Origin of the sequence: Ancylobacter sp. IITR112 (assembly GCF_041415945.1) — a bacterium.
In the GTDB taxonomy this organism is placed as follows: Bacteria; Pseudomonadota; Alphaproteobacteria; order Rhizobiales; family Xanthobacteraceae; genus Ancylobacter.
This window is the reverse complement of sequence record NZ_JBGCUS010000001.1, coordinates 1,795,915-2,017,345: the sequence shown is the minus strand read 5'-3', so window position 1 is coordinate 2,017,345 and position 221,431 is coordinate 1,795,915. Positions and strand designations below refer to the sequence as shown.

At 66.8% G+C, this 221,431-nt stretch carries 238 protein-coding genes, 5 tRNA genes, 2 pseudogenes and 1 riboswitch (2 of these 246 running past the window's edge); of the genes and pseudogenes, 170 read left to right on the top strand and 75 right to left on the bottom strand.

Going from position 1 to position 221,431, the window contains the following annotated elements:
* Window positions 1-623 carry the 3' portion of a formate--tetrahydrofolate ligase gene (locus AAC979_RS09800; RefSeq protein ID WP_371346647.1) on the top strand. The gene continues 1,072 nt to the left of window position 1, outside the view, so 623 of the gene's 1,695 nt are visible here — the last part of the coding sequence; its start codon lies off the left edge, out of view; the stop codon is at window positions 621-623.
* Window positions 624-665: 42 nt separating this feature from the next.
* Window positions 666-751, top strand: a tRNA-Leu gene (locus AAC979_RS09795).
* 63 nt (window positions 752-814) lie between these two features.
* Here AAC979_RS09795 and AAC979_RS09790 read toward each other — a convergent pair.
* The 3 genes from AAC979_RS09790 to AAC979_RS09780 all read right to left on the bottom strand — a co-directional run bounded on the left by AAC979_RS09790 (window position 815) and on the right by AAC979_RS09780 (window position 8,477).
* Window positions 815-3,268: a hypothetical protein gene (locus AAC979_RS09790; protein ID WP_371346646.1), complete on the bottom strand. Its 2,454-nt coding sequence runs from the start codon at window positions 3,266-3,268 to the stop codon at window positions 815-817.
* Window positions 3,265-5,616: a hypothetical protein gene (locus AAC979_RS09785; RefSeq protein ID WP_371346645.1), complete on the bottom strand. Its 2,352-nt coding sequence runs from the start codon at window positions 5,614-5,616 to the stop codon at window positions 3,265-3,267. The genes AAC979_RS09790 and AAC979_RS09785 overlap by 4 nt, the downstream gene beginning before the upstream one ends.
* A 98-nt stretch (window positions 5,617-5,714) precedes the next feature.
* Window positions 5,715-8,477 carry a hypothetical protein gene (locus tag AAC979_RS09780; protein WP_371346644.1) on the bottom strand — a complete coding sequence of 921 codons (2,763 nt, stop codon included), beginning with the start codon at window positions 8,475-8,477 and terminating at the stop codon, window positions 5,715-5,717.
* A 315-nt stretch (window positions 8,478-8,792) separates the two neighbouring features.
* On the opposite strand from AAC979_RS09780, the gene AAC979_RS09775 reads away from it, so the two are divergent.
* Window positions 8,793-8,948 (top strand): hypothetical protein, encoded by a 156-nt coding sequence (locus AAC979_RS09775; RefSeq protein WP_371346643.1) that lies wholly within the window; start codon window positions 8,793-8,795, stop codon window positions 8,946-8,948.
* 11 nt (window positions 8,949-8,959) lie between these two features.
* On the top strand, window positions 8,960-10,864 hold the full coding sequence (locus AAC979_RS09770) for an asparagine synthase-related protein (RefSeq protein ID WP_371346642.1): 1,905 nt from the start codon (window positions 8,960-8,962) through the stop codon (window positions 10,862-10,864).
* A 15-nt stretch (window positions 10,865-10,879) separates the two neighbouring features.
* Here AAC979_RS09770 and AAC979_RS09765 read toward each other — a convergent pair whose 3' ends face one another.
* Entirely contained in the window at window positions 10,880-11,164 is a 285-nt protein-coding gene (locus AAC979_RS09765) for a PqqD family protein (RefSeq protein ID WP_371346641.1), read from the bottom strand.
* Between the two features lie 138 nt (window positions 11,165-11,302).
* On the opposite strand from AAC979_RS09765, the gene AAC979_RS09760 reads away from it, so the two are divergent.
* The 4 genes from AAC979_RS09760 to AAC979_RS09745 are packed head-to-tail and all read left to right on the top strand — an operon-like array spanning window position 11,303 to window position 13,684.
* Window positions 11,303-11,929 carry a phage tail protein gene (locus AAC979_RS09760; protein ID WP_371346640.1) on the top strand — a complete coding sequence of 209 codons (627 nt, stop codon included), beginning with the start codon at window positions 11,303-11,305 and terminating at the stop codon, window positions 11,927-11,929.
* A 41-nt stretch (window positions 11,930-11,970) separates the two neighbouring features.
* Window positions 11,971-12,540 (top strand): phage tail protein, encoded by a 570-nt coding sequence (locus tag AAC979_RS09755; RefSeq protein WP_371346639.1) that lies wholly within the window; start codon window positions 11,971-11,973, stop codon window positions 12,538-12,540.
* Window positions 12,537-13,112, top strand: a complete 576-nt coding sequence (locus AAC979_RS09750) for a phage tail protein (RefSeq protein ID WP_371346638.1) — start codon at window positions 12,537-12,539, stop codon at window positions 13,110-13,112. The genes AAC979_RS09755 and AAC979_RS09750 overlap by 4 nt, the downstream gene beginning before the upstream one ends.
* A complete protein-coding gene (locus AAC979_RS09745) occupies window positions 13,109-13,684 on the top strand; it encodes a GNAT family N-acetyltransferase (protein WP_371346637.1) in 576 nt (191 codons plus the stop codon). The genes AAC979_RS09750 and AAC979_RS09745 overlap by 4 nt, the downstream gene beginning before the upstream one ends.
* A 99-nt stretch (window positions 13,685-13,783) precedes the next feature.
* Here AAC979_RS09745 and AAC979_RS09740 read toward each other — a convergent pair whose 3' ends face one another.
* The 9 genes from AAC979_RS09740 to AAC979_RS09700 all read right to left on the bottom strand — a co-directional run bounded on the left by AAC979_RS09740 (window position 13,784) and on the right by AAC979_RS09700 (window position 21,710).
* Complete coding sequence (locus tag AAC979_RS09740; protein ID WP_371346636.1) at window positions 13,784-14,077, bottom strand: hypothetical protein; 294 nt, start codon at window positions 14,075-14,077, stop codon at window positions 13,784-13,786.
* A 22-nt stretch (window positions 14,078-14,099) separates the two neighbouring features.
* Entirely contained in the window at window positions 14,100-14,930 is an 831-nt protein-coding gene (locus tag AAC979_RS09735; RefSeq protein WP_371346635.1) for a sulfotransferase domain-containing protein, read from the bottom strand.
* 15 nt (window positions 14,931-14,945) lie between these two features.
* Entirely contained in the window at window positions 14,946-15,839 is an 894-nt protein-coding gene (locus AAC979_RS09730; protein ID WP_371346634.1) for a hypothetical protein, read from the bottom strand.
* A gap of 294 nt (window positions 15,840-16,133) precedes the next feature.
* Entirely contained in the window at window positions 16,134-16,610 is a 477-nt protein-coding gene (locus AAC979_RS09725; protein ID WP_371346633.1) for a hypothetical protein, read from the bottom strand.
* Between the two features lie 181 nt (window positions 16,611-16,791).
* Window positions 16,792-17,553, bottom strand: a complete 762-nt coding sequence (locus AAC979_RS09720) for an SDR family NAD(P)-dependent oxidoreductase (protein WP_371346632.1) — start codon at window positions 17,551-17,553, stop codon at window positions 16,792-16,794.
* A 109-nt stretch (window positions 17,554-17,662) separates the two neighbouring features.
* The gene (locus tag AAC979_RS09715; RefSeq protein WP_371349033.1) at window positions 17,663-18,478 is read right to left on the bottom strand and encodes an ABC transporter permease; all 816 of its coding nucleotides are present in this window, start codon (window positions 18,476-18,478) and stop codon (window positions 17,663-17,665) included.
* A complete protein-coding gene (locus AAC979_RS09710; protein WP_371346631.1) occupies window positions 18,478-19,338 on the bottom strand; it encodes an ABC transporter permease in 861 nt (286 codons plus the stop codon). The genes AAC979_RS09715 and AAC979_RS09710 overlap by 1 nt, the downstream gene beginning before the upstream one ends.
* An 88-nt stretch (window positions 19,339-19,426) precedes the next feature.
* Window positions 19,427-20,590, bottom strand: a complete 1,164-nt coding sequence (locus AAC979_RS09705) for a PotD/PotF family extracellular solute-binding protein (protein WP_371346630.1) — start codon at window positions 20,588-20,590, stop codon at window positions 19,427-19,429.
* Entirely contained in the window at window positions 20,571-21,710 is a 1,140-nt protein-coding gene (locus AAC979_RS09700; RefSeq protein ID WP_371346629.1) for an ABC transporter ATP-binding protein, read from the bottom strand. Before AAC979_RS09700 ends, AAC979_RS09705 begins: the two co-directional genes overlap by 20 nt.
* Before the next feature lie 141 nt (window positions 21,711-21,851).
* On the opposite strand from AAC979_RS09700, the gene AAC979_RS09695 reads away from it, so the two are divergent.
* Complete coding sequence (locus tag AAC979_RS09695; protein WP_371346628.1) at window positions 21,852-22,724, top strand: LuxR C-terminal-related transcriptional regulator; 873 nt, start codon at window positions 21,852-21,854, stop codon at window positions 22,722-22,724.
* 3 nt (window positions 22,725-22,727) lie between these two features.
* Here AAC979_RS09695 and AAC979_RS09690 read toward each other — a convergent pair whose 3' ends face one another.
* Together AAC979_RS09690 and AAC979_RS09685 are read right to left on the bottom strand one after the other, a co-directional pair.
* Window positions 22,728-23,585: a hypothetical protein gene (locus AAC979_RS09690; RefSeq protein ID WP_371346627.1), complete on the bottom strand. Its 858-nt coding sequence runs from the start codon at window positions 23,583-23,585 to the stop codon at window positions 22,728-22,730.
* Between the two features lie 40 nt (window positions 23,586-23,625).
* Window positions 23,626-24,738, bottom strand: coding sequence for a linear amide C-N hydrolase (locus AAC979_RS09685; protein WP_371346626.1), 1,113 nt, complete (start codon window positions 24,736-24,738; stop codon window positions 23,626-23,628).
* 264 nt (window positions 24,739-25,002) lie between these two features.
* On the opposite strand from AAC979_RS09685, the gene AAC979_RS09680 reads away from it, so the two are divergent.
* The 5 genes from AAC979_RS09680 (at window position 25,003) to AAC979_RS09660 (ending at window position 31,263) form a co-directional block, all read left to right on the top strand.
* Entirely contained in the window at window positions 25,003-25,329 is a 327-nt protein-coding gene (locus tag AAC979_RS09680; RefSeq protein ID WP_371346625.1) for a YtcA family lipoprotein, read from the top strand.
* 3 nt (window positions 25,330-25,332) lie between these two features.
* The gene (gene mdtN, locus AAC979_RS09675; RefSeq protein ID WP_371346624.1) at window positions 25,333-26,382 is read left to right on the top strand and encodes a multidrug transporter subunit MdtN; all 1,050 of its coding nucleotides are present in this window, start codon (window positions 25,333-25,335) and stop codon (window positions 26,380-26,382) included.
* The gene (locus AAC979_RS09670) at window positions 26,366-28,237 is read left to right on the top strand and encodes an FUSC family protein (RefSeq protein WP_371346623.1); all 1,872 of its coding nucleotides are present in this window, start codon (window positions 26,366-26,368) and stop codon (window positions 28,235-28,237) included. Before mdtN ends, AAC979_RS09670 begins: the two co-directional genes overlap by 17 nt.
* A 3-nt stretch (window positions 28,238-28,240) precedes the next feature.
* Window positions 28,241-29,767 carry a TolC family protein gene (locus tag AAC979_RS09665; RefSeq protein ID WP_371346622.1) on the top strand — a complete coding sequence of 509 codons (1,527 nt, stop codon included), beginning with the start codon at window positions 28,241-28,243 and terminating at the stop codon, window positions 29,765-29,767.
* Between the two features lie 167 nt (window positions 29,768-29,934).
* A complete protein-coding gene (locus AAC979_RS09660) occupies window positions 29,935-31,263 on the top strand; it encodes a glutamate decarboxylase (protein ID WP_371349032.1) in 1,329 nt (442 codons plus the stop codon).
* Between the two features lie 54 nt (window positions 31,264-31,317).
* Here AAC979_RS09660 and putA read toward each other — a convergent pair whose 3' ends face one another.
* Window positions 31,318-35,157 (bottom strand): trifunctional transcriptional regulator/proline dehydrogenase/L-glutamate gamma-semialdehyde dehydrogenase, encoded by a 3,840-nt coding sequence (gene putA, locus AAC979_RS09655; RefSeq protein WP_371346621.1) that lies wholly within the window; start codon window positions 35,155-35,157, stop codon window positions 31,318-31,320.
* A gap of 209 nt (window positions 35,158-35,366) precedes the next feature.
* On the opposite strand from putA, the gene AAC979_RS09650 reads away from it, so the two are divergent.
* The gene (locus tag AAC979_RS09650; RefSeq protein WP_371346620.1) at window positions 35,367-36,395 is read left to right on the top strand and encodes an LLM class flavin-dependent oxidoreductase; all 1,029 of its coding nucleotides are present in this window, start codon (window positions 35,367-35,369) and stop codon (window positions 36,393-36,395) included.
* Between the two features lie 123 nt (window positions 36,396-36,518).
* On the opposite strand, the gene AAC979_RS09645 is transcribed toward AAC979_RS09650, so the two are convergent.
* The 3 genes from AAC979_RS09645 to AAC979_RS09635 form a co-directional block, all read right to left on the bottom strand.
* A complete protein-coding gene (locus AAC979_RS09645) occupies window positions 36,519-37,463 on the bottom strand; it encodes a DMT family transporter (RefSeq protein WP_371346619.1) in 945 nt (314 codons plus the stop codon).
* A 106-nt stretch (window positions 37,464-37,569) separates the two neighbouring features.
* A complete protein-coding gene (locus AAC979_RS09640) occupies window positions 37,570-38,748 on the bottom strand; it encodes an FAD-dependent monooxygenase (RefSeq protein ID WP_371346618.1) in 1,179 nt (392 codons plus the stop codon).
* Between the two features lie 9 nt (window positions 38,749-38,757).
* Window positions 38,758-39,006 (bottom strand): zinc-finger domain-containing protein, encoded by a 249-nt coding sequence (locus AAC979_RS09635; protein ID WP_371346617.1) that lies wholly within the window; start codon window positions 39,004-39,006, stop codon window positions 38,758-38,760.
* 115 nt (window positions 39,007-39,121) lie between these two features.
* On the opposite strand from AAC979_RS09635, the gene AAC979_RS09630 reads away from it, so the two are divergent.
* The 8 genes from AAC979_RS09630 (at window position 39,122) to AAC979_RS09595 (ending at window position 44,070) form a co-directional block, all read left to right on the top strand.
* A complete protein-coding gene (locus tag AAC979_RS09630; protein WP_371346616.1) occupies window positions 39,122-40,159 on the top strand; it encodes a hypothetical protein in 1,038 nt (345 codons plus the stop codon).
* A 20-nt stretch (window positions 40,160-40,179) separates the two neighbouring features.
* Entirely contained in the window at window positions 40,180-40,548 is a 369-nt protein-coding gene (locus AAC979_RS09625; RefSeq protein WP_371346615.1) for a DUF4087 domain-containing protein, read from the top strand.
* Window positions 40,549-40,616: 68 nt separating this feature from the next.
* Entirely contained in the window at window positions 40,617-41,369 is a 753-nt protein-coding gene (locus AAC979_RS09620) for an alpha/beta fold hydrolase (protein ID WP_371346614.1), read from the top strand.
* Window positions 41,370-41,413: 44 nt separating this feature from the next.
* Complete coding sequence (locus AAC979_RS09615; RefSeq protein WP_371346613.1) at window positions 41,414-41,707, top strand: type II toxin-antitoxin system RelE/ParE family toxin; 294 nt, start codon at window positions 41,414-41,416, stop codon at window positions 41,705-41,707.
* Window positions 41,708-41,709: 2 nt separating this feature from the next.
* The gene (locus AAC979_RS09610; RefSeq protein ID WP_371346612.1) at window positions 41,710-42,003 is read left to right on the top strand and encodes an addiction module antidote protein; all 294 of its coding nucleotides are present in this window, start codon (window positions 41,710-41,712) and stop codon (window positions 42,001-42,003) included.
* Window positions 42,004-42,347: 344 nt separating this feature from the next.
* The gene (gene cysE / locus AAC979_RS09605; RefSeq protein WP_371346611.1) at window positions 42,348-43,208 is read left to right on the top strand and encodes a serine O-acetyltransferase; all 861 of its coding nucleotides are present in this window, start codon (window positions 42,348-42,350) and stop codon (window positions 43,206-43,208) included.
* Window positions 43,209-43,321: 113 nt separating this feature from the next.
* A complete protein-coding gene (locus tag AAC979_RS09600; RefSeq protein ID WP_213372222.1) occupies window positions 43,322-43,534 on the top strand; it encodes a DUF3126 family protein in 213 nt (70 codons plus the stop codon).
* Between the two features lie 5 nt (window positions 43,535-43,539).
* Window positions 43,540-44,070, top strand: a complete 531-nt coding sequence (locus AAC979_RS09595) for a gamma carbonic anhydrase family protein (protein ID WP_371346610.1) — start codon at window positions 43,540-43,542, stop codon at window positions 44,068-44,070.
* 27 nt (window positions 44,071-44,097) lie between these two features.
* Here the strand turns inward: AAC979_RS09595 and AAC979_RS09590 are convergent, their stop codons facing one another.
* Window positions 44,098-44,754 (bottom strand): transglutaminase-like cysteine peptidase, encoded by a 657-nt coding sequence (locus tag AAC979_RS09590; protein ID WP_371346609.1) that lies wholly within the window; start codon window positions 44,752-44,754, stop codon window positions 44,098-44,100.
* 213 nt (window positions 44,755-44,967) lie between these two features.
* Between AAC979_RS09590 and AAC979_RS09585 the strand changes: the two genes are divergently transcribed.
* Window positions 44,968-45,768: a rhomboid family intramembrane serine protease gene (locus AAC979_RS09585; RefSeq protein WP_371346608.1), complete on the top strand. Its 801-nt coding sequence runs from the start codon at window positions 44,968-44,970 to the stop codon at window positions 45,766-45,768.
* A 156-nt stretch (window positions 45,769-45,924) separates the two neighbouring features.
* Window positions 45,925-46,356: a CBS domain-containing protein gene (locus tag AAC979_RS09580; protein WP_371346607.1), complete on the top strand. Its 432-nt coding sequence runs from the start codon at window positions 45,925-45,927 to the stop codon at window positions 46,354-46,356.
* Window positions 46,357-46,520: 164 nt separating this feature from the next.
* On the opposite strand, the gene hisI is transcribed toward AAC979_RS09580, so the two are convergent.
* Both hisI and folE read right to left on the bottom strand, forming a co-directional pair.
* On the bottom strand, window positions 46,521-47,021 hold the full coding sequence (hisI, locus tag AAC979_RS09575; RefSeq protein ID WP_371346606.1) for a phosphoribosyl-AMP cyclohydrolase: 501 nt from the start codon (window positions 47,019-47,021) through the stop codon (window positions 46,521-46,523).
* A gap of 22 nt (window positions 47,022-47,043) precedes the next feature.
* Entirely contained in the window at window positions 47,044-47,682 is a 639-nt protein-coding gene (gene folE, locus AAC979_RS09570) for a GTP cyclohydrolase I FolE (RefSeq protein WP_371346605.1), read from the bottom strand.
* Window positions 47,683-47,940: 258 nt separating this feature from the next.
* Between folE and AAC979_RS09565 the strand changes: the two genes are divergently transcribed.
* Window positions 47,941-48,393, top strand: coding sequence for an iron-sulfur cluster assembly scaffold protein (locus AAC979_RS09565; protein WP_371346604.1), 453 nt, complete (start codon window positions 47,941-47,943; stop codon window positions 48,391-48,393).
* A gap of 53 nt (window positions 48,394-48,446) precedes the next feature.
* On the opposite strand, the gene AAC979_RS09560 is transcribed toward AAC979_RS09565, so the two are convergent.
* Window positions 48,447-48,908: a hypothetical protein gene (locus tag AAC979_RS09560; RefSeq protein ID WP_371346603.1), complete on the bottom strand. Its 462-nt coding sequence runs from the start codon at window positions 48,906-48,908 to the stop codon at window positions 48,447-48,449.
* A 92-nt stretch (window positions 48,909-49,000) separates the two neighbouring features.
* On the opposite strand from AAC979_RS09560, the gene yidD reads away from it, so the two are divergent.
* Together yidD and thrS are read left to right on the top strand one after the other, a co-directional pair.
* A complete protein-coding gene (gene yidD, locus AAC979_RS09555; RefSeq protein WP_371346602.1) occupies window positions 49,001-49,342 on the top strand; it encodes a membrane protein insertion efficiency factor YidD in 342 nt (113 codons plus the stop codon).
* Window positions 49,343-49,393: 51 nt separating this feature from the next.
* Window positions 49,394-51,355: a threonine--tRNA ligase gene (thrS, locus tag AAC979_RS09550; RefSeq protein WP_371346601.1), complete on the top strand. Its 1,962-nt coding sequence runs from the start codon at window positions 49,394-49,396 to the stop codon at window positions 51,353-51,355.
* Window positions 51,356-51,501: 146 nt separating this feature from the next.
* Here thrS and AAC979_RS09545 read toward each other — a convergent pair whose 3' ends face one another.
* On the bottom strand, window positions 51,502-51,696 hold the full coding sequence (locus tag AAC979_RS09545; protein WP_371346600.1) for a hypothetical protein: 195 nt from the start codon (window positions 51,694-51,696) through the stop codon (window positions 51,502-51,504).
* 350 nt (window positions 51,697-52,046) lie between these two features.
* On the opposite strand from AAC979_RS09545, the gene AAC979_RS09540 reads away from it, so the two are divergent.
* The 4 genes from AAC979_RS09540 (at window position 52,047) to AAC979_RS09525 (ending at window position 57,644) form a co-directional block, all read left to right on the top strand.
* Window positions 52,047-53,225: a PP2C family protein-serine/threonine phosphatase gene (locus AAC979_RS09540; RefSeq protein WP_371346599.1), complete on the top strand. Its 1,179-nt coding sequence runs from the start codon at window positions 52,047-52,049 to the stop codon at window positions 53,223-53,225.
* A gap of 17 nt (window positions 53,226-53,242) precedes the next feature.
* Window positions 53,243-55,534, top strand: coding sequence for a response regulator (locus AAC979_RS09535; protein WP_371346598.1), 2,292 nt, complete (start codon window positions 53,243-53,245; stop codon window positions 55,532-55,534).
* A gap of 9 nt (window positions 55,535-55,543) precedes the next feature.
* A complete protein-coding gene (locus AAC979_RS09530) occupies window positions 55,544-55,915 on the top strand; it encodes a response regulator (RefSeq protein ID WP_371346597.1) in 372 nt (123 codons plus the stop codon).
* Between the two features lie 136 nt (window positions 55,916-56,051).
* Window positions 56,052-57,644, top strand: a complete 1,593-nt coding sequence (locus tag AAC979_RS09525; protein WP_371346596.1) for a Na+/Picotransporter — start codon at window positions 56,052-56,054, stop codon at window positions 57,642-57,644.
* A 12-nt stretch (window positions 57,645-57,656) separates the two neighbouring features.
* Here AAC979_RS09525 and AAC979_RS09520 read toward each other — a convergent pair whose 3' ends face one another.
* The 3 genes from AAC979_RS09520 to AAC979_RS09510 form a co-directional block, all read right to left on the bottom strand.
* Window positions 57,657-58,076: an ATP-binding protein gene (locus AAC979_RS09520; RefSeq protein ID WP_371346595.1), complete on the bottom strand. Its 420-nt coding sequence runs from the start codon at window positions 58,074-58,076 to the stop codon at window positions 57,657-57,659.
* Between the two features lie 29 nt (window positions 58,077-58,105).
* A complete protein-coding gene (locus AAC979_RS09515) occupies window positions 58,106-58,438 on the bottom strand; it encodes an STAS domain-containing protein (RefSeq protein ID WP_371346594.1) in 333 nt (110 codons plus the stop codon).
* 166 nt (window positions 58,439-58,604) lie between these two features.
* Window positions 58,605-60,311 (bottom strand): uracil-xanthine permease family protein, encoded by a 1,707-nt coding sequence (locus AAC979_RS09510; protein WP_371346593.1) that lies wholly within the window; start codon window positions 60,309-60,311, stop codon window positions 58,605-58,607.
* A 312-nt stretch (window positions 60,312-60,623) separates the two neighbouring features.
* Window positions 60,624-60,847: riboswitch (cobalamin riboswitch) on the top strand.
* Between the two features lie 106 nt (window positions 60,848-60,953).
* Between AAC979_RS09510 and AAC979_RS09505 the strand changes: the two genes are divergently transcribed.
* The 22 genes from AAC979_RS09505 to hypE all read left to right on the top strand — a co-directional run bounded on the left by AAC979_RS09505 (window position 60,954) and on the right by hypE (window position 83,555).
* On the top strand, window positions 60,954-62,000 hold the full coding sequence (locus AAC979_RS09505) for an ABC transporter substrate-binding protein (protein ID WP_371346592.1): 1,047 nt from the start codon (window positions 60,954-60,956) through the stop codon (window positions 61,998-62,000).
* Window positions 61,997-63,034, top strand: a complete 1,038-nt coding sequence (locus AAC979_RS09500) for a FecCD family ABC transporter permease (RefSeq protein ID WP_371346591.1) — start codon at window positions 61,997-61,999, stop codon at window positions 63,032-63,034. Before AAC979_RS09505 ends, AAC979_RS09500 begins: the two co-directional genes overlap by 4 nt.
* On the top strand, window positions 63,031-63,813 hold the full coding sequence (locus AAC979_RS09495) for an ABC transporter ATP-binding protein (protein ID WP_371346590.1): 783 nt from the start codon (window positions 63,031-63,033) through the stop codon (window positions 63,811-63,813). Before AAC979_RS09500 ends, AAC979_RS09495 begins: the two co-directional genes overlap by 4 nt.
* Window positions 63,814-63,897: 84 nt before the next feature.
* Window positions 63,898-65,271 (top strand): sensor histidine kinase, encoded by a 1,374-nt coding sequence (locus AAC979_RS09490; RefSeq protein ID WP_371346589.1) that lies wholly within the window; start codon window positions 63,898-63,900, stop codon window positions 65,269-65,271.
* A gap of 4 nt (window positions 65,272-65,275) precedes the next feature.
* Window positions 65,276-66,298 (top strand): HupU protein, encoded by a 1,023-nt coding sequence (locus AAC979_RS09485; RefSeq protein ID WP_371346588.1) that lies wholly within the window; start codon window positions 65,276-65,278, stop codon window positions 66,296-66,298.
* Window positions 66,295-67,767 (top strand): nickel-dependent hydrogenase large subunit, encoded by a 1,473-nt coding sequence (locus AAC979_RS09480; RefSeq protein WP_371346587.1) that lies wholly within the window; start codon window positions 66,295-66,297, stop codon window positions 67,765-67,767. Before AAC979_RS09485 ends, AAC979_RS09480 begins: the two co-directional genes overlap by 4 nt.
* 8 nt (window positions 67,768-67,775) lie before the next feature.
* Window positions 67,776-70,073, top strand: a complete 2,298-nt coding sequence (gene hypF, locus AAC979_RS09475; RefSeq protein ID WP_371346586.1) for a carbamoyltransferase HypF — start codon at window positions 67,776-67,778, stop codon at window positions 70,071-70,073.
* 172 nt (window positions 70,074-70,245) lie between these two features.
* Complete coding sequence (locus AAC979_RS09470; protein ID WP_371346585.1) at window positions 70,246-71,361, top strand: hydrogenase small subunit; 1,116 nt, start codon at window positions 70,246-70,248, stop codon at window positions 71,359-71,361.
* On the top strand, window positions 71,358-73,175 hold the full coding sequence (locus AAC979_RS09465; protein ID WP_371346584.1) for a nickel-dependent hydrogenase large subunit: 1,818 nt from the start codon (window positions 71,358-71,360) through the stop codon (window positions 73,173-73,175). Before AAC979_RS09470 ends, AAC979_RS09465 begins: the two co-directional genes overlap by 4 nt.
* 12 nt (window positions 73,176-73,187) lie before the next feature.
* Window positions 73,188-73,934, top strand: coding sequence for a Ni/Fe-hydrogenase, b-type cytochrome subunit (gene cybH / locus AAC979_RS09460; protein WP_371346583.1), 747 nt, complete (start codon window positions 73,188-73,190; stop codon window positions 73,932-73,934).
* A 299-nt stretch (window positions 73,935-74,233) separates the two neighbouring features.
* A complete protein-coding gene (locus AAC979_RS09455) occupies window positions 74,234-74,845 on the top strand; it encodes a HyaD/HybD family hydrogenase maturation endopeptidase (RefSeq protein ID WP_371346582.1) in 612 nt (203 codons plus the stop codon).
* Window positions 74,846-74,855: 10 nt separating this feature from the next.
* Window positions 74,856-75,182: a HypC/HybG/HupF family hydrogenase formation chaperone gene (locus tag AAC979_RS09450; RefSeq protein ID WP_371346581.1), complete on the top strand. Its 327-nt coding sequence runs from the start codon at window positions 74,856-74,858 to the stop codon at window positions 75,180-75,182.
* On the top strand, window positions 75,179-75,577 hold the full coding sequence (locus tag AAC979_RS09445; protein WP_371346580.1) for a hydrogenase: 399 nt from the start codon (window positions 75,179-75,181) through the stop codon (window positions 75,575-75,577). The genes AAC979_RS09450 and AAC979_RS09445 overlap by 4 nt, the downstream gene beginning before the upstream one ends.
* 8 nt (window positions 75,578-75,585) lie before the next feature.
* Entirely contained in the window at window positions 75,586-76,458 is an 873-nt protein-coding gene (locus AAC979_RS09440) for a hydrogenase expression/formation protein (protein WP_371346579.1), read from the top strand.
* 9 nt (window positions 76,459-76,467) lie between these two features.
* Complete coding sequence (hybE, locus tag AAC979_RS09435; RefSeq protein ID WP_371346578.1) at window positions 76,468-77,349, top strand: [NiFe]-hydrogenase assembly chaperone HybE; 882 nt, start codon at window positions 76,468-76,470, stop codon at window positions 77,347-77,349.
* On the top strand, window positions 77,346-78,329 hold the full coding sequence (locus tag AAC979_RS09430; protein ID WP_371346577.1) for a nickel-dependent hydrogenase large subunit: 984 nt from the start codon (window positions 77,346-77,348) through the stop codon (window positions 78,327-78,329). The genes hybE and AAC979_RS09430 overlap by 4 nt, the downstream gene beginning before the upstream one ends.
* Window positions 78,322-78,663, top strand: coding sequence for a hydrogenase maturation nickel metallochaperone HypA (hypA, locus tag AAC979_RS09425; protein WP_371346576.1), 342 nt, complete (start codon window positions 78,322-78,324; stop codon window positions 78,661-78,663). Before AAC979_RS09430 ends, hypA begins: the two co-directional genes overlap by 8 nt.
* Window positions 78,663-79,550 carry a hydrogenase nickel incorporation protein HypB gene (gene hypB, locus AAC979_RS09420; RefSeq protein WP_371346575.1) on the top strand — a complete coding sequence of 296 codons (888 nt, stop codon included), beginning with the start codon at window positions 78,663-78,665 and terminating at the stop codon, window positions 79,548-79,550. Before hypA ends, hypB begins: the two co-directional genes overlap by 1 nt.
* A complete protein-coding gene (locus AAC979_RS09415) occupies window positions 79,547-81,019 on the top strand; it encodes a sigma-54-dependent transcriptional regulator (protein ID WP_371346574.1) in 1,473 nt (490 codons plus the stop codon). The genes hypB and AAC979_RS09415 overlap by 4 nt, the downstream gene beginning before the upstream one ends.
* Before the next feature lie 12 nt (window positions 81,020-81,031).
* The gene (gene hypC / locus AAC979_RS09410; RefSeq protein ID WP_371346573.1) at window positions 81,032-81,346 is read left to right on the top strand and encodes a HypC/HybG/HupF family hydrogenase formation chaperone; all 315 of its coding nucleotides are present in this window, start codon (window positions 81,032-81,034) and stop codon (window positions 81,344-81,346) included.
* Window positions 81,347-81,360: 14 nt separating this feature from the next.
* Window positions 81,361-82,497, top strand: a complete 1,137-nt coding sequence (hypD, locus tag AAC979_RS09405; RefSeq protein WP_371346572.1) for a hydrogenase formation protein HypD — start codon at window positions 81,361-81,363, stop codon at window positions 82,495-82,497.
* Window positions 82,494-83,555, top strand: coding sequence for a hydrogenase expression/formation protein HypE (gene hypE, locus AAC979_RS09400; RefSeq protein ID WP_371346571.1), 1,062 nt, complete (start codon window positions 82,494-82,496; stop codon window positions 83,553-83,555). Before hypD ends, hypE begins: the two co-directional genes overlap by 4 nt.
* A 39-nt stretch (window positions 83,556-83,594) precedes the next feature.
* On the opposite strand, the gene AAC979_RS09395 is transcribed toward hypE, so the two are convergent.
* Together AAC979_RS09395 and AAC979_RS09390 are read right to left on the bottom strand one after the other, a co-directional pair.
* Window positions 83,595-83,939, bottom strand: coding sequence for a hypothetical protein (locus AAC979_RS09395; protein WP_371346570.1), 345 nt, complete (start codon window positions 83,937-83,939; stop codon window positions 83,595-83,597).
* Between the two features lie 472 nt (window positions 83,940-84,411).
* On the bottom strand, window positions 84,412-84,648 hold the full coding sequence (locus tag AAC979_RS09390; protein WP_371346569.1) for a multiprotein-bridging factor 1 family protein: 237 nt from the start codon (window positions 84,646-84,648) through the stop codon (window positions 84,412-84,414).
* A 147-nt stretch (window positions 84,649-84,795) separates the two neighbouring features.
* Here AAC979_RS09390 and AAC979_RS09385 point away from each other — a divergent pair, with 147 nt between their 5' ends.
* Together AAC979_RS09385 and AAC979_RS09380 are read left to right on the top strand one after the other, a co-directional pair.
* Entirely contained in the window at window positions 84,796-85,227 is a 432-nt protein-coding gene (locus tag AAC979_RS09385; protein WP_371346568.1) for a hypothetical protein, read from the top strand.
* A 16-nt stretch (window positions 85,228-85,243) separates the two neighbouring features.
* A protein-coding gene (locus tag AAC979_RS09380) for an IS3 family transposase (protein WP_371345425.1) occupies window positions 85,244-86,379 on the top strand; the annotation gives its coding sequence in 2 pieces (ribosomal slippage) (window positions 85,244-85,499 and window positions 85,499-86,379; 1,137 coding nt in all).
* Here the strand turns inward: AAC979_RS09380 and AAC979_RS09375 are convergent.
* Both AAC979_RS09375 and AAC979_RS09370 read right to left on the bottom strand, forming a co-directional pair.
* Entirely contained in the window at window positions 86,289-86,582 is a 294-nt protein-coding gene (locus tag AAC979_RS09375; protein WP_371346567.1) for a conjugal transfer protein TraD, read from the bottom strand. The genes AAC979_RS09380 and AAC979_RS09375 overlap by 91 nt on opposite strands.
* Before the next feature lies 1 nt (window position 86,583).
* Window positions 86,584-86,910 carry a conjugal transfer protein TraD gene (locus AAC979_RS09370; protein ID WP_371346566.1) on the bottom strand — a complete coding sequence of 109 codons (327 nt, stop codon included), beginning with the start codon at window positions 86,908-86,910 and terminating at the stop codon, window positions 86,584-86,586.
* Window positions 86,911-87,081: 171 nt separating this feature from the next.
* Here AAC979_RS09370 and traA point away from each other — a divergent pair.
* Both traA and AAC979_RS09360 read left to right on the top strand, forming a co-directional pair.
* Window positions 87,082-90,038 (top strand): annotated as a pseudogene (gene traA / locus AAC979_RS09365) (Ti-type conjugative transfer relaxase TraA).
* Between the two features lie 128 nt (window positions 90,039-90,166).
* The gene (locus tag AAC979_RS09360; protein WP_371346565.1) at window positions 90,167-90,385 is read left to right on the top strand and encodes a helix-turn-helix transcriptional regulator; all 219 of its coding nucleotides are present in this window, start codon (window positions 90,167-90,169) and stop codon (window positions 90,383-90,385) included.
* A gap of 109 nt (window positions 90,386-90,494) precedes the next feature.
* Here the strand turns inward: AAC979_RS09360 and AAC979_RS09355 are convergent, their stop codons facing one another.
* The 5 genes from AAC979_RS09355 to AAC979_RS09335 form a co-directional block, all read right to left on the bottom strand.
* Window positions 90,495-92,054, bottom strand: coding sequence for a Fic family protein (locus AAC979_RS09355; RefSeq protein ID WP_371346564.1), 1,560 nt, complete (start codon window positions 92,052-92,054; stop codon window positions 90,495-90,497).
* A 279-nt stretch (window positions 92,055-92,333) separates the two neighbouring features.
* Complete coding sequence (locus AAC979_RS09350; RefSeq protein ID WP_371346563.1) at window positions 92,334-93,608, bottom strand: tyrosine-type recombinase/integrase; 1,275 nt, start codon at window positions 93,606-93,608, stop codon at window positions 92,334-92,336.
* Window positions 93,609-93,809: 201 nt separating this feature from the next.
* Window positions 93,810-93,885, bottom strand: a tRNA-Asn gene (locus tag AAC979_RS09345).
* A 90-nt stretch (window positions 93,886-93,975) separates the two neighbouring features.
* A complete protein-coding gene (locus tag AAC979_RS09340) occupies window positions 93,976-95,775 on the bottom strand; it encodes an ABC transporter ATP-binding protein (RefSeq protein ID WP_371346562.1) in 1,800 nt (599 codons plus the stop codon).
* A gap of 195 nt (window positions 95,776-95,970) precedes the next feature.
* Window positions 95,971-96,044 (bottom strand) — tRNA-Cys (locus AAC979_RS09335).
* A 400-nt stretch (window positions 96,045-96,444) separates the two neighbouring features.
* On the opposite strand from AAC979_RS09335, the gene AAC979_RS09330 reads away from it, so the two are divergent.
* The 5 genes from AAC979_RS09330 (at window position 96,445) to AAC979_RS09310 (ending at window position 104,399) form a co-directional block, all read left to right on the top strand.
* Window positions 96,445-97,107, top strand: coding sequence for a protein-L-isoaspartate O-methyltransferase (locus AAC979_RS09330; RefSeq protein WP_371346561.1), 663 nt, complete (start codon window positions 96,445-96,447; stop codon window positions 97,105-97,107).
* A 181-nt stretch (window positions 97,108-97,288) separates the two neighbouring features.
* Window positions 97,289-98,698: a TolC family outer membrane protein gene (locus AAC979_RS09325; protein ID WP_371346560.1), complete on the top strand. Its 1,410-nt coding sequence runs from the start codon at window positions 97,289-97,291 to the stop codon at window positions 98,696-98,698.
* 224 nt (window positions 98,699-98,922) lie between these two features.
* On the top strand, window positions 98,923-100,692 hold the full coding sequence (locus AAC979_RS09320) for a DUF2497 domain-containing protein (protein ID WP_371346559.1): 1,770 nt from the start codon (window positions 98,923-98,925) through the stop codon (window positions 100,690-100,692).
* A gap of 117 nt (window positions 100,693-100,809) precedes the next feature.
* Window positions 100,810-103,641 (top strand): valine--tRNA ligase, encoded by a 2,832-nt coding sequence (locus AAC979_RS09315; protein ID WP_371346558.1) that lies wholly within the window; start codon window positions 100,810-100,812, stop codon window positions 103,639-103,641.
* A 41-nt stretch (window positions 103,642-103,682) separates the two neighbouring features.
* A complete protein-coding gene (locus AAC979_RS09310) occupies window positions 103,683-104,399 on the top strand; it encodes an MgtC/SapB family protein (RefSeq protein WP_371346557.1) in 717 nt (238 codons plus the stop codon).
* A gap of 24 nt (window positions 104,400-104,423) precedes the next feature.
* Here AAC979_RS09310 and AAC979_RS09305 read toward each other — a convergent pair whose 3' ends face one another.
* Window positions 104,424-104,615: a hypothetical protein gene (locus tag AAC979_RS09305; RefSeq protein WP_371346556.1), complete on the bottom strand. Its 192-nt coding sequence runs from the start codon at window positions 104,613-104,615 to the stop codon at window positions 104,424-104,426.
* Between the two features lie 243 nt (window positions 104,616-104,858).
* Here AAC979_RS09305 and ilvD point away from each other — a divergent pair, with 243 nt between their 5' ends.
* Both ilvD and AAC979_RS09295 read left to right on the top strand, forming a co-directional pair.
* The gene (ilvD, locus tag AAC979_RS09300) at window positions 104,859-106,586 is read left to right on the top strand and encodes a dihydroxy-acid dehydratase (RefSeq protein ID WP_371346555.1); all 1,728 of its coding nucleotides are present in this window, start codon (window positions 104,859-104,861) and stop codon (window positions 106,584-106,586) included.
* 34 nt (window positions 106,587-106,620) lie between these two features.
* Window positions 106,621-107,436: a tetratricopeptide repeat protein gene (locus tag AAC979_RS09295; protein ID WP_371346554.1), complete on the top strand. Its 816-nt coding sequence runs from the start codon at window positions 106,621-106,623 to the stop codon at window positions 107,434-107,436.
* Between the two features lie 137 nt (window positions 107,437-107,573).
* On the opposite strand, the gene xth is transcribed toward AAC979_RS09295, so the two are convergent.
* The 3 genes from xth to AAC979_RS09280 are packed head-to-tail and all read right to left on the bottom strand — an operon-like array spanning window position 107,574 to window position 109,512.
* Complete coding sequence (gene xth, locus AAC979_RS09290) at window positions 107,574-108,356, bottom strand: exodeoxyribonuclease III (protein WP_371346553.1); 783 nt, start codon at window positions 108,354-108,356, stop codon at window positions 107,574-107,576.
* Between the two features lie 44 nt (window positions 108,357-108,400).
* The gene (locus AAC979_RS09285; protein ID WP_371346552.1) at window positions 108,401-109,153 is read right to left on the bottom strand and encodes a 5'-methylthioadenosine/adenosylhomocysteine nucleosidase; all 753 of its coding nucleotides are present in this window, start codon (window positions 109,151-109,153) and stop codon (window positions 108,401-108,403) included.
* Window positions 109,153-109,512, bottom strand: a complete 360-nt coding sequence (locus AAC979_RS09280) for a HesB/IscA family protein (protein WP_371346551.1) — start codon at window positions 109,510-109,512, stop codon at window positions 109,153-109,155. Before AAC979_RS09280 ends, AAC979_RS09285 begins: the two co-directional genes overlap by 1 nt.
* 99 nt (window positions 109,513-109,611) lie before the next feature.
* Between AAC979_RS09280 and AAC979_RS09275 the strand changes: the two genes are divergently transcribed.
* The 14 genes from AAC979_RS09275 (at window position 109,612) to AAC979_RS09210 (ending at window position 125,278) form a co-directional block, all read left to right on the top strand.
* On the top strand, window positions 109,612-110,784 hold the full coding sequence (locus AAC979_RS09275; protein WP_371346550.1) for a deoxyguanosinetriphosphate triphosphohydrolase: 1,173 nt from the start codon (window positions 109,612-109,614) through the stop codon (window positions 110,782-110,784).
* Between the two features lie 45 nt (window positions 110,785-110,829).
* Window positions 110,830-112,596, top strand: coding sequence for an arginine--tRNA ligase (gene argS / locus AAC979_RS09270; protein WP_371346549.1), 1,767 nt, complete (start codon window positions 110,830-110,832; stop codon window positions 112,594-112,596).
* A gap of 91 nt (window positions 112,597-112,687) precedes the next feature.
* Entirely contained in the window at window positions 112,688-114,673 is a 1,986-nt protein-coding gene (locus AAC979_RS09265; protein ID WP_371346548.1) for an SPOR domain-containing protein, read from the top strand.
* Window positions 114,674-114,683: 10 nt separating this feature from the next.
* Window positions 114,684-115,712 carry a beta-N-acetylhexosaminidase gene (gene nagZ, locus AAC979_RS09260; RefSeq protein ID WP_371346547.1) on the top strand — a complete coding sequence of 343 codons (1,029 nt, stop codon included), beginning with the start codon at window positions 114,684-114,686 and terminating at the stop codon, window positions 115,710-115,712.
* Window positions 115,713-115,731: 19 nt separating this feature from the next.
* Window positions 115,732-116,538 carry a ScpA family protein gene (locus AAC979_RS09255; protein WP_371346546.1) on the top strand — a complete coding sequence of 269 codons (807 nt, stop codon included), beginning with the start codon at window positions 115,732-115,734 and terminating at the stop codon, window positions 116,536-116,538.
* Window positions 116,535-117,245 (top strand): SMC-Scp complex subunit ScpB, encoded by a 711-nt coding sequence (gene scpB / locus AAC979_RS09250; RefSeq protein WP_371346545.1) that lies wholly within the window; start codon window positions 116,535-116,537, stop codon window positions 117,243-117,245. The genes AAC979_RS09255 and scpB overlap by 4 nt, the downstream gene beginning before the upstream one ends.
* Window positions 117,246-117,280: 35 nt before the next feature.
* Window positions 117,281-118,357, top strand: coding sequence for an ABC transporter ATP-binding protein (locus AAC979_RS09245; protein ID WP_371346544.1), 1,077 nt, complete (start codon window positions 117,281-117,283; stop codon window positions 118,355-118,357).
* A 67-nt stretch (window positions 118,358-118,424) separates the two neighbouring features.
* Window positions 118,425-118,649: a twin-arginine translocase TatA/TatE family subunit gene (locus AAC979_RS09240; RefSeq protein ID WP_371346543.1), complete on the top strand. Its 225-nt coding sequence runs from the start codon at window positions 118,425-118,427 to the stop codon at window positions 118,647-118,649.
* A gap of 59 nt (window positions 118,650-118,708) precedes the next feature.
* Window positions 118,709-119,653, top strand: coding sequence for a Sec-independent protein translocase protein TatB (gene tatB, locus AAC979_RS09235; RefSeq protein ID WP_371346542.1), 945 nt, complete (start codon window positions 118,709-118,711; stop codon window positions 119,651-119,653).
* Window positions 119,650-120,441 (top strand): twin-arginine translocase subunit TatC, encoded by a 792-nt coding sequence (gene tatC / locus AAC979_RS09230; RefSeq protein WP_371346541.1) that lies wholly within the window; start codon window positions 119,650-119,652, stop codon window positions 120,439-120,441. The genes tatB and tatC overlap by 4 nt, the downstream gene beginning before the upstream one ends.
* A 232-nt stretch (window positions 120,442-120,673) precedes the next feature.
* Window positions 120,674-122,236: a serine--tRNA ligase gene (serS, locus tag AAC979_RS09225; RefSeq protein ID WP_371346540.1), complete on the top strand. Its 1,563-nt coding sequence runs from the start codon at window positions 120,674-120,676 to the stop codon at window positions 122,234-122,236.
* 123 nt (window positions 122,237-122,359) lie between these two features.
* Window positions 122,360-123,148 carry a 5'/3'-nucleotidase SurE gene (gene surE / locus AAC979_RS09220; RefSeq protein WP_371346539.1) on the top strand — a complete coding sequence of 263 codons (789 nt, stop codon included), beginning with the start codon at window positions 122,360-122,362 and terminating at the stop codon, window positions 123,146-123,148.
* A gap of 39 nt (window positions 123,149-123,187) precedes the next feature.
* Window positions 123,188-123,844 carry a protein-L-isoaspartate(D-aspartate) O-methyltransferase gene (locus AAC979_RS09215; protein ID WP_371346538.1) on the top strand — a complete coding sequence of 219 codons (657 nt, stop codon included), beginning with the start codon at window positions 123,188-123,190 and terminating at the stop codon, window positions 123,842-123,844.
* 339 nt (window positions 123,845-124,183) lie between these two features.
* Entirely contained in the window at window positions 124,184-125,278 is a 1,095-nt protein-coding gene (locus AAC979_RS09210; RefSeq protein ID WP_371346537.1) for a peptidoglycan DD-metalloendopeptidase family protein, read from the top strand.
* A gap of 78 nt (window positions 125,279-125,356) precedes the next feature.
* Here the strand turns inward: AAC979_RS09210 and AAC979_RS09205 are convergent, their stop codons facing one another.
* On the bottom strand, window positions 125,357-126,253 hold the full coding sequence (locus tag AAC979_RS09205) for an ATP-binding protein (protein ID WP_371346536.1): 897 nt from the start codon (window positions 126,251-126,253) through the stop codon (window positions 125,357-125,359).
* Window positions 126,254-126,450: 197 nt separating this feature from the next.
* Here AAC979_RS09205 and yajC point away from each other — a divergent pair, with 197 nt between their 5' ends.
* From yajC to AAC979_RS09180, 5 genes are read left to right on the top strand one after another with little or no spacing between them, the layout of a single operon-like run.
* Window positions 126,451-126,792 carry a preprotein translocase subunit YajC gene (gene yajC, locus AAC979_RS09200; protein ID WP_371346535.1) on the top strand — a complete coding sequence of 114 codons (342 nt, stop codon included), beginning with the start codon at window positions 126,451-126,453 and terminating at the stop codon, window positions 126,790-126,792.
* 49 nt (window positions 126,793-126,841) lie between these two features.
* On the top strand, window positions 126,842-128,440 hold the full coding sequence (gene secD / locus AAC979_RS09195) for a protein translocase subunit SecD (RefSeq protein WP_371346534.1): 1,599 nt from the start codon (window positions 126,842-126,844) through the stop codon (window positions 128,438-128,440).
* Window positions 128,441-128,456: 16 nt separating this feature from the next.
* Complete coding sequence (gene secF / locus AAC979_RS09190) at window positions 128,457-129,422, top strand: protein translocase subunit SecF (protein WP_371346533.1); 966 nt, start codon at window positions 128,457-128,459, stop codon at window positions 129,420-129,422.
* Between the two features lie 28 nt (window positions 129,423-129,450).
* Window positions 129,451-129,828 carry an Mth938-like domain-containing protein gene (locus AAC979_RS09185; protein WP_371346532.1) on the top strand — a complete coding sequence of 126 codons (378 nt, stop codon included), beginning with the start codon at window positions 129,451-129,453 and terminating at the stop codon, window positions 129,826-129,828.
* A gap of 38 nt (window positions 129,829-129,866) precedes the next feature.
* Entirely contained in the window at window positions 129,867-130,751 is an 885-nt protein-coding gene (locus tag AAC979_RS09180; RefSeq protein ID WP_371346531.1) for a phytoene/squalene synthase family protein, read from the top strand.
* On the opposite strand, the gene kdsA is transcribed toward AAC979_RS09180, so the two are convergent.
* Both kdsA and AAC979_RS09170 read right to left on the bottom strand, forming a co-directional pair.
* Window positions 130,748-131,614 carry a 3-deoxy-8-phosphooctulonate synthase gene (kdsA, locus tag AAC979_RS09175; protein WP_371346530.1) on the bottom strand — a complete coding sequence of 289 codons (867 nt, stop codon included), beginning with the start codon at window positions 131,612-131,614 and terminating at the stop codon, window positions 130,748-130,750. The two genes, AAC979_RS09180 and kdsA, sit on opposite strands and share 4 nt — an antisense overlap.
* Window positions 131,615-131,643: 29 nt before the next feature.
* Window positions 131,644-132,666 carry an SIS domain-containing protein gene (locus tag AAC979_RS09170; protein WP_371346529.1) on the bottom strand — a complete coding sequence of 341 codons (1,023 nt, stop codon included), beginning with the start codon at window positions 132,664-132,666 and terminating at the stop codon, window positions 131,644-131,646.
* A 228-nt stretch (window positions 132,667-132,894) separates the two neighbouring features.
* Between AAC979_RS09170 and AAC979_RS09165 the strand changes: the two genes are divergently transcribed.
* Window positions 132,895-134,007 (top strand): AI-2E family transporter, encoded by a 1,113-nt coding sequence (locus tag AAC979_RS09165; RefSeq protein ID WP_371346528.1) that lies wholly within the window; start codon window positions 132,895-132,897, stop codon window positions 134,005-134,007.
* Between the two features lie 102 nt (window positions 134,008-134,109).
* Window positions 134,110-134,186 (top strand) — tRNA-Asp (locus AAC979_RS09160).
* Between the two features lie 14 nt (window positions 134,187-134,200).
* On the opposite strand, the gene AAC979_RS09155 is transcribed toward AAC979_RS09160, so the two are convergent.
* The 25 genes from AAC979_RS09155 to AAC979_RS09035 all read right to left on the bottom strand — a co-directional run bounded on the left by AAC979_RS09155 (window position 134,201) and on the right by AAC979_RS09035 (window position 149,284).
* A complete protein-coding gene (locus tag AAC979_RS09155; RefSeq protein WP_371346527.1) occupies window positions 134,201-135,442 on the bottom strand; it encodes a hypothetical protein in 1,242 nt (413 codons plus the stop codon).
* A gap of 10 nt (window positions 135,443-135,452) precedes the next feature.
* Window positions 135,453-135,743 (bottom strand): hypothetical protein, encoded by a 291-nt coding sequence (locus tag AAC979_RS09150; protein WP_371346526.1) that lies wholly within the window; start codon window positions 135,741-135,743, stop codon window positions 135,453-135,455.
* The gene (locus AAC979_RS09145) at window positions 135,733-136,218 is read right to left on the bottom strand and encodes a thermonuclease family protein (RefSeq protein ID WP_371346525.1); all 486 of its coding nucleotides are present in this window, start codon (window positions 136,216-136,218) and stop codon (window positions 135,733-135,735) included. The genes AAC979_RS09150 and AAC979_RS09145 overlap by 11 nt, the downstream gene beginning before the upstream one ends.
* On the bottom strand, window positions 136,215-136,439 hold the full coding sequence (locus AAC979_RS09140) for a hypothetical protein (RefSeq protein ID WP_371346524.1): 225 nt from the start codon (window positions 136,437-136,439) through the stop codon (window positions 136,215-136,217). The genes AAC979_RS09145 and AAC979_RS09140 overlap by 4 nt, the downstream gene beginning before the upstream one ends.
* Window positions 136,429-137,073: a hypothetical protein gene (locus AAC979_RS09135; RefSeq protein WP_371346523.1), complete on the bottom strand. Its 645-nt coding sequence runs from the start codon at window positions 137,071-137,073 to the stop codon at window positions 136,429-136,431. The genes AAC979_RS09140 and AAC979_RS09135 overlap by 11 nt, the downstream gene beginning before the upstream one ends.
* Window positions 137,066-137,311, bottom strand: a complete 246-nt coding sequence (locus AAC979_RS09130) for a hypothetical protein (RefSeq protein WP_371346522.1) — start codon at window positions 137,309-137,311, stop codon at window positions 137,066-137,068. The genes AAC979_RS09135 and AAC979_RS09130 overlap by 8 nt, the downstream gene beginning before the upstream one ends.
* Window position 137,312: 1 nt before the next feature.
* Window positions 137,313-138,443, bottom strand: a complete 1,131-nt coding sequence (locus AAC979_RS09125; RefSeq protein ID WP_371346521.1) for a hypothetical protein — start codon at window positions 138,441-138,443, stop codon at window positions 137,313-137,315.
* Entirely contained in the window at window positions 138,433-138,591 is a 159-nt protein-coding gene (locus tag AAC979_RS09120) for a hypothetical protein (protein ID WP_371346520.1), read from the bottom strand. The genes AAC979_RS09125 and AAC979_RS09120 overlap by 11 nt, the downstream gene beginning before the upstream one ends.
* 273 nt (window positions 138,592-138,864) lie before the next feature.
* Entirely contained in the window at window positions 138,865-139,035 is a 171-nt protein-coding gene (locus tag AAC979_RS09115; protein ID WP_371346519.1) for a hypothetical protein, read from the bottom strand.
* Window positions 139,032-140,795, bottom strand: coding sequence for a DNA cytosine methyltransferase (locus tag AAC979_RS09110; protein WP_371346518.1), 1,764 nt, complete (start codon window positions 140,793-140,795; stop codon window positions 139,032-139,034). The genes AAC979_RS09115 and AAC979_RS09110 overlap by 4 nt, the downstream gene beginning before the upstream one ends.
* Window positions 140,792-143,416, bottom strand: coding sequence for a DNA methyltransferase (locus tag AAC979_RS09105; protein ID WP_371346517.1), 2,625 nt, complete (start codon window positions 143,414-143,416; stop codon window positions 140,792-140,794). The genes AAC979_RS09110 and AAC979_RS09105 overlap by 4 nt, the downstream gene beginning before the upstream one ends.
* On the bottom strand, window positions 143,416-143,874 hold the full coding sequence (locus tag AAC979_RS09100; protein ID WP_371346516.1) for a hypothetical protein: 459 nt from the start codon (window positions 143,872-143,874) through the stop codon (window positions 143,416-143,418). Before AAC979_RS09100 ends, AAC979_RS09105 begins: the two co-directional genes overlap by 1 nt.
* Window positions 143,874-144,389, bottom strand: a complete 516-nt coding sequence (locus tag AAC979_RS09095; RefSeq protein ID WP_371346515.1) for a hypothetical protein — start codon at window positions 144,387-144,389, stop codon at window positions 143,874-143,876. Before AAC979_RS09095 ends, AAC979_RS09100 begins: the two co-directional genes overlap by 1 nt.
* A complete protein-coding gene (locus AAC979_RS09090; protein WP_371346514.1) occupies window positions 144,386-145,471 on the bottom strand; it encodes a phage Gp37/Gp68 family protein in 1,086 nt (361 codons plus the stop codon). The genes AAC979_RS09095 and AAC979_RS09090 overlap by 4 nt, the downstream gene beginning before the upstream one ends.
* Entirely contained in the window at window positions 145,464-145,829 is a 366-nt protein-coding gene (locus AAC979_RS09085; RefSeq protein WP_371346513.1) for a LexA family protein, read from the bottom strand. The genes AAC979_RS09090 and AAC979_RS09085 overlap by 8 nt, the downstream gene beginning before the upstream one ends.
* Window positions 145,830-145,832: 3 nt before the next feature.
* Window positions 145,833-146,870: a hypothetical protein gene (locus tag AAC979_RS09080; RefSeq protein WP_371346512.1), complete on the bottom strand. Its 1,038-nt coding sequence runs from the start codon at window positions 146,868-146,870 to the stop codon at window positions 145,833-145,835.
* A complete protein-coding gene (locus AAC979_RS09075) occupies window positions 146,863-147,069 on the bottom strand; it encodes a hypothetical protein (RefSeq protein WP_371346511.1) in 207 nt (68 codons plus the stop codon). The genes AAC979_RS09080 and AAC979_RS09075 overlap by 8 nt, the downstream gene beginning before the upstream one ends.
* The gene (locus tag AAC979_RS09070; RefSeq protein WP_371346510.1) at window positions 147,062-147,241 is read right to left on the bottom strand and encodes a hypothetical protein; all 180 of its coding nucleotides are present in this window, start codon (window positions 147,239-147,241) and stop codon (window positions 147,062-147,064) included. The genes AAC979_RS09075 and AAC979_RS09070 overlap by 8 nt, the downstream gene beginning before the upstream one ends.
* Window positions 147,242-147,319: 78 nt before the next feature.
* The gene (locus AAC979_RS09065) at window positions 147,320-147,703 is read right to left on the bottom strand and encodes a ProQ/FINO family protein (protein WP_371346509.1); all 384 of its coding nucleotides are present in this window, start codon (window positions 147,701-147,703) and stop codon (window positions 147,320-147,322) included.
* Window positions 147,690-147,902, bottom strand: a complete 213-nt coding sequence (locus AAC979_RS09060) for a hypothetical protein (RefSeq protein WP_371346508.1) — start codon at window positions 147,900-147,902, stop codon at window positions 147,690-147,692. Before AAC979_RS09060 ends, AAC979_RS09065 begins: the two co-directional genes overlap by 14 nt.
* The gene (locus AAC979_RS09055; RefSeq protein WP_371346507.1) at window positions 147,899-148,144 is read right to left on the bottom strand and encodes a ribbon-helix-helix domain-containing protein; all 246 of its coding nucleotides are present in this window, start codon (window positions 148,142-148,144) and stop codon (window positions 147,899-147,901) included. Before AAC979_RS09055 ends, AAC979_RS09060 begins: the two co-directional genes overlap by 4 nt.
* Window positions 148,141-148,347 carry a hypothetical protein gene (locus AAC979_RS09050; RefSeq protein WP_371346506.1) on the bottom strand — a complete coding sequence of 69 codons (207 nt, stop codon included), beginning with the start codon at window positions 148,345-148,347 and terminating at the stop codon, window positions 148,141-148,143. Before AAC979_RS09050 ends, AAC979_RS09055 begins: the two co-directional genes overlap by 4 nt.
* The gene (locus AAC979_RS09045; protein WP_371346505.1) at window positions 148,347-148,655 is read right to left on the bottom strand and encodes a hypothetical protein; all 309 of its coding nucleotides are present in this window, start codon (window positions 148,653-148,655) and stop codon (window positions 148,347-148,349) included. Before AAC979_RS09045 ends, AAC979_RS09050 begins: the two co-directional genes overlap by 1 nt.
* Before the next feature lie 99 nt (window positions 148,656-148,754).
* The gene (locus tag AAC979_RS09040; RefSeq protein WP_371346504.1) at window positions 148,755-149,009 is read right to left on the bottom strand and encodes a hypothetical protein; all 255 of its coding nucleotides are present in this window, start codon (window positions 149,007-149,009) and stop codon (window positions 148,755-148,757) included.
* Between the two features lie 26 nt (window positions 149,010-149,035).
* On the bottom strand, window positions 149,036-149,284 hold the full coding sequence (locus AAC979_RS09035) for a hypothetical protein (protein ID WP_371346503.1): 249 nt from the start codon (window positions 149,282-149,284) through the stop codon (window positions 149,036-149,038).
* Between the two features lie 248 nt (window positions 149,285-149,532).
* On the opposite strand from AAC979_RS09035, the gene AAC979_RS09030 reads away from it, so the two are divergent.
* The 4 genes from AAC979_RS09030 (at window position 149,533) to AAC979_RS09015 (ending at window position 151,321) form a co-directional block, all read left to right on the top strand.
* Window positions 149,533-149,766, top strand: coding sequence for a hypothetical protein (locus tag AAC979_RS09030; protein ID WP_371346502.1), 234 nt, complete (start codon window positions 149,533-149,535; stop codon window positions 149,764-149,766).
* The gene (locus tag AAC979_RS09025) at window positions 149,759-150,097 is read left to right on the top strand and encodes a DUF3572 family protein (protein ID WP_371346501.1); all 339 of its coding nucleotides are present in this window, start codon (window positions 149,759-149,761) and stop codon (window positions 150,095-150,097) included. Before AAC979_RS09030 ends, AAC979_RS09025 begins: the two co-directional genes overlap by 8 nt.
* Window positions 150,094-150,342, top strand: coding sequence for a hypothetical protein (locus AAC979_RS09020; protein WP_371346500.1), 249 nt, complete (start codon window positions 150,094-150,096; stop codon window positions 150,340-150,342). The genes AAC979_RS09025 and AAC979_RS09020 overlap by 4 nt, the downstream gene beginning before the upstream one ends.
* A 73-nt stretch (window positions 150,343-150,415) precedes the next feature.
* Window positions 150,416-151,321 (top strand): hypothetical protein, encoded by a 906-nt coding sequence (locus AAC979_RS09015; protein WP_371346499.1) that lies wholly within the window; start codon window positions 150,416-150,418, stop codon window positions 151,319-151,321.
* Between the two features lie 26 nt (window positions 151,322-151,347).
* Here AAC979_RS09015 and AAC979_RS09010 read toward each other — a convergent pair whose 3' ends face one another.
* Complete coding sequence (locus AAC979_RS09010) at window positions 151,348-152,037, bottom strand: LexA family protein (RefSeq protein ID WP_371346498.1); 690 nt, start codon at window positions 152,035-152,037, stop codon at window positions 151,348-151,350.
* 350 nt (window positions 152,038-152,387) lie between these two features.
* Between AAC979_RS09010 and AAC979_RS09005 the strand changes: the two genes are divergently transcribed.
* Genes AAC979_RS09005 through AAC979_RS08945 form a run of 13 tightly spaced genes read left to right on the top strand, consistent with a single transcriptional unit; the run spans window position 152,388 to window position 160,694 of the window.
* Complete coding sequence (locus tag AAC979_RS09005) at window positions 152,388-152,618, top strand: ClpX C4-type zinc finger protein (protein ID WP_371346497.1); 231 nt, start codon at window positions 152,388-152,390, stop codon at window positions 152,616-152,618.
* Complete coding sequence (locus AAC979_RS09000; RefSeq protein WP_371346496.1) at window positions 152,615-152,776, top strand: hypothetical protein; 162 nt, start codon at window positions 152,615-152,617, stop codon at window positions 152,774-152,776. The genes AAC979_RS09005 and AAC979_RS09000 overlap by 4 nt, the downstream gene beginning before the upstream one ends.
* Window positions 152,773-153,441: a hypothetical protein gene (locus AAC979_RS08995; protein WP_371346495.1), complete on the top strand. Its 669-nt coding sequence runs from the start codon at window positions 152,773-152,775 to the stop codon at window positions 153,439-153,441. The genes AAC979_RS09000 and AAC979_RS08995 overlap by 4 nt, the downstream gene beginning before the upstream one ends.
* Window positions 153,442-153,469: 28 nt before the next feature.
* Entirely contained in the window at window positions 153,470-153,877 is a 408-nt protein-coding gene (locus AAC979_RS08990) for a hypothetical protein (RefSeq protein WP_371346494.1), read from the top strand.
* A complete protein-coding gene (locus tag AAC979_RS08985) occupies window positions 153,877-154,125 on the top strand; it encodes a hypothetical protein (protein WP_371346493.1) in 249 nt (82 codons plus the stop codon). Before AAC979_RS08990 ends, AAC979_RS08985 begins: the two co-directional genes overlap by 1 nt.
* 42 nt (window positions 154,126-154,167) lie before the next feature.
* Window positions 154,168-154,833 (top strand): DUF2312 domain-containing protein, encoded by a 666-nt coding sequence (locus tag AAC979_RS08980; protein WP_371346492.1) that lies wholly within the window; start codon window positions 154,168-154,170, stop codon window positions 154,831-154,833.
* Window positions 154,834-154,835: 2 nt separating this feature from the next.
* Entirely contained in the window at window positions 154,836-155,774 is a 939-nt protein-coding gene (locus tag AAC979_RS08975) for an AAA family ATPase (RefSeq protein ID WP_371346491.1), read from the top strand.
* Window positions 155,771-156,103: a hypothetical protein gene (locus tag AAC979_RS08970; protein WP_371346490.1), complete on the top strand. Its 333-nt coding sequence runs from the start codon at window positions 155,771-155,773 to the stop codon at window positions 156,101-156,103. The genes AAC979_RS08975 and AAC979_RS08970 overlap by 4 nt, the downstream gene beginning before the upstream one ends.
* Window positions 156,104-156,112: 9 nt before the next feature.
* Window positions 156,113-157,510 carry a chromosomal replication initiator protein DnaA gene (gene dnaA, locus AAC979_RS08965; protein WP_371346489.1) on the top strand — a complete coding sequence of 466 codons (1,398 nt, stop codon included), beginning with the start codon at window positions 156,113-156,115 and terminating at the stop codon, window positions 157,508-157,510.
* A 26-nt stretch (window positions 157,511-157,536) separates the two neighbouring features.
* Window positions 157,537-157,806, top strand: coding sequence for a hypothetical protein (locus AAC979_RS08960; RefSeq protein ID WP_371346488.1), 270 nt, complete (start codon window positions 157,537-157,539; stop codon window positions 157,804-157,806).
* Window positions 157,803-159,089, top strand: coding sequence for a phosphoadenosine phosphosulfate reductase family protein (locus AAC979_RS08955; protein ID WP_371346487.1), 1,287 nt, complete (start codon window positions 157,803-157,805; stop codon window positions 159,087-159,089). The genes AAC979_RS08960 and AAC979_RS08955 overlap by 4 nt, the downstream gene beginning before the upstream one ends.
* Window positions 159,086-160,102 carry a helix-turn-helix domain-containing protein gene (locus AAC979_RS08950; RefSeq protein ID WP_371346486.1) on the top strand — a complete coding sequence of 339 codons (1,017 nt, stop codon included), beginning with the start codon at window positions 159,086-159,088 and terminating at the stop codon, window positions 160,100-160,102. Before AAC979_RS08955 ends, AAC979_RS08950 begins: the two co-directional genes overlap by 4 nt.
* A 28-nt stretch (window positions 160,103-160,130) precedes the next feature.
* The gene (locus AAC979_RS08945) at window positions 160,131-160,694 is read left to right on the top strand and encodes a transcription termination/antitermination protein NusG (protein WP_371346485.1); all 564 of its coding nucleotides are present in this window, start codon (window positions 160,131-160,133) and stop codon (window positions 160,692-160,694) included.
* Window positions 160,695-160,889: 195 nt separating this feature from the next.
* Here AAC979_RS08945 and AAC979_RS08940 read toward each other — a convergent pair whose 3' ends face one another.
* Entirely contained in the window at window positions 160,890-161,102 is a 213-nt protein-coding gene (locus AAC979_RS08940; protein ID WP_371346484.1) for a helix-turn-helix domain-containing protein, read from the bottom strand.
* 393 nt (window positions 161,103-161,495) lie between these two features.
* On the opposite strand from AAC979_RS08940, the gene AAC979_RS08935 reads away from it, so the two are divergent.
* Together AAC979_RS08935 and AAC979_RS08930 are read left to right on the top strand one after the other, a co-directional pair.
* Window positions 161,496-161,572, top strand: a tRNA-Met gene (locus AAC979_RS08935).
* Between the two features lie 154 nt (window positions 161,573-161,726).
* The gene (locus AAC979_RS08930) at window positions 161,727-161,873 is read left to right on the top strand and encodes a hypothetical protein (protein WP_371346483.1); all 147 of its coding nucleotides are present in this window, start codon (window positions 161,727-161,729) and stop codon (window positions 161,871-161,873) included.
* Window positions 161,874-161,960: 87 nt separating this feature from the next.
* Here the strand turns inward: AAC979_RS08930 and AAC979_RS08925 are convergent, their stop codons facing one another.
* Window positions 161,961-162,368 carry a hypothetical protein gene (locus tag AAC979_RS08925; protein WP_371346482.1) on the bottom strand — a complete coding sequence of 136 codons (408 nt, stop codon included), beginning with the start codon at window positions 162,366-162,368 and terminating at the stop codon, window positions 161,961-161,963.
* A gap of 623 nt (window positions 162,369-162,991) precedes the next feature.
* Here AAC979_RS08925 and AAC979_RS08920 point away from each other — a divergent pair.
* From AAC979_RS08920 to AAC979_RS08735, 38 genes and pseudogenes are all read left to right on the top strand, one after another.
* Entirely contained in the window at window positions 162,992-163,423 is a 432-nt protein-coding gene (locus tag AAC979_RS08920) for a P27 family phage terminase small subunit (RefSeq protein WP_371346481.1), read from the top strand.
* A 316-nt stretch (window positions 163,424-163,739) separates the two neighbouring features.
* A protein-coding gene (locus AAC979_RS08915) for an IS3 family transposase (RefSeq protein ID WP_371346076.1) occupies window positions 163,740-164,851 on the top strand; the annotation gives its coding sequence in 2 pieces (ribosomal slippage) (window positions 163,740-163,995 and window positions 163,995-164,851; 1,113 coding nt in all).
* Between the two features lie 37 nt (window positions 164,852-164,888).
* Window positions 164,889-165,350 (top strand): annotated as a pseudogene (locus AAC979_RS08910) (terminase large subunit domain-containing protein); the annotation flags it as partial.
* Window positions 165,336-166,418 (top strand): terminase TerL endonuclease subunit, encoded by a 1,083-nt coding sequence (locus tag AAC979_RS08905; RefSeq protein WP_371349031.1) that lies wholly within the window; start codon window positions 165,336-165,338, stop codon window positions 166,416-166,418. The pseudogene AAC979_RS08910 and the gene AAC979_RS08905, both read left to right, overlap by 15 nt.
* A gap of 7 nt (window positions 166,419-166,425) precedes the next feature.
* A complete protein-coding gene (locus AAC979_RS08900; protein ID WP_371346480.1) occupies window positions 166,426-166,575 on the top strand; it encodes a hypothetical protein in 150 nt (49 codons plus the stop codon).
* The gene (locus AAC979_RS08895; protein ID WP_371346479.1) at window positions 166,572-168,290 is read left to right on the top strand and encodes a phage portal protein; all 1,719 of its coding nucleotides are present in this window, start codon (window positions 166,572-166,574) and stop codon (window positions 168,288-168,290) included. Before AAC979_RS08900 ends, AAC979_RS08895 begins: the two co-directional genes overlap by 4 nt.
* 10 nt (window positions 168,291-168,300) lie before the next feature.
* Window positions 168,301-169,023, top strand: a complete 723-nt coding sequence (locus AAC979_RS08890) for an HK97 family phage prohead protease (RefSeq protein WP_371346478.1) — start codon at window positions 168,301-168,303, stop codon at window positions 169,021-169,023.
* Window positions 169,024-169,047: 24 nt separating this feature from the next.
* Window positions 169,048-170,493: a phage major capsid protein gene (locus AAC979_RS08885; protein WP_371346477.1), complete on the top strand. Its 1,446-nt coding sequence runs from the start codon at window positions 169,048-169,050 to the stop codon at window positions 170,491-170,493.
* Window positions 170,494-170,584: 91 nt separating this feature from the next.
* Window positions 170,585-171,007 (top strand): hypothetical protein, encoded by a 423-nt coding sequence (locus AAC979_RS08880; RefSeq protein WP_371346476.1) that lies wholly within the window; start codon window positions 170,585-170,587, stop codon window positions 171,005-171,007.
* Between the two features lie 63 nt (window positions 171,008-171,070).
* On the top strand, window positions 171,071-171,790 hold the full coding sequence (locus AAC979_RS08875; protein WP_371346475.1) for a hypothetical protein: 720 nt from the start codon (window positions 171,071-171,073) through the stop codon (window positions 171,788-171,790).
* A 16-nt stretch (window positions 171,791-171,806) separates the two neighbouring features.
* A complete protein-coding gene (locus AAC979_RS08870; protein WP_371346474.1) occupies window positions 171,807-172,061 on the top strand; it encodes a hypothetical protein in 255 nt (84 codons plus the stop codon).
* 10 nt (window positions 172,062-172,071) lie between these two features.
* Window positions 172,072-172,401, top strand: a complete 330-nt coding sequence (locus AAC979_RS08865; RefSeq protein WP_371346473.1) for a hypothetical protein — start codon at window positions 172,072-172,074, stop codon at window positions 172,399-172,401.
* Between the two features lie 3 nt (window positions 172,402-172,404).
* Entirely contained in the window at window positions 172,405-173,040 is a 636-nt protein-coding gene (locus tag AAC979_RS08860; protein ID WP_371346472.1) for a hypothetical protein, read from the top strand.
* Window positions 173,037-173,411 carry a hypothetical protein gene (locus AAC979_RS08855; protein ID WP_371346471.1) on the top strand — a complete coding sequence of 125 codons (375 nt, stop codon included), beginning with the start codon at window positions 173,037-173,039 and terminating at the stop codon, window positions 173,409-173,411. The genes AAC979_RS08860 and AAC979_RS08855 overlap by 4 nt, the downstream gene beginning before the upstream one ends.
* A complete protein-coding gene (locus AAC979_RS08850) occupies window positions 173,411-173,683 on the top strand; it encodes a hypothetical protein (protein ID WP_371346470.1) in 273 nt (90 codons plus the stop codon). Before AAC979_RS08855 ends, AAC979_RS08850 begins: the two co-directional genes overlap by 1 nt.
* Entirely contained in the window at window positions 173,683-174,348 is a 666-nt protein-coding gene (locus AAC979_RS08845; protein ID WP_371346469.1) for a hypothetical protein, read from the top strand. Before AAC979_RS08850 ends, AAC979_RS08845 begins: the two co-directional genes overlap by 1 nt.
* A gap of 2 nt (window positions 174,349-174,350) precedes the next feature.
* Window positions 174,351-174,761 (top strand): phage tail terminator-like protein, encoded by a 411-nt coding sequence (locus tag AAC979_RS08840; protein WP_371346468.1) that lies wholly within the window; start codon window positions 174,351-174,353, stop codon window positions 174,759-174,761.
* A 14-nt stretch (window positions 174,762-174,775) separates the two neighbouring features.
* Window positions 174,776-176,263, top strand: coding sequence for a phage tail tube protein (locus AAC979_RS08835; RefSeq protein ID WP_371346467.1), 1,488 nt, complete (start codon window positions 174,776-174,778; stop codon window positions 176,261-176,263).
* A gap of 7 nt (window positions 176,264-176,270) precedes the next feature.
* Window positions 176,271-176,684 carry a hypothetical protein gene (locus tag AAC979_RS08830; protein ID WP_371346466.1) on the top strand — a complete coding sequence of 138 codons (414 nt, stop codon included), beginning with the start codon at window positions 176,271-176,273 and terminating at the stop codon, window positions 176,682-176,684.
* A gap of 89 nt (window positions 176,685-176,773) precedes the next feature.
* Window positions 176,774-177,028, top strand: a complete 255-nt coding sequence (locus AAC979_RS08825) for a hypothetical protein (protein WP_371346465.1) — start codon at window positions 176,774-176,776, stop codon at window positions 177,026-177,028.
* Between the two features lie 12 nt (window positions 177,029-177,040).
* Window positions 177,041-179,437, top strand: coding sequence for a phage tail length tape measure family protein (locus AAC979_RS08820; RefSeq protein WP_371346464.1), 2,397 nt, complete (start codon window positions 177,041-177,043; stop codon window positions 179,435-179,437).
* Window positions 179,437-180,867 carry a hypothetical protein gene (locus AAC979_RS08815; RefSeq protein WP_371346463.1) on the top strand — a complete coding sequence of 477 codons (1,431 nt, stop codon included), beginning with the start codon at window positions 179,437-179,439 and terminating at the stop codon, window positions 180,865-180,867. Before AAC979_RS08820 ends, AAC979_RS08815 begins: the two co-directional genes overlap by 1 nt.
* A complete protein-coding gene (locus AAC979_RS08810) occupies window positions 180,864-181,139 on the top strand; it encodes a hypothetical protein (protein WP_371346462.1) in 276 nt (91 codons plus the stop codon). The genes AAC979_RS08815 and AAC979_RS08810 overlap by 4 nt, the downstream gene beginning before the upstream one ends.
* Window positions 181,139-181,675, top strand: a complete 537-nt coding sequence (locus tag AAC979_RS08805) for a DUF1833 family protein (protein ID WP_371346461.1) — start codon at window positions 181,139-181,141, stop codon at window positions 181,673-181,675. Before AAC979_RS08810 ends, AAC979_RS08805 begins: the two co-directional genes overlap by 1 nt.
* 15 nt (window positions 181,676-181,690) lie before the next feature.
* Window positions 181,691-181,897 (top strand): hypothetical protein, encoded by a 207-nt coding sequence (locus tag AAC979_RS08800; protein WP_371346460.1) that lies wholly within the window; start codon window positions 181,691-181,693, stop codon window positions 181,895-181,897.
* A 29-nt stretch (window positions 181,898-181,926) separates the two neighbouring features.
* Window positions 181,927-182,241, top strand: coding sequence for a hypothetical protein (locus AAC979_RS08795; RefSeq protein ID WP_371346459.1), 315 nt, complete (start codon window positions 181,927-181,929; stop codon window positions 182,239-182,241).
* Window positions 182,242-182,243: 2 nt separating this feature from the next.
* Window positions 182,244-182,660, top strand: coding sequence for a hypothetical protein (locus tag AAC979_RS08790; RefSeq protein ID WP_371346458.1), 417 nt, complete (start codon window positions 182,244-182,246; stop codon window positions 182,658-182,660).
* A gap of 4 nt (window positions 182,661-182,664) precedes the next feature.
* Window positions 182,665-186,000, top strand: a complete 3,336-nt coding sequence (locus AAC979_RS08785) for a host specificity factor TipJ family phage tail protein (protein ID WP_371346457.1) — start codon at window positions 182,665-182,667, stop codon at window positions 185,998-186,000.
* Window positions 186,000-187,307, top strand: a complete 1,308-nt coding sequence (locus AAC979_RS08780; protein WP_371346456.1) for a hypothetical protein — start codon at window positions 186,000-186,002, stop codon at window positions 187,305-187,307. The genes AAC979_RS08785 and AAC979_RS08780 overlap by 1 nt, the downstream gene beginning before the upstream one ends.
* A gap of 10 nt (window positions 187,308-187,317) precedes the next feature.
* Complete coding sequence (locus AAC979_RS08775) at window positions 187,318-188,520, top strand: DUF2793 domain-containing protein (protein ID WP_371346455.1); 1,203 nt, start codon at window positions 187,318-187,320, stop codon at window positions 188,518-188,520.
* A gap of 23 nt (window positions 188,521-188,543) precedes the next feature.
* The gene (locus tag AAC979_RS08770; RefSeq protein WP_371346454.1) at window positions 188,544-189,368 is read left to right on the top strand and encodes a hypothetical protein; all 825 of its coding nucleotides are present in this window, start codon (window positions 188,544-188,546) and stop codon (window positions 189,366-189,368) included.
* Window position 189,369: 1 nt separating this feature from the next.
* The gene (locus AAC979_RS08765; protein WP_371346453.1) at window positions 189,370-189,690 is read left to right on the top strand and encodes a hypothetical protein; all 321 of its coding nucleotides are present in this window, start codon (window positions 189,370-189,372) and stop codon (window positions 189,688-189,690) included.
* Between the two features lie 103 nt (window positions 189,691-189,793).
* The gene (locus AAC979_RS08760; RefSeq protein ID WP_371346452.1) at window positions 189,794-189,982 is read left to right on the top strand and encodes a hypothetical protein; all 189 of its coding nucleotides are present in this window, start codon (window positions 189,794-189,796) and stop codon (window positions 189,980-189,982) included.
* A gap of 61 nt (window positions 189,983-190,043) precedes the next feature.
* Window positions 190,044-191,201 (top strand): glycoside hydrolase family protein, encoded by a 1,158-nt coding sequence (locus AAC979_RS08755; protein WP_371346451.1) that lies wholly within the window; start codon window positions 190,044-190,046, stop codon window positions 191,199-191,201.
* 84 nt (window positions 191,202-191,285) lie between these two features.
* Window positions 191,286-191,570 carry an ammonia monooxygenase gene (locus tag AAC979_RS08750; RefSeq protein WP_371346450.1) on the top strand — a complete coding sequence of 95 codons (285 nt, stop codon included), beginning with the start codon at window positions 191,286-191,288 and terminating at the stop codon, window positions 191,568-191,570.
* A gap of 2 nt (window positions 191,571-191,572) precedes the next feature.
* The gene (locus AAC979_RS08745) at window positions 191,573-191,992 is read left to right on the top strand and encodes a hypothetical protein (RefSeq protein WP_371346449.1); all 420 of its coding nucleotides are present in this window, start codon (window positions 191,573-191,575) and stop codon (window positions 191,990-191,992) included.
* Window positions 191,992-192,345, top strand: coding sequence for a hypothetical protein (locus AAC979_RS08740; protein WP_371346448.1), 354 nt, complete (start codon window positions 191,992-191,994; stop codon window positions 192,343-192,345). Before AAC979_RS08745 ends, AAC979_RS08740 begins: the two co-directional genes overlap by 1 nt.
* Complete coding sequence (locus AAC979_RS08735) at window positions 192,333-192,548, top strand: hypothetical protein (RefSeq protein WP_371346447.1); 216 nt, start codon at window positions 192,333-192,335, stop codon at window positions 192,546-192,548. Before AAC979_RS08740 ends, AAC979_RS08735 begins: the two co-directional genes overlap by 13 nt.
* A gap of 5 nt (window positions 192,549-192,553) precedes the next feature.
* Here the strand turns inward: AAC979_RS08735 and AAC979_RS08730 are convergent, their stop codons facing one another.
* Genes AAC979_RS08730 through AAC979_RS08715 form a run of 4 tightly spaced genes read right to left on the bottom strand, consistent with a single transcriptional unit; the run spans window position 192,554 to window position 194,261 of the window.
* Window positions 192,554-192,781 carry a hypothetical protein gene (locus AAC979_RS08730; protein ID WP_371346110.1) on the bottom strand — a complete coding sequence of 76 codons (228 nt, stop codon included), beginning with the start codon at window positions 192,779-192,781 and terminating at the stop codon, window positions 192,554-192,556.
* Window positions 192,771-193,235 (bottom strand): hypothetical protein, encoded by a 465-nt coding sequence (locus AAC979_RS08725; protein WP_371346111.1) that lies wholly within the window; start codon window positions 193,233-193,235, stop codon window positions 192,771-192,773. Before AAC979_RS08725 ends, AAC979_RS08730 begins: the two co-directional genes overlap by 11 nt.
* On the bottom strand, window positions 193,232-193,915 hold the full coding sequence (locus AAC979_RS08720; RefSeq protein ID WP_371346112.1) for a hypothetical protein: 684 nt from the start codon (window positions 193,913-193,915) through the stop codon (window positions 193,232-193,234). Before AAC979_RS08720 ends, AAC979_RS08725 begins: the two co-directional genes overlap by 4 nt.
* A 46-nt stretch (window positions 193,916-193,961) precedes the next feature.
* Window positions 193,962-194,261, bottom strand: a complete 300-nt coding sequence (locus AAC979_RS08715) for a hypothetical protein (protein WP_371346113.1) — start codon at window positions 194,259-194,261, stop codon at window positions 193,962-193,964.
* Window positions 194,262-195,073: 812 nt separating this feature from the next.
* Between AAC979_RS08715 and AAC979_RS08710 the strand changes: the two genes are divergently transcribed.
* The 27 genes from AAC979_RS08710 to AAC979_RS08580 form a co-directional block, all read left to right on the top strand.
* Window positions 195,074-195,367, top strand: a complete 294-nt coding sequence (locus tag AAC979_RS08710; protein ID WP_371346446.1) for a hypothetical protein — start codon at window positions 195,074-195,076, stop codon at window positions 195,365-195,367.
* A 338-nt stretch (window positions 195,368-195,705) separates the two neighbouring features.
* Complete coding sequence (locus AAC979_RS08705) at window positions 195,706-197,121, top strand: alanine/glycine:cation symporter family protein (RefSeq protein WP_371346445.1); 1,416 nt, start codon at window positions 195,706-195,708, stop codon at window positions 197,119-197,121.
* A gap of 422 nt (window positions 197,122-197,543) precedes the next feature.
* Entirely contained in the window at window positions 197,544-197,909 is a 366-nt protein-coding gene (locus tag AAC979_RS08700) for an NADH-quinone oxidoreductase subunit A (RefSeq protein ID WP_371346444.1), read from the top strand.
* Window positions 197,900-198,478, top strand: a complete 579-nt coding sequence (locus AAC979_RS08695) for an NADH-quinone oxidoreductase subunit B family protein (RefSeq protein ID WP_371346443.1) — start codon at window positions 197,900-197,902, stop codon at window positions 198,476-198,478. Before AAC979_RS08700 ends, AAC979_RS08695 begins: the two co-directional genes overlap by 10 nt.
* 14 nt (window positions 198,479-198,492) lie before the next feature.
* Window positions 198,493-199,107 carry an NADH-quinone oxidoreductase subunit C gene (locus AAC979_RS08690; protein ID WP_371346442.1) on the top strand — a complete coding sequence of 205 codons (615 nt, stop codon included), beginning with the start codon at window positions 198,493-198,495 and terminating at the stop codon, window positions 199,105-199,107.
* Window positions 199,108-199,122: 15 nt separating this feature from the next.
* Window positions 199,123-200,322, top strand: coding sequence for an NADH-quinone oxidoreductase subunit D (locus AAC979_RS08685; RefSeq protein WP_371346441.1), 1,200 nt, complete (start codon window positions 199,123-199,125; stop codon window positions 200,320-200,322).
* A 37-nt stretch (window positions 200,323-200,359) separates the two neighbouring features.
* On the top strand, window positions 200,360-201,238 hold the full coding sequence (nuoE, locus tag AAC979_RS08680) for an NADH-quinone oxidoreductase subunit NuoE (RefSeq protein ID WP_371346440.1): 879 nt from the start codon (window positions 200,360-200,362) through the stop codon (window positions 201,236-201,238).
* 10 nt (window positions 201,239-201,248) lie between these two features.
* Window positions 201,249-202,550 (top strand): NADH-quinone oxidoreductase subunit NuoF, encoded by a 1,302-nt coding sequence (gene nuoF, locus AAC979_RS08675; protein WP_371346439.1) that lies wholly within the window; start codon window positions 201,249-201,251, stop codon window positions 202,548-202,550.
* Between the two features lie 9 nt (window positions 202,551-202,559).
* Window positions 202,560-204,638: an NADH-quinone oxidoreductase subunit NuoG gene (gene nuoG / locus AAC979_RS08670; RefSeq protein WP_371346438.1), complete on the top strand. Its 2,079-nt coding sequence runs from the start codon at window positions 202,560-202,562 to the stop codon at window positions 204,636-204,638.
* A gap of 13 nt (window positions 204,639-204,651) precedes the next feature.
* The gene (gene nuoH, locus AAC979_RS08665) at window positions 204,652-205,686 is read left to right on the top strand and encodes an NADH-quinone oxidoreductase subunit NuoH (RefSeq protein WP_371346437.1); all 1,035 of its coding nucleotides are present in this window, start codon (window positions 204,652-204,654) and stop codon (window positions 205,684-205,686) included.
* Between the two features lies 1 nt (window position 205,687).
* Window positions 205,688-205,951 carry a hypothetical protein gene (locus tag AAC979_RS08660; RefSeq protein ID WP_371346436.1) on the top strand — a complete coding sequence of 88 codons (264 nt, stop codon included), beginning with the start codon at window positions 205,688-205,690 and terminating at the stop codon, window positions 205,949-205,951.
* 10 nt (window positions 205,952-205,961) lie between these two features.
* Entirely contained in the window at window positions 205,962-206,450 is a 489-nt protein-coding gene (gene nuoI, locus AAC979_RS08655) for an NADH-quinone oxidoreductase subunit NuoI (RefSeq protein ID WP_018963955.1), read from the top strand.
* A 107-nt stretch (window positions 206,451-206,557) separates the two neighbouring features.
* Window positions 206,558-207,163, top strand: coding sequence for an NADH-quinone oxidoreductase subunit J (locus AAC979_RS08650; protein ID WP_371346435.1), 606 nt, complete (start codon window positions 206,558-206,560; stop codon window positions 207,161-207,163).
* Window positions 207,164-207,166: 3 nt separating this feature from the next.
* Window positions 207,167-207,475 (top strand): NADH-quinone oxidoreductase subunit NuoK, encoded by a 309-nt coding sequence (gene nuoK, locus AAC979_RS08645; RefSeq protein WP_244376396.1) that lies wholly within the window; start codon window positions 207,167-207,169, stop codon window positions 207,473-207,475.
* 10 nt (window positions 207,476-207,485) lie between these two features.
* Window positions 207,486-209,417, top strand: a complete 1,932-nt coding sequence (nuoL, locus tag AAC979_RS08640; protein WP_371346434.1) for an NADH-quinone oxidoreductase subunit L — start codon at window positions 207,486-207,488, stop codon at window positions 209,415-209,417.
* Window positions 209,417-210,931, top strand: a complete 1,515-nt coding sequence (locus AAC979_RS08635) for an NADH-quinone oxidoreductase subunit M (protein WP_371346433.1) — start codon at window positions 209,417-209,419, stop codon at window positions 210,929-210,931. Before nuoL ends, AAC979_RS08635 begins: the two co-directional genes overlap by 1 nt.
* Window positions 210,932-210,962: 31 nt before the next feature.
* Window positions 210,963-212,390, top strand: coding sequence for an NADH-quinone oxidoreductase subunit NuoN (gene nuoN / locus AAC979_RS08630; protein ID WP_371346432.1), 1,428 nt, complete (start codon window positions 210,963-210,965; stop codon window positions 212,388-212,390).
* Window positions 212,391-212,392: 2 nt separating this feature from the next.
* Window positions 212,393-213,148, top strand: a complete 756-nt coding sequence (locus AAC979_RS08625; RefSeq protein WP_371346431.1) for a biotin--[acetyl-CoA-carboxylase] ligase — start codon at window positions 212,393-212,395, stop codon at window positions 213,146-213,148.
* A gap of 71 nt (window positions 213,149-213,219) precedes the next feature.
* A complete protein-coding gene (locus AAC979_RS08620) occupies window positions 213,220-214,848 on the top strand; it encodes a ribonuclease J (RefSeq protein ID WP_371349030.1) in 1,629 nt (542 codons plus the stop codon).
* A gap of 55 nt (window positions 214,849-214,903) precedes the next feature.
* On the top strand, window positions 214,904-215,308 hold the full coding sequence (mce, locus tag AAC979_RS08615) for a methylmalonyl-CoA epimerase (protein WP_371346430.1): 405 nt from the start codon (window positions 214,904-214,906) through the stop codon (window positions 215,306-215,308).
* A 9-nt stretch (window positions 215,309-215,317) separates the two neighbouring features.
* Complete coding sequence (locus tag AAC979_RS08610) at window positions 215,318-215,593, top strand: DUF1467 family protein (protein WP_371346429.1); 276 nt, start codon at window positions 215,318-215,320, stop codon at window positions 215,591-215,593.
* A gap of 416 nt (window positions 215,594-216,009) precedes the next feature.
* The gene (gene proS / locus AAC979_RS08605) at window positions 216,010-217,332 is read left to right on the top strand and encodes a proline--tRNA ligase (protein ID WP_371346428.1); all 1,323 of its coding nucleotides are present in this window, start codon (window positions 216,010-216,012) and stop codon (window positions 217,330-217,332) included.
* A 145-nt stretch (window positions 217,333-217,477) separates the two neighbouring features.
* Window positions 217,478-218,701 (top strand): lipoprotein-releasing ABC transporter permease subunit, encoded by a 1,224-nt coding sequence (locus AAC979_RS08600; RefSeq protein ID WP_371349029.1) that lies wholly within the window; start codon window positions 217,478-217,480, stop codon window positions 218,699-218,701.
* A 10-nt stretch (window positions 218,702-218,711) separates the two neighbouring features.
* Window positions 218,712-219,407, top strand: a complete 696-nt coding sequence (locus AAC979_RS08595; RefSeq protein ID WP_371346427.1) for an ABC transporter ATP-binding protein — start codon at window positions 218,712-218,714, stop codon at window positions 219,405-219,407.
* 626 nt (window positions 219,408-220,033) lie between these two features.
* Window positions 220,034-220,624 (top strand): hypothetical protein, encoded by a 591-nt coding sequence (locus tag AAC979_RS08590; RefSeq protein WP_371346426.1) that lies wholly within the window; start codon window positions 220,034-220,036, stop codon window positions 220,622-220,624.
* Window positions 220,603-220,851: a hypothetical protein gene (locus tag AAC979_RS08585; protein ID WP_371346425.1), complete on the top strand. Its 249-nt coding sequence runs from the start codon at window positions 220,603-220,605 to the stop codon at window positions 220,849-220,851. Before AAC979_RS08590 ends, AAC979_RS08585 begins: the two co-directional genes overlap by 22 nt.
* 252 nt (window positions 220,852-221,103) lie before the next feature.
* Window positions 221,104-221,431: the start of a helix-turn-helix domain-containing protein gene (locus AAC979_RS08580; protein WP_371346424.1), read on the top strand. The gene runs 635 nt beyond the window's last position; only the first 328 of its 963 coding nucleotides appear in the window; it begins with the start codon at window positions 221,104-221,106; its stop codon lies off the right edge, out of view.

Genomic DNA, 221,431 nt, shown 5'->3' with positions numbered 1-221,431 from the left:
ATGTCGCGGCGGTTTCCGCCGGCACCTCCAATCTCGTACGGCATATCGAGAACATGAAGGCGTTCGGCCTGCCGGCGGTGGTGGCGATCAACCGCTTCACCAGCGACACGCCGGCGGAGATCGAGGCGATCAAGGCCGCCTGCGCGGCGGTGGGCGCGCGCGTGCATCTGTGTTCGCACTGGGCCGACGGCTCGGCCGGGGCACTGGCGCTGGCCGAGGAGGTGGCGGCGCTGGCCGAGGCCCCTTCCGCCTTCCGCCCGCTCTATGACAGCGCCCTGCCGCTGGTGCAGAAGATCGAGACCATCGCCACCCGCATCTACCGTGCCGGTTCGGTGGCGATCGAGCCCGCCGCCTTGCGCAAGCTTGCCGAGTTCGAGGCGCAGGGCTATGGCGATCTGCCGATCTGCATGGCCAAGACGCAGTACAGCTTCTCCGCCGACCCGGCCAAGCGCGGCGCGCCGGAAGGCTTCGTGCTGCCGGTGCGCGATGTGCGCCTTTCCGCCGGCGCCGGCTTCATCGTGGCGCTGTGCGGCGATGTGATGACCATGCCGGGCCTGCCCTCGCGCCCGGCGGCGGAGGACATCTTCGTCGACGAGACCGGCTTCATCGGCGGGGTGTTCTGAGCACCCCTCCGAAAGCGGCGGATCGCCACCGCCGAGAGCCTCGCGGGCGTGGCGAAACAGGTAGACGCAACGGACTTAAAATCCGTTTCTCTCTGAGAGTGCCGGTTCGAGCCCGGCCGCCCGCACCAGTTCCATGTCGCTGTCCGCGCAACCGTGAAATGTCCTGCCCCTGTGCCGAGAACGGGCGCTTCCTATCGATTCCGCAGAGCCACCTGATCGGAGGGCATGCCGGCGGCCTCGACCGTCCAGTGGAACGCGGTGTCGGACAGGACGAGGCGGCCGTTCCGCACGGAGAGATGCAGACGCTTCTCACCGATGGCGGTGACGATGCAGAACGAGGCCCGCAGCAGCGCGCCGGCTGTGCTCGTGCCGCTCCATTCGACATGGCCCGTCACGTCGAACTGCCAGCCATAGGGAGCCTGCGCGGGCGCCATGCAGGCCTGCATCACCACCACGTCGTCGATCACGGTCAGCGCACGGGCTTCCCCCGCCCCGGCGGGCGCGGCGTAGACCAGCGAATGCCCCGTGCCATTGGTGTCGATTCTGAAAATGCTGGCCGTGGCAGCGTCGCCCGGGGCCATCGTCAGGGCCCCGTCCTCGCCCATCTGCAGCAACCCCGCCTTGCCGGCGGCGATCCTCACGCCCTCGTCGGCCGCGGACGGCGCGATATATTCGATCGCCGCCTCGAACGGCATGTAGAGCCCGGCGTCTTTCGCCTTCGCCTCGGCAAAGCGCCGCAGTTCGGAAGGCGTCTCGCGCCGCCCCTGCAGGCTTTGCAGCACCACGAGGGCCACCACGGCAATGGTGGCCAGGAAGGCCAGCGTCGACATTGCCGAGGACAGTTGCCCGGCCCAGGTGAACCGGCCGAACGCTGAACATAGCCAGCCACCGGCCGCACCGATCAGGCCGCACGCGGCGCTGGCGACCGAGACCCGGGCCGCGGCGATGTCCAGAGGCTGCGAGGCGTCCTGCAGGGCGGAAATGGCGAGGTAGAGATTGATGACGCCGATGACCGCGCCGATCCGGTAGGCCATGAACTCATCGAGATTGCGGCCGAAGACGCGCGAGACCTTCATCCGGTCATGGGCATAGTCGTAATGGGCGCCCGGCATGGCGAGGGCGCGCGTGTGCTCGCTCCAGTGGACGCGATTGCCCACCTTTCCGCTGCCGTTGCGAACGACCCAGCCGGCAAAGCCGCGGGAATAGACCGCCTGCGAATCGAAGGTCTTCCATTGCGTCCAGGTATGGCCGAGCTTCGACCAGTTCACCGCATGTTCGGTGAAGAAGGCGAAGGTGTGGAAGCTGCCGCGCACCATCACCGCCATGGAATGCGAGAGCGACACGCCGATGCCGACGCAGATCTTGACCCGCTGCTGTGCCGGCAATGAATGCAGGCTGCTCCCCCCGGAGATCACCAGCGCCAGCGCGGCCACGCCGCACGCGCCCTTGAGCAGGGCGGCGGCGATATCCTTTGCATGCGCCGTGGCCAGCCAGGGCTGGATCTTGGGGCCGGTCATTTTCGCGACCGCCTTCTCTATGGCGTCGACGAAGTCGCTCCCCTCCAGCTTGCCCGCCCTGACCAGCGCCTGGCGGAGGGCATCGCCGAGGGGATCCTCGCCCGTGCCGCGCCCCGTTGTCGAGGCGAGCCGCTGGGCGATGCTGGCCGCCATCCGCAATTGCTCGTCTTCGGCCTTGCCGTGCAAGGTGGCGAACTGCTCGAGAGCGGCCTGGGCATAGGCGACGATCTCCTCGGCATTGCCGGCCACGTCCACCTGAGCCGCGAGAGACGAGGCGGTGACATAGGCGGAGAGAGAGCTGACATAGTGGCGCGAGAAGTATTTGGAGGGATCGAGCGCGTCGAGCAGCGTGACCGCCTGCCTGATCCGCAGGGCCGCGTCCTCGTTCTGCGCGCTCTTGCCGATGGCCTCCGGCCCATAGTCCGATGGCACGCTGCGCAGCAATTCCCGATAGAGCGCCCAGGCCCAGAACGCGCCGCGCTGGGCCTTGCGTGCCGCCGTCTTCACATGATCCAGCGCAACCTTGCGGTCGGCATCGCCTGCGGCACTGCCGGCGGCGGCGAACTGGGCCGCGAGTTCCTTCGACCAGATGTCGGAGGTCGCCTGGATATAGGCTGAATAATCGTCCATCCCGTTCGCCTGGTCGTCGAGATAGAGCTTGAGACGGGGATGCAGCGTGGCGAGGCGGTAGCGATACAGTTGTTCCTGCTGCTCGACGAAGATCGGCTTGGCCTGCAGGTCGAGCCCAAGCAGTCGGCAGGCCCGCCTGGCATTGAGCGTCCGGCCCTCCGGGGTCTTCCGGTCCGCGCCATACATCGCGCTGATGAATGGAACGGCGAGGCTCCGATAGAAGGCCGCCGCATTGGCGTTGCCGTTGGCGATGGCCCGCACGCCCGGGTCGAGGGAGGGCACGGCGGCGCTCGCGAACCGATCGCGCAGCTCCGACGGCATATGATGCAGGATAAGGCTCTGGATATCCTCGGCGACGAGGTCGGCGATCGGGTCGCCATAGACCCTCTTGCCGTCCTGGCTGAAGATGGAAAAGGTGCTGAATGTCCGCAGCTCCAGCACGCTCAGGCGCTTGCGGCCGAGGATATCCTGCAGCGAGGCTTCGACTTCCGAAATCATCTGGATATCCCCCCGGCGCCTGGCGCGCCATAGAGCGAGGCAAAGAGAAGCGCGGCCTCCTCGGCCAGAATGGGGCCCAGCCGCCGGGCGAAAGCGTCCATCGCCGCGTCGGTCCAGGCGAGGCGGCCGGCTTCCTCCACCGCGCGGTCGGTGTCGTTCAGCCGCCGCAGGTCGAAGGAGAGGCGCCCGGCCGGCTTCCCTGCGCCGTCGACCAGTCGCACCCCGTAGCGCCGCAGCGGCGTGCCGGGTGACAGGGCGATCACCGCCCGTCCGAAGAAGGCGGGCCGCCCGGCGACCGCGACCTCGACGTGCAGATGTTCGATCGTCCCCGCCGGCGTCGCGGCAGGCGCCTCAAGATAGGACACGGCGTTCAGCCTGCGCAGGAAGGGCAGGTCGGCCGGCGTCGGGCGAGCCTGCGACAAGGCCGGCGCGAACGCCGCGCCGTCGAGCGAGGCCGTCACATCTATCGCCTGTTCGAAATCGGCGCGGGCCCATTTGCGAAACGCGATGTCCTGAAGCGAAAGCGCCAGGAATCGAGGTGCCGCGCCGCTCGGCTGCGGTTGCGCGATCTGGCGATACCCAAGGGCGATCGCGCTGTCGATAGCGGGTCCGAGCGAGCGCACGATCATCGCCGCCGCCCGTCCGAGCACGGCATTGTAGTTGCCGCCGGCCTGAAGCCGCTCGAACGCCTCCTGCAGCGTTGCCGCCCCGGCCGGGGCGGGGGCCGGCCCGTTAGCGGGCGAAGCGGTGCAGCGGCGCAACGCGGCCGGCACGACCTGATGCGCGGCGATCGACAGGAAGTCGGCGAACATCGTCTCGAACGATGCGAGGCGGCCGCGCCCGGCCTGCCGCTCGATCAGGGGCGCCAGTCGGACGAGCAGGGTGAGCACCACCGCCATGGCAAGCGGTGCCTTGCTCAGCAGCGGTATCTCGGCGCCGACGACGAGGTGGTGGTTGCCGTTGCGCACGATATATTGGCAGTCCGCCTGCCGGTCCGGCCACACCACGACATCGTAGACGGTCTCGGAAGGCGCAGTCGCCTCCTCGCGCTCGACGCTGGCGACGGCGACGGCGGTTTCGGTACCGTCCTCCCAGCCGCGCAACCTGACGCCTGGCGCCAGCTCATCGACACCGAGCCATGACAGCGTGGGGATGGTCTGGCCCAGCAGCGCTGGCGAAACCGCGAAGAACGCGGCGCTGCCGTGCTTCCGTTGCGCTGACGGCTGCCGAGCGGCGAGGAAGGGATGCGCTTCGGTGAAGCCAGCCGCGCCGCCATTGATGCGGAACAACGGCCGGCCGGCGCGGGGCGTGCGGACGAGCACGGCGATTTTCGCCGGCCCCGACGGTGTCGCGACGAGGGCGCCGGGCTCAAGGCTTTCGATCGGCCGGTGGGAGCCGTCCGCCATCAAGATCTCGGTTCCGCCGCCGAAACAGCTCTCGCGCCGGATCACCCGGTAATCGGTGCCGGGCTGGCCCGGCAGCATGAAGCTGGCGGCATAGCCTTCCGGCATTTCGTTCTGCGCCGGCGGATCCATGCCGCGGCCGGGCGACATGGTGAAGCGCGTCATGAGAATGCCCCGCGCCGCTTCGCTGTCGAACGCATCGGGCGCGATTTCGGCCATCCGCAGCGGATCGGCCGGGGGACGCATCCATTGGAAATAGCTGCGCCATTGCCCGGCCGCGACGGACTCCGGCACAGTGAACGCCCGCGCGAGGTCGTCAGCGGCGGCGTCGATCGCCGGCGCTTCAGTGCCGAGGGCCAGCAGCTTTACCCAGTAGTGAAAAATGTCCCAGTCGAAATTGGGCCAATCATAGGACCGCTGCAGCCTGCCGCGCTCCGACCGCCATTGCGGCGACGCCAGCCGCTCCAGAAACAGGGAGCGGGCGACGGCCGTGTCGCCGGAGGAGGTGATCGTCGCCAGCGGCGCCCACTCCCGGGAAAGGACATGCGCGTAGAGGGCAACGAGACGCCCGCTTTCCTGAAGCCGACGATTATAGTCGGCGAGGGCCCGGTCGACCTTGTCGCCGTCAACCATCCGGGCGGTCTCGTGCGACACCTGCCGGATCGACGCGCAAAGCAGCGCCGTGGCGAAGCCGGACCAGAAGGCATCATCCAGCCCGGTGAGAGGGCTGATCGCCGCATAGAGCGGTCCGGGCTGATGATCGGGAAAGAAGAAATGGCGCCAGGAATCGCCCTCGCGCGTATAGATGTAGTCCGTCTCGACGATACGACCGGGCAGGGCACCCATCAGCCGGTTGACCAGAGCCCGACGGATGATCTCGCCATAGGCGTCGGTACCGTAGAGCGGCGCGGCGTCGACGAGCAGATTGATGTCCCGAGGGTCCATGGCGAAGCGGAAGTCCTGACCGGTGGGCGGGCTGTTCCAGTTCTCAACGCATTTGGCAGCGGGCCGCGGCCCCGTTCCGCCGCGCGCGGGACGAGCGTTCAGACGTCGTCATCGTCCTCGTCGTCCTGATAGGTGAGTTCGACATGGCTGCTGAAGCTTCCGCCGGCGTTCTTCGCCGTCACGGTGAAGCGCCAGGTCGCGTTCTTGTCGGTGGCGTCGAATTTCACATCGTCGATCACCAGCGTGCCGTCCTCGGCGAGACGGAGGAAATCGGGCAGGCCGGCGGCCGTCCATTCGATCGGCCGGATGCCGGCCTGATTTTCGTCGATGCGAATGTCGGATGTCACGGAATCGAACCGCGTGAAGGCGTAGCTGAAGCGCTTTCGCATCGGCACGCCGGTCTCCACCGTCCAGGTGAAGGGGGTACTCGACAGCGCAACGACGCCATCAACAAGCGCGAGATAGGCGTTCGACTTTCGGTTCTTCAGCGCGAACTGGCCTGCTTTGACCTTCCCGTCCACCTTGACGACTCCCCCCAGCATGGTGCTTTCCCACTGGCAGGCATCCTCGTCTTCCTCAAGGGAAGCGACAGGTCCCGCGACAGCACGGTTGCTGCCGTCAACCATCAGCACCGCCGGGTTGCGCGGACGCTGCGGTGTGCCGGTCGAGGGATCGGCGTCGGCGAAGTAGCCGCGCGATACGAGCGTCGCCCGGCCCTGTCCGTCGACATCGAGATCGAACACCGTATCGGCATCAAGATCGAGGTGCGTCGGCTTGTGCAGGATGGCGCAGACGCTGCCCGGAAGGTCGATCTGCAGATAGCCGGCATCGCTATTGGCGGCGATCAGGCTGACGCCGACGCCCTGATCGAGGCTTCGGGTCGATGTAAGGTAGTCAATGTCCATCTCGAACGGCATGTAAAGCTTGGCCGCCTTCGCCTCGCCCTCGACGAATTGCTCGATAAGGCTGGGAGAGGGCGCCTTGGTCAGGGCGTCGTAGATCATGTAGCCGACCACGACGACCGAGACGGCCATGCCGATCGGCCCGAGGAACGACCCGACCCGGCCCGCCAGCCCGGCGGTTCCCAATATTCCAACTCCGATGGAATAGACCTCCATCGCCGCCGCCGCGCTGAGGGCGATGTTGATCCAGCGCTCCTTGTCATCCTTGGCGGTGGCCGCGCCCCATATGCTGAGAGCGAGGCCGCTAATGGCGAGGACGAGACCGACGCGGCTGGCCATGAAGTGGTCGAGATTGCGACCGAAGAACCGCCGCACCAGCGTGACCTGTTCGCCCGCCTGGCCGATGGCCAGCGCCTGGCGGCCGGTTGCCGCCATGGTCGCCCGCATTTCCCCGGTCAGCCATTTCCGCAGGCCGGATTCAACCTGGACGCCCAGCTCTTCCGAGCGCAGCAAGGTCGTCGTCGACAGGGAGCGCGATCGCGCCGCCGACCGTTCGACGACCTGAAGTTCCGCCACGCTGAGCGAGCGCGTCAGCTTCGTCGCCACCGTGGTACGCGCCTTCACCCAGGTCGTCAGCGACGTCCAGCTATTGGGCAGAGTCACCACGCCGAAGGACAGGACTTTCGGTGCCGAGATCAGAAAGAGATCGACGCCGGCAATGATGGTCGCCGCACGTTCCTTGGCGGTCATCTGGCTCCACGAAACGCCGTTGCTCATCATCGTCACGACGCCGCTCAGCGCCATGAACAGGCCGCTTATCCGAACGAAGGCCGCTGCCGACAGCCCCGCCTTGGGACTCCATTTGCGCAGCACCCCCAGCTCCCGCATGTTCGCGGTGTCGAGATAGGTTTTCAGCCATCCGTCCAGCGAGCGCGCCGTGCCGCTCGATGTCACGGATCCGAAGAAGAGGCTGAGCATACTGTCGATATTGCGCTTTCCCTCGTCCTCCTGCAGCATAAGCGCGACATGCTGTCGTATTTCCGCGTAATCGGGCCCAAGCGTGTCCGCCTGCTTGATGAATTCCTGCATCAGCTCAAGGCAGATGACGCTCAGCTCCTTCTCGTTTGCCTTGAAGTCGAGCTTCTGCGGAAGGGCGATGCCGAAAAGCCGGTGCCGCATCATCTCCTGAAGAAAGGTGGCGAACTTTCCGGAATCATCGAGGCCGTTCAGCACCGAACATTGCCGCAGCAGCTTGCGGGCGGGGTTGGCTGAATCGGTGAGTTCGCCGTGCAGGGGGCTGGTCGGGTCCAGCGTCGCGAGGTTGTCGTCGGACAGGTAGGTCAGAAGTGCGCGGAACGCCCAGTACTTTCCGGACTGCGCTTCCTGAAGGTACGTCTTGAGAAATCCCCTTATCAGGATCTTGCTGTTCTCGTCCTCGGGCTGGCATTGTTTGTCGATGAAGGCCTTGAGGTCGTCTTCCGCCCGGCTCTTGTAGTCACGGCTGTTCTGACGCTGGTCGGCCTTGAACCTCGCCGCCTCGGGAAACTGCTTTTCCCATGCGAGGGCATAGAAGGCCTGCGCCTGCGCGCGATAGACCTTCGAGGAGCGCATGGAATCGCTGATGCGCCGCTCGGCGCGCGCCGTATTGAGGCGTTTCACCGCCGGGTCGGTGCTCGCTTTCAGCGTCATCGCCACGTAGGGAACGCTCAAGTCCCGGTAGAACGCCGCGACCTCGTCGCCCGCAAGGAACGGCCGCAACTCTGGCGACACATTGGGCACGCCGGCAGAGATGAAGCGACCCCGCAGGTCGCTGTTCATATGGTACTGCGCGGCGGCGTTGAAGTAGCTGAAAACCTCGTCCTGAACCTTGTCCGTCATCTTGCCGTTGATCACCGAATAGGGGTCACGGCTAAGCAAAAGTCCGAAATCGGCGTCAAGGCGAGCGGCGTTATCCGGCATTTTCAACCCACTCTTGATGCGTTTTCTAGGATCGCTCGGGGGGAGGCGCGGCGCTCCTCATCCTTATCTGAGTGTGTTTTATCGCGCAACGCGAAGAGTATGTAATTATCGGTAAGAAATAGGTATCCAGATAGTCCATGTTACAGAATATTACGCGATGCTAGATATGATTTCGGACTCGTTGGTCCTGCTTTTTAATTATCATGTGCAGGGATGCGGAGTTGCATGGACGGTTGGTCGCGTCTACCATTCTGTCGCGATCCGCACCGCAGTACGGGGCGTGTGATGCTTGGACAGTTGTTTTTGAGGCACAAAATGAACGGTACACCGCTGGACGAGGCGCCCGAGGCGGCCGGCGTCGTCGAGAAGCGCCGGTGGTCACGCCCTCTGGTTGAAATCGTTTCGATGGACCAGACGCTTAACTCCGGTGCGAGCACGACGGACGGATCGACGCAGCAACTGCTTTCCTGAGGGGCGTGCCGGTGACGGTGGTGTTCGGAGCCTGCGGTGGCGTTGTTCGGCCCGGTCCGGGGCTGAGCCAGGACGCCCTGCGTGGCTTTCCCACCGTCCGAACGGTCGAGCGCTTTCACGACGACGCCTGTTTTCTGGCCGTCGGGTCAGGCGCGGCCAGGTCCGCGACGGGGCTGAACGGGCTGTGCGCCGACGGCAATGGGCGGTATGCGCTCGCGCTCGACGGCTGGCTCGCCAATCGGGACGAACTGGCGCGCATGCTCGGCCTTGCTTGCCGGGACGATGCGCCCGCTCCGTCTGACAGGGTGCTGGTCGCGGCGGCGCTGCAGCGCTGGGGAAGCGAGGCGCTGCCCCGCTTTCACGGCGAGTTCGCCATCGCCTGGTGGGACCGGGCCGAGCGCAGGCTTCTTCTCGCCTGCGACCGGACCGGGGGGCGCTCGCTCTTCTATCATCTCGCCGGGCCCCGCCTTTACTTCGCGAACGTCACGGCGGCGATCTTTATCCACCCTCACGTGCCGCGCGAACTCGACCCGGCCGTGGTGGCGCGGGCCGCCTTTGCGCTGTCGATTGATTTCGAGAATAGTTGTTTTGCCGGCATAAAGCAGCTTCTGCCCGGCCAGTGCCTGGAGTGGTCGTCGACAGCGGGGGCGCGGGTTTCGCGCTATTGGTCGCTCGATCTCGCCCGCCGGTGCCGATTCCGCCGCAGCGAGGACTATGTCGATGCCGCGCGGGAGTTGCTGGACACGGTGGTGGGGCAGGCCTGCCGCACGGAGGGTGTGCTGGCCGCCACCCTGTCGGGCGGGCTGGATTCCACGGCCGTCGCCGCCACGGCAGCCCGGCTGACGGCGCCCCGGCCGCTGCAGACCATCACCTTGCGTCCCGAGGCGCAAAGCCTGCTTCCGGCGTGTCGCGCCAACCAGTTTGACGACGAGTGGGGCCATGCCCGGGCGGTGGCGGACATGTATCCGTCCATGGTGGCGCATCCGGTTCCCGCCTCGCTCGATGCCTTCGACGAGACGATGCGGACCGGCTTCTACTGGATGGGCCGGCCACCGATCCATCTCATGGCGCCGGTCTGGATGGGCACGGCGTGGCGATATGCCCGCCAGATCGGGGCCTCCGTCGTCCTCACCGGACTTTCCGGCAACGGAACCTTGTCGGCGTCGGCGCTGCCCTATGCCATGCAGGCGGGCCTGCGCGACTGGCCGGAAGCCTTCTACCGCACGGCGCAGGCCGCAAGTGTCGGGCGACCGGTCATGCCGATGCTGCGCGCGATGGCGCCGGACTGGCTGCGCGAGCTGCGCGGCCGTCTCCGGGGGGACGGGCCGGTCTGGCGGCGCTATACCGCGCTGCGGCCCGAGGCGGCGGACCGGACGCTGGCGACGGCGTGGCGGGAATTCGTCTGCGGCGACCGGCGTGTGTCGCTGGGCCGACGCGCGCGCCTGCGCACCATTGAACGCACCTGGACCGGGCGGACGATGGGGGCGTGCCTCAGGTTCCGCGACGGGTTCGATCGCCGCGATCCACTCGGTGACGTGCGGCTGGCGGAATTCTGTCTCGCCATCCCCTCCCGCGAGTTCACCCGTCTCGGCCGTGATCGGGATTTCGCCCGGCGTGTTCTGGCAGACCGATTGCCGGTCAGGGTGCTGCGGGAAACGCGCATCGGGCGGCAGGGGGCCGAATGGTTCGATTGGGCCACGCGGCGCCGCGCCTGGCTTGCGGCGGAGCTGGAGGGCATCGAGGCCAGCGCGCTGGGTCGCGAGCTGATCGACATACCCCGTCTGCGGACCATTCTGGACGACTGGCCCGCCGACGCCGATGGCGCGGAGCCCCGCTATCATGAGCTGATGAATGTGCTGGGGCGGGGGGTCGCGGTCGGCGGGTTCGTTCGCTGGGCGGAGGGCCGGAACATGTAGTCCGCTCCCGCCGCATCACCCTTCGATGGCGATCAGGCCCTTCTCGTGAAGAATGCCCAGCCAATCCAGAACGTCGGTGCCGATCTCGGCAGGGTCGCCATCATAGTCTTCGGCGAGAGCCGTCACCAGATCTGCGACCTTTACCGGCTCCTCAAGCCGCTTCCAGATGTCGGAAGCAACGTCATTGAGGCTGTAATATTCGCCGAGTACTTCGTTCAGGGTGACGATGTCGCCGTTCATCTCGACAGACAGAAGGCCGGTCTTGCGACGGACACGGGAATTCAGGCTGATGGGTGGCATCGTGACTCCTCGAAATGACCCGCATGCATCGGAGGCATCGCGATGCGGATCGTCGGCGGTGAACGTCAGGCGGGCTTTGTCGTGCCTAGTATAATATAGTACATTTTTCCATATAAAAATGTAAAAATGGAGACGTATATGTCTGAGCCGTCAGATCCGCAGACGTACTGCAGCGTGGGTGAAATACGACTGTTTCCCTATAAAGGAAAAAATATCCCGAAGGGATGGATGGAATGCGACGGGCGGGAGCTTGAGATCATTCAATACTCGACGCTCTACTCTGTTATTGGCGAGCTATATGGCGGAGATGGACGCTATAAATTCCGAATCCCCGATCTGCGCGGAAGGGCGGCGGTGGGCGCGGGGGCGATGGACTCCAGACAGCGGCCCGTGGAGGGTCCGGCCGGCCTGCCTGTGATCGGGAGCAGCGGCGGCGCCGAGCAGGTGACGCTGACCTTAAGCCAGATGCCGGCACACCGCCACACGGTCATCGCCGACACCACCAATCGCACGACAGGTTCCACGCCGAACACGCTCAGGAATTCGATACCTTCCACCGCTCGGAAACCGCAGAACGCCGCCGCAACGGCGCCGGCGGCACCCTCTATCTACGGTCCCGCCAAAAGCGGATCGCTGCAGGCGCTGGCGGCGCAGAGCGTAAAGCCGGCCGGGAACAGTGCCGCCCATGAAAACCGTCAACCCTTTCTGCCTCTCGTCTACTGCATTGCGGTGGGGGGATTTTACCCGACTCCACGCGGTTTCTGACGGCGCGCCGTGCAGACACTCAACGAATAGAGGATATGGGCATGTGGTGGGATGCGTTTATCGGTGAAATGCGCCTCTTCGCGGGGAGTTTTGCGCCCGCGGGATGGGCCCTCTGCCAAGGTCAGGCGCTCGCGATCAAGGACAACAAGGACCTTTTCTCCCTGATCGGAACGACCTATGGCGGAGACGGCAGGAATACGTTCTGCCTTCCGAACCTGTCGGCGCGTCTGCCGGTCGGCCGCTCCGATGCCGCGCCGCCCGGCATGAGCAAAGCCTATCCTCTCGGCGTGGCGGGCGGTCAGTTTGCCGTGGCCCTCCCGGAGGCCGCCATGCCGACCCACACCCATGCGTTGAACGCCAGCACCGGCACCGCGACGACCGTGACGCCCTCGCCGGAGGTGACCTTCGCGTCGGTTCCGGCCAACGCCACGCTGTACGCGCACAGTTCGTCCCCCACGACTCTGGAGATGGCGGGCAGCATGTACACCTCGGTGGGTGACGGCGCAGCCCACGAGAACATGATGCCGAGCCTTGGCCTTAACTACATCATTTGTCTCAAGGGCGGTGTATTTCCAGAAGCTGAGTCTGCGTCGGACGGAGAAGAACTATGACGGACGCTTTTACGGGTGAAGTTCGTATATATTCATTCAGGTTCGCACCTGTCGGATGGGCCCGTTGCTGTGGAGATAAGCTGCCGATCGAGCAGAACAAGGACCTTTTCAGCATCATCGGCGCGACGTTTGGTGGCGATGGAAAAAAGGATTTCGCCCTGCCGGACCTGCGGGGCGTGGGCGTCGTCGGCACGGGCAAAGGGGGGGATGGCTCCGGTTCGCGCACGGTGGACTGGGGGATGAAGACAGGGGCCGCCTCGGTCACCTTGACCACGTCGCAGCTCCCGCCGCACAGCCATGGCGGGCTGGGCCATCAGGTGTTGGCGAATGGCACGCCCGGTCCCGTGTCGGACGCCTATGTGTCGATCCCGCGCGTGGGCAACACCGCCTATGACGCCTGGACGCCGCCTGTATCCGGCAGCCCGACGGCGACCTCGCTGTCGCCGCTCACCATGGGCAGCGCCGGTGGAACGGCATCGAATGCCACGGAGAGCCACGAAAATCGGTCTCCCTATCTTGCCGTTAACTTCTGCATCTGCCTCAAGGGCGAGTATCATCCTGTGCGTGAATGATCTCCGCTGTTGGTCGCGCGCGTATGATGACGGTTTTGCCGCCCGTCCCGGAGGAACTGGCCACGCGAGGAATCGCGCTGCGGCCGGAGGAGCCGGAGGATGACGGCTTTCTGAGCCGGCTCTACGTTTCGCTGCGGTGGCCGGAACTGGAGCCGGCCCCGTGGCCGGAGGCCGCCAAATTGGCATTCCTGCGTGAGCAATGCCGGTTCCAGACGCTGCACTACAAGACGCATTACGACCGTGCCGCCTGGGGAATCGTAACAGATTCCGGTATCCCGGTGGGGCGCCTCTATCTGCACCAGACCAGTGCGGATTTGCGCATCGTCGACATCTCGCTGCTGCCGAGCCACCGGCGGCAGGGCATCGGCAGCGCTCTCATTCGCGCCGTCTTCGCCCAGGCCGCCGCCGCAGGCACAGGGGTTTCGATCCATGTGGAGGTTTTCAACCACGACGCCCAGCGGCTTTACGAGCGACTGGGCTTCGTCGCGCAGCCGAACGACACGGGCGTCTATCGCCGGATGGGCTGGCCATCTCCGGCAGGGCGAACGCCGTGTCGCCCGGAAGGGGCCTAGAGCAATTCCCGCAAAAGTGCCGCGCGGTTTTGCGATAGGAATTGCGTATAATCAGTGAGTTAGAGCATTTCCGGTGAATGTGGATTCACCCGGAATGCTCTAGCTGAAGATCGCCTGATAGATGAATTCCCCGCTGTCACGATCATCGCCGATCGGCACGATGAAGACGTTCATCGTACCCAAAGCGATGTTGGTGAGCGCGTAGGTGCCTTGCGGGCACAGGGTGCCGGGGGTTCCTTTCAAAATCAGACTGAAGGACTCGCCCGGCCGGGCCGTGTCGCGCTGCTGGTGCCGTTCCACCCGGGCGAGCACCAGCGGCAGGCTCCGGCCGGCGTCCAGCTCGAGGGTGAAGGGCGTTCCTTCCGCTGATTTGGCGGCATCATAGGTCAGCATCCCGCGATCCTCATCCTCGTTTTCACAGGTAGCCCAGCCGCTCCATCATGGCGCCGTGGTCCCGCACGATTCGGTCAGCCTGCGCCGGGGTCAAGGTGTCGCGCCAGCCTCCGGCGAGGCCCCGGCGAAAGAACGCCCGGCCGCTGGCCTGGCCGAGGTCGAAGCCCGCGACGCCTTCCATGGCCTTCAGGCGATCGAATTGGTTCGCCGCCACCGCATCGCCGATGACGGCGTCCGATGCGGCGAGACCGACATGGGCGGCGACCTCGCTCAGCACGGCCGGCGTGTCCTCCGACAGGCGCTCATAGGAGACGAGCATCGGGGCCGGTACCGCCGTCATCCAGCTTTCGACATGCGCGCTCCAGCTCGTCAGGCGCTGTCCGAGCTGGTCCTGCCACCCGCTCGGGCGCGTGAGGGCCGCGTCCTCCCGCGCCATGAAGGCGATCGCCTCGTCGATGGTGTCGCCGCAGTGATGGGCCCAGGATATGGCGACATCCCGCGGATCGCGGACCAGATAGACGCTGCCGAGCGTTACCGCTTCGGGAAACAGCGGACGGCCTGAAGGCGTGAATCCCCAGTGGTCGTGAACCTTGCGGAACTGCGGTTCGGCCACTTCCGCCGCCATCACGCAGGCGAGATCGTGCCGCAACTCGGCCTGTTCGCTCACGGTGAGGTCGCTGGCCTCCACGTCCAGAAACAGCTCGAAATCCGCGCGCTGCGCCACGATCGGAGCGAACCTCGTCCGCTTGCCGAATTCCGGCGCCGCGCCACCGGCGATGACGCTCTCCAGCAGCAGCCGGATCCACGTATTGCCGGATTTGGGGTAGGAGGCGATCCAGTAGAACCCGCCCATGCGCCTCTCCCCGGGTTACGCCGCAAGCGCCGGCAGAAGCTCGGCGATCCGGTCCCATTCGGCGGGGCTTTCCGGACGCCGCATCGCGCTTATGCCGCCCACGGAACCGAGAAGCCGGAGAAACTGCTGCATCTGTCGCTGCTGTGTCCCAAGGCGCAGCAGCAGTCGCGGGCGGTAGAGGACCGAGGACAGCAAACCCAGCCCTTCACGTGCCGGGACGGGCCGCAACCCCAGCGGGCCGCGCTCGTCCTTGTCCAGATGGATCAGCCCGGCGAGCGGCAGCGGGGTCGGGCAGTAGCGATGTTCCAGCGATAGCTGATACTTGCCCTGGCCGGTGCGCACCTCTTCCAGACCGTCGGTGGACAGTCCCGCGCGCGCAAGGGCATCGCGCCACAGCTTCAGGCGGGGAAAGCTGGGCAGGGCCGTCGGGCCGCCCGGCGCCTCCGTGTCGACGGCGGTCACATCATCGGCCAGCAGCGCGTAACCCCGCTCGCTCAGGCCGAGCGCCAGCGTCGACTTGCCGGCACCGCTGTCGCCGGCGAAGGCCACGGCCTTGTCGCCAATTCGCACGCAGCACGCATGCAGCGGCAACAATCCGCGCCGGTGGCAGACCACGGCAAAGACGGTGCCATAGAGAAAGGTGCGTACCGCCGCCGGCGCCGCGCCCTCGGCGATGTCGATGCTCACCGCGCGACCATCGGCCGAAACGAGATAAGCGGCGACCTGCGGCAGCGCGAACCGGCAGCGCCCGTCGGCCGCCACCTGCAGCAGCGGCTGGGTGACCACCGCGTCCTCAAGCCGCTGCGGAACGCTGGCGAGGCAGATGCGCAGGTCGACCGGCCGATCCTCACCCGTCCAGGCGAGCAGATCGGGCAAGGGAAAGTCCGAGCGCACGCGCAGTCCGCTCAACACCCGGTCGCCATGGATGAGGGGGGATAGGCAAGGCTTCGGGTCTGACATGAGGATCGGCACCGGCAGAAGTCGCGTCAGCTTGCGATCAACCCCGTCCAGCGCTCACGATCAAGCTAATTCGTGCACATACGGAATGCTGGGCCGGCGGCCTGGCTGTCGGCTCCGGTGGTCATTCCCTTGAGTGTTTTCGAGCGAGGGAGCCGATCAGCTTGAGGCAAGCTGATCGGTAAAACAACCTCCGGCGCCGGCGGCCGTCCCCGGGGGGCGGCCGCTGCTTGGTGCCGGTCGTCTTCAGTCGACCAGCTCGATCTTGTGCTCATAATGGCCGGCGTCGCGGCGGGTGGTGGTCATCTGGCCGCGCTTGCCGATGAAGCGGCCGGTGCCGCCGACAATGGCGCGCACCTGCGGCGCATCCACCACCATTTCGCCCGCGCCGACCGCATAGACCGAGCGCCCGGCGATGACGAGCGTGTCGGTATTGCCGAAATCCAGCACGATGTCGGCGAGCCGGTCGAAGAACTTGTCGCCGCCGCCATCGGGAACGTCGACCGTGGTGATGAGGCCGTTCATCGTGCCCTTCTTGCCCTCAGCGGTGGTGAAGGAGGCCTCAAAAGCCAGCATGTCGCCATGCGAGGGGCCTTCCTTGCCGAGATCGACATGAACCAGTTCCGGCTTGTCCTGAATGATGCTGAAAGTCTCTGCGGCCTGCGCGGCACTGGAGAGCAGCAGGGCGCCGGCGAGGCCCGCGAGCAGGGAAAGGCGTGTCATGATGGCCGTCCTTCGTGTGAGTGCCCAAGCGGAAGCGCGTCGCTTCCGCCTTTCGCGCTAGCAATGGCGAGGCGGGGCCGTCAAAGCCGATTTTTGGACGCATCGGTCGGGCGGCGGCGCCCGCCAGCACCGCGCGTCATCCTGCTGTGAATGAGCCAGCTACCGGACCGCCGGCTTTTCCTCACCCAATGCTCTCGCCGCCATCCACCACCAGCGCCTGGCCGGTCATGAAGGAGGAGCGGTCGGAGACGAGGAACAGGATCGCCTCGGCGATCTCTTCGGCGCTGGCCCAGCGTCCCATCGGGATTTTCTCGCGCACATAGGCCTCGATGGCGGCGCGCCCGCCCATCTGGGCGATGAAGGGCTCGTTGAACGGGGTGTCGACCCAGCCCGGGCACAGCGCGTTCACCCGCACATTATGCCGGGCATAGTCGATCGCCATCTGCCGAGCCATGGCGATGACGGCGTGCTTGGAGGTGGTGTAGGCGATCATCTCGCGGTCGTAGAACACGCCGGAATTGGAGGCGGTGATCAGGATCACCCCGCCGCCCTGCGCGATCATCGCCGGCATGGCGAGGCGGGCGGCGAGGTAGGAGGCGCGGACATTGATCCGCCAGGAGCGGTCCATGCCGTCCGGCGCCACCTCGGTCAGCGGCCCGCCGACCTGCACACCGGCATGGCTGTGCAATATGTCGAGCCGGCCGTGACGCACCAGCGCGCCGCCCACCAGCGCCTCGATATCGGCATCGACATCGACATCGGTGCGCACCGCCTCGGCCCGCCCGCCGGCCGCATGGATCGCGGCGACCGTCGCCTCGCCGGACGGCCCGTCGCGGTCGGCGACGATGACATGCGCGCCCTCGCGCGCCATGGCAAGCGCCCCGGCGCGGCCGATCCCCGAGCCGGCGCCGGTGACGATAGCGATCTTGTCCTTGAGAATCATGATGTACCTGGAGCGTTTTCGAGCGAAGTGGATACCGGTTCGCGTGAAGAAAACGAGACAAAACAAATAATTAGATCATTTCACTATTTCCGTGAAACGGTGAAATGATCTAGGCGGAAGCCGGCTGACGCCGGCGCAGCAGCACTTGCGCCGCGATGACGAGCACGATGGACGCCGCCAGCACCAGCGCGCCGATGGCGTTGATCTCCGGCGTGACGCCGCGACGGATGGAGGCGAAGACATAGATCGGCAGCGTGGTCTGCGATCCCGCGACGAAGAAGGCGACGATGAAATCGTCGAAGGAGAAGGTGAAGGCCAGCAGGAAGCCGGCAAGGATGGCCGGCAGGATCTGCGGCAGCACGATGCAGCGGAAGGTGGTGAAGGGCCCGGCATAGAGGTCGCTGGAGGCTTCCACCATGTCGCGGCCCAGCGCGCCGAGCCGGGCGCGCACGATCATGGTGACGAGCGCGGTGGAGAACAGCCCGTGCGCGGCGATGATCGAGCCATAGCCCAGCGCGAGGCGCGGCGGGGCATCGCCCGGCCACAACGCCGCGAGCACCGGATTGACGAGGCCGAAAAGCTGCACCAGCGCCACCAGCGTGGCGATGCCGATCACCACGCCCGGCACCACGATGGCGGCGCCGAACAGCGCGTCGAACACGGCGCGGGTGCGCGGCCCGGCGCGGCCGAGCCCGATGGCGGCGGCGGTGCCGCACAGCGCCGCAAGCCCGGCGCTGGTCGTCGCCACGATCAGGCTGTTGGTCAGCGCCTCCATCAGGAAGGTGTTGGACAGCGCCCGCCCGTACCACTGGAAGGAGAAGCCGGTGAACTCGCTGGCATGCCGTCCCGCATTGAACGAGAACAGCACCACCAGCGCGATCGGCAGATAGAGGAAGCCGTAAACGGCGATCACGAAGCCGCGCATCATAGGAGATCGACCTGTCGGGCGCCGGAGAGCCGGGCGGTGAGGCGGTTGGCGGCCAGCAGCAGCAGCACGGCGATCACCACCAGCGCCACGGCGATGGCCGAGCCGAACGGCCAGTTGCGCGATTGCAGGAACAGGTCCACCAGCGCATTGCCGATGAAGAACACCTTGCCGCCGCCGAGCAGGGTGGGGATGAGGTATTCGCCCAGCAGCAGGATCAGCACCAGCGAGAAGCCGGTCATCATGCCGGGCAGGGAGAGCCGCAGGGTGACGCTGAAGAAGGTGGAGAACGGCGTCGCGCCAAGATCGGCGGAAGCTTCCAGCAGGCGGCGGTCGAGCCGCTCCAGGCTGATATAGATCGGCAGGATCATCAGCGGCAGATAGCCATAGACGATGCCGAGCAGCACCGCGCCGGGCGTGTTGATGAAGCGCAGCTCCGGCAGGCCGATCATCTCCAGCCAGGCGGGAATGCCGCGTCCGCCGAGAATATACATCCAGGCATAGGTGCGGATCAGCAGGCTGGTCCAGAACGGGATGACGATCAGCGCCACCAGCAGCAGCCGGCGCTGCGGCAGCGTCTTGATGGCGAGATAATAGGCGACGGGATAGGCGATCAGCAGGCAGGCCAGCGCCCCGGCCGGGGCCAGCACCAGCGTGTTCCAGAACGCCGTCGCCCGCGCCGGCAGATTGGCGTATTGGGCGAGGGTGAGGGCGGGGGCATAGCCGCCCGCCGGCGCCCGCTCGCCGAGGCTGAACACCACAATGGCGAGGAAGGGCAGCACCAGGAACAGGAACAGCCACACCGCCGCCGGGGCGAGCAGCAGGGCTGTGACCAATCGCTTGCGGGCGGCGCTCGACATGGCGGTCCATTTCACGCGGAGGAGGGCGGGAGCGCGAGCCGCGCTCCCGAAGCGGGGCCGGGAGCGGGCGCCCCCGGCCGGCGCTGGCTCAGGCCGACTTGAAGCGGGCCATCAGCTCTGCGCGGTTCGGGTCGGTCAGGGTCGCCGCCGCGCCGAATTCCAGCGGCGCCAGCAGGTCGGCGGCGGGGTAGAGGATCGGGTTGTCGAGCAGATCCTTGGGCAGCAGGGCGTTGACGCGCGCATCGGTGGAGGGCGCGCCATTGGCGATGTGCTCCTTCACCGCCACCTTCGGGTCCATCAGATGGTTCAGCAGCGCATAGGCCGCCGGCTTGTTCGGCGCGTCCTTGGGGATGGCGTAGAAATCGGTCCAGATCTCGCCGCCCTCCTTGCCGAGCACATAGTCGATCTCGGGGATGTCGCGGTGGAGCTGGGCGCCGTCATTGGTCCAGCACATGGTCAGCCAGGCATCGCCCGCGCGCATGGCGGGCTGGTAGTCGCTGGAAATGGCGAAGAGGTGCGGCTTGACCTTGAGCAGCAGCTCCTCGGCCTTGGCCAGTTCGTCCGGCTTCAGCGAGTTGAAGGAATAGCCGTAATATTTCAGCGCGTTGCCGATGGTGGTGAGCTGATAGTCATGCACCATGGAACGGCCGCTGCCGGTGGTCATGGCGACATCGAAGAAGCTCTTCCAGCTATCCATTGGCGCCGTCAGCTTCTTGGTGTTCACCGCGAAGCCGGTGGTGCCCCAGTTCTTCGGCACCGCGCAGAGCACGCCGGCCACCTCGCCCTCGGCGGTGAAGCGCTTGTTCTGCGCGGCGGCGTCGTAATTCGGCAGCTTGGCGAGGTCGAGCGGGTCGATCAGGTCGAGCTGGCGATAGGTGGAGATGGTGTAGTTGGTCGGCACGAACAGCGACCAGCCCGAGCCGCCGGCCTGCAGCTTGGCCAGCATTTCCTCATTGGAGCCGAACACGTTCACTTCCACCGCCACACCGGTCTTGGTGGTGAAATCGACGAAGGTCTGCGGGTCGTGATAATTCGGCCAGGTGGCGATCGACATGCGGTCGCCCAGTTCCCCAGCGGCATGGGCCGGCATTGGCCGCAGGCCAAGCTCGCTGGCCAGCACCGCCGTGGCGGCGCCGAGGCCGGTCACGCCGAGAAAATGCCGGCGGCTGATCGAGCCGCGGCGCAGGCGCAGCAACTGGTCGATGAATTCCTGCGCCGAAACGGGCAGGCCGTCACGATACGACTTCGACATGGCTGGATTCCCTCTGGGTGGTCTTGTTGTCCGCCGCCGGAAACGCCAGCGGCGCGCCGGGGTTGAAGCTGATGGCGACCTGATCGCCGGGTTGCAGCAGGTCGCTCTGCGCCGCGTCGTGGTCGGCGGTGGCGAGCAGGGTGCCGAGCTGCGGCACCTCGATGGCATATTCGGCCGTCGAGCCGAGGAAGATGCGGTTGCGGATGATCCCGGCCAGGCCGGCATCGCCGGTGGCCGCGCCGAGCCGCAGCGCCTCCGGCCGCAGGCTCACCGACACCGCCGCGCCCGCCGGGCAGGGCGCGCTCGGCCGGGCGCCGATCTCCACGCCGTTGGCGAGGCGGATGCGGGCGGCGCCGCCGCTATTCTCCACCACCGTGCCCTCGAGGAAATTGGTCTTGCCGACAAAGGCGGCGACGAAGCGGTCGGCCGGGCGGTCATAGATTTCATCCGGCGCGCCAAGCTGGACGATGCGCCCGCCATTCATCACGCACACCATGTCGCTCATCGACAGCGCTTCTTCCTGGTCGTGGGTGACGAGGACGAAGGTGATGCCGAGTTCGCGCTGCAGGTTCTGCAGTTCGATCTGCATGTCGGTGCGCAGCTTCTTGTCGAGCGCGGCGAGCGGCTCGTCGAGCAGCAGCACGGAAGGCCGGTTCACCAGCGCCCGCGCCAACGCCACGCGCTGCTGCTGGCCGCCGGAAAGCTCATGCACCTTGCGTTTGCCGAAGCCGGCGAGCTGCACCATGGCGAGCGCGTCCGCCGTGCGGCGGGCGATCTCGGAGGAGGCGAGGCGCGGGCGCACCTGCCGCAGCCCATAGGCGACATTGGCGCTGACATCGAAATGCGGGAACAGCGCATAATGCTGGAACACCATGTTCACCGGCCGGCGATAGGGCGGCACCTCCGCCATGTCGGCGCCGCCGATCAGCACCTGTCCGGTGGTGGGCTGTTCGAAGCCGCCGATCATTCTGAGGCAGGTGGTCTTGCCGCAACCGGAAGGCCCGAGCAGGGCGATGAACGCGCCCTTCGGCACGGCGAAATCGGTCGGGTGGACGGCGGTGACATCGCCATAGCGCTTGCTGACGCCGCGAAACTCGATGTCGAGGGTCTGCTGGGCCACCGGCACTCTCCGCAGCTTTCCGGCCGTCCAGAGCGACAGCCGGACCGTCATTGGTGAAAATGCTAATACTGAGGCGTGTGAGGGTATATACCTTCGAAGTGGTAGACGGGGCCTATTTATCAGTCAGAGGGGGTATAGACGGTGGGCAGGATCGGCGCTGCATCGGCGGCCGGGGAGGCGGCGACAGGCGAGGGCGAGCGCGCTTCGGCGGCGCGTCTGCTGGGCGAGGCCATCGCGGCGGCGCATGAGCGCAGTGCCAGCGTCCGCACCGGGCCGGGCGACGACCCGTTCGGCCATGCGCTCATCACCTGGCTGCGGGCGCATGTGCCGTTCGACCATTGCGTCGCCTTCGGCTATCGCGGCACCGCGCGCCCGCCCTTGCTGTTTGAAACCTTCAACCGCGCGGAGAGCCATGTCTATGTGACGCTCTACCAGGTGGGCCCCTATCTGCTCGATCCCTTTTACCACGCCGCTATCGAGCGCATCGAGGGTTTCCGCCGCATGCGCGAGCTGGCGCCGGATCGTTTCTATGCCAGCGAATATTACCGCTCCTATTACAGCCAGACCGTGCTGGCCGAGGAGGTCGGCTTCTTCGTGCCGCTGGCCAATGGCGCGAGCGTGGTGGTGTCGCTGATGCGCAAGGCCGCTTCCGGCGCCTTCGGCGCGGCGCAGGTCCGCCTGCTGCGCGAACTGGCGCCGATCGTGCTCAGCCTGTGTCGGCTGCGCTGGGGCGAGGAGGCGATCGGCGAGGATGCCGGTGCCCGCGCCGGCCGCGCCGGCGCGCGCCCCCTCGACCGCGGCAAGATCTGGCAGGACCTGTCGCTCACCGAGCGCGAGGGCGAGGTGGTCGATCTCATCCTTCAGGGCCATTCGGCCGATTCCATCGCCCGGCTGCTGTCGATCTCCGCCGGCACGGCCAAGGTCCACCGCCGCAATATCTACCGCAAGCTCAACATCAACTCGCAGGCCGGCCTGTTCGCCCATTTCGTCGCCATCATGCGGCGCAAGCCCTAAAGCTCAGCCCTTCGCCGCCGCCGCGCTCTCGCGCATCATCAGCGCCGCGCCGAGAAAGAAGCCGAGCGCGCCGAGGCCGAGCAGGAGATTGGCGAGGTCCGAAATCCACCCTGCCTCGCCCGCGCTTGGCACATAGGCCAGCGTCGAGGCGGCCATGAAGGCGATGCAGCCGAGCAGGTTGATGAACACGATCTGCCAGTCGAGCTGGCGCGGCCGCCAGCTCCAGTAGCGGTGCGCGGTCTCGACGAAGGCGAGATAGCCGGAGACGAGGAACAGCACCGAGCCGATCATCCCCGGCAGCCACACGGCGAGGTCCTGCGTCGCCCAGTCGGCCCCCGCCACCAGCGGGTCGAAAGTGTTGAAATTGAACGCCACCGTGCCGACGAACTGGCAGAAGGTGCTCAGCCATCCCGCGCTGTGCGGGTGCCAGCCGATCAACGTGATATGGCGCGGCGCGGCGGCGTCCTTCGGGTCGAGGGTGAAGGCACTCTGGTTCGCGGCCTGGAAGTGCTGGAGATAGCCCGCCAGGGTGAACGGAATCGAGCCGAGGAAGAACACGATATTGATCGGTGTCGCCGCCGGCGCCACCTCCGGCAGCAGGCTGAGCAGGCTCCCGGTGAGGAACAGAAGCGAGCCGAGCGCGAACAGCGCGCCGGTCCACCAATTATAGCTCTGCGTCTGCCAGAACGGGACCGGCGCGTTCTCCAGCGCCCGTGCCGCCCGCGCCAGCCCCTTGCGGTGCTGGCGGGCCTGCCAGACGATGCGCCTCCCGGCCAGCGCGTAGCTGCGCCGTGTGATGAAGGGCCACGGCCCGGCGATGCGGATGCGCAGGCCGGAGGGATGAACATGCACGCCCTTCATCAGCCTCGCCCCCGCACTCTCGGGCCCTGCGCGGCGCGCCTCACCCCGCCGTCGCCGCCTGCAGCACGGCGGTGGCGTCCTCCGCCTCGGCCAGGCGTTGCAGCGGCAGCACGCGCGGCGCGGTGAGCCCGGCCAGCGCGCCAAGGTCGAAGCGGGTGAAGTTGAGGCTGCGATAATCGCGCAGGAAGAACAGCTTGCGGTCGAGGTCGGACAGGCTGGTCCAGCAGGTATATTCGGTGGCGTAGCCCGGGCCGGCGGGCTGGTCCAGCCCCGCCACTTCCATGTGCCCGCCGCCCTGGCCGGGATAGTCGATGCTGACCCCGCGCGGCCGGTCGAAATTGTTGAGGATGTGGGCGAGCGTGCGCACGGCGAGGTCCGGCGTCGCCGCCTTTTCGGTGAACTGCGCATAATAGGCGGCGCGCACGAACCGCCCGACCGAGGTGTTGGAGGAGGGCAGGCCGGCCGTGGCGATGCCGGAATCCGGTTGCACCGCGCGATAGCCGCCGAAGCTGGCCGAAGATTTATCGACGTTCGACAGGAAGGTGTAATTGTTCAGATTGGTGAGGTGCCAGCCGAAATTCGGGCCGTTGGTCATCACCCCCACCGGGTTGTCGTACATCGTCATCGCGCCGCGGTCGAACTCGATCACCAGCGCCGCGCCGGTGGCGTCGTGCACCACATAATGGAACGGCGATTCCACCCCGCCGAGGATCGCCAGCGGCACCAGGAGGATCGGCTGCGCCGCCACCGCCTCCTTCACCTGCGCCACCGTGCTGAACTGGCCCAGGCACCAACTGCCGAGATCGGAGGCGGAGAGCACGGCCTGCGTCATCTCCACCGCGCGCTGCGTGCCGCCGGCGGTGGGGTAGGAGAGCAGGCTGAAGGTGAGGCCCTGGTCGTTCAGCCCTTCCAGCACTTTGAGATCGTCAATGCCGATCGGTGCCTGCGGTGTCGGCACCCGGTTCGGCATGGTGACGGCGAGCATGGCGTGGCGGGCGCGGTATTCCACCGGCGCGTGCCCCTCCACCTGCGAGCGTGTGGCGAAGCCGGCAGGGAAATAGGCCATCTGGTAGGGCAGATCGACGGTGAGTTCGAGCGTACGGCCGAAATAGGCCCTGCCGTCCGCGTCGCGATAGCCGAGCGATGTGCACATCCCGTCCGTCCTTCCGGTTCGGGCGAGGGCCCCGCCTCGCCGCCGCGCTTTGCCGTCCGCGCGTTTCCGCCTCGCCTCATCCGCGCGCCCCGCCACCGGCCGGCGGCGGGGAACGCCTGTGGGTTGGTCGCATGATTCACCGCGAGGGGAAAGGGCGCGCCGCCGCCGGCTTGCCGCTCGCGGTGGAATTTGCCCTCGCGGCAAGGGCTTGCTACCCGTTTTACCCAACGTCTCCGACTCGGGGGGCTCTGCCGGAGAGCGACGTTGCGCATTGGGGGTTCCGACATCACGTCATCGGGCCGGCGGCGGGCATGCCGGGCGGCGACGCTGGCGCGTGCCGCCGGGGTCGGCCTCGCCGCGCTGCCGCTGGCCGGCTGCCTGGCGGCGGGGGCGCCGGCGATCCCGCTGTTCGGCGCCTATTTCCCCTCCTGGCTGCTCTGCGCCTTCATCGGCATTCTTGGCGCGGTGGCGGTGCGCCTGGTGTTCATCCGCGCCGGCATTGACGATGCGCTGCCGGCGCGGCTGCCGGTCTATGTCTGCATCGCCGCAGCCATCGGCTTCGCCGTCGCGCTGCTCGGTTTCGGGAGGTAGCCGATGGAGGAGCACACGCACGCCGCCCCCCGCCGCAGCCTCGGCGTGCTGGTCAGCCTGCTCGCCCTCGCCGGGGCGGTGCTGCTCGGCTGGCACTATCTGCGCGACGCCGAACTCAACCCGCTGTCGCAGGATGCCGAATTGACGGCGGATGTCACCGCCATCGCCGCCTCCGTGCCCGGCCGCATCGCCAGCATCGCGGTGCGCGAGAACCAGGCGGTGGCCAAGGGCGAGCTTCTGTTCGCGCTCGACCCCGCGACTTACGAACTGCAGGTGGCGCAGGCGAGAGCCGACCTCGCCCTCGCCGAGGCGGCGCTGGCCGACAAGCAGCGCACCGTCACCGCCGAGCGGGCCAATGCGGTGATCGCGCAGGAGCAGGTGACGCGGGCGCGGCAGAACCTCGCTCTGGCGACGCAGACCCTCGCCCGGCTGGAGGCGCTGCGCCCCAAGGGCTATGTCAGCGCCCAGCAGGTGGACGATGCCGCCACCGCCAAGCGCGACGCCGAGGTGAGCCTCAAGCAGACGCTGCAGCAGGAGGGGGCGGCGACAGCGCTGGTCAGCGACACGGCGGCGGCGCTGGCGCTGGTGGAGGCGCGGCGCGCGGCGCTGGCCATCGCCGAGCGGGCGCTGGCCGATACCCGCATTACCGCCCCGTTCGACGGCCGCGTGGTCGGGCTGGAAACGGCGGTGGGCGAATATGTGCTGCCGGGGCAGTCCATCTTCGTGCTGATCGACACCGGCGCGTGGTTCACCTCCGCCGCCTTCATCGAAACCGAGCTTAACCGCATCCGCGTTGGCAATTGCGCCACCGTCTACACGCTGGCCGACCGCGCGGTGAAGATCAGCGGGCGGGTGGAGGGAATTGGCTGGGGCGTGCAGTCGACCGAGCAGATCACCCTGCCGCGCAAAATGCCGATCGTGCCGAAGAGCCTCGACTGGGTGCGGGTGGCGCAGCGCTTCCCGGTGCGCATCCGTCTCATCGACCCGCCCGCCGACCTCATGCGCATCGGCGCCTCCGCCACCGCGACCGTGCACCATGACACGGACTGCTAGCCAGGGCTGGGGCGGCATGCTCCGTCAGGTGCGGGCCGACCTGCGGCCCTTCCCGGGGCGCTTCGCCATGACCTGGCGGGTCGCGCTGCTGTGCGCGCTCGTCTGCGGCACGGCGATGCTCTACAAGGTGCCGGAGGCGGCGATCAGTTGCTACCTCATCATTTTCCTCACCCGTCGCAACGGGGCGGAGAATGTCGGGCAGGCGCTCGGTCTCATCGTCCTCGTAAGCCTCATCATCCTCCTCATCGCACCGATCATCCAGTGGACGGCGGAGTTGCCGCTGCTGCGCATCGTGGTCATCGCCGCCACCTCCTTCGCCTTTCTCTACCTCAGCTCGGCATCCCAACTGGGCGAAATCGGCGCCATCATCGCCCTCGTCATCGCCTTCGTGCTGACACTGGTGGACCAGGTGCCGGCCGGTGAAATCGTCACCCGCGGCCTGCTCTATGCCTGGCAGATGGCGGTTATGCCCATGGTTCTGCTGGCGATTTTCTCCATGGTTCTCGGCACCTCGCCCCATCGACTGCTGCACGAGACGGTAGTGGAGCGGCTCGACGCGGCCGCTCTCGCCCTCTCCGGCCGGAGCCGGCGAGCCCTGCGGGAGGCGCTGGCGGAGGGGCTGGAGGCGAGCGACAAGCAGATGCTGCTCGCGCGGCTGTTCCATACCGCGCCCAGCCGCCGGCTCGAATGGCTTTCCGGTTCCATTGCAACGACTTACCGCCTTTTGCTGGCCATCGCCGCACTGCCCGCCGGGCACCGGGATCCGGCGCTGGCGGCGCAGTGCCGGGAAGCGGCGGCCGCGCTCCGCTCCGGCCGCCGGCCGGCCGGCGCGCAGGGGGAGGGCGGGGGCGAGGGCGCGGCGGGGGCGGTTCGACAGGCTCTGGCGGATCTCGAAAAAGCTAATGGCGGCAGTACGTTGCGCGCGGAGGCGCCGTCCTTCCTCGCCGCTGACGCCTTCACCAATGCCGACCATCAGCGCTACGCGCTGAAGACGACCGCGGCGGCGATCCTTTGTTACCTCACCTATTCGCTGATCGACTGGCAGGGCATCCACACCGCGATGGTCACATGCTACGTCGCCGCGCTCGGCACCACCGGCGAGACGGTGCACAAGCTGGCGCTGCGCATCACCGGCTGCCTCATCGGCGCGGCGCTGGGGCTGGGCGCGATTTTGTTTATTATTCCGCATCTTCAATCGGTTGGCGGGTTGATGGCGCTGGTCTTCGCCGGCGTTCTGGTGGCTGCCTGGGTGTCCACGGGCAACGAGCGCATCTCCTATGGCGGGGTGCAGATCGGCCTCGCCTTCCTGCTCACCATCCTCAACGGCTTCGCCCCCAGCACCGACATGGACGCCGCCCGCGATCGCATCGTTGGGATTCTGTTGGGCAATCTCGTGGTTTATCTCATCTTCACCCGGGTCTGGCCGAAAAGCGCCGTGGTCGATGTGCGCCAGCGTCTGTCGCGCACACTGGCCACACTGGCGCGTCTCGCCACCCTCCCGCCCCCGGCGCGCGGACAGGCGATCCGAGAGGCCGCCAGCGTGGAGGCGGAGATCGCCAAGGTTCTGGACGTGCTCGCGTTTCTGCCGTTCGAGCCGAGCCGTCAGCGGCCCTCTGCCGCCCTGGTGCAGCGTCTGCACCGGCTGGCGGCGGAAGCCGGCGCGGCGCTGCCGCAGCTCATCTTCGCGGCGCAGGTGCCGCCCGGCATTGCCCCGCATTTCGCCGAGGCGGCGGAACTGCTCGGCCGGCGCGGGAACGGGCCGCCGCGAGCCGAGGCGATTGAGCCGCCCGGCGCCGCGTCTCCCGAGGTGCTGGAGCAGCGGGCGGCGCGCATCGCCGCGCTGGCGGCGGGGTAGGGCATGGCCGTTTCTCCCCTCCGCGCCATGATCGTGCTGCTGCTCGCTGGCCTTTGCCTGTCGGCCTGCGCCACGCAGGCGCTGAAGACCGCGCCGGCGAATCCCGCGCAGCCCTGGGCGCCAGACGCTACGGCGTCGGCCAGCGCCGATGAAGCGAATTTCGGCAGCGGAACCAAGGTGTTCAGCGTTCCCGCCGACCCCGAAGTGGCGCAGATGCAGCCCACGCCGGGCATCGACCCGCGCCATGCCTATGGCCTGCCCGAACTCATCGACATCGCGCAGATGCAGAATCCGCTCACCCGCATCGCGTGGCAGCAGGCGCGGCAGGCGGCGCTGTCGACCGGCATGGTAGAGGCGACCTATCTGCCCTTCATCTCGGCCAATGTCATCGGCGGCTGGCAGGAAGTTTCATCGACGCTACCCGTCACTGTCGGCAGCACCAGCGAGGTGTCGAACCGTATCGAAGGCGTCTCGCCGCAGGTGGCGCTGCAATGGCTTGTGTTCGATTTCGGCCAGCGCGACGCGCTGCACCAGACCGCCCGCCACAACGCCACCGCCGCCAATATCCTGTTCAATGGGACGCATCAGAAGATCATCCATGATGTGACGCGCGCCTATTTCCTTTACGGCGCCGCGCGCAGCCGGGTGCGGATCGCCGAGCAGAATGCCGCCAATGCGCGCAAGATCTCGGCGGCGGCACAGGCCCGCAATGATGAGGGACGCGGCACGACGGTGGAGGTGGCGCAGGGGCGGCAACTGGTGGCGCAGGCGCAGTTCGGGCTGGTGCAGGCGCAGGGTGCCGAACGCGACGCCTATCAGGTGCTGATGGCGGCCATGGGCGTGTCGCCACTGACGCGGATCACCGTGCGCGAAGCCGGCCGGCGCGCGCTTCCCGCTTCGGTGGGGGCGCCGACGGAGGCGATGATCAAGGCGGCGCTGGCCCGGCGTCCCGACGTGCTGGCCGCCTTCTCCACGATGCAGGCGAGCCGCTCCGCCATCGGCGCCGCCGAGGCCGAATTCATGCCAAAAGTGTTTCTCGGCGCGGTGGCGGCGGGGGGCGATGCGAGTTTCAGCGCCACCGGATTGCCAACCATCGGCCAGCAGGCGTCGGCCACCGGCGTGCTGCTGGGCGTCACCGTGCCGCTTTACGATGGCGGGCTGCGGGCGGCACAGCTCAAGAAGGCGCAGTCGCTCGCCGCCACGAGCGAAGCGACCTTCGAGGCGACGCGCGACGCCGCCGCCCGGGAGATCGTCATCAGCGCCGACACGCTGCGCTCGGCGCTTGCCTCCTACCAGGCGGCGACGGCGCTCGCCCAGGCCGCTACCGTGACCTATGACGCCGCGCTCGGTGCCTATCAGAGCGGGGTCGGCGACATCACTGCCGCCACCACCGCCGAAAGCGGCCTGCTCACCGCCCGGCTGGCGCAATCGGACGCCCACGCGGCCTCACTGGTCGCTGCCGCCAATCTCGCCTTCGTCCTCGGCGCCATGACCTCGCGCGAGGTCCCCGCCGCGCTGGACGCACGGTGACGGCGCCGCACCCCCGCGATGGCGGCTTGCCTTCGCCTTTGCCATGCCGCTTACTTCTGCGGCTCTCCCAGCCCGAAAGGACGCCAGCCTTGACGTCAAAAAAGTCCAGCACCGCGCTTCGCGACGACTTCCTCGACGATATCTACTCCTCGGCCGATCTGCTCGGCATGCTGCCGAAGTCGGGTTTCCCGGCGGTGCAGCGGGAGCCGCGCCATGTGTTCGCGGCGGTTCGTGACGAACTGATGCTGGATGGCAACTCGCGCCAGAACCTCGCCACTTTCTGCCAGACCTGGGTCGAAGACGAAATCCGTGACTTGATGGACCTGTCGATCGACAAGAACATGATCGACAAGGACGAGTACCCGCAGACGGCGGAGATCGAGGCCCGCTGTGTGCGGATGCTGGCCGATCTATGGAACGCACCCGATCCGCTGACGACGGTCGGCTGCTCCACCGTCGGCTCGTCGGAGGCGGCGATGTTGGGCGGTCTCGCGCTGAAATGGCAGTGGCGCAAGCGCCGCGCCAAGGATGGCAAGCCGGCCGATCGCCCCAATATGATCTGCGGTCCGGTGCAAATCTGCTGGCACAAATTCGCCCGCTACTTCGATGTTGAACTGCGCGAAATCCCCCTGGAAGGCGACCGGCTGATCATGACGCCGGAAGAAGTGCTGGCGCGCGCCGATGAGAACACGATCGGCGTGGTTCCCACTCTCGGGGTGACGTTCACCTGCCAATATGAGCCGGTGAAGGCGGTAAGCGACGCGCTCGACCGGCTGCAGGCCGAAACCGGGCTCGACATCCCCATCCATGTCGATGGCGCGTCCGGCGGCTTCCTCGCGCCCTTCTGCGCGCCGGAGCTCGTCTGGGACTTCCGGCTGCCGCGGGTGAAGTCGATCAACACGTCCGGCCATAAATTCGGCCTGGCGCCGCTGGGTGTGGGCTGGGTGATCTGGCGCGAGGCGGCTGACCTGCCGCCCGAGCTCGTCTTTGATGTGAACTATCTCGGCGGCGACATGCCAACCTTCGCACTTAACTTCTCCCGTCCCGGTGGGCAGGTGGTGACGCAGTATTACAACTTCGTCCGGCTGGGACGCGAAGGCTACGCCAAGATCCAGAATGCCTGCTACGACACGGCCGAATATCTCGCCCGCGAAATCGCCGCGCTGGGGCCGTTTGAACTGCTCTATGATGGCAATCGTCACACGGGCATCCCGGCGCTATGCTGGAAGCTGAAGGACGACAAGGGCTTCGGGGGCTACACGCTCTACGACCTCGCCGACCGGCTGCGCTCGCGCGGCTGGCAGGTGCCGGCCTATTCCATGCCGGCCAACCGACAGGACCTGGTGATCCAGCGCATTCTCGTGCGTCATGGCGTCAGCCGTGATCTCGCGAGCCTGCTGCTCGACGATTTCCAGCGGGCGCTCGACTTCTTCGCCAAGCATCCGGTCACGCATCCCCTGACCGATGAGGAGGCGGCGGGCTTCAACCACAATTGAGCGCCAGGCCCGGGCGCCGCGCGGCGCCCGGGCAGATCGGCCGCCGGTGGCCTGTCAGCCTAGCGTCATCAGGCTGGCATTGCCGCCGGCCGCGGCGGTGTTGGTGCTAGTGGAACGCTCCAGCATCAGGAGATCGAGCGGATAGGTGTCGCCGCGGGTGATGTCGTCCGGCGCCAGGCCATGAACGAGAACTATCGGCCCTTCGCGGGCCGCGATCGCCTCATTAAGCCGGCGCAGCGCATCGCTGTCGCCTTCGAACAGCACGGCGTCGACGGCGGCTTCGGCGAAGTTGTCGGTGAGCCGCACCCACTCTTCCAGCCCGTTCGGCAGCAGCGGCATCTGCGTGCCTTCGAGCACCACGCGATTTCCCGTGGCCAGCGCCGACGCGATCTGTACCGCGAGGCCTCTGGTGGTCGCCGCCAGGCAGAGGACGCTGCCGCGCGGCGAGAGAGCATAGAGGTTGCGCTCGCCGACCGGGCCGGGGAGTTCCGCCTGATGCCCGAAAGGCGTGTTCTCCAGCACCGCGCCGCAGAGGGTGCGCGTCTCGGTATCGGGCTGGAAATCCACCCACAGCCGGGCCGGGGGCGGGGCTTCACGCGCCGGCAGCAGCGCCGCCGGGCGGCGCGACAGCAGCCGCCCGAGATAGAGCGGCCCGCCCGCTTTCGGCCCGGTTCCGGACAGGCCGTGTCCTCCGAAGGGCTGCACGCCGACGACGGCTCCGATAATGTTGCGGTTCACATAGACATTGCCGACCGCGATGCGGGAGCCGACTTCGGCAATGGTCTCGTCAATGCGGGTGTGCAGCCCGAAGGTCAGGCCGTAACCGGTGGCGTTGATGGCGTTGATGAGTTGGTCGAGTCCCTCGCGGGCGTAGCGCACGACATGCAGCACGGGGCCGAACACCTCGCGGCCGAGATCGCCAATCTCGCCGATTTCGATCAGCGTCGGCGGCACGAAGGTGCCATGCGCCGCCTCATCGCCGAGGGGAAGCTGTTCCACCCGACACCCTGCCTTGCGCAGGCGCTCGATATGGGCCTCGATGCTGGCCTTCGCCTCGGCGGAAATGACGGGGCCGATGTCGGTCGACAGATGAACGGGGTTGCCAACGCTGAGCTCCTTCAGCGCGCCGCGCAGCATGGCGAGCATCCGATCAGCCACATCGTCCTGCAGGCACAGCACCCGTAGCGCCGAACAGCGCTGGCCGGCGGAATCGAAGGCGGAGGAGAGCACGTCCGCCACCACCTGCTCGGCCAGCGCCGACGAATCGACGACCATCGCATTCTGACCGCCGGTTTCGGCGATCAGCGGGATGCTGCTGCCTTCATCGCTCAGGCGGGTGGCAAGCTGGCGCTGGATAAGGCGGGCCACCTCCGTCGAGCCGGTGAACATGACGCCGCGCGTGCGACTGTCCGCAACGAGCGCGGCGCCCACCTTGCCGTCGCCGGGAACAAGCTGCAGCGCGCCGTCCGGCACGCCGGCCTCGCGCAAAATCTCCACGGCCGTCAGGGCGATCAGCGGCGTTTCCTCGGCGGGTTTGGCAACCACGACATTGCCGGCGGCCAGGGCCGCGCTGATCTGGCCGGTGAAGATGGCCAGGGGGAAGTTCCAAGGGCTGATGCACACAACGGGCCCGAGCGGGCGGTGCGTATCGCTGGAATAGCCATCCCGCACCTGCGCGCCGTAATAGCGCAGGAAGTCGACCGCCTCCCGCACTTCCCCGACGGCGTTGGGGTAGGATTTTCCGGCTTCACGGATGATGAGGCCGATGAGGGCGGGCAGGCGCGCTTCCATCAGTTCGGCGGCGCGGAACAGGCAGGCGGCGCGCTCGGCAGGCGGCGTGGACTGCCAGATCGGCGCGGCGGCATTGGCGTAGGCCATGGCGCGGCTCACCATCTCTGGCGTCGCTTCCTCCACCGTGCCGACCGTGTCGCGATGGTCGGCGGGGTTAAGCACGGTGCGCACGGGCCCCGGCAGGGTCACGGGGCCGGCGAGCAGGGGCTTTGCGGCGACCGGCGCGGCGCTGCTGGCGAGCAGGGCGGCGGCGAGGGAGGCGAGGCGCTGCTCGTTGGAGAGGTCCAGTCCGGCCGAATTGCGCCGCTCTGCCCCGAACATATCGGCCGGAGCGCTGATGCCGGGATGGGGCGCGCCCACCGGCTCGATGCGCTGGGCCGCTTCGACTGGGCTTTCAATCAGTTCGTCCACCGGCACATTGGGGTCAGCGATGCGGTTGACGAAGGAGGTGTTGGCGCCGTTCTCCAGCAGGCGGCGGACGAGATAGGCCAGCAGCGTCTCATGGGTGCCGACGGGCGCGTAGATCCGGCAGGGGCGGCCGAGCTTCTCTCGGCCGACCACCTCTTCATAAAGCGGTTCGCCCATGCCGTGCAGGCATTGAAATTCATATTGTCCGGCATAGTAGTTAGCCCCCGCCATCTCCATGACGGTGGCGAGCGTCTGCGCGTTGTGGGTGGCGAATTGCGGGAATACCGCGTCGGGGGCCGCCAGCAGCTTGCGCGCGCAGGCGAGATAGGCGACGTCGGTGTGGATCTTGCGCGTGTAGACCGGAAAGCCTTCCAGCCCATCCACTTGCGCGCGCTTGATCTCGCTGTCCCAATAGGCGCCCTTCACCAGCCGGATCATCAGCCGGTGGCCGGAGCGGCGGGCGAGGTCGATGAGGAAATCGACCACATAGGGGCAGCGCTTCTGATAGGCCTGAATGACAAAGCCAATGCCGTTCCAGCCGCTTAGTGACTCATCGAAACAAAGTGATTCAAGCAGGTCGAGCGAGATTTCCAGCCGGTCGGCCTCTTCGGCATCAATGTTGAGCCCGATGTCATAATGGCGCGCCAGCTTGGCCAGCGCGGTAACACGCGGTAGCAACTCATTGATAACACGTGAATATTGGGCACGGCTGTAGCGCGGGTGCAGGGCCGACAGCTTGATCGAGATGCCCGGCCCTTCATAAATGCCGCGCCCGGCCGAGGCCTTGCCGATGGCATGGATCGCCTGTTCGTAATCGGCGTAATAGCGCGCGGCATCGGCTTCCGTCGTGGCGGCTTCACCAAGCATATCAAAGGAATAGCGGAATCCCTTCGCCTCCATGCGGCGGGAGTTGGCCAGCGCTTCGGAGATGGTCTGACCGGTGACGAACTGCTCGCCCATCATCCGCATGGCGACATCGACGCCACGCCGGATCAGCGGTTCGCCGCCGCGACCGATGAGTCTAGTGAGAGCGCCAGTGAGACCAGTCTCGCTCGATGTCGAGGTCAGTTTGCCGGTCAGCACGAGACCCCAGGTCGCGGCGTTGACGAACAGCGAGGGGCTGTGGCCGAGATGCGACTGCCAGTCGCCATGGCCGATCTTGTCGCGGATCAGCGCGTCGCGGGTGGCGCGGTCGGGAATGCGCAGCAGCGCCTCGGCGAGGCACATCAGCGCCACGCCTTCCTGGCTGGAGAGCGAGTATTCGTGGATCAGCCCTTCGACCGGACCCTTCTGACCCTTGGCACGGAGTGCCTCCACCAACTGCCGGGCGCGGGCGCGGGCCATCTCGGCCTTCGGCGCCGGCAAGGTGGCGGGGCCGATGAGCACCGGCACTGCGTCAGTTTCCGGCATGCGGTAGGTGGAGGTGATGCGGGCGCGCGGAACACTCTGGGGCTGGATGCCGCGGGCGAAGGGCAGGAACGGGCTTTCCGTCGGCAGATTGCCGAGCGGCGCCGCGGGTTCGGCGGCGGCTTCCACCGGCGGAACCGCCTCCAGCCCGCGCTCGGTGCGTTCGATCGCTGCGGTGAGGGCGCCCTTTACCAGCGCATGCGGGGTGCAACCCTCGCGCTCGGCGGCGGCCCGGAGACGGGTGCGGAGATCCTCGTCGATCTTGACGCCGATCGTCGTGGTGGACATCGCGGTTCCCCAAATATGTCTGGTAGCGCGATGAGGTGTAACCAAAGCTGCGGAGGGGTGCAACTCAAAACGTCCACGTCGCAGATGTGGTCGCGTTCATCGCCGGTTTCGGCGATCCGCCACCAGCGGGCGGACTCCGTTCTGGGGGCGGCAAGGTCACATCGAGGATACTCCTTGGCAGGCGGGCGGCCGATCCCCACCTCTTCGCCATGACCCGTCTCACCCATACCCCCCTTTCCGTCCTCGACCTCTCCTTCGTCGCTTCCGGCTCCAGCGGGCCGGAGGCGCTGCGTGGCACGCTGGAACTGGCGCGCCATGTCGATGGCCTCGGCTTCACCCGCTTCTGGGTCGCCGAACATCACAACCTCGCCTCCGTCGCGTCGGGCGCCCCCGATGTGATGGCGGGGCAAATCCTGGCGGCGACCGAGCGCATCCGCGTCGGCTCCGGCGGGGTGATGCTGCCCAATCACGCGCCGCTGATGGTGGCGGAGCGTTTCAAGGTGCTGGAGGCGCTGTATCCCGGCCGGGTCGATCTCGGCCTCGGCCGGGCACCGGGCACAGACCATCTCACCTCGCACGCGCTGCGGCGCCGGCAGGATGTCGATCCCGGCGACGATTTCCTCGACCGGCTGAAAGAGCTGATGCTGTGGGATACCGGCGCTTGGCCGGCGGACCATCCCTACCGCAACATCCAGGTGATGCCGGTGGATGTAAAACTGCCGCCGATCTTTCTGCTGGGCTCCTCCGGCTACAGCGCCCGCCTCTCGGCGCAGATCGGGGTGGGCTATGCCTATGCCCATCATTTCGCCCAGCATGACGTGCTGGACGCGATGCTGAGCTACCGCGCCGGCTTCCAGCCCTCGGAGCGGCTGGCGGCGCCGCATGCCATCCTCGCTCTGGCGGTGGTGTGCGCGCCGACCGACGAGGAGGCGGAATATCTCGCCGGCAGCGTCGATCTCGCCCATTTGCGCCGCGCGCGCGGGCATTACGGCCCGATCCCGACCGCCGAGGAGGCGGCCGCCTATCCCTATAGCGAGGCGGATCGCGTCTTCATCCGCCGCAACCGCGACAAGGTGCTGGTGGGCGGGCCGGAGAAGGTCGCCGAAGGGCTGGAGCGCTTCCTCGACACCACGCAGGCGGACGAGGTGATGATCACCACCGCCATTCCCGACATGGCGGCGAAGAAGCGTTCCTACACGCTGGTGAAGGCGCTGCAGGCGGTGTCGGCGGCGGCGTGAGGCGGCATCACTGAAACAGCGTTATCCCGGACGGCGTGAGGCCGATCCGGGATCGCGTGCCGCTGTCCGTTGACGATCCCGCCGCTTCGCTGCGCTGCGGCCGGGACGGCATCCAGGCGGGGCTCACCCCGTCCCTTTCGTCGGCCGCGTCACCAGCCAGATGCCGAGGGCGATCGGCACGATGCCGAGAATGTCGAGAGGCGGCACCACTTCGCCCAGCAGCAGCCAGCCGAAGAACAGGCCGAGCGGCGGCATGAGAAAATGCAGGCTGGAGGCCGCCGTCGCTGAAGCGCGGGTGAGCAGATAGAACCAGAGGCCATAGCCGCCGATGGAGACGCCGATCACCAGAAAGGCGAGGCCGCCGATGAGGTTTGCGGTGAGGCGGATGTCGCCGGTGCTCTCGGTGGCGAGCGCGACCGGAATCAGGGCCAGCCCGCCGGCCAGACACTGAACGGCATTGCCGCTCCAGATGCCGCCGCGCGGCGCCAGATATTTGAACGCCAGCGTGCCGGCGGCCAGCGCGGTGACGCCGCCGCCGATGAGCAGCGTACCAGCCATTGTTTCATGCGCGCCGGCGAGGCGCGAGCGCAGCACGATGACGACGCCGATCAGCCCCAGCGCGATGCCCGCCCATTTCGCCGGACTCATCTTCTCGCCCAGCAGCGGCCCGGCGCCAAGCGCCACCAGCAGCGGCAGGCAGCTCGTCAGCACGGCGGTGTAGGCGGAGGAGGTGAAGGTCAGCGCCGTCCAGTTGAGGCCGAGATAGACGGCATTGTTGAGGATGCCGATGCCGATGAGCGCGGCAATATCCCGTCGGCGGATCGGCGGCAGGCCGTGGCGCCGGGCGCCCTTGTCCCAGAGCGGGGCGAGGGCGAGCATGATCGCGCCGGCGAGCAGCAGCCGCAGGGTGAGCAGGATCAGCGGCGGACAGTCCGCCAGTGCCAGCTTGGCCCCGGCGAAGGCGGAGGACCACAGCACACAGAACAACGCCACCAGCAGCGGCAGCGGCAGAAAGGTCGGCGGCGCCGAAACGCGCGTGGCGGCGGGCGCCTTCGATACGGCGGGCATGTCGTGTCTCCCCTCAGGTCAGGGAAGAGTAGGGATGGGGCGATGGATCGGAAAACGAGATGTTCTCATGGAAGCCATGAGGAAAGCCGATCACAGGGGGGCGTCGTCACGCCCGCCAGTCATAGATCCAGCGGTAGCGGTCCAGCACCGCGCTTTCCGGCTGGAACCGCATGACCAGATCGCGGGCGATCCGGGCCGGGCCCGTGAGATGGTAGATGCGGTCCATGCCGCGCGCGGCGCGCTGCACACGGGCGGTGCGCGGCTGGCGCGCGGCCTCGTAGCGGCGCAGGGCGGCGGGGATGTTGGCCGCGCCGGACAGTTCGCGGGCCAGCACCACGGCATCCTCGATCGCCTGCGCAGCGCCCTGGGCGAGGAAGGGCGGCATGGCATGGGCGGCGTCGCCCAGCAGCGTCACCGGGCCGTCGCCCCAGTTGGTGAGCGGGTCGAGATCGAACAGCGCCCAGCGCAGCCAGCGCCCCGGCGCGTCGAGCAAGGCGCGGGCCGGGGGGCACCAGCCGCGATAATGCGCCAGAAGCTCGTCGCGCGCCGCGGCCTCGCTCCAGCCATGCGCCTCGCGCTCATCCGGGGTGACGGCGACCAGATTGATCGCCCGCCCGGCCTTGACGGGATAGGTGACGAGATGGGCGCCGGGGCCGATCCACAGCCGCGTCACCGGATCGGTGAGGGCGGGGGGCAGCGCGTCAACCGGCACGGTGGCGCGCCAGGCGGCGCGATGGCGGAAGGAGGGCGTCGCCTGCGGAAGGAGGGTCCGCCGGACGACGGAGCGCAGGCCATCGGCGCCGATCAGCGCGTCGGCGCGCAGGGTTTCCGTGCCGCCGGCATGGCGCAGGCCCAAGGTGACGCCGGAGGCGTCGGGCGTGAAGCTTTCCAGCGCATGGCCGAGCTTCAACGTGATGGCCGGCACCTCGCGCACGGCAGCGAGCAGGGCGGCCTGCAAATCGGCGCGGTGAATGACGAGGAAGGGTCCGCCGAACCGGGCCTCGGCTTCCGCTCCCATCGGTCCGCCGGCGAGCCGCGTGCCGGTCCGCCCGTCCAGCACGGCGAAGGCGGTGGGCAGCACGGCCTCGGCGGCCACGCGCTCATAGACGCCGAGCGCTTTCAGGCAGCGCGTGGCATTGGCGGCGAGTTGCACGCCGGCGCCGGCTTCTTCCAGCACCGGCGCGCGTTCGGCCAGGGTCACGGCAAAGCCGGCCTGCGCCAGCGCAAGGGCGGCGGTGAGGCCGCCTATGCCGGCGCCGGCTATGGCGAGGGAGCGTGTGGGCAAGGGCGCCGCTCAGGCGGCGGCCGGAATCTCGAACAGCGCGCCCGGCGGGTTCGACTCGGTGCCGTGCAGGTGGGAATCGTAGGTGTAGAGGGTCGAGCAATAGGGGCAGATGATCTCGTCATCCGACCCCATGTCGAGAAACACATGCGGGTGGTCATAGGGCGGCAGCGCGCCCACGCACATGAATTCCCGGGCGCCGATGGCGATCTTCGCCACGCCGGCCGAATTGTGGAAATGGGGAACGACGTGGCCCGCCATGATGTCCGCCTGTCCGCGCTCGCGTTGAAATCGGCGCGACCATAGCCGCTGGCGCGCCGCGGTCCAAGGGGCCGGATGCCGCGCCTGTGCACGCCGCACCCATCGCGCCGCCATAATGGTGTGGCAGGAGGGGGACATTCTCCCGCGCGATCCCCATATCCCGGCCATGTATCGCTTCTTCGCCGCCTTCGGCTTTCTGCTCGCTTTCGCGGGTGCCGCCCATTGGCTGGTGCCGGCGGGGCGGCATGCGCTTGCGCTGGTGAGCGCGCAGGACGACGCGGCGCGACTCGCCGATCTGCAGCTCACCGGCGTGTTGACCGAGGCCCGGGTGGCGGGCGAGATCGACGCGGCGCTGGCGGAAGGCGACGGCGAGCTGGCGGCGAGCTTTGTCGAACTGGCGGATGAACGTGGCGTGTCCGTGACGGCCGAGCGTCGGGCCCGCGTCGCCCTCGCCAATGCGACGGGCGCGCGCTTCGCACGCGGGGCGGGAAGCTTCGGCCATGGTTTCCTCACCGGGCAAAGCGAGGACATGGCCGGGCTCGCGGGCGCCGCCGCCGGTGATCTCACCGTGTGGGGCGATGTGCGCGATCTCGGCCGCGAGGCGGCGAACTGGGCGCGTGGCGAGCCGGTGGACCCGTTCATGGTGAGTCTCGCGGGCGTCGGCATCGTCGCGACGGGGGCGACCTACGCCGCCTTCGGCGCGCCGCTGACCTTCCGCGCCGGGCTCTCCGTGCTGAAGGGCGCGCGGCGCGCGGGCGTGGTCGGCGGGCGCTTCGCCGGCAATATCGCGGCGGCGGTGCGTAGCGGGTCGAAGGCGCAGCTCGCCGCCCTGGTCGGAGATCTCGGCACGGCCGGCAGCAAGGCCGGCACGCGCGCTACCTTCGCCGGGCTGCGCCATGTCGACGATGCCGCCGGTGCGGCGCGGCTGAGCGCGCTGGCGCAGGCCAAGGGCGGCAAGACGCTGGCGGTGGTGAAGACGCTGGGACGCGGGGCGCTGTTCCTCACCGAGGCGATGGCCAAGCTCGCCTATTGGATCATTGCCGCCGCGCTGAACGTGCTCGGCCTCATCGCTTCGTTCAATTCCATGGTGGTGGCGATGCTGCGCCCGATGTGGAAGAAAAAGCGTCGCCGGCCGCAGCCCCTGCCGGCGTGAGGCTTGCCGAGGAGATACCGATGCGCCGTTTCCTGCTGACGCTGAGTTCGCTGGCCGCGCTCGCGGCCATCGCCCTCCCAGCCGGCGCGGCGGAAAACCGCTGCGGCTGGTATGTGAACCCGACGCCGGGCAACTGGTATCTCTCCGACCGCGACGGCGACTGGTGGATGCGCTCGCAGGCCGGCATGGAGGCGGAAGGCTTCGACAACGCCCCTGATTTCGACGCCAAGCAATATGTGAAGCTGCAGCCCAACGGCTACGGCTATGGCTGCGCCTGCCTCAGCGTCGATACCGACAAGGCGGCGATGAACATCACACGCATCTATTCCGGCACGATCCTGCCGCTGTCGCGCTGCCGCAACGACAAGGCGCTGAAGAAGCCGGGCTGACCCGTTGCGGCGGGTTGGCAGGGCGGGGCGGGCTGATTAGCGTGCGCGCTCCCTGAACGGAGCGCGCCATGCCGACCTTCTCCCATGACGGTATCGAATTCGCCTATCTCGACGAGGGAGAGGGCGAGCCGATCGTGCTGGTGCACGGCTTCGGCTCGACCAAGGAGATCAACTGGGTCGGGCCGGGCTGGGTCTCGACCCTGACCGGGGCCGGGCGGCGGGTGATCGCGCTCGACAATCGCGGCCACGGCGCCTCCGCCAAGCTCTATCAGCCCGAGCTGTACGATCCCTGGCTGATGGCGCGTGACGTGCTGGCGCTGATCCAGCATCTCGGCCTCGGCCGGGTCGACCTCATGGGCTATTCGATGGGCGGGCGCATCAGCGCCTGCGCCGCGCTGACCGCGCCGGAGCGGGTGCGCGCGCTGGTGCTGGGCGGCATCGGCATTCACCTCATCGCTGGCGCCGGCCTGCCCATCACCATCGCCGATGCACTACGCGCTCCCAGCCTCGACGACGTGACCGACCCGATGGGCCGCATGTTCCGTGCCTTCGCCGACCAGACCAAGAGCGACCGCGAGGCGCTCGCCGCCTGCATCGTCGGCTCCCGCCGCACGCTGAGCCGCGAGGAAGTGATGCGGATCGCCGTGCCGACGCTGATCGCGGTCGGCACCCGCGACGAGGTGTCCGGTGCCGCCGCCCCACTCGCCGCGCTGATATCAGGCGCCCGGGCGGTCGATATCCCTGACCGCGATCACATGCGCGCGGTGGGCGACAAGGTGTTCAAGGAGGCGGTGCTGGCGTTTTTGAGCGAGCAGGGGTGAACTCGCGTTTACAGGACTCGCTATGTAAACTATAGTTCACATTCATGATCGAGGTGCGGCAGACGGCGGAGTTTGTTGCCTGGTTCCGTGGCCTCAGGGACAGGCAGGCCCGGGCGCGGATCGACACGCGCATCGTCCGTCTTGCCGGCGGCAATGTCGGCGATGCCAAGCGTGTAGGAAGCATCAGCGAACTTCGGATCGACTACGGGCCGGGTTACCGGCTGTACTTCACCTGGCGCGGGACGGAATTGGTGATCCTGCTCGCGGGCGGCGACAAGCGCACGCAGGCCCGCGACATATCGTTCGCCACCCGCCTCGCGGCCGAATGGGAGGAATGACCATGGCGTTGGAGACGACCAAGTGGGATCCTGCGGACCATATCGAGACGGCCGAAGATGTGGCCGCCTATCTGGAGGCAGCGTTCGAAGATGGTGATCCGGTGGTGATCGCCACGATGCTCGGCGCGATTGCCCGCTCCAAGGGCATGACCAAGGTGGCGAGGGAGGCCGGCGTGACCCGCGAGGCGCTGTACAAGGCGCTGAGCGCGGAGGGGGATCCGCGTCTTTCCACGCTGCTCGGTGTGGTTCGGGCGCTCGGGCTCACCCTCACGGTGACGCCCAAAAGCGCGGCGTGAGCGCGTTGGGTTGGCCAAAATCAGAGTCGTATAAGCGGTTTATCGGGCAATGCTCACATTTCGATTCCGCCGCGCGTCGATGCCATAGTGCCCTTCCCGGCGCCGGCGCCGGCGGCGTGAGGTCGCTCTGACGGAATAATCGGAGTCGGATGAATCGCTTGCGTGGGAAAGCTGATATCTCGATTCCGGCCGTGTCGGCTCCGCTGGTGACGCTCCCAGTGACTGCGCGCGACAATGCATTCCTGCAATCCCGGCGACGTAGGCCGGCGCGGGTGCCTGTGCTAGGCTCACCCCAACTTGGGACATCTGGCCGCCGCCCGCGGGCGGCAGGCGAGGATTGAAACATGGCAGTGAACTCTCTCCAGCGCACCGAGGCGCCGCGCGCGCTCGACAAGGTCGATCCGGTCTGGGCCCGCATCCGCGCAGAGGCCGAGGCCATCACCCAGCGCGAGCCGGCGCTGGCGAGCTTCGTCTATTCCACCGTGCTCTATCACACCTCGCTGGAGCGGGCGGTGGCGCACCGCATCGCCCAGCGGCTCGACCACGGCGATGTGCCGGCGGACATCATCCGCCAGGCTTTCGAGGAAGCGGCGGCCGACGATCCGGGGCTTGGCGTCGCCATCCGCGCCGACATCGTTGCCGTGCTCGACCGCGACCCGGCCACCGACCGGGCGATCCAGCCCTTGCTCTATTACAAGGGCTTTCACGCCATCCAGACCCACCGTCTGGCTCATTGGCTGTGGAAGAACGGGCGCACCGATTTCGCGCTCTATCTGCAGAGCCGCTCCTCGGCGGTGAACCAGGTCGACATCAACCCGGCGGCACCGTTCGGGCGCGGCATCTTCTTTGACCATGCCACCGGCATCGTGGTGGGCGAGACGGCGGTGATCGAGGACAATGTCTCGGTGCTGCAGGGCGTGACGCTCGGGGGCACCGGCAAGGAGCATGGCGACCGGCACCCGAAGATCCGCCATGGCGTGCTGCTGGGCGCGGGGGCCAAGGTGCTCGGCAATATCGAAGTCGGCCATTGCGCCCGCGTCGCCGCCGGCTCGGTGGTGCTGAAGCCCGTGCCGGCGCGCACAACCGTGGCGGGGGTGCCGGCCAAGGTGGTCGGGGAGGCCGGCTGTGCCGAGCCCTCGCGCAGCATGGACCAGATGTTCGACCAGTTCGCCGACATGCCGACCTTTCTCGGCGAGGCGATCTGAGCCGCGCGCCTCGCCCCGCGCCGGTGTGAACAGCCGATTGTGCCGGCGACGGTTGCGCCGGCCGTCGCGGCATGGCAAGCCTGCCGCCCGATCAACCCTCTGGGAGCACGGACTTGGAAAAGAAGGACCTGGAGCGCGTCCAGACCTATATGCGGCGCCTGTTCACCAACACCCAGCTTCGCGTCGTCGCGCGGCCGAAGAAGAAGGATTCGGCCGAGGTCTATCTCGGCGACGAGTTCATCGGCGTCCTGTTCGAGGACAAGGAGGACGGCGATCTCTCCTATAATTTCCAGATGGCCATTCTCGACACCGATCTCGAGGACTGACGGCGATGCCGGTCTACGCGCTTGACGGGGTGGCGCCGGAACTCCCGGCGCTCGGCCGCTTCTGGATCGCCCCCACCGCCGAACTCATCGGCAATATCTTTGTGGGCGACGAGGCAAGCGTGTGGTTCGGCTCGGTCATCCGCGGCGACAATGAGCGGATCACGCTCGGCGCCCGGGTGAATATCCAGGAACTGTGCGTGCTGCACACCGACCCCGGCTTCCCCATGACGATCGGCGAAGACTGCACCATCGGCCACAAGGCGATGCTGCATGGCTGCAGCATCGGCGCCAACAGTCTGGTCGGCATGGGGGCGACGATTCTCAACGGCGCCAAGATCGGCCGCAACTGCCTGGTGGGGGCGGGCGCCCTCATCACCGAGGGCAAGGAATATCCCGACAATTCCCTGATCGTCGGGGCGCCGGGCAAGGTGATCCGCACGCTCGACGCGGCGATGGAAAAGCGCATCCACGGCACCGCCGCGCATTATGTGCGCAACTGGCGGCGCTTTGCCGACGGGTTGAAGCGGGTGGACTGATCCGCCCGCTGCGCCGCCGCCGAGGGATCAGTTCCGCCCGACCGAGAGCGGCGCTAGCACGTCGCCGAGCGAGACCCAACTGTCCGTGTCCGCCTGCGCCTGCCGCTTGACGAAGCGGTAGCCGGTTTCATGCCACAGCACGATAGCCGCTTCCTGATTGTCGAGGACGAGGTCGCCGCGGTCGGTCACAACGGTGAGCACGGCGTGACCGTCGCCCTTGCGGTCGCGCACCACGGTGACGAGCAGCGTGTCGGCCGGCCAGCCGAGTTCGACCAGCGTGCGGCGCTTGAGCAGGACATAGTCCTCGCAATCGCCGAATCCGTCCTCCGGATAGGTCCAGCGTTCGATCTCGCCATAATGTTCGAGATCGGTCATCGGCTGGATTCGGCCGTTAATGGAGTCGTTGACCTCCCGCAACTGAGCGAAATTGGCTTCGGTGAGCGCCACCTTGCCGCCCGTTCCGCCCTTCGATCCGCACTCGGCGGGGTGCTCGGCGCAGAACTGGAAATAGCCCATCGGCACGCTGGTCTGCGCGCCCGCCACCATATTGGCGGCGAGGCTGGACAGCATCGCCACCGTCTTCTCCGCCTGCGCGGGCTCGGCGGGCGTCAGCACCGCCGCCATTGCGGCGGCAAGAACCGCCTGACCCGCCGCGAGAAGGGCCCGTTCGAGCCTCTTTTTCATCGCGTACCTCATCCCTGTCACTGAGGGAGAGCTTAGCGCCAAGGATTTTATACCCGTCTAAGCGATGACGACGATTCATCACTACGCTGGACAGAGACTGTTAATAGGTTTTTTATTGGCGTTAACCATCGCAATAGGCAAACTGTTCATCACGCCGTTTAAGCCGGTGGAAACGGCTTTCCCGCCGGCGCCGCGTCGCGCGGCCTTGCCGCCATGCGCGCGGACGCCTATGTGAGCGGTGTGCTCGAACCGCCCCGCCTTGCCGCCCATAGACGCGAACCCATTCTCAACGTGCCGCCGGTGATTACCGTGCTGGCGGCGGCGATGCTGCTCATCCAGCTTGTCCGCGACTGGGTGGATGTGGAGACCGGCATCGAGATTCTCGCGCTGTTCGCCTTCATTCCCGCCCGCTACGACCCCTCCGTGCTGGCGGAGGGCGTGCTGCCGGGCGGGATGGCGGCGGATATATGGACCTTCGTCAGCTATGCCTTCCTGCATGGCGGCTGGGCCCATGTCGGCCTGAACCTTTTGTGGATGCTGGCTTTCGGCACGCCGGTGGCGCGCCGCTTCGGCATGGCGCGCTTCCTCGCCTTCTTCGCCGCTACGGCGGCGGCGGGGGCAGGGCTGCATCTTCTCACCCATGAGGGCGAACTGGTGCCGATGATCGGCGCCTCGGCCGCGGTGTCGGGCTGCATGGCGGCGGCGCTGCGCTTCATGTTCGCCGATGGCGGGCGCGGCGCCTGGCGCCCGGGGGTGATGGACCCGGCGCTGCACATGCCGGCCCCGCCGCTGATGCAGGTGCTGCGCGACCGCCGGGTGATCGGCTTCGTGGTCGTGTGGTTCGTCATCAATCTCGCCTTCGGCCTTGGCGAGCCGGCCGGCCTCGTCGAGGGCAGCATCGCCTGGCAGGCGCATATGGGTGGCTTTCTCGCCGGCCTGCTGGCTTTCCCGCTGTTCGACCCGGTCCGGCGCCGTCCGGGCGGCGGCGGCTATTCTCGCACCTCAACCTTCTGAGTCCGCCGCAGCGATTGGCCTGCCGCCCCTTGCCTGCCGCAGGGTTAAAGCGGATCATTGCCCGATGGCTCGCCCGCTTCCGCGGGAAGAAGCCGAATGAGCGGGCGGCGGACCGAGCGCGTTCCGGCCGTGCCGCATTCCGGGAAGGAGGCTTGCATGACGGTTCGGACCATTCTTGAGGAAAAGGGCTTTGACGTTCAGACGATCGCCCCGGAGGCGACGCTGCGCGAGGCGACGGAGCTGCTGGCGAGCAAGCGCATCGGCGCCATCGTGGTGACGGACCCGGAGCGGCGGGTGATCGGCATCCTGTCGGAGCGCGACGTGGTGCGCGTGGTCGGGCTCGACGGCCCCGGCCGGCTGGACGACAGCGTCGCCTCGGTGATGACCTCGCGCGTCGTGACCTGCGAGGGCAACGAGACCGTGCACCAGATCATGGAGCACATGACCGCCGGGCGCTTCCGCCATCTGCCCGTTGTGCAGGGCGGCAAGCTGATCGGCATCATCTCCATCGGTGACGTGGTGAAGGAGCGCCTCGCCGAGATGGAACGCGAGAGCCACGCCATGCGGGAATACATTCTCTCGGCGTGAGCCCCCGCGCCACAGGGCGTCATCCCGGACGGCCGCAGGCCGATCCGGGATCTTGGGCGGTATGGAGCGATGCCGGCTCTTGCTGTGCCTGGGGGAGGGGATGGCGATCCCGGCTCTATACGGCTTGGCCTTCGGCCGGGATGACGGCTGAAGGGGCGGAGCCTCTAGAAGCGCGGCGTTTCCGTCTTGCTGGCGAGGCCATAGACGGTTGCGGGGTCGAACAGCTTGCCGTCGTCATTGACGGTCAGCGAGAGGTCCGGCGTCGGCGCAGCCCCCAGCGGCACGGAGCGGAAGAAGCAGGAGCGGTGCCCGGTATGGCAGGCCGCGCCCGGCACGCCGGGACCGAGCGGGGGCATGCGCACGCGCAGCACCACCGCGTCCTGGTCGCAATCGACGCGCAATTCCACCACATGCTGGAGATGGCCGCTTTCCTCGCCCTTCTTCCACAGCCGCCCGCGCGAACGGCTGAAATAATGGGCGACGCCGGTCTCGATGGTCAGCGCCAGCGCTTGCGCGTTCATATGCGCAACCATCAGCACCGTGCCGTCATCGGCATCGACGGTCACGGCGGTGACGAGCCCATCCGCGTCAAATTTCGGAGAGAGGCGATCACCCTCCTCGATGTCCGCCTTGCTGCCGCGCGGTGCGAAGGAAATATCGGTCATGCAAGCTTTCTGTGGGCCGCGCTCACGGACGCAGGCCGCGCAGCAGGCTCATGAAGCGAACCTGCTCCTGCGGATCGTCGCGGAACACGCCGGTGAACTGGGTGGTGACGGTGGACGCGCCCTGCTTGCGCACGCCGCGCATCGCCATGCACATATGCTCGGCCTCCACCAGCACGGCGACGCCGCGCGGCTTAAGAATCTCGTCCATCGCGGTGATGATCTGCGAGGTCAGGTGCTCCTGCGTCTGCAGGCGGCGGGCATAGATGTCGACGATGCGGGCGATCTTCGACAGGCCGACCACGCGCTCCACCGGGAAATAGGCGATGTGCGCCTTGCCGATGAACGGCACCATGTGGTGTTCGCAATGCGAGTGGAACTCGATATCGCGCACCATCACCATGTCATCGAAATTGCCGATCTCGCCGAAGGTGCGGTCGAGGATCGCCTCCGGGTCGACGCGATAGCCGCTGTAGAGTTCCTCATAGGCACGCACCACGCGCTTGGGCGTGTCGAGCAGGCCCTCACGGGCCGGATCGTCGCCTGCCCAGGCGATGAGCGTACGCACGGCAGCCTCGGCCTCCTCGCGGGAGGGGCGGCGCGCGGCGGACGCCTCCATCTCGCTCTGGGCGCTGCGCATCAGCGATTTAAGCACGGCATCCATGACGAACTCCGTTCGACGACGCATTTGCGGCCGGGCGCGACGGCGTGCCGGTCAAATCGGTCCTACGTGCCAATACCCGCCACGGATCAGCATCATACCGACCATAGCCGCCCCGCGTCGCTGCCGGAAGTCAGATCGCGCGCGTCGCTTTCGCGAAGCGGCCACGGCACCTATATAGGCGAGGCAGGGCCGGCCGCAATCGGGCGGCACGGGCCGGGCGGGGAGCCTCGCTGCCTTATCCAGACGGATCGAGCCGTTATGCTGAACGACGTCTATAATCGCCGGATATTGGAACTGGCCGCCGACATACCACGGCTCGGCCGGCTGGCGGCGCCCGATGCGACGGCAACAGCGCATTCCAAACTTTGCGGGTCCACCGTCACCGTCGACCTCGCGCTGCGCGACGGGGTGGTGGTGGACTTCGCCCAGGAGGTGCGCGCCTGCGCGCTGGGGCAGGCGTCATCCTCGGTGATGGGAGAGCTGGCTATCGGCTCGACGCCGGAGGAACTGCGCGCGGTGCGCGAGGCGATGCGGCGCATGCTGAAGGAGAACGGGGCGCCGCCGGAGGGCCGCTGGGCCGAGTTGAAGGTGCTGGAGCCGGTGCGCGACTACAAGGCGCGCCACGCCTCGACCTTGCTCACCTTCGACGCAGTGGTCGACGCGCTCGATCAGATCGACGCGCGCGCGGCGGCGGCAAAGGCGGCGGAGTAGCGGGAATCCCGGCGCGACGGTTTGGCTGCGGCCGTGGGCACGGATCGGGCGCCTCAGCGCTCGGTGAAGAAGGTGAACAGCACCTCGCCCTTTGCGCCGGTGAGGCAGAGGAAGCGGTTGGCGGTGTCGGAGCGGTCGCGTTGAATATAGGCCTCGCCCATGATCACGCCCTTGACCGGCGTGTCGCCCAGCGTGCTCGCGGCCTCGGCGATGGTGAGGCCGTCCACGTCGATATAGATGTCCTCCACCGAGGGCGAGCGCTGCTTCAGTTTCGCCAGCGCATCCGCCTTGCAGGCGGCGACGCGCTGCATGTCCGGGTCAACTTCGGGCGAAGTCGCGGCGGAGGGCGCGGGCTGGGTGCCGCCGGCCGGGCCGGGCGGCACATGCTCCTCCACCGGCGGCTTCGCCGGGGCGCTGGCCGGGGGACTTGCCAGGGGCTGCTGGGCGAGGGCCGGGACGGTCAGGAAAGCGCACGCCGCGAGCGCCGCCATCGTCCAGAATCGGGTGTTGGTCATCGTCTGCTCCCGGGCTGCCGGCCGGCTTGCGCGCCGGCGTGTCACGGGGGCAACGCGGCGGAGTCGCGCCGGTTCCGGGTTAGGGGCGGGCGATGACGGAACAGAGGTCGCAGGCGAGTGTCGCAGCCCTGGCGGCGCGGCTGCCGCGGCTGATGCTGCGCGCGCCGATCCTCGTCTATCGCTACAGCTTCTCCGCCTTCATGGGGCGCCAGTGCCGCTATCTGCCCACCTGCTCGGAATTCGCCGAGCAGGCGATCGACCGCCATGGCGCCTGGGCCGGCGGGTGGATGGCGGCCGGGCGCCTCTGCCGCTGCCAGCCCTGGGGCGGCTCGGGGTTCGAGCCGGTGCCGGCTGAATTGCCCGGGGACGGCGCGTGGTATATGCCGTGGCGCTACGCGCGGACCCCCAAGGCGGAGGGCGCGCGCGAGCCGTGACCTTGAACGCGCCTACCTGCGTGGTTCGCAGGAGTGGGCAGGAGAAACGACATGTCTGAGATCAACCTTACCTTCCCCGATGGCGCCGTCCGAGCCTATGCCTCCGGCACCACCGGCACCGAGGTCGCCGCCTCCATCGCCAAGTCGCTCGCCAAGAAGTCGCTGGCGATGAAGCTTGACGGGGTGCTGACGGACCTTTCCGATCCCATTTCCGCGGACGCTCGGTTCGAGCTCGTCACCCGCGAGAGCCCGGAAGCGCTGGAACTCATCCGCCACGACGCCGCCCATGTGCTGGCGGAAGCGGTGCAGACGCTGTGGCCGGGCACCCAGGTGACCATCGGCCCGGTGATCGAGAACGGCTTCTATTACGACTTCTTCCGCAACGAGCCGTTCACCCCGGACGATTTCGCCGCCATCGAGAAGAAGATGCGCGAGATCATCGCCCGCGACGCACCCTTCACCAAGGAGGTGTGGGACCGCGACACGACCAAGGCCGTGTTCAAGGAGAAGGGCGAGGCGTTCAAGGTCGAGCTGGTGGACGCCATCCCCGCCGACCAGACGATCAAGATCTACAAGCAGGGCGAGTGGTTCGACCTCTGCCGCGGCCCGCACATGCCGAGCGTGGGCAAGGTGGGCGACGCCTTCAAGCTGATGAAGGTGGCCGGCGCCTATTGGCGCGGCGACGCCAACAACCCGATGCTGACCCGCATCTACGGCACGGCATGGCGGACCAAGGAAGAACTCGACGCCTATATCCTGCAACTGGAGGAGGCCGAGAAGCGCGATCACCGCCGACTCGGCCGGGAGATGGACCTGTTCCACTTCCAGGAGGAGGGGCCGGGCGTCGTGTTCTGGCATCCCAAGGGCTGGAACCTGTTCCAGAACCTCGTCGCCTATATGCGCCGACGCCTCGCCGCCGACTATAGCGAGGTCAACGCCCCGCAGGTGCTCGACAAGTCGCTGTGGGAGACCTCGGGCCATTGGGGCTGGTACAAGGACAACATGTTCAAGGTGCAGCCGGCCGGCGACACCGAGGACAATGACCGCGTCTACGCCCTCAAGCCGATGAACTGCCCCGGCCATGTGCAGATCTTCAAGCACGGGCTGAAATCCTATCGCGACCTGCCCATGCGCCTCGCGGAGTTTGGGGCGGTGCATCGCTACGAGCCCTCGGGCGCGCTGCACGGGCTGATGCGCGTGCGCGGCTTCACCCAGGACGACGCGCATATCTTCTGCACCGAGGAGCAGATGGCGGCGGAGTGCCTGAAGATCAACGAGCTGATCCTCTCCACCTATGCCGATTTCGGCTTCGAGGAGATCGTGGTCAAGCTCTCCACCCGGCCGGAAAAGCGCGTCGGCTCGGATGCGGTGTGGGACCACGCCGAGGATGTGATGGGCCGCGTGCTCACCCAGATCGAGGCGGAATCCGGCGGCAAGATCAAGACCGGCATATTGCCGGGCGAGGGCGCCTTCTACGGCCCGAAATTCGAGTACACGCTGCGCGACGCCATTGGCCGCGAATGGCAGTGCGGCACGACGCAGGTCGATTTCAACCTGCCGGAGCGCTTCGGCGCGTTCTATGTCGATGCCGACGGCTCGAAGAAGACGCCTGTCATGATCCACCGCGCCATTTGCGGCTCGATGGAGCGCTTCACCGGCATTCTGATCGAGCACCATGCCGGCCATTTCCCGCTCTGGCTGGCGCCGGTGCAGGCGGTGGTGGCGACCATCACCTCCGAGGGCGACGACTATGCCCGCGAAATCGTGACGGCGGCGAAGAAGATGGGGCTCAGGGTCGAACTCGACCTGCGCAACGAGAAGATCAACTACAAGGTGCGCGAGCACTCGCTGGCCAAGGTGCCGGCGCTCGTGGTCGTCGGGCGCAAGGAAGCGGCGGAGCGCACCGTCTCCATCCGCCGGCTCGGCTCGCCGAACCAGACCACGCTGACGCTGGACGAGGCGCTGGCGAGCCTGGTGGCCGAGGCGAGCCCGCCGGACCTGCAGCGGGATTGAGTCGCCCGCCCCGAAGTGTCATCCCGGACGGCCGCAGGCCGATCCGGGAGCGCGACCAGATGGAGAGCGATCCCGGCTCTCGCTGCGCTCGGCCGGGATGACGTCACATTGGCATGACGGCGGCGGCAAGGAATTGCCGCCGTCCGCTACTTGTCCGGCGTTTCGGCCGGTCGCACCGGGGGCGGCAGCGGCGGCGGCGGGTAGGGCTCCGTCTCACGCCGCAGGCTGGGATTGGCGGTGGCGCCGGGCACGTTGAGCCGGCGCTGCTGCGGCGTCCAATAGGACGGGCCCCGCATCAGGTTCTGGCTGTTGGGCCGGACCGAATCGCGTCGCTGGGGCATGTAGGGGCTCGGCTTGCTGGTCATCTGGGCCAAGGCGGGCCCGGCCGAAACGACCAGTGCCGCCATCAGAAGGCACGCTCGGAACATCTGCATCGCTGTCTGTCGCGCCTCCCTCAGGTCTATGTAGGGCGGCGCGGGCGGCTGCGCCATGGTTTCGCGCCAGCATCCGCGCAACGCCTCGCGCCCATGCCATACCCCAATAGGGGTTACGCTGCGTGAGACTGAAAACATGCAGCTTTTAGGGCCGGATGGCCGCTTGGGCAGCGTTGCTAAGCCCGCCCATTGTGTGGATAGTCCGCGCTTGCCCGCGTCCGGGCGGGGCAATCAAGCAAGTCGGTGGAAGCGCACTCATGACGGACCAGAACGCGGCGATTCTGGTGGTCGACGATGTCGCCGAGAACCGCGATCTGCTGCTGCGCCGGCTCAAGCGCCTCGGCTTCTCCCATATTGACGAGGCCGCCAATGGTGTCGAGGCGCTCGCCGCCATCGACCAGAAGCCCTACGATCTCGTCCTGCTCGACATCATGATGCCGGAACTCGACGGCTTCGGCGTACTCGACCGGCTGCGGACCGACGGGCGGATCAATGATCTTCCGGTCATTGTCGTTTCGGCGCTGAACGAGATCGAGCCGGTGGTGCGCTGCATCGAGCTTGGCGCCGACGATTTCATCTTCAAGCCGTTCAATCCGACGCTGCTGCGTGCCCGGGTGCTCGCCACGCTGGAGAAGAAGGCGCTGCGCGACCGCACCCGCGACGAGCTGAGGCGCAAGCAGGCCGAACTCACCGAGGCGCGTACGCTGCAACTCGCCCTCGTGCCGCCGCCTTTCGCCGGGCCGTTCGGCGGGCGGAACCTCACCATCGACGTGCTGCTGGAGCCGGCGAAGGAAGTGGGAGGCGACCTCGTCGACTATTTTCCCCTCGGCGAGGGGCGGATGGTCGCGATCATCGGCGACGTTTCCGACAAGGGCGCCGGCGCGGCGCTGATGATGGCGCGCACCCATTCCATGTTCCGCGCCCTCGGCACCCGGCCCGATGCGGGCGAACTGTTCGCTGATCCGGCGCAGGCGGCGGGGCTGGTGAATGACGCGCTGGCGCGGGGCAACGCCTCCTGCATGTTCGTCACCCTGCTGCTGGCGGTGCTCGACGCGCCGGCCGGGACGCTGACCTATGTGCGGGCCGGCCATGTGCCGCCCTATCTGCGCGCGCGCGACGGCACGGTGACGCGGCTGACCGCCGCCGGCGGGCCGGCGCTGGGGGTGATGGAAGAATTCCCCTACCGCGCCGCCACCGTGCCGCTCGGCGCCGGGGAGCGGCTGATGGTGGTGACGGACGGCCTCACCGAAGCGCATGATCATGCCGGCGCGCTCTATGGTGAGGAGCGGGTGGGAGATTTCCTCGCCGCGCTTGGCCATGAGCCGTCGCCGCTGCCGCATCTGGCCGCCGCCGTGCGGGCCTTCGAGGCGGGACTGCCGGCCTTTGACGACATGGCCGCGCTGCTGCTCACGCTTGATCCGCCGGGGGCGCCATGAAGAACGAGGGGAAGGGGATGACTGAGGCCGAGTGGGTGAGCGAGGCGACGCTGCTGCGGGCGACGCTGGAGAACATGTCGCAGGGCGTCGCCATGTATGACGACCGGCACAGGCTGGTGACCTGGAACCAGCTTTTTGTCGACTATCTCGACATGCCGCCGGAATTTCTCGGCACCGAGCACACCTTCTCCGACTATATCCGTTATCTCGGCGCCCGCGGCGAATTCGGCGAGGTCGATATCGAGACCGCGCTGGCCCAGCGTCTGGCGCAACTGGAGAAGCCCCACCGCTTCGAGCGCACGCGGCCCGACGGCACCATTCTCGAAGTGCGGCGCGATCCGGTGCCGGGCGGCGGCTTCATCGCCATCTACACCGACATCACCGAGCGCAAGCTGGCGGAGATGAAGCTGCGCGAGGATGAGGAGCAACTGCGTGCCATCGACGCCGCCGCGCCGATCGGCCTTGTCATCATGGATGTGGCAGAGCGGGTGATCCGCCACTGCAATGGCTGCCTCGGCCGGCTGATCGGCCGCGAGGCGGACACGCTGGTCGGCCTGAAGCTGCGCGACCTGTTCGCCGATCCCGCGCCGGGGCGGGAGCTGGAAGACATCCTCGCCACGCCGACCAGCGAGCGGCAGGAGTTCAACCTGCCCCACACTGACGGCTCGACCATCTGCACCATGGTTTCGCATGAGCGGCTGGACTTCCGCGGCAAGCCGGCGGTCATCGCCACCTTCGTCGATATCAGCGACCGCGTGCGCATGGAGCAGCAGCTCCGCGAGGCCAAGGAGGCGGCGGAATCGGCGAGCCGGGTGAAGTCCGCCTTCCTCGCCAATATGAGCCATGAGCTGCGCACCCCGCTCAACGCCATCATCGGCTACAGCGAAATCCTCTCCGAGGACGCGGCGGACGCCGGCGACAGCGCCATGGTCGCCGATCTCGACAAGATCCAGGCGGCCGGCAAGCACCTGCTCGGCCTCATCAACGACATTCTCGACCTGTCCAAGATCGAGGCGGGTCGGATGGATGTCTATCTGGAACAGGTGTTCCTGACCCGCATGGTCGAGGAGGTGAAGACCATTGTCGGGCCGATGATGCAGAAGAACGCCAACCGCTTCGTCATCGACTGCCCCGTCGATATCGGCACGCTGCGCACCGATGTCACCAAGCTCAAGCAGAGCCTGATCAACCTGCTCAGCAACGCCGCCAAGTTCACCAAGGACGGCACGGTGACGCTGGCCATCGCCCGCGACACCCTGCCCGATGGCAGCGCGGCGGTGCGCTTCGATGTCCGCGACAGCGGCATCGGCATGAGCGAGGAACAGATGGGCCGGCTGTTCCAGGCCTTCACCCAGGCGGATTCCTCCACCACGCGCAATTTCGGCGGCACCGGCCTCGGGCTCACCATCACCAAGCATTTCGCCGCCATGCTCGGCGGCACCATTTCGGTGGCGAGCGAGCCGGGACAGGGGTCCACCTTCACCATCGAGCTGCCAGTCGAGGCGCATCTGGCCGGCGCGCATGGCGACGAGGACGAGATCGTCGATCCCGGCGCGCCGACGACGCCCGGCGCCATCACCGTGCTGGTGGTCGATGACGACCCGGCGGTGCATGACGTGCTAACCGCCACGCTCGGCAAGGAAGGCTATGTGCTGCGCCACGCCCGCGACGGGGTGGAGGCGCTCAACATCATGCGCAAGGAGCCGCCCGATATCGTCACGCTCGACGTGATGATGCCGAAGATCGACGGCTGGTCGGTGCTCGGCATCATGAAGTCGGAGCCGGCGCTGGCGCATATTCCGGTCATCATGCTGACCATCGTCGACGACCGCAATCTCGGCTATTCGCTCGGCGCCTCGGAATACATGACCAAGCCGATCGACCGGCAGCGGCTTATCGCACTGGTGCATAAATTCGCGCCGGGCAATGCCGATGGCGTGGTGCTTGTGGTCGATGACGACGCCGAGGTGCGCGCCATCATGCGCGCCACCATCGAGGGCGCCGGCCTGCCGGTGGCCGAGGCCACCAATGGCGAGGAGGCGCTGGAATGGCTCGTCGCCAACCCGCTGCCGGCGCTGGTGCTGCTCGATCTGATGATGCCGAAAATGGACGGCTTCGCCTTCCTGACCCGGGTGCGGGCTGAGCCGGCCTATGCCGAACTGCCCATTGTCGTGCTCACCGCCAAGGAACTCACCGAGGACGAGCGAGAGTTTCTGGCCCGTAACACGCTGCTGATCCTCAACAAGGGCGCGCAGCCGATCGGCTCGCTGGGCGCCGCGCTCGGCACCATCGCCAGCCACGGCCATTGAGAGGGCGCGATGACGAAAATTCTCCTCGTCGAGGACAATGAGATGAACCGCGACATGCTCTCCCGGCGCCTGTCGCGCAACGGCTTCGAGGTGCTGATCGCGGTCAACGGGCAGGAAGGCGTCGACCTCGCCCTGTCGGAGAAGCCGGCGCTTATCCTGATGGACATGAGCCTGCCAGTGCTCGACGGCTGGGAGGCGACGCGGCAGGTCAAGGCCAATCCGGAAACGGCGGCCATCCCCGTCATCGCGCTCACCGCCCACGCCATGGCGTCGGACCGGGAGCAGGCGATGGCGGCGGGATGCGATGATTTCGACACCAAGCCGGTGGAGCTGCCCCGCCTGCTGGAGAAGATCCGCGCCCGGCTGGGCCTGCCGGGCTGAGCCGGCGTCCGGGCGTCACCGTTCTGTCATGCGAAACTTTCATAACGGCCCGCGCCTTGCGCCCCTGCCACCTCCCGGTGGCGATGGAACGGGTCCATGGGCGCCTATCCGCTAATCACCAACGACAAGGCAGGCCATGGCGACCATCGCGCTTCTGTTCAGCGGGCTGGGGCTTTTCTTCATCGGCGTGCGAGGGCTTTCCGCTAATCTCGTGCCGCTGGTCGGCCGGCGCACCCGCGCCGCCTTCGCCCGGGCGCTGCGCGGCAATGTCAGCGCCGCCATCAGCGGCACGCTGGCGGGGATGATCACCCAGAGCTCCACTGCCGTGTCGTGGATCGTCGTGTCCTTCGTGCGCGGCGGCGTGCTGACCGACGGGCCGGCGCTGCTGGCGCCGAGCTGGTCGAATGTCGGCACCTCGCTGCTGCCGCTGATCGTCGCCGTCGACACCTCCACCGGCGCCGGCATCGTCATCGGCATTGTCGGCTTCATCACCTATTTCCGGCTGGTGCGCGGCGACCGCATGCGCAACGCGCTGGAAGCCGCGCTTGGCGCCGGCCTGCTGCTGTTCGGCATGCATCTGGTGTCCATCGCCGTCGCGCCGATGCGCGAAGCGCTGCTGGGGCATCCGCTGTGGGAACTGGCGGTCGAGAATCCGTTTCTGCTGGCGGCCATCGGCGCCGGCTTCTCGCTGGCGGCGCAGTCTTCCTCGGTCGCGGCGGCGCTGGCGGTGGCGGCGGTGGCCGGCGGGCTGCTCGAATTCGGCACCGCGCTGCCGCTGATCGCCGGTGCCAATGCGGCGGCCGTTATCAATAATGCCGTGCTGATCCCCGGCGAGACGCGGCCCGGCCGCGTGGTGTTCGCGCTTCAGGTGGTGCAGAAGGCCGTCGGTTCGCTGCTGCTGGTGGGGCTCGCCGTCTTCGCCGCCCTGCGCCCGGAGGCGATGGCGGCGTTGCTGCCGGCGGATGGCGAAGTCGGCGCCATTCTCGCGCTGATCTTCCTCGCGGCGCAGATCGTCGGCTCGCTCGGCTCGGCGGTGCTGGAAGCGCCGACCCGGCAGGTCCTGGCGCGGTTGCTGCCGATGAACGCGGTTGAGACGCTGTCCCAGCCCGCCTTCCTGCTGCGCGAGGCGCTGGGCGACACCGAGGCGGCGCTCGACCTCGCCACCCGCGAAGTGGCGCGGCTCAGCGCCCGGCTGCCGCAGATGATCGAGCATGTGCGCGAGGAAGGCGATCTCGCCGCCCCGTCCGCTACCGTGCTGCGGGCCGCCGGCATGAGCCTGACCGAGGCCATCCGCGCCTATCTCGCCGCGCTCCTCGACGCGCCGCTCGCCCGCGACCAGGTCGCGGTGGCGCTGCTGCTGGACGACGCCGCCAATAATGCCGGCGCCCTGCACGAAGCCTTGGCGGACTATGCCCACGAGGCCGCCGTCGCGCGCGCCGTGCCGACCGCGCAGCGGCTGAACGAGGCGCTGCACCTGCTGCTCGGCGCGGTGGCCGACCATGCCGAGAGCCTTGGTGCCGAAGAGCCGGAATTGGTGTTGGCGCTGCTCGGCCATCGCGACCGGCTGATGGAGGATCTGCGCCAGAAGCTGTCCGCCGAGGGCGAGCTTGCCGCCGAGCAGCAGAACGCGCTGTTCCGCATGACCGTGCTGTTCGAGCGTATCGTCTGGCTGTCGCGCCGGCTGGTCAATGGCCTGACGCAGGTGCGCCGCGCCCATAGCGCGTCCTAGCACCTTATCCGATCAGCCGAGCAGGAAGGTGACGCGCTTCACATTGCGCCCGTTCTCGCGCGCATAGGCGAAGCTGTCGCACAGGGTTCGCACGAGATGCACCCCCAGCCCGCCGATACGCCGCGCCTCCAGCGTGCCGTCGAGATCGGGCGGCGGGGCGGCGAAGGGATCGAACGGGTCGCCATCGTCACTGAAGACCAGAAGCAGCGTATCGCCGCTGCGCCGCACCTCGATGGCGATCTCGCCGGGGCGGCCGTCGGGATAGCCGTAATCGACGGCATTGTTGAAGAACTCGTCGATCGCCAATTGCAGCCGATAGGCCGGGGTCGGCGGCACGCCGGCCTCATGCGCAAAGCCTTCGATCCGTGTGCTGAGCGCGTCGAGCTCGCCCAGCTTGTTGGGCAGGCGCAGATCGAGCCCCCTGTCGGTCATCGCCCCCTCCGCCGCGTGTAGCGGGTTCGTCAGCCCAGTGTGGCGAGCGCGGCCTCGCGGCTGGGATGGATCGGGATCAGCGAGGAGAACCCGCTGACATCGAACACCTCATGCACCTGCGGGATCAGGCCGCACACCGCCAGCGTGCCGCCGGCGCCGCGGATCAGCTTGGTCGCCTTCAGCACCACGCGCAGGCCGGCGGAGCTGATATAGGTGAGCTCGGCGAAATCGAGCAGCACCGTTCCGTCCGCCGGGGCGTCGGCGAGGAACTCCTCCAGCTTGGGCGAGGAACTGCTGTCCAGCCGTCCCTTGACGGCGGTGACGAGGATGGCGCCCTCGACGATGCGGTCGATATGTATCAAGGCTCGGCTCCCGAATGCAGCTTGGCGGCGAAGACGCGGCGTTTGTCCTGGCGGGGCGACCGGGGTCGTGCTGCCGGGCGCCGATCCGCCCTTCACCCGAGACGTACCGGCAAAGTCAAACCCTTGCAAGCAACGGCCCGGCGGCGCAGGGCCGCGCGGGGCGGGCTCAGTGCTCGAAGCGCAGGGTGAGCTTCTGGCGGGCGCCATCGGTGCCGAGCACCAGCTTGTCGGCGCGCTTGCTCAGCATGTAACCGACGAAGCGGGCCACCGCATGGGCGTCGCCCAGCAGGTCTTCCGGCGAGGGGCGGTGGTCGGGAATGGTGATGGGCTCGCCGTCATAAAGCAGGGCCACATCGAAATTCTCCTCGTCGAAATGTGCCCGGACCTCCAGCTTGCCGGGGGCGACCCCGGTGTCGAGCAGCATTTCCACACCTTCCGCCACGACGGGGATCGCGAGGGCGATGACATCGCGGCGCGCGCCCCACAAATCGCCCTGATGCTCCAGGAACTCGGTGGCGACGGTGAAGGAGTTCTCGTCCGCCGTCACCTCGCGCGAGGCTTCCTGACGGATGCCGATGCGGAACACCAGGTTCAGCACGATGGCGACGGCGGTGGCGATGGAAAGCGGCGATTCGACGATGGGCTGCGCCCATTCCGGGGTGAGGGTGACGAGGCCGGGAAGGATGGCCACGGCGAGGCCGGTGAGGATGGCGAGGCCCACGGTGAAGATGCGCCGGTCGCTCAGCCGGCGCGACAGGATCAGTTCCATGCCCGCCACGGTGAGGAAGGCGGCGGCATAGATGAGAATGGCGCCGATGACCGGGGAGGGGATGATGGTCAGCACGCCGATGAGGCGGGGCGAGAAGGCGGAAAGGATGATGAGGATGCCGGAGACGGCGCCGACCCGCCACGCCGTCGTGCCGGTGGCGAAGGCGACGCCGACGGCGGCCGAGGAGGAGGCGCTGGCGAAGCCGCCGGTCACCGCCGTGCCGATATCGCCGATGCAGTTCGCCTGAATGGCGCGGCCGGCCTGATCGAGATCGGCGCGGCGCCAGTCGGCATCGTCCATGCGCTGCATGGACACGACGGTGCCGACCATGTCCACCGCCGAGAGCACGCCGGTGATGACCGCCGCCGGAATGAGCGCCCAGGAAAAGAAGCTGAGGCCCGGCAGGCCGAGATGCGGCAGGTCGATATAGGGCAGGGTGGCGAAGCTGGCATTGGGCTCCGGCGCCACGCCTAGATAGGCCGCCAGCCCCCAGCCCACCGCCGCGCCGATCGCCACGGCGAACAGGCGCAGCATGCCGCGCGAGAAGATGGCGAGGCCGATGATGATGACCAGCGTCACCGAGCTGACAATGGCATAGCGCATGTCGAGATCCGGTGTGATCTCGCCTGAAATGCCGAAGACGCGCCGCAGCGCCGGATCAGCCAGCGCCACGCCGAGCATGGTCACGGCGACGCCGCACACCTCCGGCGGAAACACCGCCCGGAGCGCGCCCATGAAGCGGGAGAGCGTCAGTTGCGACACGGCGGCGACGAGGCTCATGCCGGCATAAAGCGCCGGCCCGCCGGCGGCAAGCGACTGCACCGCCAGCGGCATGTGCGCCATGTTCGGAATCTGCACCAGCAGCATGCCCGCGCCGTAACGCGGCAGGCATTCCAGTAGCGTCGCGATGCCCATGAAGATGATGCAACTGGTGATGAAGAGCTGGGTGTCGTCGAAGGACAGCCCGGCCTCCGCCGCCGCGACAAGCGGGTAGACGATGAACAGCAGGGCCAGCGTCGCATGCTGGACCCCGAGAATGAGCACGGTGCCGGCCGGCGGCTTCTCCTGGGACGAATAGATGATGTTCGTCGGCTTGCGCGGCATGGGCGGGCCCCTGGGGGAGAGGACGGAGGCGCCATCGCCGCGCCCGTCTGGAACTGGAAGGGAGGCTCCCCTCCGTCGCTGCCGGCGACGGGGGAATCTGCACGATCGACTATGATGTTTCGCTCGGAGCCCGGCAAGATCGCCACTCGGCCAAGTTTCGGCCGGCCCGGTCGCCCCTGCGCCACCACGTGGGCGACCTGCGAGAGGCGGGGAGCGACCGCCTCACTCTTGTGCGGCTAAACGATACAATGTATCATTCAAGGCGAAAGGCTGGTGCCGGTCGGCGCTCTTGACGGGGCAGCCCCAGCCGTTACGGTCGCCGCCGATCACGGTTCTTCGGGCGCCCTGCCCGAAGCTAAGAGGGAATTCGGTGAGGCGCCCCGCGCCGAAGCCGAGGCTGCCCCCGCAACTGTAAGCGGCGAGCCCTCTGCCCATCGTCCACTGGCGTCACCGGCCTCGGCCGCGCGCCGGGAAGGCCGGGCGGAGCCAGCGTCGACCCGCGAGCCAGGAGACCTGCCCTGATCGCACACAATCTTTCGGGCGGGGTGCTCCGAAGGTTGCCGGCCGCGCGGGAGTGCGATTCGCTCCCACCCGGGTGGTTTCCTTTACGCTTCCCGTCTTCCTGTTCAGGAAGCGGTGACAATGCTCAACACGACCTCTCATCTTCTCCGTCGCTCGGCTCAAGGCCTCGCCGTGGCGCTTGGCCTGCTCGCGAGCGCGGGCCTGACCGAGGCCCTCGCCGGCACGACCTATCCGCTCACCCTTGAGAATTGCGGTTCCAAGGTGGTGATCGACCACGCGCCCAAGCGGGTGGTGAGCATCGGCCAGGCGCAGACGGAAATCCTCTATGCGCTCGGCCTCGGCGACCGGGTGGTCGCCAGCGCGCTGTGGTTCGGCCCCGTGGCCAAGCCTTACGAGACGGTGAACGCCGGGGTGAAGCGGCTCGCCGACAATGACCCGAGCTTCGAGGCGGTGGTCGGGCAGGAGCCGGACCTCGTCGTCGCCATGTATGAGTGGCACATCGGGCCCAATGGCATCGTCGGCAAGCGCGAGCGCTTCGACGCGGTGAAGGTGCCGGTCTATGTCTCGCCCACCGACTGCGTCGGCAAGGATAATAGCGGCGCCGGCGACGGGGTGCGTACCCAGATGTATTCGACCGAACTTCTCTACCGGAACATCCTTGAATATGGCGCCATCTTCGACGTGTCGGACCGCGCCGAGGCGCTGGTCGCCCGCCTGAAGGCGCGCGAGGCGGAAGCCGCCCGCACCGTCGCGACACTGAACGGCAAGGACGTGTCGATGGCGCTGTGGTTCTCCAGCAAGGAGATCAAGGGCGACGCCTTCCTCGCCGGCAAGAACGGCGTGCCGGCCTATGTGATGGAACAGCTCGGCATCCGCAACATCATCACCACGCAGGAGGAATGGCCGCTGGTGGGGTGGGAGACCATCGCCGCCAACGATCCCGACGTGCTGGTTCTGGTGAAGATGGACCGCCGCCGCTTTCCCGCCGACGACATCGACGCCAAGCTCGCCTTCCTCAAGACCGATCCGGTGGCCAGCCAGCTCTCCGCCGTGAAGAACGGGCGCATCGTCATCGTCGATGTCGCCGCCACGCGGCCGGGCATGGACACGGTGGACGGGCTGGAGGCCATCGCCACGGCGGTGCAGGGCTTCGGTCTGGTCCATTGAGCCACATCGCCATCGGGCCGAACTGGCCGGCGCGGCTTGCCCTCGCCGGCCTTTCCCTCGCCGCGCTGGTCGTCGCCATCGCGCTGGCAGTGACGGTGGGCGAGATGCCGATCCCGCTCGGCGTCGCCTTCCGCGCGCTCGGCAACGGGCTGTTCGGTCTTGGTTATCCCGTCAGCGCCATCCAGCAGGGGGTGATCTTCGAGTACCGGCTGAGCCGGGCGCTGATGGCGGCCTTGTGCGGTGGCGCGTTGGCGCTTTCCGGCGCCATCCTGCAGGCGCTGCTGCGCAACCCGCTGGCGGAGCCGTATATTCTCGGCGTTTCCGCCGGCGCCTCGACGGGCGCGGTGGCGGTGATGATCCTCGGCTTTGGCGGGGCGACGCTGGGGCTTTCCGGCGGGGCATTTCTCGGCTCGGTGGCGGCGCTGGTGCTGGTCGGCCTGCTCGCCGCCGGGGCGGGCGGGGCCAGCGACCGGGTGATTCTCGCCGGAGTCGCCGGCTCGCAATTGTTCAACGCGGCCACCGCCACCATCGTCACCACCATGGCGAGCGCTGAACAGGCGCGCGGCGTGATGTTCTGGCTGCTGGGCAATTTCGGCGGCGTGCGCTGGCCCGACCTCGCGGTGGCGGCACCAGTGGCGCTGCTCGGCTTCCTTGTGTGCATGGTCCACGCCAAGGCGCTGGATGCCTTCGCCTTCGGCGCCGATGCGGCGGCCTCGCTCGGCATCCATGTGACGCGGGTGCGGCTGGTGCTGCTGGCGACCACCGCGCTGCTCACCGCCACCATGGTGGCGATCGTCGGCACGGTCGGCTTTGTCGGGCTGGTCATTCCGCATGCCGCGCGCTTCCTCGTCGGCCCCGGCCATGCCCGGCTGCTGCCGGCCTGCCTCGTCATCGGCGCGGTGTTCATGATCCTCGCCGATGTGCTCTCGCGCATCTTGGTGCCGCAGCAGATCCTGCCGATTGGCATCGTCACCGCGCTGGTGGGCGCGCCGGCCTTCGCCCTTATCCTCTATCGCGCGCGGCGGCCGGCATGACGCTCGCTACCCATGATGTGCGCTGGGGTGCCGGCGGCAAGCTCATTGTCGACGGCGTGACGCTGGAGGTCGAGCCCAACCGGGTGCTCGGTCTCATCGGCCCCAATGGCTCGGGCAAGTCGAGCCTGCTGCGCCTGCTTTGCCGGCTGCGAAACGTGGCGAGCGGCGTGGTGACGCTGGACGGGCACGACATCGCCGGTGTCGCCCGCCGTGATCTCGCCCGGCGCCTCGCCTTTGTCGAGCAGCAGGCCACGACCGAGATCGCGCTCACCGTCTGCGACGTGGTGCGGCTGGGGCGAACGCCACACCGCGCCGCCTTCGCCTCCTGGAGCCGCGAGGACGAGACGGCGGTGGATGCGGCGCTGGAGCGGGTCGGGCTGATGGAGCGGCATGACCAATACTGGCACACGCTGTCGGGCGGCGAGCGCCAGCGCGTCCATATCGCCCGCGCGCTGGCGCAGGCGCCGCGCGAACTCATTCTCGACGAGCCAACCAACCATCTCGACATCCAGCACCAGCTCGCCATTCTCGGCCTGGTGCGGCGGCTTGGGGTGACCTGCATCGTGGCGCTGCACGACCTCAACCTCGCCTCGCTGTTCTGCGACCGCATCGGCGTGCTCTGCGTCGGCCGGCTGGTGGCGGCGGGGGCGCCGGAGGAGGTGCTTACCCCCGCGCTGATCCGCGAGGTGTTCGGTGTCGAGGTGGCCATCCGCCCCGGGGCCCATGGCCGGCGCCACATCGAGTATCTCCTCGAGCCGGAGCCGGGCGGGCGGGAGTGACGCGGCGAGACCGTCGGGGCGGGGTGTCATTGCCGGCCCCGTGCGCGCATTCTACTGTGCGGGAAAACCGACCGTGCTGGTGACATGTCGCACACGCCGAAAGCGCCGCAGAAGGGCTCGCCGGAGGCTCTCCCGACCGGGGAGCTGCTGAGCCCGTTCGCCGGCCAGGCCGACGATGCCTGGATCGCCGTCATTCGCAAGATGGACGAGACCTATGCCGAGCTCGTCGCCCAGCAGGTCGCGCTCGAACAGAAGAACGCCGAGCTTGAGGAGGCGCAGACCTTCATCGCCGGGCTGATGTCGTCGATGACCGACGTGCTCATCGCCTGCGACCCCTCCGGCCGTATCGAGCAGGTCAACCGCGCCGCCGAGCGCGCTTTCGGGGTGCCGCTGAGCGAATTGGAGCGGCGGCCGCTGCGCGAGCTTCTGGCACCCGAATCCCCGACCCGCTTCGAGGATCTGCGTGCGGCTATTGAGCGGCGCGCGCGCATCAGCGACCGCGAACTCATCTTCGCCACGCCCGCCGGCCCGCTGCCCGTATCGGTCAATGGCGCGGTGCGATTCGATGCGCGCGGGCGATCGGTCGGCATGGTGCTGGTCGGCCGGCCCATCGGCGAGTTGCGCCAGGCCTATAGCGACCTTGCCGCCGCGCATGAGCGGCTGAAGCAGACGCAGCAGCAGCTCGTTCATTCCGAAAAGATGGCCTCGCTCGGCCGTCTCGTCGCCGGCGTGGCGCATGAGCTGAACAACCCGATCTCCTTCGTCTATGGCAATGCCCACACGCTGAAGCGCTATGGTGCCCGGCTGACCGCCTATCTTGAGGCGGTGCATGGCGGGGTGAGCGGCCCGGCGCTTGCCCGGCTGCAGGCGGAACTGAAGATCGACACCACGCTCGCCAACATCGCCGGCACGCTAGACGGCATGCTGGAGGGCGCCGAGCGGGTGCGCGACATTGTCGCCGATCTGCGCCACTTCTCCTCGGAACGGCGCGAGGCGTGGGAGGCTTTCGAACTGGCGCCGCTGGTGCACTCGGCGTTGGACTGGGTGGCGAAGGCGCAGCGGCCGGCCATCGAGACGCATTTCGACATGGCCGAAGGTCTCACCGTCATCGGCCATCCCGGCCATATCCATCAGGTGCTGATGAATCTGGTGCAGAACGCGCTCGACGCCATGGAGGGCCAGAGCGTGCAGCGGCTGGAGATCACCGGCCGGGCGGGAGAGGCGGTCATGCTCGCCGTGCGCGACACCGGGCCGGGTATCGCGCCGGAGATCGCCTCGCGCATCTTCGACCCGTTCTTCACCACCAAGCCGATCGGCAAGGGCACCGGGCTCGGCCTGTCCATCAGCTATGGCATCGTGCAGGAGCATGGCGGCACGCTGGAAGCCGCCAACCACCCCGAGGGCGGAGCGGTGATGACGCTGACCCTGCCGGCCGCCCGCGCCGCGAACGGAGATTGAGCCGGTGCCCGTTCCCCCCGAAGCCACGCCTTTCAACGTGCTGTGGATCCAGTCCGGCGGGTGCGGCGGCTGCACCATGTCGATGCTGTGCGCCGAGGCGCCGGACCTCGCCACCACGCTGGAGAGCGCCAATATCCGCTTCCTCTGGCACCCGACCCTGTCCGAGGAGACCGGGGCGGAGGCGGTGGCGCTGTTCGAACAGGTGCTCGACGGCACGCTTCGGCTCGATGCGCTCTGCGTGGAAGGCGCCATGCTGCGCGGGCCGAAGGACACCGGGCGCTTCCACATCCTCGCCGGCACGGGTGTGCCCACCATCGACTGGGTGCGGCGGCTCGCGGCGGTGGCGGAAAATGTGGTTGCGGTCGGCACTTGCGCCGCCTATGGCGGCGTCACCGCCGCCGGCGCCAACCCCACCGATGCCTGCGGCCTGCAATATGACGGGCGCCGCGAGGGCGGGGCGCTGGGCGCGGCCTTCCGCTCCCGTTCCGGCCTGCCGGTCATCAATGTCGCGGGCTGCCCGACGCACCCGAACTGGGTGACGGAAACGCTGATGCTGCTGGCGGCCGGGCTGCTGGGGGCGGACGATCTCGATGTGTATCGCCGCCCGCGCTTCTATGCCGACCACCTTGTGCATCATGGCTGCCCGCGCAATGAATATTACGAGTACAAGGCCAGCGCGGAGAAGATGTCCGATCTCGGCTGCATGATGGAGCATCTCGGCTGCCTCGGGACGCAGGCGCATGCCGATTGCAACACAAGGCTGTGGAACGGGGAGGGCTCCTGCACGCGCGGCGGCTATGCCTGCATCAACTGCACCGCGCCGGAATTCGAGGAGCCCGGCCACGCCTTCGTCGAGACGCCGAAGATCGCCGGCTTCCCCGTCGGCCTGCCCACCGACATGCCGAAAGCCTGGTTCGTGGCGCTGTCCTCGCTCGCCAAGGCGGCGACGCCGGAGCGGCTGCGGCTGAACGCGACCAGCGACCATGTGGTGCGCCCGCCCGCCGTGCGCGACATCAAGCGCCGATGAGTGACCCAGGTGCATCCGAGGGCACGACGCGGCTCGTCGTCGGCCCGTTCAACCGGGTCGAGGGCGACCTGGAAGTGCGGCTGGAACTGGCGCAGGGGCGGGTGGAGGCGGCCTTCGTGTCGTCGCCGCTGTTCCGCGGCTTCGAGCGCATATTGGAAGGCCGCGATCCGCGCGACGCGCTGGTGATCGCGCCGCGCATCTGCGGCATCTGCTCGGTGTCGCAATCCCACGCCGCCGCGCTGGCGCTCGCCGGGGTGCAGGGGCTGGTGCCGACCGACAATGGCCGTGTGGCGACCAATCTCATCGTCGCCACCGAGAATGTCGCCGACCATCTCACCCATTTCCACGTCTTCTTCATGCCGGACTTCGCCCGCGCCCTTTATGCGGAGCGGCCGTGGTTCCCGCGTGTCGAAGCGCGCTTCAAGGCGGCGCAGGGCAGCGCGGTGCGCAAGGCGCTGGAGACGCGCACGACGCTGCTGCATGTGCTCGGCCTGCTCGCCGGGCGCTGGCCGCACACGCTGGCGATCCAGCCGGGCGGGGTGACGCGCGGCGCCGATGCGCGCGACAAGGTGCGCCTCGCCGCCACGCTCGGCGCAGTGCGGCGGGCGCTGGAAGAGGGATTGTTCGGGGCCAAGCTGGAGCGCGTGGCCGAACTTTCCACCCGCGAGGAGCTGGACCGCTGGCGCGCCGCCGGCCCGGAAGGTGATTTCCGCCTCTTCCTCGACATCGCCGCCGATCTCGACCTCGGCCGGATGGGCCGTGCCTATGACCGCTATCTCAGCTATGGCGCCTATCCCGGCGCGGAGATGCCGCTTTATGCGCGCGGCATCTTCACCGCTGCCGGGCCGGGCGAGGTGGATACAGCGGCGATCGCGGAAGACCACACACATGCGCGGATGGAGCATCGCTCCCGCCCGCACCATCCCTTTGACGGCTCGACCCTGCCGGATGCCGAGGACGAGACCGGCTATAGCTGGTGCAAGGCGCCGCGCCTTAATGGCCTGCCGTTCGAGACCGGCGCCGTCGCCCGGCAGATGGTGGACGGTCAGCCACTGATCCGCGACCTCGTGCTCCGCGAGGGCGGCAGCGTGCTGGCCCGGGTGGTGGCGCGACTGGTGGAGACCGCACGCACGCTCATCGCCATGGAGCGCTGGGTGCACGAACTCACCCCCGGCGCGCCCTGGTGCGCGCAGGGCAGCTTCCCCAACCATGGCCGTGCGGCGGGGCTCACGGAGGCGGCGCGCGGCGCGCTGGGCCACTGGCTGCGGGTGGAGAACGGGCGCATCGCCGGCTATCAGATCATCGCGCCGACCACCTGGAATTTCTCGCCGCGCGATGGCGCCGGCATGCCCGGCCCGCTGGAGGCGGCGCTGGTCGGCGCGCCGGTCCGCCAGGGCGAGACGACGCCGGTGGCGGTGCAGCACATCGTGCGCTCCTTCGACCCTTGCATGGTCTGCACGGTGCATTGAGCCGCGCCATGCCCAGCGAGGAGATCATCGTTCGCGGCATCGTGCAGGGCGTCGGCTTCCGGCCTTTCGTGTGGCGGCTGGCGCAGCGCTTTGGGCTCGACGGCGAGGTGAGCAATCGCGGCGATGCGGTGGTCATCGTCGCTTCCGGGCCGCCTCCCGCTCTCGACGCCTTCGCCGCCGCGCTCACCGCCGAGGCACCGCCGCTCGCCCGCGTGGAGGCGGTCGAGCGCCGGGCGGTGCCGGTCCTCGCCCGCAGCGGCTTCAGCATCGCCGCCAGCGCCCCCGGCACGGTGTCGGTCGGCATCGTCGCCGACATCGCCACCTGCCCGGCCTGCCGCGCCGAGATCGCCGACCCCGCCGCCCGCCGCCACCGCTATGCCTTCACCAACTGCACCGAGTGCGGGCCGCGCTTCTCCATCGTCGAAGGCCTGCCCTATGACCGCGCCACCACCACCATGCGTGGCTTTGCGATGTGTGCGGCCTGCCGGGCGGAATATGACGACCCCGCCGACCGGCGCTTTCATGCCCAGCCCATCGCCTGCCCGGAGTGCGGGCCGAAGCTGTGGCTGGAGGCGGGCGGGGAGGTGGTCGAGGGCGACCCGCTGGAGACCGCCGCCGCACGCCTGAGGGAGGGCCGCATCCTCGCCATCAAGGGGATCGGCGGCTTCCACATCGCCTGCGACGCGACCGATGAGGCGGCGGTTTCGGAGCTGCGCGCCCGCAAGCATCGCCCGACCAAACCGCTGGCGGTGATGCTGCGCGATCCGGCCATGGTCGCGGCGCTGTGCGAGGTGGGGGCGGCGGAACAGGCGGCGCTGGCCCATCCCGCCGGGCCAATCGTGCTGCTGCGCTTGCGCGCCGGGGCGGTCTCCGCAGGAGAGTCGCTCGCGGCCTCGCTCGCCCCCGGGCAGAACCGGCTCGGGGTGATGCTGCCCTACACGCCGCTGCATCATCTGCTGATGCAGGCGGTGGGGCGCCCGCTGGTGATGACCAGCGGCAACCGCTCCGGCGAGCCGCAGATATTTCGCGACGAGGAGGCGCGGGCCGGGCTTGCCGGCCTTGTTGACGGCTTCCTCACCCATGACCGCCCCATTGCCCGCCGGCTCGATGACAGTGTGGTGCAGCTTGCCGCCGGGGAGGTGCAGGTGATGCGGCGCGGGCGCGGGTTTGCCCCGGCGCCGCGCAACCTGCCGGCCGGCTTCGCCCACGCCCCGCCGGTGCTGGCGCTCGGCGGCGACCTCAAAAGCGCGATCTGCCTCACGATCGGTGGCAAGGCACTGCTGTCGCACCATTTCGGCGATCTCGACGAACCGGCGACGCAGGAGGCGTTCGAGCGGGCCATCGGCGATTATTCCGCACTGTTCCACCATCGCCCGGCCGCGATCGCGGTCGACAGGCATCCGGACTACCGGCCGAGCCGCTTCGGCGCCGCGCTCGCGGTCGCGCGCGGCCTGCCGCTGGTCACGGTGCAGCACCACCACGCCCATATCGCCGCCGTGATGGCCGAACACGGTTGGCCGCTGGAGGCTGGGCCGGTGATCGGCATCGCGCTTGACGGGCTTGGGCTCGGCGCGGACGGCACCATCTGGGGCGCGGAAATCCTACTCTGCGACTACCGCACCAGCCGCCGGCTCGCGCGGCTGAGGCCGATCCCGCTCGCCGGCGGCGACGCGGCCAATCGCGAGCCCTGGCGGGTGCTGCTCGCCCATCTCGACGCCGCGCTGGGGCCGGCGGCGGTGCCGGATGCGCTGTTCACGAGGCTTCCGGCCGCGACGCTGCGGGCGATGATCGCGCGCGGTCTGAACGCGCCGCTGGCGAGTTCCGCCGGGCGGCTGTTCGACGCTATGGCCGCGCTGCTCGGCCTCGCGCCGCTCCGCCTCAGCTTCGAGGGAGAGGCGGCGCTGGCGTTGCAGGCGGTGGCGGAAATGGCGGCAGATGCGCCGTCCTATCCCTTCGGGTGCGCACAGATGGACGATCTCATGGAGATCGACCCCGCCCCGATGTGGCGGGCGGCGTGCGCCGACCAAGCGGCGGGCGTGCCGCCCGGTCCCATCGCGAGGCGCTTCCATGTGGGGGTGGCGGAAGCCTTTGCCGGTCACGCTCTCTCGCTTGCCGCCGCGCACGGGGCGAGCGCCATCGCGCTGTCCGGCGGCGTCTGCCAGAACGCATTGCTGCTGGAGATGCTGGTGGCGCGGCTGGAGCCTTCCGGCCTGAGCCTGCTGCTGCCCGGCGAGGTTCCGGCCAATGATGGCGGCCTCGCCCTCGGGCAGGCCGTCATCGCCGCCGCGCGGCGGATCGAGCGGTAAGCGTCTTACCGCCTCGGGCGCAAAGCGGTTCCGCCGCTTCCGGGCGACCGGCGGGTCGGTTCCGTCAAATCGTTGAGTTGTATAGAGAAAACGTCCTGGCACACGGGTTGCTGTTGTCCTTGCATCGGTGCGCGCCGACGCGCCGGACAACAAGCACACCGGAGGGAGCCGCATGGCTGGGCTTGAGACGTTTTATGAGGTGATGCGACGGCAGGGCATCACCCGCCGATCCTTCCTCAAATATTGTTCGCTGACCGCTGCCGCGCTCGGTCTCGGCCCGGAATTCGTGCCGCAGATCGCCCATGCCATGGAGACCAAGCCGCGCACCCCGGTGCTGTGGCTGCACGGGCTGGAATGCACCTGCTGCTCGGAGAGCTTCATCCGCTCGGCGCATCCGCTGGCCAAGGATGTCGTGCTGTCGATGATCTCGCTCGACTATGACGACACGCTGATGGCCTCCGCCGGGCATCAGGCCGAGGCGATCCTTCAGGAGGTGATGGAGAAGTACAAGGGCAACTACATCCTCGCCGTGGAGGGCAACCCGCCGCTCAACGAAGACGGGATGTACTGCATCATCGGCGGCAAGCCCTTCCTCGACCAGCTCCGCATGGTGGCGAAGGACGCCAAGGCGGTGATCTCCTGGGGCTCCTGCGCCTCGCATGGCTGCGTGCAGGCGGCGCGCCCGAACCCGACCCGCGCCACGCCGGTCCACGAGGTCATCACCGACAAGCCGATCATCAAGGTGCCGGGCTGCCCGCCCATCGCCGAGGTGATGACCGGGGTCATCACCTATATGCTCACTTTCGACCGCATGCCCGAGCTGGACCGGCAGGGGCGACCGAAGATGTTCTACTCCCAGCGCATCCACGACAAATGCTATCGCCGGCCGCATTTCGACGCCGGCCAGTTCGTCGAGTCCTTCGACGATGAGGGCGCGCGCAAGGGCTATTGCCTCTACAAGGTCGGCTGCAAGGGCCCGACCACCTACAATGCCTGTTCCACCGTGCGCTGGAACGAGGGCACGTCCTTCCCGATCCAGGCCGGCCATGGCTGCATCGGCTGCTCGGAAGACGGCTTCTGGGACAAGGGCTCGTGGTATGCGCGCCTCACCGACCTGCAGGGCGTCGGCTTCGGCATCGAATCCACCGCCGACCGCGTCGGCCTCGGCGCGGCGGCGGCGGTGGGCGGCGCGGTGGCGCTGCACGCCGCGGTGAGCGCGCTCAAGCGTGCCCAGCACAAGCACGGCAATGGCTCGAACGGCTCCAGCCACACGGGAGACGCGGCATGACCATCCAGACCCCGAACGGCTTCAGCCTCGACACTTCCGGCAAGCGCATCGTCGTCGATCCGGTCACCCGCATCGAAGGCCATATGCGCTGCGAGGTGAATGTCGATTCCAACAATGTCATCCGCAACGCGGTCTCCACCGGCACCATGTGGCGCGGGCTGGAGGTGATCCTGAAGGGGCGTGACCCGCGCGACGCCTGGGCCTTCGTCGAGCGCATCTGCGGCGTGTGCACCGGCTGCCACGCGCTCACCTCGGTGCGCGCGGTGGAGGATGCGCTGGACATTCGCATTCCCAACAACGCCTTCCTGATCCGCGAGATCATGGCGAAGGTGCTGCAATGGCACGACCATGTCGTGCATTTCTATCACCTCCACGCTCTCGACTGGGTCAACCCGGTAAATGCGCTGAAGGCCGACCCGAAGGCGACCTCGCAGCTACAGCAGATGGTCGGGCCCGACCATCCCAATTCCAGCCCCGGCTATTTCCGCGACGTGCAGAACCGGCTGAAGAAATTCGTCGAAAGCGGCCAGCTCGGCATCTTCAAGAACGGCTATTGGGACAACCCGGCCTACAAGCTGCCGCCCGAGGCCGACCTGATGGCGGTGACGCATTATCTGGAGGCGCTCGATTTCCAGAAGGAGATCGTCAAGGTCCACACCATTTTCGGCGGCAAGAATCCGCATCCGAACTACATGGTGGGCGGCGTGCCCTGCGCCATCAACATGGACGGCAACATGGCGGCCGGCGCGCCGCTGAACATGGAGCGGCTGAACTTCGTCAAGCTGAAGCTGCAGGAAGCCTTCGCCTTCTCCAAGAACGTCTACGTGCCCGACGTGATCGCCATCGCCTCCTTCTACAAGGGCTGGCTCTATGGCGGCGGCCTCTCCGGGCTCAACGTCATGGATTATGGCGACTATGAAGCCGTGCAGGGCCGCAAGGAGACCGACCGGCTGCCGGGCGGCGTCATCCTCAACGGCAAGTGGGACGAGGTGCACCCCATCGACCCGCGCGACCCCGAGCAGGTGCAGGAATTCGTCACCCATAGCTGGTACAGCTATGGCGACGGCAATGCCGACAAGGGTCTGCATCCCTGGGACGGCGTCACCCAGCCGAAATACGAACTCGGCCCCAACGCGAAGGGCACGCGAACCGACATTCGCGAGATCGACGAAAGCGCGAAATACTCCTGGATCAAGGCGCCGCGCTGGAAGGGCAATGCGGTGGAGGTGGGCCCACTCGCCCGCTACATCCTCGCCTATGCCCATGGCGTCGACTATGTGAAGGGGCAGGTGGACGACTCGCTCGGCCGCTTCAACGCGCTCGCCGGCACCAGTCTCACCCCGCAGCAGGCGCTGCCGACCACTATCGGCCGCACGCTGGCGCGGGCGCTGGAGGCGCATTACTGCGCGCAGATGATGCTGGACGATTTCGACCACCTCATCGCCAACATCAAGGCCGGCGACAGCTCCACCGCCAATGTCGAGAAATGGGATCCCGCGACCTGGCCGAAGGAGGCCAAGGGCGTCGGCACGGTGGCCGCGCCGCGCGGCGGGCTCGGGCACTGGATCAAGATCAAGGACGGGCGGATCGAGAACTACCAATGCGTCGTGCCGACCACCTGGAATGGCGGGCCGCGCGACCCCAAGGGCAATATCGGCGCCTTCGAGGCCTCGCTGATGAACACGCCGATGGAGCGGCCGGAGGAGCCGGTGGAAATCCTGCGCACGCTCCACTCCTTCGACCCGTGCCTCGCCTGCTCGACGCACGTCATCTCGCCCGATGGGGCGGAGATGGCGCGGGTCACGGTGCGCTGAGGGGAGGCGGCGATGACCAGCATCGACCCCGCTTCCCTCCACGCTGCGCCGGCCGTGCCCGCCACCATCGACGGCGAGCCGGTCGGGCGGGTGAGCGCCGTCTATGTCTATGAGGCGCCGGTGCGGCTCTGGCACTGGACCAATGCGGCGGCGATCAGCGTGCTCGCGCTGACCGGCTATCTCATCGGCCAGCCTCTCCCGACGCTGTCGGGAGAGGCGAGCCAGCACTACGTGATGGGCACCATCCGCTTCCTGCACTTCTCCGCCGGCTACATCTTCGCCGTCGGCTTCCTGTTCCGCATCTACTGGGCCTTCGTCGGCAATCACCATGCGCGGCAGCTCTTCATCCTGCCATTCTGGAGCCGGGCCTATTGGCGCGGCCTGTTCGAGGAGGCGCGGTGGTACTTCTTCCTCGAAGCCAAGCCGAAGAAATATGTCGGCCACAACCCGCTGGCGCAGTTCGCCATGTTCTGGGCCATCGGCGTGGGCTCGGTGTTCATGATCGTCACCGGCTTCGCGCTCTATTCCGAGGGGGCAGGGCCCGGAAGCTGGCAGGACCATCTGTTCGGCTGGGTCATTCCGCTGCTCGGCGGCAGCCTCGACGTGCACACATGGCACCGTCTCGGCATGTGGGCGATCCTGCTGTTCATCATCGTCCACGTCTATGCGGCGATCCGCGAGGACATCATGTCCCGCCAGTCCATCGTCTCCACGATGGTCTCGGGCGTGCGCACCTTCAAGGATGACGATCCCGACTGAGATTCCGGTCCTTCCCGGAATACGGCCTGCGGGGACAGGCCGGCTTTGAGGGCGCGGTTTCGGCCGCGCCCTTCTTTTTGCCTGGATGACTGATTTCCATTTGGGGCGAATACTGGAAATAATCCTTCCAATCTGCCCCCGAGTGGAATTGCGGGTCTGTAGAATTCGACAATATCGCCAACGACTTAATGGGTGTGCCCCCGATTGGCATGCTGTTTGAATTGAGACAGATTCAAAAGAGTGGCGATCAGACCGCTCGCGCCTAGGGAACGGAAAAGTCGCTTGGGGAGACGCCGCTTATGGCCGACGAACGCATTCTCATACTCGGCATCGGCAACATTCTATGGGCGGATGAGGGCTTCGGCGTCCGCGTCATCGAGGAATTGCAGGCGCGCTACGAGCTGCCCGAACACGTCACCGCGCTCGATGGCGGCACGCAGGGCCTCTACCTGCTGCCCTATCTGGAAGAGGCGGAGGCGGTCATCATTGTCGACGCCATCGACTATGGCCTGCCGCCGGCGACGCTGAAGCTGCTGGCCGACGACGAGGTGCCGGCGGTGCTCGGCGCCCGCAAGGTGAGCCTGCACCAGACCGGCTTCCAGGAAGTGCTGGCGCTGTTGCAGCTGCGCGGTTGCGCCCCGGCGCGACTGCGGCTGGTCGGCGTTCAGCCGGAACGGCTCGACGATTATGGCGGCGGCCTCACCCCCGCCATCGCCGCGCAGGTCGAGCCGGCGCTGGCCGAGGTGCTGCGCCTGCTCGCTGACGAGTTCGGGGTGCGCGTGGCCCCGCGCCGCTCGGAAGAGGGCTTCACCCCGCCCGCCATCAGCCGCGAGGTCTATGAGGCCGGCCGCCCGGCTGCCGAGGATGCCTGCCGCATCGGCGATGCGCGCGTGCTCGCCGGCTGGCGCTAGGAGCGGCCCCATGTGCCTCGGCATCCCCATGCAAATCCTTAGCGTCGACGGCCATGCGGCCCAGTGTCGGCGGGGCGGGGAGATGCAGCTCATCGACGTGTCGCTGCTGCCGGAGGCGCGCCCGGGCGACCATGTGTTGACCTTTCTCGGCACCGGCCGCCGCCTGCTCGACGCCGAGGAGGCGCGCCTGATCGCGCAGGCGCTCGACGCCGTCGCGGCTGCACTGAGCGGCGACGCGGCGGCCATCGACCACGCCTTTGCCGATCTCGTCGGCCGCGAGCCGACCCTGCCAGCCCATCTCGCCCCGCCCGCTTCCCGCCTGGAGCCAACTTCATGACCCCCGACACGCTCCATCCGCTCGTCGCCCGCCTCACCACCGCGCTCGGCTATCCCTATGTCGACAGCGAGGAGGAGGCCGCCGCCACGCTGCCGGCGGGCGACAGCCTGCTGTTCCTGCCCGCCCACGGCAAGGCGCATATGGAGACGCCCGATATCGCCGTGGTGCTGCCGGAACTGGTCGGCGCGCTGGGCGCGGGCTCAGCCATGGGCGGTGCGGTGGCCGGGCCGGCCTATGAGAAGCAGTTGCGCGAGCAGCTCGGCGGCATTGCTTTGCCGGCTATCGTCGTTCTGCGCGGCGGGCGGCCGCTCGGCTCGCTCTCGCGCATGCGCGACTGGGACGAATTCCTCGAGCGCCTCTCCGCCGTCCTTGCCCGTCCCGCCGCCAGCCATTGAGGCCCGCCATGTCGTCCATCCCCTTCGCGACGGTTCCCCCCATCGGCTACGGCGCCGGCAGCCAGCCGGGTGAGGAGGCCGATGGCCTCGCCTATCTCGCCATGCCCTCCGGCATGCGCGTCTATGAGGCGCATCTGCCCGAGGTGGACGATCCCGCCCGCTTCGCCCCTGCGTTGGCGACGCTGGAGGCGATCCGCGCCGCGCTGGCGCAATGGACGCCGAACGGCTCCACCACCGTCGCACTGGATGCGCTGGACGCGGACAACCGGGCGCTGGTCGACGAGACGCTGGGCGAAGGCGAGGTCGCGATCGTGGTCGAGGTGCCGGGCGAACGCATCGAGATACAGGAGGCGAGTTGCGCGGGCGTGTGGCGGCTGCGGGCGACCGCTACCGCGCCTGGCGCGGCGCCGATCACGCGCGAGCGGATCGACATCGCGGCCTTCCCGCGCGGCGCGTTGCTGCGGGCGTTTCCGCGCGAATGGCCGGTCGACCTCGCCTCTGTCGCGACGCCGCGTCCGGGCGTGGTCAACGGCCCCGCCATCCTCGCCGAGATCGTGCACAAGGCACGCGAACACCGCCCCGGCGACCTGCCGCAGGTGATCAATCTCAGCCTGCTGCCGCACACGCCGGAGGACCTCGCCCTCATCAAGGCCGGGCTGGGGCGGGGCGGGATCACCATCCTCTCGCGCGGCTATGGCAATTGCCGCATCGACGCCACGGCGACGGCGGGGGTCTGGCGGGTGCGGTACTACAATTCCGCCGACACGCTGATCCTCGACACGATCGAGGTGACTGATGTGCCCGAGGTCGCCTGTGCCGCGCCGGAGGACATGGCCGACTCCGCCGAGCGGCTGGCCGATATCCTCGCCGCGATCCGCTAGGAGCGCTCCATGCTGACCAAGCGCTTTGAAGGTTCGTTTCTGGGCGACGCCGCCCGGCTGGCGCCAAACGCCGTGCTGGAATGCAAGATCTGCTGGCATGTCTATGATCCGGCCGTGGGCTGCGACTATTGGCAGGTGCCGGCCGGCACGCCCTTCGCGGCGCTGCCGGAGGAATGGCGCTGCCCGAAATGCGACGGCGCCCGCGACCAGTTCATGGTGATCGACACCGATGGGGAGGCACCCGTGCGCGCGCCGTCATCCGCGTCGCCGGCGGACGATCCGCGCCTCACGGCGCTGGCGGCGGCCATGCCAGCCCGTTTCGAGGCGGCGTTCCGGGAAATACATGTCGGCCAGATGCGCGGCGTGCCGCTGCTCAATGAGACCCTGGAGGTGAAGGCCATCGGCTTCCGCCCACATGGCGAGCGGGTGCTCGGCATGCTGGTCACGCCCTGGTTCATGAACCTCGTGCTGGTGCCGGGACCGGACGAGGACTGGTCGGCACTGGTTCCGGGCGCGAAAGAAATCATCGCCTTCCCCTCCGGCGAGTATGAATTCGTCGGCGCCAACCGCCCCGAGACGGGGCCTTACAAGGCGTGCTCGCTGTTTTCGCCCATGTTCGATTTCACCTCCATGCTGCAGGCGAGCGAGACGGCACGTGCCGCGCTCGCCGCGCTGTTCGACCCCGCCCATCGCGAGGAAGGCGACCGTTCCGACGACATACGCCGGGCGCGGCTTGCGGCGGTGGAGGCGGAGCATGCCTCCGCGCAGGACGAGGAGGCGCCGCCTCGGCAGGAGCGGGCCCCGGCCGCTGCCGCGCCGACCCGCCGCGCCCTCATCTTCGGCGCCGGCCTTGCCGCCGGCCCCGAGAACGGGCAGGGGAGCGGGGCATGATCGGCGCGCTCGATATCGCGCTGGACCCCGCCGGCGCGTCGCCCTGGCGGCTGGCGGCAGCCGGCGGTGGCATGGGAGCAACCTGGGCCGTCGGCCGGCCGGCGGAGGAAGTCGCCGGGCTGATGCCGCTTGTCTTCAACCTGTGCGGCGCCGCCCATGCGCAGGCGTCGCGTCAGGCGCTCGCCCTGCCGCCGGAAGCCGCCGGCGCCGCCGCGCTCGCCCGGCAGGAGCGGCTGCGCGACCACGCCCTCGCCATTCTCTCCGACTGGCCGTCGCTGCTTGGCCAGATGCCGGACCATGCGGCGCTGCGCGGTCTCGCCACGGCGGAGGCGCCGCTGTGGCTGCGCCGCCATCTGCTCGGCCGCGACCTTGATCTGGCGGGCTGCACGCTGGGCGAACTCGACCGCTGGCTGGCGGCGGCTCCCAGTCCCACCGCCTGCGGGCTTGCCGATCTCCGTGCGCGCGTCGATCCGGCCTGGGGCCGCGCCGAACTGCCCGCGCCCGCCGCGGCCGACATCGCCGCCGCGCTGGATGCCGGCGCGCCCACGGTTCCGCGCGAGACCACCGCTGCCGACGAGTGGCGCGCGGTGCCGCTTCTGCGCGACCTCCACGCCCGTGAAGGCGCGAGCCTGTTCCTGCGCATGCTGGCCCGGTTGCTCGATCTCCTCGCCTGCCTCGATCCCGCCCCCTGCGCGCCGCCGCAGGCCCTTCCGCCGGCCGGGCCGGGCATCGGTCTCGCCCGTGCCGCGCGCGGCGTGCTGGCGCATCGCGCCCGCGTCGCCGGCGGCCTCGTCACGGACTATCGCGTGCTGTCGCCGAGCGCGTGGAATCTCGCTCCGGACGGGTTGCTCGCCCGCATGCTGGCGGCCTTGCCGCTCAACGATCAGACGCCGATGCTGGCGCGCCTCGTCATTTCCTGCGTCAATCCGTGCGTCAAGGTCACGCTGCGGCTCGGCGCGCGGGAGAAGGCCCATGCATGAGATGGCGCTGTGCGAGAGCCTTCTGGACTCGCTGAAGGATGCCGCCCGCACCCATGGCTTCGCCAAGGTGACGAAGGTGCGGCTGGTGGTCGGTCCCTTCGCCGGGGTCGAGGTGGAGGCGCTGCGCTTCGGCTTCGATGTGGTGATGCGTGGTTCGTTGGCGGAAGCGGCCCAGCTCGACATTCTCGCCGAGCCCGGCACCGCCTGGTGCTTCGACTGCTCCGATACCGTACCGCTCGCCGACCGGCTTTCCCCATGCCCCCAATGCGGTGGCGAGAGGCTGCGGCCCAATGGCGGCACCGAGATGCGTATCAAGGATCTGGAGGTGGTGTGATGTGCGTGACTTGCGGCTGCGGATCGGACAACGTCACCATCTCGGGCGCCCAGGGCGAGGCGCGCGGGCATGGGCATGAACACGGGCACGCTCATCACCACGGGCATGACCACCATCACGACCACGACCATCACCACGAGCATCATCCGGCCGCCCCGGCGGAAAGCCGGATGGTGGAGATCGAGCGCGGCATTCTCGCCAAGAACGACGCCTTTGCCGCTGAAAATCGCGCGCGTCTGAAGGCGGGCGGCATCGTCTCTTTCAATCTTCTCGCTGGACCCGGTGCCGGCAAGACCACGCTGCTGGTCGAGACGCTGCGCGCGCTGGGCGCGCGGGTGCCCGCGGCGGTGATCGAGGGCGACCAGCAGACCGCCAACGACGCCGAGCGCATCCGCGCCACCGGCACCCCCGCCGTGCAGATCAACACCGGCAAGGGCTGTCATCTCGACGCGCATATGGTCGGCCATGCGCTGGAGGAACTGCCGCTGCCGCCGGGCGGGCTGCTGTTCATCGAGAATGTCGGCAATCTCGTCTGCCCCGCCGCCTTCGACCTGGGCGAGGATCAGCGGGTGACGCTGCTCTCGGTGACGGAAGGCGAGGACAAGCCGCTGAAATATCCCGACATCTTCGAAGCCGCCGATCTCGTTCTGCTCACCAAGACCGATTTGCTGCCGCATCTCCATGTCGATGTGGCGCTGATCGAGCGCAACATTGCCCGCATCAACCCCGTCGCTTCGATCCTGCAGGTGAACGCCACGTCGCCCGGCGGCCTCGGCGCCTGGCTCGGCTGGCTCGGCGAGGTGCGACGCCGGCGCCTCGCCGAACTCGCCGCCGACACCGAGAACCGGGCGCGGGCGCTGCGCGCGGCGGCGGAGGCATTGCCGTGAGCCAGACCCGACCCGGCATCCTCATCGTCGATGACGAGCCACGCTCGGTCGAGGTGATCGCCCGCGTGCTCGGCGAGGAGTTCGAGGTGTTCACGGCGCTCGACGCCACGCGCGCGCTGGAGATTCTGGAAAATGAGTGGGTGCAGGTCGTGTTCTGCGACCAGCGCATGCCCGGCCGTTCGGGCGTCGACCTGCTCACCGAGGTCCGCCGGCGCTGGCCGGATGTCGTGCGCATCATCGTCACCGGCTATACCGACCCGCGCGACATGATCGGCGCCATCAACGAAGCCGGCATCTACCAGTTCATCACCAAGCCCTGGCACCCCGACCAGCTTCTGCTGGCGGCGCAGGGGGCGGCGCGGCTCTACCATCTTCAGCGCGAATATGACCGGCTGTCGCTCGAACTGAAGCTCGCCGCGCCGACGGCCGAGATGCGCTTTGCCGAGCAGCAGGAGCGGGTGCGGCGGAATTTCCATTTCGACGCGCTGGTGCGCACCCCCGCCAGCCCGCTGAACGAGGTCTGCCGACGCGCGGCGCAGGTCGCCGCCTTCGACATTCCCGTTCTGGTGCTGGGCGAGACGGGCACGGGCAAGGAATTGCTGGCGCGTGCCATCCACTATTCCAGCCTGCGCTCGGAGCGGCCCTTCTTCGCGGTCAATTGCGGGGCGATTCCGGACGAGTTGCTGGAATCCGAGCTGTTCGGCCACAAGAAGGGCGCCTTCACCGGCGCCCACACGACGCGGATCGGCCTGCTCGATCAGGCCGATGGCGGCACCATCCTGCTCGATGAGATCGGCGATGTGTCGCCGGCCTTCCAGGTCAAGCTGCTGCGCTTCCTGCAGGAGGGCGAGATCCGCCCGGTGGGCGCCAATGAGACGCGGCGGGTGGATGTGCGCATCCTCGCCGCCACCCATCGCGACCTCGCCGGCGAGGTGAAGGCCGGCCGCTTCCGCGAGGACCTGTATTACCGGCTCGCCGCGATGGTGCTCACCTTGCCGCCGCTGCGCGAGCGGCGGGGCGATCTGCGCGTGCTGGCGCCGCGCATTCTCGACAGCCTGTCCAGCGCGCATGGCAAGCGCACCCAGGGCTTCACCGAGGAAGCGCTGGCCTGCATCGAGGCCTATGACTGGCCGGGCAATGTGCGCGAATTGCAGAACGAACTGACGCGCATGCTGGTGCTGGCCGGGGGCGGGCCGCTGGGCGCCGACCTGCTGTCGCCGCATGTGCTGCGCGGGGCTGCCGCCTCCAGCGCCAACGCGACGGCGGCCGATCTCGCCGTCAAGGATACCGGCCCGCTCAAGGACCGCATCGAGCGCATGGAAGCGCTGATCCTGATGGAAACGCTGCTGCGCTGCCGCTGGAACAAGAGCCGCGCGGCGGAGGAACTCGGCCTGTCGCGCGTCGGTCTGCGCGCCAAGCTCGACCGCTACGGCATCGCTCGCGACGGCACGTTCGGCAGTAGCCATTGAGGAGAAAACGCCATGTGTCTCGGCATACCCGGCCGCATCGTCGCCATCGTCGATGAAGAGGCCATGCTCGCCAGCGTCGATGTGTCCGGCGTGCGCCGCACCGTCGATGTGGTCTGCGTCGCCGCGCCCGGCCGCCCGCTCGATGAGCTGATCGGCGCCTGGGTACTGGTGCATGTGGGCTTCGCCATGAGCGTCATTGACGAGGAAGAGGCCGCCGCCACGCTGAAGGTGCTCACCGAGATCGGCGAGGCCGAGGGTGAGATCGAGGCGATGCGGACGGGCAGCGTCGAACCCTTCCTTCCCTCAGCCGCGCCGCGCGCGCACTAAGCGGGAGTCCCGAAATGCGCTATGTCGATGAATTTCGCGACCCCGCTCTGGCGCGCGGGCTGATCCGCGAGATCGAAACGCTCGCCGCGCGGATGGGCCGTGGCCGCGACCGGCCCTTCGCCATCATGGAAGTGTGCGGCGGGCACACCCATGCAATCTTCCGTTATGGGCTGGAGGGGTTGCTGCCGGACATCATCGAGTTCGTCCACGGCCCCGGCTGCCCGGTCTGCGTGCTGCCCATGGGCCGGGTGGACGACTGCGTCGCCATCGCCGAGCGTCCCGAGGTGATCTTCGCCACTTTCGGCGACGCGATGCGCGTGCCGGGCTCGGCGAAAAGCCTGCTCGCCGCCAAGGCGGACGGCGCGGATGTGCGCATGGTCTATTCGCCGCTCGACGCGCTGGCGCTGGCCCGCCGCCATCCCGACCGCGAGGTGGTGTTCTTCGGCCTCGGCTTCGAGACCACCATGCCGTCCACCGCGCTCACCGTGCTGCGCGCGGCGCGCGAGGGCATCGAGAATTTCTCGATTTTCTGCAACCACATCACCATCATCCCGACGCTGCGCGCGCTGCTGGAAATGCCCGATCTCGGCATAGACGGCTTCATCGGACCGGGGCACGTCTCGATGGTGATCGGCACCGCGCCCTATCGCTTCATCGCCGAGGAGTTCGCCAAGCCCATGGTGGTGGCCGGCTTCGAGCCGATCGACCTGCTGCAGTCGCTGCTGATGGTGCTGCGCCAGCTCGATGAGGGGCGCGCGACAATCGAGAACCAGTATGCCCGCGTGGTGCCGGATGCCGGCAATGCGCGCGCCATGGGCGCGGTGGAGGACGTATACGAGGTGCGGCCGAGCTTCGAATGGCGCGGCCTCGGCTCCATCGCCCATTCCGGCGTGCGGCTGCGCGAGGCCTATGCCCGCTTCGACGCCGAGCGGCGCTTCGCGGTGCCGGAGGTGCAGGTGGCCGACCCCGCCGCCTGCCGTTGTGGCGAGGTGCTGACCGGGCAGATGAAGCCCTGGGCCTGCCCGGTCTTCGGCACTGGCTGCACACCGGAGATGCCGCTGGGGGCGCTGATGGTGTCGTCCGAGGGGGCCTGCGCCGCCTATTACCAGTATGGCGGCCTGCGTCCGCCGCGGCTGGAGGGCGCGGCATGAACCCGCCCATTCCAGTCCTTGCTGCCCCCCGGCGCCAATTGCCCAAGGCGGTCACCCTCGCCCATGGCGGCGGCGGCAGCGCCATGCGCGACCTGATCGACGAGGTGTTCATCGACACGTTCAAGGGCACGGCTGGTGCACCCGAGGACCAGGCCCGCTTCGATCTCGCCGCGTTGATGGCGCAGGGCGACCGGCTCGCCTTCACCACCGACGGGTTCGTCGTCGACCCGCTGTTCTTTCCCGGCGGCGACATCGGCACGCTCGCCGTCTGCGGGACCATCAACGATCTTGCCGTGGGCGCGGCGCGTCCGGTGGCGCTGTCCTGCGCCGTGATCATCGAGGAGGGGCTGGCGCTCGACACGCTGCGGGCGGTGGCGCTTTCCATGGCGCAAACGGCGCGGGCGGCGGGCGTGCCCATCGTCACCGGCGACACCAAGGTGGTCGCGCGCGGTGCCTGCGACAAGCTGTTCATCACCACGACCGGCATCGGCGTAGTCCGTGCCGGCATCGAGGTCGGCATCGGCCGGGCGCGGCCGGGCGATGTCGTGCTGGTCAACGGCTTGCTGGGCGACCATGGCGCGGCGATCCTCAACGCGCGCGGCGATCTCGCGCTGGAGACGGACATCGAAAGCGACTGCGCGGCGCTGCACGGGCTGATCGACCATCTCATCGCGGCGGCGCCGGGGGTGCGGATGATGCGGGACGCGACCCGCGGCGGCATCGCCGCCGTGCTCAACGAACTCGCCGCGGCCAGCGGCGTCGGCGTGCGAATCCGTGAGGCCGACACCCCGATCCGCGCCGAGGTGCAGGGCTTCTGCGAGATTCTCGGCCTCGATCCGCTCTACCTCGCCAATGAGGGCAAGATCGTCGCGGTGGTGCCGTCCGAGGAGGCGCCGGCGGCGCTGCGGGCCTTGCGCGCGCATCCGCTGGGGCAGGGGGCCGCCGCCATAGGCCGCGTCACCGAGGCCCGGCCCGGGCGGGTGGTGATGGAGACGCGCCTTGGCGGCGAGCGCGTCGTCGACATGCTGGTGGGCGACCAGTTGCCGCGCATCTGCTGACCCGGCGCCGGTACGCCGGCGCCACACCGATTCGGCCGTTTAGATGGAGGGGGCCCGGGCGCGGGCGATGGTCGCGTGGTCGGTTTCCGGCCAGGAGCTTTGGTTGAGCTCGGCGCGCTTGGCCGCGCCGTTCTCGAACTGGCAGACGACGTAGTGAACCTGGTTGTCGCGCAGAACCGCGCCCTGAACCCGGCCGTTCTGCGCGTCGCCGGAGACCTTCATGAAGGCGACTTCCTCGTCGCTCAGCTCATGGCCGGCCATGTCGCGCAGATGCTGCTGGCACTTCAGGCGTGCCGCATCGGCGGTGTCCTCGTCGCCGAGCAGCCACCAGCCGCTCGCGACGGTGGCGATGAGAACAAGACCATGGCGTCGCTTGAGCCGCATGCCGTACTCCACGTTCACATAGAATGCGCGGGACGCGGGCCCGGGCGCAAGCGCTTACCGCTGGAGGAGCGCGCGACATGTGTGACGAGGCAAGCTTGCCAGACGCTTGCACGAGGCGTCAGGGGCGGGGCGACGATGGGAGGAATGATTAGAAAAGACGGGACTGGGAATGGCAAGCCGCGGCGGCGCTGCGATCGACAAGGCGGGGCTTGTGAGAAGAAGAAATGGCTCCCTGAGCAAGCCAAAATACCTTAAGCAGAGCATTCAAATGTATATGATAAGTATTCTCAGAGAATGCGTCGAGCCAACAAATATGCCAACACTTTAAAATTTCTACATGGGTTGCGCTGGGTCCCAGTGAGGCGCTATGCGATCCTGAGCGGAGTGCAAGGATTAATTCGGACTGCCGGCCCGTTATTCGGCTTCGGCGTAATGATGACCCCGTCGGCCCACTGGCACGGCGAAGGCGCAGTCAGTTCGACTCGGAGGGCTTCCGGAAGCGCACGCCAGCGCCGCCCCCATTCTCCGGAATAAACTCGATGCCGGCGGCCTCAAAGGCGGCACGGATGTTTTCCATCGTACCAGCCCGAAGACGCTCACCGCGCTCCAAACGCGCGATGGTGTCAGGCGAAACGTTCGCTTTTTGCGCCAAGTCGCGGGTACCCCAGCCGAGCGCAACACGTGCCATTTTCGACTGGATGGGTGTCATTTCGTAACGGTGATACGATTATTCATTGAAGGCTGCCGTCGCGAGAGTTATCGTACCAAGGTTACGATTATTGTTTAGGCGGCCGTTCAGAGCGTTGGCCCGCTCAGAACGGCCTGACCACAACCCAAGCTGTCTGGAGCTCGGATCATGGCTGATTCTGAGATTAGCACGACTCTGTCCCGGCCATCCCGGAGGGACGTCATCTCCGCCGCTCTGCTGACGGTCGGCGGCGCTTCCTTCAACAGTTCGTCTGCGGCCGCGCCGCGTGATGGCGGCACGACAGATGCCGCTATCATTGCATGGAAAGCCTGGCGCACCGCGCATCGGCGCACGCTCGCTCTATGCCGGAAACAGCAACGCCTTGAGTCCGAACTTGCGCGGATGATCGGTTTTCCGCAGGTGGTTCTTGCTGCAGCCGAGCTGCCGTCACCAATGCGCATCGGCTCGCTGTGGCAGTTCGATGAGCTTGCAGCCGATCTGCCGTCGCTCTGCTCACAGCGCGAAGAAGTCGCTGCCGCGCTGCGCGCACTGAGGTGGTCCCCGAAATCCGGACAGGGAGTTAAGCTTGGTTCGGCCTGACGGAAGGACGAGCCCGATGACCGGGAAGAGGAAGCGATATTCATCGGATTTCAAGGCGAAGGTGGCCCTGGAGGCACTGCGCGGGGAACAGACGGTGGCCCAGTTGGCGGCGAAGCATGGTCTCCACCAGACCATGATCAACGCTTGGAAGAAGCAGGCCATCGAGGGGATGGCCGCAGTGTTCTCCGGCAAGGCGGAAGCGGCCGACGCCGCCCGCGAGAGCGAGATCGACCAGCTCCATGCCAAGATCGGCCAACTGGTGGTGGAACGGGATTTTTTGCGTCGGGCCTCCGGGCGATGAGCGTGGGGGCAAAACGCGACATGATCGAACCGGATCACCCCCGACTACCGATCACGCGCCAGTGCGCCCTGGTCGGCATCAGCCGGTCGGCTTTCTACGGCGGGCCGCGGATCGAAAGCCCCGAGACTCTTGCCATTATGCGGGCGATCGACGGCCAGTTTCTCGAGACGCCGTGGTACGGCTCGCGGCAAATGGTGCGCCATCTGCGCCGGCAGGGGCACGAGGTTGGGCGCAAGCGTGTGCGGCGCCTCATGGCCCGCATGGGGCTGGCCACCATCTACCAGCGGCCGAAGACCACGGTGCGCCACCCGCAGCACCGCATCTTCCCCTATCTCTTGCGCACCATGGCGATCGAGGAGCCCGACCAGGTCTGGTGCGCCGACATCACTTACATCCCGATGCGGCGCGGATTCCTGTATCTGGTCGCCATCATGGACTGGCACAGCCGCAGGGTTCTCTCCTGGCGGCTCTCCAACACCATGGAGGCCGACTTCTGCATCGAGGCACTGGAGGAGGCCTTGTCCCGGTTCGGGCGGCCGAGCATCTTCAACACCGACCAGGGAAGCCAGTTCACCAGCCCGCGCTTCGCAAAGGTGCTGCTGGACGCTGGCGTGCGGATCTCCATGGATGGCCGCGGCCGGTGGATGGACAACGTGTTCATCGAGCGCCTCTGGCGGTCCCTGAAATACGAGTGCATCTACCTCAACGCCTTCGAGACCGGGTCCGAGGCCCGCGCCGGGATCGGCCGATGGATCACCTACTACAACCGCACGAGGCCCCACTCGGCTCTCGGCGGCAGAACGCCGGAGGAGGTCCACATGGCCTGCGACGGCATCAACAAGGCGGCGTGACACACACCAGAACCAAGCTTAGCGAAGCCGCCAAAATGTCCGGCGAATGGGGACCACCTCATTTCGGCCATCCAGAGCAGTGCGCCGTAGATCATGGCGCGATCATCGCCGGTGAGGTCCACGATCCCGGCCTTAACCACGAGGCCGCCGAGTTCGATCAGATGCCGCGTCCGCCTGCGACGCTCGACCTGCCAGGTGCGCATGTCATGCCGGGCCCGAGCTGCCTGATGGCGAGTGCGCGCTGTCTGATTGCGGCGGAGGGCTGACCGGGTCGCGTTCAGATGCCGGTGCAGTTCGGCGTGCCCGTCCTTGAAAGAACGCCGCTCCCCGTCGCGCCCACGCCTCCTTCCGTCCGGCGTCTTTGGTCTCGGCGAGCACCAGCAGGGCGCCGGCAAGCTCCTCCGCCGTGAGCGTGTCCGCGCCGGTGGCGATCACCAGATCGCCAAGCTGCTGCACCTTGCGGGCCTTGAGCTCTCGTGCCTTGTCTTCGAGTGCCTTCAGTTCGGCATCGAAGTCCCGTGGCTTGCGCATTGTCCTCTCCATAGCAGTCGATGGAAGGATGATAGTTGAGCGTGTCAGCGGTGGCTTTAATGTCGTCGGGACAGACTGGGATGGGCTCGTCGCTCCCGAGATTTTTTCGAGGGAGGGCGCGCTTATACGTCGTTCCAACGTGCGCTTTGCCGTGGTGATGTTCGGATCGCGATGGCGATCTATCATCTTCACGTCAAGGTCATCGGCCGCAAGGCTGGCTCCAGCGCGGTGGCGTCGGCCGCCTACCGCTCGGCCTCAAGGCTGCGCGACGTGCGGATCGATCGTGTCCAAGACTTCTCCGGCAAGCGTGGCGTCGTCCATTCCGAGGTGCTGCTGCCGGACGGGGCGCCCGAGATGTGGAGCGACCGCGAGCGGCTGTGGAACGATGTCGAAGCCTTCGAGCTGAGGAAGGACGCCCAGCTCGCCCGGGAGGTCGAATTCGCTTTGCCGCGGGAGATGAGCCCGGCGCAGGGGATCGCGCTCGCCCGTGACTTTGTCCAATCAGAATTCGTCGATCTCGGGATGGTCGCCGATCTCAATGTGCATTGGGATGTTGGCGAGGACGGCATGGCCAAGCCCCATGGCCACGTCATGCTCACCATGCGCTCGGTCGATGAGGACGGCTTCGGCCCGAAGGTGCGCGAGTGGAATGCGACCCAGATGGTCGAGCGCTGGCGCGAGCGCTGGGCCGATCTCGCCAATGAGCGGCTTGCTGAACTCGATATCGAAGCGCGCATTGATCATCGCAGCCTGGAGGCGCAGGGCATCGCGCTGGAGCCACAGTGCCAGATCGGCGCGCCTGCGCAACGCATCGAAGAAGAGGGGATCGAGGCTGCTGATCGGGCGGAGGTTCACCGGGAGATTGCGCGCGGCAATGGCGCGCGCATCATCGCCGATCCGTCTTTGGCATTGGACGCCATCACGCAACAGCAATCGACTTTCACCCGGCGCGACATGGCGCGGTTTGCACACCGCCACAGCGACGGCATCGAGCAGTTCAACGAGGTGATGGCCGCGATGGGCCGCGCGCCCGATCTCGTCGAGCTCGGCAAGGACGGACGCGGCGAGGACCGCTTCACCACCCGCCCGATGATCGAGGCCGAGCAGCGTCTGCACAGGGCTGCCGGTCTCATGGCGGAACGCGAGCGCCATGCCGTAAAGGATACAGAGAGGGAGGCGGCTCTTCAGCGTGCTGAGCAGCGTGGCCTTGTTCTCTCCGGTGAGCAGTCTGATGTGCTCTCGCACATCACCGGCACCCGCGATCTCGGCATCGTCGTCGGTTATGCCGGGACGGGGAAGAGCGCCATGCTGGGTGTCGCACGTGAGGCTTGGCAGGCGGCCGGCCTGGAGGTTCGAGGCGTCGCGCTGTCCGGCATCGCGGCGGAAAATCTGGAGAGCGGATCGGGCATCATGTCCCGAACGATCGCCAGCCTTGAACATGGCTGGGGGCAAGGCCGGGATCTGCTCACCTCACGCGATGTTCTGGTGATCGATGAGGCCGGCATGGTCGGCACGCGCCAGTTGGAGCGCGTGCTCTCCCATGCGGCAGATGCGGGCGCCAAGGTCGTGCTGGTCGGCGATCCGCAGCAACTGCAATCGATCGAGGCGGGCGCCGCCTTCAGGTCCCTCGTTGAGCGTCATGGCGGTGCGGAGATCAGCGAGGTCCGCCGCCAGCGCGCGGACTGGCAGCGCGACGCCACGCGCGATCTGGCGACCGGCCGGATCGGCGAGGCGATCCAGGCTTATGACAGGGGCGGCATGGTCCATGCCGCGCAGACGCGGAAGCAGGCGCGGGGCGACCTGATCGAGCGTTGGGACCGCGACCGGCAGGCCGCACCAGACCGTAGCCGCATCATTCTCACCCACACCAATGACGAGGTGCGCGCCCTCAACCAGGCCGTCCGCGCGCGGATGCGGGAGGCCGCGATCTCGGCGAGGAGGTGCGCGTCACCGTTGAGCGCGGCGCGCGTTCCTTCGCCCGTGGCGACCGCGTGATGTTCCTACAGAACGAGCGCGGCCTCGGGGTAAAGAATGGCACGCTCGGCACCCTCGAGCAGGTCAGCGCGCAGTCCATGTCCGTGCGCACGGATGATGGCCGATCCATCTCTTTCGACCTGAAAAACTATGACCGCATTGACCACGGCTATGCCGCCACCATCCACAAGGCGCAGGGCATGACGGTGGACCGCACCCATGTGCTGGCCACGCCTGGCATGGATGCCCATTCCAGCTATGTCGCGCTATCGCGCCACCGCGACGGGATGGAGCTGCACTTTGGCCGCGACGACTTCGCGGATAGGGACCGGCTGGTGCGCACCCTTTCGCGTGACCGGGCCAAGGACATGGCGTCGGACTATGCGCGCTCCGATCCGGCGCAGGACTATGCCGAGCGGCGCGGCATCACCTTCCGCCAGCGCGTCGTGGAGATCGTGCGCAAGGTTCCGGAGAAACTGCGCGACCTCGTCGACGGGCTACAGCCATCCGTGGAAGTTGCACGGGAAGCGCCAGCCCTGCGTGAAGAGCTCGGGAACAAAGCCGAGCCGCTCGCCCAGGAGCCTCCCGAGGATCCGGAGGCGGTGTTGCGCCGGGCGCGAACCCGCGCGCTCGTCCGGCATGCCCGCGCGTGGGACGCGATCCTCACCACGGCCGATGCGATCGGCCAGGGTACGCCCGAGCAGTTGCGCGAGCTCACTGATGCGCGCAATGCGTTCGAGGAGGTGAGGCCCCATGGCTGGCGCGATGCGGAAGCCGCCTATGAAAAGAATCCGGAGCTGGTACACGAGGCGGCCGGCGGCAAGCTCAATCGCACCATTCGCGCCCTCCGGCTTGAAACGGAAATCCGGACCGATCCGGAGCGCCGCGCCGGTCAATTTGTCGAGCGCTGGAAGAAGCTCGACCAGCAGCGTCAACGCCAGTACAGCGACGGCGATTACTCCGGCTACAAGGCCACCCGCGTCCAGATGGGCGACATGGCACGGAGCCTGGAGCGCGACCCGCAACTCGAATCCTTGCTCGCGGCTCGCCGGAAGGAACTCGGCATCAGCCTCAACACAGGCCGCAGTCTTGGTCGGGAACTGGCCCACAGCCACGGCATCGACTTCGACCGGAGCCGTGGTCTTGGAATCTAGACCCATCCGATGTGCCGCCGCCGCTTCGCCACGCCCCACCGGCGCCGTTCATCCTCTTGCCGGTCGACGGCTCCATGCCTTGTCTGAAGCAGGCGCCATCGGCGTACCCAGCAGGAGGCAGCACCGCCATGCAGACACCAGAGCGCATCATCCGCCTCAAGACCGTCCTTGCCCGCACCGGCCTATCTCGCTCCACCATCTATCGCAAGATCGCCGAGGGGACCTTCCCTGCCCAGCTCAGGATCAGCACCAACGGTGCCGGTTGGCGGGAATCCGACATCAACCGTTGGGTCGCGGATCCGCCCCGGTGGCGGGCACCGGACGAGACCGCAGTCGATAGGCTTTGATAGCGGGCCGACCATTTGGCGAAACAGCGCCGATGTTGTCGCTTGCCAAGCTTCCGATGGGGCGGCTCGTTTTCATCGATTGAAGGCCGATCGCTGTGCGCGGCCGCCTCTACTCCCCATCGCAATCAGAGGAAAACGCAGCCGCGTAGGCGCCCTCGACCCGCTCGATCTCCTTGGCCCTGAGCTCGCGGAATTCCTGCTCTCGGGCACGCTTTGAGAGAACTCCTTCATTCTGGCGCAGGAAGCGGAAGAGGAGATCAACGGTGCGATCCGGCATGTCGACGATCTGTCCGATCGCGACGCGGAACGCGTCATACGCCCGCAGGAAGCGCGTCTCGGCCGGCATGTCGATCTCGATCGTGCGCTCCACGCATGCGTAGAGGAATTCTGCGTGAGGCGTCGCGTCGAAATAGCGGTAGAAATCCGCCGTATCATTCAGCACCCGGACGTTACCGGTCGGCGTCGGCTCCCATTGGATGAAGGGGAGGAGGCGCGCAGACCAGATTTCCAGCGTCTGCCGATAATCATCGATGCGATCGAGGATCGCCGCGGAGATGGGAAAAACAACTCCCGGCGGATTGAACCCGCGTTCAGCAAGGACGTGATGGATCAGGTAGCGGTGCAGGCGCCCGTTCCCATCCTCGAAGGGATGGATGTAGACGAAGCCGAAGGCTAGTGCGGCAGCTGCGATCACCGGATCAAGTTGGCGCTCCGCTGCCGTGCGGTCGAAGGCCACCAATCCGTCGATGAGATCACGCAGGTCCTCGTGTCGGGCACTGATATGATCGGGCAGTGGCATACGGGTATAGCGGTCATGCTCGCCGACGAACCCGCCCTCCGTGCGTAGTCCAAGCTGGACGAAGCGCGCATCTCCGACGACGATGCGCTGAAGCCTCAAGAGCTCGTCAAGGTCGATGGAACGTCGGCCTGCCTCGCCGATGGCCCGGCCCCAGCGCTGGATACGATCCTGCGGCGGATGCTCTCCCTCGATGGCAAAGCTGGAGCGGGAATCCTTCAGCAGCAGGAAAGCCGCGGTGCGGGCCAGCAGGTCGCGCGGCACGTCAGCAATCGCGGTGCGCGCCTGTTCGGCGAGATTGCTGTCGTGGAAGGCCTTCAGGGCTTTCGTCGCAAACACCATGGGGCAGAAGGTCGGCGTGCCAGGCAGGTTGTTCTTGACCCGATGGCGGGTCGATGCGGTCCCAGACGCAGCCCATTGCAGGTCGGGATCGACGACGAGGGCATAGGCTCCCTTTTCGGCGGCTGGAAGATCGAGTGTCTCGCCAAGCAGCCATTCATACAGAAACCAGACGCGCCTTGCGTAAGAGCCGGTTGGCGTTGAGCGCACCAGCGCTTCGATTGGCGCCGGACCCGTGGCGCGAAAAATTCTCTTGAGGACGAGGAGATCGAGCCCCTCATATTTCAGGGCGAAGGTGAGGTGGCCTTCGAGACTGGCATCTGGCGCATGGCGCGGCGTGTATATGCGCCAGCCATCCCGTTCATAGAGACGGTGATGAGCTCCGATGGCGCAGAGTGTGCGCGGCAGCGGCACGGCAAGGCCGAACGCGTCGATGAGTGCGGCGTAGCCGGCGGGGGTCGCTTCTTCAGGGAGTGACTGGTCCTGAAAAACCGTAACTGGCCCTGAAAAATTGGATGTCGTGCCGTCGTTCATGAAAAAGCATTCTGGTGCGTCGCGGATAGCGTGGCTCAAACTATCCTGAAAAATCGTAACCATCCATGAAAAATGATAACGGAGGCCCATCTGATCTGATTTCTTCCGCCTAGGCGCGCGGCGAGCGACTGGCAGTTCTCGGCGCACTCAAGACCGGTAGCTTCGAGCGGCGCCCCGGATCGACAGCTTTCACGTCGTCCGACAGGCGCGGTAGAGGCGCCGCAGGATAGCCGCACCCAAGCCTCCCCCACCAATGAGGGGAAGCTCCGTCCACGGCCGTCACTGGCGAACTGATTGAAACTTTGCGGGCCTGCGCTGGGGATCGGCTTGGGTGCGGGCTTCCGCGATGGCCAACTCTCGAAGCCGATCCAACTCGTCTGCCCACCACTGCATCATCAACACGCGTTCGTCCCAATGCTCGCCGCGGGTATATGCCCGACGCACATTATTGCCCTCAACGTGGGCGAGCTGCCGCTCAATCGCATCGGGATGCCAGCGCCGGCTCTCATTGGCGAGTGTGGCAAACGCGGCCCGAAAACCGTGGGCGGTCATTTCCTCCGCCCCTATATCCAAGCGGCGTAGCGCGAAGTTCAGAGTGTTCTCGCTCATCGGCTTCCTAACCGAGACGGTCGCCGGAAACACGAAGGAACTGATCCCGCTTCGGGTGGCGTCGCGCAACTCCTGCAAGGTGGCCACGGCCTGTAAGGGCAGGGGCGTGCGGTGTGGTCGGCGCATCTTGGTTCGGCTGGCTGGAACGGTCCAGACCCCAGCTTCAAGGTCAATCTCGTCCCATGTGGCGGCACGGAGTTCGCCGGGACGGAGCGCAAGCAGGGCGAGCAGCTTCAGGCCTGCGACCGTCGTTTCCTGACCCTTCGTCCAGCGATAGATGGCCGCCATAAGCTCGCCAAGCCGCTTCGGGCGTGTGATGGCGGCGCGGTGCTTGGTCGTGGGTGCGATAAGTGCGCCTCGCAGATCGGCCGTCACATCCCGGTCGGCGCGACTGGTTGCGATCGCATAACGGAAGACCTGACCGATGATGCTGCGGGAGCGGCGCGCAGTCTCGTAGTGCCCTTTGACCTCCACCGCCCGCAGGACGGCAAGGATCTCTGGCGGTGTGATCTCGGCGATGGGGCGGTTGCGAAGAGGGGCTGCGATATCCTCCAGCAGCCAGTGCGCCTTCAGGAGGGTGGCCTCGGCTCGCCCTTCCTTGGTCATCTTATCGATGAACTCCGTCGCAATGACCCCGAAGGTGCTCGTTGCGGCCGCGACAGACGCCGCGACGGCGGCTTTGTTGGCTCGTTTGTTGGCTCCAGGGTCTACTCCCGAGGTCAACAACCTCTTGGCTTCGTCGCGCAGCCGCCGGGCATCGGCCAGCGAAATGAGTGGATAGGGCCCATGGGTGAGTTTCTTCTGTTTGCCCGCGAATCTGTAGGCCTGCTGCCAGACCCGGGCGCCGTTGGGCTTCACGAAAAGATAGAGCCCGCCACCGTCGGAAAGTTTGTATTCGCCTTCCCGGCCTTTGGCCGTCCGGCACGCTGCATCTGACAAGGCCATGTTCGCCCTCCCTGCTGATCGCTGGGATCACGAAAACACGGGCTGCAGGCCAACAACAAGGCCAACAAATTCGCGGGATGAGGTGGCTCTGGCCGATCCAGGCTGGGACAGCGAGCGGAGGCTGGAGAAGAAATTATCCAGCGAATTCAACGGCTAGCAAGGCAATCTGGGAAAAGCTGAGCCGCCCCGGAAACGGGGGAGTGGCTCCCTGAGCAGGACTCGAACCTGCGACCATTCGATTAACAGTCGAACGCTCTACCAACTGAGCTATCAGGGACCGGGGACGCCGTGGCGTCTCGGAGGCCGGCGATATAGCAATGCACGACGGGTTTGTGAACCCCTCCCGTCCCGCGCCATGTGGATATCCTCAGGCGCTGAGGCGTTCCTGCTGCCCGGCGAACTGTAGCTGGTGGAAGGTGAAATAGCGTCCGCGCTTGGCCACGAGCTCGTCATGCCGGCCGCTTTCGACCACGCGGCCCTTCTCGATCACGCAGATCTTGTCGGCGTTGATCACCGTCTGCAGACGATGGGCGATGACCAGCGTGGTGCGGTTGCGCTCCAGTTCCTTCAGCGCCTTCTGCACCTCGGCCTCGGATTCGCTGTCGAGCGCGGCGGTGGCTTCGTCGAGCAGCAGAATCGGCGCGTCCTTGAGGAAGGCGCGGGCGATGGCGATGCGCTGGCGCTGGCCGCCGGAGAGCTGGGTGCCGCGTTCGCCGACGCGGCTGTCATAGCCGCCCTCGAAGCCCATGATGAAGTCATGGGCATGGGCCGATTTGGCGGCGGCGATGATGTCCTCGTCGCTCGCGCCGGGCCGGCCGGCGGCGATGTTCTCGCGCACCGTACCGGTGAACAGGAACACGTCCTGGCTGACGAAGCCGATGGACCTGCGCAGCGAGTGGCGGGTGACGCTGTCGATGTTCTGGCCGTCAATGGTGATGCTGCCCGCCTCGACCTCGTAGAAGCGCTCCAGCAGGTTCATCACCGTGCTCTTGCCGCCGCCGGAGGGGCCGACCAGCGCCGTCGTCTCGCCGGGCGCAGCGACGAAGCTGAGGCCGCGCAGCACCGGCTCGCCCTCGCGATAGCTGAACTCCACCTCATCAAACACGACGCCGCCGCCGCGGATGACGAGTTCCGGCGTGCCGGGCGCATCCTCCTCCGTCGCCGGCCGGTCGAGAATGTCGAACAGCATGCGCGCGCCCAGAAGATGGGTGGTGAGGTCGATATTGAGCCGGGCCAGCCGCTTGGCCGGCTCGTAGCAGAGCAGCAGCGCGGTGATGACGGAGAAGAACTCGCCCGGCGTGCGCCCGCCATGCAGAACGCCCCAGCCGGCATACATGACGACGAGGCCGATGGCGACGCCGCCCAGCGCTTCCATCAGCGGGCCGGACTGCGACTGCGCCCGCATCATGCGGTTGGAAGCTTTCTCCATCCGGTCGATGCGCTCGAAGATCTTGGCCCGCTGCACCTCTTCCAGCGTGAAGGACTTGATGGTGCGGATGCCCTGAAACGAGTCGATCGACTCGGTCATGATCTGGATGGCGCTGTGGAATTCGCGGCTGAAGATCTTCTGCACCTTGCGGATCAGCGAGCGCACGCCGCCCACGGCGATGGGCATCACCACGAAGCCGATCATCGCCATGAACGGGTCCTGGATGATCATAACGGCGGTGAGGCCGATGACGGAGAGAAGGTCGCGCCCCAGGCTGGTGATGATGAGGTTCAGCACGTTGCGCGCGGCCTGCGCGCCTGTGTTGAAGCGCATCATGATCTCGGCGGTGTGGCTGCCGGAGAAGAAGGTCACGTCCTGCATCAGCAGGCGGTCGAGCACGCGCTTCTGATTGTCGGCGACGATCCGGTTGCCAACCTTGGCCAGCGTGACCGCCTGGCCATAGGCCGAGAAGCCCTTGACGATGGAGAGGGCGACGACGGAGCCGGAGAGAATCCAGATCGCCGCCGAGTTCTGCTCGACGAAGATGCGGTTGATGACATCGCCCATGAGATAGGCGAGCCCCGATGTCGTTCCGGCCATGATGCCCATGAACAGGAAGGACAGGGCGTAGCCCTTCCAATGGCGGCGCCCATCCTGGACGAACAGCCGGCGGACCGTGTCGCGGGTCTCCGGGCTGATCATGTTACGGAGCGCGTTGGCCATCTTGGGAGGCAACATCAGGGAGAATCCTTTTCACGAGCCCGGCCGCGCGGGTGTCGCTGCGCGTTCCGCCGCGCGGGAACCGGGTGCGGATCATCAACGACGATCATGGCTTGTTGTCAAACCCATGACGGCAGGCGCGCCGGCGGCCTCGGAGGCGGTGACGACACCCGCCGCCGGCCGTGTTGCCGGCCGGCGGCGGGTGTCGTGAACTGGAGGCCACGCCCGGAATCGAACCGGGGTGCACGGATTTGCAGTCCGCTGCGTAACCACTCCGCCACGTGGCCCGACCCAGGCTGCCGCGAGGCGCCTGATGGGGCCGGCGCGGCTCATAACAGAGCTCGGGCCGTAGGGCAACGCACCCGGCGCCGGAAGGTGGGGACGATCGCCGCTCCGGGCGCCGCGCCGCCCGGTCCTCCACCGCCCCTGCGCAGCGGCATTCCGCCGCGCCGTGCGAGGCGCGCTGGGGCGTGCGGCGCCGGGCGGCGGGCACAGAGCGGGCGGCAGGAGGGCGGCAGCGCACGCGCGGGCGCTTCAGGCTGGAAATCTTCAAGCCTGTCCGCCAAGAACGCTTGCAATGAACGCGCCGGTGCCGCAATTCTGACGCCGTTCGCTCGCGCCGCCCGGGCGCGCGCCTGTCGCGCTGCTGGGCGCGGCCCTGCCCGTTGCTTTCGAGGTTGTCGCCGAATGATCGATTTCGCCGAACTGCGCCGCGCCATGGTGGACGCCCAGGTGCGTGCCAACGACGTTACCGACCTGCGCATCGTCGCCGCCATGCTGGAGACGCCGCGCGAGCGCTTCGTGCCGGCCAGCCTGCGCAACTTCGCCTATATTGACGACGACGTGCTGGTGAAGGAGGGGGCGCCGGCGCGCTACCTCATGGAGCCGATGGTGCTGGCAAAGCTGCTACAGGCGGCCGAGATCGGGTCGGACGCGCTGGTGCTCGATGTCGGCGCGGCGAGCGGCTATTCCACCGCCGTGCTGGCGAAGCTCGCCGGCCAGGTGGTGGCGCTGGAAGAGGATGCCGAACTGGCCGCGCAGGGTTCGGCTCTGCTGGTCGAGCTCGGGCTGCTCAATGCCGCCTATGTGCAGGGGCCGATGACCGCCGGCTGGCCGAACGAGGCGCCTTACGACGTTATTCTGCTCAATGGCGGGATCGACGAGGCGCCCGAGGCGCTGCTGGCCCAGCTCAAGCCGGGAGGCCGGCTGGTGGCCGTTGTCGGGCGCGGGCGCGCCGGGCGCGCCACCGTCTTCACCCATACGACGGGCGGGATGGGTTCGCGCGTCGTGTTCGATGCTGCCGTGCCGACACTGCCGGGCTTCGAAGCGCGGCCGGGCTTTGTTTTCTAAGGATTTGCGGCACCCCTGTGGCTGATCTGCCGCGTGTGCGGCGAAATCGTCTGCGGGACCAAACCGGACGGTTCACAGCCCTTCTTCGAGCACCTATCCTGCGTCCGCAACATGGTAAAGAGTGAGAGAGTCGCCCGGGGGCAGGTGATTCCCATCAGTTTAGCGTTCGCAGAGGTTGGACATGTGGCTGTCGGCTACCGGGGGTAAGGTCGTCGCGTGCGCGGCGGTCGCATTTGTTGTTGGCATTTCGGTGCCAGCAAAGGCTCAGACCCTCGACCAGTCGCTCGCAGCGGCTTATCGCAACAATCCCACATTGAACTCGCAGCGCGCCGCCACCCGCGCCACCGACGAATATGTGCCGATCGCCCTTTCCGGCTATCGTCCGCAGGTCTTCGGCACGGCCTATCTTGGGGCGCAGTGGGCCGAGACGCGGCTCGATTCGAGCTATGCTGCCTCGCAGGGCACGCCCTCGCTCAGCATTGCCAAGACCTATCCCACCGGTGTCGGCGTCACGATCAGCCAGACCATCTATGATGGGCTGAAGACCGCCAATTCGGTGCGCAGCGCCGAATCGCAGGTGCGTGGCCAGCGCGAATTGCTCCGCAACACCGAGCAGCTCGTGCTGCTGGATGCGGCTACCGCCTATATGAACGTGCTGCAGAACGCGGCGCTGGTGGAACTGCAGAAGCAGAATCTCGAAGCCCTGAAGGAAGAGCTGCGCGCGGCGCGCGACCGTTTCTCCGTCGGCGAAATCACCCGCACCGACGTGGCCCAGGCGGAAGCCTCGGTGGCCAATGCGCAGAGCGAACTGGCTCTGGCCGAATCGAACCTCAACACGGCGAATGCCGTGTTCTATCAGGTGATCGGCCTGCGCCCGACCAAGCTGAGCCCCGGCCGGCCGATCGACCGTCTGCTCCCCAAGAGCGAGAAGGCCGCCGTCGATTCGGCGCTGACCCGCCATCCCGCCGTCAAGTCGGCGGAGTTCGCCGTCGATGCCGGCGTCTCCAATGTGAAGGTGGCGGAGGCGGCGCTCTCGCCGACGCTGACGCTGAACGGCGCGGCCTCGTCCGACTATAACAGCAGCCTCAACATCGCGCGGCAGACCTCGGCCTCGGCGACGCTCAACCTCACCGTGCCGATCTACCAGGGTGGCGGTGAGTTCGCCTCGATCCGGCAGGCCAAGGAGACGCTCGGCCAGCTTCGCATCGAGGTCGATGTCAATCGCGAGCAGGTGCGCGCCAATGCGGTGCAGTACTGGGGTTCGCTGGAAGCGGCCAAGGCAGCCATCGAATCGGCGCAAGCCTCCGTCGCGGCCAACGAGATCGCCCTGCGCGGCGTGCGCGAGGAATGGCGGGTCGGCCAGCGCACAACGCTCGACGTGCTGAACGCCCAGACGGCGCTGTTCAATGCCCGCGCCAGCCTCGTCATCGCCCAGCGCGACCGCGTGGTCGCCTCCTATTCCGTGCTGTCGGCTGCGGGCCAGCTCAGCGCCACGACGCTCGGCCTCAAGGTGCCGGTCTACAACCCGCAGATCCATTACGAGCAGGTTCGCGACGCCTGGATCGGGGTGCGCACCCCCGGCGGGCAGTAAGCCGGCTTTGCGTCCCCCGGGCGCGCCAGCCGGCGTGGCCGGGCAGGGCGGCGGCGGCTTGCGGCGGGCGCGGACGGCGTTAACCTTAGCTCGCGAACGTTGTTGGTCGTGCCGGGTTGCATCTTGGCGCGGCGCCCCCGGCGGTCCAGACTTCATGAAGTGTTAACGGGTTGAATTGTGCGCGTCGGCCGAGCGCCGTCGACCCCGGGATCGGAAAGTTGCGCATGGCGAATGGGAGAGGCAGCGAGCCGTCGATGGAGGAAATCCTCGCCTCCATCCGCCGCATCATTTCCGACGAGGTAGCCGCCGACCCGGCCGCCGCGCGCCAGGAAGCGTCGCGTCACGAGGCATCGCGCAGCGCGCCCCCCCGCCAGGATGCCTCACGCCAAGAGGCGTCGCGCCACGAGGCATCGCGCCAAGAGGCGTCGCGCCAGGATTCGGCGCACCACGAGGCCGCGCGCGCCGGACGCGAGGCGCCGGCCGGCCGGGCGGCGACGCCGTCCCGTGAGCCCTCGCCCCGCGCCGTCGCTCCCGCCGCCGCGCAATCGTCCCGTCCGGCCGCCGCTGCCCTCGATGCGGAGGCGCTGTCCTACGCGCCGCCGCCCTTCCGTGAGCGGGTGGAAAGCCCCGTGGACTACGCGCCGCGCGGGCGTGCGCCCGCCGCCGATCCGTTCGCCTCGCGGCCGGTCACCGTCGCCGCTGCCGCGCTGGCGACTCCGGCGTTCACCCCGCCCGCCATCGTGACCCGGGCGCCGGCCACGGCCGCTTATACCGACGGCGCCGCCGCCCGCGCGCTGGAGGCCCCGGCGCCGGTGGCGAGCGAGAGCCGCCCGCCGGAGCCTCGCCGCACCGAGCCGCGGCTGTTTCCCGATTCTCGCCCCATGCCGGATTTGCGGCCGCTGCCCGAGGTGCGCCCGCGCGCCGAGCCGCGCCTGGTGGAGCCGCGCCGCGCGCCGGCGTCCGCCGCGTCCGATCCGCGCGCGGCAGCCCTGCGGCCGTCATCGCTCGCTGCCGCCTCTGCGGCGGCCCCGGCCAGTATGGGCGCGCTGCCGCCGCTGCGGCCCTCCTATGCCCGGCCCTCGCCGGTGAAGCCGCCGGCGCCGCTCGACAGCGAACTCGACAAGCCGCTGGCCGCGGCACTGCTTGATCTCGCGATGGTGGAGCAGGCCGTCCAGGCGGAGCTGGCGCATGTGACGCTGAGCGAGCCGGCCGCGCCGGCCCAGCCGACGGCACCTCTGGCCGCCGCGCCGATTCCCGCGGCCCCGATCCCCACGACCCCGAGTCCCGCCGGGGCGGCACTGCCCGTGCGCGAGTCGGTCGTGCCTCCCGCCGCGCCGGCCCGCCCCGCTGCGGCGATGCCGGCACCGGCCGCGTCGCCCGCTCCCGCCGCGGTTGAGCGCGTGGAAGCCGAAAGCGCGACGGTCCCGCTCATCCCGCCCGCGCCCGAACCGGCGGTGCCGGCGGAAGGCGGGACGCATCCGGTGGCGGAGCCTGCGGAAATGCCGGCGCCGCGTCTCGTCGCGGTCGAGGCGCCCCGGGACGCGCTGCGCGCCAGTCCGGCGCCGGTGAGCGAGGAGATGCCGCCGGCCGGGCCGCGCGGCGCCGGTGAGCCGCGCCCTGCGGAACTCCGCACGCTGGAACCGCGCGCCTTTGAACCGCCTCGCGCCTACGAGCCGCGCCCGGTCGAGCCGCGCCCGGTCGAGCCGCGCCCGGTCGAGCCGCGCGCCACCACCGGCAACCGGCCGGCGCCGTCGGCGGAAGCCGCCGAGCCCGCGCGCGAGCGTCTGGTGTCGGCGCCGGCGAGCAGCGCGGTCTCCGCCGCCTTCAGCTCGCTGCAGCGCACCATGAGCAATCTACCGCCGCGTTCGATCGACGATCTCGTCACCGACGCGCTGCGGCCGATGCTCAAGGAATGGCTGGACGAGAACCTCCCGGCGCTGGTCGAGCGGCTGGTGCGGGCGGAGATCGAGCGCGTCGCCCGCCACGGACAATAGGCCGGGCACAATCGGCCCGATTCCGGGCTTTGCATCGCGCATTGCCTCTCGCGAGTTGACTTGAGGCATCGGCTCCGCTTTCTCTCGCGCCTGTTCAATTGAGGTGCCGGAGCCAACATGCTCGACAACAGGTTCGATCCCGCCGCCGTCGAAGACCGCATCTACCAGGGCTGGGTGGAGGCGGGCGCCTTCAAGGCCGGGCGTCCGGAGCGGGCAGGGGCCGAGCCCTATTGCATCGTCATCCCGCCGCCCAACGTCACCGGCTCGCTCCATATGGGGCATGCGCTCAACAACACGCTGCAGGACATTCTCTGCCGCTTCGAGCGCATGCGCGGCAAGGACGTGCTGTGGCAGGTCGGCACCGACCATGCCGGCATCGCCACGCAGATGGTGGTGGAACGTCAGCTCGCCGAGCGCCAGCTTCCCGGCCGCCGCGACATGGGCCGTGCCGCCTTTGTCGAGCGCATCTGGGCGTGGAAGGAGGAATCCGGCGGCACCATCATCAACCAGCTGAAGAAGCTGGGCGCCTCCTGCGACTGGTCGCGCGAGCGCTTCACCATGGATGAGGGGCTGTCCCGCGCCGTCCTCAAAGTGTTCGTGCGGCTCTACAAGGAAGGGCTGATCTACAAGGACAAGCGCCTGGTGAACTGGGACCCGAAGTTCCAGTCCGCCATTTCCGATCTCGAAGTGCTGCAGGTCGAGGTGAAGGGCCATCTCTGGCATCTGCGCTACCCCTTGGCCGATGGTGTGACCTATCAGCATCCCATCGCCTTCGACGAGAACAACCAGCCCTACGAGTTCGAGACGCGCGACTATATCGTCGTCGCCACCACCCGCCCGGAAACCATGCTGGGCGACACGGCGGTCGCGGTGCACCCGGAAGACCCGCGTTATCAGGGCCTCGTCGCTGCGGGGGCCAAGGTGCGCCTGCCGCTGGTCGGCCGGCTGATCCCGATCGTGGCGGACGAATATTCCGACCCGACCAAGGGCACTGGCGCGGTGAAGATCACCCCGGCGCATGATTTCAACGATTTCGAGGTCGGCCGCCGGCACGCCCTGCCGATGATCAACGTGCTGGATGCCGAGGCGCGGATCGCGCTGGCCGGCAATGAGGAGTTCCGCGCCGGCGCGCAGCCGGGCCCCGGTCTTGATGCCGCATTGGCGCTGGACGGCCTGTCGCGCGAGGCGGCGCGCAAGGCCATCGTCGCGCTGCTGGAAGAGGGCGGCGCGCTCGATCGTATCGAGCCGCACACCCACATGGTGCCGCATGGCGACCGCTCGAATGTCGTCATCGAGCCGTGGCTGACCGAACAGTGGTATGTCGACGCCCACACCCTCGCCCAGCCGGCGCTGGCTGCCGTGCGCGAGGGCCGCACCAATTTCGTGCCGAAGAACTGGGAGAAGACCTATTTCGAGTGGCTGGAGAACATCCAGCCCTGGTGCGTGTCGCGCCAGCTCTGGTGGGGCCACCAGATTCCGGCCTGGTACGGTCCGGACGGCTCCGTCTTCGTCGAGGAGACGGAGGAAGCCGCCGTCGCCGCCGCGCTCGCCCATTGCGTGCAGAACGGAATCATCAGCGACGCCGAGGCGCAGGAACTCGCCGCCGATCCGGAAAAGCGCGCGGCGCTGATCACCCGCGACGAGGACGTGCTCGACACCTGGTTCTCCTCCGCCCTGTGGCCGTTCTCCACTCTCGGCTGGCCGGATGACAGCGCCGAAGTCGCGCGCTTCTACCCGACCACGGTGCTCATCACCGGCTTCGACATCATCTTCTTCTGGGTCGCGCGGATGATGATGATGGGCCTGCACTTCATGCCCGACGTGCCGTTCCGGGATGTGTACATCCACGCCCTCGTCCGTGACGAGAAGGGCGCCAAGATGTCGAAGTCGAAGGGCAACGTCATCGACCCGCTCGACCTTGTGGGCAAGTATGGCGCGGACGCGCTGCGCTTCACCCTGGCGGCGATGGCGGCACAGGGGCGCGACATCAAGCTCGCCACCTCGCGGGTGGAGGGCTATCGCAACTTCGCGACCAAGCTCTGGAACGCCGCCCGCTTCGCCGAGATGAATGGCTGCGGGCGCGATCCCGCCTTCGTGCCGCGCAACGCCGAATCCCGGCTCAACCGCTGGATTCTCGCCGAGTTGCAGAAGGCCGGGACGGAGATCACCCAGGCGCTGGAGGCCTACAGGTTCAATGAGGCGGCGGGCGCGGCCTATCGCTTCGTCTGGAACATCTTCTGCGATTGGTATCTCGAACTCGCCAAGCCGGTGTTCAACGGCAATGGCGGCTGGAAGGACGAGACGCGCGCCACCACCGCCTACGTGCTCGACGAAATCCTCAAGCTGCTGCACCCGTTCATGCCCTTCCTCACCGAGGAGCTGTGGGCGCGCACGGCCGAGACCGGCGCCCCGCGCGCGAGCCTGCTCACCCTCGCCGAATGGCCGGTGCTGACGGGGCTGGAAGCGCCCGAGGCGGAGGCGGAAATCGGCTGGCTGGTCGAGCTGATCACCGAAATCCGCTCGGTGCGGGCGGAGATGAACGTGCCGGCCGGCGCGCAGATTTCGCTGGTGCTCGTCGGCGTGCCGGAAGAGGTGCGCGCGCGTGTGGTGGTGTGGCTCGACACGCTGACGCGCCTTGCCCGCCTGTCCGGCATTTCCTTCGAGGCGGAAGCCCCGGCGGGGTCGGTGCAGATCGTGGTGCGCGGCGCCACGGCGGCGCTGCCGCTTGTCGGCATCATCGACATGGACGTGGAAGCCGCGCGCCTCGCCAAGGAGCTGGCCAAGGCGCGGGACGACATCGCCAAGGTCGACGCCAAGCTCGGCAATGCCGATTTCATCAAGCGCGCCCCGGAAGAAGTCATCGAGGAGCAGCGCGAGCGCCGCGAGGCGGCGGCCGAACGCGCCGCCAAGATCGGCGAGGCGCTAGCGAGGCTCGGCCGCGCCGGCTGAGCCGGTTCGGCGGGGCCGCGGCGGCGGGGCAGGGGATCGGCATGCCATTCATCGCATCTTTCGAGGCGAGCGACTTCGTCTCGACGATCATCAGCCTGCTGGTCGCCTTCGCCATGGGCACGGCGATCGGCGCCGAGCGGCAGTACCGCCAGCGCACTGCCGGGCTGCGCACCAATGTGCTGGTCGCCATCGGCGCCGCGCAGTTCGTCGACATGGCAATGCATCTTTCCGGCCCGGACGGGGCGGTGCGCGTTGTCGCCTATGTCGTCTCCGGCATCGGCTTTCTCGGCGCCGGCGTGATCATGAAGGAAGGCACCAATATTCGCGGCCTCAACACGGCGGCGACGCTATGGTGCTCGGCGGCGGTGGGGGCCTGTGCGGGTGCCGATCTCATCGCCCAGTCTGTGCTGCTCACCGGCTTCGTGCTGGCCGGCAACACGCTGCTGCGCCCGCTGGTCGGCGCGCTGGAGCGCCTGCCACGGAGCGAGGAATCGACCGAGGCGACCTATGGGGTCAGCCTCATCGTGCCGGTGGCGCGCGCGGCCGAACTGCGCAGCAAGGTGTCAGCCGTGCTGGAGGCGGCGAAATTCCCGGTCGACGAGGTGGAGCTGCAGGACCGCCCCGATGGCAGCAGCGAATTGCTGGCCACGCTGGTCAACACCTCGGTGCGGGTGGCCGAACTCGACGCCGCCGTCGCCCGGCTGCGCCATCTGCCGGGGGTTATGTCCGCCGACTGGACGCGCTCCGCCGCCGACTGAGTCGGAGCGCGGCCCGCGCCCGCGTCAGCCCTGCTCGGTGACGGAGGTCGGCACTGCCGGTGTTTCCGCCTGCTTGTCCAGTCGGTCGAGTTCCGCGCGAAGCCGCTCGATCACATCGGCGGCTTCCGAGAGTTCGTCTTCGATCTTGTCACGCCGGAACTGGTCCAAATTGGCCGCCATCGCCCGCAGGCGCTCCACGATATTGCCGCTCGACACGCTGATTTCTCCCTGTTTTTGCGGGGTGCGGGCTGTCCGGTAGGGCCTCCCGCCTGCCACCTGCCTACCGCCGTTTTGTGACTGACCCGCAACAGTGTCACGCATTCGCAACCATAACGGAAGACCGCGGCGCCGGCGCCGCGAAGCCGCCACAAACCGGCACGAAATCCGACGGATAGACGGGGGATAAAGGCGCCCAATGCGGTGCCGCGATAAGAGCCCCGCGCCGGGATGCGTGAAGACATGGACGTAAGGACGATCATCGACAAGCGGAACCTGCCGAGCCGCCATGTGACGGAAGGCCCGGCGCGCGCGCCGCATCGGTCCTATCTCTATGCCATGGGCCTGACCCGCGAGCAGATTCATCAGCCGCTGGTCGGCGTCGCCTCGTGCTGGAACGAGGCCGCGCCCTGCAACATCTCGCTGATGCGCCAGGCGCAGGCGGTGAAGAAGGGCGTCGCCAGCGCCAATGGCACCCCGCGCGAATTCTGCACCATCACCGTCACCGACGGCATCGCCATGGGCCATGACGGCATGAAGGCGTCGCTGGCCTCGCGCGAAGTCATCGCCGACTCGGTGGAACTCACCATTCGCGGCCATGCCTATGACGCGCTGGTCGGCTTGGCGGGCTGCGACAAGTCGCTGCCGGGCATGATGATGGCGATGCTGCGCCTCAACGTGCCGTCGATCTTCATCTATGGCGGCTCGATCCTGCCCGGCTCGTTCCGGGGCCAGCCGGTGACGGTGCAGGACATGTTCGAGGCGGTGGGCAAGCACTCGGTCGGGCTGATGTCCGACGATGACCTCGACGAGCTCGAACAGGTCGCGTGTCCCTCCGCCGGCGCCTGCGGCGCGCAGTTCACCGCCAACACCATGGCGACCGTGTCCGAGGCGATCGGCCTCGCTCTGCCCTATTCGGCCGGCGCCCCGGCTCCTTATGAGATCCGCGACCGCTTCTGCATGGCGGCGGGCGAGCAGATTATGGACCTCGTCGCCCGCAACATCCGCCCGCGCGACATCGTCACCCGCAAGGCGCTTGAGAACGCCGCCACCGTGGTCGCCGCCTCTGGCGGTTCGACCAATGCGGCGCTGCACCTGCCGGCGATGGCGCATGAGGCCGGCATCAAGTTCGACCTGTTCGATGTCGCCGAAATCTTCAAGCGCACGCCCTATATCGCCGATCTCAAGCCCGGCGGGCGTTATGTCGCCAAGGACATGTTCGAAGCCGGCGGCATTCCGCTCTTGATGAAGACCCTGCTCGACCATGGCTTCCTGCACGGCGACTGCCTCACCGTGACCGGCCGCACCATCGCGGAGAACCTCGCCTCGGTGAAATGGAACCCGCATCAGGACGTGGTCCGCCCGGCCAATGACCCGATCACCGTCACCGGCGGCGTGGTCGGGCTGAAGGGCAACCTCGCGCCCGACGGCGCCATCGTGAAGGTGGCGGGGTTGAAGAACCTGACATTCACCGGCCCGGCCCGCTGCTTTGACGGCGAGGAAGCCTGCTTCGAGGCGGTGACGCAGCGTGCCTATAAGGAAGGCGATGTGCTGGTCATCCGCTATGAGGGGCCGAAGGGCGGCCCCGGCATGCGGGAAATGCTGTCGACCACCGCCGCCCTGTACGGGCAGGGCGCCGGCGACAAGGTGGCGCTGATCACCGATGGGCGCTTCTCGGGCGCGACGCGCGGCTTCTGCATCGGCCATGTCGGGCCGGAGGCGGCGGTCGGAGGCCCGATCGGGCTGATCCGCGACGGCGACATCATCACCATTGACGCGATCGAGGGCACGCTTGACGTGGCGCTTTCGGACGAGGAACTCGCCGCCCGCCGGGCGGAATGGGCGCCGCGTCCATCGCCGGTCGGCTCGGGGGCCATCTGGAAGTTCGCGCAGGCCGTGGGGCCCGCCCGTGATGGCGCGGTCACTCACCCCGGCGGCGCGGCCGAGACGGCGTGCTATGCGGATATCTGACCTTACGGGCGCTCGCCCGCTCCCCCACCACCGCATGATGCGGCTGTGTGCGCCGCTGCTGTGTGCGCTGCTGCTGGTGCCGTCCGCCGCGCCGGCCTTTGACGGCATGCCGGGCGACGCGCCGGCGGTGCCGACGCCCGGAAAGCCGCGCACCATTGAGGAATTCGTCCGCTTCGGCGCGCAGGCGCTGCGCTCCGGGCAGACCGAGCAGGGCATCGACTCGCTGCGCTACGCGGCCGAACAGGGCCATGCCGGCGCACAGTGGAAGCTCGGCCGCATGTATGCGGAAGGCGAGGGCGTCGAGCGCAACGACATCAAGGCGTTCGAATATTTCAGCCAGATCGCCAACATGCATGCCGACGACAACCCGGCGACGCCGGAGGCGCGCTTCGTCGCGGACGCCTTCGTCGCGCTCGGCGCCTATTATCTCGTCGGCATTCCCAACACCAAGGTGCGGCGCGACCCCGCGCGGGCGCGCGACATGTTCGCCTATGCCGCCTCCTATTTCGGCGATCCGGGCGCGCAATATCATCTGGCCCGGCTCTATATTGACGGCGACGGGGTGGATCGCGACCCGCGCTTCGCCGCGCGCTGGCTCGGGCTGGCGGCGCAGAAGGGCCAGTACCAGGCGCAGGCGGCGCTCGGCGGCCTGCTGTTCAAGGGCGATGACGGCATTCCGCGCCAGGCGGCGCGCGGCCTGATGTGGCTGACCCTCGCCCGCGACGCCGCCGCCGGCCCGCAGGACAAATGGGTGGTCGACCTCTATGAGGACGCCTTCGCCAATGCGAGTTCCGACGAGCGCGCCATGGCGCTGGTCTATCTCGAACAGTACATGAAGACGGCGCGCTGAGCGGCCTTCGGGCCCGCCCCATTGGACAACGTCATCCCGGACGGCCAATGGCCGATCCGGGATCGCTCGGAGCCGGAGAGCGATCCCGGCTCTCGCTCCGCTCGGCCGGGATGACGTGAACCGGAACCCGCCAGCGGCTAAAGCGCCAGCTCCGCCCATACCGGCACATGGTCGGAGGGCTTCTCCCAGCCGCGCACATGCTTGTCGACGCCCACCGCCGTCAGCCGGTCGGTGGCCTGCGGCGAGAGCAGCAGATGGTCGATACGGATGCCATTGTTCCGCTGCCAGGCCCCGGCCTGATAGTCCCAGAAGCTGTAGAGCCCGGCGTCCTGCGTGGTGGCGCGCAGCGCGTCTGTCATGCCGAGATTGAGGATTTCGCGGAACGCCGCCCGCGTCTGCGGCAGGAACAGCGCATCCTGCGTCCACGCTTCGGGATGGGCGGCGTCCTCCGGCTCGGGGATCACATTGTAGTCGCCGCAGACCACCAAGGGCTCCTCGAAGGTCAACCTTGCCGCGATATGCGCCTTTAGCCGCTGCATCCAGGCGAGCTTGTAGGGATATTTCTCCGTGCCCACGGGATTGCCGTTGGGCAGGTAGATGCCGCACACGCGCAGAGAGCCTTCCGGTGTGGAGACCACCACCTCGATGAAGCGCGACTGCACGTCCGCCTCATCGCCCGGCAGGCCGGATGTCACCTCGTCAAAAGGCAGGCGGGAGAGCACGGCGACGCCATTGAACCCCTTCTGGCCATGCACGGCGACATTGTAGCCCAGCGCTTCGAACGCCTCGCGCGGAAAGGCCTCGTCGGCGCATTTCAGTTCCTGCAGGCACACCACGTCCGGGCGGGTCTCGGTGAGCCATGCCACGGCGTGCTCCTGGCGTTGCCGGATCGAATTGACGTTCCAGGTGGCGATGCGCATCGGCGTCTCACGGAAGGCGAAGGGGAGGGCGAGTCGCGGGCAGTCTACAGCACCGGCAGCAGACGGCGCACGATGAGGGCGGAGGACAGCGCCACCTCATCCACGAATTGCCGGAAATCGAAATGCGAGTCGCGCCCGGCAAGATCGGACAGGGTACGCACCACCAGCCACGGCACGCCATAGGCGCTGGCGGCCTGCGCCATCGCCGCGCCTTCCATCTCTACCGCCGCCCCGCCCAGCTCGCGGAACAGATGCTCGCGCCGCGTTTCGGAATTGATGAACTGGTCGCCGGTGAGGACGCGGCCGAAGTGCAGCCGGGGCGGGCGCTCGCCGCCGGCGGCGGAAAGCGGGGCGAGCGACAACTCGCTCAGCGCCGTCCGCACCCGCGCGATCAGGTCGCCATCGGCGCTGTGGCCGAGTTCCTCCTGCGGGCTGAAAAAGGGCAGGTGGCCCGCCTGATAGACGACGAAGGCTTCATCCGCGCCGTAATAGCCGGCATCGTGCTGCACCACATGGTCGGCGATCACCACATCGCCGATCGACAGCTCCGGGTCGAGCCCGCCGGCAATGCCCGAGAACATCAGCATCCGGCAGTCGAAGCGTTCCAGCAGCAGGGTGGCGGCTATGCCGGCATTCACCTTTCCCATGCCGGCGCGCGCCAACACCACCTGATGTCCGTCGAGCCGGCCGGCATGAAACACCATCCCGGCGCGGGTCGTGACCTCGGTGCGGGTCAGATTATCGGCCAGAAAGGCGAATTCCTGCGGAATGGCGCAGAGAACGCCGACCGGGCGCATCAGAGGGCGAAGCTGGTGCCGCAGCCGCAGGAGGCCGTGGCGTGCGGGTTGGCGATCCGGAACGACGCGCCGATGAGGTCGTCGACGAAGTCGATATGCGAGCCCGACATATATTCCAGCGACACGGGGTCGATGACCACGCTCGCCCCGCCCTCGGCGATGACGATGTCGTCCGCCTCGCGCTCGCGGGTAATGTCGAACTTGTACTGAAAGCCCGAGCAGCCGCCGCCCTCCACGCTGACGCGCAGCATGGTCTCGGGCGGCTCTCCCTTGAGAATTTCCGCGATCCGCCGCGCCGCGCTGGCGGTGACGCCGACGGAGGGGGGAACCGCGTTTTCAGGCGAAAGACTCGCGCTCATGTCGCACACTTCCCGTTGAATATGACCTGCCCGGATAGTTAAGTGCTGCCGCCCCCGAGTCAAAGGGGGCTTCTCGCAGAACGGGCAGGAGAGACGCGCATGGCGGTGGCCGGGGCGCAGCCGCGGGCGCCATGGGCGTCGAAGGCCGAGGAGAGCCGGGGGCGGCTGCATCCCGAAGAGGGCGGCGATGCGCGCAGCGCCTTCCGTCGCGATGCCGACCGCATCATCCATTCCAGCGCCTTCCGCCGGCTGGCCTACAAGACACAGGTGTTCTCCTATCACGAGGGCGATCATTACCGCACAAGGCTCACCCATACGCTGGAGGTGGTGCAGGTGGCGCGCTCGGTGGCGCGCGCGCTCGGCCTCGACGAGGATCTCAGCGAGGCGCTGGCGCTCGCGCATGATCTCGGCCACCCGCCCTTCGCCCATGCCGGCGAGCGCGTGCTCGATTCCTGCATGGCCGCCTATGGCGGGTTCGACCACAATGCGCAGTCGTTGCGCGTGGTGACGCGGCTGGAAAACCGCTACCCCGCCTTCGACGGGCTGAATCTCTCCTGGGAGACCCATGAGGGGATCGTCAAGCATAACGGCCCGCAGCACGCGCCGCTGCCGCATGCCATCGCGGTGCATGCCGAGCGTCAGGATCTGTGGCTGTGGAGCTGGCCGTCGGCCGAGGCGCAGGTCGCCGCCATCGCCGACGACATCGCCTATGATGTGCACGACCTTGATGACGGGCTGCGCGCCGGTCTGTTCGATCTGACCGAACTGACCGGCCTCCCGCTCATCCACACCGTCCTTGCCGAAATCCGCGCCGCCTGGCCTGATCTCGACCGTGCCCGCACCTGGCACGAGCTCGGCCGGCGGATGATCACCGTGCTGATCGGCGATGTGGTGGCGGAGAGCCGGCGCCGCCTCGCCGAGGCCCAGCCGGGCGATGCGGATGCGATCCGCCGGCTCGGGCGGCCGGTCATTGGCTTTTCAGCGGAAACGGCAGCGGCGGAGAAGGCGATCAAGGCGTTTCTGTTCCCCCGCATGTACCGCCATCCCCGGGTGATGGCGGCGATGGACGCGGCCGGAGCCGTGGTGCGGGAGCTGTTCGCCCGCTACATGGCCGACACCAAGGCGCTGCCCGAGGAATGGCGCGCCAGCGTCGAGGGCCGCAGCGAGGCCGCGCGGGCGCGGCGGATCGCCGATTTCCTTGCCGGCCAGACGGATCGCTACGCCCTTGCCGAACATGCCCGGCTCTTTGACAGGGCACCGGAACTGCGGTAGCGGCAGCGGCCCCTCTGGGTCTGGCCGCGCCGGGAGTTAGCCGTCATGAACCTCTTCGCCCTCTTCGCCGAGCACATCCGCGACGCCCTGTCCCAACTTGCGGGCGAGGGGGCGGTGCCGTCGGGTGTCGATACGGCGCGGGTGGTGGTGGAGCCGCCGCGCGACGCCTCCCATGGCGACCTCTCCACCAATGCGGCGATGGTGCTGGCCAAGGAAGCCAGCGTGAAGCCGCGCGACCTCGCGGAGAAGCTGGCGGCTAAGCTTGCCAGGCTTCCGGGCGTCGCGAAGGTGGACGTGGCCGGCCCCGGCTTCATCAATCTCACCCTCGACGGCTCCTACTGGCCGCAGGTGCTCGCCGCCGTGCTGGTTCAGGGCCGTGACTACGGCCGCTCGCAGGCGGGCGGCGGCCAGCCGATCAATGTCGAATATGTCTCCGCCAACCCCACCGGCCCGATGCATGTCGGCCATTGCCGCGGCGCCGTGTTCGGCGACGCGCTGGCCAATCTCCTCGCTTTCGCCGGCTGGAAGGTGACGCGCGAATATTACATCAACGATGCCGGTGCGCAGGTGGATGTGCTCGCCCGCTCCGCCTTCCTGCGCTACCGCGAGGCGCTGGGCGAGACGATCACCATTCCCGAGGGGCTCTATCCCGGGGACTATCTCGTCCCCGTCGGCAAGGCGCTGGTGACGAAATACGGCCGCACGCTGCTCGACAAGCCGGAAGAGGAATGGCTGCCGCCGGTTCGCGAGGTCGCTATCGACGCGATGATGGCGATGATCCGCACCGATCTCGCCGCGCTCAACATCCATCACGAGACCTTCTTTTCCGAGCGCACCCTCCACGCGCGGCCGGGCGGCGCGCCCAGCATCATCGACCGCCTGCTGGCGACGCTGCGGGCGCGCGATCTCGTCTATGAAGGCCGCCTCGCCCCGCCCAAGGGGCAGCCGGTGGAGGACTGGGAGGATCGCGAGCAGACGCTGTTCCGCGCCACCCAGTTCGGCGACGATGTCGACCGCCCGCTGATGAAGTCGGACGGCGCCTATACCTATTTCGCCGCCGACATCGCCTATCACAAGGACAAGGTCGACCGCGGCTTCAAGCGGATGATCGACATCTGGGGTGCCGACCATGGCGGCTATGTCAAGCGCATGCAGGCGGCGGTGAAGGCCGCATCCGATGGCGAAGCCAGCCTTGATGTCGAGCTGTGCCAGCTCGTGCGGCTGCTGCGCAATGGCGAGCCGGTGAAGATGTCGAAGCGCGCCGGTGATTTCGTCACCCTGCGCGACGTGGTCGACGAGGTCGGCCGCGACGCCGTGCGGTTCATGATGATCAACCGCAAGAATGACGCCGTGCTCGACTTCGATCTCGCCAAGGTAATCGAGCAGTCGCGCGACAATCCGGTGTTCTATGTGCAGTACGCGCACGCGCGGGCCTGCTCCATCCTGCGCAATGCGGCGCAGGCTTTCGCCGACTTGCCGACGGCGCCGGCCGACTTCGCCGGCGCGGCGCTCACACGACTCGATGACGAAGGGGAAATCGGCCTTGCCCGGTTGATCGCCAATTACCCGCGCCTGATCGAGCAGGCGGCCCCGGCACGCGAGCCGCACCGGCTCGCCTTCTATCTCTATGATCTCGCCAGCGCGCTGCACGGACAGTGGAATCGCGGAAAGGATCTGCCTCATTTACGCTTCATTATCGAAGATGATCGAGAGTTGACCTATGCGCGGCTGGCTCTGGTGCATGCCGTCGCGCTGATCATCGCTTCAGGACTTTCCATTCTTGGAGTCGATGCTCCCGAAGAAATGCGGTGAGCGCGTTCGCGACGGTTTGTTCGACCTGCTGCTCCCGTGATGCCGCCCGTCGGGCGGTTCTGGTATTGAACGTGGCGAACAGGTTCTGAAGATGGGCAATGAGAACATGCGTGACCGGCCGGAAAACGGCGCCGAGGACCCGCTTGCCGAACTTGCGCGTCTGATGGCCCAGGAAGACGATTTCGCCGAGCTTCTGCGGCAGTCGCCGCCGGCACGTACGGCGCCGCCCCAGCCGCCGCAGCCTCCGGCGGCTCCGCCCCAGGGCGGCCGGCCCATGGCGCCGCCCCCGACCCGCCCGCCGCTGACGGCCCGCCGGCCGGCCGAGGAAGGGCGCCCGGCGCCCGGCTCCTTCGCCGCGCTGGCCGCCGAAGTCTATGGCGAAGGCGTGCAGCGTCAGGCGCCGCCGCCGCGTCCCGCTGCGGAGGAGGCCTATCGCGAGGCGGGCCGTGGCGAACGTCCCGATCCGCGCGCGCCCTATATGCCGCCGCGTCCGCAGCCCACCGATGCGGCGCGTCGCATGCCGCCCCCGAACCCCTCTGCGCCCGCAAATCCCGCTGCGCCGCCGCGCCCGCTGGCGCCCCGCCCGGATGCGACGCGCCCCGAGCCGCCGCGGGCGCCCGCGCCACGGCCGATGGCAGCCGACCCGGCACGCGCCGACACGACCCGGGCCGATATGGCGCGGCAGGAAGCTCTACGCCAGGACGCCATGCGCCAAGAGTCGCTGCGCCAGGAATCGCTGCGTCAGGAGGCTGCGCGACATGATCTTGCGCGTCAGGACGCGGCACGGCAGGAGGCTGCACGGCAGGAGGCCATGCGGCGCGAGGCGATGCGCCAGGAGGCGATCCGTCAGGAAGCCGCCCGCCGCGAGGCGGCGCTGCGCGCTGCGCCGCCGCCTGCCGCCGCGGAGGGCATCTCCGCCGAATCCCGCGTTCCCGCCTGGATGACCCGCGCGACCGCAGCCGCCCGCGCCATTGACGCCTCGGCGCCGGCCGAAGCCGCGCCATCGGCCGCACCGGCCCGCCCGTCGGGCGCCACCGCGCCGCAGCCGGTCGATCTCGACGAGGAGGCCTATGATTACGGGCGTTCCGCCGATGACGAGCCGTCGGAGGCCGAGGCCTACGACGATTATATGCCGGAGGACGAGGCGCCTGCCGGAGGCAACCGTAAGCGCCTGATGATGATCGGCGGAGCGCTGGTGGTGTTCATCGCGGCCGCCGCCGTCGGCTATGTGCTGGTGTCCGGTCCTTCCGGCAGCGGCGTTTCCGGCGCGCCGCCGGTGATCCGCGCCGAACAGGGCCCGAACAAGATCGTCCCCAGCCAGCCGGCGACCGAACAGGCCGCCGACGGGCAGAAACTGATCTATGACCGCGTCGGCGGTGCCGCGACGACCGGCAATGAGCAGGTGGTGTCGAGCGAGGAGCAGCCGGTCGACGTGTCGCAGGCGGCCCAGCCGCAGCCGCGGGTGATCCAGACCTCGCCCTCCAGCACCTCGACCGCCGCCGCGCCTGGCGCCGCCGAGCCGAAGCGGGTACGCACCCTGACCGTGCGGGCCGATGGCACCGTCGTGGAAGTGCCAGCGCCGGCGGCGCCACTGCCGCCCGGCGCCTCCGCCGCCCCGGCGGACAATCCGGTCGCGCTCAACATGGGGGCGGGCGGCGCGGTGCCGACCTCGCCCATGCCTCTCGCGGCGACGCCTTCCATCGTCGAGAATATGCCGGCCGAAACCGCTCCCGCTGCGACCCCGGCGCCGGCCCCGACGGCGCCTCCCGCCCGCACGGCGGCGGCGACGCCCCCGCCCTCACCCTCGGCGAGCGGCACGGCGGTGCCGGCCGGCGCCTATGTCGTGCAGATCGCCGCCGTCCGCTCCGAGGCGGAAGCGCAGGCGACCTGGCGCGGTGCGCAGGCGAAATATCCGCTGCTGGCCAACCAGCCGCTCAGCGTGAAGCGTGCCGATCTCGGCGATCGCGGCATCTTCTATCGCGTGCAGGCCGGCTCCTTCAGCGGCCGCGAGGGTGCGGTGGGGCTGTGCGAGGCGCTGCGCGCCCAGGGCGGCAACTGCATGGTCGTGCGGAACTGAGCCGAGCGGCATGAACTCCTTTCCCGCGCCGCGCGCCTTCATAACCGGCTGCGCCGGTACAAGGCTCACGCCTGACGAGACGGCCTTCTTCGCGCAGGCGGCACCGTGGGGGCTGATCCTGTTCCGCCGCAATGTCGAAGACCCCACACAGGTTGCGGCCCTCGTGGCTGCGTTCCGCGCGGCGGTCGGTCGTCCGGACGCGCCGGTGCTGATCGACCAGGAAGGTGGGCGGGTGCAGCGCCTCGCGCCGCCGCACTGGCCTGCCTATCCACCGGCCGAGGTGTTCGCCCGCCGCGCCGAGGCCGGTGACAGCGCCGGAGCGGCGGAGGCCGCGCGTCTCGGCGCCCGGCTGATGGCGGCCGATCTCGCCGCGCTCGGCATCACGGTGGACTGCGTGCCCTGCGCCGATCTGCGCCTGCCGGAAGGCCATGGCATCATCGGCGACCGCGCCTATGGCACCACGCCGGAGCAGGTGGCGCATCTGGCCCGCGCGGCGGCGGAAGGCTTGATGAGCGGCGGCGTGCTGCCGGTTCTCAAGCACATTCCCGGCCATGGCCGCGCCCGCGCCGACAGTCATGAGAGCCTGCCCATCGTCGAGACATCCCGAGCCGAGCTGGAAGCGACCGATTTCGCCCCGTTCCGTGCGCTGGCCGACCTGCCGCTCGGCATGACCGCGCATGTCGTCTACGCCGCCATTGATCCCGACCGACCGGCCACGACCTCGCCGACGGTGATCGCGGATGTGATTCGCGGCCATATCGGCTTCGACGGCGCGCTGATGAGCGACGACCTGTCCATGGGCGCGCTGGCCGGCTCGCTGGCGAGCCGGGCGGAGGCATCCTTCGCCGCTGGCTGCGATCTGGCGCTGCACTGCAATGGGCGCCTCGACGAGATGATGGAAGTCGCCTCGCGCTCCCCGGTTCTGGCGGGTGAGGCGGCGCGGCGCTGCGCGGCGGCGCTGGCGCGCCGTGTCGCGCCCGGCGCGCTTGCGGCGGATGAGGCACGGGCGCGTTTTTCGGCTATGATCGCGGCGTCCTGAACGTCGCCCGCGGTCCCGCATGGTTCAAAGCCAGTTCACTTTCGATGCCGACGCCACGCGCCAGGCCGATGAGCCCGCGCTGGTGGTGGATGTTGACGGCTTCGAAGGGCCGCTGGACCTGCTGCTGGCGCTGGCGCGCACGCAGAAGGTGGATCTGCACCGCATTTCCATCCTCCAGCTCGCCGAGCAGTATCTGCATTTCGTCGAGGAGGCGCGCCGCATCCGGCTGGAACTGGCAGCCGACTACCTCGTCATGGCGGCATGGCTGGCCTATCTCAAATCGCGCCTGCTGCTGCCCGATCCGCCGAAGGAGGAGGGCCCGAGCGCGTCCGATCTCGCCGCCGACCTCGCCGAGCGTCTGCGCCGGCTGGAACAGATCCGCGCCGCTGCCGCCCATCTCGCCACCCGTGACCGGATCGGCCATGAGGTATTCGCGCGCGGCGCGCCGGAGCCGCTGCAGGCGGCCGGGCCCATCGTCTATGAGGCGACGCTGTATGATCTGCTCGCCGCTTACGGTGCCCAGCGGCAGAAGATGGCGCTGTCGCAGGTACGTTTCCCGCCCCGCAGCGTCATTTCGCTGGCGGAGGCGCGCGAGCGGCTGGAACGGCTGCTTGGGCGCCTGGCGCTGCATGGCGAATGGGCGCGGCTCGACGGTTTCCTGCTGAACTGGATCGGCGATCCCAAAATGCGGGCCACCGCGCTCGCCTCCGGCTTTTCCGCGACGCTGGAAATGGTGCGCGAGGGCTTGATCGACGTGCAGCAGGAGGAGAGCTTCGCGCCGATCTGGATCCGCAGCCGCCGCGACGTGCCGGAGGAGGGCGCATGAGCGCCGACGCCGCCCGCAGTCAGCGGCCCGAGCCCGAGGAGGAGGCCCCACCCGCCCGCGCCCCCGACCTTCGGCTGCTCGAAGCCATGCTGTTCGCCGCCGGCGAGCCGCTGGAAGAGGCGGTCATGGCCGCGCGCCTGCCGGAGGGCGCCGACGTGCGGGCGCTGCTCGCCACGCTCGCGGCCGATTATGCCGATCGCGGCTTCAATCTGGTGCGGGTGGCCGGCAAATGGATGCTTCGCACCGCCCCTGACCTCGGTTTTCTGCTGGCACGCGACAAGCCGGAGCCGCGCCGCCTGTCCCGCGCGGCGCTGGAGACGCTGGCGATCATCGCCTACCACCAGCCCGTCACCCGCGCCGAGATCGAGGAAATTCGCGGCGTCTCCACAAACAAGGGCACGCTCGACGTGCTGCTGGCCGCCGGCTGGGTGCGGCTGCGCGGGCGGCGGCGCAGCCCGGGGCGGCCGGTGACCTATGGCACGACGGAGACCTTCCTGGTCCATTACGGGCTCGACACCATCCAGGACCTGCCGGGTCTTGAGGAACTGCGCGGCACCGGCCTCATTGATTCGCGCGTCGCGGCCGGGCTGACCGTGCCGCTGCCGAGCGATGCGCCGGACCTGAAGGATGACGAGGACCCGCTGGAGCCGGAGTTCGAGCTGTCCTTCGCGCCCGAGCCGGACGGCGACGACGATTCCGACGAGTAAAGGCCCCCCGCATGCTGACAGAATCAGGAACCGCCATGTCTCCGCCCTCCCGCACGCCGGTCTCGCTTGCCAGCCGGCTGGTGCTGGAAGAGGTCCGCCACGGCTATGGCGAGCTGGAGGCGGTACGCGGCGTCAGCCTCACCGTGGAACCGGGCGAGATCATCTGCCTGCTCGGCCAGTCCGGCTGCGGCAAGACCACCCTGCTGCGGCTGATTGCCGGCATTGAGCGGCCGAGCCACGGGCGGATCCTGCTCGACCGGCAGGTGGTAGCGGGGCCGGAGGCGTTCGTGCCGCCGGAAAAGCGCGCCATCGGCCTCGTGTTTCAGGACTATGCGCTGTTTCCGCACCTCACCAATGTGGAGAACGTCGCCTTCGGCCTGCGCCGTCTCGGGCCGGCGGGGGCGCATGACGAGGCGATGCGGGCGCTGGAGCGGGTGCGCCTTGCCGCCTATGCGGAAAACTATCCACATGCTTTGTCGGGCGGCGAGCAGCAGCGTGTCGCACTCGCCCGCGCGCTCGTGCCACGCCCCGGCATTCTCCTTATGGACGAACCGTTTTCCGGCCTCGACAGTCGGCTGCGGGCCAGTGTGCGCAGCGAGACGCTGCAGGTGCTGCGCGATGCCCGCGCCACCTGCATCATTGTCACCCATGACCCGGAAGAGGCGATGCGGCTCGGCGACCGCATCGCCCTGATGCGCAAGGGCCAACTGGTTCAGATTGGCGCGCCGGAAGAACTCTACCGCCAGCCTGCTGACGTTGAAGTGGCACGGTTCTTCTGCGAAATCAATGAGATAGAGGGCGTCGTTCGGGGTGGGCGCGCCGTGACCGCGCTCGGCAGCTTCCCCGCGCCCGGCCTTGCCGAAGGGGCCATTGCGACGGTCGCCATCCGCCCGCAGGGGCTGGAACTGAAGGCCCCGGGCTCCGGCGTGCGCGGCCGAGTCGTCCATCACCGCTTTCTCGGCGAGCTCGATCTCTATGAGGTGGCGGTGGAGGGGCTGGACCGGCCATTGGTCGCACGCCGCCGTCCGACCGCCGGCCTATTACGTGGGCATGACGTCGGAGTGAACATCGAGCCGGCCGAGGTTCTTGTCTTCGCCACGGGCCGGCCCTAGTGTCCGGATTGAATTGCGATGCGCGGCCGCGAGGGGCCGGCGGCGCTTCGGGCAAGGGAGTTTTGTGATGGGTTCTCTGAGCATCTGGCACTGGATCATCGTGCTGGTGGTCGTGCTGCTCCTCTTCGGTCGCGGTAAGCTGTCCGAGCTGATGGGCGATGCCGCCAAGGGCATCAAGGCGTTCAAGAAGGGCATGGCGGATGACGAGGACACGGCGGCCAAGCCGGCCGAGCCGGCGCGCTCGCTCGATCACCAGCCGAAGGTGGAAGCCGAGCGGACCAAGGTCGGCTGATAGCGGCCTCGCGGCGTCTTGATCGGGGAGGGCCGCCCAGCAGCGGCCCTGCATGACCTATGCTTGATATCGGCTGGACGGAATTTCTCGTCATCGGCGTGGTCGCCCTCGTGGTGATCGGGCCGAAGGAATTGCCGCGCGTGCTGCGCACGGTGGGACAAGGCGTGCGCAAGCTGCGCCATATGGCCGGCGAGTTTCAGGGGCAGTTCAATGAGGCGCTGCGCGAGGCGGAACTTTCGGATCTCAAGGACAGTGTGAGCGGGCTGCGCAACGATCTGTCCGGTCTGGCCAGCAATGCCCGCGACTCGATCGCCCAGGCGATTCCCGCCGGTTCGCTGCCGACCAATCCGCTGCAGGATATCGAGACCGAGCTGAAGGCGCCGACCGGCAGTGTCGAGACCGGCACCGGGCTGGCCCCACCCGCCGATGACACGCCCGCCGCGCCCGGCGATCTCGAGCCGCACCCCTTCGAGACGGTGGAGGACGAAGTGCGCAGCGCCACCGAGGGGCTGGCGTCGGCCGCCCCGGAGGCCACGCCGGCCATTGCCGCCCCGGCTTCCGGCGCGCCGATGTCCGCCGCTCCGGCCATCCCTTCGACGGCCGCTCCTGCCGCGTCCGCTCCTGCCGCGTCCGCTCCTGCCACGGCCGCTCCTGCCGGTGCGGCGGCGCCAGCCGTGACAGGCACGGCGCCCGCTGCCCCGCGTCCGCCTACGGCTCCCGAGCCGACGGTCGCTTCCTCGCCCGAGCCCGCCGCGCCGGCCGCCAAGCCTGGGCGCGCGCGCAAGGTGGCGTCGGTTGCGGCTGCCGCGCCGGCGGAGTCCGCTCCCCGCCGCGCCCGCAAGCCGGCGGCGCCGGCCGGTGAAGCGGCGAACGCTGCGGAACCCGAGGTCTCCGAAGCGGTTGCCTCGCTCGATCAGGCCCCGGCCCGGCCGGCGGTCAAGCGGGCCGCCAAGCCGCGCGTCAAGGTCAAGCCGGCCTCCGGCGATGAAGGGCCGGCCACATGAGCCAGGAAGAGATCGACGCCTCGAAGGCGCCGCTGATTGAACACCTGATCGAACTGCGTTCGCGGCTGATCAAGTCGCTGATCGCCTTCTTCATCGCCTTCTTCGGCTGCTTCATGCTGGGGAAGTTCATCTACAACATCCTGCTCTGGCCCTATGAGTTCGCGGCCGGCGGCACCGAGCACGTCAAGCTCATCTACACCGCGCCGCAGGAATTCCTGTTCACCCAGATCAAGCTCGGCATGTTCGGGGCGGCGTTCATCTCCTTCCCCATCGTGGCGACGCAGATTTACATGTTCGTCGCGCCGGGGCTCTACAGCCACGAGAAGAACGCCTTCCGCCCCTATCTGATCGCGACACCGGTGTGCTTCCTCATCGGCGCGGCCTTTGTCTATTTCGTCGCCATGCCGCTGGCGATGACCTATTTCCTCTCCATGCAGCAGATGGCCGGGCCGGGTGCGGCCGAGATTTCGATGCTGCCGCAGGTCAGCGAGTATCTGTCGCTGATCATGACGCTGATCTTCGCCTTCGGCATCTGCTTCCAGTTGCCGGTCATCCTCACCCTGCTGGCGCAGATCGGGGTCGTCACCTCGGACCAACTGAAAAAGGCGCGGCGCTACGCCATTGTCGGCGTGTTCATCGCGGCGGCGGTGCTGACGCCGCCGGATGTGGTGAGCCAGTTCGCCCTCGCCATTCCGACCCTGCTGCTCTACGAGGTGTCGGTCTTCCTCGTGCGCATGGTCGAGAAGAAGAAGCGCGCGGCGGAAGCGGCGGCCGACGCGGCCGTGTGAGGCGACGAGCCGTCATCCCGGAACGGCCGGCGGGCCGTATCCGGGATCGCGTGACGTTATGGGAGACGATCCCGGCTCTCGCTTTGCTCGGCCGGGATGACGGCTGGGTGAGATGACCGCTCGCCCCCACGCGCTTTCGCCACGCTCGCCCTTGTCCCCGCCGTCCCGATTGGCTACGTCCCTCACGTTCCGGCGCGAGGCCGGGAGCGGCGCGTTTGAAGGCGAGACAGCCATGCACGACATCAAGTGGATCCGCGAAGAGCCGAACGGGCTCATCAACGCGCTGGTGCGGCGCGGGACCGATGCCTCGGAAGCGCAGGCACTGGTAGAGGGGCTGATCGCCCTCGACGAGACCCGCCGATCCGGCATCGTCCGGCTGGAAGAGCTGCAGGCCCGCCGCAACGCCGCCTCCAAGGAAATCGGCGCCGCCAAGAAGGCCGGCGAGAACGACCGTGCCGAGGCGCTGATGGCCGAGGTCGGGGCGCTGAAGACCGACATTCCGGCTCTGGAAGAGCAGGTGAAGGCGGCCGAGGCCGAACTGCACAACCGCCTCGCTGCCATTCCCAACGTGCCGCTCGACGTGGTGCCCGAGGGCAAGGACGAGCACGACAATGTCGAGATCGCCCTCGTCGGCCAGAAGATCGGCTTCCCCTTCGTGCCGAAGCAGCATTTCGAGATCGGCGAAGGCCTCGGCCAGATGGATTTCGAGGCGGCGGCCAAACTCTCCGGCGCGCGCTTCGTGGTGCTGAAGAACAAGCTGGCGCGACTGGAGCGCGCCATCGGCCAGTTCTTCATCGACACCCATGTCGACGAGCATGGCTATACGGAAGTCGCGCCGCCGGTGCTGGTGAACGACGCGGCGATGTTCGGCACGGCGCAGCTGCCGAAGTTTGAAGACGATCAGTTTTCAGCGTATTCGAGTCTCCCGAACAAAAACGTCGTACCTTTCCTTAACCGACTTCAAGAAAGCATAAATACACTCGGCAAGCAAAACGAGCTGCTTAAGTCGATTAAAATTCCACCTATCGAAATTGAAACGCTTCTTGTGGATGCGTCCCCCCCGAAAGTTGGTGATCCGGCAACGCATTTTAAAATTGATGATCTGTTCGCTGAATATCAGTTTGTCTTCAACGGTATGTTCGAGGCGAATCGCTCTCTGTTCGAAATGATGCGAAGCCGAAGCAATAGTTTCTGGCTCATCCCCACCGCCGAAGTGCCGCTGACCAATCTCGTCGCGCAGTCCATCCTCTCGGAGGAAGAGCTGCCGCTGCGCTTCACCGCGCTCACCCCCTGCTTCCGCGCCGAGGCGGGGTCGGCGGGGCGGGATACGCGCGGCATGATCCGCCAGCACCAGTTCAACAAGGTGGAGATGGTCTCCATCACCACGCCGGAACAGTCGGCGGACGAGCATGAGCGCATGCTCGCCTGCGCGCAGGCGGTGCTGAAGAAGCTCGGCCTGCATTTCAGGGTGGTGACGCTGTGCACCGGCGATATGGGCTTCGCCTCGGCTAAGACCTATGACATCGAGGTGTGGCTGCCGGGGCAGAACGCCTTCCGCGAGATTTCCTCCTGCTCCACCTGCACCGATTTCCAGGCGCGGCGGATGAATGCGCGCTACCGCCCGGCGGGCGCCAAGGCGCCACGCTACCTGCACACGCTCAACGGTTCGGGCGTCGCGGTCGGCCGGGCCATGGTGGCGATCCTGGAAAATTACCAGAACGAGGACGGTTCCGTCACGGTGCCTGACGTGCTGGTGCCCTATATGGGCGGGCTGACGCGGATCGAGCGCGTCTGATCCGCCGTCATCTCGGAATCGCCGTCAGGCGATATCCGGGATTGCGTGCCGAATGGAGAGCGATCCCGGTGCGGCGGCTCTGCCGTCGGCGGGATGACGCCAAGTGAAGAACTGAGGAGCAGCATGCGCATCCTGGTGACGAATGACGACGGCATCCACGCGCCGGGGCTGGACGCCTGCGCCCGCATCGCCCGGGCGCTGTCCGACGATGTGTGGGTGGTGGCGCCGGAATTCGACCAGTCGGGCGTGTCGCATTCGCTCTCGCTGTCCGATCCGCTGCGGCTGCGGCAGGTGGAGGAGAAGCGCTTCGCGGTGAAGGGTACGCCCACCGATTGCGTCATCATGGCGGTGCGGCACATCCTTGCCGACCATAAGCCCGATCTCGTGCTGTCCGGCGTCAATCGCGGCCAGAACGTCGCCGAGGATGTCGGCTATTCCGGCACGGTGGCCGGCGCGATGGAAGGCACGGTGCTTGGCATCCCCTCCATCGCCCTGTCGCAGGCCTATGGCTTCGAGACGCGCAAGGCGCCGCCCTATGATGTGGCCGAGCACTGGGGCCCGCAGGTGGTGCGCACGCTGCTGGAGGAGGGCATCCCGCCCGGCATCGTCGTCAATGTGAACTTCCCCAACCGCCCGGTGGACGAGGTGCGCGGCATCGCCGTCACCGCGCAGGGCCGGCGCGACCAGGACCTGCTGCGCATCGACGCGCGCAATGACGGCCGGGGAAATCCCTATTACTGGATCGCCTTCGAGAAGCGTATCTTCGAGACGGTGAACGGCTCGGACCTGCACGCGCTCGACGAGGGCTGCATCTCCGTCACGCCGCTGCGGCTCGACATGACGGACGAGCCGATGATGACGCGGCTGGCGCAGGTCTTCGCCAAGCCCGCCGCGGACGCGAAGCCGCGCTGAGCCGGGGCCACCGGCGCGGGCAGGGCAGGGAGGTCGCCCGTGAGCGGCGCCGAGAAGGACGAGGATCTGCAGCGCGCCGAGCTGCTGCTGGCGCTGCGCAAGCGCGGCCTGCGCGACTGGCAGGTGATGCGCGCCATGGAGCAGGTGCCGCGCGAGCGTTTCGTCGAGCCGGCCTTCCGCCCCATCGCCTGGCGCGATCTCGCCTTGCCGCTCGATTGTGGCCAGACCATCAGCCAGCCTACCGTGGTGGCGCTGATGACCGAGGCGCTGGAACTCGGCCCGTCGCACAGCGTGCTGGAGGTGGGCACGGGCTCGGGCTATCAGGCCGCCATCCTCGCCAGCATCGCCGGCCATGTGGTGACGCTGGAGCGCTTCCGCACTTTGGCGGATTCGGCCGCGCGCCGGCTCGCCTCGCTCGGCTATTCCAATATCGAGGTGCTGGTCGCCGACGGGCGCGAAGGCGCGCCCCAGCGCGCGCCGTTTGACCGCATCGTCCTCACAGCCGCGGTGGAGGAAGTGCCGCCGGCGCTGTTCGACCAGCTTGCCATGGGCGGCATCCTCGTCGCGCCGGTCGGCCCGCCCGAGGCGACCCAGTTGCTGATGCGCTACCGGCGCGGATTGCAGGGGCTGGAGACGCGCGAACTGGGCCGCGTGCGCTTCGTGCCGATGCTCGCAGGTGTGGCGGTAGTGCTGTAGGAATGCCGGGAATCCGCCACTTTTCCTGAGTTGTCCGGACCCGCTTAAGCGGCTGTTTACCTGTACGACGCATTAATCTTCCCGAGTCCAGCGTTCGGGTGGGGTGCGATGCGTAAGTTTCTGAAGGTGTCCGGTAGCGGTCCCCTCATGCGGATTTCCGCGGTCGCCCTGATGGCGGCGGGCATGGCGGCATGCAGCGCCGATTCCGCCCGGTTCAGCAGCAATCCCAATAGCAACCCCTTCGCGTCGTCGCCCGCCTATACGGGGTCCGTCGCCGCCGCGCCCACCGGCGCAGTGCAGAGCGCGCCCATGGCTGGTGCTCCGATGGCTGGTGCTCCGATGGCTGGTGCTCCAAATGGCGGCGTGCCCCTCGCTCCCGTCGGTCAGCAGGTCGCCAGCGCCTATCCCCCGGCGGGCGCGACGCCGGCGCCCTATGGTGCGCCCGCTCCCTATGGCGCGCAGGCCGCCTATGGTGCTCCGGCCTATGGGGCGCCTGCCTATGGTGCCCCCGCCGCCCAGACTTCGCCCTATGGCGCGCCGGCCGCCCCCACCCATGTCGCCGCCGCGCCGACGCAGCTTTCCCCGCCGGCGCCTGCTCCGGCGGGCTATGGCGGCACCCAGCCGCTTTATGGCACCCAGCCGCAGCCTCTCGCCGCCGCGCCGGCCCCGGTGCGTACGCCCGCGCCGCAGGTGGCGGCATCCGGCGGCAGCCATGTCGTGGCGCCGGGCGAGACGCTGAGTTCGATCGCGCGAAATTACGGCGTGACCCGCACCGACCTCGCCAACGCCAATGGCATCGACTTCAACACCATGGTGCGTATCGGCCAGAAGCTGACGATTCCCGGCGCGACGGGCGGGGCGGTGATCGCCGCTGCGCCCAAGCCCGCCGCCGCGCCGGCCACGCCCAAGCCGACGCCGGTGGTCGCCACCGCTCCCGCCAAGCCGGCGGCGGCGCCGACGCCGGTCGCGCAGGCTCCGGCCGGGCCGAAGCCGCAGACCATCGCCGCCGTCAAGCCCTCCGAGACGCCGGACGAGATCCGCACCGCGGCGGCCGGCCCGCAGTTCCGCTGGCCGGTGCGCGGGCGTGTCATCTCCGGCTTCGGGCCGAAGCCTGGCGGCCAGCAGAATGAGGGCATCAACATCTCGGTGCCGGAGGGCACGGCGGTGAAGGCCGCCGAGGATGGCGTCGTCGCCTATGCCGGCAGCGAGCTGAAGGGCTACGGCAATCTGGTGCTCATCAAGCACGCCGACGGCTGGGTGACCGCCTATGCCAATAACAGCGCGCTGGAGGTCAAGAAGGGCGACAGCGTCAAGCGCGGTCAGGTGATCGCCAAGGCCGGCCAGACCGGCAACGTCACCTCGCCGCAGCTTCACTTCGAAATCCGCAAGGGTTCGCAGCCGGTCGATCCCTCGCAATATCTCGCCGGCCTCTGAGCCGCGCCTTCTCCTTCCCGGCGGAGCGCCAGCGCTCCGCCGCTCGTTTCCGGCGCGACGTTTGGACCTTGGCGCCGGTCAGCGCGGGGCGGCCGGGGGTTCGGACAAGGACACGCCCAGCCGCCCCGCGACATCCTGCACATATTGCCACGCCGTCCGGCCCGAACGCGCTCCGCGCGTGGTCGACCATTCCAGCGCTTCCTGGCGCAGCGTCTCCGGCGCGATCGGAATGGCGAAATGGGCGACATAGCTCTCGATCATCGCGAGATAGTCGTCCTGGCTGCATTTGTGGAAACCGAGCCACAGGCCGAAACGGTCGGACAGCGAGACCTTCTCCTCCACCGCTTCGCCCGGATTGATCGCCGTCGAGCGTTCATTCTCCACCATCTCGCGCGCCAGGATATGGCGGCGGTTGGAGGTGGCGTAGAAGATCACATTTTCCGGCCGCCCTTCGATGCCGCCTTCAAGCACGGCTTTCAGCGACTTGTACGAGGTGTCGTCGGCGTCGAAGGACAGGTCGTCGCAGAAGATGACGAATCGGAACGGGGCCGGCCGCACCAATCCCATCAGCAGCGGCAGCGTTTCGATATCCTCGCGGTGGATTTCCACCAGCTTGAGCGGCGGCTTGCCCTCGCGCGCCATCTCGGCATTGACCGAGGCATGCGCGGCCTTGACCAGCGAGCTCTTGCCCATGCCGCGCGCGCCCCACAGCAGCGCGTTGTTGGCCGGCAGGCCGCGGGCGAAGCGCAGCGTGTTGTCGAGCAGCAGGTCGCGGGTGCGCTCAATGCCCTTGAGCAGTTCCATCTCCACCCGGCTGACGCGCGGCACCGCAGCAAGGTGACGCTCGTCGGCGTGCCAGATAAAGGCGTCGGCGGTGGTGAAATCGACGCCCGCGGGTCGGGCGGGCGCGATGCGTTCCAGCGCGTCGGCGATACGGGTGAGAACGGCGCCGAGATCGTCCGGTGTGTGGGTCATGGTCAGGCTCCTCCGTCCGCCGGCATAGTCCCTGCGGCGCCGGCGGACAAGCAGAACCGTAACGTCGGGTACGCTCCCCGCCGTTCGGGGCGCGCGCAGTGCGGTGAGGGCGTTTGCAATCGCCCGGCGCGTCAGTATAGTCCGCGCCGCTTCGCCGGGCCTTTCGCCCGCCTTCGATCGACGGACAAGGAACCGACATGTTGATTACGCCCGCCTACGCGCAGGCCGCCCCCATGGGCGGCGGTACCGACATGCTGATGTCGCTGCTGCCCTTCGTGCTGATCTTCGTGATCATGTATTTCCTGATTCTGCGTCCGCAGCAGAAGAAGGTGAAGGCGCATCAGGAAATGGTGAAGAGCGTCCGGCGCGGCGACACCGTCGTCACCTCCGGCGGTCTCATCGGCAAGGTTTCGCGGGTGATCGACGACAGCGAGATCGAGCTGCAGCTTTCCGAGGGCGTGAAGATCCGCCAGCTCCGCGGCATGATCTCCGAGGTTCGCGCCAAGGGCGAGCCGGCCAAGGAAGAGACCGAGTCCTGACCGCTGACCTCTTGCGGCCGTGACCGTTAGGACGGCCGGAAGGAACCCCATGCTTTACTTCTCGAAATGGAAGGCGTTCGCGATATTGGCGGTTTCGGCCATCATCTGCCTGATGGCCGTGCCGAGCCTGTTGTCGCCAGCCGCCTATGACAGCCTGCCGAGCTTCCTGCAGCGCAAGATCGTGCTGGGCCTCGACCTTCAGGGCGGGTCCTACATCGTCCTGCAGGTCGATGCCCAGTCGGTGCGCAAGATCCGCCTCGAACATCTGCGCGACGATGCCCGCCGCGTGCTGCGCGACGCCAAGATCGGCTATACCGGCCTCGCCATTCAGGGCGATGCGGTGCAGGTGCGCATTCGCGACGGCCAGGATGTCGACGCGGCGCTGACCCAATTGCGCGCCCTTGCCCAGCCGCTGGGCGGGCCGATGTCGACCAGCGGCCAGCTCGACACGGATGTGGCGCGCGACGGCAACACCATCTCGCTGACCCCGACCGCTGCCGGCATCCAGTCGCGCACCATCCAGGCGGTGTCGCAGTCCATCGAGATCATCCGCAAGCGGATCGACCAGCTCGGCACCACCGAGCCGTCGATCCAGCGCCAGGGCGCCGACCGCATCCAGGTGCAGGTGCCAGGCCTGCAGGATCCCTCGCGCCTGAAGGCGCTGCTCGGCCAGACCGCGCAACTCACCTTCCGCCTCGTCGACAACACGATGAGCCCGCAGCAGGCGCTGCAGGGGCGCGCGCCGGCCGGCACCGAAGTGCTGTATTCACAGGACAACCCGCCGGTTCCCTATCTCATCGAGCAGCGCGTGCTGGTCGCCGGCGAGGACCTCACCGACGCGCAGCCGAGCTTCGATCCGACGACGCGGGAGCCGGTGGTCACCTTCCGCTTCAACACCAATGGCGCGCGCCGCTTCGCCGAGGCGACGCAGGCCAATGTCGGGCGGCCCTTCGCCATCATCCTCGACAATCACGTGATTTCCGCGCCGGTGATCCGCGAGCCCATTCTGGGCGGCTCCGGCCAGATCAGCGGCAATTTCACCGTGCAGCAGGCGAACGATCTCGCCATCCTGCTGCGCGCCGGCGCGCTGCCGGTGCCGCTGCAGGTGGTGGAAGAGCGTACCGTCGGCCCCGGCCTCGGCGCGGATTCGATCCGCGCCGGCCTGATCGCCTCCATCGTCGGCGCCACGCTCGTCGCGCTGTTCATGATCGCGACCTATGGTCTGTTCGGTCTCATCGCCAATATCGCCGTGGCGATCAATGTCGGCATGATCTTCGGCGTGCTGGCCATGCTCGGGGCGACGTTGACGCTGCCCGGCATCGCCGGCGTGGTGCTCACGGTGGGCATCGCGGTCGATTCCAACGTGCTGATCTATGAGCGCATCCGCGAGGAGGCGAGGGCGGGACGCTCGGCGATCTCCGCCATTGACGCGGGCTTCTCCCGCGCGCTGGCGACGATCCTCGATTCCAACATCACCACCTTCATCGCGGCAGCGGTGCTGTTCTATGTCGGTTCCGGCCCGGTGCGCGGCTTTGCCATCACCTTCGGCATCGGCATTCTCACCACCGTCTTCACCGCCTTCACGCTGACCCGCCTTATGGTGGCCCTGTGGGTACGCTGGCAGCGCCCGCAGCGCGTGCCGATCTGAGAAAGGCGAGCTCGCCATGCGTCTGCTCCGCATCGTTCCGGACGATACGACTTTCGACTTCATCCGCTTCCGGCGGATCAGCTTTCCGATCTCGGCCCTGCTGTCGATCGTGGCGCTGGTGGCGTTCTTCACGCTCGGGCTGAATTTCGGCATCGACTTCAAGGGCGGCACGCTGCTCGAAGTGCGTTACGCCAACAACACGCTGAACATCGCCGATGTGCGTTCGCGGCTTGAATCGCTCGACCTCGGCGAGGTGCAGATTCAGGAAATCGGCAGCGAGGGCGAGGTGCTGATCCGCGTTGCCCAGCAGCCGGGCGGCGAGCAGGCGCAGCAGGCCGTGGTCGGCAAGGTACGGGCCGCGCTCGGCGACGGGGTGGAATATCGCCGCGTCGAAGTGGTGGGCCCGCGCGTCTCGCAGGAATTGCTGAGCTACGGCATTGTCGGCCTGATGATGGCGGTGTTCTGCATCCTCGTCTATCTCTGGTTCCGGTTCGAGTGGCAGTTCGCCCTCGGCGCCTCGATCGCCAACTTCCACGACATCGTGCTGACCATCGGGTTCATGGCGATCTTCCAGATCGACTTCGACCTGACCAGCGTCGCCGCGCTGCTGACCATTCTCGGCTACTCGCTGAACGACACGATCGTCATCTATGACCGCATCCGCGAGATGCTGCGGCGCTACAAGAAGATGCCGACCGAGGAACTGCTCAACGCCTCGATCAACTCCACCCTGTCGCGCTCGGTCATCACCCATGTGACGGTGACGCTGGCGCTGCTGGCGCTGGTGCTGTTCGGCGGGCGGGCGATCCATTCCTTCTCGGTGACGATGATGTTCGGCGTGGTGCTGGTCGGCACCTACACCTCGATCTTCATCGCCTCGCCGTTGCTGATCTATCTCGGCGTCTCCACCCGGGCGATGGCGGAAAAGGCGGAGAAGGAGGCCAAGAGCCCCAACGCCAAGGCGGAACGCCTCGCGCCGTGAGCCGGACGGCCAGCGGGAGCATGGGGTGATGGCGTCGCCCGATGCCCATCTCCCCCGCCAGGTGCCGATCGACGGCTATGGCCGCGGCGGCTTCCATTTCGCCGGCATGGCCTCTTCCGGCTCGATCCTGGCGCTGCCCTCGGGCATCCATGCCTGGTCGGCCGTCGCGCCGCACGACATTGACGAGGCGGCGCTGGCGCGGGTGCTGGCGGAAGCGGGCGGGATCGACCTCCTGCTGATCGGAACCGGCGCCGACCCCTGGCCGTTGCCCGAGGCGCTGCGCTGGCGCCTGCGCGATGCCGGCCTGTCGGTGGATGTGCTGCCGACCCGCTCCGCAGCCTCGACCTATAATGTCTTGCTGGCGGAAGGCCGTCCGGTCGCGGCGGCACTGCTGGCGCTGCCCTGACGGCGCCCTTCCTCGCGCCAACCTCGCGGACCCGCATGATGAGCCGCCCGAGCCTCACCACGCCGACGCAGTACTGCGCCGCCCTGCTGCGCGATCTCGACCGCGACCGCTATATCGCCGACCTGTTCGCGCCGGCCGAGCGGCGCGGTGCGCTGTTCGCGCTGCACGCCTTCAATGCCGAGGTGGCGCGGGTGCGCGAGGCGATCACCAATCCGTTGGCCGGCGAGGTGCGGCTGCAATGGTGGCGCGACGCCCTCAACGCGAATGGGCAGGGCGACGTGAGCGCCAATCCGGTCGCGGCGGCGCTGCTGGAGACCATCGAGACCCACCGGCTCCCCCGCGCCAGCTTCGAGGCGCTGCTGGAGGCGCGCACGTTCGACCTCTATGACGACGCCATGCCGACGGTGAACGATCTCGAAGGCTATGCCGGCGAGACCTCCTCGGCGCTGATCCGCCTCGCCACGCTCGTGCTGGCGCCGGAGGCCGGCCCGGCCTCGGCGGAGGCCGCCGGCCATGCGGGGGTGGCCTATGCCGTCACCGGCCTGCTGCGCGCCTTTCCCGTGCATGCGCGCCGCGGCCAGTGCTACCTGCCGCTCGATCTGCTGAATGCCCACGGCCTCAGCCGCGAGGATGCGGTGTCGGGGCAGGCAAGCCCGGCGCTGAGCGAGGTGTTCGCCGCGCTGCGGGCGCTGGCGCGCCGGCATTACCAGGCAGCTATGACGGCGATGGCGGGCGTGTCAGCGGCTGAACTCCCGGCCTTCCTGCCGCTGATGCTGGTGCCGGGCGATCTCGACCGCATGGAGCGGCCGCACGACCCCTTCCAGGCCGTGCCGGCGGCGCCGGCGCTTGCCCGGCTGTGGCGTCTGTGGCGGGGCGCCGGCGTGCTCGCCAGGGCCGCCCGCGCCGGCGGGGCCGCGCTTTAGTTGGCGCGGTCCTTCGCTACCCGGTCGAAGGCCTGAAGCCGGGCGACGAGCGCTTCGAACTGGTTGAGCGGCACCATGTTCGGCCCGTCGGACGGCGCCTTGTCCGGGTCGGGATGGGTTTCGACGAACACGCCGGCAATGCCGACCGCCACCGCCGCCCGCGCAAGCACCGGCACGAATTCGCGCTGGCCACCGGAAGAGGTGCCCTGTCCGCCCGGCTGCTGCACCGAATGGGTGGCGTCGAAAATGACCGGCGCGCCCGTCGTCTCGGCCATGATCGGCAGGGCCCGCATGTCGGTGACGAGGGTGTTGTAGCCGAAGGACACGCCGCGCTCGGTCACCAGCACGTTCGGATTGCCGCTCTCGAGCAGCTTGGCGACCACATTCTTCATGTCCCAGGGGGCGAGGAACTGCCCCTTCTTCACATTGACCACGCGGCCCGTCGCGGCGGCGGCGATGAGCAGGTCGGTCTGGCGGCAGAGGAAGGCGGGGATTTGCAGGATGTCCACCACCTCGCCCACCGGCGCGCATTGGTCGTTCTCGTGCACGTCGGTGAGGACAGGCATGCCGTAGCGTTCGCGAATCTCGGCGAAGACGGGCAGGGCGGCCGTCAGGCCCATGCCGCGCGCGCCCTTGATCGAGGTGCGATTGGCCTTGTCGAAGGAGGTCTTGAACACCACGCCGATGCCGCGCCGTGTGGCGATTTCCTTGATCGCGGCGGCGCATTCCAGCGCATGGGCGGCGCTTTCCATCTGGCAGGGGCCGGCGATCAGCGCCAGCGGCAGATCATTGCCGAAGCGCACATCGCCAAGGGTAACCACGGAATTGGGGGTAACCACGGAATTGGCGCCGGAGCCGCTCATGAACTGTTCCTTGCAATCGGCCCCGCGCGTCAGACGACGCCGGCGCGCAGAATGTCGTGAATGTGGAGAATGCCGACCGGCTTGCCCTCGCTGACCGCGAAGACGACGGTGATCGGCACCGGGCGGCGATTCATCAGCCCCAGCGCGGCGCTGGCGAGTTCCAGCGGATCGACGACGAAGGGGGAGGAGGTCATGACCTTCTCCACCGGCGCCGCCAGCAACGCGCCGCTCATATGCCGGCGCAGGTCGCCATCGGTGACGATTCCGGTGAGCCGGCCCTCGCCGTCGACCACGCCGCAGCAGCCGAAGCGCTTGCCAGTGATTTCGATCAGCACCTCGCTCATCGGCGTGCCGAGCCGCACCAGCGGCATTTCCGCTTCCTGGTGCATGATGTCGGCCACTTTCAGCAGCCGGGCCCCGAGCTTGCCGCCGGGATGGAAGACGCGGAAATCGGAGGCGGAGAAGCCCCGGCGCTCCAGCAAAGCCACCGCCAGCGCGTCGCCGATGGCGAGCTGCATCAGCGTCGAGGTGGTGGGAGCGAGACCGTTAGGGCAGGCTTCCTCGACACGCGGCAGCACCAGCGCGACATCCGCGGCGCGGCCGAGCGTGCTGTCCGCATTGGAGGTGATGGCGAGCAGCGGCACGGCGAAGCGGCCGGCATAGTGCACGATGTCGCCGAGCTCGGAGGTTTCCCCCGACCACGAAATGGCGAGCAGAACGTCGTCGGGCGTTACCATGCCGAGGTCGCCATGGCTCGCCTCGGCGGCGTGCAGGAACAGGGCGGGCGTGCCGGTGGAGGCGAGGGTAGCGGCGAGCTTGCGCCCGATATGGCCGCTCTTTCCCATGCCCGTGACGATGACGCGGCCCCGCGCGCCTTCGATCAGCGCGATGGCGTTCTCCACCGCGTCGCCGAGTTCCGCCTCGATGGCGGCGCTGAGCGCGGCAAGGCCCTTGGATTCGATGGCGAGGGTGCGCAGCACCCGCTCGCGCAGCCGGTCGTCCCGCGAGGGCAGGGCGGCGGCGGAGGTTTTCTGAGGCTGGGCCGTGCCCAAGGCGGATCTCCCTTGCTCAGGACAACGGGGCGCGCCGCGCCCGGCCGCCCGTCAGCGCCACGCTGGGCGTCAATAAGCGCCAAATGCCGGCGATGCAATGGAGGAGCCCGGGAACCGGCGCTGCCGCCTGCACGTTGGGGGCGCAGTGCGGGCACCGGGCCCCGCATGGGGGGCAGTGCGCGCGACCGCCCGATTTGGGGCGCGCTGCGCGGGGATGGAGGCAGGGCGATGGATATGGCGCGCGGCGTGGCCGGCTCGGCAGTGGAGGCGCGCCGCCCTCCCTCGACCGAGGGCCGGACGGAACGGCTGTGGCGGCGCTGCACCCAGATCGCGGTCATCGCCAGCGCGGTCGTCATTCTCGCCGCCGCTCTCGTCATCGCCAGCGCGGTACTTATCCCCATCGTCGCCGCCGTCATCATTGGCAGCGTGATCGGCCCGGCCATTGAGGGGCTGGCCAAGCGCGGCGTGCCGAGCTGGCTCGGTTCGCTGCTCATCGTGGTCGGCATGGCCGGCCTCATCTATGGCCTCGCCGTGGCACTGGCGGCGCCGCTGGCGGAATGGACCGCCCGGGCGCCGGAGATCGGCGCCATCATGAAGGAACGATTCGCGGCGCTGAGGCCGGTGGTGCAGACGCTGGCCTCGGTGGTCGAATCGATACAGTCGCTCGGCCGCGCCACCGAGAGGGCGCCCATGGTGGTCGAGGTCGCCGATTCGAAGATGCTGGAGAGCCTGCTCTCCATGGTCACGCCGGTGATCGGGCAGTTGATCCTGTTCCTCGGCTCGCTGCTGTTCTTTCTCGCCGGCCGGGTGCAGATCAAGCGGCGGGTGGTGCAGGTGATGACCCCGCGCCAGACGCGGCTGGCCGCGCTGCGGGTGTTTCGCGAGATCGAGGAGCGACTCGGCGCCTATCTCGTCACCGCCACCTTCATCAATATCGGCCTCGGCCTTGCCACCATGGCGATGACCTGGGGGCTCGGCCTGCCCAATCCGCCGCTCTGGGGCGTGCTCGCCTGCGTGCTGAACTATGTGCCCTATGTCGGGCCGGCGGTGACGACGCTGATTCTCGCCGTGGCGGGAATCGTCACCTTTCCTGGAATCGTCGAGGCCCTGCTGCCCGCCGCCGCCTTCCTGTTCCTTACCAGCTTCGAGGGTCAGTTCCTGACGCCGATGATCGTCGGGCGCCGCGTCTCGCTCAATCCTTTCGCGGTGTTCCTGTCCATGGCGCTGTGGACCTGGCTGTGGGGCCCGGCCGGTACGTTCCTTTCCGTGCCCTTGCTGATCGCGGCCATGGCGCTTGTGGATGGCATTCTGGCGAAAAGCCGGCCGCACCTGCCGGGCTGAGACTATTCACAGCCTGTGCGGCGGGTGCGCTTGACACCCGCGAGGGCGTGCCTTAACACCCGGCCCACTCGCTGCGGGGCCCGGTGCTTCGGACCCGCGCCGGGGGGTGTAGCTCAGTTGGTTAGAGCGCCGGCCTGTCACGCCGGAGGTCGCGGGTTCGAGCCCCGTCACTCCCGCCATTCCCTTCAAGCACTTACAGCTGATGTCGGGTTTTCCGTGACACTCGCTTGACCGGCGCCGTGACACTTTCTGTGTCCTTTTGTTCCCGTATCCTCGCTCGTCCGATCTCGCGTGCGTCGTCGACTTGGCGCACCGTGGCAATGTGGACCGGCGCATAGGTCTTCTGCAGCCGGGTGGATGCAGACAGGGTGTTCGCCATCTTGGCCGACACGCTGCCGGGGCTGGCGCCGCCGGCGAAGGCCTCGACGGTGCCCGAGCGGCGCATGTCCGCCAGCTGGCGATTCTCACCCTCTCCGAACACAGCGGCCCGGATCGCCGCGAAGTCCTTGCCGAGCTTGTCCTTGCTGTAGGGGCGGGGGAGCCATCGCCGCCCGCCGGCGGCTGTCGGCTCAACATGGCGGGTGCGGAAGATGGCCGCGTTGTCGAGGAGGTCGAAGCCCAGACCGCGCAGATAGGCGGTGAGCACGGCCTCTGACCAGCGTGAGAGCGTCGCAGCCGCCGCCCGGCCCGTTTTAGCTCTCTCTACCGCGAAATAGGTCCCGGCGCCGTCCTGGCGCCTCTGCGCGGCCGTGAGGGTGCGCAGGTCGACCGGGGAGAGCTGGCTGTCCCACGCGACTGCCATGCAGGCAGCAAGCCCGCGATAGCCGAGGCGCCAAGCGCGCTGGACCAGCTGCTTCACTTCCCGATCCGTCCATACGTCCCCGCGCGGCTGCGGAGCGGTGTTCGGCATCGCCATCGAGGGATCGGCGCCGGTCGCGCAGTAGCCCATGACGGCCATCTTCTTCCACAGGGCTCGCCAAACCTTGATGGTGCGGAAGGCCTCGCCCTCTGAAACTTTCTCGGCGACGCGACGCCGGAAGCCCTGCATTTCTTCCGGCTGAATGGTGCGGGGGTCCACATCCCCGAAAACCGGCTCGATCCAGCGCCAAGCACGGGGCCAGTCGTCGCGGCTTGCGCGCTCTGAAGTCCAGACTATGGCGCGAGCCTTGCGGTCTTCCACACGCATTGCCATGGCGCGGCGATAGCCGTCGCCAACGCTGCCGGCGGGGTAGGACACGCGGACGCCTGGGGCAGGAGTGCCACGCCGGGCCCTGTCCCATTCGGTATTGAGAGCCAAGGCGCGCAATCGGTCGGCATCGGTCAGCACGCGACCGAAGGTCACCAGCCGGAAGCCATGGATCTTCATCGCGCGCGTCGGCCGCCAGCGCCACTTGCCCTGCACGAAGACGAGGTAGCGGATCTTGTCGGCGCCCAAGGGTGCCCCCTCACAAGTTGGCAAGGCGCTCGCTGAACACCTGGCGAGAATCGCGCGCGGCCTGCGGCCCGGTCAAGGCTGAACGCCGATCCATCCATCCATCGATGGCCTTGAGGTCGTACATGCCCGTCGTCGGGTCAGGCTGGGGAAAGCCGCGCGCATGCAACGCCGGCCGTGCAGCCTCAAACTCGGCGGACGTAAGGTGGAGCCTACGCGCGGCCTTGGACGGCGGCACGTCGCGCGGCTCGACGGGAAAGCGGACTCCCGGCGACCGGGGCGATTGCTGGCTGTCAATGCCCATCGTTCGTCCCCCCAGCGGTTCCTCGGTCTCCTATGTTTGCCCCACACCCGCCAGCCCGGCGCGGGCACCGGCCGTTGGGGCAATCGTAGGGCCGCGCCATGCCGGCGCTGATCATGGCGGCGGTGACATCGCGCCCGCCGGCCGTGATGGTCGCCAGCGTCCGGCCGTAGCGGTCAGGGCGGGGCAGGCGGGCGACGGTCAGGCAGCGCCGCGCATCGGCCCGGGCGAGCTCGCCACATGCCGCCGAGAGGAGCCTGATCAGAGCCGCCTTCGCCTCCAGCCCGCGCCGCAGTTCGGAGTCGCACCGGGCCTGGCGCGTCTCCGGGGCGTCCATGCCGACGATCCGCACCACCTCGCGCGGCTTGCCCGGAGCGGTCAGCACGATGGTGTCGCCGTCGGTGACATAGATCCCGGCGAGGGCAGGGGCCGGCAGTGTCAGAGCGAAAGCGAGCGCGAGCGTCTTGAGGGTGCTCATGTGTCGCCCTTCTCCTCCAGCGCCGCGCGGGTGGCGGGGGGCACGCGGGCAATTTCTCCACCGGAACTCTCATCGAGCTTGATAGCGGTCTTGTTCAGCACCCACACGGCATATCCGGCGCGCACAGCGTCATCCGCTGCGTCGCGCCATCTTGCGCGGACGGGGCTGGGGCCGGCGCGACCGTCCACCCGGAACTGATACAGAGCCACCTCACTCCCCATCGCGCCCTCCTGCGGGAGGTGCGGGGGCGGGCTGGCGGGGCATCCACATGCGGCGGGTGCTCATCGAGCGCCACCATTCGCCGTCGGCTTCTCGCTCCGTCACCCACCATTGACCTTCCTCGAAGCTGGCGAGCCATATCGGCGACCCGTCGCTCGGGCAGTCGTCTAGGCTTCTCCACCCCTCCGCCTCCCCCTTGTCGGCGAGGGCGCCAGAAAGCGCGCGGATGTCCTCTATCGCCCCGCGCAGATCAATTGTGTTGCGGACATGGCGCCGTATGATCCTTTCAGCATCGTCCATGGCATCCCTCCTCGCCTCGGCGCGGATCGCTGCCGCGTCGATGGGGTGGGTGTAGAGGGTCCGCGTCTGTGTCTCAAATTGGGGATGGTCTTCCGGGGGGAAGACACCGTCGAACCAGCCTTCCCACTCGCCCCAATCGCCCCCAACAGGGCGGAAGCGGGCCCGATACTGCACCACCGGCTCAGCCGCCGGAGCGGGCGGGGAGGCGGCGAGAGCGGCCTTGATCGCATCGACGAATGCAGGGCCGGGGCCGAGTTTGCCGCCATGGCGTGCGTGCCAAGCACCCCATGCCGCCGCGATCATCTCCGGCTTCACCTCGGTCGGTGTGTCAGTCATGGGGCGTGTCCTCCCTGCGCTTCTGCTCTGCGAAGCCAGCCTCCGTCAGCGACCAAACCGCTTCTCGACCCTCGCGCTCAAACGCGATGAAGCCCTTCTTGCGGTACTTCTGGATAAGGCGGTCAGCTGGCCGGTAGGCGGCATCGTGGTTGCCGTGCAGGCCGGAGAAGGTGAACGGCTCGCCGTTGAAGATGCGCCGCTCAAGGCGCGTGATGAGGTTGTCGTGCTCTGTCGCCATCTCACCCTCCCGCCTTGGCCGGCGCGAGCGCGGCGGCTGCCATGTTCAGCGTGTCGTCGAGGAACTGCGACGGGTAGTGCGAGCCGTCATTGTCGATATCGTCGCAGAGTTTTCCCTCGTCGTTCGCCTGACAGAACCTCCCCACGATCACGCGCAGCCGCTCCACCTCGGCCTTGAGCGCGACGCGCTCGGCTTCGGCGGTCGTGGCGCGGGCGGTCCACCCATTCATTAACAATGGGAGCCTTTCGTCTCGCTGCACGATCCCTTCGCGCGCCTCCCAAGTCGCTTTGCGCCAGCCGTCCACCTCGGCCTCCAGGGCCTCGATACGGGAGGCGAGATCGCGAAGCAGCACAATGGTCCGCGTGACCTGCTCAAAGTCGCCGGCCTCTGCCGCAGACGTAGCAGTGGCTTTCGCCCGCTCCACCAGATCGCCCGCCCCTGCGGGGGTGGGGGTGCCGAAATGATCCTCGGCTTCTGCCTGGGGCATGCCACCCTGCGCCGCATGGTGGATCGCGTGGGCGCGCACCGTGTTGATCGTTTCGTCGCTGATGACCGGCGCGTGGGTGGCGCCATCGCGCAGATAACGGTCTTCGGGCGCTTCCTCCTCGATCAGCACTGCGTGCGCGGCGAACATGGCGGCGAGAGCGACGCGCTTCGTCACCTCGTCATTCGGCCGCGCGATCCATGCGCTATGCTCATCAAGGATCGCCTCAACGCGCTTGTAGAGAGGTCCCGGGACTTCCGCCCCCTCCTGCGCCCCGGCGGGTTCGAGGGAGGCACCTTGAAGGTGGTGCATGATACCGCGTAGCGCCGACTTGGCCGGCGTGTCGCCCTCATAATCGTGGTACTTTTCTAGGTACTCGCTGATCATGTCGGCGCCATACACAAGGCTTTCGACCAGGCTCTGCACCACCTCCCGCCTGGCCATGGCCGCCTGCATGGCGCGGGCGCCGAGGAGCGCGGCTTCGACCTTCCGGTGCGCGTAATAGGAGGCGGCGTAGTCATCGAGCGTCAGGGCGTGTGTGCCCGAGAGCGTCATGTCGCCATTGTCGTTGAAGATGCGGTTGGCGAACGGCCGCAGCGCCTTTTCTGCGCTTTCCAGCACCTTCACCGGGTCCAGTTCATCGGGCATTGCACGCTCCATAGGTATGGGTATTGAGCGCGGCAGCGGGCCGGGCGCTCCAGATATCGGGGTTCAGGGTCATCGAGCCGGCGATCAGCAGGGCGCCAATGGCGGCGCACACCAGCCCGGCGCGGATGCTCTCGGGGGTCTGGCTCACCGGCTCCCCTCCTGCGCGGCGGGGTGGGTGCGCTTCGGAGACACGGCACGTTTTAGGTGAGACGCGTAGGCTCCGACTGCCTTCCAGTACGCGGCCATCGGTCCTTTGTTTTGGCGCCAGCTTTTCTGCGCACGTGAACGCGCGTCGGTGGCTATCTCGCCTAGGATATCAGCCAGCAGAGCGCGTGTTTCCGGTGAAAGGTCCGCTATGCGTTTGGTAGACGGCAGGGCCAGGACCGGGTTACGAACTTCCGGCATCGAGCTTCGGGGTTGCTCAACCATTCCCGCTCTCCCGCGCCTCGGCAGCGGCCCGGCGGCCTGCTGCGCGCTCCTGCTTGACCGTCTTGCGGATGACCTTGCGGAGGCGTGCGACCTCCCTCTGGAGGGCGGCGGCCCGGCGACTGCAATCGCGCTCGGCGGCCTTGAGGGTGGAGAGGTCAGTCATTCGGCCGCCTCCTGGAACATCGGGACAGCCTCGTCCGCCATCAGCGCACCGACGCACGCCTTCATCTTCGCGACTGAGACCGCGTTGCCGATCTGCTTGATCTGCTCGGTCTTGGTGCCGGCGAATTCGTAGGCCTGCTCCTCGGTGTTGAACCCCATGGCGGCCGCGAGCTCGTGAGGCTCCAGCATCCGGAACAGGATGTCGTAGCGCTGCCCGTCGACCTCTCCGGAGACGAGGTTCACGCGGCCGGTGGCGCAGACCGTCGTGAGTGTCGGGATCGGCTGGTCAACATCTCGGGCCGTCGCGCCACCACCCGACTGCGTGACGGGCACGACCATGCCGAACCGATCCTTCACGGTCACGGTTGGTAGGGGGTCATCTTCGCAAGTGCAGCCCGCTCCATTCTGACTTGCCCCGTAGTAGGACATGATCAGCGCGTGCGCGCCGCCGGCGCCTCCGGTCGTCATGGTGGGGATCGGCTCATTGACCGAGCGCGGCGCGCCGCCCGAGGCCTGCGAGAGCACGAACGGCTCCACCAGCATCGGCCGGGCGCAGCCCGGACGCACCTCGGTCGCCGCGCCGCCTGTCGTGATGGTCGGCAGGGGATCGTTGGCGGTTCGTGCCGCGCCGCTATTTTGCTGCGAAAGCACCAGCGGCTCGGCCAGCCAGACGCCACCCTTGGTGTCAAGCGTCGGAATCGGTTCGGTTGAGACGCCCTTCGCCTGGTTGCCCTTGCGGCCGTTCATGATGACCGGCTCGGCGACGCCGAAGTTCTTGCCGCCGGCGTGGATCGTGCCGATAGGCTCGTCCGTGCTTTTTACGCGACGGCTATGCGGGTCTTGGTCGCCTGCATCGGCACCATGTGCGAGCGATACGACCACCGGCTGCGCCAGCCCAATGTGGGTGCCGTTAGCGGCGATGGTGGGCAGGGGGCCGTCGACGCTCTGCCCCGCCATGTGATTGCGCAGGATGACGAGGAACGGCTCCGGCCAGCCGAACTTCACCGCGCCGGCATAGATCCGAGCCAGCGTCTTCGGCGCGAGATCCTTCTTGCGGTTGAAGATCGACCGGCCCTTGATCTTCCAGTCGATGATCTCGCGCGCTGGCCGCCAGGTCTTCGACGGCGCGAACAGGCTTCCATCGGAAGCGCCGCGCTTGGCATGCGTCGGCATCGGCCAATGCACCCGGCGTCCATCCGAACGCGCCATCAGGATGAACCGCTGGCGGGTGGTGGCGTCGCCGTAGTCGGCCGCATTCAGCTTGCGCCATTCCGGCTCGAAGCCCAGCCGCTTCAACGTCTCGATCCACGCATGGAAATACTCGCCCTTGCGCGCCGCAATGGGCTTACCCGTCTTGGGATCGACCGGCCCCCAGCCGGTGAACTCCCACACATTCTCGATGATGAGGCGCTTGACCCGAAGCTCGGTGAGCCAGGTGATGATGTGCCACGGGTCGCTGCGCTGCTGGTCTGAAGTCGGCTTGCCGCCGCGCGCCACCGAATGGTGTGTGCAGATCGGCGAGGCCATCAGGAGGTCGAGATAGCCATCGGGCACCAGCAGGTGCGGCCGCACGGTGGCGATGTCCTGCACATAGTGCCGGGCCTCGGGATGGTTGCGGGTGTGGGTGTCGATGGCGACGGGCCAGTGATTGACGCAGACGAGTTCCATCTCAAGCCCAAGCGCTGAGAGCGCTCGTTGCGCACCGGTGGACGAGCCGCCGGCGCCGCACAGGAGATCGGCGACGAGCATCTTGCGGGTCATTCCGCAGCCTCCGCATTGGCGGTGGAATCCGCGGCGAGGAAATCGAACAGAGACGGGGTTGCCCTCTTGCGCTCCAACGCCTCGAGGTACTTCACACCGTCGAGGAAATAGCCGTGATGAAGCTCGGCTGCCCGGCCCCGGCGTCCCAGATGAAGGGCCCGGTTGGGCACCGTGAACAGCCCGCCGAAGGGGTCGAAAACGAGCTCGCCGGGGTTGGTGTAGCGAGTGATGCAGCGATCGACGATATCGAACTGCAGGGGGCAGACGTGGAGCTCCCGGCCGGCCGAGGCCTGCGCCGTGTTCAGGGTGCGCATCCGATCGACGTCGTGCCAGACGTCCGGCCGGGTGCTGGCCGGCCAGAGCGACATGAACACCGCCGGCAGGACGCCGCGGTAGTCCAGCTCCTCGCCGATCCTCACATGGGTCTCGTAGTCGTAGACGGTCTCCAAGCTGAACTGCTTGAAGACCTTGCCGATGGTGGAAGGATCGAGCTGGGCGATCTCGTCGGCCGTCAGCAGGCGGTTGCCGCTGGAACGCCAGCGCGCATGCGCGTCGGTCTGCCAGCGGGCCCGGGAATAGCCGGTGCCGGGGACCGGCCGGCCCTTGTCGTCGAATTCAACGATGCGGCCGTCGAGCATCTCGACGTGCGGCTTCTGCTTCGTCACCGGATCGTCGGCATAGGCGCGGGATCGATCGGTCGGCAGCTTGCGGAACACGAGGACGAATTCGGGCGAGCCGAACCCCATCTTGCTGCTGTCTTTCGCGTTCTCGGTCCAGCCCAGCCGATAGGTCTGGTTATTCTCGCGCACGACGTCGGTGTCGATAAACACCATGCCCATGTAGGCGAAGCCGTGCCGCATGAAGTGCGTCAGGGTCTTGGCGTGGAAGGGGTTCACCGTCGGCGTGCCGGCGCCTGTGACGGAGCCGAACAGGATCCGGTCCTTGACGTGGATGCAGGCCATCCGGCCGGGCTTCAGGATCCGGAGGAGCTCCGGCGTCAGGAAGTCCATCTGCCCGAAGAAATGTTCGTCATCGTCGGTGTGGCCGAAGTCGTCATAGGTGGGCGTGTATTCGTAGTGATTGGAGAAGGGGATCGAAGTGACGATGAGGTCGACGCTGTCGTTCCCCATGCGCCTGCACTCTTCGACGCAATCGTTGTTCGCCACCAGCCAGCCGTCGCCGCTGGCCTCGATGCGCTGAACGCCGATGGAGCGCTGGAGCACCTCGGCCATACCGGCCAGGCTGAGCCCGTGCTTGCGGATGATCTCGCTCATGCGCGCGGCCATTTCCTCATGGCGCGCCCATTTGGCCTCGAGGTCACGGCGCGCCGCCCGCATGCTCTCGGGATAGATGATGTCGATCTCAACGGGGTGCTCCTGACCGAAACGCTGGATGCGATGCACGGCCTGGATGAAGTCGTTGAACTTGTGCCCGACCCCGAGGAACACCGCCTTGTGGCAGTGGCGCTGAAGGTTGCAGCCGGATCCGAGCATCACCGGCTTGGCGGCAAGGAACGGGAAGCCGCCGTCGGAAAAGGCGATGATGCGGTCCTCGCGCTCTGCAAGATCCTGGGTTCCGAACACCGAGCGCACGCCGGGCACCGCCGCCTCGATGGCGCGGCGCTCGTCCTCAAGGTCGTGCCATAGGATGCGGTGACTCTCCGGATCGGCTGCGATGATGTCGCGCATCCGGGCAATGCAGGCCGGCAGGGCGGCGCGGCGCTCGCGCGCCTCCTCCGATAGCCCCTTGGCCTCCGGCCGGATTAGGGCCATCTGACCGTCGCGGTCGGCATTTGAGCCGATCAGGTCGACGGGGACCTCATGCCAGCGGACAGTGAGCGGCGGGAGGTCGTAGCCCTCGTCCGAGAAGCCGAGGTCAGAAGGCTTTTGCAGGAAAACCGCCCAGGTCGACACCCACATCCAGAACTCGTGTTCCTTATGGGGGTAAAGCGTGAGGTCGCCGGCCTTCTCGGAATTGCGCTGGAAGAAGCGGGTGAGCGCCTGGCCGGTATCCATGATGCCGAGGAACCCGGCGTAGTGGATGAGCTCTTTGAACCGGTTCGGCGAAGGTGTGGCTGTCGCGACGAAGCGGAAGCGGACCTTGTCGAACAGCGGCAGGAACGTCTGGAAGGTCTTGGAGCCGAAGCTGCGCAGGATCGACGCCTCGTCGAGGCAGGCAATGGTAAACTGGCCCGGGTCAAGCTTCCCTTCGCGGATCGTCTCGTAGTTCGTCAGGAATATGTGGTCGCCACCATCGGCGCGGGCCGCTGCCAGCTCGGCTTCCGACTGGATGAAGCGGAGCGACACCGCGAAGTCGCCCAAGAAGCGGAGCCGCGCGTCGCGGAAGAACTCCTGCCGGACGCCCAGCGGCAGCACGATCAGCGCCTCGCCGCCGGCGCGGCCCTTCAGCAGTCGGCAGAGCTCGATCTGCGTCGACGTCTTGTGCAGCCCGAAGCTGGCGAAGATGCCCCGGCATCCGCCGGCGGCTGCCCATTGGACGACGGCGCGCGTGAACGGCTTGAGGTCAGGATTGATCTCTTCCAGCGGGACAGAGACGCCGGTCGAAGGTGCGACCTTCATCTTGGCTTCGAGGAACTGACGATAGGAGGCCGGGGCGTTCATCACTGGTCCCCCCGCGCGTTCCGAATAATCAGCGTCAGCGCCTGGATGATGGAGCCTTCATCCATCCGCATCGCGCGCAGCGCGACGGAGCAGGCATAGAGGTTGGAGGCGACCTGCAGCGGGTCGATGCCGCGGTCGATCCACCAAGCCTCCTCGCCGAAGCGGTGCTGCGCGCCGGAGCTCTCGGTGTGCTCCCAGGCGCAGAGCGGCACGGTCCATTTGTCGTCCGGCTTCACGCCGATTCCGGTGATCTCCTTGCCGAACTGCGCATTGGCGTAGCGGATGTGTGCCGCTTGGCCGGCTGGCGTGTAGCCGCTGATGAGGCAGGGAAGCGCGCGGATGAACCGCAAGTGATCGGCGTCTTCAAGCCGGGCGCGCAGATCGCGCGGGCGACGCTGCCGACGCGGACGATCGGACTTGAGCCGGGGCTTGATCTCGGTTGCGACACGGAAGTTCATCAGCGCCCCCATGCCGCATAGCCGAGATCAACGCCGCCCCGGTAAGGCTTGCGAGGATCTCTAATGACCACTTCGGGCTTGAAGTTGTCCGATGCCGTCGGGAAGAGCTTGCCGTCGGCCGTCCGGTTGGCGATGGCGAGCAGCACGTCGCCAATGCACGGCAGGCCGATCTCAGCCCAGTCCGCCAGCACCTTGCCGCGCAGTTCCCTTTCCACCTCCAGCAAGCTGGGCGGGGTGGGCAATTCGGCGACCGCAGCTTCCGACAGGCACCAGAAGGCCGGGTGCGTCTGCGTGAGGCCCATCAGCCAGGCGAAATGCAGCTGCGTCACCAACTGCATTCGGTTGGCTCTCGTGTCGGAAACAAGCCGTTTCGTCATGGCTCGCGCGATTGGCTCCTGGTCGAACCAGAAGGGCGATACCCAACGGCTGCCGCGATCAACGCGGACAGCGCCGCGCGGGAAGGTGGCGCGGCCATAGGCGTTGCGGGTGATCTGGACGCGATGGGGTGTGGTCATGACCGCACCTCCGGCATGGCATTGTGCTCGACGCCGTCTAGCAGCCGGCCGGCAGCGCGCTTGCCGACGCGGATGGACGCCTTGTGGTCGGGCTCCCACCAATGCCAAAGACGGCCGGTAGTGGGCCCAAAGGGCGGCGCCTCGTCCATCGGCCCGTCGTCCGCAGAGAAGAAGCGCGCGCCGGGATGTTGGCCATCTCTGACCAGATCTTCGTGCAACCACTCGCCCCACTGCTTGAAGAAAAACGCCGTGCCGGCGGCGGCGCACTGGTCGCGCAGGGAGCGTGCCCAGTCCGGGTGCATGGGCCGGGCCTTGGGGCCGCTCTCGCCGCCAACGATCACAAGGTCGAGCTTCGCCCGTTCTTGGCCGCTGCCGGAAATGTTTTCCGTGATGGCGTAGCCGTCCAGCGCGTCGAGCATCGTGTGATGATTGGGAGCGATGCGGATGCGGCGGAGGTTGAGCGGCCCGAGCAGCGGCTCGGCGCTGACGAAGCGGATGGAGGCCGGGGCGGCCAGCAGATCCGGCACGCGCTCATCGGCGCGGCGCTGATCCTCGGTTGAGACGCCGAGCCAGACGTTCGGGATGGGAAAGGGCACGGCGCCGAGGGCGGCGACATCCCCGAGCAACGCGCCGGCTTTGCGTGCCGCGTCCGGCCAATGCAGCATCCAGTCGCCCGCCCGGGTGCCGACATAGTCGCGCATGCGCGCCGAGCGCTTGGTCAGCACCATGAAGGTGTGCTGCGGGGCGAGCGCCATGATGGCAAAGACGCGATCAATCCAGTGGTCGGGCGCGTCCTCATGGAACAGGTCGCCCATGGAATTCACGAAGATGCGGCGTGGGCGGCGCCAGTGCAGGGGCTGGGTGAGGATGTGATCCGGCGCCACCTTCAGCTTGCCCGACCAGATGGCGCCGGCCTTGCTGGACTGCGTCGTGCCGGCATAGTGCGAGGCGGGCTGCATGCGCTCGATGCGCGCGGCCTGCCCCATGGCGTAACAGTTGGTGCAGCCAGGGGAGACAATGGAGCACCCGACGATGGGATTCCATGTCGCGTCGGCCCATTCGATGCCGGTGTGATCACCCATGGTCCGCCTCCAGCTTCGCAAGGACGGCGTCCTCAGCCCGGTCGGCTGCGGCCCAAAGTTCAGCGCCAGCCAAGAGACCGACATCGCGGGCCTTCTTCCGGAGCTTGATCGCGGCGACGGCTTCGGCGGCGATGTTCAGCTTGCCGTCCGGCAGTCGAACGACCTCAATGGCCCTCGCGCGATGACGTAGGCGCCGGATGAACCCTCGTGTTTCCAGCGAACTGAGCAACAGATGAACGCTGTTGAGGGATTTCAGGCCTAACGCCTCGCCCATCTCGCGGACGGCCGGCGCGCATCCGCGGTCGCGGATGTGGGTGTCGATGAAAACGAGCAAATCATGCTGGCGAGGGGTGAGCATGGCTTAGATCGCCTCCGCCATGTCGAAGTCCTCACGCCGCCCGTCGGGGCCTATGGCATGGAGGTGATGAGGAACGCGGCGGACTTCGCGTTCGGCCTCGGCGCGGGTGTACCGGCCGGCGCGGTTTTCATCGGCCGTGTAGCCGCAATATTGGGGCGCATAGAAACAATCGTTTTTGCGCGACCAGATGCGATAGATCGGCTCATCACCGAAGATGATGCGCTTCAGCGTCTCGGCGCGACTGTAGTGATGAGATGAGACGGCTTGGGCGAGCTCCCGCTCAAGCCGGTTGCGGCGAGCGCGACCATTGCGCTTGCGGCGGAGGTCTTCAGGTTGCTCGACATAGATCTCGTGGCAGGCCTGGTTGAGCAGGCCATGCGGGCCAGTGACCACCCACCACATGTTGTTGATGTTGTAGAGCGCCGTGCCTCGGACGATGCGGCCCTTGAAATCCGTCGTCCAAACAGTGGCGCCGTGCTCGATCTGAAAGCCATCTCGGCTCTTGCCGTTGTAGGCTTGGTCGCATTTCGGACGGCCAAGCTCCTTGTAGCTGTGCCAGCTCTCGGCGTAGCCCGCCTCAATGTAGGACATTGCGGTGATGGCGCCCGTGCTCGGCGAGGGTCGGGAGCGCGAGACGGTGACATCGGCGCCCGCCCTCAGCGTCGCAATGATGGCGCGCTCTTCGAGATCAAGCCGCAGACGGTCGATGTAATCGAAGCGGCCACGCTTATCGAAGTCGTAGCGGTGGCCGTTCTGGTTGACCTTCTGCCACGTCTCGGTCCAGCACTCGAATTCGATCGCCCGACCGCTGAGCCGAAGGGATGCCCGAAGGTTCCCCTTGCGTGCCATGCGGTGGTGCTTCGACAGGCACCGATAATGCCGGTGCGTGTGAGCGTCGCGCGTGACCTTCCACCCGCGCGAGCGCAGCAGACGGATCAGGCCGTCGAATATTTCGGTCTTGAACGTCGGGTCGTTGGGATTGTCCTGCCAGATGCCGACTGTGGTGTCGTGCATGCGCACGTCGAGCTTGCGCTCACCCATGGGCCGCCTCCCGCCCCTCGCACACCGCCTGGACGCGCCGGCTGTTGCGGGCGAGGCGCGCGGCCTCGTGCCGATGCTGGGCGATCTCTCGCTCGTCATAGCCGGCTTCGAGAAGCAGCAGGGCCGTCTCGCACTCGTCGGAAAGGTCGACGGAGGACTGCGCGAGCGTGATCGACATGGCGTGCGTGACATCAACCACGGCGCACCCCCGGATCATCGCCATAAGGCTGGGCGAACGGGTCGGGAAAGTCGTCCTGGTCAAGCGCACGGTGGCGGATGACGGCGGCGGCAAAGCCGAGCGCCAGGCCGACGGCGACGCCGATCAGCATGGTGGACCAGTCAAATCCAGCGAGATCGCAAACCGGTGGCATCACAGCCTTCCCGTCTTGACGGCGGCCCAACCGATCACGGCGGCGACGAACAGCGCCACGGCGGCAAGGCGCGTGGCCTCATGCAGCACGGTCTTGAGCATCGGGTGCCCTCTTGTTCGGGGTTTCGCGGCGTTCCAGCTGCTGGCGCGCCAGCTTGGCGTGGGTGATCGACACTTCGCCGGCCGGCCATCCATCGAGATCCAGCCGGGCGGCGCCGGCGGCCATGGCGCGCAGGTAGGAGTTGCCGGTGGTGTAATCATCCAGCGCGATGCGGATGAGCCGGCGAGAGATGTCCGGCACGGCCGCGCGCAGGTCGTTGTGGATGCCGAGCTTCAGCGGGCGCTTGGGCTCGCCCTTGGGGGCGAAGCAGCGCGGGAAGCGCTCTGCCAGCAGGGCACGGGTGGCCGTCGCTTCCAGCCGCCATCTGCGGCGCTTTTCGCGGCGTTCATCAGCGGCCGACATGGGCCACCTCGAACACGCTGTCGCGCAGCTTGCGGGCGGCCTGCCGGCGGCGCCGGGCGCTTTCCAGCTTGGCGCGGCCTTCCTGGATCAGCCGATGGCCTTCATCGGCCTCCAGGCGAGCGTGCTCTTCCTGCTCACGCGCGGCGACATAGGCCGGCGTGCGCTGCAGGGCGCTCTCTCGGTCGGCAAGGCCGCTCATTGCTGCGCCCTCGCCTGATAGTGGCTGAGCACGCGCAGGCGCAGCGCCGAGGAGAGGTTGCCCTGGTCCCGGGTGCTGTCCACCTCGCCGACCACCTCGGAAAGGGTGCGCTTGGACGCGGCGGCGATCTCGCGCAAGCCGTTCCAGAACGCATCCTCCATGGAGACGCTGGTCTTGTGGCCGCCGATGACGATGGAGCGCTTGCGGACAGGTGAGACGTGGTCGGGCGACGGGGAAATCATGGCGTGGCCTCGGCAGGGGTTGCGGCGCTGCGGCGCTTCATGTGCCGGCGGGCGCCCTCGTAGGATTTCAGGGTGCGGCGGATGGACTGAGCGAGCTTGGGGCAGTCGGCAGCCTCGGCATCCTCGAGCGCGGCGCGCAGCCGGAAGCCGCAGGCGAGGGCGTGGAAGACCTGTTTGGAAGATGCGGGGCGAGGCTTGGACATCACGCCACCTCCGCCGGCCGGCGGTTCACCGGCAGCTTCAGCACGCGCGGCTCGGCCAGATACTCGGCGGCCACGGCGCGCACGTCCTGCAGGCTTTTTCCCTGGTCGATATCGTGAATCACCCGGCGCAAGCCGTTGGCCAGACGGGCAGCGGCGGCATTGGTGATGTTGTCCGCCCGGTCGCTGCGCCGGCCGACGATCTCGGCTGCGAAAGCCCCGGCAATGGTGGCGGCAAGAGCGCCGCCGAGCGCGCCGATTGCGATGAAGGGAAGGGGAGACGTCAACAGGCCGATGGTGATCTGGCTCATGGCTCACTCCAAGGGAGCGGAGAAAGGAAAGACGGCCGGGCCGACTTTGGGTCATTGGGGAGGAGCGGCCCGGCCGGGCGGTTCGGTCCCCGCCAGAGTTCAGAAGGTGATGTCTTCGTCGACGAGGCCGGCCGGGTTCCCTTCGCGATGGAAGGGAACGGCGGGGGCCTCGGCGTCGTAGCTCTCACCGCAAAAGGGGCAATAGGTCGCCATCAGCGCCGGCGGCTCAAAGCGCTCGCCGACCCTCAGCGGATGGGTGGAGACGCAGGCGCGCGCCGGGCCAACGGGGTTGGCGACGATGGCGGTGTTGTGCCGCGCCAGCAGGGCGTTGATCTCGGCAGTGCAGCTGCACATGGCGGCGGCTCCGGGTGAGCGGTTGATCAGAAAGGGATTTCGGGATCGTCTTCTGCGCCGCCGGAGCGGCTATTCGCGCTCCGCAGGTCGATCGTCTCGACGTCGATTTTCACGGCGGCACTGATCGCTTCGAGAACGTAGAACCGCATTCCAGGATTCAGCCGCGCCAGACGCACGGCTTCGTCTGAGGCAGACGCCAAGGTCTTGTGGCGCACCACTGGCGGGCGCTGGCCAAGGCCGTAGACCATCCAGAACTGATCATCATGCTGAGCCATGGGGCACCTTCCATCAGAAGGGGAAGCGTGCCCGGCACTCAGCCGAGGGGCGCGGGAGACTGTCGCCGGGCACGCATCAGCGGTGTGCTGATGAGGGCAGTATGAGATTATCTCATAGATGCCGTCAAGGCGGGTTGTGAGATAATCGCACAGCATTTCGCATGCGGAATGAGATCGATGGCGACTCGACTCCCGGCTTGATCATTAACAGAATGAGAACAGACAGTGAACGAACGGGGCCCAATCCCATGGATGAGACAGCGATCGCCGCCCGTTTCCGGCTCAAGGTGCGGTGCTTCAATTGCAAGGTCGACACGATTCACACGGTCGACGTTCCAGTGGCAGACGATGCCCCGGACGGCATCGACGAGCTGCTAGATAGTCAGCTTCTGCGGAACCAGAGGTTCACCTGCAGGTCATGCGACGCCGCGATCGGCGTGATCGTTGGTGTCACCGAAGACCGGGAGGGGATCTATGCTTAGCCCTCCTCGTTTGGATCGCGACCGCGCCGAGTGGATCGCCATCCGTGCACTAGGGGCCATCGCCGAGGATCGTGTTCGGCTAGAGCGGTTCCTATCCATCACCGGACTGATGCCGGGTTCAATCCGCGCCTGCGCGTCAGATCCTCGCTTCCTCGCTGGCGTGGTCGACTACGTCGCTGATACGCCCGGCCTGATGGAGGAGGTCGGCCGGGAGATCGCTTGCCAGCCGGCTGACTTTGCCATGGCGCAGTATGCGCTGCGCGAGCTGCCCGCATCCAAGCCAAGGCCGGGCGTCGTCAGGCTACCCATTCCGCCCAGGAGAGTTTCATGAGCAAGAAGACCTTTTTCGTGGTTCAGCCCTTTGAAATGCAGAAGGGGAAGAAGCTCAAGGCGGGCGTGCCGATGGAGGTGCGTTCCGCCGAGGAGGCGGACAGGAAGGCTCAGCGCCTCAGCCTGAGCAAAGCCGGAGCCGTGGCGTTCTCTATGGAGGTTGAGCCAGAGAGCGGCGACGCCGAGCCGCCGGTGCTCATTGGCAGCTATGGTGAAGTGCCAGAAGATGTGCTGGACGCTGGGTGAACCAGCGGGGCGGCGAGTAAGTCAGTGACCTAAGGGCTTTGCATGCTACGATCTCCTGGGGTGGGGGGACGACATGCAGGTAGCTATTCCACATAGCATCACCTATGACTTCGACGCGTCAGCGTCCGTGTCAGAGGTGACGAGGGCTCTAGTCGCGCAAGAGAAGCTGTTGCGAGAATCCTTGGTCGTGTTGACCGAGATGTTCCCGAATCTCGACATTGAATCAGTTCGAGTTTCGGTTCGAAATGTCTCTCAGGAAAGCCCCCTTCACCAGACGCTACAAGCGATAATAGTTGGGGCCTATTCGCCGGAGATCGCAGAGGAGATGCCAGACATCATCAACGCCCTTACAGGGTACGATGTCCCGGATTCTTTTGATGGGCTCATCTCGGTTCTTGTATTGCTGCTAGCCTTGTACGGGGTTGAGTGGCTGTTCAAGCGCATGCGTAAGGCAATCTCTCCAGTCCTGTCGCGCCAGAGGAAGAGATTGACCGAGCAGGCCGCATATCGTGCAGGAGTGACCGAGGCCAGCATCGAGAGGGCCGTCGAGCGTGCGCTATCAAAGCGGGAGCGCGCGACGAGTTCTGCCGCGATTGATCTTCTCCGACCCGGCCAGCGCCATGGCGCGCGGTCTATTTCCTCGGGTGATTATGCCAAGCTAGAACGGGAGGTTTTGGACGAAGTGCCTACTGAGGCGGAAATGGCCGCCATCGAACCAGAGACGAAATCCGCCGACATTGACAATATCGACGTGGAGTTCCGACGTCACGATCTTGATAAGCCGACTGGATGGGCAGCTGTTATAGATATTGTCTCAAAAGATCGTGTCGCGTTGCATTTGGCGCCTCACATCAATCCAGCTTCTATATTCGACCAAAAATCAGTGAAGGCGGATGTTACCGTGACATACGTAAGTAACATCACCGGAGAGTATAAGCCGTCTCTCTATTATATTCGGCAAATACGAGAGCCATTCTAAACGCCTCGCTGGCCGCTGCTATGGCCTCACCACCTCACCGGCCGCGTCACGTCTGTGACGAGGGCGACGATCTCGACGGTCTTGCCATCATCTGCATGCAAGTCGGTATCGACGACGATGGGCTTGTAGCGGGGATCTGTTGAGCGAGGGTGGAACGTGTATCCGTCGTCTCGAACCTCAAGCTCCTTCACGGACCATTCGATCATCTGGCCGTCTGATGTTGACCGCTGGATGATGACCGCCATTCCCGTTCGCGGCACCTCGCGGGTGTCCTCGAAAACCGGGCCGCTCACGCGGGCGCCGTCAGGTATCGGCGGATCGAAGGCATTCATCGAGTTGCCGCCGACGTCGAACACAACGATGCGGGCCTGAGGGTACCTGGGGTCTCTCGCAACCAGAACCTCATCCGGGTCCTGGCTGCCGAGGGCGTCGATCTCTTGGAACAGTCCAGCGCTTACCTGGCCGGAGACGGGTGTCGGCACCATGGTCGCCCGGACTGGGCGCGCGTTGTCGGTTGGCGGCGTGCCTTGGGCTAGGGATGCGAAGAATGCTTCCGCCCTCTCCAACTCGTCTGGCTGAACCCGCCGGAGGCCTCTCACGATCCGATTGACCTTCGACGGATCGTCGAGACCGATCTGCCGCGCGAGTTCGGACTGCGACACGCCAGTCGCTGCCAGTTGGTCGGCAATCCATTGCTGATGCTTGCTTAAGGCCATGTGCGATTTTCGCATTATGCCTGCGCTGCTGTCCTGTGCGTTTGTCTCATAATTGGTGTTGACGGCATTGTGCGATTATCTCATAGTCGCGCTATGCAATGTGAGCCCGCGACTTCTCTCATCAACCGCCTTGGTGGCCTGACGAAGGTCTCGGGCGTGTGCGACGTCAACGTCTCGACCGTTCAGCGTTGGCGGATGCCGCGCGACAAGGGCGGCACCGGAGGGTTCATCCCTCATTGGCACGCGCGCCGCCTTCTGGACCACGCGGCCAAGGAGGGGATCGCGGTCAAGGCAGAGGATTTCTTCGCCAGCGAGCCTGCGCCCTCTGCTGATCACGGGAGGGCGTAGGGATGGGTGGCTTTCCGAAGCATCTGTGCACGTTCTGCGGCACTAACGCTGATCAGGTGCGCTACCTCATTGCGGGGCCGAACCATCAGTTCATCTGCGATGGATGCGTAACCCTGTGCGCTGACATCTGCCGCATGGGTATCCGCCGGGACGACATGATCGCCCGTCTGTTGGTCTGGCGGCAGCAGATGACGCCGGGCCAGGCGGGCGCTGACATTGGAGCGGCTGGATGACGTGGCCCGTTGTCGTTGCTCATGTGTTTCGAGCCGCAGTCGTGCTGACTGTGTTCGGCTTCACTGCGTGGCTGGTGTTTTCCCTCGGTGCCAGCGGCTGGTGGTTTCTGATGGCACTCGTGATCTGTGCCGCGGCACTGGGTGAGGGCGACAAATGAGCCTCACCCGCAAGATCATCGACTTCCTGACCGGCCGTCCGTCGCCTCGTCCCCTGCGCTTCGACGACAGCACGAGCATCGTGCCGGGCGACACGGTGCTGTGCATCGCTGGCGGTCGTTGGACTACGGCTGTGTCTCGCGATGGCGTGGTCGAGCCATTCAACGATGTTGGCCCCGTTGAGGGCATGACCTACTCGGTTGTGGACGTTGTGGCGTTCGAATGTGGGGCTATCGGCCTGAAATTGCGGGAGTGTCCCGGCGTGCTGTGGGCGGCTCGCTATTTCCGCAAAGCCCGCACCACCTCGATCGACTGCTTTAAGTCTCTGCTCAATCCGAGCCCCGAGGAGGTCCTTGCCGGGACCGCCGGGGGCAATGACTACGACATTCCTGCGCCATCCGTTGCCGCGGACCAGCGCACCAGTTTCCTCCCGGGCGTTTCCTCTCGGTGCCTCACGGCCCGCCTGCTGCTCAGTGGTGGTGGCGGGCCGTCCTTTCTCCATCGTGTGACCTCTCGTGAACGTCGCGTCTCAGTCGAGACGGGCACCGCCGGCGCCCGGCCCCTTGGTGGCTGTGGTGGAGGTGGTGAGCCCCCGTCGCGTGGTGATCAGCAGATCACCACAGGAGGCACCCGAGGTGTCGGAAATCTCACCCGCGCTCGCGGGTAATTCACCCAAGGCTATGACGAGGGCAGCAATGTCGTCCGCATGCGAAGCTCACGATCTGATCGGCCAGATCGCTGGCGCCCAGGCTCTGGGCAGCCCGATCAAGACCGCGCTCAGCATCGTCGCGCGCCGCACCGGCCTCACAGAGCGCCGCGTGCGCGGCATTTGGCACAGGGAAGCGCGCGCCATTCGCGCTGAGGAACTTGATGCGCTGCGGCGGGCGGCCGAGGCGCAGAAGAAAGCGGAATTCGATGCGGAAATTTCCGAGCTGCGAGCGCGTCTGGCTCGCCTTGAGGCGGCATCTCCCGTCGCCGCTGCGCATGCGCTTTGCGGAGCGAGCGAAGGCGAAGGCCAGGAAGTGGCTCGACAGGGCCGAGTGGTGGCGCCGGGACGACTGAACTCGCCCACCGGCCCCCGCTTTCGTCCGGAGGCGTTCTGATGCCCCGGACCTATCTCAAAACCGCTGATCCCCGGCCGACGCCGACGGAACTGCGCCGGCGGAAGCTGGCCACGATCCGCGCCGAGAAGATGGCCGAATATGCCCGGCGGAAAGCCGCGCACGATGCCCGGGCGAAGACCAGCCGGGAGCTTTTCGAGATCACCACAGCGCTGCTCGCCACGGAGCTGAAGCAGCCCAAGCCCGCCGAGCGCCCCGCCGCGCCGGTGACGGACCTTTTCGCGCTCTGATCGTCAGAACGCTGCGCTTTTACCCACGCCTTGGAGGGCGTCATGAGCATCGGGACGAATACCGCCAGTTCTGAACAGCTTCGCTCCTATGTGGAGCGCATCGAGAACATCCGCGCCGCCAAGAAGCAGCTCGCCCAAGACGAGGCTGCGGTGAAGGCCGAAGCCAAGGCCGCCGGGTTCACGCCTAAGGCCATCCTGGCTTGCGTCCGCATTCGCGCAATGAAGCCGCACGACCGGGCGGAATCCGAAGCGATGCTGGATATGTATTTGCACGCCTTGGGCATGGCCTCTGAGCCGCCGTTGTTCCGAGCCGCCGGCCTGATGTCGATTGACACCGCCGTGAAGGAGCAGGTCATCGCTCGCATGGCGGACTTCGTTCCGCCGCCCGGGGCCGGCGAGATCGTGGTGAACATGGGCGGTGTCCCGGTTCGGCTGTTCCGCGACAAGGATGGCGTTGTTCAGACGCAGGAGGTGGTGGAGAAGCCGGCGCCGGCTCCCGGCTCAACGACACCGGCGCGCGCACCCACGCCGGACGTGCCCGATGTTGATCTCCCGGGCGCGGAGCAGATGGGCCGCGACTACGCCAAGGACAATCGCCCCGTCATCGACAACCCGTTTCCGTTCGGCGACGCTCGCCGCGCCCGCTTCGATGCCGGGTGGCGCAAGCAGACCGGCAATGACGGCATGGGCCCGGACGAGGACGATTGATCATGTCGTCCGAGGTCGACGTTACCGCGTTCGGCGATCTGCTGATGCCGCAGGAGGCGGCCGAGCCGATCCTAGCCAAGCCGGTGCGCGGTGCGCTGCTGGAGTGGCTGACCGAGATCTGGGCGGAAGATGAGTTGAGAGCCGCCAAGCTGCAGCCCCGTCGGCGTGCGATTTTCGACGGGCCGCCTGGAGTGGGCAAGACGACACTCGCGCACCACCTCTCGGCCCGGCTCGGCCTGCCGATGCTGGCCGTCCGCCCGGATCGTCTGGTTGACAAATGGCTCGGGTCCACGGGCAAGAACATCGGCGCTCTGTTCGATGCTGCCTCGCGGGGAAAAGAGCCGATCCTGCTCTTTCTCGACGAGTTCGACGCGATCGGCATGAAGCGGCGGGAGGCCAGCCAGGGAGCGGAGGATGAGCGCAACAGCTTCGTCAACACGCTCCTGCAGTGCATTGATCGGTTCGACGGGTTCCTGATCGCGGCGACTAATTTCAGCGGTCACATCGATCGAGCGATATGGAGGCGGTTCGACGTTCACATTTCGCTCGCTTTGCCAGGCCAGTTCGAGCGAGAGCGCATCCTCGCTCGCTATCTCGACCCGCACGGACTTCCTTCCAGCGCCCTCACGGCGATGGCTGAAGCTCTGGAGACTGCGTCTCCCGCGCTCATCCGCCAGTTGGCGGAGGGTTTGAAGCGACAGATCATCATCGGGCCCAAGGTCGGCTGGGATATGGCCAAGGGTGCCGTTGTCGACCGGCTTCTGGCTGCTATTCAGCCTCACCCTGACCTTGGAAAGCCGCGCCTTTGGAGCCTCGGCGCGGCGGATAGCGCAGTGCGAGCTTTGCCTTGGCCTTTGCCGCTCGCAGCCGACTGTTCTGGTGCTGCTGAGAACGCCCCGGAGAGCGAGAGCGCCGTCGTTCCGTTCAGGAGGGCGCCATGACAGATCTGCCTTGGCAGGAACTGGCACGATCTCTCCGAGAGCAGGGCGAGAGCATCACCGCAATAGCGCGGGCGTGCGGCGTGTCCAAAGACCGAGTCCAGCGCGCTGTCGACCCGACCTATGCCGCAAGGCGTGCAGCGCAGGTGCGGGCGCGCCGCGCCCAGCAGCCTGAGAGGTCTGACACGAGATATCGGCCGCGCCGCCCTGAAATCATCCCGACCGAGAAAACCGTGGTGCGCGAGCGCTGCGACGGCACCCGCATATCGCTGCCGCGCGTGCTCTGGCTGGAACGGCAGATGCCGGACGGCCATTCCCTTTGCCCCCGATGAGGTGCCGCTATGGACAAACACACATGGGAACGACTGCGCGTCTCCCTCAAGGCCCGGGTGGGATCGGAGACCTATGACGCCTGGTTCGCCCGGCTGGAGTTCGCTGGATGCGCCGACGGGGTGGTGAGCCTTTCGGTGCCTACGCGGTTCCTGCGCCAGTGGTTGGCCCACCACTATACCGACCTGTTGACCGAACTCTGGCAAGACGTGGCGCCCGTGACCCAGGTGGTGATTGGTCTGCGCCAGCCGGGTGCTCGCACTGATGTGCGCGCGGCGCCAGCCGCTGGGGCCGCCGACGGCGCGGCTCATGTGGTTCCCCCGACGCCGGCCAAGCCTGCAGCGAAGGCGCCGCCCCGTTCCTGGGCGCAGATCGGCTCCGCGGTGGATGCCAGCAAGACGCTTTCGACCTTCCGGCACGGCGCTGTGAATAGGCTGGTTCACGCGGCGGCGAGTGCAGCGGCCATACCTGGGGTTTCGCGGTTCAATCCGCTCTACGTCTACGGGGCCGATGGGTGCGGAAAGTCGCACCTACTGCAGGGAATCGCCGCAGCGGCTGGCGAGCGGAATGCGGTCTATATGACGGCGGACCGCTTTATGCTGGGCATCGCCCATGCCGTGCAGCACCTGAAAATGCAAGAGTTCCGTGACGGCCTGACGGCGGCGGATCTGCTGGTGCTGGACGATGTACACAATCTGCGCGGCAAGATCGTCCAGCAGGAATTTCACGAGGCCATTTACCGATTGGTGGAAGCCGGGCGGCAGGTGGTGGTCTCTGCCGACCGGCCTCCTGGCGATCTCGAGGTTATCGGAGAGCGCGAGCGCGCCCGCCTTGCCGGCGGCCTAGTGCTGGTGATCGCCGCGCCGGATGAGAAACTGCTGCGCGATATCCTCGCGGACCGGGTAGCCACGTTGGGGATCGAGTTCCCGAACTTTGCCGTTCCGCCGGACGTGCTGGACTTCGTCGCCCAGATTTGCGGGCGGGCCCCTCGGTCGCTCGACGGGGCGCTGAACCGCCTGCTGGCGCACAGCCAGCTTGGTGACGTTCCGCTTACCCGGGACGTGGCGGAGGCAGCGCTGCGGGATCTGGCGGGCACCGCCGAGCCGAAGCGCGCCCGGGTGGAAGACATTCTGAAGGCCGTGGCCTCCCATTACGACATCACCCGCGCCGACATCATCTCGCAGCGCCGCACGGCCAACGTGGTGATGCCCCGCCAGATCGCGATGTACCTGGCAAAGACGCTCACTCCGCGGTCTCTCCCCGAGATCGGCCGGCGCTTCGGCGGAAGAGACCACACAACCGTGCTCCACGCGGTGCGGAAGATCGACGGGCTAAGGAAGGTGGAGGCCGCGCTAGCCGGCGACATCGAGAGGCTGACGGCGGTGCTGACCGGCGAGGTGGCGGCGTGAGTGTTTGGCCCTTCGATCCCCTTCGCATGTTCAGCTACGACCTCGTCGAGCTCGATCCGCCATGGCATTTCGACCCGAAGGCGCTGGCGGCGGCCTACCTGCTGATGAAATCCAGCCGCCTGCACGAAACGATGAGTTTTGGCAGCAATGCCGTGCCCGATGTGATCAGTAACCTGAAGGAGGCGCTGTCTGGGCTTGAGGGGCTTTTTGCCCATGAGGGCTTCGCCGAGATCCGCGCTGAAATCGCCGCGCGGCTTCCGGCCACCGAGCCGGTCAAACGGAGGTCGCTGCGGTGAGCGACTTTTCCCTCGCCTCTCCTCCGGCAATCAAAAGCACCGGCAGCACACAACCGACCCTTTTCGAGGGTTCGGCGAGGCTGGCCTATGACGACGCGGTCGATCTAACGATCAGATCGATGCAGGCCTACGGCCCCGAACATGAGCATTGGGCTATCGCGTGGTCGGGAGGGAAGGATAGCACTGCGACGCTCACCGTGATCGCACATCTGATCGATGCTGGGCGGATTGCCCCCCCGAAGACGTTGACGATCTTCTACGCCGACACCCGCATGGAGTTGCTACCTCTCTATTTGGCGGCTCGCCGGATCATGGAGCAGCTCGCGGTGCGCGGCGTCCGTTGCGAGGTCGTCCGCGCCCCGCTCGACAAGCGATTCCTCATCTACATTCTGGGCCGGGGCGTTCCCCCGCCGAACAACAACACGCTGCGCTGGTGTACTCGACAGATCAAGGTCGAGCCCATGCAGCAGGCCCTCGCGGCCCGGCTCGACGAAATCGGCGGCAGCGCACTGATGATCACAGGCGTTCGCCAAGGCGAGAGTGCGATTCGGGACCAGAGGATCCGCATGAGCTGCGGCAAGGACGGCGCCGAGTGCGGACAGGGCTGGTATCAGCAGGTCCTGCCGGAGGCGAAGGGCATTCGCGGCCGGATCGCTACGCTGGCGCCGATCCTCCATTGGCGGGTGTGCAATGTCTGGGACTGGCTGCGCATCTATGCCCCGATGGCGGAATATGGCGGCTGGTCTACCGCCGCCATCGCCGATGCCTATGGCGGTGACGAGGCGGAGGAGATCAATGCGCGGACCGGCTGCGCCGGTTGCCCACTGGCGAGCAAGGACACGGCCCTCGATAGCATCGTGGCGCAGCCGCTTTGGGGCTACCTCGCCCCGCTTCAGCGGCTCAAGCCGCTCTATCGGGAATTGCGTCAGCCGGCTAACCGCCTCCGCAAGGAAGGCGTGGAACGACTGAAGGATGGGTCCATTGCGGCCAACCCACAGCGCATGGGCCCGCTGACTTTCGAGGCCCGGCGCATGGGGCTTAGCCGTGTGCTGTCCATCCAGGCGGAAATCAACGAGGCCGCCCGTCGGCTCGGCCGCCCGAAGATCGACCTTCTTAATGCCGAAGAGGAAGCACGCATCCGCGAGCTGATCGTCGCCGGGACCTGGCCCGACGGGTGGGATGGCAGCGAGCCGGTGGCAGATCAGCCGCTCGACCGCGTCTTCGCCGACGGCACGGTGCAGCCGCTGCTCTTCTCCAGTGACGATCTTGGAGGCGGGCTTTGATCATCCGCCGCCGCTACAATCGCAACTTCACGGTTCTGCCCAACGCCGTGCTCGACGATAACCGGCTGTCGGCCGAGGCGATGGGCGTTCTTTGCTATCTCAGGTCCCGGCCTGCCGATTGGAATGTCGAGCTTTCGCACCTATCGGAGCGCTTCAAGATCGGCCGGGACAAGACCCAGCGGGTTGTCGCCGAGCTCGTTTCCGCAGGGTGGATAAAGCGGGAACGCACGCGCGACCCGGTCACCCGTGCCTTCAATGGCATGGACTATGTGGTGTACGACGAACCGACCGACACAACGGATGGTGTCGAAGACGTCTCCTCCGCTGGTGAGCCACAGCCTGAAAATCCGGTTGTGGCTCACGGCACACCTGAGCACCATCCACAACCGTGTTTGCCGCGCGCGGCTTTTCAGGCTGTGCATATAGAAGAAACAAATACGGATTCTAAAAAAAGAACCCCCATAGCCCCCAAGGGGGCGGTGGATGAGGGGACTTCGTCAACGGAAAGAGGATGGGAAGCCGATCCGGCCTATCTCGCCTTCCTCGCCGAGTACGGGCCCTCGCAAGCCTGGCCGAGGCACCGCGGCTATCGCCAGTGGCTCAAGCTGACCGAGGACGAGCGCAAGGCCGCTGTCGCCGCGATCCCGGCCTATCGGGCCATCTGCGCCAAGGAGCGGCGCAAGATGAGCGACCCGTCGGCCTATCTGCGCGGCACGTTCAAGAACTTCCCCGGCCGGCCCAAGCCGAGGGCGCCTGAAAGTGAGGCCGTGCAGGCCCTGCGGAAGGCGCTGGGGACGAACTTCAGCGGCGGCGTGATGGTCGAGCTGGGCTCGCCGCAGTGGGCGGCATGGGCTTCCGTGGCCGAAGAAGCGCAGTTGCCGCTGCGCGCCATCGGCTATCCCGCCCGTCCGTTCGCCGGACGCCCTAAGGCTGTGACCGGCCGGTACATGCCCAGCGAGTGGCCTCCTAGCCGAGACGGGCCGGATCGCCAGCAGCAGGCGGCCGGTGGGTGAATGGGCTTGGTGGTGGGAGTGGTGGACGATGGCAAACGATACGGAGCAGGCGGGTTCCTCGACTTGGTATGCGGTTCACACGCGGGCCCAGATGGAGGAAAAAGCCTTTGTTGAGCTCAAGCGGCTTGGCCTGCAGGTGTTCTATCCCTTCACCCGAGTGCGCCGCCGGCGGCGGAAGCCGGGCACGACGCAGATGATCGTCGAATGGGTCGACAAGCCGTTCTTCAGCCGTTACGTGTTCGTCGGCCTCGACCATGACGGGCAGATCGGCATGGTGAACGCAGAGGACACGGTTTCGACCATCGTCACGCTTGGCGGTGTGCCGATGCGCATTCCGCCGATCATTATCGATTGCCTGATGGCGCTGACGGATGACCGAGGGCTTGTTGGCGCCATCGACCTCACGGCGCGCCCCCGTATCCCGGAGGGCACAATTGTCCGCCTCAAGACGGACCACCCTTTGGCCGGCATCGCGGGAGAGGTGGTGCGCGACGCGGGCAAGGAAGTCGTCGTCCTGCTGCATATGCTCGGAGCCGCCCGCGAAGTGCACGTTGACCCCAGGCATGTGAAGGAGGCCGTAACGGCGGCTTGACGATGGTGCGCGAATGCGCGTACATCACGATGTCGACGCTACCGCGTCGGCGGTCGCGGAAATCGCCCCATGCGGCGCGCGATCGGTTGCAATGGGCCCGACCCGATAGGGCGACCTTCCCAACGCAGCCCGGCCAATACGGCCTAGATCGCCCAAGAGGGCGAGTTTTTGTGTTTCCATATGCAGGGCTCGCCTTCAGGTCTTAGCGCCCCACGGCCCAAGTTTGTGGTAGAGCGCAGCGCACGCTAGCGCCACCGTCTTGGGGATCACGACCGGCCGGCCGTCATCGCGCCGTTTTCCGGCTTCGTAGAGCTCCACGCTGCCTTTCGAGATGCCGAGAGCATCAGCAGCAGCCTGTTGCGACAGGCCCATGGTCGCGCGCCACGCCTTGAAGTCGTCCGGTGTCATGATATCTTCCCTGCAGCGGGAGGTGAGGCGCTTTCCGTTCCGGTGGGGCCGGGCTTTCGCCCGACCCCGGTTCTTTAGAATTCGATCTCAAGTCTCAGTGTGCAGCCGAGGAACTTGAGTTCGAACCGGAACCTCCGGAACTTCATTGCGTCTCACCTCCTTCCGTTGCCGGGCCACGGCGACCCGGTAAGAATGTTGTAGCGTACTCAGTACGCAAATGCAACGATCAAATAGCTAACTCAGTACGATTTTTATCTGTCCGGTCAAGCGCTGGTCGGTGAGATGTGGATGCTCGGGGGAGCGCTGCGAGGGTTCCGCACCGCCACGGCGGTGACGATCCCGAAGCCCCGCCGCCGGCCGATGCGCTGGCGGGAACAGTGGCAAGCCATATGACGTAGGGTAGAGCAGTCAGGTAGCTCGCTTGGCTCATAACCAAGAGGTCGCGGGTTCGAATCCCGCCCCTGCAACCAGTTCGACGCGGTCCAAAAGGACACGGCGGCAAGCCAGATCAGCCCACCTGCTGTGCTGCGACGCCCTTCCAATGGCGCCCTCCGAACCAAAGGTGCCGCGTCGACCCTATCCAGCCCGCCCGCTCACGCGCGGCGAGTTTTTCGTGAGGTGAGAATGGCCTACCTCCTGTGGCTGGCGCTGCTCTCGCCTGACTTCACCCGGGCCGCCGTCCTGCCGCGCGTGCCGGCCATTTATCACCCCGCCGAGCCCCGCACCAATCGCCGGGGGCGACGGCGCGAAGCGAAGCTCAACCGCCCATGAACCCCGTCTTCCTCCGCGGCTGCATCGTCGTCCTCGGCGCCCTCGTCGTCGCGGCGGCGTTCGGGGTGTGGTGAGGGGACAGGCGGACTAGAAAGCCGGGCATGCGGTCGAGCCGTTCGCCCATTCGATCACCAGATCTCGGACGCGCGCCGAGGCCAACTGGTTCCCGGTATGAAGAGTGAGGCGGCTACCTTCGCCCACCTTCTCGATCTTGGCCGACATGTAGTAGTTCCGCGACAGGCTGCCGAGCGAATAGCTCACCTCGCCATAGCCGAGTTCGTTGTAGAGCTCGGTGTCCACCTCGAATGAACCGCCGTCGCCCACATCCACCTTTAGGCAGCGCGTCGCCTGCTTTGCCACACGCCGATAGATCTCCTGGTAGTTCTCCTTGAACTCAAGAACGGTAGGCGCGCTCTTCTGCTCAAGGTCGGTCGGTGTTGTGGAGCAGCCGGCCAGCGTCAGGCCTGCGGCGGAGATCAGATAGGCGAGGCGCATGCCGGGCTCCCTTCAGCGGAAGTTGCAATACTCGCCGATGAACGCTGCAGCAGGCAAGATGAGGCTCTCCCATCTTGTCTGACCGCCGTAACGCACGCCTCACTTCCCTGCGGGACGCAAGCATTTGAGGGGTTGACGTGCAGGGAACATCCGCGCCTCGGCCGTCGTCTCGTCAACGTGGCTATGACAGCCGATGGGACAAGGCCCGCGCGGCCTTCCTGAAGGCTCATCCCAAGTGCGAGCGTTGCCGCAGGCTTGGACGGGATGCTGACGCTGTTCATGTCGATCATATCGTTCCTCATCGTCTAGCTGAGGCTAAGACACCAGAGGCAATCGCCGCGGCGCGTCGGTTGTTCTGGGACAAGAACAACTGGCAACCCCTCTGCGTGGATCATCACGTCAGCACCAAACAGAGGGAAGAGCGGAGCGGCAGAGGCATGATTGGATGCACCGCGGACGGCCGGCCGATCGATCCGGATCATCCTTGGAACCGGTCCCGCTGAGCACCCCCGGGGGGTATCTAATCTCCAAGGGGTAGGGGCCCAGGACCGCTTGGGGTCAAGCGTTCGCACCGCGAGTAGTTTTCGGACGGGGGGTTTCGAGCACCCCCGTAGGGGGTGAACATGACACTTACCTCTCTGGGAGGAGGTGAGGGCGTTCCGCCCGAGCCCGATTGGAGCTCTCAGTTCGCCGATGAGCTCGACATCGCAGAGGCCCATGAGCGTTGGGGCATCCTTGAGCGCGAGATGAAAGATGCGGCGACGCTAGCGATGGTGAACGGCCATGCGATGCAGCGTCTCGTGGAGTTTTATGTCGAATACCGTCGTGCCGCTCGCCAGATCGCCGAGCACGGAACCATCCTCAAAGCCCGTCGAACCAGAGTTCCGCAGGTCAGTCCGTATTGGACGATCATGCGCCAGGCCGACGAGCACATTCGAGTGCTCGAGGCTGAACTCGGCATTGCGCCGGTTCGACGCGGCAAGGCCGGGAAGGTGCAACGTGGCAAGAAAGCCCCGCGCGCCGCGGACAGCTACCTCGGCTCGCTTTCCAAATGATCCCACCAGCCGGTGGGCATGCGAGGTGGTCGAAGGCCGTATCGTCTCGGGTGAGTTGGTTCGCCACGCCGCCGAGCGTCACCTTCGTGATCTGAGAGACGGGCCGGCGAGAGGGCTTCACTGGCGTCCAGAGAAGGCCGCCCATGCTCTCGGCTTCTACCCGGCGATGTTGACTATCACCGAAGGGGCAAAGGAGGGTGAACCTTTCAACCTCCTGCCATGGCACACATTCGTTGCCGGTTCTCTCTTCGGCTGTGACGTTGCCCCCTGAAATGACCCCGCTCAGAAGCTAGGATCCGTCGAGAGGAGACGGACGATGCGCAAGAGCCGGTTCAGCGAGGAACAGATCATCGGGATCCTGAAGGAGCACCAGGCCGGAATCCCGGTCGTGGACCTCTGCCGGAAGCACGGGATCAGCGACGCGACCTTCTACACGTGGCGCACGAAGTACGGCGGGATGGAGGTGTCCGACGCCCGCAACCTTAAGGCGCTCGAGGAGGAAAACCGGAAGCTGAAGAAGCTTCTGGCCGAGTCGATGCTCGACGTAGCCACTCTCCGCGAGGCTCTTGGAAAAAACTTCTGACGCCCAGTTCCCGGAGGAAGGTCGTGACCTGGGCGATCGAGGAGAAGGGCTACTCGCAGCGGCGTGCGTGCGGCCTCATCGGCATCGAGCCGAAGACCTATCGCTACGCCTCGACGCGAGGCGACGATACCGCGCTCCGCCAGCGCCTTCGTGAGCTGGCGAGCTTGCGTCGGCGGTTCGGCTATCGGCGTCTGCTGATCCTGCTTCGGCGAGAGGGCAAGGAGATCAACCACAAGAAGCTCTTCAGGCTCTACCGCGAGGAGCGGCTGTCGGTGCGCCGTCGCGGCGGACGCAAGCGAGCGCTTGGCACGCGAGCGCCGATGACCTTGCCGCAGGCACCCAACCAGCGATGGAGCCTGGACTTCGTCTCCGATGTGCTCGCGGACGGACGCCGGTTCCGCGTGCTGGTGATCGTCGACGACTTCACCCGGGAGTGCCTGGCGCTCGTGGCCGACACGTCGCTGTCGAGCCACCGGGTCGTACGGGAGCTGGACGCCATCATCCAACGTCGTGGCAAGCCGCTCATGGTCGTCAGCGACAACGGCACCGAACTGACCTCGCACGCGGTCCTGCGTTGGCAGCAGGACACAGGTGTCGAGTGGCACTACATCGCTCCCGGCAAGCCGGTTCAGAACGCCTTCGTCGAGAGCCTGAACGGCCGCTTCCGCGACGAATGTCTGAACGAGCACCTGTTCCAGGGCTTGCCGATGGCACGTCGGATCATCGAAGCTTGGCGGATCGACTACAACGGCCACCGGCCTCACACGAGCCTCGGCGGCCTTACCCCAAACGAGTTCGCAGCCCGGTCCAGGCAGGACCACAACCAGAACGGATTCTGGTTATGAACGAGGGCATTCAGGGGGCAACGTCAGCTGGCGCAAGGACAGCGGCCGGATGCGGTTTCGCAGCGGCTGGCTGGAGACTGGAAAGGGCCAGGCGAAAAGCCCGTTCATGGCAGCCACCGGGCTCTACATGACCGGCTTCTATGGCATTAAGCGCGCTCGGGCCTTCGCCATCGGCCAAGACAAGAACACCGCGAACGTGCTGTTCAAGGATGCGGTGGCGATGTGCCGGGCCAAGATCCCCGGTGGAGAGGATGACGACACCCTCGTTGCGAACGGCCATGTCGTCGTCCGCGGCGAGGGCGATAACGCTTGGAAGCTGGAGTTCCCCGAAAGCGAATCCATCTTCCAGTCGCTGGCGAACGGTGAAGCCATCTCTGGTCCAAAGCCAACCTTGGTCGCCGCGGACGAAATCCACGAGTTCAAGAGCAACACGTCGATCGAGATCTGGAAGGCCGCTATCGCCAAGATGCCTGGTGACGCTTTGATGCTGCTGGGTACCAACACGCCATCGTCATCGCAGATCGTCGGCACGGAATATTCAGAGTTCTATCAGAAGGTCGCCCTGGGCGAAGTTGATGACGACGAGGCTTTTGCCTTCGTGGCGCGCGTCGACAAAGCTGATCGAGACACGGTATTCGACAATGAGGACTGCTGGCCAAAGGCCCTGCCGGCGCTGGGGGTGACGTTCCCAATCGAGAATATCCGCGGTCAGGTGAAGACCGCTAAATCGATGCTGTCGACGGCATTGTCTCTGAAGCGCCTCTACTTTGGCATCCCTATTGGCGCGACAGAGTTCTGGATCGCCGAGGAAGCTTGGTCGGCAGTTCAGGGGAAGGTGGAGCCGGAGGAACTCAAGGGCTGCCCATGCTGGCTCTCTCTCGACCTTTCGCAGAAGAATGACCTTACGTCACTCACGGCTGTCTGGCTGAAGGATGACGAGCTCCTCGCCAAGACTTGGTATTGGACATCGAAGAGCGGTCTCGAACAGCGCGAGAGGGCTGATCAGGCCCCTTACAGCCGGTGGGTGATTGAAGGCCATCTCACCGCGGTAGAAGGTGCCGTGATCGATAAGACCTTCGTTGCGGCCTTTGTTGCTGAGCTCTTCGCGAATCATGATGTGCGATGCTTGGTGTTCGACCCCGCAGGCATCGGGGACTTCATGGCGGCATGCGAGGAAATCGGTTTCCCTGTCTGGCTGTTCGAGGGGCCAGACGGTGATCATGGCACCGGACTAATGCTCGTACCGCACGGGCAGGGAACCAAGGTGCTCTTCTATAAGAAGCTGGACGATCAGGGTAAGCCTGTCGAACGCTTGTGCATGCCACGCTCCATCGAGCGTCTTGAAGACAGGATTCTCGACAGGTCGATCGTTATCGACTCCTCACCGGTTACCTATTCCTGCGCGGCAAATGCTCATGTGCTCGCTGACGGCATGAAAAACCGCGCCTTCGACAAGAAGCGCTCGCGCGGCCGCATTGACGGCATGGTCACCATAGCGATGGCGGTCGGCGCGGCTGCCAGCGATCTCCGGTCGGACGATCGGTTGCCTGAAATCTGGCTCCTGTGAGGTCGCCATGCTGAACACGCAAACCGCCTATGACCTCATCGGGGCCGCTGGCGCGATCGCGGTCATCGTGGGCTGCGGGATGATCTACATGCCGGCCGGCATCATCGTTGGTGGTCTTATGGCGCTCGCGATCGCTTTGCTGGGTGCGCGCAAGTGAGCGGCATCCTGCGGTCTCTGCTGCGAGGCGACGAGACGAAGTCGGTTGATTTCTCCCCCGAGGTGTGGGCGGCAATCAACGGCGGGTGGGGCGTACCGACCAAATCGGGCGCGGACGTGTCGTTCAGCTCGGCGCTTGGTCAGTCGGCCTTCTATCGCGGCGTGCTGGTCATCGCCGATGGCGTGGCGCAGCTGCCGGTCGAACTCTATCGACGCCTGCCCAACGGGCGCGGCGCCGAGCCGGCTACCGACCACCCGCTCTATGACATGCTGCGGTACCAGGCGAGCGGAATACAGGACGCCCCGACCTTCTTTCGCACGATCATGATGCACGCGGTGGGGGCCGGAAATTCGGTATCCTACCGGGTGGAGGTGAACGGCCAGCTTAAGGAGCTGCTGCCGTTCCGGCCCGAGAACGTCACCATTGATCTCGACCCTTTCCTGAGCGAGATCACCTATGACTGCACTTTCGAGAAGGGGACCTTCGTCCGCCTGCGCGCAAAAGACGTGTTCCACCTGCGCGGCCCGAGCTGGCAGCTTCACAAGGGCATTGACCCTGCGCTGGTAGGACGGGAGGCCATCGGCCTGTCGCAGGTGACGGAAGAGACGCATGCGCGGCTGCACAAGAACGGCGCGCGACCCAGCGGTGTCCTCTCGACCGAGCAGAAGTTCGACAAGGCGCAGCTTGAAGTGCTGCGCGAACAGTGGACGCAGGCCTACGCCGGCACGGAAAATTCGTCCAAGCCAGCGGTGCTGACAGGCGGGCTCAAATGGGCGCAGCTCCGCATGTCAGGCGTGGATGCCGAGCATCTCGCGACCCGGAAGCATCAGATCGAGGAGATCGCACGATTCCTTGGCGTCTTTCCCATCATGCTGGGGCATGCCGGCGACCAGTCGCCGACCTTCGCCAGCGCCGACGCCTTCCTCGAAGCGCATGTGCGCTACACGCTGCAGCCGTGGATCAAGAACATGACGGCGGCGATCGACGCGCAGCTGTTGACGCGGGACGAGCGCCGCGAGGGCTATTTCTCCCGGGTCGACACGAGCGAGCTACTCCGCGGTTCGCTCCAGGCTCGCACCGAGTATTACAAGGCTGCCCTCGGCACCAATTCGTCGCCCGGGTGGCTGAGGCCGAACGAAGTGCGCGAGGATGACGGTTGGAACCCGGACGAGGATCCTGACATGGATCAGGTCTGGCAGCCGGCGACGATGGCACCTGTGAATGCCGAGGCCGCGCCCCCCGCGAAGCCGGAAATGAAGTCCAGCACGCCGCGCTCGCTTTATGTGAGCCGCTCCTTGAAGAACGGGGCGGAATTCATCCGCTGGGCGCGATCTCAGGGATTCAAGAGCACCGTGGCGGCGGAAGACCTTCACGTCACGCTGGTCTACAGCAAGGTTGCAATCGACTGGATGTCCATCCAGCGCAGCTGGAACCCGAACGACAATGGCGAGATCATCATCCCGCCCGGCGGGCCGAGGCTCGTCGAGGCAATGAGTTCTGCGCGCGGCGCTGCGGTGGCGCTCAAATTCGTGTCGGCGGAACTGGAATGGCGGCACGAGCAGATCATCGAAGCTGGCGCTACCCACGACCAGCCCGATTTCCAGCCCCACATCACTATCACTTATGACGCTTCGGGCGTCGATCTGTCATCTGTCGAGGCGTACCAGGGCAAGCTCGTCTTTGGCCCTGAACGCTTCGAAGAACTTGACCCGTGAGGAGACCATCATGGAGCTCGGCCTGGTCGGCGTTCCCTTCGAGATCAAGTTTGCGTCCGACGAAGCGCCCGTCGGCAGCTTCGAGGGCTATGGCGCCGTCTTCGGCAACATCGACAGCCATGGCGACGTGATCGAGCCGGGCGCTTTTGCCAAGTCGCTGCTGGACCGCGAACGGTCGGGCCGCAGCCTGCCGCCGATGTACAAGATGCACGGCGCCATGACCGGCAATCGGCAGGAGCCAATCGGCGTCTGGGAGGCTATGTCCGAAGATGCCAACGGACTGCACGTCAAGGGCAGGCTGGTCGGGCTCGATACCGAGCAGGGCAAGTGGACATATGCGCAGTTGCGCGAAGGTGCTCTGAAGGGCCTGTCGATCGGCTATCGGGTGCCGCCGTCGGGTTCTCGCAAAGGCTCGGGCCGGGCAGGCGAACCGCTGCGCTACATCAAGTCGGCACTCCTGCGGGAAGTGTCGCTGGTAGATGATCCGTCGAACGTGCTGGCGCGCGTCTACAGCGCCAAGATGGCGGGAGACGATGGCGAGAGCTTCGCTGATCAGATCAAGACCATTCGGGATTTCGAGGAGTTCCTGCGGGATGTAGGCGACTTCTCGCATTCGGCCGCCAAGGCGATCGCCGCCGGCGGATTCAAGGCACGACCGGAACCTCGGGATGAGGACGGAGAAGCCCTCAAAGCGTTCGTCGAGGACGCTGTGAAACGCATCCGGGGCAACTGAGCTCCATCCAACTCCGAGGACATCATGAAGAAGTTCACCATCCTGGCGGTGGTGGGCGCGCTTGCGCTCGCTGCCGTTCTCTCGTTCGCGCTGGACACAGTTCCGCATGTCGGCCTGATCCACGCCGCCATGTCCAATTTCGACGTCAACCACCTTCTGATCGCCTCGGCGGCGGCTCCGGCCCTCGCCGATGAAGTGAAGGCAGCCGTCACGCCGCTCATGTCGGCCTTCGACGAGTTCAAGAAGACGAATGACGAGCGGCTCGCCCAACTGGAAAAGAAGGGCGTTGCCGACCCGGTCACTGTCGAAAAACTCGGCAAGATCGAGCAGACCCTCCAGCAGTATGAAGGCCTGAACCAGCAGATCACCACGGCGACTGATCAGGCGAAGGCAGCCAAGGAGGCGTCGGACCGCATCGAGGTGATGCTCAGCCGCCTGCCGAAGAACCTCCAGCCCGGCGCGCATGGCGAGGATGGCTGGAAGACCGTCGCCAATGACTGGGCCCACGCCGTCGTTCAGGCGAACGCGGTTGGCGTCGTGAACCTGTCGAAGGAAGAGCAGAAGGTGCTGTCGGACATCGCCGCCGAAGCGAAGGCCCTGAACGTCGGCACCGACACCGCTGGCGGCTATCTCGCCCCGACGGAATATGTTCGCGAGATCATCAAGGGCGTCACTGAACTCAGCCCGGCCCGGGCGCTGGCGCGCATTCGCAATACCGCTTCGAAGTCGATCCAGATCCCGAAGCGGACCGGTCAGTTTGCGGCTCGCCGCACCCATGAAACGGGTCCGAAGTCCGAGACCACCGGCCTCGCCTATGGGCTGGAGGAACTCCAGGCTCCGGAGATGTACGCGCTCATCGACATCACCAATCAGATGCTCGAGGACACCGCGTTCGACATGGAGGCGGAGATCCGCGAGGAAGCGGCCGAGCAGTTCGCGGTCAAGGAAGGCGCGGAGTTTGTGTCCGGCACCGGTGTCGGCGAAATGGAAGGCATCCTGGTCAACGCTGGCGTTGGCGAGAATGTCTCCGGCTCGGCGGCGACCATCGCCGATGGCACGGGGCAGGCGAACGGGCTGCTGACGCTCAAGTATGGGCTGAAGACGGCCTATGCGCGCAATGCGACCTGGATCATGAACCGCACCACCATGGGCTCGGTTCGCAAGCTGAAGGACGGCGAGAACAATTACATCTGGATGCCCGGCATCGCGCAGGGCCGCCCGAATACGATCGACGGCGATCCCTATGTCGAGTTCCCGGACATGCCGTCCGAGGGCGCCGGCACCTATCCGATCGCCTATGGCGACTTCCGTCGCGGCTACACCATGGTGGACCGCATCGCCATGGAGATGCTGCGCGATCCCTATACCCAGGCGACCAGCGGCGCGATCCGCTTCATCTTCCGCCGCCGTGTCGGCGGCAAGGTCGTACTGGCCGAGGCCATCCGCAAGCTGAAGTGCGCGACTTCCTGACGCCGCACTGATCGGCGGCTTGCCGCATCCGAACAACCGAAGCCCGGCGCTGCCCGGGCTTCCCTTTCAATCCGGATGAAGGGATTTCATCATGGACGACAATTACAGCGGCTTGAATGTGCGGACGGCGATCAAGCCCGTCGCCATCGGCACCACCGGCACCGGCCAGACCGGCAAGGTCATCGATCGCAAGGGCTATCTCGGCCCGGTTCTGTTCGCTCTCAGCTATGGCGAGATCACCGCCACCAATGCGGTCTACACCGTTACGGTGAAGGAAGGTGATGTCACCGGCGCTCTGACGTCCGTCGCCGATATCGACCTGATCGGCACCGAGGCTGCGGCGTCACCCGGCACCGGCGCCCGCACCTCTGGAGCGACCAAGAACGTCACCAAGAAGGTCGCCTATAAGGGAGGCAAACGGTACTGCCAGGTCAGCGTCAAGTCGACCGTCACCGCCGCCACCGTCGTTTCCGCCATCGCCACCCAGCAGGCGGCCAGCAAGCCGGCTTCCTGATCGCAGGCCGGCTCAAGCGCGCCGGCATCGCCCGGCGCGCCTCGCTTCCTTCTGGATGGCATGATGAAAATTCCGAACCACGTCGTGATCCTCGGTCTCGGCCCGTCGCTTGAGGCCTATGTCGACATCGCGAAGCGTCTTGGCGGACGTCGGGCCTTCTGCGACGAGGTGTGGGGCATCAACGCCGTGGGCGATGTCATCCAGTGCGATCGCATCTTTCACATGGACGATGTGCGAGTTCAGGAAGTGCGCGCGGCTGCGCGCCCCGATAGCAACATCGCTCAAATGCTCAAGTGGCTGAAGGTTCACACGGGCCCGGTCTACACCAGCCGACCCCACCCGGATTACCCCGGCCTCGTCGCCTATCCGCTTGAGGATGTGCTGAACAGCTGCGGCATGGCCTACTTCAACAGCACGGCCGCTTATGCCGTGGCCTATGCCGTCCACATCGGCGTCAAGAAGATTGGGCTCTTCGGCTTCGACTTCACCTATGCCAACAGCCACCTTGCCGAGAAGGGCCGCGCCTGTGTCGAGTTTCACCTCGGCATCGCGAAGGCGCGCGGCATTGAGATTGGCTTTCCCGAAGGAACGTCGCTCATGGATGCCTGCGCTCCCGACCACGAGCGCATCTATGGCTACGACACGCTCGACCTCGAATTTGAAGGCGGCGGCGACGGTCCGGCGCGCGTGCGGTTCACCCCCAAGGAATCCGCCCCGTCAGCCGATGAGATCGAGCGGCGCTATGACCACAGCCGCCACCCCAACCCCCTGGTGAAGAACTAAGGCCGGAGACAGACAGATGGCTGAACCGAGTTCACCCAGCACGCCGGCGCGCAGCCTCGCGGCTGTCTCGCCTCACGCGACAGACGATCTCCCCGGCGGGGTCTGTAAGGCGCTGTGGGTCGGAGGCGCAGGCGATGTCGCCATCGTCGCCGAGAATGATGCGGGTGCCGTTACGATCCCCGGCGTTCCCGCCGGAACTGTGCTGCCGATCCGCGCCAAAGCCGTGCGGGTATCTGGAACCACGGCGACCAATATGGTCGCGCTGTACTGAGGGGGGATCCATGCTCGAAATGGTTGACGTTGAAGTGCTTCGGAACGTCCCGGTTTCGGACGATGGCATCAAGATTCGCCAGCTCGTTGCCGGCACGCCCGACAGGGTGCGGCTCGACCTGCTGAAGGGCCTCACCGATGAGGGCTATGTGAAGCTGGCTGGCGCGACGGCCGGGGGTAAGGAAGACGCTCCGCCTGTCGATATCCCGGCGGACTGGCACTCCCTCCACCATGCGACGAAGAAGAAGCTTGCGCGCGAAATTAGCGGCGACGAGGTCGATAACACCGATGCGGCGGAGGCCATCATCGAAGCTGAGCTCGCCCGGCGCGTGGAAATCTGATCGATGTTCACCGTCACCGTCCCTGCGGAAGACCGCAAGCTGCTCACCATCGAGCAGCTTCGGGAGGCAGCAGGCCTCGAAGCAGGGGACGTCTCACGGGATGGGGCTCTGGAGAGCCTCGGCCTGGCTGTTGCTGATCGCATCGCGCAGGAATGCGCTGTGACCAGTGACGGGGTTCACATTCCGACGCTGAAGCGCGAGACGGTTTCTCAGACGTTCCGGCTGTCCTCCAGTGTGTCAGCCCTGATCCTTGCTCGCCGGTTTGTCGCGTCCGTGTCTTCGCTCACCATCGACGGCGTCGCTGCCGCGGCGTCCGACTATGAGCTCGCTGCTGCGGCGGGCATGACCCGGCGGCTTTACGATGGTCGGTACGGCCTCTGGTGCCCGGCGGTTGTCGTCGTGAGCTACCAAGCAGGCTTCTCCGCGGTTCCTGACGATCTCGCCTTGGCCGCGATGCAGGCAGTTCAGGAACAGTGGAGCGCCAAGAACCGAGATCCTCTCCTCAAGCGCGACAAGGTCGACGGTATGGGCGAGCAGGAATTCTGGATCGGCGGCTTCGGCGCAGCGGGAAGCGGCAGCGCCTTCTCGCCGGCCGTGCAGGCTATGCTTGATCCCTATCGCACGGTCTGGGTGTCGTGACTCCTACCGCCGCGCTTGTTGCTCTCGATCGCCAGCTCCGCCTGCATGGCCAGAATGCCACGCTGCGCCGCTATGTCGGCACCGGGCCCAGCCGCACGGCCTCCGACGTCACGGTGCGCGTGCGGCTGGATGCCTATCTACCGGAGGAGTTGGTCGGCGGCATCATCCAGGGCGACAGCCGCGCGATCCTCTCGCCCACCCAGATTATCGCCGCCTCCTGGGGCGGAACCCCGGTGGACGGGACGGACGGGCGGGTGCCGGTGAAGACTGACAACCTGATCGTCGCCGGCCGGGCGCGCAACATCCTGGCGGCAACGCCCTTCTACATGGACGGGCAGCTTGTCCGCATAGAGCTCCAGGTACGCGGCTGATGAGAATCTCTGTTGACGAGACCGATGCCGGGTTCGGTGTGCTTTGGGCGCGATGGGCGACAATATCGCTTGATGGCAAGCGCATGAGAGATGTCGTCACCGCCGACGAAGAAGCGGGCACAGTGACGTTGTACCTCAGGGAAGAAGGGAGCCTGGTGCACGACGGGGATAATTTCACATTGCAGACGCTGCATGGCGCCGTTGTGGTCGGAATTCGCGATGACGCGCCGGCAACCATGAAGGCGCTGGCGCCGGAACGCGTGGGTTTGTGATGCGCGTGTCCGCCAAGGTCGAGACCATCGACCGCGACATCGTTCTGCGGCTGGTGGGCGACGATGCCGACCGGTCCCGGCAGTTCGCAGCCTATGCCCGCGAGGCGCTGGTGGAAGCCCAGGAGGTCAACCGGCGCGCGACGGGGCAGGTGCCCACGCATGAGACTTTCGTCGACGGGCGGCGCGGCGCGGCGCTGGAAACGGTCAAGCCCGACGGCACCATCGTTTTCGAGTTCGATCTGCTCAACGACCTGTTCGAGTGGATCGGCCTCACGCTGATGCAACATTCCCCGGTCCTGTCCGGCCGGTATCAGGAATCTCACCTGTTCTTTGCCGACGGGGTTGAGGTGGAGCCCGGCGCCACGCTGCCGGAGGCGCAGGAATACTCCTTCGTGAATGCTCAGCCCTATGCCCGGAAGATCGAGCGCGGCCAGTCTCCAATGGCGCCCGATGGCGTCTATGAGGCGGTAGCGACGCTCGCCAGCCGGCGCTTTTCCAATGTGGCGCGGGTGCGCTTTGGCTACCGCTCCCTGCCGGCGGGCTCCATCGGCGACTGGGCCAAGACCACCAACATGCGCGCGAGCCAGAACAGCCGAAACCGGCCGGGCGACAAGCGCTTCGAGTGGCTGACCCGTCAGCCGGCCGTCGTGATCACGCTGAGGTAGCCATGGCCTGCGCTGCTGTCATGGCCGCCGTTCGCGCGCGGCTCGATGCCAATTGGACCCGGTGTCCGGTCTTCTACGCCAATGAGGGGATGACGGCGCCGGCCGACAAGGACGCCTTCCTCTCGGTGCAGTACCCCGTCGCGACCGAGGAACAGAAGACCGTCGGCGCGCCAGGGAACAACGTGTTCCGCGAAGCCGGCGTGATCCGCCTCGTGCTCTCCATCCCGATCGGAGCCGGTGTCGACGAATATTCCGTCTGGCTCGACGAACTCCGCGCGCTGTTCCGCGGAAAGCAGTTCGACCACGTGACCACCTGGGCGCCCTCCGGGGGCGTTCTCGACGACCGAAACGACGATGGCGGCTACTGGATGCTCTCCAGCGCCGTTGAATACCACTTCGACCTCCACGCCTGACAGGAGCCCTTTCGATGGCCGAACTTCAGTCGACTAACCGGGTCAAGCTGTCGAAGGTCCGCGAAAGCACCTTCGGCGTGACGCCCACCAGCCCCGTGTTCAAGGAGGTTCGCCAGACCTCCTCTGGCCTCGCGGCTAATCCGAACACGGTGATCTCCAACGAAATCCGTTCCGACCGGCAGGTCACCGATCTGATCCTGACCGGCATCACCTCAGGCGGCCCCATCGGCGGCGAGCTGTCGTTCAAGTCGGTCGATGACGATCTGGAAGAGGCGCTGCAGGGCACGTGGGCGACCAAGCCCACCCGTGACAACAACGGCACGGCGGACAGCGTCATCACCGCGGTCGCGGCGTCGAGCGACACCTATACGGTGGTCACCGGCGCGGCCTTCCTGCCCAACCACATCATCCTCGCTGAGGGCTTCGGCCAGAGCGCCAATAACGGCGTCTTCATCGCGCAGGCCAGCACGAATGCGACGGCAGTGATTGCTCCGTCGTCCCCAGGCCTGGTGGACGAAGCCGTGCCCCCTGGCGCGGCGGTGCTGCGGGCGGTGGGCTATCAGGGCGCCTCGGGCGACATCGTCGCCACCGTGACGGGCGGCAATGCCCTGACCTCCACCTCGCTGGATTTCACGACCCTGAGCCTCAATGTCGGCGAATGGATCAAGATCGGCGGCGTGGCCATCAATACCTTCTTCGCCACCACGGCGGCGAACAATGACTGGGCGCGAATCTCCGCCATCTCGGCCAACCGGCTCTCGTTCGACATCGTCCCTACCGGCTGGGCGGCCGATGCCGGCACCAGCAAGACGATCCAGCTCTATTTCGGCGACTTCCTGATCAACGGCACGACCAAGCGCTCCAGCACCTTCGAGCGCCAGTATCTCGACCACTCGCCTGTCACCTATGAATACCTGACCGGACAAATCCTCGACACGCTGGCGATCGAGGCGCCGGCCCAGGCTATCGTCACGCTCAACAAGAGCTATATCGGCGCCAATGGCACCAGCACGACGACGCGCGCCTCCGGCGCCTCGGATGTCGCTGCGCCGACCAAGTTCGTGATGAACTCCTCTTCCAATGTCGGCCGCATCGGCTTCGATGGCTCGGCCATCACCGGCGCCAACTATGTGATGCGCGCGGCGATCAACTACGGCAACAATCTGCGCCGCCAGACTGCGGTGGGTTCCGTCGCGGCGGTGGGCGTGGGCAATGGCGAGTTCAACGTCACCGGCACGCTGGAGAGCTATTTCTCGGACGCTTCGGTGCTGACGAAGATCCTCAACAACACCCTGACCTCGTTCGATCTGCGCGTCGGGCGTTCCGACGGCAATCGCGAAAAGCTCGTTTTTGACTTTCCCAGCATCAAGCTTTCCGCCGGCGCGCCGACCGTGCCGGGGAAGAACCAAGACGTGATGCTCCCCGCCACCTTCCAGGCCATCCGCGATGCCACCAAGGGCTACACCGCCTCGGTGACGCGCATCTGGTATCTGCCGAACTGAGGACCCCATGAAGCTCTCCAAGATACGCAGCGGAGTCGCGAAAGCCGAGGCTGGCGCCTGGGTGCGCAATCTCCCGATCGACGGCCTCGACGATCTCGCGCTCAAGGTCCGCGGGGCGTTCAATTCCGATGCCATCCGCCTGCGGACTTCGCTGATCAACGAACTGCCGAAGGACGAGCGCAAGCCGCTTTCGCCGGAGAACGACCAGCGCATCAGCGTCGAGGTGGCGGTGCGGACCATTCTCGTCGACTGGAACATCGAGGAAGAAAGCGGCAAGGCGCTGCCCTTCTCGGAGGACAAGGCGCGTGATCTGCTGAACGATCCTGATATCGGCCGGGTGCTGCGCAATGCTGTGGGGTTTGCCGCCCAGATCGTCGCCTCTCAGGGTGTCGAGGATCTGGAGCTCGACGCAAAAAACTGAACGAGGCCCTCAACTGGAATCTGGAGTGGGGGCCTCACGAAAAGCGCATCCTCGCCGCGCATAAGGGCAAGGTGACAGATTTGCCATTCATGCGCAGCAAGCCGGCGCTAACCGAAAACCTGCTGCCGGTGTGGAATGCCTTCTGGGCCCTTTCCACCGACCGGCAGATCGGGTTCGGTGGCGTCGGGCCTATCCAGTTCTCGTCCGTCGATCGGTACGCGATACGCTACGGCATCGACGGCATCGACGAGTTTGACCGCTTCACATCGCTCATACGGGCGATGGATAGCGCGTTTCTGGAACAGATAAACCGGAAGCGGGAAGGCGCTGGCGGCGCCGTCTAAGGATCCAAGCCCATGGCCTCTGTCGAAGAAATCCGCCGGCTTACGCTCCAGGCGAAGTCCGAAGGCGTGCAGCAGGTCACCAATGAGGTGAACCAGCTTGCGGCTGCGCAGGGGGAAGTCGCGACGGCGACTGGGCGTGCCGCGACGGTCACGGATTCCGCGACCCGGTCCCTGCTGAGCGCCGAGCAGGCGCTGCATCGCCAGCGGCTGGGCTACGATACCGCCTATGCCGCGCAGAACCGCATGGAAAAGGCTCTCTCTGTCCTCGACCTGGCGTTCAAGCAGAACATCATCAACTCCGATCAACTCGCCGCGGAGCAGGAGAAGATCGCGGCGCGGTTTTCGCGCTCCGCTGGTGCGGCGGATGAACTGACCGCTGCGCAGCGCCGGCTCAACGCCGAGCAGAAGGCCTCAGCCGCTCTCTCCGGGCTCGGCAGCGCCAGCGCGGCGTTTTCCGCCAGGCAGAACGCCAACGAGCGCGCAAACTCGCTGATGTCGAGCCTGGGCCAGGCGCCGGCGATCATCAACCAGACGGCGACGTCGACCAAGCTGGCGACGCACGAGGTATCGAACCTCACGGCACAGCTGCAGGACATCGGCGTCTCGCTTGCCGGCGGGCAGTCGCCGTTCCTGGTAATGACCCAGCAGGGTTCGCAGATCAGCCAGATCATGGGCAAGCGCGGCCTCACCGAGATCCTCTCGGGAGTAGGGCAGGGGCTTCTCGCACTGATCAACCCGACGACGCTGGCGCTCGGGGGCTTGGTGATCGGCGGGTATGCCGCCTATGCGGCCTTCCAGGCTCTGAGCGGAGAGACCGAGACGCTCGAAGAGCTGATGGAGCGAAGCTCCAAGACCATCGGTCTGGTCACGGACGCCTACAACAACGCCGAGACGGCGGCCGGGAATTTTTCCGAGCGCAGCAAGGAAATCCTGACGCTTCAGGCGACGGACCAACTCGAAAAGCTCCAGAGGCGCCTCGACGACTTCAAGCGCACCTTCGCGGAAGGGTTCACCTCCGGCCCGGTCTATGACCCGATGGGGAATTTCACCGGTGTCATGTCGGATGATATCCTGCCAAAATATCAGGCCTTTGCTGAGATCATCGAGAAATTTCGCGACGGCCAGACCGATGTTCGCGGCTTCGCCGAGGAAGTGGCGAGGCTGGGCAACAGCTCGCCGGCCCTTCGCGATCTCGCCAATGAGATCATCCGCAATGTCGACGCGGGGCTCAGCCTCGAACAGGCGATGGAAAAGGCCGCGGCCACGGTGGCGCAACTGGCCGGCAAGGCGACCGAGGCGCAGCAGGAACTGCTTAAGCTGCGCAATGCACAGCGCGCTGTCGACACCCTGGAGGGCCTTGACCGGGAGATCTCGCGGGTTGGCGATCCGCGCGCGCAGTTCGTCGGCCGCTATCTCGATCAGAACCGCGGCGCGGACCCCGCAAAAATCCGGGAGATCGAGGAGCAGGCCAACAAGCTCTACGATCTGGAGCAGGCGCAGAAGACGTCGGCCGAAGCGGCGCGCGACGCCGAGAACCGGCAGAAGCAGCTGGATCGCGCCTATGAGCGCAGCAAGCAGCAGGTGGACGACTATGTCCGCGACATCGAGCTCCAGACCGAGGCCTTCGGGCTTTCGGCTGGCGAGGTGGAGCGGCTGCGGGTTCGGCAGGAACTCCTGACCAATGCCCAGCGCGCGGGCAAGGATGTCACGGCAGAGCTCAATGCCGAGATTGAGGCCTATGCCGACCGGGCGGCGGTGGCAGCCCAAGGCTATGAGGATCTGCAGAAGCGGCAGGATGCCTTCAACGACGCCGCCAACGGCTTCGCCCAACTCGGCTACGATGCCTTCTCCGGCCTGATCAGCGGCGGCAAGGAGTTCGGTGATGTCATCACCGACCTGACCGACAAGCTGCTGGAAATGGCACTGCAGGCGGCGCTGCTCGGCACCGGCCCGTTGGCCGGCCTGTTCGGCACGACGGGCACCAACGGGGCTCCGGGGGGCATTCTCGGCTCGCTGGTGACCGGCATCATGGGCGCAATCCCGGGGAACGCCGCCGGCAACGACAACTGGCGCGGTGGCCTGTCCATCGTCGGCGAGCACGGCCCGGAACTGGTGAACCTGCCCAAGGGCGCGCAGGTGAGCCCGACGCAGGACGTGTTTGGCGCCATGAAGGCCATGGCATCGATGTCGGCCGCTGGCGGCGGTTCTCAGGTCAATGTCCAGGTGGTCAACAACGCCGGTGCCAAGGTGGGTGTCGAGAAATCGACCGGCGCCAATGGCGAGGTGAACCTCAAGCTCACGATCGAACGCATGGTCGAGACGGCTATGGTTGACCAGTTCCAGGCGCGCGGGCGCGCCGCGCGGACGCTGGAGACCAACTATCCCGGCCTGCGCAGGGGCACCGCCTGATGACCTATTTCGAATGGCCGCTTGCGCTGCCATACCGGCCCTGGCGTGACCAGTGGGGCAATACGCCCGGCCGCGAAGCTCTGGTCACCGAGATGGAAGGCGGCGACACTCGGCAACGCCGCCGGCCGGCCGACGATGTCGGCACCATGCAATGGGGCCGGAGCTTCAGCGAAGCCGAGATGGCTACCTGGGACGATTTCCTGTTGGACATTTCCAGCGGCGCCGCGCGGTTCCTGATGCCGGTTCCTACCACCGGCGCGACCTATCAGACGCGGGTTGTGCAGATCGTCGGCGGTGCAGGCGGCATCTCCTATTCCGCCGTCGGCATTGAGACGCAGGTCTCTTTCTCCCTTTTGGTCTTCCCGTCCGACATGGTGCCGCTGCCTGAAATCACGCTGTTCGACTATTTCATCCTTGGCACTGGCATCGCCGGCTGGACGGTGGATGTCGAGATTGACGGCGTGGTGCGCAGCGCCGCAGTCGCGACGGATGGCGCCTTTGAAATAGACGGCTCCGACCTGTCGCCCGGCACCTATTCTGTCCGAGTCAGGCACGGGAATGGGGTCTGGAGCGCGGCCGAGGATTACACGATCGCAGCGGCGGTGCTCGATGCCTTTGCCGCTGACCTCTATTCGGCCAGTGGCCTCAAGCTGCTGCTGTCGTCCTATGTCGGAAGCCCCTGCGCCCGTGTGCGCCGCTCCAGCGATGGGCTTGAGGCGGATATCGGATTTGGTCCTGATCGTTGGATCAGCACCGACGAAATCACGGCTCATTGCGGTTCGGGGAGTGGCTATGTCACCCGGTGGTACGACCAGAGTGGGAACGGCCGGCGTTGGGTGCAGGCGTCAGGGCCGTCGCAGGCCCGCATCTACAATGCCGGCGTGCTCGACGTAGGCCCGAACGAAAAGCCCATGCTGGTCTTCTCCGGTACCCAGAGCTACAGCCCGGAAACGGCCGGCTTTGCGCGGAACGCCAGCAACGTCACGGTAGCCCTCGCGGGGGCTTCTACCGCCCCAGGCGCATCCGGCGCATTCTTCACGGCAAGCCGCGCGGCGCCAAATATCAGTTGGTACCGTCTCGGCCTGCTCTGCATCGTCGGCACGTCGGCACGTTTCTCCGCTTCCGCCAATGACGCCGATAACCCGCCGCTTGCCTCTCGGTCTTATACAGCGGGCACTTGGGCTAGAATGATTGGCCGCGCCCGGTTCACGGCCGGCAACGTGGATTTCGCCATTGACGGCACGACCACGACGGCCTCGCTCGGCACCACCACTCCATCGCTCGATAGCTACGGACAAGTTTTCGACCGGATCGGCGCATCGCCCAATGGAGGCTCTCCGCTGACCGGGCCTATCTCCTGCATGGTCCTTTCCCGCTCGGCGCTTGATGTCGCGGCGCTGGACACGGCTCTTCAAGGGGTGATGTCGTGACGTTCCTCATCTTCGACACAGTGGCGGCCGCGCAGGCGCGCAGCGAGCAGGCATGGCTCGATTGTGGCTATCTTCCGGACAGCACGACCTCTCTCTGGTCATGGGTTCCTCATCCGTTGGATGGGCGCGCGGCTCTGACAATTCCCACCACTCCGCTTGAGGCGCAGATCGGGCTCTCTCAGGAGGCCTATGACGCGCTGCTGACAGAGGCCGAGAAAGCCATGCTGGTCGATGTCCTGCCTGACGAGTGGATCCCGGAAGAATATTACTGATGCCCGACCCCTGGACCCCCGCATGGGAAGAGGCTGTGGCCGCCTGCCCGCCCAGCGTGCTGATCTATGACACGCTGGAGCTCCAGCACCCGGCAATCCAGAACGACGAAGAGGAAGAGGTGCCCGCGCGGGTCGTCAACGACGTTCGGCAGCAATCCTTCGGGATCGAGGCCGGCGCCACCTTCGACGCCGGGGAAACGGTGGTGTTCTCGCCGGGCGCTTTCGGTGCTGCCTTTCCGACCTATCAGGAAGGGCAGGTGCCGAGCTGCGAGATCACCATCGACAATGTGGACCGGGGCTTCACCGCCGCGCTTGAGGCGGCGATGGAGTACGACGCGCACCTGGTGGCGATCTTCCGGCAGTACACCAGCGAGGACCCCTCGGAGCCGGCCTATGGCCCCATACCCTTCATTATCAAGCGCGTGAAGGTCAACGCCACCACGATCACCGGAACCGCTCAGGTGTCGGTGCTCTACGACAAGAAGTTTCCGTCCAAGGTTTACACGCGGGCGGCTTTCCCTGGGTTAATTCGGTAGGGTAAGGTTCTGCCCATGCATTACCCGCGCGAAACCATTCTCTATCTGCTTGGCGGCGCCGTGCTTGTGTGCATGTTCGTGCTCGTTTGGTCTAGCCTTCAGCCGCAGCGCGAGGCGTGCCAGCGGGCAGGCGCCGGCTGGACGACGGTCAAAGGCGTTTTCTCTCTTCGCGTCGTCTGCATTGACGATGCCGGCCGCATGTTTGTGCCGCCCGCCAACTAATTCATCCATCATCAATCTGGAGACTGCCGATGCTCACGCGTCGTTCGATGATCCGTGCCTTGGGCTTTGGTGCGCCGGCCGCTGCTGTTGCGGCGGCTTTTGGACTGCCGAAGCCGGCAAATGGCGGCTACGTGCTTTCGACGGCGGACTATGCCGTTGGTGAGGCCGGAATTCCTTGGGCAGATTACAAGGACGCGGCGATCGCCGCGCCGAAACTCAGCGTGGCCGAACTCGAGGCTGTATCGGCCAATATAGGGCAAATCGTTGCCGGCGAGATTAAGGAACGCGGCCCTTTGGCCCGTGAGATGGAACGCGCCTACGGCCTTCGACGCTCGCTCGCCTGACCATGGACCGCGCCGCCTATCTCACCGGCCTACTCGGCCAGAAATGGACGCGGGAGCGCTCCTGTTGGCATCTGGCCGTTGAGGTGCAGGCGGCGCTCTTTGGCCGCGCGCTGCCGTACGTCGCGCTCCCTGACGATCTCACATGGCGCTGGATGATGGAGACCATCGCCCAGCACCCGGAGCGCGGCCGCTGGCGCGAATGTCCGCCCCCGGCAATGCCCGGCCTGATAGCCGCCCCTGACGGCGCTCTGGTGGCCATGGCCCGCGCGCACCGCGCCGCGCATATCGGTGTCTGGCTCGCCCCGGAACGCCGCGTGATCCACTGCGACGAAACCTTCGGCGTCCAGATCGAAGCGGTGCCGACGCTCCGCGCCGCCGGCTGGAACCAGATCCGCTTTTTCGAGCCCATTTCGGACTGATCGCATGACCACTGCTGTCTTTCTCCCGGTTCTGCACATCGCAGCGCCGGGGATAGAGCTTGCGCGTGCCATGCCCAAGGCGCGCGAGACCGTTGCGGGGTTCCTGCGCCGCACCGGGTGGAGCACGACCCGCACGCCGACCATCTGCGTGGTCAACGGCGAGCCGGTGCTGCGGGCGATGTGGCGCAAGACCCGGATCAAGGCCGGCATGTCGGTGCTGTTCCAGTCGCTTCCGCGCGGCGGCAGCATGAACGGCTCATCCATCGCGGGCCTGCTTGGTATGATCGCCCTTACGGCGCTGGCGCCTTGGGCCGGGGGGCTCGCGTTCGGTGCAGGCACACTCGGCGCCTCTATTGTCTCCGGCGCGATCCTTCTCGGTGGCGGGTTCCTTCTGTCCACGCTTACGGCAGTCAAAGCCGGTGGCGATCAGGAAGCCGAAACGCCGATCTATTCGTGGAACCGCCAGACCAATTCAGCCCGCCCACTCCAACCGATCCCCTGCGCCTATGGCCGCACCAAGCGCACCTGTGACTATGCCGCTGTGCCGTGGTCGTCGTTCGAGGGCAACAACCAGTATGCCCACCTTCTGCTGTCGGAAGGCGTGGGGAAGTTTGACCGCGAGCAAATCCTGATCGGCGACACGGTCCTCTGGTCGTCCGAGGATGGGCTGAACCCGAATTTCACAGGCGTCACCATCGACTTTTACGACCCTAACGAGGAAATCACCGCCTTCCCGGTCAATGTCGAAACCTCGGAAGAGGTGGACGGTCAGGAGCTTGAATATCCGTCCTATACTGGCGGGTTCATCGCGAACGCATCTGGCACCACGGCGACGCGGCTGGTGTGCGATGTCGTCTGCCCCAATGGGGTGGGGCTGGCGAATAGCAGCGGCGGGCTTGATCTCTATCCCGTCGTCGCCCGCGCGGAATATCGTCCCGTCGACAATTCCGGCACGCCAACTGGCGACGGGAGCTGGTCGCTGTTAGCCACGGGGGGTAATTTCTACCGGACCAAATCGGCGGTGCGCTTCAGCGTCGGTGCCGATGTCGCGCCAGGCCGCTACGAGGTGCGCCTGCGCCGTAACGTGGCCAAGTCGACCGATTCCCGCGTCTCCGACACGATGACCTGGGCCGGGCTGCGAGCCTTCATTACCGGGCCGAAAGCCTTCCCGGTTTCCACCATCGCGATCCGTGCGAAAGCGACCGACCAGTTTTCGGGGGACTCGGCCAGCAATCTCGCCGTGGTTGAGACGCGCATTCTCCCTGTTTGGTCCGGTACAGAGTGGGAGGACCAGCCGACGCGCTCGCCGGCATGGGCGGCCTACGACATCGCCACCAATACGGAATATGGCGGGCGATTCTCCGACACCCGGATGGACTTTCAGGCTTTCTATGACCTCGCCGAGCAATGTGAAGAGCGCGGCGACACCTTCGACTACGACTTCACGTCTACCCAGCCGGTGCCGGACGCGCTCGACATCGCGCTTGGCGCCTGCCGGGCAAAGCACAAATGGCTCGGCGGCACGCTCTCGCTGTTCCGCGACGAGTGGGCGCCCGTCCCCGAAGTGATGCTGACCGATGGCGAGATCGTCCGGGGAAGCATGGAAATCGAGTACATCATGAAGCCCTCCGACGCGCAGCAGTGCGTCGTCCATGAGTACATCAACGAGGACACTTGGCAGATCGAGGAGGCCATTGCTCCCCGTGACGCTACCGAGGAGATGATCGCCGACGCGACGCGGCTCCAGCTTGAGGGCGTGGTGAACCAGGCGCAGGCGCAGCGCGAGGCCGAATTTCTCCTTCGGCAGAACATTTATCGCCGCCGGCATGCGACGTTCGAGACGGAGTACGAGGGGCGGATGCTGTCCATTGGCACGCCGATCCTCATCCAGTCCGACTTGCCGTTGGAATGGGGGCAGGGCGCCAAGATTGCCCAGCAGGTAGGCGCGACGCTCTATCTCGACCGCGCGCTCACCTGGGAGGCAGGGCAGAACTACGCCGTTCTGCGCACGACCCGCGCCAAGTCTTTCGGGCCGATCAAGTGCAGCATGGGCGCGAACGCCTCTGTGCTGGTGCTGGATGAGACCGACCTCGGCGTTGTCGAGACGGCGCAGGGCTTGACCCTTGAGGACGTGCTCGACATCGAACCTGGCGCGCCGCTGCCCAGCCTCGCCTTCGGGCTTGGCACCAGTTGGGTGCGCCGTGGCGTGGTGTCTCGCGGCACGCCTTCCGGCACCCGCGTGCAGATCAGCGTCTATCTGGACGATGAGCGCGTGCATGTGGAAGACGGCACGCCGCCGCCTCCGCTGCCGACTTCAACGGAACTGGTGCTGCCGACCTTCCCGCAGGTCTTCGGCCTCACGGCGCGCATTCTGGCCAACGAGGTGCCGCGCCGCGTGGAGGCGCAGTGGGCGCCGGCCGCCGGGGCCGTGACCTATGTGGCGCGCGTCTCCTATGACGACGGCGAGAACTGGACGGCGCTCGGCGAGACGCGCGAGAACATCTTGTCCACCGTAGTGGACCCTCTTGCGCTAACGCTGCAAGTTGCTGCGGTGAACGCCGCCGGCAAGCAGGGGCCGTGGTCGTCCTATAGCCTCGACGCGCCATCTGCCGACGACATTCGGGCCGATAACCTGCAAGCGACCATCGACAGCTTCAAGGCGGGCCTGCGGGAGAAGATAGTCGAGCAAAACGACGCGGCGCTCGCCGATTTGAACGAGGCGCAGGAGTTCCTTGCGCAGTTGCAGGCGGAGCGTGACGCCCAATCCTACCTTGACCGGCAGGAATGGCGCTTCCAGCTTCGCGCGACCAGCGACCGGGTGACGGCCTCCTACACCGAGGCGATCACGGTAGCTACCGGGCCGGATTCTGCCATCGCGCAGGCGATCACGGACCTGCAAGCCGAGGTCGGTAACATCGGCGCCAATCTGAATGTAAGCTTCACCGCAGCCGTCACGCCGGCCGGAGCGCTCGCGGCTTATAAGGTGATCGCTAGGGTAGATGAAAGCCTGTCCACCACACAGGCGGCATTCACGATAGCTGCCTATTCGGACTTGGCCGGTGGGGCGTTCTCGGTGGTCAATTTTGACGCCGAGAAGTTCATCGTCAGCAACTCCTCGACCGGCGAGACGATCAGCCCGTTCGTCATTTCCGGCACCAGCGTGACGATTTCGGGGGTGCTGATCGAGGACGGGTCTGTCACCGCTGAAAAATTTGCGGTGGACGAACTTAGCGCGATCACCGGCAACATCGGCGAGATTACCACGGGGCTCATCAAGGGTGGCCCCGGCGCCAAGCTCCGGATCGACATCACCAACGGTACGATCACTGGTACAAGCTGATGGCGGATTTTCTGCTTGGAAACCTTGATGGCGTCACGCGGCTGAGGACGTGCCTGCCGGGCCAAGATGTCGAGAACATCAACCTTGATGAGCGCTATGTCACCTTCGATAGCACCTGGCCTAATGCCTTCCGGCTGATCGACAACAATGTGGTCTCCGCTGCCTCGCTTGCAAACCTGACGGTAAACTACGCGAGCGGTGCGACGCGAAGGGTGAAGCTGCTGCCATCCAATGGCAGCCTGGTCCGGCCGGTTCTCGCCTGGGCTAGGCGCGGGGCGGGTTTGATCCAGTACATTTCTGGCGGCGTGACGCGGACGCAGGCTTATCAGCGTGGGTACCGGCAGTGCGGGGTCAGCCTGCGCACCTCGTTCATACTGCTGTCGCCGCAGCTTAGCGGCGTGGACTATGTCTATTTCATCTTCGGGAACAATGCCTCTTCGTCCGAGGATTCGGGCACGAACGGGTTTATCCTGGGGGAGCACCCGCTGCATGGCCGTGGACTCTTTGTCTCGCGGCCGGGAGCGGTGATCGAGACCGCCGGCCTCGAAGATATGACGGTCGCGACCAAGAAGAACGTTTTCCAGATCGCCGAGACAGGGACGTGCACCAGTTCTGGGTTGTCGCTCTCCGATCCTATGGCGGACCCGGTGCTGACCGGATCGGGGCCGGTCATTGGCTTTGTGGATCTTGAAGGCTCCTACCCAGACTACCCGCCTGTGATCGTCTACTTCACCACCAATGTCCAAGGCGTGGCGTGTTCGGTCTACTGGATCAATTCGAGCCGGCTTATGATAACCGGCGGTGCCAGCGGGACCACCTTTCGCTTTGCTGTGGTAGCAACCGATCCGGCCTATCGTGGTGGAGATGACGCCGCTGAGGGCGTAAGGCGTTGGCACTATTCGCCGGCAACTGGTCTCGTTGTTACAAAGCACAACGTCAATTATGATGAGGCCGGCCCTACGGACTATATATTCCGTTCCAACAGGTTGACTCCCTACATAAAGGCTTATGAGCAAATACCGGCGTCAAGGCCGTTCGGGATTTACAATCTATCCTCGCCGCCCCCTATCGGCGCCGGATTTCCTTTCACATTTTTTCTGCATTACACGAACAATTCCGGCGATTGGTGGTGTGGATGCGGGTATAGCGGCGCGTTCGACATGCGACGTTTCAACACGACCACAGACCAGTGGGTCGTCGCGGACACATTGAACGCTTATGTCTCGGCACGCGACAAGTATACGTGGCTCGGAGCGTCGTCGAGCACGCTGACAGCGCTTGCAACGATGAACGTCTCGGACTTCTGAGGATCCCGACATGGCTGACTTTTATACGACCGGCACTGTCTCTGTGTCGAACGGCGGCACGACTGTGACCGGCTCCGGTGTGCTCTGGAGCGATGTGCGCGCCGGTGACACATTGGTGCTTGTCGGGCTCCAGGCGATAATCGCCTCCGCGCCAGTGAGCCCCTACACGTCCTTGACGCTGACTGCTACGTGGGCGGGAACGACGCTGTCGGGGTCGGATTACACGATAGTCTACAACGCGCCGTCGCGGTTCACATCGGCCTATCTCGCCACCCAGGTGCGGGCGCTGATCGAGCGGACCAGCATCATTGAGGCGGGCGCCCCGGTTTATTCTGTCATCGCCAAGACCAATACCCCGCCCAGCTCGCCCGTGGCGAATGATGCCTATGCGCTCGGTTCGTCCCCGACTGGGCCATGGTCGGGCAATGCCGGGAAGCTGGCGCAGTGGACCGGCTCAGCATGGGCTTACACAACGCCAGAAGCCGGATGGCAGGCTTATGCTGTCGGAGATCGCCTCTATGTCTATGACAGCGGGTGGCAGCCGCAGGCGGACATGACGCAGGCGGAATATGACCCAACCGGTGTGGGGGCCGACGCTTTCGACAGCGCCAATCACGCCTTCGACCCTACAGGCACCGGCCTGTCGTCCACCAACGTGCAGGATGCCGTAGCGGAATTGGACACGGACCTTGGCACAGCGAACACCGCCATTGCTGGCAAGATGGCAACAGCCATCTATGACCCTTCCAACATCGCGGCAGACGCATTTCTAGCAAGCAATCACTGGTATACCCCCGCCACGGGCATGACCGCGACGAATGTTGACGCGGCGATAGACGAGTTGGCGGGAAAGGTCATCCCTGTGGTGAGCACCAGTACGCCGACGCCTACCTCTACTACTGGCACCATCACGACTGCATCCAGCTCTCTCAAGGCCGAAAAAATCGGCACAAGAGTTCGACTGTCGGGTACGGTCACTGTGACAACGGCTGGAACAGGAGCGAATGGGCTGCAAGTGGCGCTGCCCTATCAGTGTGGGTCTACTTCTTCTATTTCGGGTGATGCCCGCGAAACTCTAGTAACAGGCAATCTATGTTCTGTCACAATATCTGCTTCCGGCACTGTTCTTACCATTTTCAAATATGACAACACGACAATAATCGGAGATGGAAGGGCAGTGACGTTTTCTATTACTTATGATGCGGCTTCGTAGTATAGTTCAGGGTGGTGATTGGTATGATTGGCCTTGGGTTTCGGCTGACGATCAGGCGCGCAAGCTCCAGCCCGTTCGAACTGGAAGCGCTGGATCTGTTCGACCGCTTCACGACACCACCGACATATGAGCGGAAATTGTTGATCAACTCACTGATCAGGTCGCTGAAGACGGCCGGTGTGTGGGCAAAGCTGGACGCGCTCTATCTGCTCGCAGCGGCAAACGCGCAAGCGGCGCGGCTCAACTGGTGCGGCACGAACTACACCATATCCTCTGTGAACAGTCCGGCTTTCACGGCAGACAGGGGGTACGCAGGAAACGGCTCGTCGGCATACCTTAGCACTGGTTTCAACGCATTCACGGCGGCCGGGGCCAAATTCCTCCAAGATACAGCGCACGTATCGATATGGGATTTGACGAATAGGGCGGCGGCAAGCGCTTCTATCGAAGTCGGTCTTTTCAACGGGTCGTCTTACCAAAACCACATCAATACAAGGTATACAGGCAATGTTGCGTTGGGGCGAGTAAATCAGGGCCTCACAGCCGCGATGCAGCCAAGCGTCACGTCGTCGTCCGGCTACTATGTGATTAGTCGCACGGGGGCTACGGCGCAGGCAATGTACAAGGACGGCGCGTTGCTTGCAAGCAACAGCAGCGCTTCTGTCGCCTTGTCCAATGCTAATGATTTCATTCCGCTGCTTTTGGGGAAGACAGTCGGAGGCCCCCTCGTAAATCCGAGCAGCGACCAGCTTGCCGCCGCTTCCATCGGTGGCGGACTGACGAGCGACGATCAAGCCGCGCTTTACTCCGCGATTTCTACCTACCTAACCGCAGTAGGAGCCATCTGAAATGATGCAGAATTTCTTCGTGCTCACTCCAGCCCAACGAGTAGAGTCGATGGCGTTTAACACACCGGATGTGGCTATTGACCCTCGCGCGGTTGACAACCCGACCCCGGGTGTCGGCCTGAACCTCAACGACAACGCCAGCGATTATGAGCCGGGCGATCCGGTCACGCTGGTGGGAAAGTTCGTCGCGCCGAAGGCAATCGTCGATGACCCGGAATATGCCACCTATGCGCCGGGCATGATCGCCTATCTACTGACGCTGCCGTGGTGCACGCTGGAGACGGAAACGATCTTCGCGCCGACCGTCATTCCGGGCTGGTGATGGCGCACCGCAGCGCGCTAACCTTCTCCGCCCTCCATGCCGCCGCCTCCGGGCGGCTTTTCCATGTGAGCCTGATCCCCTTGCAACCCAAGGGGGGACGGACATGCCGGACGATCTCGACAGCCTGTTAGCGCTGCGCCACGACGTGCAGCGCATCCACGACTGCCTCCGCGAGCAGCCAAGCCTCGCCCTCGCAGCCTATCTCGCCTCGATGCTGGTGATGGCGCTTGCCGAGCACATCGCCGATGCGGCCGCTGCCGAGGCGCCGCCACGAACGACCCGACGACACTAGCCGCCTTCCAGGGCCGCCCCTCCGGGCGGCCTTTTTGATTTCCTGACATCGGAGAGAGACCATGAACCGCGTCGATGACGATGTGGCGCTTGAAGTCGCGTCGCATGAGGGGCTGGTGCGCCAGACCTATAAGGACAGCAAGGGCATTCCGACGTGGTCGATCGGCGTCACCAGCGCCAGCGGCCACGATGTCGATCGCTATGTCGGCAAGCCACAGCCGCTGGAGCACTGCCTCGCTGTCTTCGCTTGGCTGCTGGAGAACAAGTACGCGCCGGCGGTGCGGAAGGCATTCGGTAGTCGGACACTGACGCAGGCGCAATTCGCGGCTGCACTCTCTTTCCACTACAACGCCGGCGCCATCTCCCGCGCGAGCTGGGTCAAGAAATGGCTGGCCGGCGACATCGCAGGCGCGCGCAAGGCCTTCATGGATTGGCGCAAGCCGGCCGAGATCATCCCCCGCCGCGAGAAGGAGCGTGACCTCTTCTTTGACGGCAAGTGGTCCAACGACGGCAAGATAACCGAATATACCCGGCTCACGGGCAAGATGACGCCGGACTGGGGAAGCGCTCGCCGGGTTGACGCACGGGCCGCGCTGAAGGCGGCTCTGGCTTCTGCCGCTCCCGCTCCGACGGCGCCACGCCCGCCGAAGCCTGCCACCGTCTCTGCGCCGCCTTCGCCGGCCACGATGACGGAATACGAGATTCGCGCGCTGCAGCAGCAACTGCACGATGCCCTCTATACCGAGGTGGGCTTCGTCGATGGGAAAATCGGCACCCGCACCCGTGCGGCGCTGTTCGCCTTCCAGACCGACAATGCTCTGCCGGCGACGGGCGAGATGAATACAGAGACGCGGGCATTCATCCTCGCCCATGGCGTGCCGGCGCGGCAGCTGGCGCCGGAGCGCGAGCGGGCCACGGCGGCGAGCCTCGCCGAAGCCGGCCGGCTGCCGCCGGCGGCACAGGCGGCGCTGAAGGGCGGCTTCTGGGCCAAGGTGCAGGCGGCCTTCGCGACCGTCGCCATGATGATCTACGGCGCGTGGGAGCAGTCGGGCGATGCGCTGTCGTCGCTCTCGCCCTTCAAGGAGGATCTGCTCGCCGCCGGGCCGTGGCTGTTCTTCGCCGCGGTGATCGGCATCTCGCTCGTGCTCTGGCTGCGCTCGCGCAACGCCGTCGATCAGACGGTGCGGGCGGTGCGCCTCGGCCGCGACACGGGGGCGTGAGGCATGGGGATGATCTCGCGCAAGCTCCGCTCGGTTGAGGGCGGCGGGCTGATGTTCCGCTGCCCCGGCTGTAGTGAAAATCACATGGTCCGCGTTGGCGAGGGCGACGGCCCCCGCTGGGGCTACAATGAGAACCCGGGCGCCCCGACGTTCACGCCCTCGATCCTCCTGCGCAGCGGCCACTATGTGTCGACCCACCAGCCGGGCGATCCGTGTTGGTGTGACTATGAGAAGCGGCTCGGCAAGCCTGCGCCCTTCGCGTGCACCGTCTGCCACTCCTTCGTCACCGACGGGCGCATCCAGTTTCTCGCTGACTGCACGCACGCGCTCGCCGGCCAGACCGTCGATCTGCCGGATTGGGAGTCGTGACGATGGGGTTGATCTGGAAAATCGTTACCTGGGCGCTTTCCTTTGCGTCCAGCGGCACGGTCGGCCGGGTGCTCGAGACGCTCGATAAGCGAACCGACGCGCAGACCGAGCGCGAGCGGATGGCGGCCGAGGTCACAAAGGAGAGCATCCGCGCGGAGGTGGAGGCGCAGAAGGCCGGGCGCGACCTCCTCATTGCCGAGCAGGGCCGCTGGTACACGGCGATTATCCGCCCGCTCTTCGCACTCCCTTTCATCGTCTACGTCTGGAAGCTGGTGGTGTGGGACAAGGTGTTCGGCTGGGGCGTGACCGATCCGCTATCGGCCCAGCTTTCCGACATTATGCTGACGGTGATCGGCGTCTATTTCGGCGGGCGCACGGTGGAAAAGGTCGCCAGCACCCTTTCCGCGCGGTGGGGGCGGTAATGGCCGATATTCCGCCCGATCCGGCCCTGTGGGGCATCAAGCTCGCTCATCTGCTGGCCGGCTTCGTCGGGGGCCTCGCCCGCTCGCTGACGCGGCCGGGCGGCTCCTTTGCTCGGCACATGAGCGCTGCCGTCGTCGGCGCGGTCGTGGCCGGCTATGGCACGCCCATCGGCGCGCATTTCGCGGCCCGCTGGCTGGCTGCGCCGGACCTGCCGGCGGCGTCTGTCGAGGGCATGGTGGGGTTTGTGCTCGGCCTTATCGGCATGTCCCTGTGCGAGGCGGCGATCCGCTGGGTGCGCCTGTGGCGCGACGGCCCGCCGCCGGGATGGAGGCCGCCGCCATGGCCCCGGTGATCGTCTGCCCGGCGACCGGCCTGCGGGCCGATTTCCACGAGCCCACGGGCCGGCTGCTCATTGCCGGCCCGACCTTTTCGGGCATCGGAACGCTGGAAGAGGTGGAGCAGATTGAACGCTTTATCCGGCTGGCGCGGCACCAGGTGCGGGTCGATGCCTATGAGGGCAAGTGGCCGGCCCCGCCGGCGCTGCCGGAGGTGTGAGGCGGCTAGCCCGCCTGCCGGATGCGGCGCCGGTCGACAGTGATGTCCGACCAATCCGCCGGCCTGTAGCCGGCGATATAGGCGTGTACCAGCCGAGTTAGCGTGCGTGTCGGCGGCGATGTGCGAGCAATGATCTTGCGATATTGCTGGCCGCTGATGCCCAGCAGGGCGGCAAAGCCGACCTGAGTCGGCACGCCGAGCCGCAGGCGGATAGCCTCCAGATCAAGATCCATGTCTCTCCTCCATCCAGGCCCATGCGAGACACCGCTCGAGGTCTCCCGCCCATCCGAGAGCGTCGGGCCGCAGCGGCAGGGCTGGCAGCAGGACGACGCCGCACCACGGTGCCAGAGGCGGTACGGACGGGTCCGTGTCCATGCCAGCAAAATCACGATGCAGCATCTCCCACAGGCCCGTTGCCCCTCGCGACCTCGTCGCCACGGTCATGGTGATGATGGGGTGGCCGGAGGCGTCGTCAAAGAGCGTAATCATCGCGTGGGCGCCGCCACTGGTCGCCCGCAGCGAGACGTTGAGAGCGCCATAGACCAGAGGGGTAAGGGCGTGGCTCTCGATGGCGTTACGCAGGACGGGGCGCAGCAGATTGACGATATCGTCCCGCACCCCGGCGCGCGGCGACTGGACGGAATGTCCAGTGTTGAGCGTGATGTGCTTGATATAGCGACTGGTCACGCGCTGTCTCCTTTGAGTGTGTCGATCCACTCCGACGCCCTGGCAAACGATAGCAAGGCCGGGATCGGCGTCGCGTCCCGACGCTGAGACAAGAGGACGGCGAGATATCGCCGCTGCGCGGCTGTCGCCGGCCGATGCGTCTCGCTCCATTGGCCAAGCCGGATTGTCCATTGCCGGCTGCCTCGCCACGACCATATCGGCCGCTTAAGGCCCTCCGGGGGCTCGCCCGCTCGGCTGCCATCAGGCTGCAGCGTGCGATCCTTGGCGGCGTGCGCGAGTCCGCGGGTAGGGCTCCCTCTATGGATCGGCCTCCACAGCCATAGTGCCAGCCGGCCCTTTTGCCCGGCGGAAATCAGGGCATCGCGGAGCCCGGGCGCGAGGTCATAATCCTTGCCCGCGACCACCATCATGATGGCGCTGTCGTCGAGCGGAGAGGTCAGGGAGAGCGTGATATCCCAGGCTCCCGATGCCCATGCCCGCGTGATGGCCAGATTGTGGATCTCATCGAGCGAGGGCGACCGGAGAGGCGTCACGATGGCCGGTGTCGATTCGAGGCTCTTGACATCCACGCCCCGCGGCATCGCGGCGCGGTGTACCGCAGGCGTGTCGCTCGGGTGGAGGCCGGAAAACCGGGTGACGAGGCCTGCCGCGAGCGTGTCGCGGCAGGCATAGATGCTCATTGATGAGATCGGCAAGGATGTCGGCATCAGCCGCCGCCCGTCGTTTTCAGAGTGACTTGGCGAGGGTGCGGATATCGGTGTTGCGGTTGTCAATCCAGTATTTTGCTTCGGTCTTGGTGTCGAAAAGCGGAGCAAAAGTCTTGTGGGCGAATTCGGCGCCACGGTCCAGGTCGGCGCTGTCGTTAATATTCTTGGCGGTACGCATATGATCAAAGGCGCGACGCATTTCATTGATCGCGAAAGCGCGGATGTCTTCGGCCCAAGCGACTTGCTTTTCGGTGCCGGTGAGAGACGGGAGCTCGGTCACTTCGAGCATGCAGCGGTCGCCGAAGAAAATCTTGGTCATGGTCTTATCTCCTGCCTCGCTATATCCGGGAGGCGCCGGACGTCAGCCCCGGCTGACAGGATCAATATAGCGCAATTTACGCTAAATACAAGCACCATTTTGTGGAGACCGAAGAAATTCGCGCAGACGCGCGGATCGCCGCCGGGACGCCTCCCGGTCAATGCCCCTCGGGGCGTTCCTCCCTGTCGCCTTGCCCCGCCGCCCTCACGGGTGGCGGGGCGTTTTTCGCGTTTCTGGCCTATGCTCCTGCCATGGGATCATCGAATGACACCATCGGCGGCTGCATTGCGCTGGGCTACGGCATCCGGGCGACGTGCCTGGCCTGCTGGCATGCGCGTGAGCTTGACCTGCCGGCGCTCGCCGCCAAGCTCGGCCCGGAACATGGCGCGCTGCATGCGGATCGAAGCGGATCGCGCTCACCATGCTGCCGGCGCATGTGCCGACCTAAGGTCAGCCTCGGATGACAGGTCGCCCCGATTCGCCCAGAGAAGAGCAGGGGGCAGCGTGACACTTTGGCCAGTTTGGCACCAGTTCCGACCTCAGAAAGATGTCACGCCTCGTTGATCCGGTGTCGCTTCGTCCGGCCTGTCACGCCGGAGGTCGCGGGTTCGAGCCCCGTCACTCCCGCCATTCCCTGAAATGGCTCGCCGGCATCTCTGTCCCGGCTCCTTTATCTCCCTTTCGGCTTCGTGCTTTCGCGTGTTCCCGGCACCACGGCCTCGCCCTGCGGCATGTTTCGCCGCTGCCCCGGCTTTTATGCGTCGGCCGGGCCTGTTAGATTCCATGCGATGGCAGACAGTGAGGCAGGGCCCATGACGCGCGCATTCCCGAAGGCATTCCGTTCCGCCGGCCTCATGGCCTCGGTGCTGCTGCTGGCGGGCGCTGCCCTGCCGGCGATGGCGCAGGACGGCCTCGACGCCTCGCCCACCCCGCCCGGCCAGACCGCGCCCGGTCCTTATGTCGACAGCCTCGGCCCGGACGCGCCGCAGCCGCAGACCGGCGAACTCGTGCCGCTGCCCGGCCCGCCGCCCGAGGGCAAGGCGGCGGAAATCAAGCTGCCCGACTGCGCGCCGCCCAATTGCGGCACGCCGCAGATCATGGAGTAGACCGCGCCGCGCGCCGGAGCCCTTGCGGTGCATCCGGTTGATCGGCGGGGCCTGGCATCCTTTTTCGGCATTTCTCCGCGCCTGCCGCCCTCCATGTCGCGCGAAACGACGCGAGGGCTGGAGGCGGTTTGCCGCGCCGCCTGGCCCCTCCGCGCCGGTGGCGCTGGGCCGGCAACATTGTGCCGGCGCCGGGCGCTCCTCCCGCTCGCCCTGAACTGTGGACGCCGCCGCTTCTGCCGCGCCGCAACGTCTGGCGCGTGTGACAGCGGCGTGACCGCCCGTGTAGCGTGGTAACGGCCTAAGGCTATCCGGCGCGCGGTGATTCAGCGGGGGCGACCATGGACATGATCATCGACTTTCTGAACACCATCTTCTGGGGCTATGTGCTGATCTACGGCCTGCTGGCGGTCGGCATCTATTTCACCGTCCGGCTGAAATTCCTGCAGGTCCTGCATTTCCCGGAGATGATCCGCTCGGTCATGGGATCGGCCGAGACCGACCGTGCCGGCATCACGCCGTTTCAGGCGCTGTGCACCAGTCTCGCCTCGCGGGTCGGCACCGGCAACATCGCCGGCGTCGCGGTGGCGCTCTATCTCGGCGGGCCGGGCGCCATTTTCTGGATGTGGGTGGTGGCCGCGCTCGGCATGGCGACCGCGTTCGCGGAGAGCACGCTGGCGCAGCTCTACAAGATCAAGGACGAGGACGGCCAGTATCGCGGCGGCCCGGCCTTTTACATGGCGAAAGGGCTGAAGGCCCCCTGGGCGGGCGCGGTGTTCTCCGTCTGCCTGATCCTTTCCTTCGGCCTCGTCTTCAATGCGGTGCAGGCGAACTCCATCGCCGACGCGATGGAAGGCGCCTTCGGCTTCCCCAAGCTCGGCACCGGTGTCGTCATCGCCGCGCTTACCGGCATCATCATTTTCGGCGGCATCGCCGCCATCGCCCGGGTGGCGGAAATCGTCGTGCCGTTCATGGCGGCCGGCTATCTCGGAATGGCGCTGTTCGCGGTGGCGCTCAATATTGGCGACGTGCCGTCAATGTTCTCGCTGATCATCGCCAGCGCCTTCGGCTTCGCGCCGGCCGCCGGCGGGGTCGCGGGCTCGGTGGCGGCAGCGATGCTGAACGGGGTGAAGCGCGGCCTGTTCTCCAACGAGGCCGGTATGGGCTCGGCGCCGAACATCGCCGCGGTGGCGACGCCCGATCCGCATCACCCGGTCAGCCAGGGCTTCGTGCAGGCGCTCGGCGTGTTCATCGACACGATCCTGATCTGCACCGCGACCGCGTTCCTCATCCTGCTGTCCGGCCTGCTGGAGCCCGGTTCCGGCCTCACCGGCACCCAGCTCACCCAGGCGGCGATGGACCATCATATCGGCTGGGCCGGGGCCTATTTCGTCGCGCTGGCGATCTTTTTCTTCGCCTTCACCTCGATCATCGGCAATTACTCCTATGCCGAAGGCGCACTGGTCTATCTCGGCATCGGCGGTCATGTCGGCCGCACGGTGCTGCGCGTGGCGGTGCTCGGCATGGTGATCTGGGGCGCCCACGAATCGGTGGCGACGGTGTTCAATGCCGCCGATGCCTCGATGGGGCTGATGGCCACGGTCAATCTCGTCGCCATCGTGCTGCTGTCCGGTCTTGTGGCGCGGCTGACCCGGGATTATCTGCAGCAGCGTCGGGCGGGGAAGAAGCCGCGCTTCACCGCCGCCTCCATGCCGGAACTGTCCGGTCAGATCGACCCGGATATCTGGCGGCACTAGCCGGGGTAGGGGCGGGTGGACGAAGTGTCTCACCCGCGCCCGGTCCGATGTTAGCGCGTATTTTGCCGGCTGCGCAGCCGGCGGCCGGTGCAAGCTTGGCCGCCACGCGGCAGGAGCCTGCGCCGGCCGGGCGCTGTTGGCGGCAGGGCCGGCGCCCGGTAACATAAGCGGCGCGCGGGGACGCGCTATTAGGCAGAATTCGCTGTTGTTTGCCGTTAATTCACGGGTTCCCGCAGGGGATGCCGTGCGGGGCGGCGGGCGGCTTCCGCGAGGTGTGAATTCTGTATACCAGACCTGCGCGATTGGCGGCGGATGCCCTTGCCTCGGTCTGGTCGGTGCGATAAGCCTGCCGCGTGCTTTGAATATTTCGCAACTGCGACCGCACGACCGATGACCCATCCTGGCCCGGGAGGATCCCATCCATGAGCAGCCTGCTTCAGGATTACCTGCCCGTCGTGATCTTTATCGGCGTCTCGGGCTTTATCGGCCTCGCCCTGCTGGTGGCGCCGTTCCTGGTCGCCTTCAGCCGGCCCGATCCGGAGAAGATGTCGGCTTATGAATGTGGCTTCAATGCGTTCGACGACGCGCGCATGAAGTTCGACGTTCGGTTCTATCTGGTCGCCATTCTCTTCATCATCTTCGATCTTGAGGTCGCCTTCCTGTTTCCCTGGGCGATCACGTTCGGGGAGCTCGGCAATTTCGGTTTCTGGTCCATGATGGTGTTCCTCGCGGTGCTGACCATCGGTTTCGTTTACGAGTGGAAGAAGGGAGCGCTCGAATGGGATTGAGCGCGCATAGCCCTCTCGTCGCCCCGGCGGCCAAGGGTATCATCGACCCCAATACCGGCCGTCCGGTCGGCGCCACCGATCCGTTCTTCGTCGAGGTCAATGCCGAGCTCGCCGACAAGGGCTTTCTCGTCACCGCGACGGACGACCTGATCAACTGGGCGCGCACCGGCTCGCTGATGTGGATGACCTTCGGCCTCGCCTGCTGCGCGGTCGAGATGATGCAGGTCTCCATGCCGCGCTACGATGTGGAGCGGTTCGGCTTCGCGCCGCGCGCCTCGCCGCGCCAGTCGGACGTGATGATCGTCGCCGGCACGCTGACCAACAAGATGGCTCCGGCCCTGCGCAAGGTCTACGACCAGATGCCGGAGCCACGCTACGTCATCTCCATGGGCTCCTGCGCCAATGGCGGCGGCTACTACCATTATTCCTATTCGGTCGTGCGCGGCTGCGACCGCATCGTGCCGGTGGACATCTACATTCCCGGCTGCCCGCCCACCGCAGAGGCTCTGCTCTACGGCGTGCTGCTGCTGCAGAAGAAGATCCGCCGCACCGGAACGATCGAGCGCTGAGGGTTCGAGGCGATATGGACGAGACGCTGAAAGAGCTTGGCGCGCACGTGAAGGAAGCCCTTCCCGACGCGGTCGAGGAAGTGGTGGTGGCGCATGGCGAGCTGACGCTGGTGGCGTCGGCCGCCGAGGTCATCAAGGTGCTGCGCTTCCTGCGTGACGACCCGTCCTGCCGTTTTGTCAGCTTCATCGACATTTGCGGTGTCGACTGGCCCCAGCGCGAGAAGCGTTTCGACGTTGTCTACCACCTGCTGTCGCCCACGCTGAACGCACGCATTCGCCTGCGGGTGGAGACCGACGAGACGACGCCCGTGGCGTCCGCGACCGGCGTGTTCCCGGGTGCCTTCTGGTTCGAGCGCGAGGCGTTCGACATGTATGGCATCCTGTTCGCGGGGCATCCCGAACTGCGCCGTCTGCTCACCGATTACGGCTTCGACGGCTATCCGTTGCGCAAGGACTTCCCGACCACCGGCCTCGTCGAGGTGCGCTATGACGATGAGCGCAAGCGCGTGGTCTACGAGCCGGTGAAGCTCGCGCAGGAGTTCCGCAGCTTCGACTTCCTGTCGCCATGGGAGGGGCCCGACTACGTGCTCCCGGGCGACGAGAAGGCAACCACCCCGAAGGCGGGCTGAGGTGAGGTCCGAGCGATGAACGCACCCGGCAAGGTCGACCCCAACGTCCGCAACTTCCAGATCAATTTCGGCCCGCAGCATCCGGCGGCGCATGGCGTGCTGCGCCTCATCCTCGAACTCGACGGCGAGATCGTCGAGCGCGTCGATCCGCATATCGGCCTGCTGCACCGTGGCACCGAGAAGCTGATCGAGGCCAAGACCTATCTCCAGGCCGTGCCTTATTTCGACCGGCTCGACTATGTCGCGCCGATGAACCAGGAGCACGCCTTCTGCCTCGGCATCGAGCGCCTGCTCGACCTGACCGTGCCCAAGCGCGGCCAGTTGATCCGCGTGCTCTATTCCGAGATCGGCCGCATCCTCTCCCATATGCTGAACGTGACCACGCAGGCCCTCGATGTCGGCGCGCTCACCCCGCCGCTATGGGGCTTCGAGGAACGCGAGAAGCTGATGATGTTCTATGAGCGGGCCTCCGGCTCGCGCATGCATGCGGCCTATTTCCGGCCGGGCGGGGTGCATCAGGACCTGCCGCGCCAGCTTGTCGAGGACATCCTCGCCTGGACGCACACCTTCCCCGCCTTCATGGATGACCTCGAAGGCCTGCTCACCGACAACCGCATCTTCAAGCAGCGCAATGTCGATATCGGCATTGTCAGCCTGGAGGACGCCTGGGCGTGGGGGTTCTCCGGCGTCATGGTGCGCGGCTCGGGCGCGGCATGGGACCTGCGCCGGGCGCAGCCCTATGAATGCTATGACGAGATGGAATTCGACATTCCGATCGGCAAGAACTGCGACAATTACGACCGCTACTGCATCCGCATGGAAGAGATGCGGCAGTCGGCGCGCATCATGCGCCAGTGCTGCGAGCGCCTGCTGAAGGAAGCCGGCCCGGTGTCGGCGGTCGACAACAAGATCGTTCCGCCCAAGCGCGGCGAGATGAAGCGCTCGATGGAAGCGCTCATCCATCACTTCAAGCTCTACACGGAAGGCTTCCACGTTCCCGCCGGCGAGGTCTATGCCGCGGTGGAAGCTCCGAAGGGTGAGTTCGGCGTCTATCTCGTCGCCGACGGCACCAACAAGCCCTATCGCTGCAAGATTCGCGCGCCCGGCTTCGCGCATCTGCAGGCGATGGATTTCCTCTGCCGCGGCTACATGCTCGCGGATATTTCGGCGATCCTCGGGTCGCTGGATATCGTGTTCGGTGAAGTGGACCGCTGATCCCCGAGGGGAGGCGGTTCGATCGGAAGGGTACGGCATGTCTGTCCGTAGGCTTGCGCCAAAAGAGGTTCAGCCCGAGAGCTTCGCGTTCACGGACGAGAATCTCGCCTGGGCCGAGAAGACCATCGCGAAATACCCGCCCGGCCGGCAGGCCAGCGCGGTGATTCCGCTGCTCATGCGCGCGCAGGAGCAGGCGGGCGGCTGGGTGTCCGAGCCGGCGATGCGCTATGTCGGCGACATGCTCGGCATGGCGCCGATCCGCGTCTATGAGATCGCGACCTTCTACACCCAGTTCCAGCTCCAGCCGGTCGGCAAGCGGGCGCATATCCAGGTGTGCGGCACCACGCCCTGCATGCTGCGCGGCGCCGGCGAGCTGATGGAGGTGTGCAAGCGCCGCATCCATGAAGAGCCCTTCCACCTGTCCGCCAGCGGCGAACTGTCGTGGGAAGAGGTCGAGTGCGCCGGCACCTGCGTCAACGCGCCGATGATCCAGGTGTGGAAGGACGTTTATGAAGACCTGACGCCGGCGGATCTCGACAGGATACTCGATGCGTTCGAGCGCGGCGAGCATCCCGCGCCCGGCCCGCAGAACGGCCGTTTCACCTCGGCGCCGGTCAGCGGCCTGCGGGTCCTGACCTCGCCGGAACTTTTCGACGGCTCGATGGTCGGGCAGGGCGCCGGCCTCGCCCTCGCGCGCGAAGCGCTGGCGGCCAAGGCCAATGGCGGCACCGCCCCGGCCGCGCCGGCACCGGCCGCCGCGGCTGCGGCGCCGCCGCCCCCGCCGAAGAGCGATCCGGCCCCCGCTGCCGCGCCCGCCGCGAAGGCGGTCGAGGCGGCCGGCGAGGCCGACAAGGAGAAGCCCAAGAAGCCCGTCGCCCCGCCGCCCGGCGGCAAGGCGGACCCGAAGGCGGAATGAGGAGCGAACCATGCTTGCCGACAAGGATCGCATCTTCACCAATATTTACGGCCACCATGACTGGGGGCTGCAGGGCGCGCTGAAGCGCGGCTCGTGGGACGGCACCAAGCTGTTCCTCGATGCCGGCCGCGACTTCATCATCGAGCATATGAAGGCGTCGGGTCTGCGCGGGCGCGGCGGCGCCGGCTTCCCGACCGGCCTGAAATGGTCGTTCATGCCCAAGAATAATGACGGGCGGCCGCATTACCTCGTCGTCAATGCCGACGAATCCGAGCCCGGCACCTGCAAGGACCGCGAGATCCTGCGCCACGACCCGCACCATCTGGTCGAGGGCTGCCTGATCGCCGGCTTCGCCATGGGCGCGCACGCGGCCTATATCTATGTGCGCGGCGAATTCATCCAGGAACGGGAAAACCTTCAGGCCGCGGTCGACCAGGCCTATGAGGCCCGGCTGATCGGCAAGAACAACGTGCATGGCTGGGACTTCGACATTTATGTCCACCATGGCGCCGGCGCCTATATCTGCGGCGAAGAAACCGCGCTGCTGGAAAGCCTTGAGGGCAAGAAGGGCCAGCCGCGGCTGAAGCCGCCCTTCCCGGCGAATGTCGGCCTCTATGGCTGCCCGACGACGGTGAACAACGTCGAATCCATCGCCGTTGCGCCCACCATCCTGCGGCGCGGCGCGGCGTGGTTCTCGTCCATCGGCCGGGCCAACAATGTCGGCACCAAGCTGTTCGGCATTTCCGGCCATGTGAACACGCCCTGCATCGTCGAAGAGGCGATGAGCATCCCGTTCAAGGAATTGATCGAGAAGCATGGCGGCGGCGTGCGCGGCGGCTGGGACAATCTGCTGGCCATCATCCCCGGCGGCGCGTCCTGCCCGATCATCCCGGCCGAGCAGTGCGCCGACCTGATCATGGATTTCGACGGCTGCCGCGCGGTGAAGTCGAGCTTCGGCACCGCCGGCGTGCTGGTGATGGACAAGTCCACCGATGTGGTGAAGGCCATCGCGCGCATCTCCTATTTCTTCCGGCACGAGAGCTGCGGCCAGTGCACGCCCTGCCGCGAGGGAACGGGCTGGATGTGGCGCGTGCTGGACCGCATGGTTGTGGGCCGGGCGCAGAAGCGCGAGATTGACCTTCTGCTTCAGGTCACCACCCAGGTCGAGGGCCACACCATCTGTGCGCTCGGCGACGCGGCGGCGTGGCCGGTGCAGGGCCTGATCCGGCATTTCCGTCCCGAGATCGAAAAGCGGATCGACCAGTATTCGGCGAATCCGCATTCCGACCCGGTGCCGGTGGCGGCGGAGTAAGAGAGCATCATGGCCAAGATCATCGTCGACGACATCGAGCTGGATGTTCCGCCGGAGTTCACGCTGCTCCAGGCCTGCGAGGCGGCGGGCGCGGAAATCCCGCGCTTCTGCTTCCATGAGCGCCTGTCCATCGCCGGCAATTGCCGCATGTGTCTGGTTGAGGTGAAGGGCGGCCCGCCCAAGCCGACGGCGAGCTGCGCGCAGAACGTCCGCGACCTGCGCCCCGGCCCGAATGGCGAGCCGCCGGTCATCCTCACCAAGTCGCCCATGGTGAAGAAGGCGCGCGAAGGGGTGATGGAGTTCCTGCTCATCAACCACCCGCTCGATTGCCCGATCTGCGACCAGGGCGGCGAGTGCGACCTGCAGGACCAGGCCATGGCCTATGGCGTGGACACGTCCCGCTATGCCGAGAACAAGCGCGCGGTCGAAGACAAGTATATCGGCCCGCTGATCAAGACCTCCATGACCCGGTGCATCCAGTGCACACGCTGCGTGCGCTTCACCACCGAGGTGGCGGGCGTGGCCGAGCTCGGCGCCATCGGGCGCGGCGAGGACATGGAGATCACCACCTATCTGGAAGCGGCGCTGTCCTCGGAGCTGCAGGGCAATGTCGCCGATCTGTGCCCGGTCGGCGCGCTGACCCAGCGCCCCTATGCCTATCACGCCCGCCCGTGGGAGCTGTCCAAGACCGAATCCATCGACGTGATGGACGCTGTCGGCTCCAACATCCGCGTCGACACGCGCGGCCGCGAGGTCATGCGCGTCCTCCCGCGTCTCAACGAGGACGTGAACGAGGAGTGGATCTCCGACAAGACCCGCTACATCTGGGATGGCCTCAAGACCCAGCGCCTCGATCGCCCCTATGTGCGGGTGAACGGCAAGCTGAAGGTCGCGAGCTGGCCGGAAGCCTTCGCCGCCATCGCGGCCAAGGTGAAGGCCGTGCCGGGCAATCGCATCGGCGGTCTGGTCGGCGATCTCGCCTCGGTGGAAGAAGCGTTCGCGCTGAAGTCGCTGCTCGCCTCGCTCGGCTCGGCCAACATCGACTGCCGGCAGGATGGGGCGAAGCTCGACCCGGCGCTCGGCCGCGCCAGCTATCTGTTCAACGCGACCATCGCCGGCATCGAGCAGGCCGACGCGCTGCTGATCATCGGCTCCAATCCGCGCCTTGAAGCGAGCGTGCTCAATGCCCGCATCCGCAAGCGCTGGCTGCAGGGCAATTTCCCCATCGGGCTGGTCGGCCCGCATGTCGACCTGACCTATCCCTATGACTATCTCGGCGCCGGCACCGACACGCTGGCCGATCTCGTCAATGGCGGCGGCTTCGCCGAGGTGCTGAAGGGCGCGCAGCGTCCGCTGATCCTGATCGGGCAGGGCGCGCTCGCCCGTCCCGACGGGGCGGCGGTGCTGGCGCAGGCGGCGCGGCTGGCGGGCGCCGTCGGCGCGGTGACGGAGGGCTGGAACGGCTTCTCCGTGCTGCACATGGCGGCCTCGCGAGTTGGCGCGCTCGATATCGGCGCAGTGCCGGGCGAGGGCGGGCTCGACGCGGTGGCGATGACCAATCCGGGCGGGGTCGACGTTCTGTTCGCGCTCGGCGCGGACGAGATCGACATCGCTCCCGGCGCCTTCGTCGTCTATCTCGGCACCCATGGCGATCGCGGCGCCCATCGCGCCGACGTGATCCTGCCGGGCGCGGCCTATACGGAGAAGTCCGGCACCTATGTGAACACGGAAGGGCGGGTGCAGATCGCCAACCGCGCCGCCTTCCCGCCCGGGGAGGCGCGCGAGGACTGGGCGGTGCTGCGCGCGCTGTCCGATGTGGTCGGCCATCGCCTGCCCTTCGACAGCCTGGCGCAGCTTCGTGCCGCGCTCTATGCGGCCTATCCGCATCTGGCCCGCATCGACCATGTTTCTCCGGCCGATGCGGCGGGCGTGAGCGCGCTGGCCTCGTCCGCCGGTACGCCGGCGAGCGGGCCCTTCGCCGCCGCCGTCACCGATTTCTACCTCACCAATCCGATCGCCCGCGCCTCCGCCGTCATGGCGGAATGCTCCGCGCTCGCGTCCAGCCGCCACGCGGCGGCGGCCGAGTGAGGGGAGGGAGCACATGACCGAAACAAGCTGGTTCGACACGCTGATCCAGGTGCTCATCATCGTCGCCCAGAGCCTCGCGCTGCTGGTCGGCCTGCTGATCATCGTCGCCTATGTGCTGCTGGCCGACCGCAAGATCTGGGCGGCGGTGCAGCTGCGTCGCGGCCCCAACGTGGTCGGGCCGTTCGGCCTGTTCCAGTCCTTCGCCGACCTGATCAAGTTCGTGCTGAAGGAGCCGGTGATCCCGGACGGCGCCAATAAGGGCGTGTTCCTGCTGGCCCCCTTCGTCACCTGCCTGCTGGCGCTCGCCGCCTGGGCCGTGGTGCCGATCGACGCGGGCTGGGTGGTGGCCGACATCAATGTCGGCGTGCTCTACATCTTCGCGATCTCCTCGCTCGGCGTGTACGGCACCATCATGGCCGGTTGGGCGTCGAACTCGAAATACCCGTTCCTGTCGGCGCTGCGCGCGGCGGCGCAGATGGTGTCCTATGAGGTCTCCATCGGCTTCGTCATCGTCACCGTGCTGCTGTGCGCCGGCTCGCTGAACCTCTCGGCCATCGTCGAGGCGCAGAACACCTCCTGGGGCATCCTGGGCTGGTACTGGCTGCCGCTGTTCCCGATGTTCGTGATCTTCTTCATCTCGGCGCTGGCTGAGACCAACCGCCCGCCCTTCGATCTCGGCGAAGCGGAATCGGAACTGGTCGCCGGCTTCATGGTGGAATACGGCTCCACCCCGTACATGATGTTCATGCTCGGCGAGTATGTGGCGATCATGACCATGTGCGCGCTGACCGCCATCCTGTTCATGGGTGGCTGGCTGCCGCCGGTGCCGGTGGCGCCCTTCACCTGGGTGCCGGGCATCGTGTGGTTCCTGCTCAAGGTGCTGCTGGTCTTCTTCATGTTCGCCATGGTGAAGGCGATGGTGCCTCGCTACCGCTACGACCAGCTCATGCGGCTCGGCTGGAAGGTGTTCCTGCCGATCTCGCTGGCGATGGTGGTGATCGTGGCCGCTGTGCTGCACTTCACCGGCCTTGCGGCGGCGGGGGGATGAGATGGATGAGGGCACGCTTCAGGCCCTGATGCAGGCGTCCGCCCTTGGCTGGGCGGGGGCTCTGGCGGGTGCGGTGTTCGGCGCACTCGAATGGTTCATACTGCCGGGGATCGTCGAAACCTCGATCCGCGGTTCCAAGGAAGCCCGCAAACTGAGCGCTGATCAGCTCGCGGGCGTGATTTCGTGGTGGAAGACCGTGATCCGTGTCTTCGCCGTTTCGATGCCGCTGGCGGGCTTCGGCCTTGCCGTGGCTCTGGCCGATTGAGGAGAGCGACATGAGATTGGATCTGGCCGCACGCCAGCTACTGCTCACCGAGTTCGTCTCGGCGTTCTTCCTGGCGATGCGCTATTTCTTCAAGCCGAAGGCGACGATCAACTATCCCTTCGAGAAGAACCCGGTGTCGCCGCGTTTCCGCGGAGAGCACGCGCTGCGCCGCTACCCCAATGGGGAAGAGCGCTGCATCGCCTGCAAGCTGTGCGAGGCGATCTGCCCGGCGCAGGCCATCACCATCGAGGCCGGCCCGCGCCGCAATGACGGCACCCGCCGCACCACCCGTTACGACATCGACATGGTGAAGTGCATCTATTGCGGCTTCTGCCAGGAAGCCTGCCCGGTCGATGCCATCGTCGAGGGACCGAACTTCGAGTTCGCCACCGAGACGCGCGAGGAACTCTATTACGACAAGGCCAAGCTGCTCGCGAATGGCGACCGCTGGGAGCGCGAGATCGCGCGCAACATGGCGCTTGACGCGCCGTACCGTTGAGCGCTGGGGGCTGGGAACGTGACGACCGAAACGATAAGGGCCGCTAGGGCCGTTCGCGCTGCGACCGCCGTGACGGCGGGCGCCGGAATGACTGGGGGGTGCCGGGCATGAGCCTCGCCGCGCTGTTCTTCTATCTCTTCGCCGGGGTCGCCGTGGCCTCGGCCTTCATGGTCATCGCGTCGCGGAACCCGGTCCATTCGGTGCTGTTCCTGATCCTGACCTTCGTCAACGCCTCCGGCCTGTTCATCCTGATCGGCGCCGAATACATCGCGATGCTGCTCATCGTGGTCTATGTCGGCGCGGTGGCGGTGCTGTTCCTGTTCGTGGTGATGATGCTGGACGTGGATTTCGTCGAGCTGCGCCAGGGCTTCCTTCAATACCTGCCGGTCGGCGTGCTGATCGGCATGGTGTTCCTCGCCGAGCTGGTGCTTGTCGTCGGTTCCTGGAGCTTCGGCGCCGGCGTCACCGGCGCGGTCACCTCGGCGACGCCCGAGGTGTCGAACGCGGTGGCGATCGGCCGGGTGCTGTACACGGATTATGTCTATTTCTTCCAGGCGGCCGGGTTCATCCTGCTCGTCGCCATGATCGGTGCCATCGTGCTGACGCTCCGCCACAAGGAGAACGTCAAGCGCCAGAGCATTCCGGTCCAGAACGCGCGCACCAAGGCGATGGCGATTGATGTCGTCAAGGTGCCTTCCGGCAAGGGGCTCTGAGCCATGGCGATCGGCCTTCCGCACTATCTGACCGTCGCGGCGATCCTGTTCACGCTCGGCACGCTCGGCATCTTCCTCAACCGGAAGAACGTCATCGTCATCCTGATGTCGGTGGAGCTCATCCTGCTGGCGGTGAACATCAACCTCGTCGCCTTCTCCGTCTTCCTCGGCAACATCGTCGGGCAGGTCTTCGCCCTGTTCGTGCTGACGGTCGCCGCCGCCGAGGCCGCCATCGGCCTCGCCATCCTCGTGGTGTTCTACCGCAATCGCGGGTCGATCGCCGTCGAGGACATCAACACCATGAAGGGCTGAGCGGGCATTCATGCACCAGGCGATCGTATTTCTCCCCCTTGTCGGCTTTTTCATCGCCGGCCTGTTCGGCCGGCTGATCGGCGCGCGCGCCTCGGAGCTGGTGACGACCGGGCTGCTCATGATCTCCGCGTTCTTCGCGTGGATCGTGTTCTTCCAGACCGCCTTCGGCGGTCAGTCGGGCACTGTCGAGCTGTTCACATGGATGGCGTCGGGCAAGCTCGATGTCACCTGGTCGATCCGCGTCGATACGCTGACCGCGGTGATGCTGATCCTGGTCACCACGGTGTCCTCGCTGGTGCATCTCTACTCCATGGGGTACATGCACGAAGACCCCAGCCGCCCGCGCTTTTTCGCCTATCTCTCGCTGTTCACCTTCGCCATGCTGACGCTGGTGACCAGTGACAATCTGGTGCAGCTTTTCTTCGGCTGGGAAGGGGTGGGCCTCGCTTCCTATCTGCTGATCGGCTTCTGGTACGACAAGCCGTCGGCCTGCGCGGCGGCGATGAAGGCGTTCATCGTCAACCGCGTCGGCGATTTCGGCTTCGCCCTCGGCATCTTCGCGGTGTATCTGATGACCGGGTCGGTGGCGTTCGAACAGGTCTTCGCCGCGGCACCCGCGCTGATGGACAAGAACATCCTGTTCCTCGGCCATGAGTGGCACGCGCCGACGGTGATCTGCCTGCTGCTGTTCATCGGTGCCATGGGCAAGTCGGCGCAGCTCGGCCTGCACACCTGGCTGCCGGACGCGATGGAAGGCCCGACCCCGGTGTCGGCGCTGATCCATGCCGCGACCATGGTCACCGCTGGCGTGTTCATGGTGGCGCGCCTGTCGCCCCTGTTCGAACTGTCGCCGACGGCGCTGAATGTGGTGCTGTTCGTCGGCGCCTCCACGGCCTTCTTCGCGGCGACCATCGGCTGCGTGCAGAATGACATCAAGCGGGTGATCGCCTATTCCACCTGTTCGCAGCTCGGCTACATGTTCACCGCGCTGGGCACCGGGGCCTATTCGGTCGGCGTGTTCCACCTGCTGACCCACGGCTTCTTCAAGGCTCTGCTGTTCCTCGCGGCCGGCTCGGTCATCACCGCGATGCACCACGAGCAGGACATGCGCCATATGGGCGGGCTGTGGCGGAAGATCCCCTTCACCTACGGCACGATGATGATCGGCGGCCTGGCTCTCACCGGCTTCCCCTTCACCGCCGGCTATTATTCCAAGGACGCGATCATCGAGACTGCCTTTGTCAGCCACAGCCCCTTCGCCACCTATGCCTGGGTGATGACGGTGGCGGCGGCGGCGCTCACCGCCTTCTACACCTGGCGGCAGATGTTCATGACCTTCCATGGCAAGACGCGGGCCGATCACCACACCTACGATCACGCCCATGAATCGCCGCTGACCATGCTCATTCCGCTCGGCGTGCTGTCGTTCGGGGCGCTGTTCGCCGGCATGATCCTCTACCCGTACTTTGTCGGGCACGATGTCGATCACTTCTTCCGGGAGTCGATCTTCATGGCCTCCGACAACAAGATCCTGGAAGAGATGCACCACATTCCGTTCTGGGCGAAATGGGCCCCGACGGCGATGATGGCGATGGGCTTCGGCCTGGCCTACTGGATGTATGTCGCCAACACGGCGGTGCCGAAGGCGCTCGCGAAGCAGAACGACGTGCTGTACCGCTTCCTGCTCAACAAGTGGTATTTCGACGAGCTCTATGACTTCCTGTTCGTGCGTCCGACCCTGTGGCTCGGCAGCTTCCTGTGGAAGCAGGGCGATATGCGGGTCATTGACGGCTACGGCCCCAATGGCGTGTCGGCCCGGGTCATCGACGTGACCAACCGCGTCGTGCGGCTGCAGACCGGCTATCTCTACCACTATGCCTTCGTGATGCTGGTGGGTGTCGCGGCCTTCATCACCTGGTTCATGTTCGGGGGCGCGCACTGATGTATGAGTGGCCCATTCTCTCCGTCGTTACCTTCCTGCCGCTCGTCGGTGCGCTGCTGATCATCCTTATGATCCGCGGCGATGATGAGGTGGCCAAGCGCAATGCCCGCTGGGTGGCGCTGTGGGCGACGCTCGTCACCTTCGCCATCTCGCTGCTGCTGCTGTTCGGCTTCGATCCGTCGAACCCGGATTTCCAGTTCGTCGAGTATCAGGCGTGGCTCGGCGATGTCGCGGCCTACCGCATGGGCGTTGACGGCATTTCGCTGCCCTTCGTGCTGCTGACGACGCTGCTGATGCCGATGTGCATCCTGGCGAGCTGGGATGCGATCCAGCACCGCGTCAAGGAGTACATGATCTGCTTCCTGGTGCTGGAAACGCTGATGATCGGCACCTTCTCCGTGCTCGATCTGCTGCTGTTCTACTTCTTCTTCGAAGGCGGCCTGATCCCGATGTTCCTCATCATCGGCATCTGGGGACATGGGCGAAAGGTCTACGCGGCCTTCAAGTTCTTCCTCTACACGCTGGCCGGCTCGGTGCTGATGATGCTCGCCATCATGGCGATCTACTGGCAGTCGGGCACCACCGACATCGCAGTCCTGTTGAAGCATGATTTCCCGGCGGGCATGCAGTACTGGCTCTGGATCGCCTTCTTCGCCTCCTTCGCGGTGAAGATGCCGATGTGGCCGGTGCATACCTGGCTTCCCGACGCGCATGTCGAGGCGCCGACGGCGGGCTCGGTGATCCTGGCGGCCATCATGCTGAAGATGGGGGGCTACGGGCTGCTGCGCTTCTCGCTGCCCATGTTCCCCGAGGCCTCCGCCTATTTCGCGCCCTTCGTCTTCGCCCTCTCGGTGATCGCCATCATCTACACGTCGCTGGTCGCCCTGCGGCAGGACGACATGAAGAAGCTGATCGCCTATTCCTCCATCGCCCATATGGGCTATGTGACGATGGGCATCTTCACAATGACCCAGGAAGGCATCCAGGGCGCTGTGTTCCAGATGGTCAGCCACGGCTTCGTCTCGGGCGCGCTGTTCCTGTGCGTGGGCGTGCTCTATGACCGCATGCACACCCGCGAGATCGCGGCCTATGGCGGGCTTGTCTTCCGCATGCCGGTCTACGCCACACTGTTCATGGTGTTCACCATGGCCAATGTCGGCCTGCCGGGCACGTCGGGCTTCATCGGTGAGTTCCTCACCCTGCTGGCGGCCTTCGGGCGCAACACCTGGGTTGCCTTCTTCGCCACCACCGGCGTCGTCTTCTCCGCCGCCTATGCGCTCTGGCTGTACCGCCGGGTCGTCTTCGGTGCGTTGGAAAAGGAAAGCCTGAAGAGCATCCGCGACGTGAACCCGCGCGAACTGGTCACGCTCGTTCCGCTGCTGTTCTTCACCATCCTGTTCGGCGTCTGGCCGCAGCCGATCCTCGACGCCTGCAACGTCGCGGTGAACGCGATCGTTGCCCGCGCCGATGTCGCCGCCGGCGCCATCCGGGCCGCCGCGCTGGTGCTGCCTTGATCCGACACATGACCATCGCGGAGCCCGTCCAATGACCCTCTCCCTCGCCGCGCTCGGCCCCGCGCTGCCCGAATTGCTGCTGGCGCTCTCCGCCCTGGCGCTGCTGATGCTCGGCGCCTATGCCGGGCCGAAATCGACCGACACGGTGAACGGGCTGGCGCTCGCCGCGCTGTTCGGCGCGCTGGTGCTGGTGCTGATCGGCCCCGGCGAGGCGACGCTGTTCCACGGTGCCTTCCAGGTCGATGCCTTTGGCCGCTTCATGAAGGTGCTGGCGCTGGTCGGCGCCGGCGGGACGCTGGCCATGTCGGTGGACTGGCTGAAGACCGAGAAGCAGGACCGCTTCGAATATCCGGTCCTGGTCCTGCTCTCGACCCTCGGCATGATGGTGCTGATCTCGGCCGGCGATCTCATCGCGCTCTATATGGGCCTCGAACTGATGAGTCTGGCGCTGTATGTGATCGCGGCCAATAACCGCGATTCCGTGCGCTCCACCGAGGCCGGCCTGAAATATTTCGTCCTCGGCGCGCTGTCCTCCGGCATGCTGCTCTATGGCGCCTCGCTGATCTATGGCTTCACCGGCTCGGTGAATTTCGCCCAGATCGCCGAGGCGGCGCGCGAGCCCTCGCTCGGCCTGATCTTCGGCATCGTGTTCACCTTCGCCGGCCTGTGCTTCAAGGTCTCGGCGGTGCCGTTCCACATGTGGACGCCGGATGTCTATGAGGGCGCTCCGGCCCCGGTCACCGCCTTCTTCGCCTCGGCGCCGAAGGTCGCGGCCATGGCGGTGTTCGTGCGCTTCGCCATGGAAGCACTGCCCAATGTGGTGCATCAGTGGCAGCAGATCGTCGTCTTCGTCTCCATCGCCTCCATGGCGCTCGGCTCCTTCGCCGCCATCGGCCAGCGCAACTTCAAGCGGCTGATGGCCTATTCCTCCATCGGCCATATGGGCTTCGCGCTGGTCGGCCTTGCCGCCGGCACGGCGCAGGGCGTGCAGGGCGTGCTGGTCTATATGGCGATCTATCTCGTCATGACGCTCGGCACCTTCGCCTGCATCCTCTCCATGCGGCGCAAGGACGGCATGGTCGAGACCTATGACGAACTCGCCGGCCTCGCCCATACCAGCCCGGTGAAGGCGTTCATGCTGGCGGTGCTGATGTTCTCGCTCGCCGGCATTCCGCCGCTCGCCGGCTTCCTCGCGAAATACTATGTGTTCCTGGCGGCGATCGAGGCCGGGCTGTACGGTCTGGCGGTGATCGGCGTTCTCACCAGCGTGGTCGGCGCCTTCTACTATCTGCGCATCGTCAAGATCATGTATTTCGACGAGCCGGCGGCGCCCTTCGAACCGATGCGCTCGGAGCCGCGGGTGGTGCTGGCCATTTCCGGCGCCTTCACCCTGCTGTTCTTTGTGTATCCCGCGCCGCTGATCGCGGCGGCCGGGGCGGCGGCACGGGCGCTTTTCTGAGGATGGCGCTCACGCCGGTCGCGACGCCGGTCGTTCGCTTCGACACCGTCGGTTCCACCAATGAAGCCGCGCTGGCCCGGACGGGCGGCGCGGCGCCTTGCTGGTTCGTCGCGGCGCGGCAGACCGGGGGGCGCGGCCGGCGCGGTCGGCCCTGGGTGTCGGAACCCGGCAATCTCTATGCCTCGCTGCTGCTGAGGGATGCGGGTTCGCCGGCGCACCAGCCCGAACTCTGCTTTGTCGCCGCCCTGGCGCTGTACGACGCGGTGCGGGCGGTCACCGGCATTGATCCGCTGCGCATCAGCCTCAAATGGCCGAATGATGTGATGATCGACGGCGCCAAGCTCGCCGGCATCCTGCTGGAAGGCGCGGCGGTGCCGGGTGGGTGGGCGGCGACGGTGATCGGCTTCGGCGTCAACTGCGCCCACCACCCCGCCGACACGCCCTATCCCACCACGGATCTCGCCGCCGCAGGCTATCCCACCGATCCCCCGGCGCTGCTCGCGGCGCTGGATGCGGCGATGCGTGCGCGGCTGGCGGAATGGGCCGGGGGGGCAGGCTTCGGTCATATCCGTGAAGCGTGGCTGAGCCGGGCCAGCGGGCTCGGCAAGGCGATGACGGCGCGACTTGGCAGCCGGGAGGTTGCGGGAGTATTCGAGGCACTGGATTCTTCAGGTGCCATGGTTCTGCGCCGCCATGACGGCGTGCGCGAGACGATCAGCGCCGGCGACGTGTTTCCCACGCCCGCCGCGTCAGGGTGAAAGGCAGGAATGTGAGCAAGTGGCCGGACGAACTGGTCTTCGCCCCTCTCGGAGGGGTGGGCGAGATCGGGATGAATCTCGGGCTGTACGGTCTGGGGCCACGCAACCGGCGCAAATGGCTCGCGGTCGATCTCGGCATTTCCTTCGCCCCGCCGGAGGTGCCGGGTATCGACCTGATCATGCCTGATGTCGGCTTTCTGGAACGTGAGGCGGATGCCGGCAACCTCGCCGGCCTCGTCATCACCCACGGGCACGAGGACCATATCGGCGCGCTGGTGGATCTGTGGCCGCGCCTTGGCTGCACGGTCTACACCACGCCCTTCACCCATGCGCTGGCGGAGGCGCGGCGCCTGGGTGAGCCGGGTGCGCCGAAGATTCCCTTCCACATCGTGCCGACCGGCGGGCGGACCCGGATTGGTCCGTTCGACGTGGAATTCGTGCCGGTCGCGCATTCGATTCCCGACAGCCATTCGCTCGCCATCCGCACCCCGCTCGGGCTGGTGGTGCATACGGGCGACTGGAAGATCGACCCGACCCCCGTGGTCGGCAACGTCACCGATCCCGCGCGCTTCACCGCGCTGGGCGATGAGGGCGTGCGGGCGATCATCTGCGATTCCACCAACGCCATCCGCGACGGCATTTCGCCCTCGGAAGTGGATGTGCAGGCCGCACTCGGCGAGTTGATCGCCGCCGCGCCGCACCGTGTCGCGGTGACGACCTTCGCCTCCAATGTGGCGCGCATCCGCTCCATCGCCGAGGCGGCGGTGAAGGCGGGGCGCGAGGTGGTGCTTGTCGGGCGGGCGATGGAGCGGGTGATCGGCGTGGCGCGCGAGCAGCACATGCTCGACGGCCTGCCGCCCTTCCGTCCCGTCGACGCCTATGGCTTCCTGCCGCGCGACAAGGTGGTCGCTATCCTCACCGGCAGCCAGGGCGAGCCGCGCGCGGCGCTGGCGCGCATCGCCGATGACGACCATCCCGACATCGCCCTGTCGCCGGGCGACCATGTCATCTTCTCCTCCCGCACCATTCCCGGCAATGAGCGGGCGGTGAACCGCATCATCAACGCTCTGGTGCTGCAGGGCATCAAGGTCATCACCGACCGCGACGGGCTGGTGCATGTCTCCGGCCATCCGCGCCGGGGCGAATTGGAGCAGATGTACCAGTGGCTGCGCCCGCAGGTGGCGGTGCCGGTGCATGGCGAGCCGCTGCATCTGTCCGAACATGCCGAGCTCGCCCGCCGCATGGGCGTGCGCGAGGTGATCCGGCTGGTGGATGGCGATGTGGTGCGCCTGATCAGCGCCGACCCCGCGCTTGGTGCCGAGGTGATCGAGGAGATTCCGTCTGGCCGGCTCTACAAGGACGGGCAGGTGCTGGTCGGCGCCGAGGACCCGGCGATCTCCGAGCGGCGGCGGCTCTCCTTCAGCGGGCTGGTGTCGGTCGCCATCGCCATGTCGTCCAAGGGCGAGGTGGTCGGCGATCCCATGATCGACCTGTCCGGCCTGCCGCGCCTCGGTATTGGCGGCACGCCGCTCGACGAGGTGGTGGAAGACGCGGTGCTGAACTGCCTCGACGGCCTGCCCAAGCCGCGCCGGCGCGACCCGGACGCGGTCGCGGAATCGGTGACGCGCGCAGTGCGCGCCCAGATCAACGCCGCCTGGGGCAAGAAGCCGCTCTGCCATGTGCTCGTCATCACGGTATGACGGACGGGCCGGCGGTGCCTAGGGCAGGCGCGGCCGAGCCGGGGAGGGAGCCTTGATGATCGGCCGTCTGAACCATGTCGCCATCGCCGTGCCGGACCTTGAGGCGGCGATTGCCACCTATCGCGATACGCTCTGCGGCCAGGTGTCCGGCGTCACACCGCAGCCGGAGCACGGGGTGAACACGGTGTTCGTCACCCTGCCCAACACCAAGATCGAGCTGCTCGGCGCGCTCGGGGAGGGTTCGCCGATCGCCAAATTCCTTGAACGCAACCCGGAAGGCGGCATCCATCATCTCTGCTACGAGGTCGACGACATCCTCGCCGCCCGCGACCGCCTGCTGGCGGCGGGGGCGCGGGTGCTGGGCTCCGGCGAGCCGCGCCTCGGCGCGCATGGCAAGCCGGTGCTGTTCCTGCACCCCAAGGATTTCCTCGGCACGCTGGTGGAACTCGAACAGGCGTGAGGCGGCACCATGGGCGTCGGCACTTATATCGCGATCTATTTCATCGTCTGGTGGGTGGTGATCTTCACCGTCCTGCCGTTCGGCGTGCGCTCGCAGCATGAGGATGGCGCGGTCGAGGACGGCACCGAGCCGGGCGCGCCGCAGCGGCCGATGCTGCTGCGCAAGGCGCTGGCGACGACCGTGATCTCCGCCATCCTGGTGCTGCTCTTCGCCTGGCTGGTGGAAACCGACCGGCTGAATGTCGATATGTTCCCAATGCCGTTCCAGCTCTACGAGACCAAATAGGCCGCAGAGCGGGCATGAAGGCAAAAAAAGAGGCGGGACCGAGGTCCCGCCTTCCTTGTCTGGCCGCCCGCACCTGATTCCGCGCCGTTTCGGCGTCCGCCAGGGGGCTTTCTTAGCCGTCATTCCTCCCGAGACCTGGACCGATCAGCACGCTTCTCAAAGCGTTCAGCGGACCTCTTTCTAGAGGCCGGCACTCTAGCAAAAATTAGAACCTTGTCATCCTTGCGTCGCAATACGAGTATGGTGCGATGCAACAAAATTGGGCGCGTTACCGGCAGCAAGCCCTAAGTTGAGGCAGTCTTTGCGCCATTCTTCCGCGCCGCCGGGGCAAGGGCTTGTGTTTTGTGGGGCGATCCGGTTTCACTCCGCCATCGCCGCCACGCAGCCGATCCCGGCCGAATCGTGAGTTTCCGCTGATGCGCCTGTCCCGCTACTTCCTTCCCATCCTCCGCGAAGTCCCGAAGGAAGCGGAAATCGTCTCGCACCGCTTCATGCTGCGCGCCGGCATGATCCGGCAGGAGAGCGCCGGCATCTATGCGTGGCTGCCGCTGGGCAAGCGCGTGCTCGACAAGATCTGCGCCATCATCCGCGAGGAGCAGAACCGCTCCGGCGCCATCGAGATCATGATGCCGACCATCCAGTCGGCCGATCTCTGGCGCGAAAGCGGGCGCTATGACGACTATGGCAAGGAGATGCTTCGCATCAAGGACCGGCATGAGCGCGACATGCTCTACGGGCCGACCAATGAGGAGATGCTCACCGAGATCGTCCGCGCCTATGTGAAGTCCTACAAGGACTTGCCGCTGAATCTCTACCACATCCAGTGGAAGTTTCGCGACGAGGTGCGTCCGCGCTTCGGCGTCATGCGCTCGCGCGAATTCCTGATGAAGGACGCCTATTCGATCGACCTCGACTTCGAGAGCGCGGTCGTCGCCTATAACCGCATGTTCGTCGCCTATCTCAGAACCTTCGCCCGGCTGGGGCTGAAGGCGATTCCCATGGTCGCCGACACCGGCCCGATCGGCGGCAATCACAGCCATGAGTTCATCATCCTCGCCTCCACCGGCGAGAGCCAGGTGTTCTGCCATGCTGACTATCTCGACATGGCCACGCCGGAGGCGGGCGTCGACTTCCGCGATCCGGCCGGGCTGCAAGAGATCGTGAACCGCTGGACCAGCCTTTATGCGGCCACGGAAGAAAAGCATGACGAAGAGGCCTTCGCGGCGATTCCCGAGGAACAGCGGGTCTCGGCGCGCGGCATCGAGGTGGGTCACATCTTCTATTTCGGCACCAAATATTCCGAGCCGATGGGCGCCAAGGTGACGGGCCCCGATGGCGTGGAGACGCCCGTGCATATGGGCTCCTACGGCATCGGTCCGTCGCGTCTCGTCGCGGCGATCATCGAGGCGTCGCATGACGAGAACGGCATCATTTGGCCGGAGGCGATCGCCCCGTTCCGCGTCGGCCTCTTGAACCTCAAGGTCGGCGATGCCGGGACGGACGCGGCGTGCGAGCAGATCTATGCCGCGCTGAGCGAAAGTGGCGTCGATGTGCTCTATGACGACACCGAGGAGCGGCCGGGCTCGAAATTCGCCACCGCCGATCTGATCGGCCTTCCCTGGCAGATCATCGTCGGCCCCAAGGGCCTTGCGGCCGGCACCGTGGAGCTGAAGCGGCGGGCCGACGGGTCGCGCGAGACGCTGTCCATCGCGGCGGCGCTGGAGCGCATCACCGGTTGAGTAGAGGACGCGCGCGGCCGATCAGGGCCGGGCGAAGGGCGGAGCAGGCATGGCGGCCAAGAGCGCAGCGCGTCGAACCAAGACAGCGAAATCGCAACCCGGCGGGGAACCGACAAGCTCCCGGCCGTTCAGCGCCTTCGAGTGGATGCTGTCGCTGCGCTATCTGCGCGCCCGCCGCAAGGAGGGCTTCATCTCGGTCATCGCCGGCTTCTCCTTTCTCGGCATCATGCTCGGCGTGGCGACGCTCATCATCGTCATGGCTGTCATGAACGGCTTCCGCACCGAGCTGCTGTCGAAGATTCTCGGGCTGAACGGCCACATGCTGGTGCAGCCCATTGACGGCCCGCTGACCGATTATGACGCGGTGGCCAAGCGCATTGCCGGCGTGCCGGGCGTGAAGCTCGCCGTGCCGCTGGTGGAAGGGCAGGCGCTCGCCTCCTCCGCCTTCAATGCCGGCGGCGTGCTGGTGCGCGGCCTTTCCGAGGCCAGCCTGCGGGCGCTTCCGGCCATCGGCTCCAATATCCGCGCCGGCACGCTGGACGGTTTCGACGAGGGCTCGGGCGTCGCCATTGGCAAGCGCCTTGCCGACCAGTTGTCGCTGCAGGCGGGCGACAATCTCACCCTTGTCGCCCCGCGTGGCGCGGTGACCCCCATGGGCACCACGCCGCGCATAAAAGTCTACAAGATCGCGGCGGTGTTCGAGATCGGCATGTCGGAATATGACAGCGCCTTCGTCTTCATGCCGCTGGCGGAGAGCCAGGCCTATTTCAACAAGGATGGCGATGTGACCGCCATCGAGGTCTATGTCGACCATCCCGACGATGTGGAGCGCTACCGGCCGCTGGTGCAGGCGGCGGCGGAGCGGCCGATCTACATTGTCGACTGGCGCCAGCGTAACGCCACCTTCTTCAACGCGCTGCAGGTGGAGCGGAACGTGATGTTCCTGATCCTGACGCTGATCGTGGTGGTGGCCGCCTTCAACATCGTCTCCGGCCTCAACATGCTGGTGAAGGACAAGGGCCGCGATATCGGCATTCTGCGCACCATGGGCGCCACCAGCGGCGCGATCATGCGCATCTTCCTCGTCACCGGCGCCGCCATCGGCGTGGTCGGCACGCTGGCGGGCTTTCTGCTGGGCCTCATCGTCTGCCTGAATGTCGAGGAAATCCGCCAGTTCATCTCCTGGCTCACCGCCACCGAGCTGTTCTCGCCGGAGCTGTATTATCTCAGCCGCCTGCCGGCCGAGCTGAACGCGGGGGAAACCGCCACCGTGGTGCTGATGGCGCTCATCCTCTCCCTTCTCGCCCCGCTCTACCCGTCCTGGCGCGCCGCGCGCCTCGATCCGGTGGAAGCGCTGCGCTACGAATAGGAGGGGCCCGATGACGACCGCACCCCCACGGGCCGCGCTGCGGCTGGAGAGTATCGAGCGCCGCTACGCGCAGGGCGAGGGCACGCTGGAGATCTTGCGCGGCGCCGATTTTACCGTGCTGGAAGGCCAGTCGGTGGCGCTGGTCGCGCCCTCCGGCACCGGCAAGTCGACGCTTCTCCACATTGCCGGGCTGCTGGAACATCAGGACGCCGGCGAGGTGTTCATCGGCGACACCGGCACGGCCGGCCTGTCGGACGCCGAGCGCACCCGCATCCGCCGGGTGGATGTCGGCTTCGTCTATCAGTTCCATCACCTGCTCCCCGAATTCTCGGCGCAGGAGAATGTGATGCTGCCGCAGATGATCCGCGGCCTGCCGCGCCGGGAAGCGGCGCAGCGGGCGAAGGAATTGCTGAGCTATCTCGGTCTCGGCAAAAGGCTGGAACATCGTCCGGGCGAGCTTTCCGGCGGCGAGCAGCAGCGCGTCGCCATCGCCCGCGCGGTCGCCAATGCGCCGCGCGTGCTGCTGGCGGACGAGCCGACCGGCAATCTCGACCCGCACACCGCCGACCATGTGTTCCACGCGCTCTCGCAGCTGGTGGAGGCGACGGGGCTGGCGGCGGTGATCGCCACCCATAATCTCGACCTTGCCGACCGCATGCACCGGCGCGTGACGCTGCGCGAGGGGCAAGTGGTGGAACTCGCCTGAAGGGGTGGATCTCGGCTTAGGCGCGGAACGCCGATTCGGCAGAACGACCGAGCCGTTTTCGTTTCGTCAACCATGAGACGGAACGAAAAGAGAACATGGGTTGATCTTGTGGATTGCGGGAGTCATGTTCTCTCTATGTTCCATGGAGGTCGACATGATCCGTGTTCTCGTTCAGGAAGCCGCCGCTCTCGCATCCATCGCGCTGTTCGTCGCCATGATCGGCCTGTGGGCCGGCGTCATCACCGGGGTGTAGGGCGTTTTGGGCGACATGCACGCGGGTTCGCGTGAAGAAAACGCGCCTAAGCAGGGAATTAGATCACTTCACTGTCTCCGTGAAACAGTGAAGTGATCTACGGAGCCTGATCCGATCAGGTTGAAACACGCTGATCGGTGAAATAGTCGTCACGTTACGGATAGAGAACGTCCGCTGAATCCGCACCTGCGGGGGAAGACGTGCGAGCACTGTTCTGAGCACCGTCTCGGCTGACCGAGGCCGCCAGACGCGGCGTGAAGAAGCGCTCGCGCCTCAGCCCGACCTGGTTCTCGGCCCGTCGCTTCTCCCGCCCCGATGCCAGTTCGCAGGCCACGGGCTCGCCGAGATAACGGCCGCCCATCTGGACATCAGAGTGGGACGGGATGGCGCCCGGATCTCGCGGGAGGGGATACTGACCCTGTCCGGCACGCTCTCCGGCGGACCCGTCAGCAATGCTTCTGCGCGCACGACCCCGATCAAGACCGGAACCGGCACGCTCATCCTGACGAGCGTCAACACCTACACCGCCGCGACCTCGGCCCCTGCGGGCACCGAGGTGCAGAGCGGCATTCTCAGCATCGCCAACCAGACCAATCTGGGCGGCGGCACCACCATCGGCGCGGGCCGGGTCACCATCTCGGCGGATCCGGCGCTCGGCGCCGCTGCCGGCGGCATCACCGTCGCCGGCGGCACGCCGGCGAGCACGGAGACCATGACAGCGGCGCGCAATGTGGCGGTGGGTGGCAGCAGCGGCATCTTCCAGACGGATGACGGCACCGTCCTCACCCTGGGCGGCACGCTTTCCGGCACTGGCGCCCTGACCAGGCCGGGCGGCTGCACCCTCAAGCTCACCGGCGACAGCAGCGGCTTCGGCGACACCACCACGGTGGCGGCTGGGGAACTGGTCCTGGCGGACGGGGCCGTGCGGGGCGGTGCGCTGTCGTGGGTGCCGACGGTACGCTGACGGGCGGCGGCAGCGCGACCCTCACCTCCCTCGTCCTGCAGGACGGCGCGACCATCCGTGTGGTCCTGGGCAGCGTCGACGCCAATACGCTGTTCGCCGCGGGCACGCTCACCATGGACGGAACGCTGAATATCATGCCGGGGCTGGGCTACGGTGTCGGCGTCTATCGCATCTCCTCCGGCACCGATGCGCTGACGGATAGGAGGCGGCACGACGCAGGGCGGTGACGGCAGATGGGACGCGTCCACCGCGAACTGGCTCAATGCCGACGATGTCTGCATGGACTGGGCGGGCAGATGGCGGTTCGGGAACGGCACCACCGTTCCGCGTGACTTCGATCTTGACCGAACGCGGTTCTGCCCACTACCTCTGAGGTATAATAGCGCTCTTTCACCTCTTGGCGGGCCCTTTCACGGCCTATGACCCGGAAATCGACCTCCGCCCCGCGCGTACCACCGCTGGCCTTTGGCAGCGATCAGGTGGTCGAATTCGCCGATGCCGACCATATGTCAGAAACGCTGACCCGGGCCGGCACGGCGAGAACCGTCTACAGTCCCGCCAGCCGCCACGTCCCTTTCCTCAGTCGTGCGGCGATGCTCAGGGCCGGGTCGGCGCGGCTCGTCGCCGCGGCTTCTTCGGCTGTGCGATTTGAAGCCGACGGCGCCAGCATCGGCGTCCTGATGGTGCCCTTTCACGGCATGATCCGAACAATGTGCGAAGGGCGTACCCTCGAATGGGGCGCGGGACGAAGCGCGGTGATGCTGCCACCCGGCGGGTGCGCCGGCGAATCGACCGCCCGTTCGGTGG

Coding starts and splice junctions, on each gene's coding strand:
- AAC979_RS08980 (WP_371346492.1), top strand. CDS start 154,168: ATGAGCATCGGGACGAATACCGCCAGTTCTGAACAGCTTCGCTCCTAT.
- AAC979_RS08825 (WP_371346465.1), top strand. CDS start 176,774: ATGCGCAGCAAGCCGGCGCTAACCGAAAACCTGCTGCCGGTGTGGAAT.
- AAC979_RS09005 (WP_371346497.1), top strand. CDS start 152,388: ATGGGTGGCTTTCCGAAGCATCTGTGCACGTTCTGCGGCACTAACGCT.
- AAC979_RS09580 (WP_371346607.1), top strand. CDS start 45,925: ATGACGGTTCGGACCATTCTTGAGGAAAAGGGCTTTGACGTTCAGACG.
- AAC979_RS08705 (WP_371346445.1), top strand. CDS start 195,706: ATGGACATGATCATCGACTTTCTGAACACCATCTTCTGGGGCTATGTG.
- AAC979_RS09765 (WP_371346641.1), bottom strand. CDS start 11,164: ATGCCACCCATCAGCCTGAATTCCCGTGTCCGTCGCAAGACCGGCCTT.
- mdtN (WP_371346624.1), top strand. CDS start 25,333: ATGGAGGAGCACACGCACGCCGCCCCCCGCCGCAGCCTCGGCGTGCTG.
- AAC979_RS09070 (WP_371346510.1), bottom strand. CDS start 147,241: ATGCCACCGGTTTGCGATCTCGCTGGATTTGACTGGTCCACCATGCTG.
- AAC979_RS09295 (WP_371346554.1), top strand. CDS start 106,621: ATGATGCGGCTGTGTGCGCCGCTGCTGTGTGCGCTGCTGCTGGTGCCG.
- yidD (WP_371346602.1), top strand. CDS start 49,001: ATGACGGAACAGAGGTCGCAGGCGAGTGTCGCAGCCCTGGCGGCGCGG.
- nuoN (WP_371346432.1), top strand. CDS start 210,963: ATGACCCTCTCCCTCGCCGCGCTCGGCCCCGCGCTGCCCGAATTGCTG.
- AAC979_RS09285 (WP_371346552.1), bottom strand. CDS start 109,153: ATGCGCCCGGTCGGCGTTCTCTGCGCCATTCCGCAGGAATTCGCCTTT.
- AAC979_RS09090 (WP_371346514.1), bottom strand. CDS start 145,471: ATGGGTGATCACACCGGCATCGAATGGGCCGACGCGACATGGAATCCC.
- cybH (WP_371346583.1), top strand. CDS start 73,188: ATGACCAGCATCGACCCCGCTTCCCTCCACGCTGCGCCGGCCGTGCCC.
- AAC979_RS08940 (WP_371346484.1), bottom strand. CDS start 161,102: ATGACACCGGACGACTTCAAGGCGTGGCGCGCGACCATGGGCCTGTCG.
- AAC979_RS08975 (WP_371346491.1), top strand. CDS start 154,836: ATGTCGTCCGAGGTCGACGTTACCGCGTTCGGCGATCTGCTGATGCCG.
- AAC979_RS09050 (WP_371346506.1), bottom strand. CDS start 148,347: ATGTCCAAGCCTCGCCCCGCATCTTCCAAACAGGTCTTCCACGCCCTC.
- AAC979_RS09065 (WP_371346509.1), bottom strand. CDS start 147,703: ATGTCGGCCGCTGATGAACGCCGCGAAAAGCGCCGCAGATGGCGGCTG.
- AAC979_RS08805 (WP_371346461.1), top strand. CDS start 181,139: ATGCCCGACCCCTGGACCCCCGCATGGGAAGAGGCTGTGGCCGCCTGC.
- mce (WP_371346430.1), top strand. CDS start 214,904: ATGATCGGCCGTCTGAACCATGTCGCCATCGCCGTGCCGGACCTTGAG.
- AAC979_RS09705 (WP_371346630.1), bottom strand. CDS start 20,590: ATGTCGAAGTCGTATCGTGACGGCCTGCCCGTTTCGGCGCAGGAATTC.
- AAC979_RS09205 (WP_371346536.1), bottom strand. CDS start 126,253: ATGACCCACACACCGGACGATCTCGGCGCCGTTCTCACCCGTATCGCC.
- AAC979_RS08970 (WP_371346490.1), top strand. CDS start 155,771: ATGACAGATCTGCCTTGGCAGGAACTGGCACGATCTCTCCGAGAGCAG.
- AAC979_RS09165 (WP_371346528.1), top strand. CDS start 132,895: ATGGATATGGCGCGCGGCGTGGCCGGCTCGGCAGTGGAGGCGCGCCGC.
- AAC979_RS09315 (WP_371346558.1), top strand. CDS start 100,810: ATGCTCGACAACAGGTTCGATCCCGCCGCCGTCGAAGACCGCATCTAC.
- nuoF (WP_371346439.1), top strand. CDS start 201,249: ATGCTTGCCGACAAGGATCGCATCTTCACCAATATTTACGGCCACCAT.
- AAC979_RS09395 (WP_371346570.1), bottom strand. CDS start 83,939: ATGCGGCTCAAGCGACGCCATGGTCTTGTTCTCATCGCCACCGTCGCG.
- AAC979_RS09480 (WP_371346587.1), top strand. CDS start 66,295: ATGAGTGACCCAGGTGCATCCGAGGGCACGACGCGGCTCGTCGTCGGC.
- AAC979_RS09015 (WP_371346499.1), top strand. CDS start 150,416: ATGCAGGTAGCTATTCCACATAGCATCACCTATGACTTCGACGCGTCA.
- cysE (WP_371346611.1), top strand. CDS start 42,348: ATGGCAGTGAACTCTCTCCAGCGCACCGAGGCGCCGCGCGCGCTCGAC.
- AAC979_RS08635 (WP_371346433.1), top strand. CDS start 209,417: ATGTATGAGTGGCCCATTCTCTCCGTCGTTACCTTCCTGCCGCTCGTC.
- AAC979_RS09585 (WP_371346608.1), top strand. CDS start 44,968: ATGCGCGCGGACGCCTATGTGAGCGGTGTGCTCGAACCGCCCCGCCTT.
- AAC979_RS08650 (WP_371346435.1), top strand. CDS start 206,558: ATGAGCCTCGCCGCGCTGTTCTTCTATCTCTTCGCCGGGGTCGCCGTG.
- AAC979_RS09085 (WP_371346513.1), bottom strand. CDS start 145,829: ATGCTCACCCCTCGCCAGCATGATTTGCTCGTTTTCATCGACACCCAC.
- putA (WP_371346621.1), bottom strand. CDS start 35,157: ATGTCCACCACGACGATCGGCGTCAAGATCGACGAGGATCTCCGCACC.
- AAC979_RS08860 (WP_371346472.1), top strand. CDS start 172,405: ATGTTCACCGTCACCGTCCCTGCGGAAGACCGCAAGCTGCTCACCATC.
- AAC979_RS09455 (WP_371346582.1), top strand. CDS start 74,234: ATGGCCGACGAACGCATTCTCATACTCGGCATCGGCAACATTCTATGG.
- nagZ (WP_371346547.1), top strand. CDS start 114,684: ATGAACTCCTTTCCCGCGCCGCGCGCCTTCATAACCGGCTGCGCCGGT.
- AAC979_RS08840 (WP_371346468.1), top strand. CDS start 174,351: ATGGCCTGCGCTGCTGTCATGGCCGCCGTTCGCGCGCGGCTCGATGCC.
- AAC979_RS09495 (WP_371346590.1), top strand. CDS start 63,031: ATGACGCTCGCTACCCATGATGTGCGCTGGGGTGCCGGCGGCAAGCTC.
- AAC979_RS08960 (WP_371346488.1), top strand. CDS start 157,537: ATGTTCAGCTACGACCTCGTCGAGCTCGATCCGCCATGGCATTTCGAC.
- AAC979_RS08780 (WP_371346456.1), top strand. CDS start 186,000: ATGGCGGATTTTCTGCTTGGAAACCTTGATGGCGTCACGCGGCTGAGG.
- AAC979_RS08750 (WP_371346450.1), top strand. CDS start 191,286: ATGGTCCGCGTTGGCGAGGGCGACGGCCCCCGCTGGGGCTACAATGAG.
- AAC979_RS08930 (WP_371346483.1), top strand. CDS start 161,727: ATGGCCTACCTCCTGTGGCTGGCGCTGCTCTCGCCTGACTTCACCCGG.
- AAC979_RS09610 (WP_371346612.1), top strand. CDS start 41,710: ATGGCGTTGGAGACGACCAAGTGGGATCCTGCGGACCATATCGAGACG.
- AAC979_RS09520 (WP_371346595.1), bottom strand. CDS start 58,076: ATGACCGACAGGGGGCTCGATCTGCGCCTGCCCAACAAGCTGGGCGAG.
- AAC979_RS09385 (WP_371346568.1), top strand. CDS start 84,796: ATGGCTGATTCTGAGATTAGCACGACTCTGTCCCGGCCATCCCGGAGG.
- AAC979_RS09715 (WP_371349033.1), bottom strand. CDS start 18,478: ATGCGCGGCTTCGTGATCGCCGTTTACGGCTTCCTCTATCTGCCGATC.
- AAC979_RS08850 (WP_371346470.1), top strand. CDS start 173,411: ATGAGAATCTCTGTTGACGAGACCGATGCCGGGTTCGGTGTGCTTTGG.
- AAC979_RS08845 (WP_371346469.1), top strand. CDS start 173,683: ATGCGCGTGTCCGCCAAGGTCGAGACCATCGACCGCGACATCGTTCTG.
- AAC979_RS09560 (WP_371346603.1), bottom strand. CDS start 48,908: ATGACCAACACCCGATTCTGGACGATGGCGGCGCTCGCGGCGTGCGCT.
- AAC979_RS08740 (WP_371346448.1), top strand. CDS start 191,992: ATGGCCGATATTCCGCCCGATCCGGCCCTGTGGGGCATCAAGCTCGCT.
- AAC979_RS09545 (WP_371346600.1), bottom strand. CDS start 51,696: ATGCCCCAGCGACGCGATTCGGTCCGGCCCAACAGCCAGAACCTGATG.
- AAC979_RS08795 (WP_371346459.1), top strand. CDS start 181,927: ATGCTCACGCGTCGTTCGATGATCCGTGCCTTGGGCTTTGGTGCGCCG.
- AAC979_RS08765 (WP_371346453.1), top strand. CDS start 189,370: ATGATGCAGAATTTCTTCGTGCTCACTCCAGCCCAACGAGTAGAGTCG.
- AAC979_RS08905 (WP_371349031.1), top strand. CDS start 165,336: ATGCTGCTGGGTACCAACACGCCATCGTCATCGCAGATCGTCGGCACG.
- AAC979_RS08610 (WP_371346429.1), top strand. CDS start 215,318: ATGGGCGTCGGCACTTATATCGCGATCTATTTCATCGTCTGGTGGGTG.
- nuoG (WP_371346438.1), top strand. CDS start 202,560: ATGGCCAAGATCATCGTCGACGACATCGAGCTGGATGTTCCGCCGGAG.
- AAC979_RS08830 (WP_371346466.1), top strand. CDS start 176,271: ATGAAGCTCTCCAAGATACGCAGCGGAGTCGCGAAAGCCGAGGCTGGC.
- AAC979_RS09790 (WP_371346646.1), bottom strand. CDS start 3,268: ATGATTTCGGAAGTCGAAGCCTCGCTGCAGGATATCCTCGGCCGCAAG.
- AAC979_RS09450 (WP_371346581.1), top strand. CDS start 74,856: ATGTGCCTCGGCATCCCCATGCAAATCCTTAGCGTCGACGGCCATGCG.
- AAC979_RS09510 (WP_371346593.1), bottom strand. CDS start 60,311: ATGCCGCGCAAGCCGACGAACATCATCTATTCGTCCCAGGAGAAGCCG.
- AAC979_RS09240 (WP_371346543.1), top strand. CDS start 118,425: ATGGGTTCTCTGAGCATCTGGCACTGGATCATCGTGCTGGTGGTCGTG.
- AAC979_RS08865 (WP_371346473.1), top strand. CDS start 172,072: ATGCTCGAAATGGTTGACGTTGAAGTGCTTCGGAACGTCCCGGTTTCG.
- hypD (WP_371346572.1), top strand. CDS start 81,361: ATGCGCTATGTCGATGAATTTCGCGACCCCGCTCTGGCGCGCGGGCTG.
- nuoL (WP_371346434.1), top strand. CDS start 207,486: ATGCACCAGGCGATCGTATTTCTCCCCCTTGTCGGCTTTTTCATCGCC.
- AAC979_RS08995 (WP_371346495.1), top strand. CDS start 152,773: ATGAGCCTCACCCGCAAGATCATCGACTTCCTGACCGGCCGTCCGTCG.
- AAC979_RS08695 (WP_371346443.1), top strand. CDS start 197,900: ATGGGATTGAGCGCGCATAGCCCTCTCGTCGCCCCGGCGGCCAAGGGT.
- AAC979_RS08595 (WP_371346427.1), top strand. CDS start 218,712: ATGACGACCGCACCCCCACGGGCCGCGCTGCGGCTGGAGAGTATCGAG.
- folE (WP_371346605.1), bottom strand. CDS start 47,682: ATGGATGCCGTGCTTAAATCGCTGATGCGCAGCGCCCAGAGCGAGATG.
- AAC979_RS09030 (WP_371346502.1), top strand. CDS start 149,533: ATGGATGAGACAGCGATCGCCGCCCGTTTCCGGCTCAAGGTGCGGTGC.
- AAC979_RS09370 (WP_371346566.1), bottom strand. CDS start 86,910: ATGCGCAAGCCACGGGACTTCGATGCCGAACTGAAGGCACTCGAAGAC.
- AAC979_RS09685 (WP_371346626.1), bottom strand. CDS start 24,738: ATGTGCACATCGCTCGGCTATCGCGACGCGGACGGCAGGGCCTATTTC.
- AAC979_RS09280 (WP_371346551.1), bottom strand. CDS start 109,512: ATGAGCGCGAGTCTTTCGCCTGAAAACGCGGTTCCCCCCTCCGTCGGC.
- AAC979_RS09080 (WP_371346512.1), bottom strand. CDS start 146,870: ATGGGTGAGCGCAAGCTCGACGTGCGCATGCACGACACCACAGTCGGC.
- hypB (WP_371346575.1), top strand. CDS start 78,663: ATGTGCGTGACTTGCGGCTGCGGATCGGACAACGTCACCATCTCGGGC.
- AAC979_RS08820 (WP_371346464.1), top strand. CDS start 177,041: ATGGCCTCTGTCGAAGAAATCCGCCGGCTTACGCTCCAGGCGAAGTCC.
- AAC979_RS09490 (WP_371346589.1), top strand. CDS start 63,898: ATGTCGCACACGCCGAAAGCGCCGCAGAAGGGCTCGCCGGAGGCTCTC.
- xth (WP_371346553.1), bottom strand. CDS start 108,356: ATGCGCATCGCCACCTGGAACGTCAATTCGATCCGGCAACGCCAGGAG.
- AAC979_RS09535 (WP_371346598.1), top strand. CDS start 53,243: ATGACTGAGGCCGAGTGGGTGAGCGAGGCGACGCTGCTGCGGGCGACG.
- tatB (WP_371346542.1), top strand. CDS start 118,709: ATGCTTGATATCGGCTGGACGGAATTTCTCGTCATCGGCGTGGTCGCC.
- AAC979_RS09185 (WP_371346532.1), top strand. CDS start 129,451: ATGGCGTCGCCCGATGCCCATCTCCCCCGCCAGGTGCCGATCGACGGC.
- AAC979_RS09625 (WP_371346615.1), top strand. CDS start 40,180: ATGCGCCGTTTCCTGCTGACGCTGAGTTCGCTGGCCGCGCTCGCGGCC.
- AAC979_RS08600 (WP_371349029.1), top strand. CDS start 217,478: ATGCTGTCGCTGCGCTATCTGCGCGCCCGCCGCAAGGAGGGCTTCATC.
- AAC979_RS09590 (WP_371346609.1), bottom strand. CDS start 44,754: ATGAAAAAGAGGCTCGAACGGGCCCTTCTCGCGGCGGGTCAGGCGGTT.
- AAC979_RS09630 (WP_371346616.1), top strand. CDS start 39,122: ATGGTGTGGCAGGAGGGGGACATTCTCCCGCGCGATCCCCATATCCCG.
- AAC979_RS09355 (WP_371346564.1), bottom strand. CDS start 92,054: ATGAACGACGGCACGACATCCAATTTTTCAGGGCCAGTTACGGTTTTT.
- AAC979_RS08885 (WP_371346477.1), top strand. CDS start 169,048: ATGAAGAAGTTCACCATCCTGGCGGTGGTGGGCGCGCTTGCGCTCGCT.
- nuoK (WP_244376396.1), top strand. CDS start 207,167: ATGGCGATCGGCCTTCCGCACTATCTGACCGTCGCGGCGATCCTGTTC.
- argS (WP_371346549.1), top strand. CDS start 110,830: ATGAACCTCTTCGCCCTCTTCGCCGAGCACATCCGCGACGCCCTGTCC.
- AAC979_RS09130 (WP_371346522.1), bottom strand. CDS start 137,311: ATGGCGACAGAGCACGACAACCTCATCACGCGCCTTGAGCGGCGCATC.
- AAC979_RS09265 (WP_371346548.1), top strand. CDS start 112,688: ATGGGCAATGAGAACATGCGTGACCGGCCGGAAAACGGCGCCGAGGAC.
- hypF (WP_371346586.1), top strand. CDS start 67,776: ATGCCCAGCGAGGAGATCATCGTTCGCGGCATCGTGCAGGGCGTCGGC.
- AAC979_RS09650 (WP_371346620.1), top strand. CDS start 35,367: ATGACCCGTCTCACCCATACCCCCCTTTCCGTCCTCGACCTCTCCTTC.
- AAC979_RS09095 (WP_371346515.1), bottom strand. CDS start 144,389: ATGACCACACCCCATCGCGTCCAGATCACCCGCAACGCCTATGGCCGC.
- AAC979_RS09390 (WP_371346569.1), bottom strand. CDS start 84,648: ATGACACCCATCCAGTCGAAAATGGCACGTGTTGCGCTCGGCTGGGGT.
- AAC979_RS08875 (WP_371346475.1), top strand. CDS start 171,071: ATGAAAATTCCGAACCACGTCGTGATCCTCGGTCTCGGCCCGTCGCTT.
- hypE (WP_371346571.1), top strand. CDS start 82,494: ATGAACCCGCCCATTCCAGTCCTTGCTGCCCCCCGGCGCCAATTGCCC.
- AAC979_RS08835 (WP_371346467.1), top strand. CDS start 174,776: ATGGCCGAACTTCAGTCGACTAACCGGGTCAAGCTGTCGAAGGTCCGC.
- AAC979_RS08880 (WP_371346476.1), top strand. CDS start 170,585: ATGGACGACAATTACAGCGGCTTGAATGTGCGGACGGCGATCAAGCCC.
- AAC979_RS08900 (WP_371346480.1), top strand. CDS start 166,426: ATGCTGAACACGCAAACCGCCTATGACCTCATCGGGGCCGCTGGCGCG.
- AAC979_RS09110 (WP_371346518.1), bottom strand. CDS start 140,795: ATGACCCGCAAGATGCTCGTCGCCGATCTCCTGTGCGGCGCCGGCGGC.
- AAC979_RS09645 (WP_371346619.1), bottom strand. CDS start 37,463: ATGCCCGCCGTATCGAAGGCGCCCGCCGCCACGCGCGTTTCGGCGCCG.
- ilvD (WP_371346555.1), top strand. CDS start 104,859: ATGGACGTAAGGACGATCATCGACAAGCGGAACCTGCCGAGCCGCCAT.
- AAC979_RS08710 (WP_371346446.1), top strand. CDS start 195,074: ATGACGCGCGCATTCCCGAAGGCATTCCGTTCCGCCGGCCTCATGGCC.
- AAC979_RS09775 (WP_371346643.1), top strand. CDS start 8,793: ATGAACGGTACACCGCTGGACGAGGCGCCCGAGGCGGCCGGCGTCGTC.
- hypA (WP_371346576.1), top strand. CDS start 78,322: ATGCATGAGATGGCGCTGTGCGAGAGCCTTCTGGACTCGCTGAAGGAT.
- AAC979_RS09210 (WP_371346537.1), top strand. CDS start 124,184: ATGGCTGGTGCTCCAAATGGCGGCGTGCCCCTCGCTCCCGTCGGTCAG.
- AAC979_RS09375 (WP_371346567.1), bottom strand. CDS start 86,582: ATGCGCACCTGGCAGGTCGAGCGTCGCAGGCGGACGCGGCATCTGATC.
- AAC979_RS09725 (WP_371346633.1), bottom strand. CDS start 16,610: ATGACACGCCTTTCCCTGCTCGCGGGCCTCGCCGGCGCCCTGCTGCTC.
- kdsA (WP_371346530.1), bottom strand. CDS start 131,614: ATGAGCGGCTCCGGCGCCAATTCCGTGGTTACCCCCAATTCCGTGGTT.
- nuoH (WP_371346437.1), top strand. CDS start 204,652: ATGACCGAAACAAGCTGGTTCGACACGCTGATCCAGGTGCTCATCATC.
- AAC979_RS09440 (WP_371346579.1), top strand. CDS start 75,586: ATGTCGTCCATCCCCTTCGCGACGGTTCCCCCCATCGGCTACGGCGCC.
- proS (WP_371346428.1), top strand. CDS start 216,010: ATGCGCCTGTCCCGCTACTTCCTTCCCATCCTCCGCGAAGTCCCGAAG.
- AAC979_RS08715 (WP_371346113.1), bottom strand. CDS start 194,261: ATGACCAAGATTTTCTTCGGCGACCGCTGCATGCTCGAAGTGACCGAG.
- AAC979_RS09340 (WP_371346562.1), bottom strand. CDS start 95,775: ATGTTGCCTCCCAAGATGGCCAACGCGCTCCGTAACATGATCAGCCCG.
- AAC979_RS09055 (WP_371346507.1), bottom strand. CDS start 148,144: ATGATTTCCCCGTCGCCCGACCACGTCTCACCTGTCCGCAAGCGCTCC.
- AAC979_RS09000 (WP_371346496.1), top strand. CDS start 152,615: ATGACGTGGCCCGTTGTCGTTGCTCATGTGTTTCGAGCCGCAGTCGTG.
- AAC979_RS08800 (WP_371346460.1), top strand. CDS start 181,691: ATGCATTACCCGCGCGAAACCATTCTCTATCTGCTTGGCGGCGCCGTG.
- AAC979_RS09710 (WP_371346631.1), bottom strand. CDS start 19,338: ATGTCGAGCGCCGCCCGCAAGCGATTGGTCACAGCCCTGCTGCTCGCC.
- secF (WP_371346533.1), top strand. CDS start 128,457: ATGCGTCTGCTCCGCATCGTTCCGGACGATACGACTTTCGACTTCATC.
- AAC979_RS09760 (WP_371346640.1), top strand. CDS start 11,303: ATGTCTGAGCCGTCAGATCCGCAGACGTACTGCAGCGTGGGTGAAATA.
- AAC979_RS09470 (WP_371346585.1), top strand. CDS start 70,246: ATGGCTGGGCTTGAGACGTTTTATGAGGTGATGCGACGGCAGGGCATC.
- AAC979_RS09665 (WP_371346622.1), top strand. CDS start 28,241: ATGGCCGTTTCTCCCCTCCGCGCCATGATCGTGCTGCTGCTCGCTGGC.
- AAC979_RS09735 (WP_371346635.1), bottom strand. CDS start 14,930: ATGGGCGGGTTCTACTGGATCGCCTCCTACCCCAAATCCGGCAATACG.
- AAC979_RS08775 (WP_371346455.1), top strand. CDS start 187,318: ATGGCTGACTTTTATACGACCGGCACTGTCTCTGTGTCGAACGGCGGC.
- AAC979_RS09350 (WP_371346563.1), bottom strand. CDS start 93,608: ATGGCCTTGTCAGATGCAGCGTGCCGGACGGCCAAAGGCCGGGAAGGC.
- AAC979_RS09445 (WP_371346580.1), top strand. CDS start 75,179: ATGACCCCCGACACGCTCCATCCGCTCGTCGCCCGCCTCACCACCGCG.
- dnaA (WP_371346489.1), top strand. CDS start 156,113: ATGGACAAACACACATGGGAACGACTGCGCGTCTCCCTCAAGGCCCGG.
- nuoI (WP_018963955.1), top strand. CDS start 205,962: ATGAGATTGGATCTGGCCGCACGCCAGCTACTGCTCACCGAGTTCGTC.
- AAC979_RS08685 (WP_371346441.1), top strand. CDS start 199,123: ATGAACGCACCCGGCAAGGTCGACCCCAACGTCCGCAACTTCCAGATC.
- AAC979_RS09060 (WP_371346508.1), bottom strand. CDS start 147,902: ATGAGCGGCCTTGCCGACCGAGAGAGCGCCCTGCAGCGCACGCCGGCC.
- AAC979_RS09360 (WP_371346565.1), top strand. CDS start 90,167: ATGCAGACACCAGAGCGCATCATCCGCCTCAAGACCGTCCTTGCCCGC.
- AAC979_RS08945 (WP_371346485.1), top strand. CDS start 160,131: ATGGCAAACGATACGGAGCAGGCGGGTTCCTCGACTTGGTATGCGGTT.
- AAC979_RS08730 (WP_371346110.1), bottom strand. CDS start 192,781: ATGGATCTTGATCTGGAGGCTATCCGCCTGCGGCTCGGCGTGCCGACT.
- AAC979_RS09035 (WP_371346503.1), bottom strand. CDS start 149,284: ATGGCTCAGCATGATGATCAGTTCTGGATGGTCTACGGCCTTGGCCAG.
- AAC979_RS08660 (WP_371346436.1), top strand. CDS start 205,688: ATGGATGAGGGCACGCTTCAGGCCCTGATGCAGGCGTCCGCCCTTGGC.
- AAC979_RS08785 (WP_371346457.1), top strand. CDS start 182,665: ATGACCACTGCTGTCTTTCTCCCGGTTCTGCACATCGCAGCGCCGGGG.
- AAC979_RS09150 (WP_371346526.1), bottom strand. CDS start 135,743: ATGGGCATTGACAGCCAGCAATCGCCCCGGTCGCCGGGAGTCCGCTTT.
- AAC979_RS09020 (WP_371346500.1), top strand. CDS start 150,094: ATGAGCAAGAAGACCTTTTTCGTGGTTCAGCCCTTTGAAATGCAGAAG.
- AAC979_RS09565 (WP_371346604.1), top strand. CDS start 47,941: ATGCTGAACGACGTCTATAATCGCCGGATATTGGAACTGGCCGCCGAC.
- AAC979_RS08755 (WP_371346451.1), top strand. CDS start 190,044: ATGAACCGCGTCGATGACGATGTGGCGCTTGAAGTCGCGTCGCATGAG.
- scpB (WP_371346545.1), top strand. CDS start 116,535: ATGAGCGCCGACGCCGCCCGCAGTCAGCGGCCCGAGCCCGAGGAGGAG.
- AAC979_RS08790 (WP_371346458.1), top strand. CDS start 182,244: ATGGACCGCGCCGCCTATCTCACCGGCCTACTCGGCCAGAAATGGACG.
- AAC979_RS09635 (WP_371346617.1), bottom strand. CDS start 39,006: ATGGCGGGCCACGTCGTTCCCCATTTCCACAATTCGGCCGGCGTGGCG.
- AAC979_RS09325 (WP_371346560.1), top strand. CDS start 97,289: ATGTGGCTGTCGGCTACCGGGGGTAAGGTCGTCGCGTGCGCGGCGGTC.
- AAC979_RS09100 (WP_371346516.1), bottom strand. CDS start 143,874: ATGAACTTCCGTGTCGCAACCGAGATCAAGCCCCGGCTCAAGTCCGAT.
- AAC979_RS08890 (WP_371346478.1), top strand. CDS start 168,301: ATGGAGCTCGGCCTGGTCGGCGTTCCCTTCGAGATCAAGTTTGCGTCC.
- AAC979_RS09010 (WP_371346498.1), bottom strand. CDS start 152,037: ATGGCCTTAAGCAAGCATCAGCAATGGATTGCCGACCAACTGGCAGCG.
- AAC979_RS09530 (WP_371346597.1), top strand. CDS start 55,544: ATGACGAAAATTCTCCTCGTCGAGGACAATGAGATGAACCGCGACATG.
- hybE (WP_371346578.1), top strand. CDS start 76,468: ATGCTGACCAAGCGCTTTGAAGGTTCGTTTCTGGGCGACGCCGCCCGG.
- AAC979_RS08985 (WP_371346493.1), top strand. CDS start 153,877: ATGCCCCGGACCTATCTCAAAACCGCTGATCCCCGGCCGACGCCGACG.
- AAC979_RS08690 (WP_371346442.1), top strand. CDS start 198,493: ATGGACGAGACGCTGAAAGAGCTTGGCGCGCACGTGAAGGAAGCCCTT.
- AAC979_RS09275 (WP_371346550.1), top strand. CDS start 109,612: ATGGCGGTGGCCGGGGCGCAGCCGCGGGCGCCATGGGCGTCGAAGGCC.
- AAC979_RS08745 (WP_371346449.1), top strand. CDS start 191,573: ATGGGGTTGATCTGGAAAATCGTTACCTGGGCGCTTTCCTTTGCGTCC.
- AAC979_RS09125 (WP_371346521.1), bottom strand. CDS start 138,443: ATGCCCGATGAACTGGACCCGGTGAAGGTGCTGGAAAGCGCAGAAAAG.
- AAC979_RS09740 (WP_371346636.1), bottom strand. CDS start 14,077: ATGCTGACCTATGATGCCGCCAAATCAGCGGAAGGAACGCCCTTCACC.
- yajC (WP_371346535.1), top strand. CDS start 126,451: ATGTTGATTACGCCCGCCTACGCGCAGGCCGCCCCCATGGGCGGCGGT.
- AAC979_RS08815 (WP_371346463.1), top strand. CDS start 179,437: ATGACCTATTTCGAATGGCCGCTTGCGCTGCCATACCGGCCCTGGCGT.
- thrS (WP_371346601.1), top strand. CDS start 49,394: ATGTCTGAGATCAACCTTACCTTCCCCGATGGCGCCGTCCGAGCCTAT.
- AAC979_RS09140 (WP_371346524.1), bottom strand. CDS start 136,439: ATGGGGAGTGAGGTGGCTCTGTATCAGTTCCGGGTGGACGGTCGCGCC.
- AAC979_RS09145 (WP_371346525.1), bottom strand. CDS start 136,218: ATGAGCACCCTCAAGACGCTCGCGCTCGCTTTCGCTCTGACACTGCCG.
- AAC979_RS09660 (WP_371349032.1), top strand. CDS start 29,935: ATGCTGCCGAAGTCGGGTTTCCCGGCGGTGCAGCGGGAGCCGCGCCAT.
- AAC979_RS08870 (WP_371346474.1), top strand. CDS start 171,807: ATGGCTGAACCGAGTTCACCCAGCACGCCGGCGCGCAGCCTCGCGGCT.
- AAC979_RS09525 (WP_371346596.1), top strand. CDS start 56,052: ATGGCGACCATCGCGCTTCTGTTCAGCGGGCTGGGGCTTTTCTTCATC.
- AAC979_RS08925 (WP_371346482.1), bottom strand. CDS start 162,368: ATGCGCCTCGCCTATCTGATCTCCGCCGCAGGCCTGACGCTGGCCGGC.
- AAC979_RS08625 (WP_371346431.1), top strand. CDS start 212,393: ATGGCGCTCACGCCGGTCGCGACGCCGGTCGTTCGCTTCGACACCGTC.
- AAC979_RS08920 (WP_371346481.1), top strand. CDS start 162,992: ATGACACTTACCTCTCTGGGAGGAGGTGAGGGCGTTCCGCCCGAGCCC.
- AAC979_RS08700 (WP_371346444.1), top strand. CDS start 197,544: ATGAGCAGCCTGCTTCAGGATTACCTGCCCGTCGTGATCTTTATCGGC.
- AAC979_RS09690 (WP_371346627.1), bottom strand. CDS start 23,585: ATGAAGGGCGTGCATGTTCATCCCTCCGGCCTGCGCATCCGCATCGCC.
- AAC979_RS09330 (WP_371346561.1), top strand. CDS start 96,445: ATGATCGATTTCGCCGAACTGCGCCGCGCCATGGTGGACGCCCAGGTG.
- AAC979_RS09245 (WP_371346544.1), top strand. CDS start 117,281: ATGTCTCCGCCCTCCCGCACGCCGGTCTCGCTTGCCAGCCGGCTGGTG.
- hisI (WP_371346606.1), bottom strand. CDS start 47,021: ATGACCGATATTTCCTTCGCACCGCGCGGCAGCAAGGCGGACATCGAG.
- AAC979_RS09750 (WP_371346638.1), top strand. CDS start 12,537: ATGACGGACGCTTTTACGGGTGAAGTTCGTATATATTCATTCAGGTTC.
- AAC979_RS09595 (WP_371346610.1), top strand. CDS start 43,540: ATGCCGGTCTACGCGCTTGACGGGGTGGCGCCGGAACTCCCGGCGCTC.
- AAC979_RS09430 (WP_371346577.1), top strand. CDS start 77,346: ATGATCGGCGCGCTCGATATCGCGCTGGACCCCGCCGGCGCGTCGCCC.
- secD (WP_371346534.1), top strand. CDS start 126,842: ATGCTTTACTTCTCGAAATGGAAGGCGTTCGCGATATTGGCGGTTTCG.
- AAC979_RS09025 (WP_371346501.1), top strand. CDS start 149,759: ATGCTTAGCCCTCCTCGTTTGGATCGCGACCGCGCCGAGTGGATCGCC.
- AAC979_RS09320 (WP_371346559.1), top strand. CDS start 98,923: ATGGCGAATGGGAGAGGCAGCGAGCCGTCGATGGAGGAAATCCTCGCC.
- AAC979_RS09505 (WP_371346592.1), top strand. CDS start 60,954: ATGCTCAACACGACCTCTCATCTTCTCCGTCGCTCGGCTCAAGGCCTC.
- surE (WP_371346539.1), top strand. CDS start 122,360: ATGCGCATCCTGGTGACGAATGACGACGGCATCCACGCGCCGGGGCTG.
- AAC979_RS08735 (WP_371346447.1), top strand. CDS start 192,333: ATGGCCCCGGTGATCGTCTGCCCGGCGACCGGCCTGCGGGCCGATTTC.
- AAC979_RS09540 (WP_371346599.1), top strand. CDS start 52,047: ATGACGGACCAGAACGCGGCGATTCTGGTGGTCGACGATGTCGCCGAG.
- nuoE (WP_371346440.1), top strand. CDS start 200,360: ATGTCTGTCCGTAGGCTTGCGCCAAAAGAGGTTCAGCCCGAGAGCTTC.
- AAC979_RS09465 (WP_371346584.1), top strand. CDS start 71,358: ATGACCATCCAGACCCCGAACGGCTTCAGCCTCGACACTTCCGGCAAG.
- AAC979_RS09045 (WP_371346505.1), bottom strand. CDS start 148,655: ATGAGCCAGATCACCATCGGCCTGTTGACGTCTCCCCTTCCCTTCATC.
- hypC (WP_371346573.1), top strand. CDS start 81,032: ATGTGTCTCGGCATACCCGGCCGCATCGTCGCCATCGTCGATGAAGAG.
- AAC979_RS09670 (WP_371346623.1), top strand. CDS start 26,366: ATGACACGGACTGCTAGCCAGGGCTGGGGCGGCATGCTCCGTCAGGTG.
- AAC979_RS09780 (WP_371346644.1), bottom strand. CDS start 8,477: ATGCCGGATAACGCCGCTCGCCTTGACGCCGATTTCGGACTTTTGCTT.
- AAC979_RS09720 (WP_371346632.1), bottom strand. CDS start 17,553: ATGATTCTCAAGGACAAGATCGCTATCGTCACCGGCGCCGGCTCGGGG.
- AAC979_RS09785 (WP_371346645.1), bottom strand. CDS start 5,616: ATGGACCCTCGGGACATCAATCTGCTCGTCGACGCCGCGCCGCTCTAC.
- AAC979_RS09255 (WP_371346546.1), top strand. CDS start 115,732: ATGGTTCAAAGCCAGTTCACTTTCGATGCCGACGCCACGCGCCAGGCC.
- AAC979_RS09180 (WP_371346531.1), top strand. CDS start 129,867: ATGAGCCGCCCGAGCCTCACCACGCCGACGCAGTACTGCGCCGCCCTG.
- AAC979_RS09620 (WP_371346614.1), top strand. CDS start 40,617: ATGCCGACCTTCTCCCATGACGGTATCGAATTCGCCTATCTCGACGAG.
- AAC979_RS08990 (WP_371346494.1), top strand. CDS start 153,470: ATGTCGTCCGCATGCGAAGCTCACGATCTGATCGGCCAGATCGCTGGC.
- serS (WP_371346540.1), top strand. CDS start 120,674: ATGCACGACATCAAGTGGATCCGCGAAGAGCCGAACGGGCTCATCAAC.
- AAC979_RS08620 (WP_371349030.1), top strand. CDS start 213,220: ATGAATCTCGGGCTGTACGGTCTGGGGCCACGCAACCGGCGCAAATGG.
- AAC979_RS08760 (WP_371346452.1), top strand. CDS start 189,794: ATGCCGGACGATCTCGACAGCCTGTTAGCGCTGCGCCACGACGTGCAG.
- AAC979_RS09040 (WP_371346504.1), bottom strand. CDS start 149,009: ATGTGCAGCTGCACTGCCGAGATCAACGCCCTGCTGGCGCGGCACAAC.
- AAC979_RS09310 (WP_371346557.1), top strand. CDS start 103,683: ATGCCATTCATCGCATCTTTCGAGGCGAGCGACTTCGTCTCGACGATC.
- AAC979_RS09745 (WP_371346637.1), top strand. CDS start 13,109: ATGATCTCCGCTGTTGGTCGCGCGCGTATGATGACGGTTTTGCCGCCC.
- AAC979_RS09105 (WP_371346517.1), bottom strand. CDS start 143,416: ATGAACGCCCCGGCCTCCTATCGTCAGTTCCTCGAAGCCAAGATGAAG.
- AAC979_RS09755 (WP_371346639.1), top strand. CDS start 11,971: ATGTGGTGGGATGCGTTTATCGGTGAAATGCGCCTCTTCGCGGGGAGT.
- AAC979_RS08770 (WP_371346454.1), top strand. CDS start 188,544: ATGATTGGCCTTGGGTTTCGGCTGACGATCAGGCGCGCAAGCTCCAGC.
- AAC979_RS09615 (WP_371346613.1), top strand. CDS start 41,414: ATGATCGAGGTGCGGCAGACGGCGGAGTTTGTTGCCTGGTTCCGTGGC.
- AAC979_RS09135 (WP_371346523.1), bottom strand. CDS start 137,073: ATGACTGACACACCGACCGAGGTGAAGCCGGAGATGATCGCGGCGGCA.
- AAC979_RS09115 (WP_371346519.1), bottom strand. CDS start 139,035: ATGACTGACCTCTCCACCCTCAAGGCCGCCGAGCGCGATTGCAGTCGC.
- AAC979_RS08720 (WP_371346112.1), bottom strand. CDS start 193,915: ATGAGCATCTATGCCTGCCGCGACACGCTCGCGGCAGGCCTCGTCACC.
- tatC (WP_371346541.1), top strand. CDS start 119,650: ATGAGCCAGGAAGAGATCGACGCCTCGAAGGCGCCGCTGATTGAACAC.